Below are 230,686 nucleotides of genomic sequence, written 5' to 3' on the forward strand. Positions count from 1 at the left end.
ATTCGTTACTTTTTCGCCACCAGTTGTTGGTGTGTAGTCGATCATATATACGGTAGTTTCTGTAGCAGATTCGATCGTTGCAATCGCACCTTCCATTCCTTCCATATGAGAAGCCATTAATGTTACTTCAGTTCCAGATGGAAGTGGAGCTTCATCTGGATCCTCCAGTTCTTCATGAATGACCCATTTATGATTTTCTACGGGTTCCCCGCCATCTTCAGGGGTGTAAGTTACAACATAAGCTGTCGTATCATATGCCCCCACAATAGTTGCTTCTGCACCTTCCATTCCTTTCATATGGTTCGCTTCAATGATCGCCGTGCTACCTTCTGGATAAGTGGGATTTTCAGACTTTTGTAGGTCTTCAGGTACCTCAGCAGAGCCTGAATGATTCATCCCTTCCATACTGCTTTCAGAGTTTGCCTCTGTGTTAGTAGAGTTTTCATTTACTTGTTCATTGTTGTTTGCACAAGCAGCAAGAATGAGCGCCATTGATAATGTTATTACACCAATCAATTGAGTTTTACTTTTCATAATAGTCCTCCTCTAGTCTTTGGAATTGTATGCCAATATCTACTTTATCCGTAAAGTATGCACTTATTGTGCAGATTTCATATGTTCACAGATTTATCGAATATCGGTGAAAGAACACTAAAAAGCCGCTCTTTTTGTAAGAGCGGCTGTCATGTGAATTATGGTTTTTCAGGTGGTTCCCCTATGACGCGAACTTCACGTTCAAGATCGACATCAAACTTTTCTTTTACTGTTCGCTGCACATGATGAATCACGTCCAGATAGTCAGTCGCTGTCGCATTATCGATATTTACAATAAAGCCAGCATGCTTTTTGGAGACTTCAGCTCCACCGATTCGTGTACCCTGAAGCTGTGAGTCCTGAATGAGCTTACCAGCAAAAAGGCCAGGAGGTCGTTTAAACACACTGCCACATGAAGGGTATTCTAGCGGTTGCTTTGTTTCACGTTTTTCCGTTAAGTCATCCATGATTGCTTTAATATCCTCATACTCTCCAACTTTAAGCTTGAAAGTAGCTTCAAGGACAAGAAGACCATTTTCTTCTACATTACTATGACGGTAAGATAAATCAAGTTCATCAGCTGTCAATTTAACGAGCTTTCCTTCCTTTGTTACAGCAAGAACGCTTTCGAGACAATCCGCGATTTCTCCACCGTATGCTCCTGCGTTCATATAAACAGCTCCGCCGACAGAGCCTGGGATCCCGCAAGCGAATTCGAGTCCACTTAGTTTGCTGTCACGAGCAAATTCAGAAGCATCAATAATACGTGCGCCAGCTTGAGCAATAACTTTTTCTTCTTCTTTTTGAATGGCTTTTAGTGAAGAAAGATTCAGGACAATTCCTCTAATGCCTCCATCTTGGATAATAACATTAGAGCCTTTTCCTAAAATGGTTAATGGATAGTTAGATTGATAGGCGTACTCAACTGCTGCTCGTGCGTCCTCTAGCGTGTTAGGAAACACAAGGACATCCGCACATCCACCCATTTTTGTATACGTATGTGCATTTAATGGCTCATTTATCTTCAGTTCCGCACTGGGTAAAATGGAGCGGAGTTCATTTAATAAATTTTGATTATTCATAGGCTACCTCGCTTATAAAACAGTTCGTTTTCATTGTGGTTTGAGTTCAATAATGTTTCATGGACATATTCAAACACATTTAAAATAATAACACAACTACTTCATAAATATGATGTTTTTCATAAAAGAAGCCTTTAATTCGAAAAGAATGTTACTTGGAAAGCAACTTATATAGCGGAAAAATCAATTTCAGACATCGTGATTGGAAAAATGCTGTTATCCTATCAAATGCAAAAACCATTGTATTCGTTACTCTTCAACTGATACTGTTACTAATCATCGCCAACGTTATCAAAAATAATCAGTTTATAGAAAAAATGTAGTAGATATAATCTCCTATGTAAAAATGGCTTTAAATACTGTAGTACAGGTCTACAAATAGGTTTTTGGTAAAAAAACAACAACCGGAGAAATTAAGTTCTCCGGTTGTTGTTATAAATTAGGCCTTTGCTCTATAAGCCGTATTGTTATCTTTCAATGTCTCATCAGTTCCAAACAAAAAGTGCTTTTCCATATTTGGAGAATATACCGAGTTTACAGTTGTTCTGCCAACTGTTTCAGCCACCTCTCGCAGCATGCTTGGAGAAGCGCCGCAACAGAGTCCCAAGTAATTGACCCCAACCTGCTGTGCCTCCTTAGCCCATTCCGCTAGCTCATAACGGTTACAATAAAGCGGATCTAAAGAGGTTGGAAAGGTCGTCTCTGTTGGCAATGTACACGCACAGCCACCGTCTGGTAAGTTAAAGAATGTTGGGTGTTCTTCTGATGTACGATAAGGAATTGGAAGAGCTCCAACGTATCCGTTAACAGACTGTCTGATTTTTTCAATGTATGGTTGCATTGTAGCCGGACCTCTAAAACAGTTCATTCCAACAACTAGTGCTCCTTGTTCTTCTAACAAACGGCAAGCCTCTTCAACGGTATAGCCATCCCTTAAAATGTTCTCACTCATGAGTCCGAGTGTAATTACAGCTTGAAGATCCTGCTTTTGAATCTCTTCTAGCGCTATTTTTGCTTCTTCATAGTAGTAGAAAGTTTCCCCATTGATGAAATCAACGCCTTCTTCTTTGCTCCATTTCACCATTTCAGCAAAAATCGATCGAATTTGTTCCTTACTTTCCTCATCTTCAGGATCAAATAAGTTTGTATTTGAAATGTTTCCTGCGACTAGCGCTTCTTCTTCAGGGTGTTCTTTCGCAACTTCCTTAGCCAGGCGGATAGCTTGTCTATTGAGCGGTTCTAACAAATCTTCTTTTCCAATAATCCTCATTTTCTCTCGGTGACCATTATACGTAAAAGCAAGTACGACATCTGAACCTGCAAGCATATAATCACGATACGTTTGTTTTAGCGCTTCAGGATTGTCTAGGGCAACTTCAGGTACGAATGATCCTGCTTGTAAATAACCACGACGCTCTAATTCAAATAGATAACCTTCCCCGCAAATAACTGGACCATCTTGCAATCGTTCTTCAAGTGTTCTTTTCATGTGTAACAGCTCCTTTTCTGGATAAAATAAAAAACCCTCTTCTTAAACAATAAGAAGAGGGTTTGCTAACATAATCCTCCTCTTATCTTCCAGGTGATATCACCTGTAGGATTTGGCACCAGCTTCAACCGTAGTTGAAAGGTTGCCGGGCATCATAGGGCCTATTCCCTCCGCCGCTCTTGATAAGAGTGTTGATTTAATTTTTGAACATGTGTGAAATTATAGACCGGTTAACTGGAAATGTCAATCACTTATCTGATAATTATGAAATGTTAAGATGATCTCTTGCTTTTCAGTCGATAGATGCGATCTTCACGCCCTATCGGCTCGACTGACATTGATCCAGATGCAACAAATGAATCGAGGTAGGTACAAACAGCAAAATAAATTTTTGGTTTCTTTGTGGAGTATCTCTTGTCTTGTACCTTTCCTTCCTTAATCAAAAGCTCACAAATCATCAGAGCACTTTCCATACCTTGCTGAATATAGGAGTCTACCGCTTCCTGTGTTGTAAATGAAAGGTCTCCTACAAAATAGGTTTCCTTAGGTTTCTCGCTTGTCTTTTCTTGTAAAGGTTCTTGAACATCTTCCGCGAACAAATCAAAAGAACCTTGTAATTCCTCTTCTGATTTCGGTTCTTCCTGGTTGCTTTTCGGGTTGACTACTTGTTCTACAGTGTTGCTCCCTCTTTGAAAAGCTTCTTGGTCTTCACGATAAGATCTGATTAAACTGTTTAGCCTTTTTTCTTGTAGATCTAGTAATGGAAGATTTAATGAAAGTGGCTGTTCAATGTCTTGTGGAAGGTTCAATCCTTCAGGAATGTCGTATGTAGGATAGCCGTTCTGTCTTTTCAACAGTAGCTCATCCAACTCATAATCTATTTCCATAAATCCCTTCACAACTTCTCTCACAATGGAAGCGGGTAATCCGGTATGCTCTTCGAAATGATTTATCCCGAAACGCCGTGTTTTTCCTGTTTTTGCATGTCGAACAACATACTGATACCGTAAAGAGCGACCGCACTCACATTTTAAATCATCTGAAACGAAGCCCGCATCGATGTAATCTTCTAGTATCCAATCATCAAGCAGCATCCTGATTTCTTCATCCGTTGCCCCACTTGGAATCATCCGCCCTTTACTTCTAGCTATGACATTCGCAAAAGCCGTTTTTTTACCGCGTTTAAGAAAATTCATTACATACGTTTGTTGCTCATTTGTCAGATCTGAAAAAAGCTCATCTCTTTGGGTGCTTGTCAGGCTTTGTGTCATATAAATCCCTTTCTGTACGATAGTAATTCCATTATATCAGTAAATATTCTACTATTGTTTGCATCGGATAAATTCTTAAAATAAGAAACGCCAATTCTGATGAATTGGCGTGAATTCGTTCTTAACGATGGCGGCCGTGCTCGCCCTTATGATTATGATGATGCTTTTCTTTTTTCTGTTTCGTTAAGTCGAGTGTATATTTAGCGAAACCATTTTCTGTTTCATCAACAAAATGAATCGTTTGAATGCTTTCCGCATAGGTTTTGGCTTGTAACGAGGATTCAAAAGTGACGTTCAGTTTCTTCTTATTAACTGTGTGAAATGACCAGTTCTGATCAGCTGTTGGATTAATTGTTTTGTTTTCAAGAATATAGTCAATTAAAATTTGTCTATTTTCATCAGGGGAATCAATGACAATATTCGAACCGTCTAAGTGCGGAAAGTGGCCCCCGCCTGTCGCTCTGTAATTATTTGTAGCAACGATAAAGGACATGTCTTTCGTTACCTTTTCTCCGTTGTATTTTAGCGATTTAATTCGATTTGCATCAGCATTTACTACACTCCCACTCATATCATATTTCGCAGGTTCTGTAACATCGATTTGATAGGTAACGCCATCAATCACATCGTAGTTATAAGAAGGGAAATCAGGATTAATTAAAGGCTGTTCCTGTTTATCTTTTTTGTTGATTACATTAAATTGGCCTGCTGACATTTCAAGCCAATCCTTCAGTTCGTCACCATTTAACAGCACCGCTTTCAGTGTATTCGGATATACGTAAAGATCAGCTGTGTTTTTAATCGCAATGTCCCCAGCAGGAATATCCGTATAGTAGGACGAACCCCCTCGACCGCCCGCTTTAAATGGAGCGCCTGCGGATAGAACTGGAATACCTTCATATTCGGTACCCTGAATATTGTTTTCTACATACCATTTCTGAGCATTGGTTACAATCTGGATGGACGGATCATCATTAACGAGCGCAAAGTAACTGTTTATGGGTGCAGTTGTTTCACCGACAGCTGTTCGCACATAATCAATTGTCGCTTCATGATCGTCTTTCACTGCATTCACGATATCCATGTCTGCTTCTACAAGTGGTGTTTTGGTTACTTTATCATAGATGGGACGAGCTTCAGATTTGGAATCGTTCACTGACCATTCCCCATTATCTTCCGTTAAAGATAGGTCGATTACCCCTAGGTGATCTCCCCAGTAACCTGGCTCGACGGAAGCGACTCCATTAATGGTTCCTTTTGTATTATCCACTCCATCAACTCCTTGAAAGCTGTTATCTCCAGGGAATACTTTGTGGGCATGTCCAAATAAAATGGCATCGATGCCTTCCACTTCGCTTAAGTAGTAAACGGCATTCTCGTCATTTCCCTGTGGTGCTGCCTTCTCAAAGCCAGAATGAGGTATGGCGACAATAATATCGGCCCCTTCTGCCTTCATTACTGGCACGTATTTATTAGCTGTTGCAACAATGTCCTTTACGATCACATTCCCTTCAAGATTAGCCTTATCCCACTGCATCACCTGTGGAGGAACGAATCCGATCACGCCTACTTTCAGTTGATGTTCCGTTCCTGAGTCATCTTTCACGGTTTTATCAAGAATTTGATAAGGAGTGAAAAAGTTTTGATCATTTGATGGATCATCATCGTGATCATCTACATACACGTTCGCATTTATGTATGGGAAGTTCGCGCCGGCTAGGCTTGTCTGAAGGAAATCGAGACCAAAATTAAATTCGTGATTTCCAATGTTCCCATTGAGTATACGGTTGATGCACAATCTTCTTTAGTATTAGAACTAACGAACGTAACATTGATTCAAATTCAGTGTACTTCTGCTACGCCTCCAACCCCAGATGTTTTCTGTACAGCTACTGTTGAAATGGATCTTCAATATACAGCAGGATTATAATCTATTGCACTCGATGAAGTCCTACGACGGAGAGTGTTTTTTTATTTCGTTAATTTCATTTAAAAATGAAAAACGAAAGCTAAATAAGCTATTTCAATAAATAGGAATAATGATTTTTGTCATACTTATTTTTGGATTGACTTGGACGCTTATCTATACAAAACAAATGTCCATGCATTTACTATATAAAAGGAAGTTTAAGGATGTGCTCTTATGTCAAGAAGTAAATCGTTGTTTCAAGAAGATCACCCCTTATGTGAAAGGCGTCGTCCCCATCAATCAAAGGGAGAGCTGGTGGAAGAAAATATCTGTGGCGTCTTTCGAATTGATCCACTCCTCAACCCTTATGCCCCAATATGGGAAGCGGTTGGAGATATAGGACCAGTATCAGGAACTCTATCAATTTATTACGATGGTGGGGTTTGTGAGGAAGTCGAGGTATTAATTGATCACTGTCATGAACCTGCATTTTATGTGCCAGAGGGAAATACGAGAACGAGAACATATCAACAACTGTGTAAAGTAACGATTGTAGCAAGAGATCGTCGAAAAGAAACCGGTTCTATTCAACACCCCCATGGACATAAGAAGCACTCCGTCTGTACGGGGCGCTATTGTCTAACTATTTATTACCATGTAAAGGGATATAAAAAGAAGTCACATAAGAAGCAAGACTGTGTGAACAAGGAGTGTCATGGAGGGTGCTGATCTATTCTATCAGCCCTTTCTATTTTCTTTCAGGCATAAACGATAAAGATCCTCTTGCACCAACGACAATTCTTTTTGAAATGATTTGTCCGTTCTCTTCTTCAAAGATAAGATACAATTTTTCATCATCAATTTCTGCATTTAGATAGGTAGCAGATGGATAGAGCTCTTTTAAGCTTTCCTCATAATAAACCTTCACAAGATTACCATTTTGATCATAAACGTCTAACCTTGACAATTGGTCGTTAAATATAATGACGTGAAGATAATTGTAACCAGACCTCACACTTGCTTCCTCTCCACTTAATTCGAAAGGTGGATTTGAGCGATTATAATCGGAAGAAATACCTGTTGCAATCCATAAAAAGAGAAAACAAAGGACAATAATAAATCCTTTCATAATTCATCTCCCATATATAAACATCTATTTTCTAAAAATAAACGTTTTTGTTTACAGTGTATGCTTCCCCCGTTTGAGAGTGTGTCAATTACCCTACATAAAAAAAGACGCACCTTTAAAGGTGCGTCTTAATTGAATTATTTACCTGCATTTTCGAGTTTCTTTACTTGTTTACTGCGAAGCTGACCGCATGCAGCATCGATATCTGTTCCGTTCTCATGACGGATCACACAGTTAATACCGTTTTTCTTAAGCGTATCATAGAACGCAAGAATCGATTCTTTTTCACTACGCTGATAAGAGTGGTCATCAACTGGATTGTATGGAATCAAGTTTACGTAAGAAAGATGACGTTTGTCAGCGAGAAGATTCGCAAGTTGTTTCGCTTCTTCTACGTGATCATTGACGTCTCTCAACATAATATACTCAAACGTAATTCTGCGGTTGGTTTTCTCAAGATAATAATCAATCGCAGGCATTAATTTTCCAAGCGGATAAGCCTTATTGATTTTCATAATCTTCGTACGCAACTCATCATTAGGAGCATGTAGAGAAATCGCAAGGTTCACCTGAAGATCTTCATTGGCAAAGTCGTAAATTTGCTTCGCAAGACCACTTGTTGAAACCGTAATGTGGCGCGCGCCAATACAAAGTCCTTTTTGAGAATTAACGATGTGAAGGAAGTCCATCATATTATCATAGTTATCGAAAGGTTCACCGATTCCCATAATAACAATATGACTGACGCGTTCTTCATTCGCCTTTTCATCAAGTGCGTGTTGCACGTTCATGATTTGCTCAACAATCTCACCGCTTGTAAGGTCACGGCTCTTCTTAAGAAGTCCACTTGCACAGAAGGAACAACCGATATTACACCCTACTTGTGTCGTTACACAAACAGATTGACCGTAATGGAAACGCATAAGTACCGTTTCAATAACGTTCCCGTCTTGTAATTTGAACAAGAACTTGATCGTACCGTCAGAAGATTCCTGCTTGATTTCCTGAGTTAATGTCTGAATCGCAAAGTTTTCTTCCAAAAGTTTGATACAGTCTTTGTTTACATTATTCATTTGAGAAAATTCTTTAACACGCTTTTTATAGAGCCAATCCCATACTTGGGAGGCACGGAATTTTTTGTGACCACGTTCTAGCAACCATTCAGTTAGCTGATCAAACGTTAATCCGTATATAGATTCTTTCATTTATAACCCTCTTTTCAATTCTTAGCCATTCAGTCTAATACTACTAGAAGTATAACCAAGTCGCAACCGCTTAGTCCAGAATAGTGAAGAATATAGTCTAAAATAGCCTATGTTTTCAAGAAGCTTCGCTCGTTTACCTATTAGACTGTAACATATAGTGACTAAGTTTATAAAACAAAGAAAGACCTTTCCCTTCTGGAAAAGTCTTTAGTCGTGTTACTTACAGTAATGGAATAATAACTAAAATGAGTAAATCAAAGAAGATATGTGATAATAATGGCACCCAAAAGTTCTTTGTTCTTTCATAAAGCCATCCCCAGGCCATTCCACCTCCGATTGCAGCTAGTACTAATAAATACGCATCGGAATAAAGATGAGCCGTCGCATATAAAATGGTCGCTATAAGGGTCGTGTCTCCCTCTTTGTACTTCTTCAACTGTTGCTGAATATATCCTCGCCAGTAGATTTCTTCTCCCGGAATGACGATCAGTACAAGACTAATGAAATGCCAGGCTTTAACTGGTTGGACCACATCATAAAACCGCTCCATCTCTTCAAATAAAGAAGGATAAACCCACTTGATTCCTGCAATTCCTATATAGGAAAGAATATATAACAATATCGCACTAATGACGATATAAAGCCAATGTTTGAACGTGATTTTTTTAAACTTAAGTGCTCCTGTTTTCACACTTAAGAATATTAAGATGGCTAGTGTTACTGTAAAAACTGGCCAAAATGTTCCAGGGAAGCGAACAAAGCTTAAAAAAAGTAGAATATGAGCTAATAAAAGTGTGCTAAGGATTATGATTTTCTGATTCATATTTTCATCACCCTATCTTGTTGCCTCTTTTTATCATCCTACCCTGAATGTATCGAACGCATGTTAATTTGAACAGCTTAAATATGTAATGATGTGCTAAACGGAAAAAGCTAACGAAATATGCTTCGTTAGCTTTTAGGCTATTTACTTTGCGATTTGCACTTTTCTTGAATGACAGCAAGAGCACTTTCTTTGTCAAGCTGATCGCTCTGATGCCAGCGGATTTTTCTTCCGAATTCATCTGCCTTGGCATAAGCATAAATTTTGCCTTCATATTCTGCCACGCTAATTTCCCAGTAGTAAGTAACCTCTGCTCCGGTAGGCTGAGTGACTTCAACGGGATAGAAAAAATAATCTACCTTTTTTAGCATATTAGCAACTCCTTCATTATTGCTTCACAGTTATTTTACCAGACTTTTTATTGTTAGGTTTAATGGTTTACTAGAAGAGTGACTTTTATCACATATGGGGAATTGTATTTCGTATATGCTTATATGTGAAAGACGTCACATATAAGCATATACGAGAAAAGGTGATGAAAATGAACGGGCTTCAACTTTTTACAGCATTAACTCCTATTTTAGCGGTGTTTATCTTACTTGTTCTTTTGCGTTTACCTGCAACGAAAGCTATGCCGGGAAGTTTACTCCTCACCGCGTTAATGGCCTATACGATATGGAAAATACCGATGATACAAATGACAGCAGCATTCATTGAAGGATTAATCATAGCTTTGTCGATTATTTGGATTGTATTCGGAGCGATTTTATTATTAAACACGCTACGAAATAGCGGAGCGATTGACGCAATTCGCACGGGATTTATGGGAATATCCGTAGATCGAAGGGTTCAGCTAATTATTATCGCCTGGTTATTTGGGGCATTTATTGAAGGGGCAGCAGGATTTGGAACGCCAGCAGCAATTGGAGCACCACTCCTTGTAGCATTAGGCTTTCCTCCTCTTGCCGCAGTTGCGATGGCTCTTATTGCTGACAGCAGCCCTGTTTCTTTTGGCGCAGTTGGAACACCAATTATCGTCGGGGTCGATCAAGGACTCCGACAGGGTTCAGCTGTCGCGGATCAAGTAACAGCTTCTATTGGACAGCAATCGATGCCTGAATATTTGCAGGCAGTCACTCAAAGTGCTGTCATGATTGATCTTTTCGTAGGTACTTTTATCCCACTTATTTTAGTCATGATGTTAACACGTTTTTTTGGTGAAAACCATTCTTGGAAGGAAGGTCTTTCTTTATGGAAGTTCGCTATATTTGCAGGAGTGAGCTTTACACTGCCCGCATTTATCGTAGCCACCTTCTTAGGCCCTGAATTTCCATCCATCATTGGTGGTCTTGTTGGACTCACAATTGTCGTTCCGGCTGCCAAAAGAGGTTTTCTTCTACCTGATGAGGCCTGGGATTTCAACAGTGCAAAAGAAACATATGTGAAACCTTCAAAAGCGCTACCTTTGTGGCTTGCGTGGTTGCCCTATTTACTCGTTGCGCTTTTATTAGTGCTAACACGCTTGGATGTATTGCCTTTAAAAGGATGGCTAAGGTCGGTTAAAATTGGTTTGAACCATATTCTAGGAACAGAGATCAGCACTTCGTTTGAACCTTTGTATCTACCTGGAACCATCTTTATTGTTGTCATAGTAGCAACAGTCTTTCTTCATAAAATGCCTCTAAAGTCGGTTAAGAATACGGTAGTGGATTCCATGAAAACGATGGTTGGTACGGTTATTGCACTTGGAACGGCTGTTCCGATGGTTCGGATTTTTATTAACTCAGGAATGAATGATGCTGATCTCATGAGTATGCCAATGGAGCTAGCGACACTTGTTTCAAATGTGGTTGGTGATGCGTGGCCACTTGTTGCCCCGTTTATCGGTGCTCTCGGTTCATTCATTTCTGGTAGTGCGACATTTAGCAACATGATGTTTTCACTTTTTCAATTTAGCGTAGCGGATCAGCTTCAAATGAATGAACAACTCGTTCTCTCACTTCAAATACTTGGGGCTAACGCGGGAAATATGATTTGTGTTTTAAACGTTGTTGCAGCTGCTTCTGTTGTTGGCATGGTTGGAAAAGAAGGAACAATTATTCGAATGACACTTGGTCCAATGTTGTTCTATGCTATTGCAACAGGGGTGATTGGATGGATTGCAATTATGTTACTTTAAGTCTCACTAAAGAACAGCGCCTTCTCGGTTGATAGAGAACGCGCTGTTTCTTTGGTAGTATAATTATTGATCTAGTTTTTTAATATCTTCTTCTGCTTTATCAAGCATCATCTGATAATTAAATGTTGTATCTAATTTATTCAAGAATTCATCATACTCACTAAGGTCACGTTGTCCACTTATAAATTTAATCATTTCTTCTTCAGAGAATCGATCAGCATCTGCTGAATTATAGCCCTCTGGATAATCAATATACCCATTTAGAGATTCAATACGCGGAGCGTCTGCGGAAGCTTCGATGTATTCCGTTTGTTTTGAGAATTTCGTTGATAGGTACTCCATTTCAGGTCGACCAGTGAATTGGTAAAGCCAGAAGTAGCCACCTTCTTCAGCCAGTTTGTCCGTTGGGACAATCTTGCCATCTTCTTTGTTATAATGTTCTCCTTCTATACCATATTGAACGAGTTTAGATCCCTCATCAGATGCTACATAGTTAAGAAGTTTAAATATTTTTTCCAGCTTTTCTGGTTGGTCTTCAAGTGCTTTCGGAATAGCATAAAAGCCATTAGCTTGACCTATATCCCACGTTCCTGCTGATTTTCCTGCAGGTCCTTCAATTGCTGTAAGCTGTACCCACTCAGCATCTGGATCTACTGCTTTGTATTGTTCAATATAAGCATCACTCGTTAAATTCGCCCATCCATCAAATAAAATCCCAAATTTACCTTGAAACGCTTTTTGTTGAGGCTCGTTACCTGTATTACTAAAAATTTCAGGGTCCGTTACATCGTTTTCAACAAACTTCGTAACAGCAGTGAGAGCTTCTTTCATATCAGGATCATGAAATGAGTTCACTAATTCACCGTCTTCTTTATAAAAGCTTTTTGGCATTCCTACACCATAAGCACCAAGTATCGGTTGGAAAGCGCTTACTCCTGATCCAGTAAGACCATAAGTATCTTTTTGCCCATTCCCATCTGGATCATCTTCTCGAAAGGCTTTTGCTACTTCATATAAATCATCTACTGTTTTAGGCATTTCCATGTTCAATGCTTCTAACCAATCTTTCCTAACCCAGTACGTATAGAAAGGTATGCTTGCAGGAACAGTCACCGCATAAACTTTATCATTTACCTTCGCTTTTTCAACATTATCTTCTCCAATAAAATCTTGAACTTCCTTAAGGTCGTCCATATAAGGATCAAGGTCTAGTAGTAAACCTTTGTTAGCATATTCTACTAGAGCAGCTCGACTAACTTGAAACAAATCAGGATAATCCCCTGCCGATAAACGAACGTTTAATTTGTTTTCATAGTCATTAGGATTAACGGAGAGATTCACTGGAAAACCAAGTGCCTCATCTAGTTCTTGCTTAATAACGTCATTTTCTGGGTCAGGTAAGTTTACCCCTTGTCGAATGACTTCTACTTCCTCACTACCAGATTCGCTGTCAGCTCCAGACGATAAGTTACAAGCAGAAAGCAATAATGAAAGAGATAACGCAGGTATAAGGACATGACGCAACTTTTTGCTTTTCATAAAAACCTCTCCTTTTTCAATCGTAATAGATGAAGTTCATTTCACTTTTTCCTGAAACTAATCTTTTCTAGTTTATCATAATAATGAATCAGTTCTACTTTGAATTGATAGGGTTGTCGGGTCAACTTCACGGAAAAATAAAGTTCTGATTATTTAATTAAATCCTCTTCTACATTCGCTTTTAAGGTAAACTAGAGCCTTCACTTCTCACCTTGATCAATTGTGTCTTACCCCCTTTAGTCTGTTTAGCTTTTATTTTTCTAAATTTTCTAAATTAAGTATATAAATAATACAAGCTTATGAGAATAGAATATAGAGTCATTTATTTATACTTTATTTCAACCAAAATATGGATAGAAATGCAATTGAATTGAAAGTTTAGTAGTTTACCCCTCATTTGTAATTTTGAATTTACAAAAAACGTTCTCTCTGTGAGAACGTTTAAAGGGTTATCCTAAGTTTTCGATGTTCCAAGTACGAATTGAATAAAATCCAGCATCAAGCTTTTGTTTCTCTTCTAATAAGGTTTCTTGCAACAGTTCAGGAAGCTTCTTAAAAGTCTCGTGATGGACGTCAATTCCTTCATAACTTGAGTAAATCGGAATAGTTACAATTTGTTTATCATGTGTATCGAAGCAGTGTATACATAGAAATCCAACGCTCCTCATTCGATACGAAAACATAATGCGATATCGTGCTTCGCTCATAATATTCTCTCCTACTATTTTTTTAACAGTATGTACAAAATAGTAGATAAGCAAACCTCTCTTTTACGAGTAGCGAGTCAAGATAGGAGTGTTAGAGCATATTGTTTTTAAATTAGTATACCTGCTGATAAAATTGAATATGGGTTTTTCTTGAAAGAAAATCCCCCTTTTACACTCCGAATAGAGAAAGAAGATGAAATTATGTCAACTAGTCAAAAAAAATTATCTGATATTAAATACTCAGTACTAGATTTAGCTCCTGTTATGGATGGAGAAACTATATCCGATGCTTTAGAACGAACAAGAAACCTCGCTCAACACGTAGAGAAACTTGGGTACAATCGGTTCTGGCTAGCTGAGCACCACAATATGCCCTACATCGCAAGCTCTGCTACATCAGTTGTGATTGGACATGTTGCTGCGGGTACCTCAACCATTCGTGTTGGATCTGGTGGAGTCATGCTTCCAAACCATTCCCCTCTTGTCATTGCTGAACAGTTTGGAACACTAGAATCGCTATTCCCTGGACGGATTGATTTGGGACTTGGACGAGCTCCTGGAACTGATCAGCGTACAGCATTTGCATTAAGACGAGGCACTGGAAGCATGGCTCAGGATTTCCCAGAACAAGTCGCTGAACTTCGCTCATATTTTGATCCTTCTATGAGCCCGGGATCATCTCCAGTACGAGCTATTCCTGGTAAAGGTCTTAACGTACCAACATGGTTATTAGGATCTAGCCTATACAGTGCAGAGCTTGCTGGAAAATTAGGGTTGCCCTATTCTTTCGCAAGTCACTTTTCTCCTAAAAATACAGTTAGTGCGCTCCAAACGTATCACCGAAGTTTTACGCCTTCGAAAGCACTCGATAAACCTTATACAATGGTAGGTGTAAACGTGATTGTGGCAGATACAGATGAAGAAGCAAATTATCTGTCTACGACTTTACAACAGCAATTTTTAAATTTGATTCGTAATCATGAAGCGCCTATCCAACCGCCTGTTGAAAAGCTAAATGCGAGTGAATATGAGCTTGCGGCACTTGATCAGCAGCTAGCTACTTCTATTGTTGGTAGTCCTGAAACAGTCAAACGAAAAATGCAGGAATTTCTTGATGAAACGCAAGCGGATGAAATGATGGTGATCTCTTCTGTATATGATTATGAAAAGCGGAAAAAGTCCTATAAGTTGTTATCAGAATTAACGACTGATTAATCAATTCTCCTATAACACATGAGTTAAAATGTTCTGATGTTTGCAAATAACGTTATTTCTTTGAAAACCGAACGAAGTTGATTAAGAGTAAGTCATTGTTAAGATTTGTCTTTACATTGATTTGAATGCTAGTTTATAATACCAATCATAACCTGAATAAGAACATCACTCATATAACCGCAAGAATATGGCTTGCAAGTTTCTACCGGATCACCGTAAATGATTCGACTATGAGTGAGCAACCATCAGTTTAATTACTGTAGACTCTTTCTTTATCTATATTCCCGGAGGCATGTTGCTCACTCTTCTGTGAGCGACGATGTTCTTCGGGTTTTTGTATTGAAGGAGGAAATTATATGGAAAATTTAATGAACAAAATTAGTCAAGAAGGTTTAGCTTTATCTGACGCTGTCTTAAAAGTAGATTCATTCTTAAATCATCAAGTAGATCCAGTACTTATGAAGGAAATTGGTGAGACATTTGCGAGTAAATTTCAAAGAGATTCCATTACAAAAGTCGTTACACTTGAATCATCTGGTATTGCACCGGCTGTTTTTGCTGCCCTCACCCTTAATGTACCGCTTATTTTTGCTCGAAAGCGAAAGTCGCTCACATTACAGGAGGACTTGTTAACGGCAGATGTGTATTCTTTCACTAAAGAAGAAACGAATACAATCACCATTTCGAGTAAATTTTTAAATGAAGAAGATCACGTACTTGTTATTGATGACTTCCTTGCAAATGGACAAGCTGCGGAAGGTCTCATGGAAGTTGTTTCTAAGTCAGGTGCTTCGGTAGCTGGAATTGGTATTGTTATTGAAAAGGCATTTCAAGATGGCGGGAAACGCCTTCGCTCAAATGGGATTAGGGTGGAATCGTTAGCGAAAATCGCTAAACTAGAAGCTGGAAAAGTTACCTTTGTGAGTGAGGGAAGTATCGTATGAATAGCCTGAAATATTTATCACTAGGCATTCAACATGTTCTTGCCATGTATGCAGGAGCTGTCGTTGTACCACTCATTGTAGGAGGGGCCCTGGGGTTAAGTGGAAAGGAACTCACTTATCTTGTCTCAATTGATATTTTTATGTGTGGAATGGCTAGTATTCTACAAGTATGGAAAAATCGTTTCTTCGGTATTGGCTTGCCGGTAGTACTTGGTTGTACCTTTACCGCAGTTGGTCCAATGATTGCGATCGGTGGAACATATGGTATTGCTGCCATTTACGGAGCCATTCTCGCTGCAGGTTTATTCGTGATCTTAATCTCACCTATTTTCAGCAAATTAATAGCATTCTTTCCACCGGTAGTGACTGGTTCAGTCGTCACCATCATCGGAATTACCCTGATCCCCGTTGCTATGGGGAATATAGCAGGTGGGGAAGGTTCGGTTGATTTTGGATCATTACAGAATATTAGTCTTGGATTTGGTACGCTTCTCTTTATTGTGTTATTGACTCGATTCTTTAAAGGGTTTATCCGTTCAGTTGCCATCCTAATAGGACTTGCAGTTGGTACGATCGTAGGCGGATACATGGGGATGGTTGACCTAACACCTATTAAAGAAGCTAGCTGGTTTCATTTAATTCAACCGCTCTATTTTGGGGTACCTACATTTGAATGGACGGCTATCTTGACGATGATTCTCGTTGTTCTTGTAAGTCTTGTAGAATCTACAGGTGTATATTTTGCTTTAAGTGATATTTGTGATGAAAAACTGACGGAGAAAGATGTAAGAAACGGCTACAGAGCAGAAGGCCTAGCGATTGTATTAGGTGGATTGTTTAACGCATTTCCTTATACGACCTATTCACAAAATGTGGGGTTAATTCAACTATCTGGTGTCAAGAAGAAGCAAATTATTTATCTCGTTGGTTCAATGCTGATTTTAATCGGTTTAGTGCCAAAAATCGGTGCTGTCACAACTATTATCCCTCCACCAGTCCTTGGTGGAGCTATGATTGTTATGTTTGGTATGGTAATGGCTTATGGCATTAAAATGCTTGCTCGCATAGACTTTCAATCTCAAGAGAACCTCTTTATTATTGCTTGTTCGATTGGAGTTGGTCTAGGTGTGACAGCGGCTCCATCTGTTTTTGAAAAACTGCCACAAAGCCTTCAAATTCTAACAGATAATGGGATTGTAGCAGGTAGTTTAACGGCAATTACTTTAAATATTGTTTTTCACGTATTTGGAAAAGAAAAAACAACTTCCGCTGCTCTCGTTCAATCCAAAGCTTCATAAAACAACAAGCGTGGATTCGAATAACTCATTCGAATCCACGCTTGCTTTGTGATAATGATGAAATTCTAGCTGTTTTTCTTTACTAATTTAATATAGTCAATATTTAAAGGGGAAAGTAAGTTGTTCATATAAATGACATGTTCACCTGCCTCAAGTTCAAACAGAAGCGGATGGTTATCTAAAGCATCCAGTCGTACATCTTCCCAATTCTCCCATCCATATGTGGACGGAAAATGAAAGCTATTCATTGGACCGTCGTCTACTTTGAATTCTCGATAAGCATTCGGCATATCAGTGGAATAGCGTACAACCGCCTTGTAAGTTCCGCCCTCAGGAACCGTTATTTTCCATTTCAACCAGTGGTTCTCATGATCCCAGTTTTTCAGAGCTACTCCTTCTGATGCTCCGGCTTTTGGAGTGATGACGACTTCTCCACCCCCCTGATCAACAAAATCTTCGCCCTCTACAATAACTCCTTCTTCTGCAGAGGTTATGGAAACTTCTCCAGTGACTTCTGGTTCTGTTTGCTGCTCTTTAAAGATAGGTTCTACATGTGAATAAAGCTGTGCTACTTCTTTCGGATTCCCGCCATCTGTCAAAATAAATTGATCATTATTCTTAACGGGTATAGTAAGTTGGTTTTTCTGATTCATTTTCAACTTTTTCATTTTCTCTTTTTCTTCATCATACATCCATACTTTTGTCTGTGGCTTTATCAAATCACCTGAAAGAGTGATCACATTCTCAGAACCTTGATAGTCGATTCGAAAGTTTTCTTCTATCTTACTAAGTTCGATACTTCCCTCTTGATCTAGTGTTAGATTGGTTTCATCCAAACTAAGATAAGTTCCTTCCTGAAGTGAAAGTCCTATTAGTTTATGATCATTTAATGAATGTCTTGTCATAGCGAAAGCACCGTCGGATTCCATTTCGTTCATTTTCTTTTGTTCTAATTTGTTTCCAATGATAATGGCATCTTCAAAATCCAAACTAGAAACAGTAACACCTTTAGCAAATTGATCGCTCACTACAGGGACTTCCATGACATTTACTTTTTCATTTTCTTCTTCATAAGGTTGAATGACAGAAACAAAATCAGTTTTTCTTGCCGATCTACGTGGCATCAACATTTCAGTGAAGACATTTCCGGTATAGATAGATGTTTGTTCTTCACCTAGCATCGTAAGGGTAAAAAACTGATCGTCTTTTTGATAGGTTGCTTCCCATAGCTCGTCTGATATCCCCTTCTTCAAACTATTCAAATGTTGATAGCCGCCTTTATCTCGAAGTTGATCGACATTACTTCGATCGTCAACAGTGATATCCTTTAAGTCTCCATCTATATGGAAAGGGAGATCGTACGTATGATTGTCTTCACTTTCAGCATGAAACCAATCTAGCACATACTCATCTAACATCGTAGTGGTGCGTTCCATGGCAACCCCTTCATAAACTGCCTCAGTTATTGCACGGGTTTGCTTCACAACTGGACCAATGAAGTCATGTTCTAAGTAACCAGAAGAAGGGTTTCCTGGTTCATCAGCTTGCCATAAATATGTTGAGTCCCCCTGCGGATACTGGCTCGTTTGATCAACAACGAGTGTATTATGGGCTAGCGTTTGTTTCGCCCAGCTCACATGCATAGGATTGTCATACCCAAGGGAACCAGCATCTTTCAGCCACATTTTCGAATCAGCATACATCATAATGCCTAATTTATCTGCATGAAGATGTCCATTTGGAGTTCCGGGAGGACTATAAAAAAGACTAACATTCATCGCTTCCTCAGCCGGTTTATGATTGCGGATAATCGTTAAACCGGAATCTCGATAAAAGGTGCTCCCGTTCTTATTTTCCCCTTCTGGAGCAAAGTCATTTGTACCAATAGAAAAATCAGCAGAAGAAAGATCTTTATCTGCAAATAATATCGCCCAAGGTTCTGTGAGTGAACCTTCACGATTTTCTCCAACGGATTGTTTAATCAGCCAGGCGTATTTTGGGTCTTGATAGTAATGGAAGCCGATTTCGTAAATCATTTTAGATTGTAAGGTTTTATATGCAGCGTTCCCGATTGCAGGGCGAGCCATATTTCCAAACGTATAATTCATTAATGAATCGAGCATTTCTTTAATAGCATATTGTTCACCATTTTTCACATGAAATAAGTCTTGATTCGATTGATAGAGTGGAACAGAAAGATACATAAGGGGTTTAATGGCATATTCATGATACGTACTTGGACCTTCCCACCATAGCCCATCTTGGCGGATTCCTTCCGAAAGCTGCTTTATTGCCCCATGCTTTTGATCATTGATAACTTGATCAAGACGTGACATATCTTTCAAAACGAGTGCGGCATTTCCTATCGCAGCATTATGCCAGACCTGCCAATTGGAGAGACCTCGTTGGTAGCGATCAATTACTTCTATTGCGTTTTTCAATACATTCTCTTCTACTTTATATCTCTCATTATCATTTAGAAAAGGATGCATCATATCGTATACCCAAGCTATATTGATCAACCATTCCGATTCTTCAAGAGTTTGTGCTGTAAGTCTCCCATCATAACTTCCTGTCAGGGGATAATCGGGGTAATGATCTGCGTATTCTTTCATTATCGTAATGGCAGCTTCTTTGTATTTATCATCCTCTGTTATCCAATAAACGAGTCCGGCATCTCTTGCGATTTCTCCTAAATGCAAGTGAAGGTTATTCTTAGTAGCCGGAAGTGAAAATTCCCCTGTGGTTCGTTGGACTGCTTCATCTGCGTTTTTCTGTAAGTCTTTAAATGCATCTTCTGCATATGCTTCTGTTTCTATTTTAGCTTTTAGTTCGTCTATGTCATTTTCACTAAAATACAAATAAGGATGATCAAGACTTATTGGTTCATCTTGGACTTTAGGGAGAATATCTTTTTGTTTAGCAGTTATGAAATCGCTCTCATTTCCTTCCGCATCAACGACAGTCATAGCGAAATACTCATCAGTAATGTCTTCATCCATCCAAAGTGAAGGATGCTGAGCTTGATCTTCGGTTACAAGAGTGGCCTCGTTTAAATTTTCAATTTTATTTGGAGAAGAATAAATTCTGATGAACTCAAGGCGCGATTCCGGAGATAATCCCCATGTTCCTACAGCGCCATTTTCTATATGAGTAAGGACGCTAAATTCCTCTGGCTTAAATGGTGGTTCGACGTTTGTGATTTCAACTGATGCAGTATTGGATTGACTACTTTCTTTTGTAGCTTTCATTATTGCTTCTATCTTATAAAAATAGGTAGCACCTAAGGAAGTTCTCGAGTCGATCCATTCGTTTGTTTCACTCTTATTTAATAGATGTTCCTCATTAAGTGGAAACTCAACTTCTGTGCTTCGATAAATGTTATATGTTAAAAGGTCATTATATCCGGGAGGGACATCCCATTTTAACTTGACAGCTCCTGTTGTGATTGTCGTTGCTTGAAACGCACTGATTTCAGGTGGCTCATCATAGTTCACTTTTACTAATTGCATATCATCAATCCACGCTTTCCCATTTCGACTATCCATCATTGGTTCGATGGATAATGTAACCGTGTTTTTCGGGACGTTCAGGAGTTTAGTTATTTTTGTCCATTCATTTGATCCTTCCATTGCTCCAACTAAAATCATACCTGACGTATTTTGCCATGTTTCATTTTTGAATTGAATGCGTACGGCCATAGACCCTGTACCTTCATTAATATCTTCCGTCTTCATCCAATAAGATAGTGCATAGGTTGTTTCCGCTTGTATGGGAACTCTTTGAACGAGTGACGTTCTATCATCAGGATTTGTATTGTGTAGATAAGCAGATTGTGTTCCTTCCTTCACCTGATTTGTAACAAGCTTAATTTCTCCATTTCCCTTCGGCTTCCAGGTACTCCACTTCGGAGGGACGGAGCCAGGGTCACCATCCTCAAATGCTCCATTAAGAACATAATTAGCCTGACCGATCTCTACTGTAAGTGCGGCGGTTAACGAGCCAGATGCTGTTGTGGCTGTAATCGTTGCGAAACCATTGTTTAATCCTTTAACTAGTCCTGTTTGATTAACTTCTGCAACAGTGTTGTCAGAACTAGTCCATGTGACTTCCTTATTTGTAGCGTTCTCAGGTAATACAGTTGCTTCAGCTTGGAATGTTTCATCAATTTCCATTGCTTTATAAGAAGTATTCAATTCTAGCTTTGTCGGAATTATATTAGTAGTTGGTACAACTTGAACGTCATCGATCAATATTTGCCCTGTCCCGTTTTCAAGAAAATTCTCGATGCGTATTTTTGTGATGGTTGAAGGGATATCAAGCGTCAGGGAGGCTTGCTCCCAATCTGTTGTTCCCTTCCCTTCAAACAGCGTGAATTCTTTACTTCTTTGCCCATCCGCTTTATAGAAGGATACTCTTATATAGGCTCCCTTTGAAGAGGATTGAACATTGTTAAGTTTAATCCACTCAGAAATTTGATAACTTCCCCCTGGCTCCACAAGAATATCTTGATACACCGAGGCGCGAGCATTTTCATCAGGGCTTTGAATAGATAGTGCGTGACTTCCATCAATCGACGAGTCAGTAATAGCTTCAATCGTTGGGTTTCCAGAGGCTTTCCATACTCCCCATTTGTTCAATGAACCATTCGAATCTTCAAAGCTACCATTACGAATCATGTTGTTTTCTTCTGCATGAAGCGATGTTGAAACAAGTAAGGAGATAACTAAGGTCAAGACGGCTAGTAAAGAGTATCCAAACGGTTTCTGCATAATATCCTCCCAATTAGTGGATTGGTTGACGGATCAACTTATGCTATTTGCTCTCTTGAAGTGATCGATTTGCTAGTTGTCCTCTACATATCGTTTATTGCACATTCATATGTTCATCAACTACGAGTAAGTCTGCATCTTTATTCATTTCTATACTTTCTTTTCTCTCCCAGATACCTAATTCTTTCACTGCGTTTTCAGATGTCATCTTCATAAGGTCATACATGGAACAATGAGTAAATTCCAGCATGTTTCGGGCAGCTTCGTTCATTTTTAGTATGCTTCCAGCTAAACTACCGAAGCTCTTTAGTATGGCTTTATGATCTTTTACTTCCACTTCCTGACCACCTAAATCATAAATGCCCTCGTTTAAGCATTTAGCCCTCATCGCGTCTGTTATTATAAGAAGTCCTTATGCTCCCTTAAGCCGATAAGTTAAATCAACCATTTCTTTAGAAACATGAATCCCATCTACGATGATTTCAGCTAAGATGTTTTGATTCAATAGAATGTCACCAGCCGAACCTGGAGCCCGGTGATGAAGACCGTTCATTCCATTAAAAAGGTGTGTTGCTTGACGAATACCTGAGTTAACAGCGTGAGATAGTTGTACAAAATTAGCTTCGGAATGACCAACTGAAGCGATCATCCCGTTTTCATATAAATACCTCGTTAATTCTGTTTGATCATCAAGTTCAGGAGCAAGTGTGACAAGCTTTATTAAATCATTTGCGAGAGATTGATAGTGTTTGAATGTTGAAACATCTGGTCTAATAATGGAGGAAGTAGGTTGAGCACCTGCACGGTTTTGTTTAATAAATGGGCCTTCTAGGTGAATCCCAATCATTTCAGCCTGGCCAGGATGGTTATTTTTTTGATGATAAATAGCAGCATTTCTTAATGCATGTTCAATATTTGAAGAGGGGTTCGTCATTGTTGTAGCTAGAAAGCTAGTCGTACCCTCTAAGGGAAGAGTTTTGGCAATCGTTGTTAAGGCTTCAGGGGTACTATCCATGACGTCTGAACCTGCTGCACCATGAATGTGGACATCGATTATACCTGGTAGAAATAGCGTATTGGGAAGGGAGATTTATCACTTGATCAACCGGTAAATCTCTTGAAATATCTGAACCGATACCGGTGATTTTATCATTTTCAATGAGAATAGTATTTTCTTGACGATTTGGATTAGGAGTGTAAACTTTTCCTCCTCTGAGTAAGATGCGCTGTAACTTTTCACCCCCTTCCGTTTCGAGCAACTTACTACCGAGCCATCCAACCGCCATCAACAATTAACGTATGTCCGTTCATGTAATTAGAAGCCTCAGAAGCTAGGAAAATGGCTGCGCCTGTTAAGTCCTCCGCTTCTCCCCATCTTCCAGCAGGGATGCGCTCTAAGATAGATTGGTTGCGTTTCTCATCTTCTCGAATGGCTTTTGTATTATTTGTGGCAATGTAGCCTGGCGCAAGGCCATTCACCTGAATTCCATCCTTTGCCCATTCATTCGAAAACGCTTTTACTAAACCGTTAACAGCGTGTTTGCTTGCTGTGTATGCTGGTACATACACACCTCCTTGATATGATAGTAAAGACGCAATATTAATGATTTTCCCTTCCTTTCGTTCAAGCATCGGACGAGCAAGATGTTGAGTAAGAAGGAATAAGGCATTGACGTTCGTGTTCATCACAGCATTCCAGTTGTCTATTGAATAATTAGAAGCCTCTTCTCGTCTAATGATCCCAGCGTTATTAACCAAGATATCGATTTGGAATTGATTTAATAGATCTTCACAATGTGCTGGAAGTGATTCAACATCCTCTAAATCAATAATTACTTGATGAGCATTCCCACCTCCTTCCTCAATCAGTTGCGTTGTTTCATCTAAGTTATTTCGATGACCAAGTAGTATGAGCTTTGCCCCTGCTTTCGAATAAGCCACGGCGATTGCTTGACCAATTCCTCCAGCTGCTCCTGTGACGAGTGCCGTTTTCCCTTCTAATGAAAACCGATCTAAGTATCCCATCATTAGCCTCCTATTTTAAGTCTTTCATATCAATAAAGTCCATATCCGTAAACGTGTAGTTCTCTCCAGCCATAGCCCAAATAAACGTATAGTTTGAAGTTCCAGCACCGCTATGGATGGACCATGATGGGGAAATGACTGCTTGTTCATTAGAAACGAGCAAATGTCTTGTTTCGTCTGGCTCTCCCATGAAATGAAAAACACGTCCTTCTTCAGGCATATCAAAATACAAATAGATTTCACTTCGGCGATCATGAATGTGAGCTGGCATCGTGTTCCACATATTATGAGGCTCTAGCATTGTCATCCCTAGCATGAGTTGGCAGCTTTGAATTCCTTCTGCGTGAACGTATTTGTAAATCGTTCGTTCATTTGACTCTTTAATAGAACCGAGGTGGTTAGGCTCCGCGTCTTCGATCGCTAATTTCTGAGTAGGATATTCTTTGTGAGCTAGTGTAGAGACAAAATAAAATTTTGCTGCATTCTCGGCGTTACCAGGGTAAAACGTAACGTTTTCCTTGCCTTTTCCTATGTAAAGACAATCACGCTTATCGAGTTCAAACGTTTCTTGATCAACCTGAACAGTTCCATGCCCACCGATGTTTATGATTCCAACTTCTCGGCGTTCTAGAAAATAAGATGTTTTTAATGTCTCTGTTGCGGATAGTGAAAGTCCTTCCTGACTTGTTGGGATAGCGCCACCGATGACCATGCGATCATCATGAGCATAAAGCATATTAATTTCCCCTTCAGTAAAAACCCTCTCCATCATGTACCGTTCTCTTAATTGATCTGTTGTATAGTGTTTGGCTTCTGTCGGGTTTGTTGCATGTCTGATTTCCATATTTTCATCTCCCAGTAATGTTATTTTTGAACTTCTTTTTGATCCATTCTACGAAAAACAAGATTGGCTACCCACATGAGTAGAAAGGCAAGCCAGCTAAAGCTGAAAATCGGTAATAACCCTGGAACTAATAAAAGAACATAATAGAAGGCAATCATGATTGCCCCCATCATCAAAGCATGTAACGGATAAGATAATGCAATGATGGCCGCGTATTTGATAACTTTAAGGGCTGATAATTTATATTGAACAAAAACAGGAGCAACAAAAAGCGCAGTTAAGCTATACAGAAATATTATTGTTAAGGTAAAGAGGTAGCATATGAGGAAAAATACTCCTTCATAGCCTCTGAATAGGGTTAAATTAAAGAGCAATAACCCTCCCACGATCGTCGTCAACCAGCCAACAAGATTGGCCTTTATAAATTCTTGTTTATAGGTAGTCCAAAACTCAGGGAAAACAGGAACATCTGTCTCTCCGAGTTGCCAGCGGCGTACGACTGCAAACATGCCCATTGTTGCAGGGAAAATTCCTGCGACCAAAAGCCCAACAATCGAGAATACGAGCCATAGACATTGAACGTATACAAGACGAGCGACCCATTCTGTAATGCGATAAAATTTGCCCCATAAGCCATTTAATTCAACCATTCAGATACACCTCTTTATCCTTCTTTTTCTCGTGATGTTTAGTTAAGTAATACCTGTACTTTGTGCCTTTTCAGAACCAACTCGCTGAGTGACCTGTACCACTTTTCCACCAGCCCGAATGGATTCTGACGCCGCACAACCAACTGCGACACTCATTCTTCCAGCATAAGGAGTTGTGAGCGGTTGTTTATTATGAAGAACAAGATTTACAAAATCCTGGCATATGACTGGATCGGCTCCACCATGACTTCCCTCTGCCGTCTTTATGTCGTACGTTTGATCAGCATATTCGTGCCAGGTGTTAGATTTTCTCGTCTTTACATATACTTTTCCATCCGGTTCGGAGTTTTCAATTCTTCCTTTTGTGCCAATAAACGTATAGTTGCGTTGATAATCTGGGGTGAAATGACACTGTAAATAAGAAGCTTTAATGCCACCTTCTAATTCCATAATGACCATGTTATTGTCTTCTACATCCACTTCATTGCGAAAAGCGCATTGATTCAATGGAGTAGTGCTAAATTCTGTGCAGTCATGTTTTTGATCACAAGTGGGGCATGTAAGATTGTTATCTTTTTCTCCTCCGAAGAAATCAAGGCTACCAAATGCTGAGACTTTTTTGGTGTAACTTCCTGTTATCCAGTGAATAATATCTAAATCATGAGAACCCTTTTGGAGTAAAAGAGAATTCGTATTTGAAGAGTTAGCGTGCCAGTCATGGTAGTAATACTCTCCACCTAACCCTACAAAATGACGAACCCAAACGGCTTTAATGTCACCTATTACACCAGAGTCCACAATTCCCTTCATCGTTCGAAACATATTCATGTACCTCATATTAAACCCGATCATAAGATGCTTTTCTGACTTCTCCCACTCATCGAGAATACGATCACACCCATCCACTGAAATAGCTAATGGTTTCTCGCAATACACGTGTTTTCCTGCTCTAAATGCTGCAATGGCATGTTCCTCATGTAAGTGATCAGGTGTTGTAATAACAACGGCATCCACGTCTTGTCGTTCCAACAGTTCCTTATAATTTGTCGTAATAAATGTTTCTTTGTTTATGTCTTCTTGAAAGGCTTTTAATCTAGAGATGGATAGATCTGCTGCTGCTACAACAACAGATTCTCCATCCGGCTGATGCCAATATTTTGCAATAGAACTTCTTAATCCAATACCGATTAATCCAATTCTTACTTGTTTCATTGTTTCTCCCCTACGAGTATGGCATTCATGCTATGTTCTGCTTCCGACATGATCGTTTTCTATCCTTTGATCGAACCTAGTAGCATCCCTTTTGTTAAATGTTTCTGAACAAATGGATAAATCACAATGATTGGTAAGCTTGCAATAATAACGGCTGCCATTTGAATGGTAGCTGTCGGTATAACTGCATCCACGTTCTCGATTTGGTCTTGATTTTGTACAAGAATATCTCGAACCACAACCTGGAGAGGATTTAGGGCAGGGTCTGTAATGTACATAACGGCCTGGAAAAATTCGTTCCAGTGACCAACGACATAGAATAAGCCAATTGTAATCATAACGGGTTTCGAAAGAGCGAGTACAATTTGCCCGAGAATTCTAAATTCGCCTGCACCATCAATTCGAGCTGCTTCGAAAATATCTTCTGGTAAGTTTTCAAAGAAGCTTTTCATGATCAGAACATTAAAGCTCCAAATTGCATTCGGAATAATCATTGCCCACACGGAATTAAGTAAACCAGTTGCTTTTACAATTAAGTATGTTGGTACGATTCCGCCGTTAAATAAGAGTGTAAAGACGACGAGGAAAATGAAGATGTTGCGACCAGGTAAGTTTTTGCGACTTAATGGATACGCCATTAATGTAGTAAGAATCAAGTTAATGATCGTTCCAACAACTGTAATAAATATGGTGACCATAAACGATTTTGGAATTTTGGGTTGTGATAAAAGGTGAGTATATGCATCAAAGTTAATCGCTTCAGGAATCAGTACAAATCCACCATTTTTCAATACTTCTTCGATCGGGGTTAGAGATACTGCAACGACGAAAAGCAAAGGGAAAACGGATAATACACCAACTAGAATGAGAGAGATCGTTACAAGTAGATCAAAGGCGCGGTCTCCTTTATTTTTCACCATATGTTTTCCCCCCATTTCTTCGCAATTTGGTTCGCTCCGATGACAAGAATAAGGCCGATTGCTGACTTAAATAATCCTACTGATGCAGCAAGGCTGAAGTTCATCTGTTCAAGTCCTGTTCGGAAAACCCACGTATCAATAATATCCGCCACTTCATACACTTGGACGTTATACATGATGTAAACCTGTTCAAAACCAGCATCAAGCATGTGTCCTAGTTTTAAAATAAACAAAAGGATGATAACGTTACGTATTCCTGGTAGTGTAATGTGCCAAATCATATGAAAACGATTCGCCCCATCTACTTTTGCAGCTTCATAGAGAGAAGGATTAATTCCGGCTATCGCTGCTAAATAAATAATGGCTCCCCATCCAAGACTCTGCCATGCTTCAGATCCTACTAATATCGAACGGAACCAGTCTGTTGATGTTAAGAAAGGAATGCTGGATGCTCCTCCTTCTGTTAACCAACGATTAAATAGCCCTGTGCTTTCTGACAAAAAAGCGATACAAATTCCATAAATGATAACCCAAGAAAGAAAGTGTGGCATGTAGCTTAGCGTTTGTATCCATCTTTTAAACCACATTGTTTTACATTCATTTAGAAAAATAGCGAGTACAATACTCGGAACCATTCCAAAAAGAATTTTGTATAAACTAATGATCAATGTGTTGGATAATAGCTGGTAGAAATAAGGGGAATCAAAGAAAATTTGAAAATACTTATACCAGGGGTCGGCCCAGTTACTTCCCGTGATGCCTTCCATCACGTTGTAATCTTTAAACGCAATAATAACACCATACATTGGTAGATACTTATAGATGAAAAACCAAATTAATCCTGGTGCAAGCATAATGTAGAAGCTTTTGTACTTCCATAAGTTTGTCATCAGCGTTTTCTTCTTTGTTTCCGATTTCGTATAAAGTGACCTCTCTGACTCTACAGCTGTTTTTGCATTCATGAATTCCCTCCTAGACTGTTCTTTGGTGACAGACTTCTTACCTGAAAATTCGATTTTTTTTGAGATATTATTACAATAGCATATCTGTACACCTGTGAGAGTTTATTAATTTAGATACTAGTAGACTCTCACTTCGATCAGTTCAGCGTGCTTTGATCCATTGGTTTCCTCGATAACCACACGTATTTTATCAGTGGTAAAAGTTTCAAAATGATGGACGCGCTTTCTTTTTCGGTTAGATTTGATTGAATCTAACGTTTGCCACTGACCTTCTAAACTCATTTCAATCCGATAGTTGGCAACTAGCTCTGGCATAATATCGAATTCTGTTTTCAAAAAGTGAAGGTTAATTAAGTATTCGTTCACATCATCATTAAAGGTTAAGTGGATTTCATCCATTTGAATCGGCTTGTCCCAGGTTAACTCGATCCACTCTTCCTGACCATTTGGTTCAGACATCCACATATGTGGAGATCCAAATGGACGGTGATAACCATTAATGACCTTATCAGGTAAGTAAGTTCCGATTGGATCATTTACTTTAAAACAAAACGGCTGTCGTGTAAGATTTTTCATTGACCACTGAACGACTAACTGCTCGGGTTGTTGGGACAAGTTAGGGTCAACGATAGGAATATCTCCTTTTTCAAAAGTTAGCACCCCGGATAGTGGCTGTTTTGACTTCCATAAAGCTAGCTGTTCATTTTCCTTAATCACGATAAAAGCATTTTGTTCTCCGTTTGGTGTCCAAGGAATGGTAACTTTGATCCACTGCTTCTCACCTTTTGGAATGGTTACTTTTCTCTCATTTTGCAATGTACGAGGAATGTAATTTTCACCTCTACCTGTATCCCAAACTTCTATAATCGCTTCTGTTTCTATAGTAGCATCGACTAAAAGTTCAATTGAAGTGAGCTTCTGATCAACTGGAAACAAGATACCCACATCATTTTTTAAAGAGTACAGTTCAGCTGGTGTGTTAATGGCGATCTTTTGATATGAGCTTGATGCGCTTATCTTTGCAAGTTTAGCTTGATCGCTTACATCTTCGTTTCTAGCTCCAATAATTGAAGCATCTTGTTTGAGTAACGTTTGCTGTACACTTTTGAAATCATTTTCATACAGTTCACGTGGCGTCAGTTGTTTCTCCACACATAGAGCGGCGCCTACTCCGGCAGCTTCACCCATAACCGCACAAGTTGCCATCACTCGTGTAGTTCCGAAGGCTACATGAGTTGCACTTATGTTACGACCCGCCATAAACATGTTCGAAACGTTGCGCGAGTATAAAGAGCGGAATGGAATGTGATATAGACCATCAGGGAAAAGGTGCTTGGATGCATTTTCTCCAGTATACATGCCCTTCGGGGGATGTAGATCGATTGACCATCCACCAAAAGCAATCCGGTCATCAAATGGTCTCTGACTAATAATATCATGTTGATTTAGCATATAATCGCCTACAAATCGGCGGTACTCTCTTTTACCTGGTACAGAGCCTACCCACTCAAGAACTAGGTTGTCAGCATCGAATTTTCCTGAATTTTTAATGTAGTCCCAGATTCCGTAAATGGCTGCCCACAATTCATCTCGTATTGCTTCGTTTTGATGAACGGTATCCATTTCGCCGCCCCATTCAATCCACCAATAATAGCAGCCAGAGTCCCCAGTTCGAATGATTCTTTTTTCTGGAATGAGAGTTTGGGTAATGTCTCTTGCAAATGCTGGTGCGACATATTTGACTGGTGTTCCGATATCCTTTGTATAAAATAGGATGGTACTTCCAAGTGTGATGTTGTCAGCTTCTTCTGGTGCCCACTCTTCGTCGTACTCATGTCTTGCTTCCCTACCTAACTTAAATTCGGCACCCGCGAGGAAACCGACTAATCCATCTCCTGTACAGTCTAGAAATACTTCGCTCTTGTAGGTAATCTTCCGCTCTGAACCCATCATCCATCCTGTGACCGATTGGATGACACGATTGTCATTTTCTCCAGTGGCTTCTACTTCATGAACATCTGTATTAAGGTGAAGTGTAATATTTGGTTCGTTGTACACGGTTTCATAAACGATCAGGTCCCAGTAATATGGGTTTCCTTCAGGGTTCCGATATTGATTTTCAACCAGCATTTCACCCATGATGCCTGTTTCTCTGGCATATCTCTGTGTTCCTACTGCGTTAGCACCGCTTACCCACACTCTTACTTCACTACTTGAATTTCCGCCAAGTACTGGCCTGTTTTGGATAAGGGAAACGGTTTTACCTAATCGAGCCGCTGATACTGCTGCGCAAACACCAGCAAGACCTCCCCCAATTACCGTTATATCAGATTCGACTGTTTCATACTTCATGCGATGAACATCCTCCTTGATGTTACCTTCAATAATTTTTTAAGTTTTCTAAATATAATTGTATCGCTTGCCAACTTCTATTAAAATGTAATATAGAGTCATTTGTTTATACTTTATTTCATAAGGAGGTGCAATTAATCCTGGACGCTCGTACGTTACAAAACTATGTACCGTCGGTCATTTATTTAGCTCATTGGAAAGAAAAACATCGATTTGTATTTGAAGAAGATGTCCACCCTAAGTGGGTCTTATTTGCGGTCGAAAAAGGTGAATTCGAATTTTCAATTGGTGATAAGAACGGTGTAGCACAGGTCGGTGATCTCGTGTTTTGTCCACCTAACACACCTTTTAAGAGGAAGTTAATTGAGCCTTTGTCATTTTTTGCATTTATTTTCGAATGGGAATTAAAAAAAGAGTATTTATCAGATCCATCATTACTAAAGCCATTGGAAGAAGATGAATCAATTATTAGTGGCAAATGGACGCTAAGAGATTTCAAAAGACTTTCTTCTAATTTCGAATATTTAGCTTTATATTCGAACCATACTCATTCTCAGAATATGTCCCGTATTAATTACATACTGAGAGATATGTGGAATGTGTTTTGTTGGGAGCTTGAAGAAAAGCATGTGAAACAAATCGGCCAAAAAGATAAGCTGATGATTGACGCGAAAAATGCTATTCAAGAGAAAGGCTTAATGTCTTTATTTAGTATGAATGACCTTTCCGTCCAATTAGGACTTAGTCCTGTTCAACTTACTAGAAGGTTTAAAGCAGCTTTTCGTATGACCCCAAAGGAATATTTAATTTCCTTAAGAGTAGAAGAAGCGAAAAAATTACTTGCCAACACGGATTGGACGATGGATGAAATCGCACGACATTCAGGCTATGAAAATCGGTATTACTTTAGTCGTGCGTTTCGAACAAAAGAAGGAAAAAGCCCATCAGAATTTAAAAAAATTCACCAAATGTAAATACAAATAAACCGCCTTTCAGGCGGTTTATTTGTTGGTATGAACATTTGTTTCAAGCTTAATTCGTTCATTTATTTCGTCTCTTTTAGCGAGAAGCCATGCAGCTTCTTTTGGATAACGGTTAAATGTTAGTGGTTTTTTCAAATCGTTCTCTAATAGATCTAGTGTTTGTTCACGTCCAATGTAGCTTTCAAGAAGTTGTAGTGCAGAATGATCTTGAAAGGCTTCTCTTAACACTTCTAAACGAAGTGACCCAATTGGTCCGTTCTCACCGGGATAAACTAGAAAAGCATCCCCTGATGGAAAAGAGTAATTCGCATCTGTGTTCCGAAACGGATCAATTATTTTTTTGGAAAAAGAAGAGTACCAGAAGTTAAATCCCCAATGAAGGAAGCCCTGTAGATTAAACTTATATAATTGCATTCCTAGTATTCTATTTCTAGAGGATGGCATGTTAAAAAAACGATTGGAAACTTCTTTGTATTGAGAAGTACAGTAATAAGTCCATAAACCAGGAACGTTGTTTTCAAGAAATGGAGAAATATGATCGTTGGCTGAGACTGGATTTTTAATAAGGCCTTTTTCGTAAAATGCATAATCTGAAAGTGCGTCTATTACTGGTAGGTCACCAAGGTAATCATTCATCACACGGCTTGCATTCGTATAAGACTCCAAATGTTCCATTCGAGGTTCATCAGAAATATGAAAATAACAATAATCGGTTAGATCGGATTCTTCAAGTAATTGAATAAGCGCAGGTAAGAATTGTGCTAGAAATAAACGGTAGTCTTGACTTGTAGCGTCTGTTTCCCAACCAAATAGTTTTTGTTTTTTTCCATTTACATTACCTATAATTTTAGGTGGATGCTTTGCACCCCACTGACTAAAAAGATGAGAGAATTCAAAATATCGAATGCCGTTATTTTGACACATTTTAAACCAACGGAGCAGCTTTTCGAAATGAAATGTATATTTCTCTCCTTCTTTTGTTACATCAATAAGCTGTACGGTGGGTCTCTCTCCACCAATTTCAGTATCCAGCGGAGGGGTGAATAAAGGAGTTAAAATCATATTGATGTGATGATCAGCAGCTGACTTTACATATTTCTCTACCGTGTCCCAGTATTTTTCACTGAAAATCTCTAATTGATAAATTGAAGCGATACAATCCGTGTGTAGCCACTCGGTGTGAATCACTCCTTGTTCTGGAAGATTTGCATCAATGACGTTCAATTGAAAAGTTTCTTTAACGTGATCATCGTTAGTGCAAATGAGGGTGATGTCAATTTGGTGGTCGCCTGGTCTAGCGTCTTGTTCTATGTCCACTGTTATCCAAATCGATCGCCACTGATTTGGAAAAGCTGTAAGCCCTTCTTCTTCTACAATTGGAAATAAGGGATCAGGGTATAATCCTGGTGTATGACGCAGGGTATGATCATCGTAATCAAAGTGACATGGGTACTCAGAAGGCACCAGTCCAACTACTCGTGCTGTTACATTTAACTGAGAGTGAATTTCGACCTTCATTTGTTTTACTAATTTATCTGACCGATACGCTACTTGAAAGGAATATGTTTCACCTAATAAAGCAGATGCAAATGAAACATATGGCTCAGCTAAATCTTCATCAGCAAAAACTTTGGTGAGTGAGCTTACTAATTTCGTCTCAATAATGATTAACCACTCCTTTATCGTTTATTTAGCTTGAATAATAGGCAAGGGTCGATGAATGGTGGCTTTTTCCCTTAGTTAATCGGAATTCACCACATATAGAGGAATGAGTCGAGACAAATATTTTTATCTCGGATTCGCTTTGTATTACTTCTATATTTTCAACATTTCTATTTGGTAAATCCGTAGCCATTTGAAAGACGTTAATAAACGTGATGGATTGATGTGGCTCACTTCTTTGTATAAGAGTGGCTCGATTAGCAACGGGAGGGTTATCCGGAGTGCTTGCTAAATAGAGCATCGTTTTTGATGAACACCAGCTATGTTGATTTACAGTTTCTTCGTTCGCTTTCCATTGTAATAATGTAGAACCATTCGTCATCATTTCTCTCTTATTGTTGAATAAATCTTGCTTTAATTTGCTTAATTTTGCTTGAGATGTTTCCCAGTTTTGGGTGTGAAGTATTTGGCCGTCGACGTGATATAAGAGATCCACTTCTCTTTTTTCAGGTACGTTTACCGTAACGATGTCAAGAAACAATCGATCGGTAATGGCATTGAAACGTTGGATAGAACAATCTTTGTAACTCTCAACATCCCAGGAACTCATTGACTCAGGTAACTGAATTAAATTTTGAAAAAGATAGGTATCACTTTTCCAGTCTACGACGCTTTCTACCCAGCTACCCCATTCGCATTGTTCAGCTTTGATACGCTTCCCATCTGCTGGTGGTTGATCACTTCCATTTATACTAACGGTGTTATGTGAATACGTATGCTTGAACCAGTCATAGTGTACAGGAACACTATAGCGTGTTGTGCCAGGATCTCGTATAAACGGTTTGTTTTTTAAGCTAAGCGATAAACCTAGTTGATCGAGATGATCGTGTTCACCACCAAATGGCGCATGCTTTTGAAAGACCTGCCAGCCATTTTCACAGGAAATTTTTGTTAAGCTAGAACTTGAAGTTAATGTCTTATTTTGATTGTTCTTACAAGATGGGACTATACAATTGTTATTATTTAAAACGAATTGGTTAACAAAGAACAATGAATACGAATCTCGCGGAACGCGTTTAAACTTTGATGGTTGCATGCCGTATAAGCTTCTTAATATCATTTGATACTGCTCTTCCCCATAAATAGAAAAAGCGAACTCGTAGAGATGTGCATATTTGGATAAGGAAATAGATGAGGATGAGTCATTCAAAGATGGGAGCAACCCTTCATTATCAATAAAAAATAAGGGCGTATCGAACATCTTTTTAATTTCTGGGAATGACCAAAGACGAGTATCATCTGTGATATGTGCTAATTGAACGATCGATTCAAGTGTATAAAAATGGTAGGAGAAGGACCCTTCATACCATAAACCATCCTCAAGTACGCCCTTACGAATCTGATTTCTTAATCCATAATCTCCATTAAACCCTTGTTCAATTAAGTGATCATTACCCAATATTGAACCGATCATACAAATGGCAACAGTTATATGTACGGCATGATTATGAATCTGTTGTTCTTTCCATGTAGATAAAAAGGTAGCCGCATCAAGAAATAACTGATTATTTATAAGTTCCAATTCTTCTTTGGTAAAATGTTCTTTACCAATGTGATAGGCATAACAAAGATTCATCATCCAATTGGCTTCATCAAGTGTTTGAGCGAAAAGTTTACCTGGCCCATTATAAGGGATCTTTCCATGTGTTCGGTAATGAGGGTAGCACTCTGCATAATCCAAAAGGATCTTGTTTGCTTTCAATAAATAATCATCTCTTTTAGTCGCCGCATAGGCAAACGAAAGATGTTTAACTGCCTCTCCTAGTTTTCCGTGAGCAATTCCCATCCAGCCACCTAGAAATGGAGAGTCTTCAAAGACTCTCCTGCATGAAGGACAATCAAATTTCTTATTATTCGTCCAGCTGAAATTGAGTGCAGTTCCATCATATGGGCAGTGAAAATAGTGCCCCCAGTCTGCGATATCTGTCTTTGATGGTCTAAATGGTATTTGTAGCGCTTCATCAGCCTCGGCGATTAGCTTTTTTTTCGCATGTAGTGTTTCTTCATGTTGAGCGTTAAAGTAAATCGTATCTGACAAACGGGAACTCATGAATGCTTTCCTTCTAATAAGTCCTCTCTTACTGGACTAAAGGAATCTAAAAGACTACCATCTGAAAGTGCTTTAACGCCATGAAGTGTATTTGGTGGGATATAAAGTGACTCTCCTTTTTCAATGATCGTACGAGCGGTGCCAATTGTGAATTCGAATTGCCCATCAAGACAATAGGAAATCTGTTCATGAGGATGCTGATGCTTATTTCCGATCGCTCCACTTTTGAAGCGAACTTCCATAATCATTAGATCTTCACCACTTGTTAAGATATTTCGTTTAACACCGTCTTCTACTGACTCCCATATACCAATTTGTCCCATAATCGAACTCCTTTCCAGATTACCAATATAAATTCCAGTCTTTCGAGAGACGAACAAGCGCTTCGAAATAATAATAATCGCCCCAAATACAACTTTCATCTACTCCGCGGTTACCACCTTTATAGTAAACGGCATGGCGCAACAATCCATTTTCATTTGAGTTTATATCAGTCGTGTAATGTTCAACTAGTGATTCTGTTGTGTTGTTGATAGCGTTCTCATAATAAGGTCTCTCTTCATCTGTAAGTGGTAAATGTTTCACTAATTCAAGTAGTCCACAGAGTGCGATAGCAGCTGATGAGCTATCTCTTTCTTCATTGCCATTTGTGAAAATTAAATCCCAATAACAAATATAGTCTTTAGGTAAACGATTTAAATAGTAATTTGTAAGTTTTTTAGTTAACGTGATTAAATTCCAGTCTTTCGTATAAGCATAACTTAGAGGGAAGCCGTATATGCCCCATGCTTGCCCGCGAGCCCAACAAGAATCATTTGCATATCCCTGATGTGTGTCACCATACAGTGGCTTTCCTGATTCTGGATCCATATAATAAGTATGATGCGTAGACGCATCTTCTCTCACAAGGTATCGTGCTGCCTGTTGGATATGGCTTTCAGCTACGCTCTTATACTTCGGATCTCCAGTTTCTTCTGTCGCCCAATAGAGTAAAGGGAGATTCATATTACAGTCAATAATCATCCTTCCCCGCTGTGACGGGTCTGTTAAGTCGCCCCATGCTTGAATGATACCTGCTTTTTCATGAAAGCGCGTCATGAGCAAGTCTGCTGCTTCAATAGCTACATTTCTGGCTTCTTCATTGCCAGTTAATTTATAAGCACTAACACATGAAAGCGTGTAGAGAAATCCGAGATCATGGTGATTTACAGCAATTCGATTCTTTAAGCGCTGTTTGAAACTAGTTAAGTGTCCTTCAGCTACACTGCGGTATTTCTGTTTTCCTGTTACTTCATAAGCGAGCCATAACATTCCGGTCCAGAAACTCGTTGTCCATTCATTGTTCTCAATGGACGGGTACACTCCATCTTGGCTACTTGAATCAGGAAAAGAGTTAGTAAAAGTTTCAAGATTTTGATCAATTTTCTGAAGAACATGGTGAATCGCTTGATCGACGTACGTGCGGTTTATCGTAGGCTGCTTTTGATAGCGATCTTTTAGTCGAATGCCTTCATCTAGTACACGTTGTGTATTTGTTTTAATCTTCATTTGCACCTCCATCAGATGAGTTGTGAAGTCTTAATCCGGCTCCAACAAGTCCTGAGTCTCCTTTCAATTGACTAACAGATATTCGATGAACGGCACTGCTCTGTTCAGTAATCAGGAGAGGTTTTAGTGTCGCTTTAATATGGTCTATTAACTCTGGGTTATGATTAATGACCCCGCCACCAAGAACAATTTGGTGAGGGTCGAGCATGCAAATCATGCCATGAATGCCTTTACTAATATCATTTAAAACTTCAGCCATGACATGACAGGCGTATTTCTCCCCATGAAAGTAATCTCTCAAGACTGTAGCTGTTGTGATTTGTTCAGTCTCTTTCATTTGAAGTGTTGCTCTTTTGGTTGCTGCCTTTGATTGAATAGCAGGACCGGATGCTACATTTTCAAAAGTAACTACTGAATTTTCTTTCGAAGCACTTGTCAACATTAAGCCTACTTCGCCTGCAAAACCAGCACCTCGTAAAATGGAGCCATTATGAAGAATGCAACATGAAATCCCTGTACTAATAGTTAAATAAGCAAACGTTTCATTTTTTTTACATCCTCTTTGATACCATTCCGCAAATGCTGCCATATGAACATCATTATCAAGGATGACAGACTTTGTAGGATAAAGTTCTTCCAATTTTGAACCAATTGGAAAATGAGACCAAGGTAGATTGTTTTGATAGATGGCTATTCCATTTTCAATATCGACTTTTCCAGGTACACCAATACCGATACCAAGTAGGTTTTCTGGTTTGTAACGAGACTCTTTTAATACTTGATCAATACAGTTCTTTAATTGCTGAAACATCTTGTCTTTATCCGTTGTTACACTTGGGACTTCTTTTCGAAATAGCACGCGCCCATCTTTTGTAATGAGCGCTGCTGCAATTTTGGTTCCCCCTACATCAATACCGAGTGAAAGATTCATGTTGGCCTCCTGTTATTAAGGCAGAGATATTTTCACGACTTGATTAAGATTACGAGGTTGATCTGGGTTTAAGCCAAGTTTGATTGACTGATAATAAGCTAGAAGCTGAAAGTAAGGAATATAGAGTGTCGCTCTCGCTTCATCTGATAAATGGCTTCCTATATTAATCACATGATCAGCCGTTAAATCTGTCCCGAGATCTCCAATCACAATCGTTTTTCCACCGTTATTTTTAATATCACGAAGTAATGTGTGGTCAATCTCGCTCATTTTTGTTGTAGAAAACAGCACCACTACGGTTTCCTCATCCACAATGGAAATCGGGCCATGACGAAATTCAAGGTTCGAATAACTTTCGCATTCCGTTTGCGTCATTTCTTTGAGTTTCAAGGTACCTTCTTTGGCTAATCCATTATAAATACCTGCGCCTAAGAAGATAAACCGCTCCGCTTTTGCACCTTGAACTATATCCTTCATAACATGTGCATGACTCACATTCTCATTTAACAATTCAGGCACCTGTTTCAGTTCTTTTAATGCCGCATAATTCTCTGCAAATCTTGCAGCATATAGTTGAATTGCATAAAGCATGTTAGTGAAGGATTGAGTCATGACAACGCTTTTTTCACTTATATGATCAAGGCTAATTTGATCGTCAGCTAGTTGTGCCATTTCAGCATCACTGTTGCAGGTTACGGCAAGAGTGGATATGTTCTCTCTATCCTTAATGGCTTTTAAAGCTGTAATAATTTCTGAAGTGGTTCCGGAGCGAGAGATACTTACTACTCTATATCGTTTAAGAGGGGTGAATACCTGCTTTTCATGAAGAAAAATTTCTGAAGCCGGTACCGCGTTGGCTTGAATTCCAGTGATTTCTTGAAAGTATCTAGCAGCTGAAATTGCAATGTAGTAGGATGTGCCACACCCTGTAAATACATAATTGACTTCGACATTTTCATTAGGAATATTCATATTGCTGACGATCTGATAGGTTTTTTCTGAAGCGTTTCCTTGAGACATGATTTCCTTCAACGTATACGTATCCACTAATTACACCACTCCTTATTTAGTAAATGAAAATTGATTTACACTCATTTGTTTTTCTAGCGATTTTAGATCTTCTAAGGAAAGGTCTCCTGCTTTTTCTTGCAATGCATTGGCTGTACCGGCAGCTGAGGCTCTTATTAATGATTTCTCAAAAGACTCCCCATCATAAAATCCAGATACTAATCCAGCAACAAAGGCATCGCCACTTCCTACAGGATTGACAACAGATAACTTAGGAATAGAAATTGTATAAATGCAATTGTCATAGGCAGCCATCGCTCCATCGCTTCCTCTAGAGACTGCCACAACTGAGACACCTGTATGGCTTAATTCTATTAAAGCATTCATGATTTCATCATCGGTTTGCAACGGACGATTGGTGATTTCACTTAGCTCATCAATATTTGGTTTTATCATAAAGGGTTTGGCTTTCAGAGCTTCCTTAAGCGGTTGTCCACTCGTATCAACAATTGCTCTTGTACCATTCTGCTGAACAAGTTCAATAAGCTCTTGATAAGCCGTCGTTAAAAGCCCCTTAGGTAAGCTCCCAGATAGAATGACATAAGTGCTTTTATTGGCTAATTCCAATAATTTTCGTTTAAATCCGATCCATTCTCTTTCTAAAATGGTTGGACCTAACTCAAGAATTTCAGTTTGGTTTGTGTATTCATCAATGATATTAAGACAAATACGTGATTCGCCTTCTATCATTGCAAAATCGGAATGAATTCCTTTTTCATCTGCTAACCGTTTAATGAGTTGACCATTTAAGCCCCCCAAAAAACCTGTCGATACTGTATTTATATTTAAAATTTTCAGTATTTTCGAGACATTAATACCCTTACCTCCGGGTTCGCTTATGATTCTTTTCGTCCGATTTACTTTATTTATAGAAAAGCGATCCATATAGTACGTACGGTCAATCGCTGCATTTAACGTAACAGTAGTGATCATATACTTAAGCGTAAGTTTGCTGACTTTGCAGCATTAAGATTTTTTTCTTCACAATTTCTTCAACAGCTTCTCGAGCAGGGACGAAATACTTTCTCGGATCATCTGTATGTGGATGATCATTCAAGTAATCTCGTAATCTAGCCACGAATTCAACCTTTAATTCAGTCGAGAAGTTCACTTTACTTACGCCATATTGAAGTGATTCACGAACTTTTTCTTCTGGTACCCCAGAGGCGCCGTGCATAACAATTGGCCGTCCTGTCGACTCTGAAATTTTTCGTACAAGCTCAAAATTAAGCCTTGGTTCCTTTTTATATAAACCATGTGCTGTTCCAAAAGCAGGGGCAAACGAATCGATATCCGTTCGTGCGACAAAATCTTTTGCGAGGTCTGGATCTGTCAATTGAGCGTCCTGTTCGTCTACACTAAGATCGTCTTCAACCCCTCCAATGGTTCCGAGTTCAGCTTCTACGGGGACATTAACATAATGAGCAGCTTCCACAACCTTTTGGACGAGTGCTACGTTCTCTTCATATTGTAATTTTGATCCGTCAATCATGACTGACGTGTAACCTGCCCGCAAACATTGTAGAACCGTTTTGAAACTATCACCGTGGTCTAAATGCAATGCAATTGGAATCGAGGTTTTCTCAGCTACTGAATTCACCATGTTTTTAATGTTTTCGATTCCTACATATTTAATTGTTCCTGGAGTCGTTTGAAAGATAACCGGTGTATCGATCTTCTCAGCACCTGAAATAACCGCTTTCATAATTTCCAGATTATGAACAGCAAAGGCCCCAATCGCATAATGATTTTTGTACGCATCATCGAGTAACGGCTTACTAGAAACTAATGGCATTCAATCATCTCCTTAAAGTGATTCAACCAGTCAACGGGTTGTTGGGTCAAGTTGAGCTGTACCTTGGCAACATAACGTCACCAGGTCTTTAATGGTATTGTACTGTTATTAGGTTGTTGGGTCAACCTGTTCTTTAATTAAATTAATTCCGTGTAGAAACGACAGCGATCTCCTCTTACGATAGAATGACAAAATTCCACGGGTTTTCCTGATCGATCATAGGCTGTTCTTTCTAACAACAAGGCGGGGTAACCTTCTTTTACTTGGAGATATTCACTTTCATAATCTCTTATGAGGACAGGTTCAAACACCTCTTTTGCTTTTGTAACGATAATATCAAAATCACTTTCCATTACATCATATAAGGAGGTATTCATCACATGCTCCTGCTTAATACCAGGTATGAGGTATTGAGGTATATAAGATGTTTCAAGAATAACAGGCTCGTCATTTGCGCAGCGTAACCTCTTTAATTCGATTAGAGTATCTCCTTCATCAACCATTAACTTACTTGCGACTCGTGGTGAAGCAGTCGTTTCATTCATATGCAAAATAATATCTGTTGGTGCCATGCCCATTTCTTTCATCACTTTACTAAAGCTATAAAAGCCCATTAGCGGTTGCTCGAGCTTCGGTTGCGAAACAAAAGTCCCCTTCCCTTGAATTCGATTCAAGACGCCAATTTGGACGAGGTCTTCAATCGCTTTTTTAGCTGTGTTACGGCTTATATTATAGTCCGCCCTCAACTCATTTTCAGATGGAATTTTATCGCCAGGAGCCCAGTCCCCTCGTTCAATATTCTCCTTTAATATCTCCTTTAATTGATGATACAGAGGAATAACACTATGCTGATCTAATTCTCTTTTCATAATATCTCTCATTTCTTTAGTGTATAGTTGTATCTACCTCATTCATTTTGCACCTTTATATTCATTGTGGTTTCAAAGTGAATTTTTCTTTATTCTATCATATTAATCAAGTAAGAGAGTAAAGTCGAGCTTCGACTTTACTCTCTTTAGTAATTGTTTTCATATACGGGTTCATCAGTCAGTTTCAATGAACTCTGAACGAGTCGAGAAACCTTTTCTCATTAGCTTTCTACTATAAGTTAAATGAAGCATCATTGCTTCTGAAGCCCCACTTGGATCTTCACAAAGTATCATTTCCATAATTAACTCATGCTGTTGATATGTGTCTCGAAGGCTTTCCAGGTCTGATGCGATTAAGCAATGGTAATGATCCATTGACTTGTTTATCTTTGCAGACAGTGATTGGAACAATTCTAATAAAATTGGGTTGCCAGAAGCTTTTGCAACGGCCAAGTGGAATTGATAGTCTTGAATGCTCTTATCCCTATAATGCTCACTTCGTTCAAAAAGTTCGAGCGTATGACTCATAGTTAGCAGGTCTTGCTCTGTTCGATTAACCGCTGCCAGTTTGGCCAAAGTTGTTTCTAACATTAAAAGTGTTTGAAATAATGATTCCAAATTCTCATGTTGAGGCATCGGCATATATTGGAAATACCGTTTGGGTGTATAGCCTGTAACAATAGCTCCTTCTTCTGCCAATAAATGAATAACACCTCTTCCACTCAGCGTTTTTAATGCAGCTAATATAGTGGGCCGTGAAACACCAAAAAACTGCGAGAGTTCTAAAACGGAGGGGATTTTATCTCCTTTATTATATTTCCTTTCTTTCAATAAACCTAATAGTTGTTTCTCAACTTTTTGGGATAATTCTTCTGAAGAAATGCGTCTAAGTTTCATTGTAAACCCCCTATACGTAATAGCATAGTTGACGAGGTGGGTTGAAAGCATATCTGTATTTTAATATTTATTATGTAAGTCAAAGCAAAAGCAGCCAGTAGGCTACTTTTGCAACATAAATTACTTATTTGAATAAACTTTTGCTTTCGCTTCTTTTCGTCGACTATGAAGTATTGGTTCAGTATAACCAGATGGTTGATTAAAGCCTTTAAAGACAAGGTCACATGCAGCCTGAAACGCAATCGACTTTTCAAAGTTATCAGCCATTGCATGATATGCCGGGTCACCTGCGTTCTGCTTATCAACTACTTTTGCCATTCGTTTCATTGTTTCTAGAACCTGTTCTTTGGAACAAATTCCGTGATGAAGCCAGTTAGCCATATGCTGACTAGAAATTCGAAGCGTCGCTCGGTCTTCCATAAGTTCAATATTATGAATATCTGGCACTTTAGAACAGCCTACCCCATGTTCGATCCATCGAACAACGTATCCAAGGATACCTTGAGCATTATTATCGAGTTCTTTCTCAATTTCTTTGTCGCTCCACTTCTTCTCTGTATTAACTGGAATTTCTAAAAGATCATTTAAATAATTTGGTGTCCTTTTCTCCAGTTCATATTGGAATTCCCTTACATTTGTTTGATGATAATGTAAGGCGTGAAGGGTTGCAGCTGTTGGAGAGGGTACCCAAGCTGTACTCGCACCAGCTTGAAGCTGTGCACCTTTTTGTGCAATCATTTCACCCATAAGATCTGGCATAGCCCACATGCCTTTTCCAATCTGTGCGACTCCTCTGAAACCTGTGTTTAAACCATGAGCCACATTTGCTTTTTCATAACTTTGAAGCCAGGTCGCGTTTTTCATTTGGCCTTTCGGTATAACAGCTCCAGCTTCCATCGACGTATGAATCTCATCACCCGTTCGATCAAGGAAGCCGGTGTTAATAAATACAACGCGTTCTTTTACTTCATTTATACAGTTTTTAAGGTTAAGGGTAGTACGTCGTTCTTCATCCATCACGCCAATTTTGATTGTATAACGCTCTAATTCAAGTAAATCTTCTGTTCGATTGAATAGTTCATTAGCAAATGCAACTTCCTTTGATCCATGCATTTTAGGCTTTACGATATAGATGGATCCTTCAGAAGTGTTTTGGTAACGACCATTCCTATTCAGATCATGCTTTGCGATTAATCCAGTAATCACGGCATCGATAATTCCTTCAGGTACTTCATTTCCTGATTGATCAAGAACCGCATCCGTTGTCATTAAATGTCCTACATTTCGAGCAAACATCAAGGAGCGACCAGGAAGGGAAAGTACCTCTCCATCAGGTGATATATACTCGCGATCAGGATTCAACGATCGAACAATTTTCTTAGAACCTTTAGAAAAAGATGTTTGTAAATCACCTTTCATTAAGCCAAGAAAATTCCGATAGACGAGGACTTTGTCTTCTGCATCAACAGCTGCAACAGAGTCTTCAAAGTCCATTATCGTTGTAATAGCAGATTCAACAAACACATCCTTAATTCCTGCTATATCTGTTTTACCGATTGGATGAGATCGATCAATTTGAATTTCAAGGTGGATCTGATTGTTTTTCAATAAAATGACTTCAGGGTTTTCTTCACTGCCTAGATATCCTACAAATTGCTCTCTTTTCATTAAAACGCTTTCATTATTGTCAGTAAAGTGTACCTTAAGCATCCCTTGCTGTATAGTAAATCGTTTAATGTCTGAGTAACTTCTTTCCTTTAGTGGCACGACTGAATCTAGGAAACGCTTTGCATAAGTTATCACTTTTTCGCCACGGATTGGGTTATATTCTGTATTCTTTGATGCCTCGTTATCTTCTGAAATAACGTCAGTTCCATACAAAGCATCATAAAGACTTCCCCACCTTGCATTCGCTGCATTAATCGCATAACGAGCGTTATTGACCGGGACAACTAGCTGAGGACCAGCTTGAATGGCAATTTCATCATCTACCGATTGAGTGCTAATTTTAACATCCTTTATTTCTTCTTCAAGATATTCGATATCCTTAAGAAACGTTTTATAGCTTTCTAGGTCACCAGCTCGATTATTCAGGTGATAAGCATTGATTTTTTGTTGTAGGTCTTCTCGAGCTTGTAGAAGTTGTTTATTGATAGGTGACAGTTCAGTGATCATGTCACCAAGACCACTCCAAAACTGTTTAGAAGAAGTGCCAGTTCCAGGAATAACATCTTCATTAATAAATTCATAGAGTTCCGTTGCAACATGCAAAGTACCAATTGACTTATAATTTTCCATTACCTGTCCCCCTCATAAGCTTGACAGAACCTTATATGGTGCTGTTCATTCGTTATATCTTATCTTATAATAAAGTAAGCTATTTATATAATACATATATCGCATATTAGGTATGCTTTCAGGTTATAATTCAAAATTTTCGAAATCTATATTGGCTATATTTTTGATTCTCTACTTGACTCTTTCAAATGGCATCGTCTTCATAGATCAGAAATAAGCCAATAAAACAGCGTTTACTAACATAGCCTTTGAAAAAATCTCTGTGTGGAGGTATTTTGATGGAAATCCGTCATTTGGAATATTTTTCTGAAGTCGCTAGACAATTAAGTTTCACAAAAGCTGCTACTAGTCTTCACGTGTCCCAACCTTCTATTAGTAAAGCCATTAAAAATATGGAAGCAGAACTTGGAGTGCCGCTCTTCTATCGATCAAAGCAATTGGAATTAACCGATGCGGGTCACGCTGTACTTATTAATGCGCATCACGTACTAAGTGCTTTTCGTAATCTAACAACAGAATTAACTGACCTCACAGAGCTTAAAAAGGGTGAAATTAAAATAGGTATTCCTCCTATTATCGGGGCTGCGTTTTTTTCAAAGTTAATTAGTCAGTTTAAGGCGAAATATCCTTTTGTTGAAATTCTATTAACGGAAGTGGGATCAAAATCGATAAAGCAAGGGATTGAGGATGGATCACTCGATATTGGCCTAATTTGCAATACCCCATTAAAAAACAGTTATTTGGAAACGGTTCAAGTTATTTCTGATCCATTGATGGTAGTTGTTCACAATGAACATCATTTAACGGAATCTACTGAAATCGATATAATGGATCTTGCATCAGAGCCATTTATTTTGTTTCGTGATGATTTTTCGCTACATGATCGAATTGTAGAAGAATGCTCAAAACAGGGGTTTCATCCGAATGTCGTTTGCCACAGTTCGCAGAAAGATTTTATGATCGAGATGGTAGAAGCAAAGCTTGGCCTTGCCCTTCTACCTAGTAAAATCGCTCTTTCTATTCCAAACGATTCTATTACTTCAATTAGGCTTCGTCACTCAAATCTTTGCCTTGAACTTGGGCTGATTTGGAAAAAGAATAAATACTTGCCTTATGCGGTTAAAGAGTTTATTAACCTCGCAGACTCCTTTGTAGTGAAGTGAGTAGCATCCTTCAGAGCAGGTGGTATTATTACTTAGAAAAATGCTTCTATGATTCTACAAATTGAAAGAGCTGATAAAGGAGTCCTTCATCAGCTCTTTTCTTATGCTTCTATAATCTCCCAATCATGCTCGAAAGCAACACAGCCTTTGAGCGTTTGTGCAACAGGACACCCACGTTCAAAAACATGGAGTGCTCTTTCTGCAGCTTCTCTTTTCCCTTCTGGAATGATTAATTTATAATGACATTTTATTTTAGTTATTTTTAGAATACCCTCAGGCGCTTCGATCAATCCTTCAAATTGACCAGATAGTTTGTTTGGAAAACTAGGTATTTGGCGCGCCTCCAGCGCACCGGACAATGTCCCTGTTAGTCAGCCGCCTGCAGCAGCAACGATGTGATCAAGGGTTGACGGTTGTTCCACCTCAGGTGACGCTTGATAAAAATCCTTAACCCCACCATGCACGCCGTAGTGAATCGGTTCTTTGAAATCCGCAATATATGCGCGACGGCTTTTATCTTTATCTTGTTCAATACGAATATTTGATATTTCGATTGGTTTGTCCATCGTTTGAACTCCTTTCGGTTATTAATAAGCCTCTCTAATCATTTCATGCACTTCTTGTTGATAGAAGCTAGCGAGCTTCTCCATTTCTTCCCTAGAAAAGTTAGGAACCTCTGTAGCTTTGAGGTTTTCTTCTACTTGTTGGATGTTTTTAAAACCAGGGATAACACAAGAGACTTCTTTATGTTCAAGAATCCATTTCAATGCAGCTGTCGTCATGCTTTCTCGGTCGCGAGCAATCCAATTGATTTCATCGCTTAGCTCTACACCTTTTTCAAATTCAAGTCCCGCAAACGTTTCGCCTACATTGAAGGCTTCTCCATTCCGATTAAAGTTTCGGTGATCGTCATCTTCAAAGGAAGCGTTTTTCTTGAATTTCCCAGTTAATAAACCACTGGCCAGCGGCACGCGCGTAAGAATGCCAACGCCTTGTTCATACGCTTTTGGGAAAAGTTCCTCTAACGGCTTTTGCCTAAATATATTAAAAATAACCTGCAGGATACTTACACCAGGATACTTAAGACATAATAGTCCTTCCTCAACTGTTTCAACACTTACACCATAATAGCGTATTTTACCTTCATCTTTCAGTTTGTCCAATACTTCAAACACCTGACCATCCTTAAGGATCTCGATTGGTGGACAATGAATTTGAAAAAGATCAATTTGATCTCGTTCTAAGCGGCTTAAGCTTGCTTCACAATAAGCACGAACAGTTTCTTCTGAATAGTTGGCAGAATCAAAAATGTCTCCTGTACGACAGAATTTCGTTGCGATGTGAATTTTATCTTCCATCCCTTTAGTTGCTTTCGCTAGAAGTTCTTCACTATGTCCGTCTCCATATACATCCGCTGTATCAAAGAAATTCACGCCAGCATGTATAGCATGTTGTAAAGAATCGAGCGCTTCTTTGTCATTCGTTTTCCCCCATGCTCCGCCAATTGCCCACGTTCCAAAGCTAACTTCACTTACTTGCAAGTCTGTTTGACCTAACTGTCGATATTTCATTCTTTCGCCTCCATTAAATCGAGTTGACATTACATGGTAATTTCCCTTTCTATCGTTGTTTAAACCGCTTTCATATTTGTTTTTGAATGTAACGTTCTCTAGATGAAGTTGCTCTATAGCTTGATCATTCAATGATTGGAACGAAATTGTTCAACCTTTCAAATCATCTCCACACCATCCGTATGTCACTCTTCTCACTTCCAAAAAAAGGACGGGGGCGGGCCCCGTCTCTCTGTTATTTTGTGATTTTTTTATAGTGACATAGTGCATTTCTAACTTCCCCAAATTCAGATGCATGGGGTCGATCTTCTCCTACTGAATAGCCCTCATCAACCATGCGATTTCGATTAAGGCAAAGCTTAGTGAATGTAGGTTTAAAGAAATCAAATAGCTCAAAACGCTTCTCTAGTTGTGGGAACCTTGCTTGATACGATAGAATTGATTCCGCTAGTTTCTTCCAGAAATTCTGTTCATTCATTAATTCACCATTTGCTAAAATGTTCGATAAATAACGGAGGTGACAGATGAATAAGCCTGTAAATATAAATTGGGTCAGTCCCTCAGGTGGTTCACTCCGGAGTACATCTTTTAACTCATCTGTAAGATAATTAAGTTCCTCGAATGGTTGATCACTAATATTGACATCATCTACGAAATCTTTAATTGCAAGGCGTGATGGTTTGGAATCTTTTAGTACGAGAATAGTGTTTTGGCCGTGAGGAGAAAAAACTGTTCCATATTGGTACAAATAATGAAGCAATGGCTTCATAGTGACATCAAAAAATTGCGTTATCCATTCTTCTGTAGACATTCCAGATTTCTCAATCAAGCTTTTTATATAGGGCTTCCCATCATGGTCTTCGTATAGAAGTGCTGCTAAAGTAATCGCCTGTTCACCGTCCTCGAGATAAGTATAGATACTTTCTCTAAAAATAACGCCGAGCATTTCTTTGTATTGATATGGGGCATTCTCCAATTGATTATAATAGGAATGGTTCACATTAATACTCGCAATTTCACCTGGTAAAATCACTCTACATTCATCTTTTAAAAAGGAGTCTTTTTCATAGATGCCTTTAATGAATTCAGTGATTTTCGGAGCGATAAGAGTACGTTCTGCTGGTAATCCTCTATATACAAGTGTATTTAGTATGCTCATCGGCAATTTAACATGATGTTTGTTAGGATTGGATTTGTTAACAAACGTCCGAATGGATTGTTGAGGGAGATAGCGGTCACTGGATTGACCAAGTGGTATGATCGTTTGATTAGCAATCTCCTCTGCAAAATTCTGAATCAAAACGTTTTTCCACTGCCACTCATGGACAGGCATCATGAAGTATTGACTAGGATCATCAGTCTTTTCTTCTAATATATTCTGGAATTTAGAACGATCCTGTTCATTTAATTCATAGTTTACTAGTTTTTCGAAGGTAAGTTCCTCAATAGATTGAAAAGAGCTAATCTGTCGACTAACGCCAATCCAGGAAAGTGTTACTTCGTTTTGGTGTTCAGGAGCATATGCTAGATAATCATCATACCCGAACCCTATTCTCCCTTTGTTATACGTAATCCAGGGATGTCCAGTCATGTAGCCTTCAAGATTAGCGTAGTCTTCAGTGATCAATGTATCTGATGAAACTCGCTTATTTAACAGATGAGCATCTGCAATGAGAGTTTGGCTTATTTCCTTTATTAAATGCGCTGTTGTTTCCGATGACATGCCTATTAAGGGTTTGGTATCAAGCAGGAAGCCAACGGCACTCCCTTCTACCTCTTTCCCATTATCTAGAATGCGAATCGATTTCCAGTCAACATCGTAGCTATCAAATTGACGTAAAACCGCATGGAACGTGTATAATTTCTTGTCTGAAACTCGAAGATCATAGATGGTATAGCTATCTTTCTCTTGAACGAGTTGAGGTGAGATCATATCTTCGTACATAAATTCTGAAATCATTTTTGCTAAGAGTTTTATATTAACAAGTTTCCAGTTTTGTTTAGTAAGAACAGTATCTAGTTCGTTTTGAGAATACATACGTTCACCACTTTCCTTCTAGTTTGTTGTAAAAGCAGGTTGTTTGGGGATTCCAAAAGATTGAAAGACGTTATGTGTCTGCACTGGGTATTCTTCTCTATTGGAGATTTGATTGATGATGACAGCATTACGGTGTGCTCCGAGACCAAGGTCGGGCGCACCAACTCCGTGAGTGTGTAGCTCTCCGTTTTGAATGAATATATTGTTTTGATTGGAATCTTTCGTCACTAAGCGGTAATCTTTCGTAATCGTCGGGCGACCATTCTCGTCCCTAAGTAAAAAAGATTCAGGTAAGAAACTTGGAACGGTCTGTTTATATCCTGTACCAAGCACAATGATTTCAGATTCGAAATCAAATGGTTCATTTGTAATCGTGTGGTGTCCCTTGCCAAAACACACCTCCCCTTTCATCTCTAATTGATCTACCTCACTCATAGCCTGTAAGTGTAAGGAGGTGCGTTGATTCCCAATAGATTGTTCATATAATACGTCATAGATTTCTGAAATCGTTTCTGCACTAATCCCTTTGTAAAGTAAGTCTTGCTTTTGAATCACTTTGTCTTTTTTTTCTTGCGGAAGATCGTAAAAGAATTCAGTGTAATCCGGTGAAAAATATTCAAGTCCTAGTTTGGAGTATTCCATTGGGAAAAAACCGTTTGATCTTGTATACCAGCTAAGATGGTAGTCATGCTGCTTTTGTTCTTTTGCCAAATCTAAAAAAATTTCAGCTGCACTTTGGCCCGATCCAATAACTGAAATGGATTTTCCTTCTAAAGCCGTTAGTTTCTTCTCCATGAATTCTGATGAATGAAAGACGGTTTCTCCAAGCGCAGGTTTAAAATGTTCTGGTACTGCAGGTACAGAGCCTATTCCCATGACCAGATGCCTAGCAAAGAACGTCGAGGTTTCTAGAGTGTTCACATTCTGGACGTGAACAGCATAAATGAATTCTCCCTCGGATGCTTCATATGATGAAACTTCAGTGACTTCATATCCAAATCGGCATGAATTTAGTTGATCACTCACCCATTTACAGTAGTGATTGTATTCCTTTCTCGGAATATGAAATTTTTCTAGAAAATAAAAGTGATACATACGACCGTGAACCTGCAGGTAGTTAAGAAAACTATATTTGTTTTTAACGTCAGCCATGCTTACAAGATCCGCGAAAAATGGCACCTGCAAGGTGGAGCCTTCAATGAGCATACCTGGATGCCAATCAAATTCTTCTTTACGGTCAAATAGAAGAATATCCAAATCGTTTATTTCATCTGTTAAAGCAGCTAAACCTAAATTAAATGGTCCAATACCGATACCAATTGCATCGTAGACGTATTCAGGCATTTCCCCACTTCCTTTCAAACTGCTTCCGCTCACAAATCATTAATAAGCCTGTTTTATCCGGTAGATCAATTGGTTTTTGTGGAGTGAATCCACACTTCTCAAATATATGAATCATTTTTTTATTACGTATATCTGGTTCTGCTATGATTCTCTCTGTCCGCTTCTCTTTCAATTGCATAGAAACCATTGCACGTAGAAGGTGAAGGGAATATCCTCGTCCTAAATAATCTTTATGACCGATCAAGAGATGGATGCCTTGGTCATATGGCTTGTTCTCATAAGATCCTTCAATGATATCTTCCTTTACCCAATAAGCTTCCCAGTAGCTCATTGGCACCTCATTGATAAAACCTAGATAAAGCGTCTGGTGTGTATCTTTTAGTGCCTTTTGTAAATGATTTCGAAATGAGTTAATCGGTATATTTAATTGCCAGAATGGATGCACATGCTCTTCGTTCATCCAAGTGTGAATCATCTCGACATCGCGTTCGTAGCTCACCTTAGCAAAAGAGATCGTTTTTTGTAATTTTTGATCGAATACATCAATTTCCATTCCTAACTGTAACCTCCTGAGCGATCGGATTCCGGACCATCGTATACACTGATTGTGTAGCCATTGATCCAATAAGCTCATCCATATCATAGAAACGTGTTAAGAGATTCGCTTTACAAGGAAGAACAGGCTCCTCAAGTAAACTTTTAATGAGAGGTGATGGCTGAATGGCTAAATACTGAGAGAGGCGTTCTCTCAGTATGGTCACAAGGTGTTTTTCTTCAATTAATCCGTTTACACCAAATGCGTTGATTAATCCGAATAAGTTGTTAAAAAAGAAATAATAGCGAAAACGTTCATTTGCTACGTCATCGGAACAGATTGTATCGCTCTTCTTATTCAAATTAGGCATGAGCATTGCTAGTTCTTCAGACTTGGACTCACTGAAATAATATCCTTGATTGTCTCGATAATAGAATGTAGATGGATACCCTTCCTTAAGCTTAACAACAGCATTCTGCTGGTGTGCTTCAAGTGCAATGCCATAATGTTGATGAAGCCATAGCATCGGATCAAGTGATATGTCCAGATAACGATCAAACCATTCTACACTGACTTCTTCTATGGCACGTCCCTCTCTTCTAGCAATAGCAGTAATGATGGAATAAATACGTGACTTGCCACCATAAGGATGATCCTGACATAGTGCTGCTACGAGGCTTGTATTTTCGCTCTTTTCGTAGAAAGGATTCTCTCTAATCATCACGGCGAATTCAGATTCAAGATTAGGAATGTTGATATTGAGATAAGCTGGATCCTGGATAATTTTAAAGTCAGGATAATTATTTGCTAATTTTTCACCTAATTGTGTTTGTAAGAGTCTAGAAACCTCTACGCCACGATCTAGCTCTTTCTGTTGATTTTGTCGTAGTGAATTTGTGATTTTTACCGGAACTGAAAACTTAAACATGAATCTAGTTAAAGAGCTGTACACAGTTCTAAAAGAAGATGTAGCTGTATACATGCGCCCAACTGGTCCTAGATAATCAAGCGTTCCTTTTTGAATGTGTTTAAGCACTTCTGCTTTTTTTAGAAGAGAGTTTACTTGAAGAGGGTGCACTGGTATTAGAACACGCTCTTTAAATTGATGAATCCACTCTTGATCTACTGCACAGTCTATTAACTCTTCTTTAATAAGCTCGCTTGCTTGTAGATGCAAACTGGAATCTTCATTGATAATCGAAGGGTGAACACTAAAATAGTGAAGCTGAAATTCACCTTTTAGTTCTGGAGAAAACAATTCATCTTCCTCTTGTGTTAACCCTTGTTTGCTTTTCGGCGTTGGATGCATTAAGTGACCAAAAAGTAAAGACTGTTCTGCTTCAATGTAATCAAAATCTTCATCGGTTAATTTTCCTCTGTCTTCGAATCGCTTTCCAATGTACGTTGTCATGCTTTGACAACTCAACATCACTCGCAGAACCAATTCATCTTCTGCATCCTTTCGGTTTTGGTCAATTAGTAGTTCCTTTACAATCAGTGTTGTTAATGTCACATAGTCAAGAGTATGAAAAGTACCATTTAATGACCGGTAATATAATGGGAACTGATAAATATGCCTCTCTGTTAAGGACCAATAAGAAACGGGGATGATCATCTCTATTCCCTGATTTATTAGTAGGCAGGAAATGAATTTCTGAGATAAGGTTGTAGATAAATCTTCAGGTTTTTGTATTTCTGAGTAGTTTCCTGTTTCACGTAAATAACAATTCAGAAAGCTTTGCATAGTCGCCTGTTCTGCGACTTTTTTAGCACTGATCACGTATGTTCCCTCCATTTCCTTCCGAGTGTACGAATGTCATCCACGATCTCTTGGATGTGCTTCATTTTTGTTCTAGGGTTTAGTATGGTGAACTTCAAGAAGGTTTGGCCATTAACAGAAGTCTTGGCTATGGCCGCTCTGCCCTCATACAACAATTCTTGCTGTATTTTTCGATTTAATTTGCATCGATCGGTACTGAAATCTTGAGGTTCATAACGAAAGATAACAGTGTTGAGTTCTGGAGAAAGGTTTTCAACTTTAATATCATCCTGACTCGAAAGGTATTCCGCAGTTGCTTGAGCAAGGATAAAAGTATGATCAATCATTTCTCCAAACAGGTTTGTACCTATTGTTTTTAATGAAAGAAAGAGCTTAAAGGCGTCAAGTCTTCTAGAAGTTAAAATCGATTTGTTCACCAGGTTGGGTATCCCCTCTTCTACATCCTCGAGTGGATTTAAATAATCAGCATGGTGATTTAAAAATCGGAACGATTCTTTGTTCTTCACTAGGAAAGCCCCACATGAAATGGGCTGATAAAAAAGCTTATGAAAATCGACTGTGAGCGAATCGGCATAACAAATCCCTTTTAACTTTGACTTATGAGATTCGGAAAGAATAAGTGCACCTCCAAAAGCTGCATCCACATGGAACCATAAATCTTCCTCATGAGCGATTGCGGCTAGTTCATCTATCGGATCTATGCTTCCGAAATCAGTGGTGCCACAAGTCCCAACTAGAGCAAAAGGAACAAGGTGTTGAGCTTTTAATTCAGCTAATTGGTCCTGTAAATGCGATACCGACATTCTGTGATGTTTGTCTGTTTTAACTTTTATTACTGCTTTTCCTCCCAATCCAAGCTGTACAGCTGATTTCTGAACAGTAAAATGAGCCTCCTCTGAGCAAAGAATCCTTAATTTATGAAACTCTTCTGGTAATCCATCTTTCTGAACATTTTGCCCCCATAAGCTTAAACAACATGCATCTCTAGCTAGAAGAAGACCAGTGTAGTTCGATTGTGTCCCTCCACTTGTAAATGTGCCGTCAGCATTTGATGAATAACCGAATTGACCTGCGAGCCACTTAATCATTCCCTCTTCAAGGTACGTAGCAGAAGGACTTTGATCCCATGAATCAAGTGATTGATTGAACACACTTATTGCGAGTTCAGCAGCTATGGCAGGTATAAGCGGTGGGCATTGCAAATGAGCCAGGCTTTTTTCATGAGAAATTTGCAGGTTATTTTTGAATAGAGGAGCCTTAAGCTCGTTTAGTAATGCAGTAAAATCCTGATTTGCGCTGTGAAAATCGAAAAGTTCTTCAACTTCCTTTTCAATCGTTTGTGGCTCCTTTCCGGTGAATGGAGCATTTTCTTTACCAAAAGTCTCGCAAATTATGTTCGTCATTTCGTGCATTTGTTCCCGGAAAGCTTCTTGTCCTTTCTCACTGTTGTGAAGAAAAAGGGAATCATACATTTTCTCTTTTGAAATATCAGGAGGATTCTTTTCAACTGCATTTATCATAAACTTTTAACAGCAGCGTTAACTGCTTCCTCAAAAATGCTGAGTACTTCTAAAACTTGTTCATTCGTTATTATCAGTGGCGGGAGGAACCTTACTACACTTCCGTTACGACCTCCAACTTCTAATATCAATCCTCTGTCAAAGCATTCTCTCTGAATTCTGCTAGCTAACGCAGGTTGAGAAGGATAGCTTCCTGATGAAGACTGGGGCTGTGTAGGATCAACTATTTCAACACCGATCATTAGCCCTCTCCCCCTTACGTCTCCGATTTCTCGGAAATTCATCTGGAGCTTTTGTAAGGCAGAAAGCATTTTTTCCCCCATCGTTGCTGCATGAACATCAAGTCTCTGTTCTTTAATAAATTTTAATAAGGCAGTTCCGGCTGCCATTGCCATTTGATTTCCTCTGAATGTACCAATGTGAGCACCAGGCTCCCACTTATCGAGTTCACGATCGTAAATAACAACCGAAAGTGGAAGACTGCCGCCAATTGCTTTAGAAAGGACAATGACATCTGGTATGATCCCTGCATGTTCGAATGCGAACATTTTTCCTGTTCGTCCTATTCCCGTTTGGATTTCATCAATAATAAGGGGAATACCTCGCTCGCTTGTTATTCTTCTCATTTCCTGTAGCCATTCGATAGGTGCAGGTACGGAACCACCTTCGCCTTGAACAACTTCTAGAATCATAGCGGCCGGGGGTAAAATGCCGCTCTCCGGATCATCTAATAGATTTTCAATATAAGTACTAGAAATTTTGTGTCCTTCGCTTTCCTTCATACCAAATGGACAACGATACGAATACGGGTATGGCATGAAATGAGTATCTGGCATTAAACCTTGGACGTTTTTTTTGGGACCGAGATTACCACTAATCGCCATTGTTCCATGTGTTGAACCGTGGTATCCTCCTTGAAACGTAAGGATACTACTTCTTCCTGTCGCAGTTTTCACTAATTTTAAGGCGGCTTCTATCGCGTCGCCTCCTGTTGGTCCACAAAATTGTATTTTGGCCCGCTCTGCAAAATCTCCGGGTAAATTTGAAAATATTTCATTCACGAACTCTTCTTTTATTGGTGTTGTAATATCTAACGTATGTAAAGGCCTTTTATCATGAAGGACTTTCTGCATGGCTTCTATAGTAACGGGATGGTTATGGCCAAGAGCTAAAGTACCAGCACCAGCTAAGCAATCATAATATCGCTTTCCTTCCATGTCAGTAACAAAAATCCCTTCTGCCTCATTGATTGCAATAGGTATTCTTCTTGGATAAGATCTTGCATTGGACTCTCTTTTCATTTGTTGGTCGAGTAGTGTTTGATTTGTAGTGAATTCTTTAATCATCATGTTGAGAACTCCTTTACTAATTGATAATGATTTTCATTATCTTGCACTATTCATGATAAGTGAGAATGATTATCATAGTCAATGATACTTGAGAACTATTATCACTTACAGATAAAGTCGGTTTTTCTAGGTAGATCGGTTAGTTTTAATCCCTAATAATGGAAAGTGAATTGTGGGAGTCCCTCCTTCTTTGGTGATCTAAATTAGACGATCAACTTTGGTCACAATGCAAATCAAACGAATAGGATAAAAGTATGAAAAGGAGCGTGTTTAGTATTGGAGGTGTACGGAGAATTCCTCATTCTTTCGGGAGCGTGGATCCAGACGATAGGTGCAGCTATTGCCTCTATTGGGAATACAATTGTTGCAGCAAATGAAGCTGACTCACTTATGGAGAATATCGGAGGAGACCTTTATGTAATTGGTAATAGCGTCGAAGCAACGGGGAACTCTCTTCAAGCTATCGGAAGAAGCAGCTTGACTTCTAATGAGAATGAAACGTTTGGAACGCTCGGAGCATGGTTACAGTCTGCTGGTAATATTGCAAATGTTCTTGGTGGATCAGGAATTGTAATGGGGACTAATGAAGAAGCGCTGAATATTGACATTATGGGAGATATTATTCAATCAGCTGGAGCTGCTTTCGAAGCAAAAAGCTCGAGTATAAGTGAAGCCTTCTATGCAGAGCTCATCACAACCGGGCAAACGATTCAATCGTTTGCCGTTGCTATTGAAGCTATTGGGCTTCTGTATGTGAAGAATGGAAATAAGAAAATGGGACAACAGATTCTTGCCATTGGAAGTTATGGTCAAACTGCAGGGGCAGCCATTGCAGCCATTGGTTTCACAAAAGAGTTTTATGAACATTGAGTGAACTGTTAAATGAGATTAAAAGGATTTATAACGTGCGCTCATTAATCTCAAATGCCGCTCTAACACCAGATTCAACTGCTCCTTCTATCCACCCGTGGAAATCTGATGTGTGCTCACCTGCAAAGTGAACTCTTCCTTCAGGTTTTTTTACGATGCTTTCAAATTCGATAATTTGATTCGGTTTAAATAGTGTAAAGCAACCTCCTGAGAATTGATTTTGACTCCAGCTAAATGATGCGCTCGTCAAGTACTCATCAAATACTTTAGGTCCATGTATTTTTGCAAGATCTTCAAGGGATTGTGTGATTTTTTGATCATCATTTAAGCTATTCCATAACATCGCGTTATCTTCCCAGCTATAACTTGCTAGTAAGACTCCAGCTCCTGGCTCATTACCTGTGCGACTAGGTGTATACGTATAGCGATTAGGAAAATCCGAAATGGTATTTGCACCATTCAACCCTTCTTTTTCCCAAAATCGGTCTTTAAATTCAATCCCAATTTTAATAGAAGCTACATAATGCAACTCACGGATCGCTTTCCATTTATCAAATGAAAAAGAACGGTACGGATAAACTTCTATAAATTGAAACACTGAAAAAGGCACAGTCATAAGAACATAATCGCTGTTAAACTTTTCAATAATTCCTGTTTGTTGATTCCTTGTCTGAATTTGAACGCTTTGTGGTCTTTGAATAAGGCGGTGTACTTTTTGATTTAACAAGAGATTCTCTTCTAGCTCAGGTAGAAAAGACCGAGGCAATTGATCATTTCCGCCAGTAATTTCGTTAAATTCCATGTCAGTATTAAAAACAGTATTTACGATATCGGTTAAAATGTCGATAAAGGATAGTTCCGAAAATCCTTCAATGCCTAAAAGTACTTTAACCATTCGAACAGCATTTGGAGATAGCGAAGGACCAATGGGATTGAAGCGAAGAAAATTCTCCATTGAATACTGATCAAATTTTTTACGAATGAATTTCTTTTGTTGAGCGTCACCTTCTTTATAAAGCAGTAAAAATGGATTAACTGCTGATAAAAATAATTCCGTAGCGGTTTTTCCTTTTTCGTGAGGTTCAACGGGAAATTGAAGGATATCAGGGTCTGCTTCGTATTTTTCTCTTGTAGTTCTAACTCCATTAGCATAAATGATATCTCTTGGAGAGGAATTCACGAAGCGATTCATTTTAAGTTGAAATCTTCTGATATATTCATACGTTAATTTGTGAGTTGTAGGAATACGCATAGCGCCAACATCAAGATAATTATCATCTGTAAAAGGTTTTCTAAGAGTGTATACCCTCCCGCCAACACGATCGTTTCCTTCTAGGATGGTAACTCGATGACCGGCCTTTTTTAACAAGGATGCTGATACTAGTCCTGCAACGCCAGCTCCCACAACAATAACGTTCGTTGGTGAAGACGATTTTTTCAATCCATTCTTAATAATATTAAGCATCTCGTTAGGATATTGAGGCGTAATGAATTCTCGAGCCATCACCATCATCCTTTTTTCACTAACATATTAGTTACATTTAAAAACTATACGAACTAGTTTTTAACATCACCATTGCCTATAGCTCCTTCGCCATGAGAAGATTTTTAAGTTGGATACCGTTTTTTTGAACTAGCTGACTTTTTACTAGTGAAAATCCTTGCTCTCTAAAAAATGGAACTGCTGTTGTGCTTGCTTCCGTATGAAGCTGTTCCATATTGTGCAAACGTGCGGTCTGTTGCACTTCTTCTAAGAGCTCGGAAGCAATTCCTTTTCTCTGATAGTCTTTATGAACATATAAACGGTCAAGCCGTCCTGAAGGTGTTAAATCGCAAAATCCCACGATCTGTTTGTCTAAGATAGCAACATAAGTGAAGTTTCGTTCGAATTCCTCTCCCCATGATGCATGACGCCTATTAAGTTCAGGTTTATTAGCCCAGGCATTTACCTGTATGTTTGTATAGTCTCTCCGGTTAATAGAATGAACAGTGTCATAAAAAAGATCAATCATTTCTATTAAATCGTTTTCTTTAAAAGGCCTGATATGCATGTCATTCCCCTTCCCTGATTCTATTTTTTTATTATAGAACCCAAGTGCAAACAACGCATCAAAAAAGACGGCAGATGCCGCCTCCCCTAAGAGTCTATCCGTTCATACTTTCTACCATCATGGCCATGCCCTGTCCACCGCCAACACATAATGTTGCGATTCCAAAGCGTTCGTTTCTCTTTTTCATTTCATATATCAAAGAGGTCAGAATGCGAGCACCTGTAGCACCGAGCGGATGACCTAACGCTATGGCGCCTCCATTTACGTTCACCTTGCTCATGTCTAATTCAAGTTCTCGAATAACAGCGAGTGCCTGAGCAGCAAAGGCTTCATTGAGTTCTATTAAACCAATTTCCTCGAGCGTTTTCCCTGTTCGTTCTAGAAGCTTCCGAACGGCTGGAATTGGTCCGATTCCCATTATCTCAGGAGAAACGCCTGAAGTCGCCCAATCAACGATTCTAGCAATGGGCTGAAGCTCTAATTCTTTTGCTTTTATTTCAGTCATCACAAGCATGGCAACAGCTCCATCATTCCTCCCGCAAGAATTGCCAGCTGTCACCGTTCCATTCTCTTTAAATACTGGTTTTAATTTGCCAAGTTTCTCAATTGTTGTCCCTGGACGAGGATGTTCATCTTGATCGACAAGATTCATTTGACGACGATTTTGAATTTCGACCGGAACAATTTCATCTCTAAATTTACCATTTTCAATTGCTTCTGCTGCTCGGCGCTGACTTTCTGCTGCAAAAGCATCTTGCTCATCACGTGATATCTTGTAGCGTTCGGCTACGTTTTCTGCTGTAATACCCATGCCAAGATGAGAACCATATTGTTCAACAGGCTGTTGTCCAGCTTCTGAATTAGAATCGACTAATTGCGTTTTGTCTCCTCCGAAACGGCTATTTCTTAAATAAATGGGAGCCTGACTTAAACTCTCTGTTCCTCCTGCGATCAGAATAGAGGCCTGCTTTGATTGGATTTGTTGGACTGCTGAGGCGACAGACTGCATACCTGATGCGCAAAGTCGATTGATTGTAAATGCAGGAGAGGATTCAGGAATCCCAGCACGTAATGAAGCGACTCTCGCTACATTGGATGATTCAGTTGTTTGTCTTACTTCTCCTAAAATGACTTCTTCTACTAAGTGCGGGGGGAGACCTGATCGAGCTAGTGTTTCTCTTATAGCATAGGCAGCTAACTTTCCAGAGTTTAGATTTTTAAAGACACCACCGTACCGTCCTACTGGTGTTCGAACTGGTTCTACGATAACGATGTTTTCCAATCCTTATTCCCTCCTCATTTGTATTCTTTACGAAGTTGACCTGCAATGATGTTTTTCTGAATTTCTGACGTACCTTCATAAATACGTGTGATCCGTGCGTCACGGAAAAATCGCTCAATCGGATAGTCTGAAATGTAACCGAGTCCCCCGTGAATTTGTAGAGCTTTGTCGGCGACTCTATTGTATACTTCAGATCCATACAGCTTTAACATTGCGGCTTCCTTAATGACCTTTTTTCCTTCTTCAACCATCCATGCGACACGATAAGTAAAAGATCGAAGTGCTTCAATTTCAACTCCCATTTCAGCAACCATATGTGCAATAGCTTGGTGTTCAATGATCGGCACATCAAATTGGATGCGCTCCTCCACGTAAGACATGCATAAGTCCAGTAGCTTTTGGGAAGATCCAAGATTACGAGCAGCGAGGCCTGCGCGACCATTTGCCAAAATTTTTAATGCATTAACATACCCTTCTCCTACTGTTCCAAGAACATTTTCTTCTGGTACTTCACATTGATCAAAGATAAGCTCAGCTGAATGTGACCCTTTTAACCCCATTTTTTCTTCCACTGCACCAACTTGAAAGCCAGGGAAATCTTTTTCAACGATAAAGGATGTAATCCCCTTCGCACCTTGTGAAGGATCTGTTACAGCCATAACGGTAAAAACGCTCGCTTCTGTTGCGTTAGTAATGTAATGCTTCGTACCGTTTAGAATATATTTATTACCTTGTTTGACGGCTGTCGTTTTCAAGTTAGAGGCATTTGATCCTGCAGATGGCTCAGTAAGAGCAAAGGCTCCGATCATGTTTCCTCGTGCCATTTCGGGTAAATAATATTCCTTTTGTTTCGTATTACCGAGTTCAACAATTCCAACCGAACCAATTCCCGTATGTGCTCCAATTAAAGTAGTAAACCCGTTATGCGTTTTACCTAATTCTTCATATAGAGCGCATTTTCCAACCATTCCAATTCCAAGTCCGCCATATTCTTCTGGAATACTAAGACCAAATAGACCTAATTCTTTTGACATTTCGATAATGTGTTCTGGTATTTGATTTTCACGCTCAATGGTCATGGCTACTTTTTCTACTTCGTTTTCTACAAAGTTTCGGACAGTCGTTTTTAAATATTCGATGTCTTGATCGAGCTGAAAGTCCAATCTTAACCCTTCTTTCTATTAATATGTATAAAAGCCTCTTCCGCTTTTTCGTCCAAGTCTTCCTGCCTTCACATACTTTGTTAAAATGGGACAGGGGCGATATTTTTCACCTAGCGTTTTGTATAAGTACTCCATATTGCGTAGTCGAGTATCAAGACCAACAAGATCAGCTAGTTCAAGTGGACCCATTGGATGATTTAGACCAAGTTTCATGGCTTTATCAATGTCTTCGGGTGTAGCTACACCTTCCATCACCATATTCATCGCTTCGTTGCCAATTAGACAATTCATACGACTAACTGCAAAGCCTGGAAACTCATTGATTCTTACGCATTCTTTTCCAATGCTTTCTCCAAACCGCATCGCTTTATCAATGGTATCTTCAGATGTTTCGAGCCCACAAATGACTTCAATGAGTTTCATCTTTGGTACCGGATTAAAAAAATGAAGAGCAAGACATTGATCAGGGCGCATGGTTTGTGCGGCAATTTCGGTTGGACTCATTGTCGAAGTGTTTGTTGCAAGAATAGCGTGAGCTGGAGCAAACTCATCAAGTTGTTTAAAGATGCTTGTTTTTAATTCCATTACCTCAAGGACTGCTTCAATCACAAGATCACAATCGTAGACGGCTTCTTTCAATTCGTTTGTGAATTGTATTCCTTCGAATCTTTTTGTTGCTTGCTCTCTTGTTATTTTCTCTTTCTTGACCAAACGTTCAAATTGGTCTTTTACATAGATCTGTGCTTGCTTCAAAGCCTCGTTACTAACATCATGCATTTTCACTGAAAGCCCTGCAGCTGCAGCTGAGAAAGCAATCCCTTTTCCCATTGTACCTGCCCCAACAACAGCCATTTTCGTCATGGTCATTTCTCTTCCTCCTAATAGACATATAAATGAAATCGCTTACAGTTTGTACTACACTTACTTCTCGAAGAAGACAACTAGTTCCTTTTAGGATTCAAATTAAAAAGACCGTTCTGTTTTTTGAACGGTCTTTCATATCTAGAATGAAACTTGATCAGTCACGAAAATTTTCCCCGGATTTAGGATCCCATTAGGGTCAAGCGTTTTCTTCAATGCCAGCATGACTTCGAGAGAACCTCCATGTTCTTTTTGCTGATACTGGGCTTTGCCAGTACCTACCCCATGCTCACCAGTGCAAGTTCCGCCACGATCTAGAGCGTAGTGCACTAGGTGTTGGTTTAGCTTGTTTGCCTTTTCAAGTTCAATGGGGTCATCGGGATTAATCATCACAATAGCATGATAATTCCCATCCCCTACATGCCCCAATAGAGCTCCGTCTAGATCAAATTTCTCGATGGCTTTTCGTGCATCGAGAATAGCGCCAGTTAACTCCGAAATGGGAACACATACATCTGTTACCATCATCTTTTTCCCTGGAGAACCATGACTAAAGGAGTAAGCAAGATTATGTCGCGCTTCCCAAAGAAGCGCTCTTTTCTTCGTATCGTGCTCAAATATAAATTCTTCGCAATCATTGTCTTCTGCAATGCTTTTGGCAAAGGTAACATCTTGATTTAACCCCGCTTCATTACCATGAAATTCAACAAATAACGTTGGTTTTTCGATATAGTTGGTTTCATTTGTTTTGTTCACCTGTTGTACTGAGCGTGCGTCTACTAGTTCGATTCTAGCGACCGGAATGGCTGCGTGAAGAATATTAGTAACGGTGGCTACAGCTCGCTCTACAGTTGGAAAAACGATTCGCCCTGCAAGCGTAGCTTCCGGTATGCCGTTTACGTTGAGTGTTAATTCTGTAAATGTCCCAAGTGTCCCTTCTGAGCCTACAAAAAGGCCATTTAAATGGTAACCTGATGAAGACTTTGCAGTCATGCTACCGGTATGGATGACACGTCCATCGGCAAGAACAACTTCCATGTCTCGAACCTGATCACGCATTACTCCATACCGTACTGAAGTGGTTCCGCTTGCATTTGTTGAGGCCATGCCACCTAACGTTGCATCCGCACCTGGATCGACTGTGAAAAAGAGACCGTGTTTTTTCAATTCTTTATTTAATTGTGAACGTGTGACACCTGGTTGGACGCGTACTAGAAAATCTTCTGGTCGAACTTCGAGAACTTGGTTCATCAATTGAAAATCAATTGAAATACCGCCATGATATGGAATCACATGCCCTTCAAGACTAGATCCCAAGCCAAATGGCACGATGGGAATCCTATGCTCATTGGCCGCTTTCATAATTTTACTTACTTGCTCGGTTGTTCTTGGGAAAACTACAACGTCCGGATCGTGTGGCGTATGATAAGATTCATCTTTGCTATGTTGTTCGAGAATCGTTGCATTAACACTAATTTGATCATCGTCTAGAAATGTTGAAAGCAAAGATACGATTTTCATATAGGTTTCCTCCACTCTTATGTAAAATTAACACTTTTCTGATAATACTCTCATTACTTTATCATTACTGTTTTCATAACGTCAATTCTTATAGCGATAAGTCAAAAAGAAAAGCCTGACTTTTGTCAGACTTTAACAGTGTTACTTGTTTTCTTCTTCCACTTGTTCAATATTTTCTTGTGCTTCTTCTTCATTCTCTTCTTCATAAGCGGTGGCGACTTCATATTGGCTATCATATGTGCTGGGATCCTCATCTTTCTCATCTTTAGAGTCTTGATCATTAACTTGATCATTAGCGGAGAAAGAGTCGTATTGCCCTCTAGAAACAAAGCTTTCTAACATAGCTTTCAAATCCATTCCCGTTGATTCCTTCAGACTTGCTTGAAGACCTGTCATTGTTTTTGTGACGTTATCGGTTATTTTGGTTGAACCACTACTATTACTACCTCCTAGATCAATCACTTTCATTTCTGAAATCTGAGATAGCGGCTGAGCAATTTCGTGTGCATACTTCGGCAACATCTCAACAAGCATTTCAATAATCGCAGCATCACCGTAATTTTCCATTGCTTGAGCCATTAATTCTTTTGCTTCTGCTTCCGCTCGGCCACGTTCTCTAATAACTTCCGCTTCAGCTAGTCCTTTTTGCTTTTCAATATCAGCTTTTGTTTGTCCATCAATACGATCGCGCTCTGCTTCTGCTTCGGCATTTGCACGAATATCGTATGCATTTGAATCAGCCTGAGTTTTTCGACGCTTCTGTTCCTCTTGTTCCAATTCCACTTGACGTTGACGTTCAATGTACTGAACTTGCATCTCTTCTTCTTTTACTTTCTGATTTAATCTCGCCTGTTCTAGGTTGTAAGACTGTTCAGAACGTGCGCGCCCCTGTTCAATTTCAGCTTTGTACTCGGCTTCTTTCACATCTTTGTCTTTTTGAGAGCGTGCAATCTCAATTTGTCGTCTAATCTCATCTTCTTCTGCTTCTTGATCTGTTTTGGCTTTGTGCATACGGGTTTCACGTCTTGCATTTGCTTCCGCAATATCAGCGTCTTTTCGTGCTTCCGCAATTCTTGGACGCCCAAGCGCTTCTAGATATCCATTCTCTTCATCGTCATCTTTTAATTCTTTTAAAGCAAACGACGTAATTTCAAAACCAAGATTTTTAAGATCTTCTTCAGCAATGTTTTTCACTTTTTTGTTCACTGAATTGAAGTCTTTGTAAATTTCGTCGACTGTAAGAGAAGAAATGATGGCCCGAAGGTGTCCTTCAAGAACTTCTTTTAATTCACGTTCTTTTTCTTTTTGAGGCTTACCTAGAAATTTTTCTGCATAGTTCGCGACAATTTCAAGTTTACTTCCAATACTAATCTCTGCGACACTTGTCGCTCTAATAGGAACACCTTCTGAAGTATAGGCTTTTGGTGAAGCAATTTCTAATTGAAATGATGTTAGATCAATCGGTGTACTTGTTTGGAATAGCTTTAATCGTATCCCGCCACCTCGTACAATTTTCATACTGCGGCCGTTGTCATCTACGAAGATTCGATTGTCTTTTTCAGCATCACCTAGTTTTGGTCCTGTAATAATCAGGGCCTGGTTTGAGCTAGCGGTTTTGTATCTTCTTTTGAAAATAAAAAAGCCAATCCCACCAGCCACTAATAATATAAACAAAATGATACCGGAGATGATTAATCCGATAAACTCCATCATGCTTGCATCATCCTTTCGAAAAATTGTAAAGGTTGTTATGTAACTGCCTTCCTTAATTTCTACGATTTGGAACAAATAAAGTTTCAGAATTAATCGAATTATCGATTTTATTGCAAAAAGAAAACGAACCCGTAAATGGTTCGTTTCGAATGGAGAGTTGTTTGTTTAGTTTTATTGGTATCTTTTAAGTGTGGCTGATCCCTTCACAACTGTTTCTTCATTTTGATTAAAAGCGAGTACATCAAAATAATACCGATCATTTTGGATGGAAACGAGTGATGATTGAAGAGTAATTTCATCGTTTAAGAAAACCATTCCTTTAAAAGCAACAGAATAATCTTCTAGGAACCCTTCTTCAAAATAGGGAGTAAATAGCTTTGATAAGTTTCCCATCGTCCACATTCCGTGAGCAATGATACCCGGAAGCCCTGCTTTTGCAGCCTCGTCGTCAATCGTATGAATTGGGTTGAAATCTCCGGATGCCCCTGCATATTTAATAAGATCTAACCTTGAAACAGGAGCGAGAGTGATTTCTAGCTGTGTCCCCACTTCAAAGTCATTAGCCATCTTCATGATTTCATCCCCTTTCTCACTGCTTCAGTAATAATAACCACTTGCTCTTCTGTGAAAATGAGTTTTCCATTTGGCTCTTCTCCGTATCGTTTTAATATAAGAAAACCAAGCAAGCCGCTTTTTCCTTTTCGCTCATAATAATTTTCAAGTGATGTTGAACACATCACCGTTTCTCCAACTAGAAGTGGCCGCTCATAATGAAACGATTGTTTTCCGTGAATCAATCCCACATTTGGTAAATCAAATCCGTTTATTTCTCCATAGTCAAATATTCGTGGATATGTAGGTGGCGCAATGTTTGCTCCATATCTCGAGCGCTTTCCTACTTCTTCATCGATATAAATAGGCGATTCATCTCCAATTGCTTTTGAGAACGCTTTCAACGAACCGCGCTCAACAATGTTTTTTATAGGATTGGACCGGGTCCCAATGAGCGATTCAAACATAAATACCCTCCTAAGCGTATTGTCCTACTTTCACATGCCCTTTCAGCAGGTTTCTAGCAATGATTAAGCGTTGAATTTCATCCGTTCCGTCATAGATTCTCCAAAGGCGAGCTTCTCGGTACCAGCGTTCAATTGGTAGCTCTTTCGTATAGCCCATACCACCATGAATTTGTAGAACGCGGTCTACAACGCGATTCCCCATGTTAGATCCATATAATTTCGCCATCGATGCAAGTTGACGATTATCTCTCCCTTCATCAAGTGTATACGCTGCGTTAAGCACCAGCCATTTAGCGGCCTCAATTTCAACAGCTGAATCGGCAATTTGCCATTGAATCGCTTGACGTTCTGCGATAGGCTTTCCAAATGTTTCTCTTTCATTTGCATAGTCAATCGCCATTTTTAACAATCTTTCGCCTGCTCCTACCGCTGTCGCACCAACAATCCAGCGAGCAAATCCGATCCACTCAAGTCCGAGATTGTAGCCTCCATCTACTTCACCAAGGATATTTTCGTGTGGCACACGTACATTGTCAAAGACTAGGCCAGCAGGTCCCCATTCTCCCATTGTGTGAATGTATTCAGATTTCCATCCCATCTCTCGGTCCGCAATAAAACACGTGACACCATCTCTACCTGTAGCTGCGTGTTTTTCTTTATCTGTAATGGCAATCACCATCACAAAATCTGCTTCATTTCCGCCAGTGATAAACGTTTTCTCGCCGTTAAGAACCCAATCATCCCCATCCCGTACTGCAGTCATTTTAATGTTGCGCGTGTCTGATCCCGCGCCGGGTTCTGTCATAGCGAAACATGATTTTTTTTCACCATTAATGGTTGGCAGAAGGTACTTTTCCTTCTGCTCTTCATTGGCGTAATACAAGATATTGTCTGCTGATCCACCAAAACGGAACGGGACAAATGTTTTAGAAACTTCCATCATCACAATGGCAAGCATCATTTGACCAAGGTCTGCGCCACCATATTCCTCTGGTGTATTAATTCCCCAGAATCCTGCTTTTTTCGCTTTTTGCTGAAGCTCCTCCATCTTTTCGGCGGATACGCCAGGCTTTCCTGCACGTTCATTTCGAAGTACATCATTTTCTAAAGGGATTAACTCATTTTCTACAAATTTCCGAATCGTTTTTTGAACCATCACTTGTTCGTCAGTTAATCTTAAATCCATCGGTCATCTCTCCTTGTGAGTTTATCATAATTAGACGATTACTTACTAACCGGTTAGTATCTTGATTCGACAGAGTAAAGAGACCTCCTTCTTCATCATGTAGATTCTTGAAATTTTTTCAATAAAAAAGCGAAAGAGTCACGTACATGACCCTTTCACCTGCTGTACTATTTTCCAATAAACATCTGTGTCCAATAATGACCATCCTGAGCAAGCCCCACCCCAATGTGAGTAAAACTGCTGTTCATGATGTTTTTGCGGTGACCTTCACTTTTCATCCAGGCATCAACCACCGCTTCTGGTGATTGTTGACCTTGTGCGATGTTTTCTCCAGCTGTATTAAAATCTACGCCGAAGTCCCTCATCATATCAAAAGGAGATCCGTACGTAGGGCTTGTGTGAGAAAAGTAATTTTTTTGTTGCATGTCGCGTGATTTTTCCTGTGCAACATCGCTTAATGATGGCATTGCTTTTAGTGCAGAAAGCCCTTGCTTTTTTCGTTCTTTGTTTGTTAAATCGATCACTTGCTGGACTTCTTTCGTGATTTCCCCTGATGGTTCGGAGGTTGGAGACTTCTCTTGATTCGGTGCGGCTTTTTGATTTGACTCTGATTGACCTGTATTTTGATCAGGTCTCATTTTTTGTTGACGCTGTTGTTCTTCCTTGCCACCGATTCCGTATTGCTCTGGGAATCCTTCAGGTAAATATTCTCTTGGATCAACATTAGGTAGTGCTTCATTGAATTCGAACTGACCATCCTGAACCATTTCACCATGAGGGAATTTAACACTCGGTGTTTCAGTGCTATATGAATTAGGATCGATCGTTAGCTGACCACTGTTTATTCGCTGAATACCCTCTGTAGGTGAACTAGTTTTATTAATATTTAACGCTTCATCGTTATTATTCGCATTACATGCTCCAAGAAGCAATAAACCCGGCAATAATAACGGCATTAACTTTTTGTACATACGTTGCCCTCCTTTGATTCTTTTGTTACCGTCTTAGTTTTTCTATTAGAGGGCAAAGTATTTGTGGTAAAAATCGAGAATACCGAGAGCATTTAACATGTAAAAAATCCCCCTCATAAAAATGAGGAGGACTGTACGATCAGCCTGTATTTCGTAGGCCAGCCGCAATTCCATTGATCGTGAGGAGAATTTCTTTCAGAAGCTCGTCGTCCTCACTACCGTTGGATCGATACGTTGAGATAAGTTCCACTTGGAGAGAACTTAGTGGATCAACATACGGATTTCGTAAACGGATCGAATCTTTAATGTTTGGCGTACCATCAAGTAATTCTTCCTGTCCGGTTATCGTTAAAATGACATCTTTTGTACGATGGTATTCATCGACGATTTTTCCGAAGATGCGGTTCGCTAGCTGTTTATCATCAATTAAGAACATATATTTTTCTGCTGTAGCGAGGTCTGCTTTCATTAATCCCATTTGCAAGTTATCGATAAGAGATGCAAAGAACGGCCAATTCGCATACATTTCTTTTAGACTGCTTAATCCTTCTTCTGTTGCAGCGAAATCGGTAAGTCCGGTACCTGACGCATACCATGCTGGCATCAACTGGCGACTTTGAGTCCAAGCGAATACCCATGGGATTGCCCGTAAGTCATCGAAGTGGTCTGTACCTTTTCTGCTCATTGGACGGGAACCAATGTTCAATGCGCCAAGTTCTGGTAATGGCGTTCCCTGTTTAAAGTAAGAAAGGAACCCATCATCCTCAAATACGAGGGATTGATAAGATTGAAGGGATACAGCCGAAATTTCTTCCATAATTTCATGCCACTTCTCTTGTCTAACATCTTTTTCGATCCCTGATACGGCAGATGATAACAAGGTTGTCGTCGCTTGTTCTAGACTTCGATAAGCAATATCGTAAAGCAAATAACGAGAAGATAGAACCTCTCCTTGCTCCGTAATCTTTACACCAGCTGTATACGTTTCTGGAGGTTGCGACAATAGACTTCTTCGTAGTGGACCGCCACCACGTCCAAGCGCTCCACCGCGACCATGAAAGAATTTAAGTCGAAGGTTACGGTCAGAAGCGATCCGACTAATTTCTTGTTGAGCTTGATATAGCTTCCAGTTAGCTGTTAATGTTCCCCCATCCTTACTTCCATCGGAATATCCCAGCATAATTTCCTGACGTTGATCATGCTTTTCTAGATGATGTTTGTAGACTGGAAGATCAAATAGCTTCTCCATAATGGCAGGACCTGCTTTAAGATCATCGATCGTTTCAAGTAGAGGAGCAATATTTAAATCACTTTCAACGCTACCGTCTGCATGTAGACGATAAATATTCGCTTCCTTAGCAAGAATGAGTACCTCAAGAAGATCACTAGCTGATTCGGTCATACTAATTAAGTATACAGAAATTGATTGAGGGCCAAACTCTTCGTGAGCTTTTTTAATCATTGTAAAGATATCCAGTATTTTTTGTGTTTTCTCCGAATAATCCTCATAGGTAGAAAGAACTGGCCGTGGGTCTTCAAGAAGACGATTGAGTAACTGAACCTTTTCTTCCTCATCTAATTCGGCGTAGTTCTCAGCCAGATTTACACGACTTAAAATTTCTGCGATAGCCCCCTCATGTTCACCGCTATGGTTTCGAACATCTAAAGTAGCGAGATGAAAACCAAAAAGAGATGCCTGACGAATAAGCTTATTCAACTCTGTGAAGTGGGACCCTTCAGGAAAGTGCTGTTTCAAGCTATTTCCTATTAACTTCAGATCCGTTATAAATTCTTCTGAGTTTTTGTATCCGTTCTCACGATTAACGCGCTGAAGTTTTTCTAATACATAAGCAAGCTTTACGCGATAGGCTTCATGTGGAACGCCCCACTCTTTCGTATCAGGAAGGCGGTTTTGATCTTCTTCAATTGATTTTGTCAATTCTGGACAAATGGCGATGCGGTTCGTCGACTGGCTTAGCTGCCGCATTAAATTTTTCACTGAGTCTTTGTATTTTGAAATGACTACATCCCGTTGTCTTTCGAGCGTATTCCAAGTCATTTCAGGGGTAACGAATGGATTTCCGTCTCGATCCCCACCAATCCATGAACCAAATTTCAAAATGTTAGGTACTTCCCATTTAGCATCAGGATAATGATCACGCAAACACTCTTCAAGCTCCTGATGAATTTGAGGAAGCACTTCAAATAACGTTTCCTCAAAATAAAACAGCCCCATATTCACTTCATCCATAACAGAAGGCTTCTTATGACGTAACTCGTCCGTTTGCCATAGTGTTGTGATTTCATTCAATAAATCAGCCTTTAATTCCTTTTGCTCTCGTTTTGTAAGTAAAGGGTTGTCTAGCTGTTTAAGTGATGTTGCAATTCTTTTATGAATTTCTAGCACAGATCGTCTTGTCGCTTCAGTTGGATGTGCTGTAAGGATTAATTCCAATGAAATGGAAGATAGCGTATCTTCAATCAATTCTCCAGGAACATTATTCTTTTTAAGTAAGGCAATAGCATGAGGAATTGAACCAGGTTGCGACTGCTCTTCTTCTAACATTTGATAATCTCGACGTCTGCGAATTCTGTGATTTTGTTCCGCAATATTGACAAGATGAAAATAAAGGGCAAATGCTCGAATAACTTGTTTTCTCATAGGAGGTTGGAGCGTTTGGATCGTTTCTTTTAATTGTTGAGAAGTTTCCAAATCAGCAACATTCCGGAGAGATTTTGTTTTCTCTCGAATGGATTCCACCATATCCAGAAGTTCTTTGCCGCCATGCTGCACTAAAACGTCACCGAGTAGGCTTCCCAGCATGTTAATGTCACGCCTTAGGGCAACGTGGTGACTTTGTTGAGGTGAATGTGCCGTATCAATTGTCATGTCCGATCAACCTTTCTTTTTCTTCTAATAACTTAATACCAAATATTAAAAATATTTCAATAAACTTATTATAAACAAGAAATTTTATTCTTGTCATCTTTTATGACACCTGTTTTTGGAATGGATATAAGGCCTTAGTACTGGTAATAAAGGAATGAAAACGGATACAAATATTTTTTATTTTTTTGCATTTTCATAAAAAAATCCGCAATAGTATGCGGATTTTTTGGTATTTATGTGCTTATGGTTACCCTTGTTATTAGATAGAAAACTTATGTTTAAAGCGCTCTATTTTTTTATTTTCCCCTACCATCAAAATGACATCCCCTTTTTGGAAAGCCACTTCGGCATAGCGACTTAAGATGGGGGCTTCCTTTCGCAAGATGAGAGAAACATTTAACTCGTATTTTCTAGAGAAATCAAGTTCTAGTAATGTTTTTCCAATCAGTTCTTCTGGTACCTCTACTTCAATAGCTGATACATTTTTCGTGATTTCAATGTATTCAAGGACGTTAGGCATCATGATTTGTTTTGCCACTTTCATCCCTGCTTCTTCCTCAGGATATATGACCTGATCTGCCCCTAAGTTAGACAGGATTTCACCTATTTCTCGACTCACTGCTTTAGTAATAATTTTCTTTGCTTTTCGGTCACGAAGACGGTTTGTAATTAAAATAGCTGAATAGGCATCAGTTCCAATAGCTACGAAAACAGCATCGTACTGTTCTACGTTTAAATCATCCATCACTCGATTTTCTCTTAGATCGCCAACGATTGAATGTGTTGTGTAGTCATCTATATCTTCTAGCGGACCCTCATCTTTATCACAAACGACCACATCACATTTTTGTTCATATAGTTCACGAATAATGCCTTTCGCAAATCGACCAGCACCGATTACTAGAAATTGTTTTCGCATGAATTCTCACTCCTTAACCTACGGCCAAATCTTCTTTAATATAGCGCGTTTTTGATTTTTCTATTTTAAATACAGCGTATATGAAGCTAAATACACCAATGCGCCCAATAATCATTAGCATACATAATAGCAACTTTGAAACTCCTGCAAGTTCACTCGTAATCCCCATCGATAAACCAGTGTTTGTTAAAGCAGATATAACCTCAAAAGCCACTAAAATGATTTCTTGAGACTCAAATATGGACAGAATTATGGTTGTAAATCCAAATAAAAAGATAAAGCTTAAAAAGATCAAAAAAGATTTATTAATCGAGTCCTGTGAAATGGTCTTCTTAAATAGCGTTGTATATTCTTCAGATTTTGCTACTGAAACCATTTTTGCTACAAGAACCGCAAAGGTTGTTAAGCGAAGACCCCCTCCGGTACTTGAAGAAGCCCCACCAATAAACATTAAAGTCATTAGTATGAGAACAGTTGTGATATTAAGTGTTGAAATGTCTACTGTTGTTAAGCCGCCATTCCGTGATGTAGCAGATAGAAAAATCACGTTTACGAACTTATCCCATATTGGCAAATGGCCAAATACGCCATTTTGTTCTAAAGAGAAATAAATGACAATCCCCACAAGAAACAGCGAACTATGAAGACGGATGTTCACTTTTGTAAACAAGCTTTTCTTTTTTCGAAAGCCGAGTATGTATTCTACAATAGTAGGAAAACCGAGGCTTCCTAGAAAGATCATCGTTGCTGAAGTTAACAGCATGAGCCAATTGTGTTGATAAGAAATCAAACTATCTCCAAATAAATCAAATCCAGCATTCGTAAAGCTCGCTACACTGTGAAATACAGTGACAAAAACAGCTTCTTTAACTGAGCTATATTGCTCACTTATTCCATTGAACATAAGACTAAAACCAATGGCTTCTACCGTTAACGCGATCATTAAAACGGAAATACTTAATGATCGAATGGTTCTTAACTGCGACTGGTTTTGGTCTTTCGATAGAAGGACCATACTTGACATTGTTAGTTTCTTACCCATCATTAAAAATAGGTAGCTGACGAGTACGAGAATACCAATGCCTCCTAGTTGCATTTCAATAATTAATAAGACCTGCCCAACTCGTGTAAAGTCAGACGAGATGTCAACGGAAGATAGCCCTGTAACACTGAGCGCACTAGTTGATATAAAGAGAGAGTCAACGACCTGTAATGAGCCATAGTGGGAAAACGGCAGCATATAAAAGGTCGCAAATAAAATAATAGTACCGACATACATTAAGAAAATATAGCGGAAGGATTGAATTGTTGATTTATTTTTTAGCATAGCATCTCTCCGTACTGTTGATCTAAATGATTCATTCAATATAACATGAAAAAAAAGCCTATGCCTATTATTCACAAGAAAACCACTTAAGCAGAATCTAAGTGGTTCGAACTGATTTTCGTTTCAAATAATCGATTAGGCCAAGAGCACATACTTGTAAGTCTACTTTTATATAATCATATACAGGATGATCGGAAGGTACTCCTTTTATTGAAAGCTTACTTGCCACATGTGCTAATAGCGCTTTTGAAAGATCCTCAGTAATTGGCGCCTCTTTCTTTTGCATGAGGTCATTTGTTATTCTCATAAAATCGGATAACCAACTTTTTAATTGAGCCATTACTTCATCTCGGTTAGATGTTCTTCCATAATGACCGAAATAAATGGCGTCTGGCTCATAGGACATGATTTTTTCAGCAGATGCTAGCATTGCGTCTGGATCGAATTGATTTGGTGATGTTGATGGAAGATAAAGTTCAACATCGAGCTGCGGATAATAAACTCCCATCGTATCACCTACAAACACACCTTTCGTTTTTGAATCATAGATCGATAAATGGTGTTTGGCATGTCCCGGAGTATCCATGAAAGTTAATATTCGATTCGACCCAATTCGCATCATGTCCATGTCATTCATGGCGATTAGCCGGTCTTCTTGAATCGGAATTATTGGTTCGAATAACTCCTGGAATTTATCCCCATAAACAGCTTTTGCTCCTTCAATTAAGCGAGATGGGTTTTCTAAATGGCGAATCCCTTTTGGATGAACAAAAACACGAGCATTTGGACATTTTTCAAGAAATAGGCCTGTCCCTCCAGCGTGATCGAGATGGATATGGGTGACAATTACGTTGCGAACCTCTTCTAAATTGATTTGGAGTTTTTCTAACCCGCTAATTAAGTAAGGAATCGATGGACTCGCGCTAGTTTCAATGATTGTAAGTTCTTCCTCATGCAGGACATAAGAACCCGTCCTTAGTTCAAGGGAGAGGTCATAGAGATCAATAAGAGATAAATCTTCCCCGATCATTTCGGGTTTTGCGTTCATGGCTTTTCCCTCCAATAATGAATGGTCACGTTCTTTATTGAAGGTCTTCTCGATCATTATTAAAAATCCTCTCTACATAAAGAGTCAGGATATGGATTGATTCGTTTATTAATTTAGGTGGCGTGTTGAATGGAACTTTTCATTTAACCATTTGTCTCCATCTCTTTTAAGAATCGTTAAAGAAGTATTTACAATATGATTTTCATGATTTAGTTCAGGTAGGGTGCTTTTAAAGAAATGTCTAAGAAAAGAACCGTGGCTAACTACTAGCACATTTAAACCTGAGTATTTATCATGAAAATCATTTACTGCCGCATGTGCGCGTTCAACAACAAGATCAGCCTTTTCAATACCGAGATCTAATTCGCGCCAGTTTTCTCCCCATTTCTTAATACGTTCTTGCTCTGTAGTTCCTTCAATTTGCCCACCGCCCGCCTCTCGTAAGCGATGATCGGTTATCACTTTCAGGTTGAGCTTTTTGGCGATGATCTCAGCTGTTTCTTTAGCTCGTGAAAGATCACTTGAGAAGATCACATCCCACTTGTCGTTCTTTAACCAGTCTCCAAGCTTAGCTGCGTCACTGCGACCTTGATCGTCAAGATGAATGTCTGAGCTACCTTGAGCTCTTTTCTCTTTATTCCATGCTGTACTCCCGTGGCGTATAAATCCAATCCTCATGTATATTCCCCTCTCGATTGTTTCTGCTTAATAGGATTCTATCGTTTTAGTAATAAGTTGAGTGATATCTCTTACCCTGTTTTCCCCACATACTGGTCGATCAAGCAAGCTACAAAGCGCTACGAGGTCTGCCAGTTTGGCAAGCTTCTGCCACTGTTTTGGCAGGGTGATTCCTTTATTTAATAATCCTTGCTGAATTCCCTCTTTAAATGATGTCATGTGATCAAATTCGTACCGTATCATGTTACCTAAATCAAAATAAATGCTACCTGATAAGGCAAATTCCCAATCTAGAACGGCGCTTACTTCTGTTCCGTTCATTAGTACATTAAGTCCATTATAATCCCCGTGAACAAGGCGGGGTTCGCTTTGATCTTGCTCAAGCAAATAGGCATTGTTCCTTACAAATGAGATCACTCTATCAGTTAGAGTAAGAGATAGCCATTTGGAAGCATGATGATTTATAAAGGATTCGATCGTTGAGATGAATGAGGTTGGTGTTAATTGAAATTCATCTCTTACTTCAAGCGTTGAATCAAGAAATCCATATGTATTAAAATGCAGTTCTCTCAGTGAGGCAAGCTGTTCTCCAATGGATTGCCCCATTGCTTTCATATGTTGTTGAGACGAAGTAGATAGATGGTCTCGCAGCAAGGAACCTTCTTTCCATTCAAGAATACCAATATGGTATCCATTCCACTTTGTCATATGAAGAAAAGCTGGTGCTCGCACATCTTTTGGCAAGGACCTGTGAACTTCATATTCCCGTTTCAAGCTTTCCTGGTTTCTAGCCACTCTGATCACAACAGAGCTATGATGAGCAATATCAATTTTATAATTCGTATGACTCAAACCTCCAGAAAGCTGGGTCGTGGTATTTACCTTTAGATGTGGCTGATAGCTTTTTACGATTGATGTTATCGCTTCATCAGGTAGATAAATGATCGAATGATGTCTTTCCCAATTTGTTTTCATGCCACACCTCCCTTTATCTATCATAACAACTTCAATAGAAAAAAGCTCTTTCTCGTTTGAGAAAGAGCTTTTTATTATTTCCAGTTGATTGGTAAAGGTGAAACATCTTGAACTTGTTGTTCATACTTTGTCACTTGATCTTCTGTCATCCAAATACGGACGACACCATGATCTACACTACTTCGAATTAATCGACCAATTCCTTGTCGTAAGCGAAGTAACATGTAGGGAAGGTCTACATCGCTTACTGGATCTTCTGAATGACTTCGTTTCGCCTGGAAAACAGGGTCATTTGGAGGGAATGGTAATGACGAGATTAGAACCTGAGTAAGTGATTCACCCGGTACATCAAGTCCCTCCCATAGATGATACGAGCAAAGAACAGCAGAATGATCTCGTTGAAATGCCTTGACCGTTTCGCTTATTTCACGGTCTCCTTCATAAATAAGGTTAAACGTCCAGCTTTGTTGGTCTGCCCACTCTCTGAACCTATTCATTTCTTCTAGCGAAGAGAATAGCAGCAATGAATGACCTTTATTCAGGTGAAGGGAATGGCCCATCTCTTCCCATTTTTGATGTTCATTTTCAGCTACAGAACCATTCATTTTCATCTGTGCTTCATAATCAAATGGTGAATTTACAGAGAAGGAAGCATGTTTCTGAATACCTAAGCTGCTTGCTATATAAGAGAAATCTCCAGCTTGCGAAAGCGTTGCTGATGAGAAAACAAATGGGATCTTCTGTGAAAATACTTCTTTTCGCAGAATGTCTTCTACAAGTCTTGGCATAATGACAAGAGATGTCTGGGTTTCAGTTTCTTCAAGCCAATGAATGCCCTCTCCATCCTGGAGCAACGTTCTTAAGCCATATGAGAAGAACTCGAGGTATTCTTCCATAATCTTGACATGGTAGTCTTCCATTACATAAAGCTCTGAATCGAAAACAAGCTGCTCTAACAAAGCATCAACTTTCTCAGCAATCGCTTTTGCAATTTCTATCATCGTTTCAGTTCGTGGGACATCTTTTCGAATCGAACCTTCTACAGCGATCGCGGACTGACTAAGATGAGCGAACCAGTTATCGTGAAGCTCCAGGATCTCTTCAACTAATGTAAGCGATTCTTCTCTTACATCCTGGTCCATGTAGCCTGTAAGAATACTGGATAGAGTTTCCGAATGAAAGCGATACGTCAAGCCTTTTTGTGCTGAGAATTCCAATAAATGGCCTTCATCAAATACAACTGTGCTAGCTTCTGGGAGCAAAGGAAGTTGTCCTTCACGTTTACGTGAGTCTTTCGTCCAGATATGTTCCATATAGAAATCATGAGAACAAATAATCAAATCGCTTGAATGACGATAATATTCACGATTTAACGTTTGGCCACAGCGATGACGCCAGTCACACGTTGAACATTGTTGCAGTGGATCCCACGCAATTTTTTCCCATTTATCATTTGGTACCCAAGGGTATTCTTTCCGATCGCCATAGCGATGGAAAGACTTCATTGATGCAGCTGGTTCATAAACAAACTCTGGTATTTCATCGTGCACACTTAAGATGTCTTCATCGTCAGTACGATGAGAAAGATGGTCTAGCTTTTTCACACAAACATATTGCTCTCTAGCCTTCGCTAGACGAACATCAACAGTTAAACCAAGTGCTTTCTCAAGCTTCTCAATGTCTCCGCCTTCTTTCACTAGCTGCTCAATAAGTGTTTCATCCGCACATGAAATAATCGCCGGTTTTCTTGTATACCTCGCATAGCAAATGGCATACAACAAATATACAAACGTTTTCCCTGTTCCAACGCCTGCTTCAGCAAACACAACGCTCTTATTTTTAAAGGCCTGTTCAATTTGAAAAGCCATAAAGATTTGTTCATCTCGAAGCTCATATCCATGCTCCGGTAAAATGTCGTAGAATACGTCGCCAACATAGTCGCCGAGTTTCTCGAAAAAGGAATCTTCCTTTGTGATTTCAAAAGGTAATGGTTGGGTCATGTACGGTCTCCTCTTCTAGCTTGATCCGTCCTTTTATTTTCATATCTATTGGCACTGTAAAATGGATACAGTTAAAAATTTAATCCTATAAAAAACAAAAGAAACCAAACTCTATCATAACAGATTTCCTTCTATTAGTGAAAAAAGATCTATCCTTGAATAAGCACCTCACCAAGAAGTTGAAAAGAAGTCAGTCTTTCCCTTCGATGTGGCGTAATCGTTGTGATTAAGAATTCATCTGGTTGATACTCTTCTTGCAGATCCTGTAGCTTTTCTTGGACGATTTTAGGTGTTCCACTAATAAGCTTCGAGGTGTGATCATTAGGAAGTGATACGGTAAGTGCCTCTTCAACACTTGGGAGTGTTGTTTTCCCTTTAGATCGAAATTCATTGACTACGTGAGTCCAGTGAGCAAGCTCATCTGCACGTTCCTGTGTCTCACTACAAATAATGGACACCGCTAGAATGCTATAAGGAGATTCTCCCGCGAAGTTTGTTCGATATGTGTCGAGAAGCTCTTTCCCCTTTTGATCGCTCATAAAATAGCCAAACGCATAGGACATACTGTTTTCTGCTGCTAACAGCGCACTTTTCTTTCCTGTTCCAAGGAGCCATGGCTCGGGAAGGTGGTTAGGAACAGGCTTTGCTTGAAGATTATGATACAAATGGTCCTTTGGAAAGCCATTTTTGATAAAGCGAAGTAGTTCATCTACTTTCTTTGGCATCTTCCGAACTTCTTCTAAAAATCGCGGAGATAGAGCTGAAGTCGCTTCGGCGGATCCCCCTGGTGCTCTGCCTAATCCAAGGTCGATGCGACCTGGAAAAAGGGTTGCTAGTGTATGAAATATTTCTGCTATCTTATATGGTTGATAGTGAGGAAGTAGTATTGCTCCAGCTCCAAGTCGAATTCGCCTAGTATGTGCTCCGATATAGCTTAAGAGTACCTCAGGGGTGGGACACGCTAAGTGTTCTAGGTCGTGGTGTTCCGTAACCCAGTAACGAACATAGCCAAGTTGATCTCCGAGAATAGCTAACTCTTTTGAAGCTTGTAGTGCCTCAGCTGTCGTTTCTCCATGAAAGACTGGTGTTTGATCAAGTATACTTAATTTCATTCCGCACCTCTTTTCATACAATCTCTCCTTATCATATAGAAAAAAGTGCCCCATTTATACTCGAACGACTTCAAAAGAAAAACGCCCGCTATAGGCGTTTTAAATGAGTAGGTTAAAGAGATCTTGGTCCTTGTTAATTTCAATGTAGGAAAATCCTTTTCGATTTAAACGCTCAATCAAAGGTTCATAATCTTCTTTGTGTTTGAGCTCAATTCCTGCTAGAACAGGTCCTCGATCACGATTGTTCTTTTTCGTGTATTCAAAGCGGGTAATATCATCTGTTGGACCTAAAACATCAGCCATAAATTCTTTTAACGCACCAGCTCGTTGAGGGAAATGTACAATGAAATAATGTTTTAGCCCTTCATAAATTAAAGAACGTTCCTGGATTTCCTGCATGCGATTAATATCGTTATTTCCCCCACTAATAACGCACACCACATTTTTTCCTTTAATTTGATCACGATAAAAATCGAGAGCGGCGATGGACAAAGCGCCGGCTGGCTCAGCCACAATGGCGTTCTGGTTGTATAGCTCTAAGATGGTTGTACAAATTTTCCCTTCTGGCACAAGTACGACATCATCAAGGATATGTTTGCAAATGTCGAGTGTCAGCTTTCCAACTTGTTTCACAGCAGCTCCATCTACAAATTTATCGATATAATCAAGCGGTACGACCTCGTCCTTCTCAATGGAACTTTTCATTCCTGGGGCACCTTCAGGCTCTATACCGATGATTTTCGTGTGTGGGCTAATGCTTTTGATATAAGACCCTACGCCTGAGGCAAGACCTCCTCCTCCAATGCTGAGCATCACAAAGTCGACTTCATCAATATCATTCATAATTTCAAGTCCTACTGTTCCCTGTCCTGCAATCGTTCGATAGTCATCAAAAGGATGAATGAATGCTTTGTCGTGTTTGTTGCAAAATTCTTTAGCGGTTAGAAAGGAGTCATCAAACGTATCGCCTGTTAGAATGACTTCCACAAACGATCCACCAAACAATTCAACTTGCGAGATTTTTTGACGGGGCGTCGTAGCAGGCATAAAGATATGTCCTTGAATGCCAAGCGTTTTACAAGAAAAGGCTACGCCCTGGGCATGGTTTCCTGCGCTTGCGCATACGATTCCATTTGCTTTCTCTTCCATCGTTAAACCTTGAATCAAATTATAAGCGCCTCTAATTTTAAAAGACCGAACACTTTGTAAATCTTCTCTCTTCAAATACACATTGCAATTATATCGATCAGAAAGAATTTCATTCCGCTGTAGCGGTGTATGAACAACGACTTCTTTTAAAACCTGGTTTGCGATAATGATATCTTCCACCTGGACTTTACTGATTGTTTTACTCATTCTCGCACTCCTTCAGATTAAATTGAATTGTTTAACTTTTTAAAATTCATTTTAACACAATTTAGTGCGGCTGTACGTTATTGTTCTAAAAGAATCAGATTTCTTTTGAATATGAAAGCATGCTACAATTTTAATAGATCAACGACTATATGAAGGAGGAAATATAAATGAAAAAGTGGGCATTTGTATCTGATTTTGACGGAACCATTTCAAAAAAAGATTTCTACTGGCTTGTGATTGAAACTTATTATCCTGAAGGTAAAGGGTTGTATAAGAAGTGGAAAGCTGGGGAAATGCAAGATATTGATTTTCTAAGCCAGGTATTTCAATCCATTGATCAGCACGAGGAGCAAATTATTCAAGATATCCTCTCCTTACCGATTGATGAGCATGTTCCTTCCTTTATTAAGAAAGTACAAGAAAACGGCGGGGATTTCTACATTTTAAGTGCTGGGACAGATTATTACATTCACCACATTTTGAATCATTATGGGATTCAGAATGTTCCTGTTTTCTCGAACATGGGCTATTACGAGAATAAAAATGTCCATTTGTCGATTGATGAGAATCATAAACATTATTCGAGAAGATATGGTATTGATAAATCAAAAGTGATTTCAGATCTGAAAGAAAAGTATGAAGTGGTTTATTTTGCTGGTGATAGCGAACCAGATTCTCATCCAGCCAAAGTTGCTGATCTTACTTTTGCTAAAGACGCACTGCAAGAACTACTAAAAGAAAATAACGTGCCTTTTGTAGCCGTTGGATCGTTTCAACAGATTGAAGATTTCCTGCATGAGAAAGGAACGATTTGACCATGCATCCATTAACGAATATTCCGATCCCTGCCATTTTGGAGATTCGTTCTGGTATCCGCCATCAGCTTGATATGATTCTCCATAAGCACGGCTTTCATCATGCCCTATTTTTATTCGATGAATTTACATATGAGACTTATGGTGAGTCCTTTCAAGAGAATATGAAACATGTCACCATCGATATTCAAAAGATGGAACCTGGGAAAACCATTCATGATCTGATCGGGTATGCTTTCTCCCTTGATTCTTATGATGTTGTGATTGCTATGGGCGGTGGTATGGTTATTGATTATGGGAAATATATTGCGTTTTCTAGAAAACTACCGTTTATAAGCATGCCGACCTCTGCCTCAAATGATGGTTTTGCTAGTAGCAACTGCTCTCTTATTGTGAATCACAAAAAAACTACTGTTCCTGCACAGGTACCTTATGGGATCATTGCTGACCTCGAAGTGATTAAACAAGCCCCTTCTCCCTTCTTGCTTGCAGGAGTTGGTGATCTAATGAGTAATATAACGGCTCTTTATGATTGGGAGTTTGAAGAAAAGAACGGTAAAGGCCACGTAAATGCCTTTGCAGCGATGCTAAGTAAGAAGGCTGTAAACAGTTTCATTCGAACGCCGATGTCAGATATTCAAAATCCGATCTTTATTAAAGAACTTGTAAGCTCGTTAACAATGGGTGGCGTGGCAACGGTTATTAGCGGCAATAGCGCACCAATTAGTGGTTCGGAGCATTTAATTTCACATGCGCTCGATAAACAATTACAAAATCCGCACATGCACGGAATACAGGTCGGAATCGCAACTTATATTATGGCCAATGTGCAGAACCACCGAGCGATACGGATGGGGAAAGTATTTGAACGTACTGGTTTCTTTGATTATATCAAGAAGGAACGTATGCAAAAATCTGACCTCGCTGAAGCTATTTTAAAGGCTCCTTCTGTTAAGCCCCATCGATATACATACCTTCATAATGAAGATTTTCAAAGGAAGGCGCTCTCTTTCCTAGAAAGTGATACAAAGTTAAATGAACTACTCATATAAAAAACGCTCTCAGTTGGGAGCGTTTTTTATATGAGTTTACATAATGATATTACAATCACCTAAAGGGCGGTTCGAATATCCCAGAGCTCAGGAAAGAAACGGTGATCAAGTACTTTCTTTAAATAACCGACCCCTGATGAGCCTCCTGTACCCTGCTTAAAACCAATAATTCTCTCAACCGTCTTCATATGACGGAATCTCCATTGCTGCAGCCAGTCTTCAATATCGACGAGTTTTTCGGCAAGCTCATAAAGATCCCAGTATGTATCGACATTCCGGTATACCGTCAGCCATGCCTGCAACACAGAATCATTCTTCTCATAAGTTTTGGTTACATCGCGTTGAAGAACTCCTTGATCTATCGGTAAACCTGCTCTGGAGAGAGCTTTAATGGCGACATCATAAATGCCGGGTTTTTGATAAGCATTCTTAAGTTGTGCGTGAAGCTCTTCATCCTTTTCATAGATTTTAAGCACGTGTGATGTTTTGTATCCTAATGAAAATTCGATCATGCGGTATTGATAAGATTGAAAACCAGATGCCTGTCCGAGCGAATCACGAAACTCCATATATTCCGATGGTGTTAATGTTGAAAGAACATCCCAAGCCTGAATAATTTGGGTTTGGGTCTTTGAAACACGTGCAAGCATTTTAAAGGCAGACGAAAGTTCATTATTTTCAATTGCTTCAATGGCTCCTTTAAGTTCATGTAGAATTAACTTCATCCACAATTCACTAACCTGATGAATGATGATAAAGAGCATTTCGTCATGATGGTCTGAAAGTCTATTTTGCCCAGAGAGTATTTGATCGAGACTTAAGTATTCTCCGTAAGTCATATTGTTTTTGAAATCCGTATGTATAGATGATTCGGTAGGATCAACGTGATCTTTTTTATCCAAAGGGATAACCTCCTTCTTGTTTGTAATCGGTTACAAAAACAGTAATTCAAATGAGTTTCTTCATTAATATGCTTTTGCAGCATCAAGAAGTTTTTCTTAAACCAAAACTATATTTATACCTTCAACTCCTCCCCCCTCTTTTATAAATTATAACATGTCTATCATTGCTTCACTTATAAACTAAAGTTGAACAATGATTCATCCATTTGCTCCTGCTCAATTCCAATATACCTTAATGTAATCGATGGTGCAGAATGTCCAAAGATCTTCTGAAGCATTGCCACATCCTTTGTTTGTTTATAGTAAAAATAACCAAACGTCTTACGCATAGTATGTGTTCCAATTTCGGAAAGCCCTGCTTCCGCTGCAGCCTGATTTAATATTTTGTAAGCTTGTCCTCTTTGAATCGGTAAATCGGTTTTATTCGATGGAAATAAAAAATCACGTTCTTCCATATCAAACGTATACGACTCAATGAGTTCCTTAAGAGAATAGTTGATCGGAAATCGTTTGGCTTTCCCTGTTTTTTTCTCCTTAATAATAATGTGTGTTTGATTTCGAACGTCCCCCACACGTAATGGAAGTAAATCACTAATCCGCAGACCGGTATTAATTCCCATATTAAATAAAAACCAGTCTCTGGAATTTCGCTTTCGTAGATGTTTTTTTACTAATTTGATCTTCTGAGGATCACGAATCGGCTGAACCGTGTTCATGAGGGCATCCTTCTTTCTCTATTTAATATGTATCGTTAATGATAAACAATTGATTAATATGTATCATTATACCTTTCTTCGTTCTGTTCGAAAAGAGAAAACCCTCTAAAAATAAGCTTTCATTCATTTTCATAATGATACACAATATATGTTTTGTATCATTATGTTGGAATACGTGCAATTAGTTTGTTCTGAACGTATGATAGCCAATTCGTTTTTATTCCCAATAAAAAGGCTGTAACGACAATTTCCTTTGTCAATTATTCTGTCTCAAAATAGAGTAAGGTATCTTACATCATTTATTTCTGAATCAGAGTATCATAACAACTGCCTTACATTATAAGGTGATTGTTATTATTCAAAGGAGGAAATCGTTTTGTCTAAATTTGCATTGAAAGACGCAGTCCCTAATTTTTCACTTCCTGCAGTAAACGGCGAAGAATATTCTTTTGAATCATACCGTAAAGAAAAAGGTGGATGGCACCTCGTCATTTTCTTTAGAGGTTCCTGGTGCCCCGTTTGTGTGAGTGATCTTGAAAGTCTAGAAGAAAGTACTGGTTTCTTTGAAGGGAAAAATGTTCATATTACAACTATATCAACTGATAAATTTGATGATTTAAAAGCAATGGCTGAAGAAAAGAATCTTTCTTTTCCAGTATTAGCTGATGAGGATTTAAAAGCACTTGAAGCATATGATGTTCACTATCATAAAGAAGATGATCCATATGAAGATCATGGCGCTCATGGTGAGCCAGCCTACTTCCTTATTGATGATAAGGGCGAATTGCTTTATCAACAAAGACAAACAAGTCCTTTTGGTCGTCCTACTGTTACAGAGTTACGTAAAATCGTTCAGTATATTGGAAAGACTTATAAGGGATAAAGAAAAACAGGCCAAATTGGCCTGTTTTTTGTATTGACGTCCCTTGTGATTTGCAATAATTCTTACTAACTTTTGTTATTTAATTTTATATATAGTACGGTAATTGAAATTTATCATATGTTTGGTGATACAATTTCTACCTTTATTCGATCTGGATCTTCAAAATAAAGCGCATAATGATTGATCCCACCTGCATGAGGATATAGCTCGTTATATAAAATAGAAGCTTGTTTTTGTACGAGCATTAATCGAATATTTTCTACCTGTTCTTTTGAGTGAGCACGAAATGCGAGATGATTTATACCAATCCGTTTACGATGATATCTCATTTCTTTGTATTTCTCCTCAACTTGCACAAATACAATATAGCTTTCTTTATCTCTCCAGCTTCTCCCTTCTTTCCAATTCTGAAATGGTGTATAACCAAGCGCTTCTAATAACCACCCCCAAAATTCAGTGCTTTTATTTAGGTCAGAGACGTACAGCTCAATATGGTGGATCAAAATGAACCTCTCCTTTGAAAAAATACAATAGTTATTAATAATATTTTTTAGTATATAAATTAAGAACCACAGGGAGACTACCTGTGGTTTAATATTACCGCATAGTTTCTTTTTGTAAGTCTCTTTTCACAACCCAGCGCTTAGTAAATGCTTTTGATATGAAGGTTTCAATCTCAGTATATTCTCTTATTACATCTTTTATTTCATCTGATTGATAGGAGAAGTTCCGGTTATACGCTAAGTCAGGATACCCAGAACCTCTTAACAAATAATCAGAAGAGGCAATTCGATACCACTTCTCTGGATCTAACACCTCATTATTAATCGTAATAGAATGTACTTGCTTTTGATCATGTTCGATCACTGCACCTGATACATGAAGTCGCCCGACATATTTACCTCGGAAGCCGGGCCCCTTGCCATCTGACATACAAACCGAACTGTCTAACGAGCTTTCAAGAGCAGCATATAAATGCTTGCCCTGAATTTCAAAATAAGTCGGATTTAATGGTGAAGGACATATTTCAATAAGCTTTTTATTAGACACAAAATCAACGATTCCCCCATTAGTGATGCCGCTGTTAATCAATCCGAGATCACATTCAAAGCGATCTTTTAAACCATCCGCAATTAAATTCGCCATGGGGTTTTCTTCAAGTACATCATGCCATAGCGGTTCACTAACTGTGTAAAGTGGTTTACTCAAATTGTCGATCGCTTCTTTCTTACTTGAAACTAAAATACTTATAATTTCTTCATCCACCACCGCTTTTGCTGTTGAGATCGATCTGGAGGCTAATAAGGTTAAACCATCTTCTGTAACCTTTATTTCTACAATACCAATATGTTCCCCGTACATACCAGCTGAGTTCAGAATGGTGCCATTCACTACTTTCGCTTCATCGTAGAGAACGTGGTCATGTGCGGAAAGAATCAAATCGATCTCATCGATTGCATCGGCTAGTTCGATGTCTCTTTCAGTACCAACATGGTTTAGCACAATACAAATATCATAGTTTCCTTTTTGGCTTTCTATCTCTTTCTGAATCGCTTCTATGTAATCTAAAATTTGAAAACCCATCAAATCATTAAATTCCTGCAAATCCGGTGAAGCACCGGTAATCAAAATACGTATTCCTTGCTTTTGAATAATCGTACTTCTAAATACCCCTTTGAATGACGCACCGTTTGCTTTAAGAAGATTACAACTAATGAAAGGGACAGGACTATGTACCGCCATATGCTCTAGCGTTTCATTTCCATTAAAGAGTTCATTATTTCCAATTGTAATCGCATCATAACCGGCAGATTGAAGCATTTTCACGGCCGCGATCCCCTGCGTTCCTTGAAGCTCTATACTTTTAAAATCAGCAAAGTCACCACCATCCAAGATTAGTGTTTGTTCATCTGCGTAATCCTTAATAAGTGATGTCGCTTTTGCGAAATTCTCAAAATGACTATGAATATCGTTCGTATGTATGATCGAAAGCTTCATGATTGTCCTCCAATATGTTCTTAATGAACGAATTTAGTGCCATTCTACTATTTCGAAACTCATGAGCGAAATCCTCCTAATAACCCTGTTCCTTAAAAAACTTCCCTTTTTATGAAGGAATTGCCTTGAAAGAAAAGAAGATTCACTTAATCATATTGTCAAAGGAGTCGTTATCATGAGTAATATTGGTAATGAGATACAGTTTGGCATTTATAAGCAGATGCATGCGCCTGATCCTGATCGCCTTCCAACAAGATATGAAGATTGGGAAAAAAGAGCGAGAGAAGTACTAGAGGATGGTCCTTATGATTATGTGGCCGGAGGGTCTGGTGCTGAAGATACGAAAAATTCGAATCGAAACCTTTAAACGTTGGAACATCGTTCCTCGCATTTTCCGTCACGTTGAAGAACGAAACTTAAAGGTAGGGTTATTCGGTCAGATGCTCCCTTCTCCAATAATGGTTGCTCCAGTAGGAGTTCAATCGATTATCCACCAAGAAGGTGAGCTTGCTTCTGCTAAAGCTGCAGCATCAATGGGAATACCCTACATTGCAAGCTCAGCATCAAGTCATTCCATGGAAGAGATTGCTGACGCGATAGGCGATGCGCCAAAGTGGTTTCAGCTTTACTGGAGTCGCGATCCTGAGATTGCCAAAAGCTTTGTTCAGCGAGCAGAGCATGCTGGATATTCTGCGATTGTTGTAACGCTTGATACACCAATGATGGCATGGCGAGAATTAGATCTTCAAAATGTCTACTTGCCTTTTCTTGTTGGAGAAGGTATTGGGAACTACTTAACTGATCCTGCCTTTCGAGCAGGACTACATGTTCCGCCTGAAAAAGACGCCATGGGTGCGATTATGCACTGGACAAACGTATTTGGGAATGCAGGATTAACATGGGAGGATTTAGCAGAACTCAAAAAATACACATCTCTTCCTATTATTTTAAAAGGAATTCTTCATCCAGATGATGCTAAGCTTGCGATCAAATATGGAGCAGATGGAATCATCGTTTCCAATCATGGTGGGCGGCAAGTGGATGGCGCAATCGCAGCACTGGATGCACTTCCGGCTATTGTTGAAGCTGTTGGGAATCACATTCCGGTATTAATGGATAGCGGGATTAGAAGAGGAGCAGATGTGTTTAAAGCCATCGCGCTTGGTGCCGAAGCGGTGCTTGTCGGAAGACCATGTATGTACGGCCTTGCAGTTGGTGGTGAAAATGGTGTGAAACAAGTACTTTCCAACCTTGTTGCGGATTTTGATCTTACGATGGCCTTATCAGGTTGCCGAGACCTAACTGAAGTGAACAAAGACTTGCTCATTCCGGCTAGTCGATAGCAAAAAAAGGAACACGTTTGTGTTCCTTTTTTAATCTTACTTCCATTGAACAGCTTCGCTATGTTTATGAACAGCTGCACTTCTTTTTAAGTAAATGACGTAGATCACCATAGAAATGATGACAGATATTCCAGCTGTTAAATAAATATCAGCATATCCAAAAGTAGAAGCAATTAGACCGAAAAACATCGCACCAAGTCCTACACCTAAATCGAAGAAGGAGAAAAAGGTTGCGTTAGCCATACCTTTTCTGTGAAGAGGTGCTTCATTAACAGCCCATGCTTGAAGAGCAGGTTGAACGGAGCCAAATCCTATGCCAAATAGCACAGCCGCAAGAATGAGCATAAATTGATTGGCTAATAAAGTTAGATCTACCATAGCCAATAAAATCAAAAATGCACCTGGAAGAAATATAGCTTTATGACCTTTTCGATCATAGATTTGTCCAGCGAAAGCACGTACGAGCATAAGCGAAACAGCAAAGACGACAAAGTACCATTCAATTCCATCAATTCCTAGCTGTTCTGCATATAATGGAAGAAAAGTAGCGATTCCTCCAAAAACCATTGTAATAAAGAAAAGAAGAATAGAAGGCATTAAAGCTGTCTTCTCAAATATGTCCCATTTCTTTCTTTCAATCGGTGTTTTATTCGCAGGTTTATAGCGAATAAAGGCAGCGATGATAAATGAAAGTAAACCGGCAGAAGCGGCAATTAAAAACATCGTTTGAAATCCAGAAAGAGCGATTAAGAATAAACCAAGAGCTGGACCAAATGCCATCGCTAAATTCCCAGCAAGGCCAAAATAACCCATGCCTTCTCCCCTTCGCTTTTGAGGAATCAAGTCAGTTGCAATTGTACCAACCGCCGTTGTAGACATTCCCCAGCCAAGGCCTTGTACTACTCTCATAAGAAACAAAAGAATCAAACTTCCTGTAAACGCATAAGAGCCAACGGAAATGACAAAAACGATTAAGCCAATTAAAAAGATAATTCTTCTTCCGAGTGACTCTAATACATGACCGCTCCACGGTCGTATAAGCAAGGCAGATAATGTGAAAATACCAACAACAAAGCCGATAAGCTGGTCGCTTCCACCAAGTTCATTCACAAATAAAGGCAGCGTCGGGAGGGTCATTTGGAATCCTGCAAAAATAAAAAAGTTTGCCATACATATAAAAATAAAGTTCCGCGTCCAGATCTTCTCTTTTTGAAGACCCTGCTGTTTCGCCATACATATTCCTTCTTTCTCTCACATAAGTTCTCTACCATCTTACAACATCACTGTTTTGATTAAGAGTTTTCTGCTCAGACAATGAAAAGCGAAGACGAGCGGGCAGAAACGAATGGATTGGAGCTCTTGAACAGAAACACGCCTTCTGTGTTTTGTGAAAGTGCGAAATCCAGTAGTTTCTGCGAGTCGCAGCTAGACAATGAAAAGCGAAGACGAGCGGTCAGAAACGAATGGATTGGAGCTATTGAACAGAAAAAACCAGCATCCTTCTGAATGGGACGCTGGTTTTTAGTCATTTCACTCGTAGTTAATAAGTAGCAGGTTCAAAGAATTCAAGCCATTCTCCATCAGGTCCTGCGAAGAACAAATATTTTGCACCGTTTGGTAAGGTATTGATTCCTTCATCAATAAACGTTACACCAAGGTCATGGAGACGAGTGCGTTCTTGTTCAATATTTTTAACCGTAAAGGCAATGTGATGAACTTTTCCTTCTGCGGGTAAATCGGGATTATAACCTTCTATTAGCTCTACTAAAATTTGCCCGTTTAAACCAAGAAAGGCTAGCTTTTTATCACCATCAGGATGATCGAATTCATCAAGTAACTCTAATCCAATAATCCCTTGATAGAAACCTTTCGAAGCTTCAATATTTCTTACTTGTACCCCGACATGTTCCAGTTTTTGAATCCCCATAAGTCACCAGCTTTCTTTTCCTATCGTTATTCTCTGTAACTTTATCACAGTAACGTAAACAATGAAAAGCAGAAGGAACATTATTCTATTATTCTTGGGGGACAATTTGATTCAATATCTCTCCAGTAAAAAGTGCAGACTCAAGTCTCAAGGCAACTGCGGGTGGAAGAACATCTTTCATCCCTTCAAATGGAACACCAAGCCAAAGTACATTTTGATCAAGTGCTATAAATGGGAACGCCAGATCATGGTCGACATGATGAGCAATCGGGACTGACTGAACGATCTCTGGCGAAATAATGGACAGCTTACCTTTTGCTTTTTTTAATACGTTCACCCACTCGGCTGTTAATCTCGTTCCCTTAGGAATTGAAATAACAATATCTTCTGCAGTTTGAATATCTTGAAAAATCATGTCAGTATTCAGCGCGTGATGCCACTTCAATTTAGGATGCTGATGCTTTACCCACTTTCCTATATGCGTAGGAGAAATTCTCTCTTTTTTTAATAGCTGATGATCAACTAACTGTCGTAGTGTTTTTGATGGAGACATCCGTTTTTGTATATAATCAACATTGCTAATTTGTATAAATTTCCCCTTCGTTCTCGTCATTGCAACATTGATCAGTCTTTCACTATTGTGACCGCTCAATAACATGCCAGGACGTGATTCTGGTTCTCCATCTACTGTATCAAACACCATCATATCTCGCTCACTACCTTGAAAACGATGAACCGTGGCTGAAAGAATGTCTGCCTGATCAAAAGAATGTTTTAAAAGATCTTCTATTAGTAAATTCATCATCTTCGCTTGAGCGCGATAAGGGGTAACATAACCAATTGATGACATCCCCGCTTGTAACGCTTCATAAATTGCTTGAAAAGATAGAAAAAGCTGCCATAAATTCATTCGTGACTTCGATGAATGTCCCATCATACAAAAATAGCCAGTATGACTTGTGTCAATTAGAGCAGATGCCATACCTTTAAAAGGAGCTTGGTCTGATATCGGTGCTCTAAGTACTGCAGTTTTAGGATGATCTGTTACAAGCGAATGATAAATTTTATTGTTTGTAAAGTCTGAAATGACCGGGTGCATTCGTCTTTGTTCATTTAACAGAAAGAGTTGAGGATGAAGTTTACCGGTTTCCACAGTTTCAACAATTCCAGAACAGTGAAATACGTCTTCTCTTAACCATTTTGAAACGAGCGGGTGCCGTGCTGACGCTATAGGAGGTAGCTGTTTAAAATCGCCACATATAACAACGCGTTTTCCAAGTGAAGCAGCAAATGCTGCTTGGGGCACATAGGCCATACTCGCTTCATCGATGATCACTACATCTACCCTCTTCCGATAGATATTCTCATCAATAGCGGCTTTTGTTAGTGTGGTGCCTATAATCGTTGCTTCTTTTACAAACTGAGTTTCTTTCCGACGAATCTGCTCTAAAACATTTCCTAATTTTGATTCAAGCTTTAATAACTGATCAGAATCGCGTTTACTAAAGGAATTTGATAAGTCCTCCTTCAGTTTTTTTCGTTCATCAAGAATACTCTCTTTCTCGTTGGCAAGGTCTGGATGCTTCGTCATAAGCAATTGATCTGTAAAAAGCGGTAGATTTGATGAAACATCGCGCTGTTGTCCATACCGCACAATTTTTCCTTCTTCAAATTTCTCTCTATTTTCAGCGAATGAGGCTGTTTCACGCATTAATACATCAACAGCTTGATTACTATGAGATAAGATCAAGACGCTATTTCCTTTGAAAAAGTGATTCGCAGCGGCTCTTGCTAGATTATGTGTTTTCCCAGTCCCTGGAGGTCCCCACACGTACGTCACAGGGTTATATTTGGTTCGTAGAATCAGCTCATGAAGCCGGCTTTTGATCTTATCATCAGGATGCTTCACAGATGTGGGAGGATTCATTACTCGTTTAACCCTCGCTAACCTTCTTTTGCTTTTTTTTATTTCCTCAAGACGCTCATGCAGTTCATCTAGCAGTTCCCATGGGTCATGATAGAGATCTGCCTCTCCAATTCGCTCTCCAAAACCAGCTTCAAGAGCTAGAATGACATTCTTTCCTTCTGAAGACAGTACCCTTCCTTCACGCTTAATATGTTTCATCTCAAGCCGAACCTTTGATCCAGTTGGGATATGAATTGGGGTACGTGCATCAAAGTAATATCTAAAATCGTCACCTGAAGATAGCAGCCTTCCATTGACAACTCGAATTGGTCTGCTACCAAATTTTTTAAGGTGTGCAATTTCAGCGCGAAGCGCTAATTGCCATTCATCAATCAATTCTTTCATCTTACATCGCTTCCTTTTATCCGTTCCTTTTTCAATTCCCTAACTATATCACGCTAATGAAAAACTCTCTACATATGTGCTACGTTCTATGATGAGAATGAACATAGTCAAGAAAAACTTCAAGTACTTTTGTTTGAAAGGGAGAGCGCATCAAAATTGAAAACGTCCTTGAATAGGTGAAATTCGGTATTTCAAGAATTTGTAGTGTACCAAGTTCTAACTCTTTCCGTATTGTCCACTTCGATAAAATACTTATACCAATTCCAGCTTCAACAGATTCTTTAATTAACTGCGTACTCCCAAAGGCTAGTTTTTGAGTAGGCTCTATATCGAGATTCTTCCACATCTTCTCTGTAGCTTCTCTCGTCCCAGACCCTTCCTCTCTCACCACCCACATCTCTTGTTCAAGAGTCTTTCCACTGTTCACTTTATGATGTGATGGTGATGCTACTATAACCATTTCATCCTCAGTGAAGCTATCCACTTGCATGTCTCTAGCTGGATAGTCACCTTCTATAATGCCAACATCAAGTTGGTGTGAGTAGACAAGGTCACCAATTTCTCTTGAATTTCCTATCGTTATAGATGGTGTAATTAATGGGTATTTTTCTCTAATAGCTGCAATCACATGTGGAAGAACATATTCACCGTATGTATAACTTGCACCAATTGTAATTTTCCCACTTGCTCGGTTTGTTAGGTCATCCAAAAGATACGTCATCTTTGAATAAAGATTTAAGAATTCTTTCGCATGGTGGTAAACAATTACTCCTGCCTTGTTCATTTCCACAGATCGGTTGTTTCTTTCTAACAGTTTAGTACCAAGCGCTTCTTCAAGGCTTTTAATATATTGACTAACCGCAGGTTGAGTCATGTGTAACTCCTCTGCCGCTCGAGAAAAATTGCGTTTTTCTACGACTGTAACAAAAACGTGTAACTGCTGATCCACGTCATCACCCCTTACTATAAGTTATTACTTATAGTACATATTCTATTTAATTATTTCACTTATAGCAATAGCTGAAGTAGACTAAAGAAAGAGAAACGGAGGGGACATGATGATTAATACTTTAAGACAACAAACTATACCAGAGAACATGCGATTTTTTCTCGGCATAGCATTTACCTTTTTTATTGCACTATTAGGTTATTTTCTTGCTATGGTGCCAGGTTTTAGTCTTACAGGGCAACTCGCATCAGCCATTCTGATCGCAATCGTTTATCGGCAAGTAGCCGGGTATCCCGAATGGTTAAGAAAAGGAATCACTTTTTCATCTAAAAAAATACTTAGGTTCGCCATCATTTTATATGGAATTAAACTAAATGTAAGTCTGATTCTTCAAGATGGATTACCGATATTATTATTAGGCGCGCTTATCATCGTATTTTCTATCTTATCGTCTGTTTGGCTTTCTAAAGTGATGAAAGCTAATACATCCATAACCTTTTTACTTGGTGCTGGTACAGGGATTTGTGGAGCTGCGGCTATTGCAGCAATTGCGCCGATCGTGGAATCTAAAGAAGAGGATACGGCAATTGGGGTGGGGATTATCGCTCTTTTTGGAACAGTATTTTCCATCGGATATACGATTCTTCGCCCATTCCTTCCATTAACTGAAAGTCAATATGGGGTATGGTCAGGTATTTCACTACATGAAGTTGCTCACGTTGCATTAGCAGCAGCGCCAGGAGGAGAAACAGCTCTTGCAATGGGGCTGCTTGCAAAGCTAGGAAGAGTCTTTCTTCTCGTTCCAGTTTGTTTTCTTTTCATGTACCTGATGAAACGCAAAAACGCGGGCACAAAACAAAAAGTTGCTTTTCCATGGTTTTTAATCGGGTTTATCTTAATGAGTCTCGCAGGAACTTATCTCCTAGGACCTATTATTCCCTTTTCTGAATCTGCAACAAATGTGGTAACCGAAATAACAACCTGGTGTTTAACGGCTGCTATGGTAGGCCTAGGATTAAGTGTTAGTTTGAAGGATTTGAAAGATAAAGCACTAAAGCCAATGGCCATTATTACAATTGTATCAGTGGTTCTTTCTATTTTTACATTCTTCATCGTAAAATGGTTTTACTAGGCTTCATTTGAATGGTCATCCTCTGTGGATGACCATTTTTTACGAAGGTAATCTACGTAACGAAATACAGTTCTCACAATAAGCGCATGAAGAAGAATTCCTACAATTGTAAGTAAGATAATCACAAATTTACCTACAAAAGAAGTTGGTTCTACAGAAAAACGTCCAACAAAAATGATCGAACCTAATGACCAAATCGCTGCATCTTGAAAAGAATCCACGACAGGTTCATAGAAATAGAATGGAAATGTTGAGACGATAACAAATACAAAACTAGTTAAAAACCACGTTTGAGGAGACATACCCATCGCTTTACCTAGAATGGGATTACTAAATCGCTTGGCGATTGTTTTAATTCGCCATAGTCTATAAAGTCTCGCAAGCTTAGCTCCTTGAAAGATTGAATCTAGCGGAATTAGCGCTATTAAATCAAAAGGATGCTTTTTTATATATTCCCATCGATCTTCAGATAAATAAAGAAAGACCATATAATCAATAAAAAAGACGATCCAAGTGCCGATCAGGATCGCCTGTTGAAAGGGAGATTCATACCAAATCGTTGAAACGGATAAAATCACACATACAAATAAAAGATATTGATACAATCGTTTCAACATATAATCCCCCTTCCCTTGCTACTCTTTCTTTATGATTATCTAACTTTGAAGTCGTCATAAAACAGCTTTAATCGCTGATAGATTGACTTGGAGTTATGACCGAATGGCTATTTTAAATTGCCTCGGTATTACAAATGTCTACTACTATTATACCAGTCATGTAATTGATCGGCTTTATGATTCAACAATTCTATCTTTTAAATTACGTTTTTCGATTTACGCCCTTCAATTTTGCCAGTCACTACTCCCCCATTACATGAAGGTAGAAGATAATACGATCATCAGTTCATCCTCTATCTTTTCCATTTCTTCTTCATCTAGAAACTTATTAATAATAACCGAAAAAATGAGTGGATTATTCGTTTTAACATATCCAGATAAAGAAGTAACGCCAATTAGAGAGCCAGTTTTAGCAAAAACAACGCCTTCTGCTGATGTAGCCCTTAGTCGCTCTCGCAAAGTACCTCCCACTAGCCGATCAGGGATTCCCGCTACAGGAAGTGAGTTCAAAAATGTTGAGAACCAGGGTTTGCTTTGAAGTTTGAATAAAAGCAAAGATAGCTGATTCGGCTGTATCAAATTCATTTGGGAAATACCAGAACCATCTCGTAAACACATGTTATCAGGATCTAATCCTTCTTCTCTTAAAAATGTTCTCACAACTTCGAGACCAGCTGAAAAACTTCCTTCTCCCATAACTTTCCTGCCCATTTCTTTTATAAGAACTTCTGCATGCCCATTATTACTTAGTTTCATAAATGGCAGTAGCAATTCAGAAAGAGGCATGGATTGTTTAGTTAAAAGCGTTTTGATTTCAGTTGACTTATCTTTTAAAGCTTCCGCACTTATGTAAATACCAAGTCCTTTTAAGGAATCTTTAAACAGATGTAGGGCGTAACTATCTGGGTTCCATAACGCAATCCACTTTTTTTCTGGGGAAGCATCCTTCGAAATAGCGCCGCTGATTGTAAGCGTATTCGTACCATGCTGACGAATGATATGTAATTCCCCTTCCCCGTGAGAGGGTGAAGTTGTAAGAGCGTTATTCACTAATTGTATATCGTTCGCAGTGGGAGAAATAACTATTTTAGGTGAATCGCCTTCTTCTCCTGGTGAAACCTCAACAATAATGGTTCCAGCGTCAAAATCCCGATCAGGAGAAATAGTGAGGGCAGTGATTTGAGCGCCGTAATACTCATGTTCATCACTCCAAACCATATCTTCTGATAGGTGTTGCTCGTCATACCAGGAATAATCACCTATAACATCACCTTGAATACGTTCAATCCCAAGAGCTTTCAATTCTAAAGCAAATTGATCTAAATCTTCCTTTAAAACCGTTGGGTCTCCTTTTCCCTTTAGATAAAGGTTCCCCATTAAAAGACCATCCTGTATTTCTCCATCTGTTTGTACCTCAGTGCTGAAACGATAGTCAGAACCAAGTTTCTCAAGAGCTGCCGCCGCTGTTATAAGCTTCATATTTGAAGCGGGGGTCATTCTTAAATCTCCAAAATGGTCGTAGAGAAGTTCCCCACTAAGATTACAACGGATGCTTATCCCAGCAATCGCGCCATGAAGACGTTCATCATTTACTATGCTATGTAGAGATTGAGATAATGTCTTTCCGTTATTTATTTCACCATTTCTTTTTTGGCGATATCGACTTCCTAAAAACAAACTAGAAATAACGGCTCCACAAGCTAGTTTTTTCTTTATTCCGATCTTCTTCACAACCTTTCCAATTAAAATAGAGCCGAAGCGATGAACATTTCGCACGGCTCTGATCTATGAGACTTCTTTAGTAAAAATATATTGGATTAGCATCATTTGTTTTCTTTCAACTCCTGCTGTTTGTGATTATTGATTACGTAAGATCCGTCTTCTTTAGGATTTTGTTCATCTTTAAGATCAATACCCCATGGATGCGTTAACAGCAAGCTTCCACTTAACGAAACGGTTCGACGTTCTCTCACCATACTCCCCTCCCTTCGCTTATTAATGATCTATTTCGCTATTCGAATGACTTTCTCCTTCTTTTCTGTCTAATTTAAAACTAATGAACTAGAATGCTGTAATATATAGAGGTTTTTCAGGAAAAAACACGGCTATATAAGGGCTATTTTACTGCTTTTTATCGAAATTTCGAACGATTAGAATTTGACCTTGCGCCGCCTGAACAATTCAATGAGTTAAAAAAGAACCTTCCATTAGGAAGATTCTTCGAATTTTGAAAAGGCATTGCTAGCAAGCATCGAAATCACTGCATCATCCATAGGAGGATTATGCAACCCTGCTCTTACATCCCGATAATAGCGCTGCATAGGATTATCTTTAAATAATGCTCTTGCACCTACAACTCTCATGGCTATATCGACTACGTTTGCTGCACTATTGGTTGCGACGTGTTTTACAGCCGCTAACTCAGGGCCCATTTCTTTCCTCTTATCCGGTTCTGAAACCCACCGTAATGCAACAGAATACATCATTTCTCTAGCTCTCATTAACTCTAATTCCATTTCCCCTATTTTCCTTTGTACTTCAGGGACTTCTTTAATCGGTCCCGGAAGACTGTTTGGTGAATAATGTGATGCGAAAGAGACGGCTTCATTACGAGCAGCAATCGCGACACCAAGATAGCAGGCTGGTATGTGTAAGAGCCAGGCTTTTGGCAGTTCACTTTTGGCAGAATTAGGTCCCTCAATAAGGGCATCTTGCGGTAATTCAACATTTTCTAGGACAAGATCATCACTTCTCGTACCTCTCATCGACATCGTGTCCCAATTTTCTTCAATCGTAACACCAGAAGCTGTCATATCTACAAGGAAGAAGCCTTTTTCTCCAGTCTCTCCAATTTGGGATGAGACAAGTGCATATTGAAGACCTGGCGCCATTGAAGTAAATGATTTACGACCGCTTATAATCCATTTATTCTTTTTAAGTACAGCTTTCGTTTGAGGCATCCCACCACGTGTCGGACTACCAGTTGCAGGTTCAGAAGCCGCCCGGTTAAACAAAGCATTTTCTTCAACGATGAGATGCGAAAGTCTTTCAAATACTTGATCTGTCCAAATTTGTTCTTCTCTCATTTCAAGGATGATTCCAAGATGCCATCCGATTGAAAGTGCTGTAGCAGCATCACCTGTTGCAAGTCGTTCTTGAAGCATCACGTACTCATACAAATTGATGCCCTTACCTCCAAATTTTTCTTGTACAGTTAACGAAAGATATCCTGATTCTTTAAGCTCCTCAAAATTTTCAAAAGGAAAGCGCCCCTCTTGATCAATTTGGTCTGCCCTTGTTGCAAATGAATTCGCAAGATTACTTCCCAATTCAAACAACTGCTTTTGTCGATCGTTTTTAATAAAAGAGTTATAAAGATGATTCATAAACAAACGCCAGCCTTTCCGATTAATCTGTACTTTCTATCGTACACTAGAAGGGGAATTAATCTCCAGTAAATCGATCGGAAAAAGCTTATTTTCTATTTTCGATACAAAGGATAGTTGACAGTAGTCGGCACTTCGATGACAATAAGCCTTGTTTCTGCTTCTGCTTGAATGTTCATTTCTTCTAACTCGTTTGCTTCAATAACAAAAAATTCCTTAGCTTCATAGGAAGTCTCGTTTATCCGTCCTCTTCCTTCTAAAACTAAGATGCTTACTGAACGCCCTTTCCCAATGTGTTGATTATAAATGATTGGATGGTTTATATGGATATCCCACATATGAACGTCTGTTTCGAGAGCTACAGGAGAGTCGTCTCCAAGTATTTCCTTAACACGTAATCCATCCTGAACGTCTATCTGAAACTCTTCATGCTCAAATTGTTGGTAGGTAGGTTTCCTGCGAAGAGCTTCTCTTAAATGAGGTTCAAACCAAATTTGGAACCCTTGCATATCAGGGCCAACAAACCCCTCTTCATGGGATACACCAGAACCTGTCTGCATCACTTGTAAACCACCAGGCCCTACGATACTTCTTGTACCAAGTGAATCTCCATGCTCAGCCTTCCCACTGATCACATAAGTAATAATTTCAAAACCTTGATGAGGATGAAGCGGGATGTATCCTTCATGCTCAGACTTCGCCCATGCCCAATAAAATAAAGGACCTACTCGATTCACTTCAGAGCCTTCACCTGGAAAACCAATTGGTTTTTGTTCTGTGATTTTTCCTCTGTCAAATTGCCCTACACCTTGTTGATCTACGTTATACCGCTGAATCAACATATAAATCACCACCTTGTATTTATCTCGAATTCGAGATAATTTTATCTTGAATCCAAAGTGTTGTCAACTTTAAATAAAATGTCTTTGTAAGAAAACTCTGGTGTAATGATTAATGTCATTTCTTTAGCATTTCGGTCGACTGCATAAATTAAGACGATTCGAAAAGAACCTCCTCCCTTTATCCAATATTTGTTCCAACCATCTTGATCGATAATGACAAATTCCTCTGGTTTTATATGAGAACTGTTTACTTTTAGTTTCGAGTAATATGGCTTAAAGTCAATTGCAGCCTCATCGAAGTTTTTTGCGTAAATTTCAAATCCAATATATTTTTTCTTTTTTTCTAATTCAGGTAAATCTTCTTGTCCTGGAATTTGATCAACTCTATTTACTTCTAGTCTAAATATTTCATTCCCATCCATATCTTTTTCAACATAAGGCTCACCTAATTTGTATCCGTTTTCATTCGAGTGTTTTTCTATTTTCTGAATTGAAACAGATTCTGTTGTTTCTGCCTCTGGATAATTGTTACGAATCATTGTAAACCAAACCCCTGTAAAAAAACCTACAATTAATACGATAATCGTTGCTCCGATAATCCACTTCCCCACTCTTTACTCCCCCCTTTTAATTGTAGACGAGGCCAAAAGGAAATGGTTGCATACAAAAACCGGCACTTTGGCCGGCTTTATTTTAGAAATCAAAGTTATCAGGATCAGGTCCCATTCGTTCATTTTGATTTAGCTCATCAAGAGCTCTAATATTATCAGTTGTTAATTCGAAATCGAAAACATCAAAATTTTGTTTAATGCGCTCTGGATTCGAAGATTTAGGAATTGTTACGACCTCATGTTCAAGATCCCAACGAATAATCACCTGAGCAGTTGATTTGCCATGTTGCTTTGCAATGCCTTTAACCACTTCATGATCCAATAATTTCCCTTGAGCAAGTGGTGACCATGCTTCCATTTGAATGGAATGTTGCTTACAATAGTCTCGAAGCTCTTGTTGATTTAAAAGTGGATGAAATTCAACTTGGTTAACCATTGGCTTAATTTCTGCATCCTTCATTAGATCTTCAAGGTGATTCGGATGGAAATTACTAACGCCAATAGCGCGAATACGACCGTCTTTATAAAGCTTCTCCATAGCTCTCCACGTTTCTTTATACTTCCCTTCTACCGGCCAATGAATTAAGTAAAGATCTAGCGTCTCAATACCAAGTTTTGAAATAGTTTCTTCAAAGGCTTTTATTGTCGATTCATAACCCTGATCATCATTCCATACTTTTGAAGTAATAAAAAGTTCTTCACGAGCGATGCCGTTCTGTTTAATCGCAGCACCAACGCCTTCCTCATTTTTATAAGCTGCTGCTGTGTCGATCGCTTTATACCCAGCATCAATGGCAGCATTAACCGCGTTTTTCACTTCTTCATTGTTTTCCATTTTCCATACGCCTAAGCCAAGTGTTGGCATTTTAATACCGTTGTGTAATGTGGTTGTTGTCCATTGTTTAGCCATTTAAGATCTCCTCCAATTTACTTTGTATCACAATCGAACTATTCCCCATTTTTTTCAATCTTACACATTTTTATGTAAATGAATGTCCGTGCTTAAACAATATATGCGAAATAAAAAAACCATCCAAAAGGATGGCTATATTTTCGTAGGTTTTTGCTTCAATCTAGACTTCTTGTTAAATTGAGCAGTAGGAGACGTTTGAACTTTTTCCTTCTCTGCTTTAGCGTCCTGTTCGAACGCCTGCATGCCTTTTCCAAATAAAAGACTCATTGTTTTCCCTCCTTGTGTAAAGCGTTAGTTCACCATTTCCGATTTTAATTGAGCTAAAACTATAATTTACAAATTTACTCAAAAAAATTTATCGCTGCTCTAGAACGTTTGCAGTCTCGTTACAATGAGTCTGAACAGTCATCAACTCATCTAGAGACTGTTGAATTCGATCACGATTTTGCCCTTTTTCAACTGTCGAAAGAGCATCCTCTAAATATTTACTCGCTTCTTCAAGAGCCCTACAGCTATCTTGAACATAACCTCGTGCATTTTTCTCCATATGGCACTCCTCCTTTACATTAGTTTCTATCAAAAGGTTATTTTCATACAAAAAACCAGCCAATTTGGCTGGTTTTCATCTTATAGTTCAAATTGTTGAAAAATATTTCCTTCTAGAACTGGATATATTTCTTTCTCAGCTAGTTGATTAATAATGATTTTATTTCGATTTACAGCAAGACCGAGGTTCGTTGATCCCACACCATGAGTATGCTGCATGCCACTATGAACAAAAATATGAGAAGAAGCTTCACAAGTTAAGTTAAGTCGATAATCTTTTGAGACATGGTATCGCCCCTGCTCATCCCAATCAATGATCTCTTCTAAATCTTGAAGGCACTTAGGAATCAACGGGCGGTAACCTGTACCAGCAATAATAACTTCACTGTCCAAAAGGAAATTTTCTCCTTTTTGCCATTGTCGACATTCTACTTCATACCCTGTTCCATCTTCTTTCTCTCTAACTCCATTGATTTCAGTTAACGGCATTAGCATTACATCCATATCTTTACCTCCCACGGACTGTTCATATAGAAGGTTATAAATATCGGTAATAGTATGAGGACTAATGCCTTTATATAATAACTGCTGTCCTTTAAAGATATCATCTTTTTGCTCCTGAGGAAGATCATAGAAATAATCAACATATTCAGGTGAAAAGTGCTCTAAACTTAATCGCGTTTCTTCCATTGGGAAAAATCCTTGAGACCTTGTTACCCAATTAAGGGAATACCCGTACTCTTGTCTTTCTTTTAATAATTCACGGAAAATTTCTGCAGAACTTTGCCCGGACCCAATAACCGTAATTTTCTTGGCCTGTTTACACCGCTCTATATGATCTAGAAATGTGGAAGAATGAAAAACGTCTTCTTCAGGTAGATCCTGCAACGCCTTAGGTAATGACGGAATAGTCCCTACTCCAAGGATCATATTTTTGGCTACATATGTTTCTGTTTCACCAGTGGTAATTTTTTCAACCGTAATTTCATAATGCTCGACTGGTTTACCTATTGGAACTACAGCTAATACCTTCGTGCCGAATTGACAGCTTTCCAATTGATTGGCTGCCCACTGGCAATAATGATTGTACTCATTACGTGGCATTTCAAGACGCTGTAGAAAATAAAAATGATACAAACGATTATGATGTTTTAAATAATTTAAATAACTATACGGATTAGTTGGATCAGCCATTGTGACGAGATCCGCCATAAAAGGTACTTGGAGCCGTGTCCCTTCAATCAACATTCCCGGATGCCAATTGAATTGTTCCTTCTGCTCAAAGAAAAGTGTATCCATTTCTTTAATGGGATCCATCAAAGCAGCTAACCCTAAATTAAATGGTCCAATCCCAACACCAATTAAATCGTATACTTTCTGTTTCATCCAATCCTATCCTTTCTCTTCTTGCATCTAATATCTCCTTTTATTATATCAGAAATGCTATTATCTGTTTTTTCTAAAAAGCGAGAGATTAAAAAGCATTTTTCACATACAATTCAACACTAAAAAAACAGCCTAATTAGGCTGTTTTCAAGAAGAATGTTGAGAACGACGATATTGATACTGCTTCCATTGAAAGCGAACAAAGCAACCGATACAAAAACCAAGGATAGCAATTAGTGAAGCAAGAGCTACCATAGTTGCAGACGTGATCGCTAACCAGTTCACGTTAAGGAAATAGGCAATTAATGAAACAGACAACAACGTCACAGCTATTTTTTGATTGAATTGCTGTTGATCTTTATCTTCAGGAATATATTGATTAACAGGTTTCTTTAAGAAAAGTTTACCCGTCTTCATAACCGGATTAAAGTTCATAAGTAGCCCCATTATTCCAACAATGAGAGGAATAATAAGAAATAACCAGTGATAAAAAAAGACAAATGACGTAGCAAATATAAAAATAAACGATTGATTTAGTCTCACTAGAGGTCTAGGTATAGATGAAGGCAATTTAATACCAACCTTTCTTATAGGAATATGTTTATATTAAAGGATACTGCTTTTTAAGACTTTTGTATAGTCTAATGCTCATAAGAAAAAACCACCGACAAGTGGTTTTTAAAGTTAGCATCAAATATCAATGCCCCATATGTACGTTCAAGACTCTTTTCAGTATGGTTTGTCTTGATAAAAAAAGTTAGGAGTTACAATTTTATTTTTATATGGTTTGTGAAAAATATGCGTTGTAGCAGGCGATACAGGCGGGATGAGCCAAGTCCAATTCCCCGTTACTTCGCGTTCTGCTTTCGCTTCATTTTGTTCAAATTTGTGAAATTGTTTTGCAGCAGTATGATGATCAACGATACTAACACCTTCCTCTTGATAGGAATGCAAAACAGCACGATTTAACTCAACTAAAGCGCGATCTTTCCAAAGCGTCGCATTCGAACGAGTATCGAGATTTAAGATTTTAGCGACTTCAGGTAGAAGATTATATCGATTCTTATCTGCAAGGTTCCTAGCCCCGATTTCTGTGCCCATATACCAGCCATTGAATGGGGCTGCATTGTAATGGATCCCTCCGATTTCTAATCGCATATCTGATATGATAGGCACACCATACCACTTAACGTTTAAAGGAGAAAAATCATATTCCGGATGCTTAATTTGTACCTGGATAACTTCAGTAGTAGGGATCTCGACGACGTTTGGACTTCCAGCATCTATACAAAAAACAAGCGGTAAAACGTCGTGTTGCGTCCCTTCTCCTTTCCACCCCAGTTCCATTACTTTCTTAGTAAACGATATTGAATCAGGATCACCAATGATGCCATCTTCGGTTTCATAACCTGCGTAACGTATGAGTTGATGATTCCAAATTTGCACTTTACCAGGTGCGAAAATGGTAATGGAAGGTTTAATTTTACCCCCATTTGACGCCATTCGAATATGATTTATTAATGCTTCAGATACTTCTTCTACAGTACAAGCCGATCGAGCATCTACAACCGTCATCGTATTCCAGAAAAGGCGACCGATACACTTATTGCTATTTCTCCAAGCCATTTTTGCACCTTGAACTAGCTCTTCATATGTATGAGTATAAGCTCCTGTATCGGTAATCTCTCTATTTATTTCAGTTTTTCGTTTTAATAATTCGGCTGGATATTTGTTTAATTCATAATAAGCTTGATCGACAAAGTCATATGCACTATCTAATAATTGTTCTTTTTCCATTGTCTCAACCTCCAATAGCCTGAGACGGTTGTAACACCTGATCTTAAGCTGAATATCGTTCTATTAATCCTATGAAAAGACTTCATTTTGCACAGAAATATTATATCACACCCCTTATATATAGGACGAATGGTACATATCAAATGGTCGGTTTTAAGAAGCGATATTTATTTATATTGTTCATACCTCGTTGTTTTGTTCATCCAAGTGAAACCGTTCATTGTAATAGCTTTTAGGAAAGAACACGTAATTGTTTACAGAAAGAGAAATATCATGTAGGATGTAAAAATCAATTCATACTAAATACATCGGAATGAGGTGCATTTTATATGGCTATAGGACAGCCGATTCATCGTTCAAAAACGAATTTACAATTACCGTTTTTAAAAGCGCCACAAAAACCTGTGTTAACAGGTGGCTTTATCATTATTGGTTTACTAGCACTAATTCTGTGGCTGGATCAAGGCATTCAACAATTTGTGCTGTTTGGTTTAGGCCTATCACTTGGGTACTGTCTCTTACATGCAAGATTTGGATTCACTTCCGCCTTCAGACAACTTCTAAGTGTAGGCAATGGGACAGCTATTCAATCACACATGCTTATGTTAGCTGTAGCTAGTACGTTGTTTGCGCCAATACTCGCAAATGGTTTTGGTTTATTTGATACAAATCCAACAGGATATGTTTTTCCAGTGGGAACTAGTGTTGTAGTAGGATCTTTTCTATTTGGTATAGGCATGCAACTTGGTGGAGGATGTGCTTCTGGGACACTCTATACAGTTGGATGGGGAAAATCTGAAATGCTGCTAACGTTATTTGGTTTCATTGTTGGATCTGTCATTGGTGCCTGGCACTTTGATTTCTGGGTAAATCAGATGCCATCCTTTGAGGCAATCTCGTTAGCAGAAGACACAGGCTTAGGATATTTTGGTGCTTGGATTTCCCAACTATTTTTATTTGCTATCATATTCATTGTTGTAAGAAGCATTGCAAAGAAACGAAAGCCCCCTAAGATGAAACCTTTGCCGACATCAACTGGATGGAAACGGATTTTCCGCGGCTCATGGCCGATTTGGACAGCTGCCATTGCCCTCGGTATCCTAAATGCATTAACACTTATCTCGCGTGGAAATCCTTGGGGTATTACATCAGCTTTTGCTCTATGGGGATCTAAGATTGCGCTGTTTCTTGGCATAGATGTCACGAAATGGGGTTATTGGTCTGGAGGAAAAGCTGCTGCTCTTGAACAATCGATTCTTACAGATTCAACTAGCGTCATGAACTTCGGTGTTATTTTAGGTGCTTTTGTTGCAGCAGGTGCTGGGGGCGCATTCGTTATGAGAAGAGTTCCACTGAAATTAGCTGCTGCTTCTATTATCGGCGGGTTATTAATGGGCTACGGTGCTCGTCTTGCCTACGGCTGTAACATAGGGGCGTACTTTGGCGGGATTGCATCCTTTAGCCTTCATGGCTGGGTATGGATGATTGTAGCTCTTGCAGGTTCATATGTTGCGCTTTATTTAAGACCACTATTCGGTTTGAAAAACCCTAAAAAAGACGATCAATTTTGCTAACATAACTGGGCACTGGATATTATCTAGTGTCCTTCATAATGGTGAAAAATCATTTCGTACAATAAAAAGACCAGATCATTCATGATCTGGTCTAAACAATATGGAATACTAGATTTCCTCAAAATACTCTTTATAAAATCCGCCGACTTTTCCACTATTATCAACTACAAATAAAAACTCTTCTGTTTCATTCTTAACTTCATATGTTTTACCTTTTGTTAATACGCGATTGACCATATACTTCTTTGCATCTGTATGTACACATTTCACATTTTTAATAGTAGGTGCTTCTTTCCATGAATGATGAATCATCTTGTTTCACTCCCTTTCGACTTTCTTTTTATTTTACATGACAGAACCAATAAGATAAAGGAAGATCATCTATTCCTTTTTAAAACAAGTAAATGGTAACATCAGCCACTGTCTTGATTTAAAAAGAACCTGAATCGATGAGATTCAGGTTCTTTCTTACATTACCCTTCTAGAAGTAGCTGTTCTGGATCTTCAAGAAGGTCTTTAATTTTAGCAAGGAAGCTAACCGCTTCTCCTCCATCAACAATACGGTGATCGTATGAGAGAGCGATGTACATCATCGGACGGTTTTCCATTCTTTCCTGATCAATTGCCATAGGACGCCATTGAATTTTGTGCATTCCTAGAATACCAACTTGAGGAGCGTTCAATATCGGTGTCGAAAGCATAGATCCGAAAATCCCACCATTTGTAATAGTGAATGAACCACCCTGAAGTTCATCGAGCTTCAATTTATTATCACGCGCTTTTTTTGCAAGGTTACCAATTTCCTGTTCGATTCCAGCAAAAGATAGCTTATCTGCATCACGAACGACAGGAACGACAAGTCCTTCTTCTGCTCCAACCGCAATACCGATATCATAAAATTTCTTCAAGAGAATATCAGTATCTTGAATTTCTGCATTTAGACGTGGATATTTTTTCAGTGCGCCAACAACGGCTTTCGTGAAAAATGACATAAATCCGAGCTTTACATCATTATCTTCTAGGAACTTGTCTTTGCGACGCTTACGAAGTTCCATAATTGCTGTCATATCAACTTCATTAAACGTTGTTAACATAGCTGCTGTATGCTGTACTTCCACAAGACGCTTAGCAATCGTTTGACGACGACGTGACATCTTCACACGCTCTACAGGCTTGCCTTCATTTGCATCAGGAGATTTCTTTTCTTGTTTCGGAGTCTCCTGTTTCTTTTCTTGCTTAGGTGCTTCTTTCTGGTTCGCTTTATCTGCATGTGCCTTGACATCGTCTGGGCGAACACGTCCTAATGGATCGCGTGTTTCAACATTGTTTAAATCAACACCTAGTTCACGCGCAAGCTTACGCGCAGAAGGTGAAGCAACAGTGCGACCATTCTCAGATTTTTCTTCATTTGATTCAGTTGCATGTGCTTTAGATTCTTGCTCTGATTTCGCTTCCTCAGGTGTTTCTTTTTCTTCCTGTTTTGCTTCCGCTTTTTCAGTGGATTTCTCTTCTTTTGTTTCAGAAGAACTATTTTCTCCACTTCCGCTGCCAAGATAAGCAATAATTTCGCCTACTTCAACATTATCTCCTGGCTCTTTAAGAAGTTCTTCAATCACGCCATCATTTTCTGCACTCACTTCAATGTTTACTTTATCTGTTTCAAGCTCAACAAGGTTGTCACCTTTTTCAACTTTGTCGCCTACTTTGATTAACCATTGAGAAATGGTACCTTCTGTAATGGATTCTGCTAGTTCTGGGACTTTAACTTCAATCACGACGATTACCTCCTTGATGGGAAACAGTTTTGGATGGTTCTAATACTTCTTGAATAATTCTTTCTTGGTCTTTCTTATGCACGTTAGGTTCTCCGCCTGCAGGACTTGAACGATCAGGTCGTCCTACATAATTAACGGAAACTCCATCAGGTGCTGTATCGTGAATTCGAGATGCAATATAATTCCATGCTCCCATATTCTTTGGTTCTTCTTGTAACCAAATGATTTCTTTCACATTTGAATACCGTTCAAAAATCTTCTTCACTTCATCCTCTGGGAATGGATATAGTTGCTCCACTCTCAACACATGTAGCCAGTCATACTTTTCATCAGATGACTCAATTTCAGCTGCAAGGTCAACAGCTACTTTACCAGTACATAAAACAATACGTTCGACTTTCGTCTTCTTCTCACCAAGACCCGCTTGTTCAACAACGCTTAGGAACTGACCTTGACTAAATTCAAAGCCAGGTGATGATGTACGTTGATTACGAAGTAGGCTCTTAGGTGTCATGATAACTAGCGGACGAACTTCTTGTTTCTCTAGTATCGCAGCTTGTCTTCGTAATATGTGGAAGTATTGTGCTGCACTAGTAAGATTGGCAACTGTCCAGTTGTTTTCCGCAGCTAAAGTAAGGAAGCGTTCGACTCTACCACTTGAATGCTCAGGTCCTTGACCTTCATAACCATGAGGAAGTAGAAGAACCATTCCTGATTTTTGTCCCCACTTAGCTCTTCCAGCAGAAACAAATTGGTCAAATATAACTTGAGCAGCATTAGCAAAGTCACCATATTGTGCTTCCCAAATAACGAGTGTTTCTGGTGCGAACACATTATATCCATATTCAAACCCAACGACTGACGCTTCAGAAAGTGGACTATTATGAATCGCAAAGGAAGACTCTGCCTGCGGTATTTCGTGTAGCGGACAGAACGTCTCCCCAGTTTCTTTATCATGAAGAACGAGATGACGTTGCGCGAATGTACCACGCTGTGAGTCCTGACCTGTAATACGAATTGGAGTTCCATCACCAAGGATAGAAGCAAATGCTAGGGTTTCACCAAGGGCCCAATCCACTTTTCCGCCCTCTTCCAACATATCAAGTCTTCTTTTTAAAATTCGCTCAAGCTTTGGATATACATTAAATCCATCAGGACGAATTAGAAGCTTCTCATTAATATCTTTCAATGTTTCAAGTGGAACAGAAGTATCAATAGTTGGTATTCCTTTGACGATTTCTTTAGGCGGCTGCAATTCTTTTACATCTGTATCAGCTTCTCCACCCTTAGCCACCTTATTGTATTGCTCTTGTAGCTGCGCAAGAATTTCCTCATCATATTTCTCGCCATCACCACTCTCGATGACTTTCTGCTCAGTAAGATACTTCGCATAGCTCGCTCGAACAGTAGGATGGTTTTTAATCTTTTCATATAAATGAGGCTGCGTTACAGCCGGATCATCCATTTCATTGTGGCCAAATCGACGATAGCCGATGAGATCAATTAGAAAGTCTTTATTAAACTTCATGCGGTATTCGTATGCAAGGTGCATAGCAGCGAGACACGCCTCTGGGTCATCCGCATTAACGTGAACAATTGGAATCTCGTATCCCTTAGCAAGATCACTTGCGTACTTTGTAGAGCGAGAATCTGTGCTTTCAGTCGTAAATCCAAGCTGGTTGTTAGCTATGATATGAATTGTTCCACCAGTATGATAGCCTTTCAGCTGACTTAAGTTTAGCGTCTCAGCAACCACTCCCTCACCCGGGAAGGCCGCATCGCCATGGATTAAGATAGCAAAAGATTTACGGAAGTCCTGCTTTGGCTCACCTTTTTCTTCACGTGTTTCTTGAGCAGCTCGAGCATAACCTTCTACAACAGGATCGACGAATTCAAGATGACTCGGGTTGTTTGCTAGTGTTACCGTTGCTTTAGCAGTATCAGACTCTTCAAATTTCCGGTCTGCCCCCATGTGATATTTAACGTCACCAGTCCAACCGTAGTTAATTCCCATTGAACCTTCTGAAGGAACGAGTTCCTTATTTGGTGCATGGTGAAATTCGGAGAATATTTTCTCGTAAGGCTTGTTTAATACGTGTGTTAGAACGTTCAAACGACCTCGGTGCGCCATACCAATCATAACGTTCTTTGCACCATCACTTGTCCCACACTTAATAACATCGTCAAGCATCGGCACCATAGCATCAACGCCTTCGATTGAAAAGCGTTTTTGACCAACAAATGTTTTATGAAGGAATTTCTCGAACCCTTCTACTTCCGTTAATCTGCGTAGGAGCTCCTTACGATCATCATTCGTAAGTGTACGACTTACAGAGTCGTTTTCTACCATTTCATCTAGCCATTTCCGCTCATCGTCTGAATGAACATGAGTGAACTCATAAGACATGGATTTAGTATAAAGATCTTGCAATTTTTGAATCGCTTGCAATCCATTGCTTACTTCATTAGGAGCATTTTCCCAAATCACTTGTGCAGGAATCGCTTTCAGGTCTTCATCGGAAAGACCATATTTCTGTGGTGTCATGAAATCCTGATCAGATTTTTCATTAGAGAGTGGGTTAATCGCCGCCGCTAAATGGCCATATGTACGAATATTGTCGGCTAATTTAACAGCTGAAATAACCTTTTTGAGATTAGCTGGCTGACCTGAAGTTTCAACAACTTCTTGTGAAGATGGTGGGGGGCCCCACTGGTCAAATTTTTGACGCATGTCTGGATCAACAGATTCAGGATCCTCTTGATATTTTTCATATAATTCAATGGCATAGCCAAGGTTTGGTCCATAAAATTCTTGCCATGGGTGTTCCACTCTGGACTGTTTGGTATTCAAAGCATGCTACCTCCCTGCTGGGTTTAAACTCAATTAGTGCAATGGTCTTATTGCACACCACTTTAAGCATGGTTTCTTACTTGTTCTTTACACTCATTTTGCGATTTGAAACATTCAATTAAAAAAACGCTTACATTGGTATTTTAGCATAATTTTAGACTGCTCACAAAACTTTCAAGCAAATTCTTGAAAATAATTTCAACAAACAATGATAAAAGTCGAAAAATTTTTCGAATATTAACACAGTGCAATACTAAATTACCACAAAGTGTTACCATAGTGAATAGCTAATATCGATTTTCTACCAATGAATATTTACATCGATTAATTTCTTTAGTGGTATACGAACGAAATGCGATTCATTTTAGTTGAATCATCCTATAGGATTCGTTAAATATTCGTTGGATTTGGAAAAGCAAAGTGTTACTTACTTAACAAATATTAGCTTTACATAAACAAAGCCGACCTGAAAGGCCGGCTTTGTTTATGTTGAATTAAGGTGTTAAGATTAGTTTTCCTTTCGTTTGACGCCCTTGAAGCATACGATGAACGTCAGCTGCTTCTTCTAAATTAAATACACCACCAATTGTTAATTTCAATTCTCCACTTTGCATATAATGTAACAATTCTTCGAGACTCTTCTGATAAAGAACTGGTTTACGCATCATTTGTGGCAGGAAAAAACCAACCACTGATTGATTTTTCTCCATTAGAGAGGATGGATAGAAGCGGCTTTGTTCTCCGCTCGCCACGCCATAAATAACGAGGCGTCCAAATGGAGCAAGACACTTCAACGATTTTCTGAAAACGTCTCCGCCAGCCATTTCCAGAATAACGTCCACTCCATTACCATTTGTTGCATCTAAGACTTCTTGCTCCCATCCTTCTTTCGTATAATCCACAGTGAGATCTGCACCCATATCAGCAGCAAGGTTTCTTTTTTCTTCACTACTCGCTGTTCCAATAACCGTTTTAGCTCCCCATAATCTTGCGAGTTGAACGGCTATCGTTCCAACGCCACCTGCAGCCGCATGAATTAAGACAGTTTCCCCATTTTCAAATCGTCCCATAGTTTTGAGTGTATGATAAGCACTCAATCCCTGTAGCGGTAACGCAACAGCATATTGAGGTTCAACGCCTTCAGGAATGGCAATCAACCCTCTTTCATCAGCTAGGGTGAATTCTGCATAACCCGTCGCATTTTTCGTGCCTAGTAACGTCACAACAGATGATCCTGGTTTTACGGAAGTCACCTTCTCTCCAACAGCTTTAACTATACCTGCTACTTCGGAGCCTGGAACGTAAGGGAGCGGAGTTTCAACAACATATTGTCCTTCTCTTCTCGCTGTATCAGCATAATTAACCCCAATAGCTTGAATTTCAATTAATACTTCATGACCTTTTGGTTCCGGAACATCCATGTCAATGAGTTGTAAAACTTCGGGTCCACCAAATTCCTTCAGTTGGATCGCTTTCATTGCAATTCCTCCTTTTTAACTAACCAGTCAGTATGTAACACTTTCACTATAATATAAAATATTCAAATATTCAATCTTTTTAACCGAAACCACTTCCCCCGCAAATTAAAAGTGCGCCATCGGCGCACTTTTATAAATGTAGGAGACCTTCAATTACGGTTTGAACTAGTAAATCGACATCCTTTTCTTTGATCGTTAGTGGAGGAGCCATCGTTAAAACATTGTTATAACCTGCTACCGTGTCACCATTTTTCCCTATAATTACACCTTGTGATTTGCAATAGGCGATTACTTTATTTAGCTCACTGACTGATAAGGGCTTCTTAGTGCTCTTGTCTTCGACGAGCTCGATGCCAACCAATAATCCTTTCCCTCGAACATCACCAACATTTGGGTGAGTGGCTAAGCGCTCTGTTAACTGCTTCTTTAGCTTATCACCTAATCTAAGTGACCGATCAAAAAGCTGCTCCTGCTCCATTATTTCTAAATTCTTTAGGGCAAGTGCACATGAGGCTGGGTTGCCGCCGAATGTATTGATATGTCTGAAATGATCATAAGAATCTTTTCCCTTAAATGCTTCGTAGACCTCTTCTTTAACAGCTGTTGCGGATAATGGGAGGTAACCACTTGTTAAACCTTTTGCCATTGTTACTATATCTGGCTTCACATCATAATTCATAAAGCCAAATGCTTTTCCTGTTCTCCCGAAGCCACAAATCACTTCATCACAAATTAACAGAGCGCCGTGCTTTTCACATATTTCTTTCACGGCCTTCATGTACTCTTGTTGAGGCATAATAATACCCCCACCAGTGATGATCGGTTCCATAATCATAGCGGCGACTGTTTGGCTAAGTTCCCATGTCATAATGTCATCAACAGCTTTAACTGCCGATGATTGCCCTTCTTGGTTTTGCTGATCTCTGTAATTGTCAGGTGGCTGTACATGTAAAAAACCCTGACCAAGTGGTTCATATTTGTATTTCCGTTGTGCCTGACCTGTTGCAGCTAATGAACCCATTGTATTACCGTGATACCCTCTATAGCGGGAAACAATTTTATGTCTACTTCCTTCTCCCTTTTGCTCATGGTATTGCCTCGCAATTTTGAAAGCTGTTTCGTTTGCTTCAGACCCGCTATTAGAGAAAAAGATAACGTATCCTCCACCAAGCATCTCATTTAGCTTTTCTGCTAATTTAATAGCCGGGGCGTGTGTATGCGTTAACGGATAATAAGATAACTTCTTAAGCTGATCGAAAGTTGCCTGAGCCAGTTCCTCTCGACCGTATCCAACATTGACACACCAGAGCCCAGCCATAGCATCGAGAAATTGGTTTCCTTCGTAATCAGTTAACCAAGCACCATTTGCTTTTTCAATCACCATAGTAGACTTTGGATCATATGGACGCATCGCATGCCAGACGTATTTCTCATCTTTTCCTGCAAGATTCTCGCGAGCAGTATGCATACTCTTCACTCCCCTCTAGTAGTCAAAGCGAGTTGTAATCATTTTTCTTCTTGTATAGAAATTCACACCGTCTTTTCCATTTGCATGAAGATCTCCATAGAAAGAATCCTTCCATCCCGAAAAAGGGAAAAATGCCATAGGTGCTGGAACACCTACATTTACGCCAAGCATGCCAGCATCGGCTTCTTCACGGAATTTCCTAATCGCCCCTGCATCTTTCGTATAAATTGTTGCCCCGTTTCCATACCGAGATTTGCGAAGAATACCAAGCGCTCCATCAATCCCATCAGCATGTAATAAACTAAGAACAGGTGCAAAAATCTCTTCTTTTGCAATCGTCATCTCTGGTGTCACTTCATCAAAGATTGTAGGTCCAATAAAATTCCCCTGCTCATGCTCTTTCATGTCACTGCGTCCATCGCGAATTAACGCTGCTCCTTCTTCTAAACCTTTATCGATGTATCCAAGAACTTTTTCACGATGTGATGCTCGAATGACTGGCGTTAGCAAAACCTCTTCATCTAATCCATTCCCCATCTTCAATTCATTTGCTTTGTCTTTTAAAGCAGAAATAAACGCTTCACCGTCTCCAACAATAACCACGGCACTACAAGCCATACAACGCTGACCTGCACTACCAAATGTCGAACTAATGACTTGTTGAACAGCCTTCTCGATATCTGCATCAGGCATCACAATATGATGATTTTTGGCACCAGATAGCGCCTGCACTCTTTTACCTCGTGATGCCGCTTGTTCATAGACATATTTGGCGACGGGCTGAGAGCCTACGAATGAGACTGCTTTTACTTCTTCATGTTCTATCAATCCATTTACAACGTCATGAGCACCGTGCACAATATTAAATACACCTTTTGGTAAACCAGCTTCTGTTAACAGTTCCGCCATACGGTTAGCAAGAATGGGCGTACGTTCAGAAGGCTTCAAAACAAACGTATTCCCACAGGCAATGGCAAGAGGAAACATCCAATGAGGTACCATCATTGGAAAGTTAAATGGAGTAATTCCCCCAACAACACCCACAGGATAGCGGAACATCTCTGAATCTATACTTTCAGCGATCGTAGACAGATTGTCTCCCATCATTAAAGAAGGTGCTCCAGTCGCAAACTCCACACATTCAATACCACGAAGCACTTCTCCATATGCTTCTTTATAACTCTTTCCATTTTCTTTAACAACGAGCTCAGCTAGTTCCTCGTGGTTTTTCACTAGAAGGGAATGATACTTAAACATTACTCGTGCCCTTTTTGGAACAGGAACTTTGCTCCATGTCTCAAATGCAGTGGTCGCAGCATGAACAGCAAGATCAACATCTTCTTTTGACGATAGTGGCACATATGCGAGGTTCTCTTCTGTTGCAGGATTTGGGACCTCAAGCGTATCTTTACTTTTGGCGTTTACCCATTCCCCGTTAACAAAGTTTTTTAATACGGCCGTTTCCTTCTTTACAACTGTCATTACATGCCCTCCTTTGATTCGTTCATATCTTTATTGTAGGGGATGTAATAGCACTCATACATTAGACAAAACGTAACATGGATGAGAACCCTATTGTACACGTTGCACATTTTAGCCATTTTGTTTTAAATAATCGTAGGCATGTAACGAGAATTCAATGGCTTGTCGCTTAGGAGAGCACATAAAATCACTCCCAAGTAACTCTTCTAATTTTTCTAACCGATGATAAAGGGTCTGTCGTACAACGTAAAGCTGTTCAGCTGTTTCCTTTTTTGATCCATTGCAACACATGTAGACTTTCAACGTATTTAGTAAGTTGCTATTATTCTTCGAATCATATTGCATAACGGGGTCTAAATAATCAAACATAAATTCATTAAGTTCTCTCCCCTTAGCTAGTTGGAAGATCATACGGTAAATATGGAAGTCATTGTAGTAGGTCACTATAGATGATTGTGAGAATAGTTTCTCATTCATGACAAGAGTCTCAAGAGATGAATCATAGCTTTTATGCATGTCTTTTAAGAGACGGACATGTTTACCTACTCCTATTTTCTCCACTTCTGGTACAGACTCTTTTTGTAAGATGTCGCTTTGAAGAAATCGTTCAAAGGCCTCTCGTAAACGGTGATCAACATCTGCTTCAGATCGACGATTTAGAATGATGATTATCAGTTTATTCCTTGATGTTAACGATAATACAAAGAAACCTTCCTGTTCAAAAACAGACCGCATGAGAAGCATAAAGTATGTCATCTGAGAAGAAGTGTAGGTATCTTGATGTTTTTTGAATTTACACGTGCATACATGAAGACCTCGTGGAATAAGTGTTTCATCCACATCTACAAGATAGGATAGAACACTTTCTTCAGAATGCTTTCCTTCAATCCAATCGTATAACCATTCAGTCTCAAGAGCTCGCTTCTTCTCTTCAATATATAATTCCCGTAAAAGATATTGAGCGATAGCCGTAGCACTTCGATCAAGTAGTAGCATATCGTAATCAGAAATCGAAGCATGTTGCGCAGGGACAAGTATGAGATTCGCAAAGTGATAATCCATTGCACGAACATGTTGGAGCACGAGACCTTTACCCTCTGGTTGGATCGTAAGAAAATGCAAAAACGTATCCTTTTTTTCTTCTGTTGCTTCAGGCGCAAAAATAGGCTCAGCTTCTTTAGGATTATAAATCACTTGCATACCTGTCTTCATGGAAAGTAGCGTTAAAATCTTAGTTAAACATCCTGGGACAAGAAGAAGGTTATTAAGTTCCTGTGAAAACTGCTCTAGATCTGAAATCATTTGATAGTGATGGGCAATTAAGAGGGAGTGAAGGTCCTGTGTGATATCAACGAATCGAACTTCTCTTGTAAATGCAATAATGGGGAAATGATACTGATCGGCAAGTTCGATTATTTCTGAAGGGATATGTTCCATGTATGTACCTATTTCAATGCAAAGACCAGCAGCTTTACTTTGTATCAATTGCTGGACAATAGAGCGAAAAACACTTATGTTATCTTTCCAAACAAATCCTGTGGATAGAATCAATTCTTCACCGTGTAATAGCTGCTTTACACTGGTTACTTCCATAACGTGAACCCATTTAATTCTTCGATCTAATCCGTTTTTTCCAGCTAAGACAGTAGCATGATGAAAATGTTCTCTCTCCAACACTTCATGGACCGTTAAACTAGTCATTCGCAGCATCCTACCACTTCCTCTTCTGAAGATTATATGGTTAATCTAATCATGAAGTTTTGCTAGACGGGTGTTTTACGGCACATAATCTTTCAATCATCATTAGTGATAACGCTTACATCTTGTGAGGATAACTTTACTACATCGTGAAAATCATTTCTAGGTATTCTCTAAATAATGACATTATTAGTCATAATTACTTAATTTTTTTATATTACATTACGGTATATGAAATTTTGAAATTTCGAGTATGATATCCTTCATTTGCATTAAATCACGAAAAGTAAAAAACACCGGGCAACTAATGCCCAGTGTCTACTTCCCATTCGTGTTCGTCTAACAACTCCATTAAATAATAATATTGCTTCTTACTCCGGAAGTCCGTCTCTTTCCAATTTGATCGAATCCAGAGCGTTAACTCAGCTGCTGAATTGAAAATCTCTCCGCTCGTATCCGCCTTTCTTATCATATAACGACCATTTTCCTCATCAATCGTTACTTCGCATGGATAAGCGCTATCCTTCGAATATAAGGTGTACTCCATGAGCTTCCTCCTCTCTAAGTAACGGATTGCATCTGTTTTAAAAGAAGAGCTGAGAAGTATTTTCTCCCATCAGCGGTTTGTATATGAAGAATTTCTTTTGAAATTTCATCAGATTTCATGTCTTTATGAATAAACTCTATAAATGCCCCGCTTAAATTCTCGGTAATACCATTGATTCGATATCCACGGTCAATAAAATAGTCGATCTTCTCGCGTTCGATTATATAATGCTGATGTTCTCTCATTTCTTTAGCTCCTTTCGTCAAGTGCAATCCCCACTTCTTGAACAGCATGAGATTCACTGTCACTCATGATAGTCCAATCACGACCAACTGTTATCCCAAGGTATTTCTCATCACTTGGGTCTATCATTTCAGCTTGTTCATATTTCTTAAACCACCAGTATTTTGCTAAGACAAAGTAAGTTCCAGCACCTACAATAAAGCCTACAAGAAATGAATAGTTTGAGAGTAAATAAGCAGCTAATCCTCCGAGAACCCAGGCGATAAATCCTGCGGCATTTACCCCGTTCATATAACGATACTGACCGTTTTGCTCATACAAATCTGGAACGTTGACGCGACGCTTTCTTAGAAGATAATAGTCAGCAAAAAGAATTCCAACAATCGCAGATAAGATACCACCAACTATAAGCAAAATCGGTATGAGTATATTAAATAAGCTCCACGGCTGAACAACTGATCCTATAACACCTGCAATAAATACACCTGCCCAGAACGGAATTTTAGGTCCACCTACATTGGAGAAAATTGTGGCAGCTGGTACTAGATTGGCAGATACATTCGTTGACCATTGAGCGAGAACGATCATTAATAATAAAATGCCTAGAACTAACCCAGTGGCGGCTTCCTGTAGTGCAACGACTGGATCATAATTCGAAACAGCAATGTAGGATACACCACCAATAATAACCATAAAGGTTTGCGTGATCGGTAGCGCAATCATACTACCTACTAACGTTCCTTTATTACGCTTCACCCAATTCTGCTCGAATTTAGGAGCCTTGATGAATCTTGATATAGAAGGAATGTCTGCTGAAATGGTTGCCCAAAATCCCATATTACTAAAGATAACGACAAGAAAAGCAGTAACTGCTGCTCCACCGGTCACAGGGCTTTCAATCCACGCCCATACTTCTCGCCCCTGTGCAACTGCCTGATCGGATAATGAAGCATACATCCATACAGAGATGATAATGATCACTGGTGCGGCAAGATCTGCGAATCGTTCAACTGCTTTGATACCTAGTGCAGTGTTTACGAGCTGAAGTGTTGCGAAAATCAGAAAACACACAAACCAGTTATCAAATCCAAAAAGTACATTTAGAATTGCGTTCATTGCCGTTGCACCAAAATACGTATTGATTCCAAACCAGAATGAAGCAGCAAGTCCTCTCACAATGGAAGGAATGTGTGTACCGATCGTACCAAAAGGTGCCCTCATGTAAACCGGAAAGGATAGACCATGTTCAATACCGATATCACCTATAACTGTAATAAACAAACCAATCCCAAGGGTTCCGATAATCGTTGCCGTTACAACCCACGTAAGTGATAGTGATTGAACACCGGCTCCACCAATTGCAAACGCGGCGAGAACAACAGCCATCCCAACCCACATCATTGCAAATCCGCCCGTCCCTATCTTTCTATCTTTATGGGCTATGGGCAAAAGATCCGGTGACTTTAAATAGCTTTCATCTTTTTTCATTCAGCTATCCCCTTTTTCGGTCTGTTACTGAATCATCATCGGCTTATCAGTGACGTTCTTTAGCTTGCCATATTTGGCTCTCTTCATATATTTCCCTGACCCCGGTGTACCAACAAACTGTTTGTTTTTAATCACGAATTCTCCTCTTACAAGAACTGTCTCTGGCTCACCTGTAATTTCCATTCCTTCAAAGGCATTGTAATCTACAGCCATATGATGTGTTTCAGCAGAGATTTTGCGTTTTGTTTCAGGGTTAAATATAACTAAATCTGCATCTGCTCCTATTGAAACTGTCCCCTTCTTAGGAAATAATCCAAATAGCTTCGCTGATTTTGTTGAAGTAATATCAACAAACTGATTTAATGAAATCCTTCCTTTAAGTACTCCTTCCGAGAAAAGAATACTAAACCGATCTTCAATCATTGGACCGCCATTAGGGATTTTTGTAAAATCATCTCGACCGAGGTCTTTTTGGCCATTAAAATCAAACGAACACTGATCAGAACCAATCGTCTCAAGCTGTCCAGTTCGAAGAGCGGTCCAAAGAGCTTCCTGGTTCCACTTTTCACGAAGTGGCGGACTCCATACATACTTTGCCCCTTCGAAATTCGGTTTCTCTAAGTAGGACTGATCTAAAACAAGATATTGCGGACAAGTCTCACCATGGATGTCATAGCCTTTCTTTCTTGCTTCGGCAATTTTATCAGCCGCTTCCTGACAGCTAACATGAACAACATATAGTTGAGAAGAAGCAAGGCCAGTTAATTGAGCCGCACGACCTGTTGCTTCTCCTTCCACTTCTGGTGGTCTCGTTAATGCGTGATAAATAGGTTCAGTCTGACCTTTCGATAGCGCTTCTCTCGTTAAATATTCAATCACATCACCATTCTCAGCATGAACCATGACCAATGCTCCGAGTTCTTTAGCTGCTAAAAGAGTCCGATAAAGGGTTTCATCATCTGATTGAAAAACGTTTTTGTAAGCCATGAAAACTTTGAAAGATGTGATCCCCTCCTGATTAATCACGTCAGGAAGCTGCTCTAAAACACTGTCGTTTATTTCGCTAATCATTAAATGAAAACTATAATCAATGACCGATTTATCCTTTGATTTGTCGTGCCATGTCTTAATTGCTGTTGATAGAGGCTTTCCTTTCTCAGTAAGACAAAAATCGATGACAGATGTGGTGCCTCCAAAAGCTGCAGCAATCGTCCCTGTTTCAAAATCATCTTTTGAGACCGTACCACCAAAAGGCATTTCTAGATGTGTATGTGGATCGATTCCTCCAGGAAATACGTAGCGATCACTCGCCTCAATGATTTCAGCTCCTTCTTCTTCAATGTTCTTCCCAATGGAAGAAATAATGCCATCAGATATTAGAATATCTGCCTGGTACGTTTCACTGGCCGTTACAATAGTCCCATTTCGAATGATTTTTTTCATTTTAAATCCCCCTACTTATTTGGATATTTTGATATCTTTAAGCGAACCGATAAGAGATTGACGTTCGTTCCAGGTCATTTGTGGCAAATCACTTTGTACTTCAATCATATCGATTGCTCCATCAACTGGACAAACAATGGAACATAAATTGCAGCCTACACAATCCTCTTCTCTTACTTGAAGAATCGCATGCCCATCTGGGTCATTTAGCATATCGATACATTGATGCGAAGTGTCCTCACATGCAATGTGGCATTTATTGCAATTGATGCAAACGTCATTGTTAATACGCGCCACCACTTTATGGTTAAGATCAAGATTGCCCCAGTCAGAGAAAGTTGGAACAGATTTCCCAATGATGTCTTGGACCGAAAGAATGCCTCGTTCGTCAAGGTAAGAGGACAATCCGTCGATAAGATCCTCCACAATTCGAAAGCCGTGATGCATGGCGGCTGTACAAATTTGAACATTGCTTGCACCCATCAACATAAATTCAATTGCATTTTGCCAGTTAGATACACCGCCCATACCAGAAATCGGCACGTTAATACGGCTGTTTCTCGCACATTCACTTACCATATTTAGCGCAATCGGCTTAACCGCTGGACCACAGTAGCCACCATGCGCTCCTTTTCCGCCAACATGCGGAATCGGTAGCCATGTATCAATATCAACTCCAGCAAGACTATTAATTGTATTAATCATACTCACCGCATCAGCTCCGCCTCTAACAGCTGCCTCAGCCGTCGCTGTGATATCTGTAATATTAGGCGTTAACTTAACGATGACTGGAGTTTCTGCAGCTTCTTTTGCCCAAAAAGTTTGTTTCTCAACAAGCTCAGGGACTTGTCCTGAAGCAGAGCCCATTCCCCGTTCAGCCATTCCATGTGGACAGCCAAAATTAAGCTCAAGGCCATCAACGCCAGCTGCTTCCGTCTTTTTAACAATTTCATGCCATGCTTCCTGATTAGGCTCAACCATTAATGAAGCGACCACGGCGTGGTTAGGAAATTTTTTCTTCGTTTCATAGATTTCTTTCAAATTCACTTCAAGTGGCCGATCTGTAATTAGCTCGATATTATTAAAACCCGCTACTCTTTGGCCATTGAAATGAACGGCTGCGTATCTCGAAGAAACATTCAGGATCGGGTCTCCAAGCGTTTTCCAAACAGCTCCTCCCCATCCCGCTTCGAATGCACGTTGTACTTGGTAGCCGGAATTGGTTGGCGGAGCGGATGCTAACCAAAATGGATTCGGTGAAGTGATACCCGCAAGATTCGTTCTAAGATCTGCCATCGATATTCCCCTTTCTCCTCTTACGCTGAGTACGTTGCTTTTAAGCTTTCATGCATATGATAAGCAGCCGTTTTCCCCTGTTGAGCCGCTGAAACAACCATGGCTTCTCCCTGTCCTTTTCCGAAAATAACATCTCCACACGCATAGATTTTTGGATTCGATGTTTCCATCGTTTCTTGGTTAATTAAAATGACACCGTCTTGATGAGCAAGACCAAGCTCTTCTATAAATGGAAGATGCCGCTTTTGGCCAATCGCTTTCACCACAGCATCACATTCAATAAGAAATTCAGAATCCGGAATAGGTTCTGTCCTCCTTCGCCCATCTTCATCCGCTTCCCCAAGCTTCATCTTGACGCATTTCATTCCTTCTACATCGCCAGTTTCATTTGTCATGATTTCAACCGGCTGTGTTAACCAGCGAAACTCAACGCCATCCTGCTTGGCAAATTCATATTCAAAGTCATAAGCAGTCATTTCTTGTTCAGATCGACGATAAAGTATTTTGACGTTTTCTGCACCGAGTCGAACAGAGCAGGTGGCCCCATCAATCGCTGTATTCCCTGCTCCTATCACGACAACTTTCTTTCCTTTTAAGTGAGTTGGAAATGGCGCATTCTTTGTCATTTTGACGAGTTCAATGGCATCGTAAACACCATCAGCTTCTTCCCCTGAAATTTGAAGATCTGGAACATTTGCCATTCCTATTGCTAAAATAACGCGGTCATTTGTAGAAACTAACTCTTCAAATGGAAGGTCAACGCCTATTTTCACACCCGTTTTAATGGTGACGCCTAACCTTTCAATTTGCTCCACTTCCCAGAGTGAAATAGATTTTGGTAACCGAAAAGACACGATGCCATACGTATCAAGTCCACCTGCCTGTTTCTCAGCTTCATAGATTGTGACGCTATAGCCAAGTAGCGCAAGTTCGCGAGCAGCTGATAGACCAGCTGGTCCGCCTCCTACAATGGCAACCTTCTTCCCGTTTGGTTGTCCTTCTTTAAATAGCACTTGATCATTTTTAATTGCCCAATCTGTAGCGTAGCGCTGCAGGTTACCAATTAAAATTGGTTTTGTTGAATGATTTAACACACATGCACCTTCACATAGTTCTTCTGTCGGACATACTCTTGCACAGCTCGCTCCTACTGGGTTTGCAGTCATAATTGTTTTTGCTGACCCTTTCATGTTTCCTGAAGCGATTTTTTTAATGAAAGTTGGTATATCTATGCCGGTTGGACACGCCTTGATACAAGGAGCATCATAGCAGTAAAGACATCTTTGAGATTCTTGAAATGCTTCCTGATTCGTGAGAGGTGGAACAACTTCAGTAAACCCTTTCTGCAGTTCCTTTTGGATCGCTGGTTCGCTTGTATTCATATTCGTCCCCCCTGTTTAAATTACGCTTTCCGCTTGATAAACTAATAGATCCTTAAATGAAAAAGCAGGCGGCGAAGCCACACCTGCTTTCACTTCCATCAAGGCAATAGTGAAGTCATTTCCCCATATGTCTCAGGACGGCGATCGCGATAAAATTGCCACGTATCTCGAACTTCACGAATCATCTTTTTATTTACATCACCGATAATCACTTCATCTTCATCCCTTGAACCCATCGCTACAAAATTGCCTCGTGGATCAACAAGATAAGATTGTCCATAGAATTCGCCCATGTTCCAAGGTCCCTCTGTCCCAATTCGATTAATGGCTCCAAGATAGTAACCGTTCGCAACAGCATGAGCTGGCTGCTCTAGCTTCCATAAGTACTCAGAAAGTCCAGCTACCGTTGCAGAAGGATTAAAAACGATCTCTGCGCCGTTTAAACCAAGCAGTCTTGCTCCTTCTGGAAAATGACGATCATAACAAATATACACGCCTATCTTTGCGAAAGCCGTGTCGAACACCGGATAACCAAGATTACCAGGCTTAAAATAGTATTTTTCCCAGAATCCATGGCCGTTGTCTCCAACTGCTACATGAGGAATGTGTTGTTTCCGGTACTTACCAAGATAAGAACCATCAGCATCAATAACCGCAGCAGTATTATAATAGGTTGAGATGCCTTCTCGCTCATAAATAGGTAGAACAATCACAATACCAAGTTCTCGAGCAAGCGCCTGAAATCTCACTGTCGTTGGACCCTCGGGGATCTCTTCTGCAGCGTCATACCACTTTGTATTCTGCTCTGCACAAAAATACGGTCCATAGAAGATCTCCTGAAGACAAACAATTTGAGCTCCTTTTTCACTTGCTTCTCTTACAAGGTGAATATGTTTTTCAATGGCTTTTTCTTTGTGAAGGTCAACTGATTCACTACCATCCACATCATTTTTCGCCTGAATTAGGCCAATTTTCACTGAATCTGCCATATGTATGCCCTCCTATTCGCAGTAGTTAACTGAATATTCTTTCTAATAAAAGTGTAGAAGATTCATTTCTTCGATGCACTATACAAAATGTAAAATAAAATGTACAAAAAACTATCATTCTGTCGCGAGTCTCTAAAAGAAGATGGATCAAAAAAAACAGCCTAAGTGAAGTACGGCTCTCTCCGCACTTACTACTTAAGCTGTTTTTGTTAAAACCTATGGTTGTATTTATCGACTACGATTACTAGACACTTCGTGGATGCTAGTTCTCTTTTTGATTCTTAATATATTGTTGAACGACCTTATAAACATATTCCTGATTTGCTTCAGCAGTATTTGGGTTGTATTCTCCTCCATTTACTTTATTATTTGAAAGAATACGAATCCCTAGGAAAGGAACATCGAAGGCTTGAGCGATTTGTGCTCCTGCAGCACCTTCCATTTCTTCAACGGATGTACCATAATTTTCATGAAACCACTTGATACGATCAATTTCATTATTCCATACATCCGCTGAACCAATTGTTCCTTCCACAACTTTTCCTTTTGTATATTCTTCCTTCACGGCGTTTGCTGCAGCAAGTAAGTCCTTATCTCCATCAAAGTATCGGATGTTTTCTGCATCTGGATCTTCTCCTGCGCTACCTTCAGACGCCATTAAGTCCATTGGTTTCCATTCCGTTGGCTTAATACCCTCACTCTCCTCGAGATTAGTTGTTTTTAATGAACCCGTGTTTGTGGTTCTTTGCCCTAATACGATATCAAATACGTCCAATTCAGGATCATGTCCTCCTGATGTTCCTTGATTGATAATCGCGATCGGGTTATACTTCTCTATTGCTAATGCAGTGGCAGCTGCCGTATTCTCCATTCCTTTACCTGTTTTCGTAACGATAACAGGATAATCATCCACTGTCCCTTTGTAAAAAACGAACGAACCTGAATTTTCTTCTGTTACATTCTCTAATTTTTGTGCGAACTCTTCTGCTTCAATTGGCATTGGTCCCTGTACAATGATTGGCCTTTCTGTTTTCTCTTGTTCAGCTGAAGATTCTGGTGCAGAGTTACAGGCTGACAAAACAACTAACAAAAGTAAAGTTATCATAGCTGATGTAGCGTATTTTTTAAAAAATGGTTTCCTCATTGATTTTCTCTCCCTAGTATGTAAGTTCGGACACTCTTCTTCATCAAATACGTGATTTGTGACTGACAATAGTAAACTTTTCTTCTGTTGTCATTCTCCCCCCTCTAGATTGTGATTCTCGTATTAAAATCAAAAGAAATAGGCCAGGATTTTGTAGAAGATGTTCTACTGTCCAGACCTACGAAAGTTAAAATATGCGTCAAATATCCCTGCCAAAGTTATTAGTAAAACTAAATGTTAAGTCAGCTACATGCATACTTCAACTCGTAGTCCAGTACTTTAACGGGAACCGGGTAGAAACACTCAGACCATATTTCTGAGGATATACGAGTAAGAAATGATTAAGTTAGTACTTTAATACCATAACAAAGATCATTAGTTATAACAATAAAAATATGAACATTCTTATAAAAAATCATTAAAAATGTTCGTTATTAGATAATATCGAGAGATTTTTATGAGTACTTCTATTAATATTAACAGTAATTAGCAAAAAACTATAATCCAATAAAATGATTGAACTACAATTATAAAAATCTCTCTCTTTGTTCTTTTGATGGAATCATACAACTTTCATTTTTCCCAAACCATTTGTAACGGCGCTTTGCAATGCCGTCATAAATTTTGTCTCTTAGCCGTAATGGTAAAAGTCGAAGTATAAGAAAAAGACTAAAAAAGCCTCCTAGCTGTTTTAAAATATAAAGAGCTGCATCTGATTTAACAAGCGCCTTTCCATCCTTAATGACAATCACACTATCCGGAACGTCTGTTAGTTCAGCGTCATGAAGGAGACGCTTAGCCGTATTCGATTGGAGAGAAGCAAAAGAAAAAACAGCTTTTTTATCATACTTAAACATAAACTTCACTAATCCATTGCATAAATTACAAACCCCATCAAAAAGAATAATGTTTGTTTTCGATTCTCTGGTTGTATTCACTATTCCATTCACCTCGTTTTAAAACATGCTCATTACTTCACATAATAAGTATATCATAACTACATAATCTACGATGGGGAATATGCTATAATTTCCATGTTCATTATTCTACATAGCAAGGATGTTGCACCATGTATCCAACTAAAACGATCAAGGAAAAGATCAAATTATTAGCCATCATTCTTTACCCCATTTTAATCACTCAAGTTGGTCTCTACTCAATGAATTTCGTTGATACGATTATGAGTGGACGAGCTGGGGCAAATGATCTTGCTGGAGTTGCCATTGGTTCAAGTCTCTGGGTTCCTGTATTTACAGGATTAAGTGGAATATTACTTGCCATCACTCCGATTGTTTCGCATTATATCGGTGCAAAGCAGGAAGATCGGGTTTCATTTTCAGTACTTCAGGGCATTTACCTTTCCATTGCTCTTTCCGTTAGTATATTAGTTGTTGGTTATTTTATATTAGACCCTATTTTAAACACCATGGATCTTAATAGCAAAGTTGCTCAAATTGCAAAAGAATATCTTATCGGACTTTCTTTCGGTATAATTCCACTGTTTATTTATTCCGTTCTAAGGAGTTTCTTTGATGCACTTGGTGAAACAAGAACGACGATGCTAGTAACTTTAACGTCGCTTCCAATCAACGTATTCTTCAATTATGTTTTGATTTTCGGTAAATGGGGATTCCCTGAATTAGGAGGTGTTGGTGCTGGATATGCATCAGCGATCACTTATTGGTTTATTCTTTTGATCGCCTTACTAGTTGTCATCAGAGTAAGACCATTCCGAGCGTATAAGATTTTCAACCGTTTTTATCCAATATCCTTTTCTACCTGGAAAGAACAGCTAAAAATCGGTGTTCCGATAGGTTTTTCTATCTTTTTTGAAGTCAGTATTTTTGCGGCCGTTACACTTTTAATGAGCACGTATACAACCGAAACGATCGCTGCTCACCAGGCAGCCATTAATTTTGCTTCTCTTCTATATATGATCCCCCTTAGTATATCAATGGCGTTAACAATTGCTATTGGATTTGAGGTTGGGGCAAGAAGATTACAGGATGCAAAGCAATACAGCTATATGGGCATTGTCTTTGCTGTTCTAATGGCCTTACTATCAGCTCTTTGTTTATTTCTCTTCAATGACACCGTCGCGAGTTGGTATACAAGCAACCAGGGAGTGTTTGATTTAATTAAAGTATTCCTTATTTACGCCATCTTCTTTCAGCTTTCCGATGCCGTTGCTGCTCCCATACAAGGAGCGCTTAGAGGATATAAAGATGTTAACGTAACGCTTGTTATGAGTCTCATTTCTTACTGGGTGATTGGCCTTCCTTCAGGCTACTTACTAGCGAAATACACAGCGTTCGGTCCATACGGCTACTGGGTTGGGCTTAGTGCGGGACTTTTCGTTGCTGCTATTACGCTCTTCCTACGTCTCCGTCACGTACAAAGAGTCGGAAGAATTATATAAACAAAAAGCGGCTCCCAGAAGGGTGCCGCTTTTTGTATTACTTGTACATTTCTTGTGCTTTTGCTTGTAATTCAGTGTTTTCAAGGTACTCATCATAAGTTGCTTCTTTATCAATGATCCCTTTAGGTGTTACTTCAATTACTCTATTTGCGATCGTTTGAATGAACTGGTGGTCATGAGATGTAAAGATCATTGCACCTTTGAAATTCATAAGACCATTGTTGAGTGCAGTAATTGATTCAAGATCCAGGTGGTTTGTCGGATCGTCAAGTACAAGAACATTCGCACCGCTAAGCATCATTTTTGAAAGCATGCAGCGAACTTTTTCGCCACCGGAAAGAACGCTTGCTTTCTTCAATACTTCTTCACCAGAGAAAAGCATTCTTCCAAGGAATCCGCGTAGGAAGCTCTCGCTTTGATCTTCTGGGGAATATTGACGAAGCCAATTAACAAGGTTCGTATCCACACCCTCAAAGTAATCAGAGTTATCTTTAGGGAAGTAAGCTTGTGAAGTGGTAACGCCCCACTTGAACGTTCCGCTATCTGCTTCCATTTCACCCATCAAGATTTTAATTAGCGCCGTATTCGCAATTTCATTACGCCCTACGAGTGCCACTTTATCATCTTTATTTAGCATAAAGCTTACGTTATCAAGTACTTTTACACCATCAATCGTTTTTGTTAAACCTTCTACGTGAAGCACGTCGTTTCCGATTTCACGATTTGGTGTAAAGGCAACGTAAGGGTATTTTCTTGAAGAAGGCTTAATATCATCAAGCGTAATCTTATCAAGAAGCTTCTTACGGGACGTAGCCTGTTTAGACTTCGACGCGTTCGCGCTAAAGCGCTGGATAAACGCTTGAAGTTCCTTTACTTTCTCTTCTTTTTTCTTGTTCGCATCTTCTTTCATCGTACGAGCAAGCTGGCTTGATTCATACCAGAAATCGTAGTTACCCACATACACTTGAATTTTACCGTAATCAAGGTCAGCCATATGCGTACACACTTTGTTTAGGAAGTGGCGGTCATGGGACACAACAATAACGGTATTCTCAAAGTTAATAAGGAATTCTTCTAACCATTGAATGGCGCCAAGATCAAGGTTGTTCGTAGGCTCATCCAGTAGAAGAATATCAGGCGAACCAAAAAGTGCCTGTGCAAGAAGTACTTTCACTTTTTCAGAACCAGTAAGGTCTGCGAGCTTCTTGTCATGGAGATCTTCAGAAATACCAAGTCCTCTAAGTAATACAGCTGCATCTGATTCAGCTTCCCACCCGTTAAGGTCAGCAAATTCACCTTCAAGCTCTGCAGCTTTCATACCATCTTCATCTGAGAAATCCTCTTTCATGTAGATCGCATTCTTCTCCTGCATTACTTCATGAAGACGTGCATGTCCCATAATTACGGTGTTAAGAACCTCATACTCTTCGTATTCGAAATGGTTCTGTTTCAGGACAGCAAGTCGTTCACCCGGTCCCATGTGAACATCGCCAGTTTGTGGTTCGATTTCACCTGATAAAATCTTAAGAAACGTTGACTTACCTGCACCATTAGCACCGATTAGTCCATAACAGTTTCCTGGAGTAAATTTAATATTAACATCTTCAAAAAGCTTACGATCACCATATCGTAAGCCGACATCTGTAACTGTAATCATTTAGGTCGTATTCCTCCATCTATCGTAATATAGTGCAAATTATAACATGTTCTACACGGAATAGATATGAACCCAACAGATCTTATTCATCAAATGGATAGATCCAGAAAGATTCTTGTTTAATAAACGACATCATTTCAGAATTAGGATCCATTGAACCATCTTCAAGTCTTGCCACCATCGCCTCTGTTTGGGAGCGGTGTGCTTCAATGGTTTTGATCTTCGTTTCTAACACATCCGTTACATCAAAAACTTTATCAGGTTTACCAAGTACCACTTCACGGTCCGGAGTAATTGGCAAAGCATAAACCGTTGGACGTTTTTCCTTCGGGATTCGTTTTAACGTTTCTATGACAGCTGCAGAGCAAGCATCATGATCCGGATGGATACCGTATTCTGGATAAAATGTAATAATTAATGATGGGTTTAATTCATCAACTAGCTCTCCAATTGTAGATACAAGCAGTTCAGGGTCTTCAAACTCAAGCGTCTTGTCTCTAAACCCGAGCATGCGAAGATCTTTTACGCCCATAGCGTTGCAGGCATCTTGTAATTCTTTCTTTCGTACTTCTGGAAGTGTTTCTCTTGTCGCAAAAAATGGATTCCCCATATTGCGTCCCATTTCTCCGAGCGTTGCACATGCATACGTGACAGGCACGCCTTCATTTACAAATTTCGTTATCAATCCTGCAGTTCCGAAAGCTTCATCATCCGGATGCGGGAAGACAACGAGGACTTGTTTCTCCATAATCGTTTCCTCCTTAATCGAATGGTGTATAGCTTAATTGAACAGCTACTGCTAAACGTCCGCTTGAATCATGACCTGCCATTAATAAACGACCATCATCCAACTGATAATCCGTTAAGCCTTCAGCGTACATCCAACCGTCATTTAATTTAAACCCAACGCGGAATGGACCGTTACCTGCCATTTTGACATTGGTGAATTTGATTGAGCCATTTCTTATGTAAGCTCCAACCGCAAGCTTTTCTTTATCTTGAGCAGCATAGGCTCCACTCGTTGTTTCTAAGTGAAAATACAGTTCTTTGTTCTCAAATGTTTCAAGGATTTCTTGTACTTTTTCTATTTGAATAGGCTTCATTCTTATGCCCCCTTCTTTCTTAGGCCTACTTGCTAGAACTAGTATAGCTCATCTATTGCGCCTGGTAAAATGATTGACGTTGGCATTCGAACGACTTTCATTAGACAGAGACTGTTTTTTTCCGTTATAGTTAACTTTTGAATACACATGAATTCGAAACTCGGAGGTATGAAAGATGCAATTATATGAAACGTTTGATATTCCAGATAAAATACAAGGCCGTATTGAAGCAAGACGCGAGGCAAACTCCAATCCAGAGCACTATCTCATCGGATCTGAAGGCTATACAGCACCAGATATGTCGATCGTAAAAGATGCCGTCACATCTTTGATTCTAGGTAAAAATGTGCTTCTTAAAGGGCCGACAGGTGCTGGTAAGACAAAACTAGCCGAACTAATTAGCTACTTCTTTAACCAGCCAATGTACTCGATTAACTGTTCTGTTGACCTTGATGCGGAAGCGCTTCTAGGGTATAAAACGTTAACATATGACGATCAGAACAATGCTCATATTACATTCATTCCTGGACCAGTAGAAAACGCGATGAAAAACGGCGAACTTCTCTATATTGATGAAATTAATACAGCAAAAGCAGAAACACTTCCCATTCTAAATGGTGTACTTGACTATCGTCGTATGGTTCTAAACCCTTTCACAGGAGAAACGGTTCGGGCAAAAGAGAACTTTGGCGTCATTGCTGCAATTAATGAAGGATATATTGGAACAGCACCATTAAATGAAGCATTAAAAAATCGCTTTATCGTGATAGAAGTACCTTACCTACAGGGAGAAGCTTTAAAAGAAATGTTAAGTGAACAATCGCTTTTAGATGATTCAAAACAGCTGGATCAGTTTGTTACGTTATCTGCTGATCTTCAATCAAAAGTAAGAGATGGTCAAATTTCAGAGGAAGCCGCCTCTCCTCGTTCACTTCTAGACGCTTGTGACTTAACAACATTTATGGAAGCGAGACGCGCGATTAAACGAGCGATTACAGATAAGCTTGAAGATGAGCGTGAAAAAGCTGCAGTGGAAAACATCGCAGAAACAATTTTCGGACGTTATCAGGAGAAATCATAAATGAAGTTTCTAAACTTTGCTGAGAATCAGACTGATCCGTTTCTTCATCTAAGTTTATCTGATCTCGCTGAAACACTGAGTCATCTAGAGAGTGAAGTTCAGTTCGCTTTCCATTCTTACTACAGACCAGCCGAACAGTTGATTACGGTCAGTCATTATTGGAATGATATTTTTGATGGAACGCAATATGATGGTATGAAAAGTGATATTTACCTTCGTGCACTTGGTAATGTTCATTATACGAATTTCAATGAAGTAGATCACTTCCTCTCCTCTATCAAACAACAATCACATCCTCTTTTCCGTAAGCAACTGTTTGCATTATTAGAGGATATAAGACTCGAGCAGATTTGTAAGTCTATCCGACCAGGAATGAGCTCTGCTTTTGATACAAGACGAACGTTATTTCAAAAGCGTTTTCGTGGTCGTCTTGAAGTTCATAATCGCCAGAATCAGCTGCTTGATGCATTATTCTGCGCAATTTATCTACAAGCGATCGGTAAACCAGTTGCTCTCGGAAATGAACTAGCAGAATATAAGCCCTATCTGCGCCATTTAATTATTGAGATTTCTAAAGCAAGTTCAACAAAAGACGTTGCCACTCTCACAAACGCATTTTGTCAGGAGCTCAATGATGATCATTTCGATATGACAACAGAATATTTAACGATGTATGGAACCTCGGCCAACGCTTCCGCTGTTGTTGAAGATGAAGAAGCTCGTCAGTTAAAAAGTGACGATACGATGGAAACGACTGATAAAGAAGATAAAGAAACGTATGATGAGGAAATGAATACGTGGCATGAAGAGCAGGAGCAAGAAGGATCCAACTTCCTTCAATTTGACTTAGAAGAAGGCGCTAAATCAGATCTGATTGGTGAAGGCGAGCGAAAGGAAGAATCTGGTGATCAGGCCTTTGTCAGTGTCCAAGGTGCTTCTAAGCAGTCAGAAGGCAGTCAGTTTGATGAAGAGGCAATTCTTGAAAGTCGTGAGACAAAAGCTGTTGCTTCTTCACAGGATCCTCTAGGTGAAGCGAATCGAAACGTAAAAGAAGTGATTCGTCATGCCGAAAAACCAACTTCTGAAGAGCTTTCGAATTATCGAACTGCGAAGGCTGACATCCAATACGCTGAAAAATCACTTCGTGCTGCGATCCAAAAAACGATTGAGCAAAAACAAATTGCTCCTAGAAGTGATCTTCACTTTGGACGATTGAACCGCAAGCTACTAAGGCTATTAACAGACGAAAACCCTCGTCTCTTTTATAAAAAGAATGCGCCTAGTACAGAGCTTGATGTAACGTTCTCGTTGCTCGTCGATTGCTCGGCATCGATGTACGACAAGATGGAAGAAACACGACTAGGAATCACGCTTTTCCATGAGACGCTAAAAGGACTTAATATTAAACACTCGATCACTGGATTCTATGAAGATGCATTCGATGCTGATGATCAGGAACAACCGAATACCCTATTTCAAATTGTTGATTACAACCGATCGACTCAAGCTCATGAAGGGGCTAAAATTATGCAATTGGAACCTGAAGAAGACAATCGGGATGGGTATGCGATTCGAAAAGTTGCTCAAGAATTAGCCGAACGAAATGAAAAACATAAAATTTTACTTGTGTTTACAGACGGCGAGCCTTCCGCATACGATTACAGCGAAAATGGTATCATCGATACTCATGAAGCCGTGATGCAAACAAGGAAAAAAGGCTTTGAAGTAATCGGTGTTTTCTTATCTAACGGGGAACCACAGGAAAAGGAAAAAAATACGATGCGAAATATCTACGGCACACAAAGCCTTGTGATTCCTTCTGCTAATGAGATTCCCGCTTATTTAACGCCTCTGTTGAAACGATTATTGCTGCGATTTGTATAGAAAATATGAACGGTTATCACTTTGTCCTTAAATGGTGATAACCGCTTTTTCTATAATAAATATGCTTGAAATCCCTTTTATTGATGGACCCCATTTCTATATACTGTCTCATCCAACTAATAAACCAATTCGCTAAACCGCTAAGTAATAATGGTGGAATTCGGCAGTAAAGTATATCAAAATAGAATTAAATACTACATTAATAGAAAAAAAGCAGTTTATGCTGGTGCTAAGATTAACGGTTTAGCAAATTGAATTTCTCTTCTTTTTACTCGTTTATTAAAAATATCCATCGTAAAGGATATAGTACCTTAAGCGATTTAGCTCGAATATTTTTGCATTTTAATACACAGAAGTACAGTAGCTAATATAGGATGATATCCCCCCACGAGCGATCTGGTCATACGTTTTTTGGATTTTATGTGTAATCTGACCGATTTTACCATTTCCTATCATTCTTCGATCTATCTCCACTACTGGTTTAATTCCAAGAGCCGTTCCCGTAAGAAACACTTCATCTGCCTCGTATAACTCAACTCTCGTAATACTCTGTTCTCGCATTGATAATCCCAACTCTCTGTATACAATTTGAGCAACGGTATTTCGAGTGATTCCAGGAAGAATATCATCAGATACTGGAGGAGTCACAACTTCATTCCTTCGTACGATAAAGAGGTTATTAGTAGCTCCCTCACTTACATTCCCTTCTCTAGTTAAAAAAAGAGCCCCATCATAACCGTTTAACACCGCTTCATTAATTGCCAACCCTGAATTCAAGTAGCCAGCTGTTGATTTTGTTTGTGGAGGAATCATATTACTTCCTACTCTTGTCCAAGAGGAAACACATACATTTATAGAAGGTTTTGGCTCATACTCGGTAAGATCCAGGTAGATTGCTAGATGATTTAATGGATCATTTAAATCTGGACGTAACGTATTAGCTCCTTTGAAACAAAGCGGCCGTATATAAACATCTTGAGTCACTTGGTTGATTGATAGTAACTGCCTGGTAATCTCAGACAACTGATCTATAGAATAGGGAATGGGAATATACAAGCTTTTTCCAGAGCCGTGGAACCTTTTAAAATGATTATCTAATCGAAAAACAAAAAGCTGCTTTTGTTCTTTATTCCAAAAGGCGCGTATACCTTCTATGCAACCTAAACCATAGTTTAGCCCTTTATTTTTAATGCTAAGACTTAAGGAACGTTCATCTACAAATCGATCTTTATCAAACATAAAAGGCACAGCATTCACCCTCTTTAATGGCTAGATGGAACGTTGTTGTTTTTTACCGAAAGCCGATATATCATCACTATTAACTAACATAGCTTTTTAAATAATATATGCTCGTAATGGCTAATCATTAGAGAATTTTCGATTAATGTGGCACCAGTAATGTACGACATGTTCTTACGAAGGGACTATTTCTCTGTACTTAGCTAGATACTGTTGATTCTCGAATGAGAACAAAATCTATGTCGTTCATTTTCTTAGCATTGTACTTAAATGCCGATAGATTTCTACTAATTCCTCAAGTGTCATCCTAACTAATCCGCTAGTTGATGGTGCCACAAAATCTTGCACACCATCTATTTGATTAACGGGTTGATATCCCCACTCAGCCTTTCTAACACCCGAGAATTTCTGGTAAACTCCTTTTCCTACAAAACAATTGACTTCGGGCTTATACAATCTAATTTTCTTGCTAAGCTGCTCTCGTCCTTTTGTGTAATCATCAGACGTTAAGTCAGCCGCTCCTCGCGTAGGACGATCTACGATATTCGTGAGGCCATACCCATATTCTAAAAGCCTATGGTCTTCCTCTGGTAAGAGCTTACGATCTGTAAGACCCGCTTCTTTTAATACGGAATAAAAACGATTTGTTGGGTTTGCATAATGATGCCCCTCATTCTCGGACTGGAGTCCAGGGTTAAAACCGATAAACAAAACTTTCAACTGGTGATCAAGATGGTCTGGTAACAAAGCGCCTCACTCCTTGCATTCAAGTATTCCATAATGAAATTTCGATGTTTTTCGAATTTGTTGTTGAAAACCTAACTGTTCAAACCGGGAGCTTTTAAATGAATCTTTTAAAATAACTCTTATGCGGGCAACTCGTCTAGCTTCCATCACCATATTTTCTGTGAGTGCATCATAAATCGCAACCTGTTTGATACCAGATATGCCGTCAGATGCTAAGATAGAATCTTCAAACATTGGGTCAAAATATACAACATCAACCGAGTTCTCCATTAAATGAGGTAATACGTCTTCATATTTATTACTTCGAACTGTTATTCGCCTCATTGCCTTATCTACGTAGTTATTATTACTTTCCCATTTTTTTAATCCTTCTTGCAGTAATAGTGCGTGCTCTGAACCCTCAATTGCTTGGACACTACCGAATTCGCCTACTATTAAACTCGCAACGATGCTGTCAGAACCAAGACCTGCTGTACAATCTAACAAGCTCATTCCTTCACTAAGACCACTCGCCTTAATGAACGCATCATCACGACCATTTAGAACCGCCTTGCAACGAAACATCGCCGAGTTTGGATGAAAGAAAATCGGTGTTTCAGCGCTTTCTTTATACAAATATAATCGATCAAAACCGACAACCACAACTATTTCCTGATAAAGATGAATGATTTGTTGAATCGATCGTTTTTCTCTTGATATGTAAGTACCTTCATAATTATGACTCAGTTTTATAGCCTCTTTAATGAGTGCTTCAGTCGGTCTTCCTGCAGTTGTAAAAATCATCCGATTATCTCCTTTAATTTCCTACAAAGCTAGTATACCATGTCGTTTAAGATGATTTCCGGAGAGAACAGCTCCACCTTAGAAACTATATTGAAATAAAAAATGAAGTGAAACTGTATTCGGTGGACACGTGCTATCAACTAATATAAACACCATTGGCTCATTGTTATATAAACCATATAATTTTAACAAATACGATAAATGAAAATTCAAATTCTAAACAAATTATTATGTAGCTGTTATACTAATAACACTATTTAATAAGAGGTGGAACAATGCAAAAAATGTGGCATATGTATAAAAATTCTTCATTCATACTAAAAATGACGCTTGGCTTTATACTTGGTATTACAGCTGGAATTCTTTTTGGCTCAAGTATAGAATTCATTAAACCGCTTGGCACCATTCTAATCAACTTGCTTAACCTAGTAGCCATTCCAGTTATTTTTCTAACAGTTGTGCTTGCAATCAATCAAATGAACCCAAAATACCTTGGGAAATTAGGTGGAAAACTGTTAGTATATTACGGATTAACAACAGCAGCCGCTGTTTTAATAGGGGTTACAATCGCTTTATGGATTAGCCCTGGATCTGGTCTAACACTTCCGGATACGAAAGTTGAAAAGCCTGACACTCCTGGTTTTTCTGATGTTCTCTTAAATATCGTTCCGAATAACCTTTTTGAAACCTTTTCTTCAGGACAACTCATGGGTATACTCTTTCTTGCTGTAATCATTGGATTAACTATGGGGAAAATGCGCTATTCTGAGAAAAATGACTTGCGTGAATCTGGCGAGAGACTTCATAAGCTATTCTCCGCTGCAAATGACTTATTCTTTTTGTTACTGCAAGGTATTTTGCTTTATGCACCGTTTGGCATCTTTGCCATTAGTGCAACATCCTTCGGCACTCAAGGCTGGCAAACGTTCCAATCTTTACTTGCTTTCACAGGTGTTTTTTATTTAGGCGTTCTATTACTTTGGGCATTGATTTATACTTCTTTTCTAAAGTATGCGAAATTAAGTATTAAAAACTTCTTTTCTCAAACGAAAGATGCTTACTTAACAGCATTTTTTACATCAAGTAGTATCGCTTCTCTTCCAATCGCGATTGACTCTGCTAAAAATGCCGGCATCTCAGAACGAATTGTGAACTTTTCTTTACCAATCGGGGCCGTCTTCAATTCAGACGGAGGGGCGTTAAGAATGGGTGTGTCGATCGTTTTTGCCGCAAACGTCACCGGATTAAACTTCTCCGTTATGGATTATGTGACCATTGTTGCCATAGGTACACTTCTCTCCATAGGAACGGCCGGGATTCCCGCTGCCGGCTTAGTGACATTATCAGCAGTGTTAACCATGTTTAACCTTCCCTTAGAAATTGTTGCTTTAATCGCTGGAGTTGACGTCATGATTGGCATGGCTGGTACAGCTTCGAACGTACTTGGTGATATTATTGGGGCAGCTGTCATCGATCGTGATAAAAAACCATCCAAATCAGCTGCTTAAATGAAAAGGCGGCCCTGTTATCTCGATAACAGGGCCGCTTTTCTCTAATTAAACGATTAAACTCTATTAACACTAAATGTCTCTTGTCCTTCTACCGATCCATAAGAATCCTCCAATATTGAATAAACCAACAGTGATGAGCAACCATGAAATTATTTCTAATCCAACTGTGGGAGAATTATTGCTAAAACAACTTGCGAGAAGTAACCCCATTCCTAGACTTCCATAATAGACTTTTAACTTCTTCCGATCATGCTTAACGGCGAATGAAAATAAAAACGTCAGCAAATAAATACCGCTTACCACCATAAGAATTGGGAAGAGCGGTTTGAATTTAGCCGCATATATAAAGTGATCTAGGCTTGATATATCTGCTTGCCCTGTAACTTGGCCGTTTATCACCCTTGAAAAAAATGTGCTATATTCCCATTCCCACGGCTTATTTCGTAGCTCACTACCTTCATACCAGCTTCCTAATGTAGATAAAACAAGCATAACAAGTGCGGTACTACCTTTCACAATATTCATCATCCAACATTCGACTCCTTACCTGAAAACTACTTCAAATCATCACCCTTATTTTACCATAATGATTTTTGGTTCTAAACCCGCTAAAACCATGTACTCAAACTTAATAGATTAAGTAAATTTATTGCTTATGAATGATTCAAAATCTAGTCATTAAATATCGTATGAACTTATCTTTTATCATAAAACGAGCATCAAAATCATTCGATTTTAATGCTCGTTTCCGCTTTTTTATTGTATAACTAATTAAAATCAACCAGCTGTTCTAATAGTTTTCTTTAAACCATTCTGCCGCTTTTTCTGCTTCTGATCTCGTTAATTGATGACCTGCACTTTCCCAATGAACCGTTACCTCTGCCCCAGCATGAGAGAACATTTCCTGAAGTTCCTTTGTTTCTTGAGGGGCGCAAATGGGATCATTTTCACCAGCGCCTATGAAAATTGGTTTTTGCTTAAGGTTCGGTAGCTCAAGATGACGCAGTGGCACCATAGGATGATGTAGGACAGCGCCTTTAAGCGCATTTGCATCGTGGAATAGAAGGCTAGCTGCGATGTTAGCGCCATTTGAGTACCCTATTGCAATAACGTTGTTGCGCTCAAAATCGTATTTTTGTGCCGATTCATCGATGAAAGCATTTAATTCATGTGTTCTCTCTATTAAATCCGCTTCATCAAAAACGCCTTCCGCTAATCGCTTGAAAAAGCGCGCCATCCCGTTTTCTGATACATTCCCTCTCACACTCAGAATGGAATGCCCAGGAGCAATAAGCTCAGCTAAAGGAACTAAATCTTCTTCTGTTCCGCCAGTACCATGAAGTAATAGTACAGTCGGAAGCTCTTTTTTTCCTTGTTTAAAAAGATGGTTCATCATTTGTCACCATTCAGGACTCTTGCTTCCGCTGGTTCAAGATGATTTTCAATTTGAGATCGCTTCTCTTCTAGCCATGGTGGTAGAAGAAGCTTTTTCCCCATTTCATCAGGGTCTTCATCTTTTGCAAACCCTGGAGGATCCGTTGCTATTTCAAACAGTATTCCACCTTCTTCTCTAAAGTAGATGGCATTGAAATACTGTCGATCCACGACCGGAGTTGGAGTATACCCATTTTCTTCGAGTAAGTTTCTCCATTCTTCATGATCATTGAAGTCATTAGCCCGAAACGCAATATGATGGACAGTACCTGAGCCCATGCTTCCAGACTCTAGCGGTGTTTTCTTCACGTCGACCGTGTTGCCTATCGAATCACTGGATTTAAATCGAACAAAATCTTCTTCTTCAGCTACACGAATAAAACCAAGAACTTCTTCTAACACATTCATAGTTGCTTCCGGCTTGCCGGTCAATAATGTAGCACCTGCGAATCCTTTGATTGCATGTTTTGTGCTAACACCGCCAAAACTCCACGTGTTTCGCTCCCCTTCTTCTCTTTCAACGAGTTCAAGGTGTAGTCCATGCGGATCATCAAAAGCGAGAACCTTTTCACCAAACCGAGTCATCTCACCGTTTTCTACGTTTAATTTATCAAGACGCTTTTTCCAGAACGTTAAACTGCCTTCAGGCACAACGAAGCTGGTTACGCCAACTTGACCAGAGCCAATCTTTCCATCATGTGCTTTCGACCATGGGAAAAAGGTCATAATTGTACCAGGTGCCCCTTCTTCATTTCCGAAATAAAGGTGGTATGTTCCTGGATCATCGAAGTTCACTGTTTTTTTAACGAGACGAAGACCAAGAACCCCACTATAAAAATCAATATTTTCCTGAGGATTTCCTACAATTGCAGTAATATGATGTATCCCTGTTGTATGCTTCATAAATGACAAGTCTCCTTTTCAATATTACATCCACTTTAGAAGGTTCCCGTATAGTACGGTTTTTAATCGTCTAATTTGTTCTTTTAGACGCCTTTATCTCGAAATCGAGATATTTGATTTAAGTGTATATAATTTGTATTCTTATGTCAAATCTTTTCCTCTTATGCGTATAGGACAACCCCTGCTGGTGACATTCTATATGTAAAGGAGTGATGTGATGCTAAGCGTATTTGAGGCCCTGTCGTTAATGGTCAGCTTTTCCGCTCTTGTGCTCGCCATCATCCACACGAAAGATCGTTCATCGTAACAAAGTGAAAAAGCACCCCTTCGGTGATGACCCCCGGAAGTTAGTTTTACTCTAACTTTCGGGGTCATTACCTTCATAGGAGTGCTTTTTTACATCAATTAAGGCATGACAGTTTTATTCATAAGATAACGATCGGTCTCGCGTGCAACGCCGCGACCTTCATTTATCGCCCATACAATGAGACTCTGTCCTCTGCGAACATCACCTGCTGCAAAAACACCATCAACGTTTGTGCGATAGTCTTCGAATTCAGCCTTCGCTCGTTTCCGATTGTCCTGCTCTACTTCAAAATGTTCGAGAACCCCTTCTTCAGGTCCAGTAAATCCAATAGCAATGAAGACAAGTTCAACTGGCCAAACTTGCTCTGTACCAGGGAGTTCCTTCATGAACACATTGCCCATCTTATCAACATGCTTTTCGATTGTAACCGTATGAAGTTCCTTCACATTGCCATCTTCGTCACCAACAAATTTTTTCGTCATGATGGAATATTGACGAGGGTCTTCCCCGTGCTCTGCTTGCGCTTCTTCATAAGCATAGTCAAGAGTAAAAACCTTAGGGAATTCTGGCCAAGGATTATCGATCATACGGTCGGCAGTTAGCTGCGGGTGTTTACCAAATTGGTGTACACTTTTGCAACCGTGTCTGAGCGCAGTTGCCACACAGTCCGCTCCAGTATCTCCACCACCGATGACAATAACATTTTTACCTTCTGCAGAAACATACTTGTTATCTTGAAGCTTAGAATCAAGCAAACTTTTCGTGTTCTGTCTTAAATAATCCATGGCATAATGAATGCCACCTAGCTTACGACCTTCAATCGGAAGATCACGGTGCTTTTGAGCACCTGTACAAAGAATTACAGCATCATGCTGATCACGAAGCTCATCTTGAGTGACATCTTTACCAATTTCGGTATTCGTAATAAAGGTTACTCCCTCATCTTCAAGAAGCTTCACACGTCGCTCAACTAATTCTTTATCAAGCTTCATATTCGGAATACCGTACATTAGTAAACCACCAATACGATCGTCACGCTCAAATACTGTGACAGTATGACCAGCTTTATTTAGCTGATCAGCCGCTGCTAAACCAGCAGGGCCTGATCCTACAATGGCAATCTTCTTACCTGTACGATTTTTAGGAGGCTCGGGTGTCATCCAACCTTCTGCAAACCCGCGATCAATAATTTCCTTCTCGATACTTTTTATTGCAACAGCATCATCAGGAATAGCTGCTACGCAGGCTCCCTCACACGGTGCCGGGCAAACTCTACCGGTGAATTCCGGAAAGTTATTCGTTTTAAGAAGTCGATCTAGCGCGTCTTTCCATTTCCCTTGATATACAAGGTGATTCCATTCAGGAATCAAATTATAAAGTGGACAACCCGATGCACTTCCATTTAGTTCTATACCTGAGTGGCAGAAGGGCGTGCCACAATCCATGCAGCGTGCCCCTTGCGTTTTCAGAGTTTCTTCTGATTGAGGAAGCTGGTATTCTTCCCAATCTTTTAAGCGTGTTGAATGATCTCTTTCACGTGCTTTTTCTCTAGGATAGTCTAAAAAACCTGTTGGTTTACCCAATCGAATACCTCCCCTTATACCGGTTCCAGGTCACTTTGACGTGGCTTTACTTGACCGTTCTTAGCCTGCTGGAACACTTCATATGCTGCGTCGTCATCTTCATAGCCTTTTTCTTTCAATTCTTCTAATGATTCTGTGATTCTCTTATATTCTTTCGGAATCACTTTCACAATTTTCCCGACAACCTCATTCCAGTTTTGAATGAAACGGATCGCTTTCGGACTATCAGTAAAGTAAGCATGCTGCTGAATCAAATGCTTCACTTCAAGAATCTCGTCATAGTTACGTAGTGATTCAATGTGAACCATTTCAGCATTTACATTGCGCTTAAACGCCTCCTGATCATCTGAAAGAACATAAGCAATTCCACCTGACATACCTGCTGCAAAGTTCTTTCCGGTCTCACCAAGAATAACGACACGTCCACCTGTCATGTATTCACAACCGTTGTCTCCAATACCTTCAACAACCGCACTTGCACCACTATTTCTTACACAGAATCGCTCTCCTGCGAGACCGCTAATATAAGCTTCACCTGAAGTTGCTCCGTAGAAAGCAACGTTACCTACAATTGTATTTTCATCACGAGCAAACTCAGCCTTAACGGACGGGTGAATGATCAGTTTCCCACCTGATAACCCTTTACCTACATAATCATTAGCATCGCCTTCTAGTTGCATTGTGACGCCATTTGGTACGAAGGCTCCAAAACTTTGACCTGCTGAACCTGTGAAGTGTAAGCGAATCATATCTTCTGGAAGTCCTTCTGCGCCATAGCGCTTCGTAATTTCATGTCCTAGAAGAGCACCTGCAACGCGGTTTGTATTACGAATAACATAAGACCCTTCAAAAGGCTTCTGTTCTTCGAGCGCACCGAGTGCTGCAGGAATAATTGAGGTATTGTCAAGTGCTGCTTCTAACTTGTGATCCTGATCACGCTGTTTGAAGCGGCCAACCTCTTCTGACACATGCGGCTGATAGAGAAGCGGTTTTAGATCAAGGTATCTTGCTTTCCAGTGATCTTTCGTGCGACGACTTACTTTCAGTACATCCGTACGTCCAATCATCTCCTCGATCGTTCTAAATCCTAGCTCAGCCATGATTTCACGAACTTCTTGTGCAATAAACTGCATGTAGTTCACGACGTGATCCGGATTCCCCATAAATTTCTTACGTAGTTCAGGATTTTGAGTAGCTACACCAACCGGGCATGTATCAAGATGGCACGCTCTCATAAGAATACAACCTAGAACGACTAACGGTGCTGTCGAGAATCCAAATTCTTCAGCGCCTAGAATAGCTGCCATCACGACGTCACGACCAGTCATCATTTTTCCATCAGCTTCTAGAACAACACGATCACGTAAATCATTTAATACGAGTGTTTGATGCGTCTCCGCTAGACCAAGTTCCCATGGAAGACCAGCGTGTTTGATACTCGTTCTTGGAGATGCTCCTGTTCCACCCTCATATCCGCTAATGAGAATAACATCTGCAAGCCCTTTAGCTACACCTGCAGCAATCGTACCAACCCCTGCTTTTGAAACTAGCTTGACGTTGATTCGTGCAGATGGATTTGCATTCTTTAAATCATGAATTAGCTGGGCAAGATCCTCAATCGAATATATATCATGATGTGGCGGTGGTGAAATTAGTCCAACACCTGGAGTCGAGCCACGTACTTCAGCAATCCAAGGGTATACTTTCTTCCCTGGTAGCTGACCACCTTCACCAGGTTTCGCACCTTGAGCCATTTTAATTTGAATTTCATCTGCATTGCTTAAGTAGTAGCTTGATACACCAAATCGACCTGATGCTACCTGTTTAATAGAGCTTCGACGAAGATCACCATTTTCATCAGGAGTGAAACGAGAAGGGTCCTCTCCACCTTCACCGCTATTGCTACGTCCCCCTATACGGTTCATTGCAATCGCAAGAGCTTCGTGAGCTTCACCACTTAAGGCACCATAGCTCATTGCACCCGTTTTAAACCTACGAGTAATCGATTCAACACTTTCAACCTCATCAATCGAGATCGCATCTTTTGAACCAAAATCAATCGCCTGTCTTAAATAAGTGAGATTCTCTTCTAACGCCATGCCAGAGAATTTCTTATATAATTCATAGTTATTACTTCTAGCAGCGTGTTGGAGTGTATGAATGGTTTTCGGATTGAATGAATGGTGCTCTCCCCCATTTCTCCACTGCAGTTCACTACCTGTTTCAAGTGTAAGATCACTATATTCAGAATCATGATAAGCAAAGTGATGCCTCATTAACGTTTCTGTTGCAATAACATCGATTGGAATACCATCAATTTGCGAAGCTGTACCAGCAAAATAACGATCAATTACTTCGTTGCTAACTCCAATCGCCTCGAAAATTTGCGCTCCTCGATAGCTTTGTATTGTTGAAATGCCCATTTTGGACATCACTTTTACAATTCCAGTTGTCGCAGCATCAATATAATTATCAACGGCATCTTCGAAAGAAAAGCCCTCAATAGTCCCGTCATTAATCATATGGTCAATCGAGTCATAAGCAGCATATGGATAAATGGCGTCTGCTCCATAACCAACTAACATAGCAAACTGATGAACGTCCCTAGCTTCACCTGTTTCTACGATCAAACTTACTTTCGTCCGCGTCTCGCGTTTAATCAAGTGATGATGAAGGCCACTTAGAGCAAGTAAAGAAGGAATCGCCGCTTTCTCATGATTCACTCCAAAATCAGAAAGAACAAGTATGCTTTTCCCGTTTTTAATTGCGCGATCAGCTTTACGGAATAACGCCAGAAGTGCATGCTCCATTTCCGTTTCACCACGTGCTGCATTAAACAATAAACTAAGTGTTTCAGGATGAAAGTCCTCTTCGTCTAATGCCTTAATCGCTTCAAATCGACTATCCGTTAAAATAGGTGTTTCAAGACGAATTCTTCTAGCGCTTCCTGGTTTGGTTTCAAGTAAATTTCCTTCAGGGCCAAGCAGCGTCATTGTTGAAGTAACGGATTCTTCTCGAATCGAATCAATTGGTGGATTCGTTACTTGAGCAAACAGCTGTTTAAAGTAGTTAAACAGTAACTGTGGACGCTCAGAAAGAACAGCTAATGGCACGTCATTTCCCATTGATCCGATTGGATCTTTTTTCTCAGTAACCATTGGCGCGATATTTTTTGTAAGTTCTTCATATGTGTATCCAAAAGCACGCTGTGTTTGGACTAGTTCTTTCTCATCTATCTGTCTTGTCTTCACTTTTTCTGGTGAAAGACTCATAAGGTTTTCATCAAGCCATTTACGGTAAGGTTTATCAGTCGCAATTTGCGCTTTAATCTCCTCATCGTCAACGAGGCGCTTTTCCTCTAGATCGAGTAGTAGCATTTTCCCAGGACTTAAGCGGCCTTTTTCTGTAATCTTCTCTTCTTCTATTTCAATAACGCCAACTTCAGAAGAAAGAATAAACGTGTCGTCGTTTGTAATAACGTATCGTGCAGGACGCAAACCATTACGATCAAGCATCGCTCCTATTTGACGACCGTTAGTAAACGCAATAGCCGTTGGACCATCCCATGGCTCCATCAATGTACTATGATACTCATAAAATGCCTTCTTTGGATCCAGCATCGTAGCATCACGGTCCCATGGCTCTGGAATCATCATCATAGCCGCATGTGGCAATGAACGGCCTGAGAGATTCAAGAATTCAAGACAGTTATCTAATGAAGAGGAGTCACTTCCATTTGGACGGACAATTGGAGCAATATCTTTCATGTCATCTCCAAATACTTCCGATTGAAGAGCTCCTTCTCTTGCTCTCATCCAGTTCACATTTCCACGAAGCGTATTGATCTCCCCATTATGAATAAGATAACGGTTTGGATGGGCACGATCCCAGCTTGGGAAAGTATTTGTACTAAAGCGTGAGTGCACCATTGAAAATGCTGATTTAAAACTAGGATCTTTCAAATCAAGATAAAATTGATCTAGCTGTTCTGGTGTTAACATCCCTTTATAAACAATCGTATCTTTGGAGAAGCTCGCTGCATAATACTTTGTTTTTGATAACTGAGAATCTTGAGCAACTTGCTTCTCTGCTTTTTTACGAATAACGTATAATTTACGTTCAAATTCTTCAGCTGAAATATCGCTTTTCTTAATAAAGACCTGTCGAATGACAGGCTGAGCAATACATGCCGCTTCTCCAATTGTCGTTTCATCTACAGGAACCGTTCTCCAGCCAATAAACTCTTGACCTGCTTCCTTGATTGCTTTCTCAACAATTTGTTTTGCACGCTGTCTCAGCTGATTATCTACCGGAAGGAACATCATTCCTACTCCGTATTCACCTTTATCTGGTAGGTTTAATCCTGAATTCTTTTTGAAAAACTCGTGTGGAATCTGTAACATAATACCCGCACCGTCACCCGTGTCAGGATCGCTTCCCTGCCCTCCTCGGTGATCTAGCTGGCGTAACATATAGACTCCTTTTTCAATAATGTCGTGTGCAGGCACATTATTCATATTGGCGATCAGTCCGATGCCACAAGCGTCATGCTCATGAATTGGATCATATAATCCTTGTTTCTCTGGAAAATTACTTCTATCCATAATCCCACTCCTCGCTCTTATCCCAATTCATTATGGTTTCTCGCTTTAACGCCATAACGTCGAAATTGTTTAAATATTCTACACTTATTGTATATTGCTTTAACCAATGCTTCCAATATATAATTTAGATATAATTAATCTAATATTGATATGAATCAAAGGAGAGATTGTTTTAAATGGAACTCAGGCAATTGTATTATTTTATGGAAGTCGCGAAACGAGAGCATGTGACAGACGCAGCTAATTCCCTTCACGTCGCACAATCAGCTGTAAGTAGACAAATTGCCAACCTTGAATCTGAGCTTGGAGTGCAGTTATTTATTCGAGAAGGCCGGAATGTAAAGCTAACACAAGTAGGACATATATTTATGGATCATGCTGAAACGGCCATTTCAGAAATTGAACGCGCGAGACAAGCCGTATATGAATTTTTAAATCCTGATACAGGGACGATTCGAATTGGATTTCCAAACAGCCTTGCCGCTAAAACATTACCTACCGTTATTTCTGCATTTCGAAAGGAGCATCCTAGCGTTGGATTTCAATTAAGACAGGGATCTGTACAAGATCTTACCGATGCAGTAAGTAAAGGGGAGATAGATATTGCTTTCGTGTCCCCAGTGCCGAAAGATCGAACTGATGTTGATGGGCATATTTTCTTTACAGAAAAACTATTAGCCCTCCTCCCTATATCTCATCCCCTGGCTGACTATCCAATGCTACGGCTCGGACAATTAAAAAATGAACCATTTGTGCTGTTTCGCTCTGGTTATGCCCTGCATCATCTCGTTACTTCAGCCTGCCAGCAAGTTGGATTCAAACCACGTATTGCGTTTGAAGGTGAAGATATCGATACGATTAAAGGACTAGTTGCAGCTGGGCTTGGTGTAAGTCTACTACCTGAGATAACCCTTTCCGAGCAGCTCCCAGGAGAAACAGTTAAAATTGAGTTATCCGAGCCAAACGTCACGAGAACAGTCGGCGTCATTATCCCGCAAGGAAGAGAGTTAGCTCCTTCTGAAAGAAAGTTTTTTGAATTTCTTACCCATTTTTATGAAGTTCTTAACCGATTTGGACAATAAAAAACCATGTCGAGCGACTACGCTCGACATGGTTTTTTAATCAATTAACTTTGTGATGCTTTTGACGGCATTTTTAGAAAGACGCCGAGAATAAGTCCAGTTAGAAATATAACCGAAGCAGCTAGATACATATGCTCATATCCTGATAGAATCATCTCCCTTACTCCATCCGTTATTTTGCTACCGCTAAATGAACTTGAACCTGAAGTCGCTATGAATCCTGCAAGGATAACAGGACCAAGCGATGTGCCAACAGATCTAAATAAACTTACTAGAGAAAGCGCTGCGCCAGCTTCTCGATCAGGAGTTAACTCAAGGATAATGTAATTAAGCGGTGTACCCATTGTAAATCCAATCCCAACACCAGACAGCACCATACCAAGCGAAAGGGTTAGCCACCCATCTGCTAGATAAGTAAAGACGAGTGAGCCAAGAAGACTTAATGAAAAGCCTAATAACACGACTTGTTTAGCGCCCCACTTATCAAGAAGAACACCTCCTATAGGTGCTGCAAATCCAGAAGCAACGGCTAAAATTGTCATCACATAACCACCCTGGCCCCTTGATAATAACAAGATAATTTCAGAGAATGACGGTACGAAAATCATACTAATGATCCCAATACCGGTAATCGTTGAAATAAGTAATGCGAGAACAATATTCCGATCAGTAAAGTAGCTTAATTTCACTATAGGATCCGCGGCCGCTTTTTCGACCTTGATCAATGGATAAATAAGCACGAGACTGATAAGTAACAATGGCCATACAAGCAATGATTGGATGGATTGAAGAAATTCACTCGTTTCAAGGTTGGTTAGACCTAGTAAAAGGGACACAATGAGAAATGATAGAACAAGCGCTCCGCCCCAATCAAGAGTAGGTTTCTTACTCTCTGTTCGGTCATCCGGAAGCTTTAACCCCATTATGATAATAACAACAGCAATTGGAAGGTTGATAAAGAAAATCCAGCGCCAGCTAAGCTGTGCAACGAAGAAACCTCCAACGTTTGGTCCTAATATAGTTGCTACACCAAACATCGCACCTACTAAACCAAGGGCCATACCTCGTTTTTCTTTCGGAAAACTACTTCCAATTACAGCATTCGCTATCGGAATGATTCCCCCTCCTCCGAGGGCTTGAATCGCTCTTCCAACTAATAGAACAGGAAGGGATTGACTAACTCCCGCAAGAAGGGAACCTAGTGCAAATAACGTAATCCCTGCAAGAAAAATACGCTTTCTTCCAAATAAGTCAGCAAGTTTTCCTACAATCGGCATGCTTACCGCATAAACAAGTGTATAGATCGTAACGACCCAAACTGTCCATTTCAAATCGATGCCAAGATCTTCTATAAGTGTTGTTAAGGCAGGAGAAACGATTCCTGAATCAAGCGCGCCTAGAAAAACCCCTAATAAAAATGTAATTAAAATAAAGCGAAGTTTTTTATCCACGGCAAAACCATCCCCTTCATATTCATATGTGTATTATCACATATGAATATGAAGGCTTCAACTTTTAAAATGCTTTAAAAAGCTTTTTACAAAGATGGCCATAACAGGTTTTTCAAGTCTTCATAATTAGTAACATATAGATCGGCGCCTGAAGAATTATTCTGAAACAAACACGTTTTCATTCCCACTTCTTTAGCGGGGAGAATATCAAGTACTCTGTCACCAACGGCAAGATCCAGCTGATACTTGTTATTCAAATGGTGATAGGATGCAGGATCAGGCTTACGTGGAAATCCATCATCTCCGGCTACAAGATCAGCGAAATAATGCTCCATTTTAAAATACTCTAAAATCGTGATCACCTCTTCACGCGGTTTATGAGTCATGATGACATTCAATTCAGCTTTTTGAAGAATTGTTTTCAAACCAGGAAATGGTGGTTTATCTTCTGGTGACAAAGCATTATCCATTTTACGAAACGTTTTAATTTGTTCTTCAGTTAATTGAAACACTTCCGTCGCATGACGAAAAGACACTTTTAGCTCTTTTAAAATATCTTCTTCCTTTACATCATTAGAAACTAATTCTTTCATCACTTTTGTAAAAGCAGGGTATGTATCAAATAATGTGCCATCAAAATCCCATAGAATCCTCACTTACTATTCACTCCTTATTAGTTATAAAACAAGTTTGTTTAATCTCGCGGGTAAACGATCAATAAGAATCATTGTCATTCTTTATTATAAAGAAAAGCCGCTCGAATTTTGAGCGGCTTCTTACATTAAAATTGTGTTTTTTCTTCAAGAAAGCTTTTCAGTTCAGAAATCGGCATTCTCTTTTGTTCCATTGTGTCACGGTCACGAATCGTCACTTGTTGGTCTTCAACAGAATCAAAATCAAATGTAATGGCATACGGTGTACCAACTTCATCATGACGACGGTAACGTTTACCAATTGAGCCAGCCTCATCATAATCAACCATAAAGTATTTTGAAAGTTCCGCATGAACAGCACGCGCTTCTTCAGAAAGCTTCTTAGATAGAGGGAATACAGCAGCTTTAAACGGAGCGATCGCTGGATGGAAGTGCATCACACTTCTAGTTGTGCCATCTTCTAGCTCCTGTTCTTCATATGCTTCAATCAAGAAAGCAAGAGTGACGCGGTCAGCACCAAGTGAAGGCTCAATGCAATAAGGTACATACTTCTCACCTGTTTGTTGATCGTGATAAGTGAAATCTTCATTGGAATGTTCCATATGCTGCTTTAAGTCGTAATCTGTTCGAGAAGCAACACCCCAAAGTTCGCCCCAACCAAATGGGAACTTGTACTCGATATCAGTTGTTGCATTACTATAATGCGACAGTTCATCTTCCGCATGCTCACGCAGTCGGATGCTATCTTCTTTTACACCAAGATTTAGAAGCCAGTTTTTGCAGTACTCTTTCCAATACTCATGCCACTCTAGTTCGTTACCTGGCTTACAGAAGAATTCAAGCTCCATTTGTTCAAATTCACGAGTACGGAATGTAAAGTTTCCAGGTGTAATTTCATTCCGGAAGCTTTTTCCAACTTGTGCAATACCAAAAGGCACTTTCTTACGCATAGAGCGTTGAACATTTTTAAAGTTTACGAAGATTCCCTGCGCCGTTTCTGGGCGAAGGTAAATTTCACTCGTGCTCGATTTTGTTACACCTTGATGGGTTTTAAACATAAGATCAAATTGACGGATTTCTGTGAAATCTTCACTGCCACACTCCGGGCAAGTAATATGATTTTCTTTCATCAAACGCTCCATTTCTTCAAATGAAAGGCCGTCTGCAATCATGTCCTCTTCTTCAGTTGAAAGAGCGTCCTCAATTAATTTATCTGCACGGTGACGTGTTTTACAGCTTTTGCAATCAATTAAAGGATCATTGAAATTACCTAAATGTCCTGAAGCTTCCCACGTTTTTGGATTCATTAGAATGGCGGCATCTAGACCACTATTATAAGGTGATTCTTGAACAAACTTCTTCCACCATGCATCTTTAATATTTTTCTTAAGTTCTACACCAAGTGGTCCATAATCCCATGTATTTGCTAGTCCACCGTAAATATCAGAACCAGGGAAAATAAATCCTCTGTGCTTCGATACTGAAACGATCTGATCCATTGAAATTGTCATGTCATTCTCTCCTTTTTTCTCAATCAATATAAAAAGCTCCCAATCCATGGACAAAAAATGTCCAGGGACGAGAGCTTATGCACCCGCGGTTCCACCCTAGTTGATGCAAATAAGGCATCCACTTTAAGTAACGTAACTCCAGACTGCCGTTTCATCAGACCTCGTTCGGGCTTCCACCGTCCCCGAATCGCTAAAAACAAGGTTACTCTGACTACTATTTATCCTTCATAGTTAGTATGGTTTATGTATGCAATTGATATGACATATGATACAAAAAATATTGCCCTAAAGTCAAGGAATATTCATTTCACACCGTATTTGCTTTCATCAAAGCTTATCACAAAAAAACGACCTTATAGGTCGTCATGCATTTATGTATATTCATAGATGTCGGTTTTTGTGTTGTTTTAAGAATGCTTGTACCTCTTCTTTCTTCAATCCAAGTTCTCTGGCAGCCCTCATGAGAATAACCCATTCTTGATCAAGTACCTTCTTAGGCTTAGGTTTAGCCATGGTCATTCTTTTCTCCTCCTTCATGGGTTTTCCAGGAGGACCAGCCGTCATCGTTGGAGAACCAACATTAGACCTGTGTCTTTGCGTCCCATCCTTTAGGATGGTTTGCCCTTGTCTGGAGAATTCAGAAATGACACATTCCGACCATAAACTTACAAAATACACAACTTTTTAGTGAATCGATGTGATTATCGAGAAGTTTGACGTTATATGCTACTAATATACCAGTTATTCGATGAAAATTCAAAATATTTTTAAATTTCCATTTCTACTTCTAACATCCTACGATTTCACTCATATGCTAACTGTATTCCCTGAATATATTTTTCGCAAAGGAAGAGTGATATGCAGAGAAATCACATTAGTACCGCTTGGAGCGGTAAACATGTTGTTTTACTTCGTTGTGAACCCATCTCTAGCACCGTAAAAACCATGTATAAAAGTATTCATGCCCCAACAGAACCATTACATCCACATTGTAGTGAAACACTCTCTACTTACCTTAGCATTGGATATACAGTTGCATTTGTTCATTCATTAATTGACGGCTCCATCGAATATGTTCTAACAAAATAAAAGAAGGTTGCCTTCGCAACCTTCTCTTTTGTTTAGAATTGACTTAAATATTCTTTCACCTGATCTGGATTTTTGGTATTCGCACTATGCAAGTGACCAATCTTTTTGCCGTCTTTATAGACAAGAAGGCTCGGGATACCCATAACATCATTTTCCTCTGTAATTTCAGGGAATTGTTCAATATCGATTTGAGCCCATTGCTTTTCATGATGCGCATTCATTATATCATCAATAAAAAAGTCAAGGCGCTTGCAATCCGGGCACCAGTTAGCTTCATATTTTAGAATGGATACGCCATTATTGTTAATGAATGACTGATAAGAATCAGCTGTTTCAATCTTCTTCATGATTATCTCTCCTTCACCTATATCTTCATTAACAATTATATCGAAATAATCATTGAATGTCTGTAAGAAAGCTTACGTTAATTCACACTAAGATAGTGCAAACTGAAAAGCTGTTCTTGATCAGTCCATGTTTTCATTGGTGTGAAACCTGAATTCTCTGCTAACTGTTTAAGTTCTTTAAGATTCTGTTCGAGTCGGATAGTATTCTTCTGGCTATGTGATTTCTTCAAATAGCTCTGATCCATTGCGAAGTTTTTAATGATTACTTATCATCTGCAAGACGAATGCCGGTAAATTGCCAGCGTTTATCTGGACCAAAGAAATTTCGATAAGTCGGACGAATATGAGATACGGAGGTAACACATGATCCGCCTCTTAGAATCATCTGACTGCTCATGAATTTTGCATTATACTCACCCAACGCCCCGTCAAGCGGTTTATTACCAGGGTAAGGCATATAAGGACTTTTCGTCCATTCCCACACATCTCCATAGGCTTTTTTTATTCTACCTTCATTTTCCTTGATCGATGCCACGGGATGATAGATGCCATCTTCAACAAAATTACCCGCAATCGGCTGATCGCGAACTGCAAGTTCCCATTCGGACTCAGAAGGAAGTCTTTTACCTACAAAGCTTGCATATGCTTCAGCTTCGTAGTAACTAATATGTGTAACAGGTTCTTCTATATTTAGTGGAACTAACCCATGGAGCGTAAAAGTATACCACTCCCCATCCTTTTCAACCCAATGCAACGGTGCTTGCCAATTTTCTTTCTTTACTGTTGCCCAACCATCTGATAACCAGTAGGTCGCTTCTTTATAACCACCAGCTTTAATAAACGCAAGATACTCCCCGTTCGTTACTGTTCTAGTCGCTAACTTAAATGGCTCAAGCCAAGATTTATGTATTGGACGTTCATTATCAAAGGAAAAACCATCATCTTCATTTATACCCGTTTCAATCAGACCTCCCTCAAACGAGATCCACTCTAATGGTGTAGCTTTTTCTTTAGAATTAACCTCAAGTGAACGGTAGACGGGTTTCAATGGATTAATGGAAAAATTATATTTAATGTCGGTCATTAAAAGCTCTTGATGCTGTTGCTCGTGATTCAATCCGATTTCTACTAAATCAGCAACCTGGTGAAGTTTACTATCGTCAATTTCTTGAATAAGAGTAACCATTTCTTCATCAATATCAGATCGATAGCTTCTAACTTTATCTATATTTGGTCTGCTCAGCAAACCTCTTGCATGGCGAGGGAAATAACTTCCTACACTTTCATAGTACGAGTTAAATAAGTATTCGAATTCTTCGTGAAACGACTTGTAATTTTCACAGTATTCTTTCAGAATAAACGTTTCAAAAAACCACGTTGTGTGTGCCATGTGCCATTTGGGAGGACTTACATCTGGAATCGATTGAATAGTGAAATCCTCCGTTTCAAGTGGTTCCACTAATGTGTTCGTCATTGTGCGTGTTGCTTCATAAGCATGAAGCAATTGTTCTCGTAATTCGTTTAATTGAATGGATTGTTGTACCATAAGTTCCTCCCCAAAATCTTAATAATTTATGAACATAAAGTTTTACCCTAGTTTTAACTAAATTAAACATTTAAAGACATATTCCTGTTTTTATGAGAGCATTTGAAATTTCTTTATGGCCCTTTGTGTTGGGATGAATTCCATCTGAAGCTAAAAATTCCTTTTCCCGTCCTTTAAAAACTGGATAAATATTAGCAACTTTAACGAATTTTCCAGCTGAACATGTTTCAATGTGTCGGTTAAATGCCTTAACCCAAACATCTGAAAAAGCTAAATCAGGAATGGGGTTATACAAATTCACAATCCGAATCATTGCTTGAGCGTAATTCCGTTTTAGCTCCTTCGATAAATAGGCTACAATCCAACTCATATTCTGACAACATTCATGTAAAGCACCATCTAGTACAGCCTTGTTTTTTGTAATAGCGTAAGCTTCAGCTGCATCAATCAGATCGTTTCCTCCGGCTGTGACCGTAATAACAGGCGATTGTTTCATAGGAATTTGGGAGCAATAGAGCCATCGTTTAACATCTGCAGTAGTCGCACCATTTTCTGCAAACGTTCGCGCTTTAACCGGAAATTGTAACTCGTAATTTAGAGAATTGGAATAAAAGTCTACAAATGTTGGAGTAAACAAAACCGTTCCAGTACCTAACGTAATAGAATCTCCTATTGCGGTATATTTAACAGAAGTAATTGAGTCAGACATAGAATCACCTCTTAATTATAGATGCCCTATATTATTCCACTCAACACTCTATTGTTACTTTGCTAGTTAAGGTCTTCCAAAAAAAGAGCTTCTTCACCTTTTACGAGGAAAGGCACTTGACATTCCCCTGCTACCTTTATAAGATCTTTAAGTCTTTCCGGTTGTTCCATTAAGTTGACTTCTACAAATGGAATATTTCTTTCCTTAAGATGTTGCTTCATTTTATAGCAATCGATACAAGCCGTAATCGTAAATAACGTAACCTGTTCCATGTTAGACTTCTAACCTCCTAACATAGTTGAGTATAAGTGATAAAATAGATAAAATGATGTAAGCTAAATTACGGAGTACAACTACTTTGACATGAATGAAGGTGATGAAAATAGATAAATTAACAATGTTATCTCAGATCAATTTATTTGAAGAACTTGAAATGAATGATTTAATGCAAATTGATCGCGTAAGTGACATGCAACCTTTAAAAAAAGGAACAGTCATATTAGGACCCGAAAACCCGATGAAAGCCCTCTTCCTTTTAAAAAAAGGAACGGTACGTCTCTATCGCTCAAACGCTGCAGGAAAACAATTAACTGTTGACCTTCTAGGAGACGGTAACATCTTCGGTGAAACATCTAGTTTCTCTCTCAATGACGATTCCGTATATGCGGAAGCCATGTCTGACGTATATGTCTGCGTCATCGGAAAAGATCAATTTGAAGAACTTATTTCCGAAAACCCCAAGCTCGCCATAAAATTCATTGAAATTCTTTCTTCTCGTTTAAAGGAAATCTATGAAATGAGTGAAAACCTGGCGCTCAGGAGTGTAAAATATCGAATCCTATCGCTTTTAATGAAACTCAGCGAAAAATTTGGTAAAAGAAAGAATGAATGGCAAACCATTGATATTAAGTTAACGCATTATGATATCGCTACGATGATCGGGTCCACAAGAGAAACAGTGAGCGCCACAATTAGCGAACTTAAAAAAGCTGGCTACATAAAAAAAACGCCGCTAACATTTGCGATCCATGCAGAAAAGGCAATATCCTACATGGAAGAAAACGGCGAATAAGAAGCAGAGACATCTGATATCCTCTTCACAAGAAAAGACGCTACGTTTCATTAGCGTCTTTTCTTGCCCCTCGATCTAATTTGCAGCTTTTCCATCTGAGTCTTTCTGGTTATCCTTTTTTCCTTCTAGTTTATCCCACTTAATCGGTCTATTGAGATTTAATTTTTTTTTCAAGTTCAATAAACAGTTGAAATGACCAACATACCATTTATCGAACTTCACCATATGAATGGTTTCCCAGTCTCTCATCTCCTTCGTACATCCATCACAATGTATTTCCATTGGAAGGCACTTCCTGTCTTAAGTAGTTTTCTTTATTTATATTCAAAGAACTGAAAATGTGATTGGTCATCTGTACGAAAAAACGCATCCAATGGATGCGTTTCTCTACTTTATTTTAGATTCTCTGGATTTAACACTTGAAGTGCTTCAGGGACAAACTTGCCATCTTTGCGAATTAACTCATCATCAAACCAGATTTGCCCGCCACCATATTCCGGACGTTGGATTAAAACAAGATCCCAATGAACGGAAGAATCGTTGCCGTTTGGCGCTTCATCATAGGCTTGTCCTGGGGTGAAATGGAAAGACCCATCGATTTTCTCATCAAAGAGAATATCTTTCATTGGCTCACGAATGAAAGGATTGACTCCGATAGCGAATTCTCCAATAAATCGTGCACCTTCATCCGTGTCAAGAATTTGATTAAGTCTTTCTGTATCGTTTGCAACTGCGTCAATTACTTTCCCGTTCTCAAAAGTAAGCTGGACGTTTTCAAACACAAAACCGTTATAAGGAGAAGGTGTATTATACGTAATAACGCCATTGACGCTATCTTTTACAGGGGCCGTAAATACTTCTCCATCAGGTATGTTAAGTTCACCCGCACATTTTACAGCTGGAATATCTTTAATAGAAAAACTTAAATTTGTATCCGGGGAAACGATTCGGACTTCGTCAGCTTTGTTCATACGCTCAACAAGGACATCCATTGCCTCACTCATTTTTGCGTAATCCATTGTACAAACATTGAAGTAGAAATCTTCAAATGCTTCTGTACTCATACCTGATAACTGTGCCATTGATTCATTAGGATATCTCATCACAACCCATTTCGTATGTTTTACACGTTGGTTGCTGTGAACTTTTGTTTTGTAAATCTGATTATAGAGAGCCATTTTCGCTTCAGGAACGTCAGAAAGTTCATTAATGTTCTCAGAACCACGAATGCCAATATACGCATCCATTTTCTCCATTTGATTTAAGTCGATTTCGGCCCATTCTGTTATTTGTTCTTCTGTGGCATTCATCAATAGCTCACGAAGAACTTGATTATCTCTTAAATTCACATGAGGAAAGCCCCCTGCTTTATGTACTTCTTTTACAATGCTCCGCACTAATGAATTATTCACATCAAAAGCTTCAATCAAGACATGTTCACCTTGTTGGATTTTTGTAGAATACTGCACAAGTTTCTCTGCAAACTCTATAATACGAGAATCAAACATATTCTCCCTCTTTTCATCAAATTAATATTCTTAACCCTTTCTATTATACGCTCTAGACCGGAGTTTCTTCAAACATTAGAAAACCGGGCATACGCCCGGTTTTATTATTTGATATCTTGATCGTATTCCATATAGATAACGTGTGTCTTAAGATATTCATTAAGACCATGTTTACCATCTGCACCACCGATACCTGATTGTCCCATACCTGCATGGAACCCTTGAACCGCTTCAAAGTTCTCACGGTTCACATACGTCTCACCATATCGAAGGACGTTCGATGCCTTCATCACTTCGTGCATGTTATCACTAAAGATCGATGAAGATAGTCCATAATGAGTATCGTTAGCCATTTCTAGAACTTTGTCAAAATCGCTATATACAACAATCGGTAAGACTGGTCCGAAAATCTCTTCTTGTATAACGTTCATATCCTGTGATACATCAGTAAGAACAGTAGGTTCAAAGAAAAAGCCTTTGTCCCGATCTACACGCTTCCCACCTGTTTTCACAACAGCACCAGCTTTCACTGCATTATTCACCATTTCTTCGACAGAATCGATTTGCTGTTTGTTCGCAAGTGGACCAATGTCACATCCATCTTCGTTTAAAGAGTCCCCTACTTTTGTATTCTTAAAAGTATTAGTAATTTTCGAGATGAATTCTTCGGCTACGTCTTCATGCACATATACACGTTCTGCATTTGTACAAGCCTGACCATTGTTGGTTATACGAGATGTCGTAATCTTCTCAACGGCTAGGTCAACGTTCGCATGTTTTGTTACGATCGCTGGCGCTTTACCACCAAGCTCAAGGTTCACTTTTGTAATGTTTTTAGCAGCCGCTTCCATTACTTTTGAACCAGCTGGATAGCTTCCAGTTAAGCTAATCATTTGTACGTCTGGTGAAGAAGCAAGTGGCGTACCAATGTCTGAACCTTTACCAGTAACTAAGCTAAATACTCCTTTAGGAACGCCAATTTCATGGATAATACTTGCTAGCTCACATGCTGTATTTGGCGTATATTGACTTGGCTTAATAATAATCGGACAGCCTGTGACAAACGCTGGCGCTACCTTTCGAGCGAAGATAAACATTGGGAAGTTCCATGGCACGATACCGCCAACGATTCCGATCGGCTTTTTGAAAACAAGAATATTCTCATTCGGGCGATCACTTGGGAGTACTTCTCCTTCGTATCGTCTTGCCCAACCTGCCATATAGCGGAAGTAATCAATCGTTAGGTCTACTTCTGCCTTTGAAGCATCTACTGTTTTACCATTTTCTTCAGTCAACATGTTAATAAAAGCTTCTTTTTTCTCTTCTACTTTATCGGCAATCTTATATAAGTATTCAGCTCGTTCAATTGAAGGTTTCTTTTCCCACTCTCTCTGGGAAGCTTTAGCAGCTTCAATTGCACGCTGCACGTCATTCTCATCACTTTTCGGAATTCTTGAAATCACTTCTTCTGTTGCTGGATTGATCACTTCGAGCATTTCTTCTGAATGACTATTTGTAAATTCACCGTTAATGTATAGTTGATAGCTTTTCACTTGAAAGACCTCCTACATAGTGTTGGAGAACTGTTCCCAAGTTAACTATATTCTTAAACATATGATCACACATTCAAACAGTTTCTTTCGCTAACTCCCTCTTTTCAAGCCAAGCTTCTAGTTCTTTATGATGCCTTTTCATCTCTTCATATCCTTGATTGTATAAAGTCGTGAGACGAAGCTGTGACTTTTCTATCCGTGCTACTTCAAGAGGTGTTGAAGGTTGAATGATAAAATAATTCTCCCGATTTGCTTCTATATGATCAAGTGTTTGATTGTAATGAATATATCGCTTTGTAATGGCTTGTGCGAGCGCAGGATTTTTCCGATAAAGACGTTGAATCATCCATGATAACTTTGATTTCTGCTTTCGATATCCTTCATTGCGGGTCAAAACGACTACATGACTTTTATTGCCATCGACTTCCGATTTTTGAACTGGGATCGGATCTGTAATACCGCCATCCAGATGAAAACGATTATTAATTTGAACGGGCGGGGCCATGAATGGTAATGAGCTCGATGCTCTTAGAATCGAAAGAATCTGTTCACCATCATCTTTCTTATTAAAATAATAAGGTTTCCCGGTAGAGATATCTGTTGTGCCAATAACAAATTGCTCAGTAGCATTCTGAAATGCATCAAAATCGAACGGCACATGAGTAGAAGGAATTTCATTAAAGATTAAATCCATACCAAACAGCTGTTTTTTACGGAATAAATTCTTGTATGAAATGTATTCGGGATGATTCACATAATCAATAAGTACTGTGCGGTTCCTTCCATTTTGCCTTGAGAGGTATGAAGCTGCATTACATGCACCAGCAGATACGCCAATCACATAAGGAAAATACAACTCGTGCTCCATCATATACTCTAAAACGCCTGCCGTATAAACGCCTCTCATCCCTCCGCCTTCTAGTACAAGACCTACTGAATTCATTTAAAAGTCCCCTTTTCAATCATCTATATTTAATTTTACTGGAGTTGGAAATGAACCTCAAGAAAGCAAGCTTAGTTTCTCGTCAATAGTAAAAAGCTCCCTGCCATTGCAGGAAGCTTACTTTATTCTTCGCGTTCTTCATTCTGAATTGTTTTATGCCCTGTTGATGCTTCGTGAGGGAACTTTGTTTGATCTGCTGTTTTCGGTCGTTCACGTTCCATTCCTTTTTTCTTATGATCAAATGCCTTTCCTCGGCCCATCTTACCCCTCCTTTCACCTCTTCGTATTCTCCCACTTACGGAAAAAAAGTATCCGAAAAAAGTTTGAATGGGCATGTATAGAAGCAGATGAAAGCGGCCATGATAATTAGTGAAGAGGGAAGAACAAAAGTGCATAAGGAAAACGGAAGCTTTTAAGGAGATGGTCGCGTTGAACTACTCTGTTGGTAAAACAAGGCTCTGACAACTTTCATTAGAAAGAGGTGTCTCCAAAAGACAACTACCGTTCTACCCCATCGCTTGTTTAGCAAACGCTAATAACTTCCTTCTTCATGAGGGTCTTATCCTTTCGGATAGGGCCCTTTATGCATTCTCTTTCACATGCTGATGAGCTAAACTAATCTGAATCGCGATTTGCTCTGGTGACGTACCTCCATAGCTTTTTCTTGCGTTCATCACATTAGCAGGCTTAAGCACTTCAAAAACATCTTCTTCAAATAAAGGGCTAAATGATTTAAATTCTTCCATCGTAAGATCAAGTAAATATTTCTTTCTTTCGATACCATAAAGAACAATCTTTCCAATGACTTCATGCGACTCACGGAACGTCATTCCTTTGTTAACAAGGTAATCCGCAATATCGGTTGCATTAGAATAATCTTCATTAACGGCTTGCTTCATGTTTTCTGTCTGTACTTTCATTGTTTCAATCATAGGCGCCAAAAGTTGAAGAGCGCCATCAAGCGTCTTAGCTGTATCAAACATGCCTTCCTTATCTTCTTGCATGTCTTTGTTATAAGCAAGTGGTAGTCCCTTCAATACCGTTAACAAGCTAAACAAATTTCCATACACTCGACCTGTTTTCGCACGAAGAAGTTCAGGAACATCCGGATTCTTTTTCTGGGGCATAATACTCGATCCCGTACAGAAAGAATCGTCTAGTTCAATAAATTGAAATTCCTGACTGCTCCAGATCACCATTTCTTCCGACAAACGGGACATATGCATCATAAGCATGGAAGCATTTGAAAGAAACTCAACAATAAAGTCACGATCACTAACTGCGTCCATGCTATTCGGATAAACGGCGTCAAAACCTAACAGTTCTGCCGTGCGATGGCGATCAATCGGAAAGGTTGTTCCAGCTAGTGCGCCTGCACCAAGCGGTAACATACTCGTTCTCTTTAAGCTGTCTTGAAATCTTTCCTTATCACGTTCAAACATCCAGAAATACGCGAGCATATGATGGGCAAATGATACAGGTTGAGCACGCTGCAAATGTGTATAACCTGGTAAAACAGTTTCAACATGAGATTCAGCCTGGCTTAGAATCGCCTGCTGAACCTCTTCGATGTGTGAAATAAAATGGTTAACCTTTTTAATAAGGTACATATGCATATCCGTTGCAACTTGGTCATTACGGCTTCTACCGGTATGCAGCTTTCCTCCGACAGGTCCTATTTCATCAATAAGTGCTTTTTCAATATTCATATGAATGTCTTCTTGAGATACATCGTATTCAAACGTTCCATTCTGAATGTTCTCAAGAACCACATGTAAGCCTCGCTTGATTTCTTCCATGTCAGTGGAACTAATCACACCGCATTCACTAAGCATCTGAACATGGGCCAGACTGCCTTCGATATCTTCTTCTGCTAGTTCTTTATCATACTGGATCGAAGCTGTATATTCTTCTACAAGCTTATTCGTTTCTTTCGTAAAGCGTCCACCCCATAGCTTAGACACACTAACATCTCCTTATTGAGTTACTTTTTGTTTCTTATGAACTTCCGCATTCACTTTTGTAGGTAATCCCCATAGTTTAATGAATCCAACTGCAGCGTCATGATCAAAGAGATCACCTTTAAGGTATGTTGCAAGTTGTTCGTTATAGAGAGAGTTCTCTGATTTACGTCCAACTACTGTGTTTGACCCTTTGTGTAATTTAAGACGTATCTTACCACTTACTACTTTTTGGGTTTCGTTAATGAACCCTTCAAGCGCCTGACGAAGTGGTGAATACCATAAACCATCATAGATCAGTTTTGAAAGTTGCTGATCAATCGTCGTTTTGAACTGTGATACTTCGCGAGTATGTGTTAGAAATTCTAGTTCTTTATGAGCGTTAATCAAAATGAGCGCGCCTGGATTTTCATATACTTCTCTTGATTTAATCCCAACGAGACGATTTTCAATATGATCAATACGTCCAATACCGTGGACGCCGCCAATTTCATTTAACTTCTCAATAAGATCAACTAACCCCATCTTTTGGCCATTAAGTGCTGTTGGGCAGCCTTCTACAAAATCAATTTCAATGTATTCCGGCTCATCAGGTGTTAGGTGAATTGGTGCTGTCCAATCGAATGCGGCTTCTGGAGCCTCAGCCCAGGGATCTTCAAGTACTCCAGCTTCACATGCACGTCCCCAAATGTTGGCATCAATTGAAAATGGATTATCAAGTTTAACAGGAACCGGGATCCCTTTTTCTTGTGCGTAAGCAATCTGTTCATCACGCGTCATTCCCCATTCACGAACAGGAGCGATCACTTTCAAGTCCGGATTCAACGCTTGAATCGATACTTCAAAGCGAACCTGATCATTTCCTTTTCCTGTACATCCATGTGCCACTGCCGTAGCTCCTTCACGTTCAGCCGCTTCAACGAGAAGCTTTGAAATGAGGGGACGTGACAGTGCTGAGGATAGCGGGTATTTCCCTTCATATAATGCATTTGCTTTTAATGCGGGTAAAAGATAGTTCTCAGCAAGAAGTTCTTTCGCTTCAATCATATAAGCTTTTGAGGCACCCACATTCAGTGCCTTTTCCTTGATCGTCTCTAGATCTTTCCCTTCACCTACATCAAGTCCAAGGGCAATAACCTCGTATCCATATTTTTCTTCTAACCATTTTATCGAAATGGAGGTATCAAGACCTCCGGAATAAGCAAGAATGATTTTCTCTTTTGCCATGTCATCCACTCCTTATCTTTGTATTAATATATATGATAACGTATATTTATTCAAAATGCACGAAAAAAATTTAACTTTTTAATAAAAGTTTCAAAAGTGCTTTTTGCGCGTGCAGACGATTCTCTGCTTCCTGGTATACAACTGAATGAGAACCGTCGATAATTTCCGCTGTAACCTCTTCTCCTCTATGCGCTGGAAGACAATGCATAAAGATGTAATTTTCATCAGCGTTTATGCATAACTCCTCATTCACCTGATAAGGTTCGAAAACTCCCTCACGTTCAGCTTGCTCGTCTTCTTGCCCCATACTCGCCCAAACATCGGTAATCAAAACATCCGCATCCTTAGCAGCTGCAAGGGGATCAGCGGTTACTTCAATGACCGAACCATTTGTTTTCGCTACTTCGTTCGCTTTCGCTACGATCGCTTCATCTGGTTCATACCCTGCTGGACAGGCGATCGTGAAATTCATGCCCACTTTCGCTGCCCCTTCAATAAGTGAATGAGCCACATTGTTTCCATCTCCAAAATAAGCTGCTTTCAATCCACTTAAATGACCTTTATGCTCGATAATCGTTAGTAAATCAGCAAGAATTTGTGCTGGATGATGTGTATCTGTTAATCCGTTAATAACAGGAACGGAAGAAGCTTTCGCAAAACGTTCAATCGTCTCATGGCCAAACGTTCGAATCATTACTCCGTCAAGGTACCCTGCTAGCACATTAGCGGTGTCTTCAACAGTCTCGCCTCTTCCAAGCTGGATGTCTTTCGAACTAAGAAACAAAGCATGCCCGCCAAGCTGAAGCATCGCTACTTCAAATGATACACGCGTTCTTGTTGATGACTTTTCGAAGATCATCCCAAGCACCTTTCCTTTTAATTCTTCATGAGGGATCCCTTCCTTTTGAAGTTTTTTCAACTTTTCAGCTTCTTGCAAAAGATAATGAATCTCCTCACTGCTAAGTTCAGCGATCGTTAGAAAATCTTTCCCCTTCATTCCTTCTGCGATTTCATTTTGCGTTTTAACCGACTGCATCATTAAATCATCCTTCCTGCCCGATTGGAGTTTCTTTCATTTGGTGCCAATGCTCTAGACTGTTGACTTCAAGTGTCTTGGATCCTTCTAAGACCAATAACTGAAGCGTGTCAAGATGTGTAAAACATGGAATTTTATATCGTGTGGCGAGTGCACGCATTTGAAATCCAGAACGTTCTTTTTCTCTGCCGATTGTCGGAATCGATACAACTGCGCTTAGCTCTTCTTTCATTAGCGCCTCAATTTCATTTAAATCTTTTTTTATCACGATTGATTGGATACCTTTATCATTTAACAATTTGGCTGTTCCAGATGTTGCGTAGATTGCAACACCTTTTTCTTTAAGCTTCATTAGTACATCACATGCAGCTTCTTTATGCTCTTCACTAATTGAACATAGTATAGAAGAAGGTAGCTTATTCGGATCCCACGTAGATACAATCGCTTTTCTTAATGCTTCTTCCGATGTTTTTGCCATAGCAAGGACTTCTCCTGTAGACTTCATCTCTGGTCCAAGAACATGGTCAACGTTTTTTAACTTTCCATTTGAGAAGATAGGAAACTTTACCGTGTAATAAGGTTTTTCTTCTAATAAACCCGTTGCTTCTAATGAGTTACTTTGCAATTGAGCTTTAATCGCCCATTCAACCATTGGAATGTTCGTTACTTTACTGATAACGGGTACAGTTCTCGAAGATCTTGGATTAATTTCAAGAACATAAATGATGCCTTGATCGATGACAAATTGAATATTCATTAACCCTCGACATTCGAGCGCTTGAGAGAGCTTTTCAGAATACATCGTAATCGTTTCTTTCTGCTCTTCTGTAATAGATACAGGTGGATAAATCGCTGTGCTATCTCCAGAATGAACGCCCGCTCGTTCAAGGTGCTCCATAATGCCAGGAATGGCGATTGATTCTCCATCGCAAATCACATCGACTTCACATTCAATTCCTTCAACAAAGCGGTCGAGAAGGAATGGCCACATTTTCTTTGAACTGCTCTCTAATTTTTGTGTATACCGTTTCAGTTCATCCATATGACGGAAGATAAACATGTTTTGTCCGCCTATCACATAGGAAGGTCTTACAATGATCGGGAACCCTAACTCTGCGGCTAGATCCTCCATTTCATTTGGCTTGTAAGCCATTTTCCCTTCTATATAAGGAATCGAAAGAGAATCCAACAATTGATAAAATTGATCACGGTCCTCGACTTTATTAATGTTCTCAACAGGTGTACCGAGGATTGGAACTCCGCGCTCGTGCAACTCTTCCGCTAAATTAACAGCTGTTTGACCACCAAATTGTACGGCCACTCCTATAATATGTTCCTTCTCAATAACCGCAAGGACATCTTCAAGTGAGAGCGGCTCAAAGTAAAGACGATCTGCAACGCTATAATCTGTACTAACCGTTTCTGGGTTATTATTCATAACAATCGCACGATAGCCTAACTTCTTCACTGCCTGTGTCGCGTGAACGGAGCAATAGTCAAACTCCACACCTTGCCCGATTCGAATGGGCCCTGAACCAAGAACGAGGATGCCTGGCTCACTGATCTGCGCCATCTCATCGCTCCCTAAATACGTAGAGTAGAAATAAGGCGTGATTGCTTCAAACTCACCCGCACACGTATCAACTTGCTTCATTCCCCTCAGAATGCCAGCTTCTTTACTCATACTCATGATCGAATCGATCGTTTTTCCAGTTGCTTTCGAAATGTAGGCATCACTAACGTTTAATTGCTTAACATGAATTAGCAATTCTTCAGAAAGATCGGTTTGATTCATTATCTTTACTTCCGCTTCCACAATTCGCTTCACCTTATGAAGAAACCAGCTATCAATGGCTGTAAGTGATTTAATGTCCTCTACAGAATAACCTCTTCGAAAAGCTTCACTAATTAAAAAAAGTCTTTCATCTGTTGGCGTCATTAGCTGATCATTTAAATATTCTTGACTTACCTCTTCATATAAGCCTGTTAATGATTGATGACCACTCTCAAGAGATCGAACAGCTTTGTTTAAAGCACCTTCAAAACTTCGATCAATTGACATCACTTCTCCTGTTGCTTTCATCTGTGTTCCAAGTACGCGATCACCTTCAGGAAACTTATCAAATGGGAATCTCGGTATTTTGACAACTAAATAATCAAGGGCAGGTTCGAATGCTGCATAAGTATTACCTGTAATCGGATTTGGAAGCTCATCTAATGTAAAGCCAATGGCACATTTTGCAGCCATACGTGCAATCGGATAGCCAGTAGCTTTAGAAGCTAATGCAGACGAACGACTTACCCGCGGATTCACCTCAATGATGTAATAATCGTTTGATTCAGGGTTTAATCCAATTTGAATATTACAACCACCAATAACATCAATGGCACGAATCACTTTTAACGAAACGTTTCGTAGCATCTGGTATTGGTAATCATTCAGCGTCTGAGAGGGTGCAACAACAATCGAATCCCCTGTATGAATTCCAACAGGATCCATATTTTCCATGTTACATACGATCATGCACGTATCGTTTTCGTCACGCATCACTTCATATTCGATTTCTTTCCAACCAAGCATACTTTTTTCAATGAGTACCTGGTGAATAGGACTTAAGGAAAGGCCGCGATCAACAATTTCAAGCAAGGCGTTATCATCAGCTGCAAATCCACCGCCTTCACCACCCATTGTATAGGCTGGGCGAACCATGATCGGATAGCCAATTTCTCGAGCGAATGTTAACGCCTCTTCCCTTGTCACGGCAATTTTCGACTCAGGTACTGGTTCGCCAATATCAAGCATTAGCTGTCTAAACTTCTCACGGTCTTCTCCATTTTGAATGGATTCAACAGAGGTGCCAAGAAGTTCCACATTCAATTTTTCTAGAATCCCTTTTTCGTAAAGCTCTACGACAAGATTTAAACCTGTTTGGCCGCCAAGTGTCCCGATGATGCCATCAGGCTTTTCTTTTTTGAGTATTTCCTCTACATAAGGAAGCGACATTGGTTCCATATAAACATGATCCGCGATTGATGAATCAGTCATAATGGTGGCTGGATTGCTATTTATTAAAACAACCTCAATCCCCTCTTCTTTTAGCGCCAAGCACGCCTGTGTACCTGCATAATCAAATTCCGCTGCCTGACCAATGACAATAGGGCCAGATCCTAAAATGACAACTTTTTTTAACTCTTTACGTAAAGGCATAGTGCTGGTCTCCTGTTCTCGTAATCTGGTTCATAAATGCGTCGAACAAAAAGGCTGTATCTGAAGGTCCCGCGTGTGCTTCTGGATGGAATTGAACCGATTGAATGTTGTAATGGTGATGTTTTAATCCTTCAACGGTTCCATCATTTAAATTAACAAAAGTAAGCGCAAACCCTGTATCTTCTAAGGTCTCCTGTACGACTTCATAACCATGGTTTTGGGAGGTGATAAAAACTTTCCCCGTCTCCAAATGCTTCACCGGGTGATTCGACCCACGATGTCCAAATGTTAGCTTTCGAGTGGAAGCCCCGTGTGCAAGAGCGAGAAGCTGATGACCAAGACAAATCCCGAATGTTGGATATTTTTCACTAATAAGCCGGATCGTCTCAAAAGTTGCAGATAATGCTTCAGGATCTCCAGGACCATTACTTAACACCACTCCGTCTGGTTGTAGGTCAACAACTTCCTCAAAAGTTGTATTAAATGGCATAATTGTTACAGCACAACCAAGAGATTGAAGGGACGTAAGAATTGATTTCTTATACCCGTAGTCCATTAGCACGATATGTGGTCCCTCACTTGGATAATGTGTTTTTTCTTTTACAGATACATGTGGAACAAAAGATTTCTCTGATTTCCATTCAAAGCTGTTATTTGGAAGTTCAGCCGTTATCTGTCCTTTCATTGTTCCATAATCCCGTAGCATTTTAACTAGGGCTCGTGTGTCTACACCAGTTAAAGAAGGAATTTCATTCTGTAATAGACCTTTTGAGAAAGACCCTGTTGCTAAATAATGACTAGGTTCCTCACACTGCTCTCCTGTAACCACACCATGAAGATGAAGGTGTTCACTTTCACTATCAAGATTATTTATTCCATAGTTACCGATTTGTGGGTAACAGAAGACGATGATTTGCCCGGCATAAGAAGGATCCGATACAATCTCTTGATAACCAGTCATGCTTGTATTGAAAACAACTTCACCAGAAGCTTCTAAAGCTCCTATTAGATCGCCTTCAAATACTGCTCCGTTTTCTAATACAAGATAGCCCTTTTTCATGCCTAATCCTCCCCTTCAGCTGACTTAAATACGTCGGTTAGCTTCTCCAAAAATTGCTCTACTTCCTTCGTACTCACATTAAGAGGTGGAAGAATGCGAATGACGTTAGGTCCTGCACTTAAAACAAGCACGTCTTTTCCTCTAAGCTTACTAACAAAAGGCGCGGCATCCTCCACTTCAATTCCTAGAAGTAAACCTAGTCCCCTCACTTCATTAATGGAATTGTGCTGCTGCGACAAACTTTTTAATTTATTTATAAACATGTCTCCCATTTCTTTTGCGTTTTGAAGTAAAGAAACGATCTCTTTTACCGTCGCAGTTGCAGCGGCAGAAGCAAGTGGATTTCCCCCAAATGTACTTCCGTGAGTTCCTGGACCAAATGTTGAGGCTACGCTTTCCTTCGCAAGCATCGCACCAATCGGGAATCCTGAACCTAACCCTTTTGCAAGCGTCATAATATCTGGTTCAAAACCATATTGCTCATGAGCAAATAACGTTCCGGTTCGGCCCATCCCGGTTTGAACTTCATCAACGACGATAAGAATATTGTTCGTTCTACAAATCGACACAAGCTCCGAAATCCACTCCTGATCTGCTGGACGAACGCCTCCTTCTCCCTGGACGAGCTCTAACATGACGGCTGCTGGTTTTCGTTCCTCGATTTCTGATAAACGATCAAAATCGTTGTAAGGAAAGTATTCAAAACCAGAAAGCATGGAGCCAAATCCATCTTGAAGGTTTGGTTGAGCTGTAGCGGAAAGGGAACCTAGCGTTCTTCCATGGAAGGACTTCGTGAACGTTGCAATTGTTTCTTTACCGCTCCACTTTCGAACGAGCTTAATCGCTGCTTCATTCGCTTCCGTACCACTATTACAGAAGAACACCTGGTCAAAACAGCTTTCCGCTGTTAACACGTCAGCGAGTTCCTGCTGTTTTGGGATATGGTATAAATTCGAGCAATGCCAGAGGAGATTTAACTGATCTGATACAGCTTTTTTGATCGCTTCTGGTTGATGACCAAGATTACATGTGGCAATTCCGGAAGTAAAATCAAGATATTTTGTTCCGTCTTCACTATATAGGAAGCTTCCTTCACCTTTAACGGCAGTAATCGGAAGTCGATTATATGTTTGCATGATGCTTTTTTGTGACGTTTCAGTTAGTGACATTCTAAAGACTCCTTTCGAACAATTCGCGTTCCAACAGGTTCATGTGCGACTGCTTTTAGCAGGGCATTCTCTTCTCGACCATCAACAATAATAACCGAGGAGACTTTATCCGAAAGAGCGGCAATCGCTCCTTTCACTTTAGGGATCATACCACCAATAATCGTGCCTTTTTCGATTAAACTTGTTATTTTTGGCTCATCTAGCGTTCTGAAAATAACTTTTTGTCCATCAATTTCTTCATACACACCCGGCGTATCGCTAACGAGACAAATATCTGCATGCAGCGCCTGAGCGACAGCTGACGCGGCTTCATCCCCATTAATATTAAGAGGTTCGAAAGATTCATCCGTACTGATTGGTGAGATAATAGGTATGTACCCAGCTTGAGAGAGTTGTTCAATTAGTGACTTATCTACATGGATGACTTCCCCAACACGGCCGAGTGATTCATTAGACTGTTTGCATGTAAACAGCTTGCCGTCTACGCCACTAATGCCAATGGCTTTCGCTCCTGCATGGTGGATCTTCCGCACGAGCTGTTTATTCACCTTACCGCTCAATACCATTTCAACTGTATCGACCATCTCATCTGTTGTGACACGTAGTCCATCGACAAATGTTGTCTGAATTGATAGTTTATCAAGCATCCTTGAGATTTCAGGGCCTCCACCATGAACGAGTACCGGATGATATCCTTGTTTTTTCATAGCTACTAGGTCAAGGTAAAATGAGTCTTGAAGCTGATCTAATATACTTCCACCACATTTAATAACAAAATATTTTTGATTATGTTCTGTAGGAGGCATTGATTCTGACATAGTCATAAGAAAGGTCACACCCCCATGCCGTTGCTTCTTCATTTCCGTTATGCAAATCAATATAGATATGAATGTTCTCGTTTTCTAAATAGGTTTTTGCTTCTTCCTCACTAAATTCCGCTGTTATACCATAATCCACTACTTTAATGGGTCCAAGTGATATGGAAAGAGAATCTTCTTGAACAGATTCACCACTGTACCCAATGGCACATACAATACGTCCCCAGTTTGCATCGGTTCCATATATGGCTGTTTTTACTAAACTAGAACCTACAACAGATTTGGCAATGGCTTTCGCACCGGTTTCTGTTTGAGCACCTTTTACGTGAACTTCAACGAGTTTTGTAGCCCCTTCGCCATCTTTAGCGATCAATTTCGCTAACTGTTGACAAACATACTCTAGTGAACTTAAGAACGTTTGCCACTCAGGATGACTTTCTGATAACGCTTCATTCTCCGCCTGACCATTTGCTAGAAGAAGGACCATATCATTTGTACTCGTTTCACCGTCAACTGTGATCATGTTATAAGTCGTGTCAGTCACAGAGCTTAATGCGGACTGAAGAGCGTTATTTTCTACTTCTGCATCGGTCGTGACAAAAGCCAGCATCGTGGCCATGTTTGGCTTGATCATTCCTGATCCCTTTGCAGCACCACCAATGGTGATGTCTTTTCCATCAATCTGACATGTTACGGCTACCTGTTTTGTCATTGTATCTGTCGTAACAATCGCTTCAGCAAAATCGGTGCCACTCGTTTTTTCTGTATAATTTGGAATGTGATGAATCCCTTTGATAATGGCTTCCATAGGCAAATACTCCCCAATAACCCCGGTCGAAGTAACAGCCGTTTCCGTGTCTTTCAGCCCCATCACAGTTGCGAATTGTTTACGCATTTCATATGCGTCCTCAATGCCTTTCTTTCCTGTAAACGCATTGGCGTTTCCCGAATTAACGATCAGGCCTTGAAGTTTCCCATCTACTAAACTTTCTTTTGTTACTTTTAATGGCGGTGCCTGGAAAGTATTCATTGTAAACACCCCTGCAGCATTCGCTGGTACAACGGATTTAATCCAGCCAAGATCTTTACGCTTTCTTTTTAAACCTGCATGAAACCCACCAGCTTCAAATCCTTTAGGAGAAGTAACTGTGCCATCTTTTACGATTGAAAAAAGTTCCTCACTTACAGTCGATGTTGCCAAAGCCTTCAACCCTTTCGTTTAGTAGATTTATGGAAATACTGGAGATAAACTAAGACCTGTTGTCTCAGGATAACCAAATCGTAGATTCATATTTTGTACCGCTTGACCAGCAGCACCTTTCATCAAATTGTCAATCACCGAGATAATCGTTAAGCGATTTGTTCTCGAATCTACAGAAAGACCAATATCACAGTAGTTAGAACCGGAAACGCCTTTTGTGGAGGGCCATTTCCCTTCAGGCATCACGCGAATAAAAGGATGATCTTCATAGATTGATTGGTAAAGATCAATCACTTCTGCTTCGGATCGATCATGAGATAGATTGACATACATGCTGCACATCATCCCTCTTGTAAGCGGGACGAGGTGAGTAGAGAATGATACATTTACATTTTCACCGATTTGATTCGAAATGACTTGTTCTATTTCAGGGATATGCTGATGTTTTCCAAGTTTATATGCTGATACATTTTCATTAACTTCAGAGTAATGGGCTGTAAGACTCGTTTTACGTCCTGCACCTGAAAGGCCCGACTTTCCATCTATGATTAAAGACGATGGATCAGCCCATCCTTTTTGAATGATTGGAAGAATACCTAGTAGCGTTGCCGTCGGATAGCATCCAGGATTGGCAATTAAGTTTGCGGATTTAATGTCTTCTGAATAGTATTCCGATAATCCATATACCGCTTCTGTTAAAGCTCCTTCTGGTGGAGATGAATGGTTATACCACTTTTCGTATAAATCTCCACTCTTTAATCGGAAGTCTCCGGATAAATCGATCATTGGAACCCCCGTATTTAGCAGTAAAGGCACAGATTGACTGCTCACGCCAGCTGGTGTTGCGAAGAAAATAACATCTGACTCGGAAGCAAGCTTCTCTGCATCAAGCGCTTCAAACTGACTTACTTGTATATTCGTGAGATGTGGGAAAACCTCATGGACATTTGTTCCTGCGTTAGATGGAGATACAATTGTATTAATTTCTACTTCAGGGTGACTAAGCAATAAGCGAATTAATTCAAGACCGCTATATCCGCTAGCACCGACTATACTTGCTTTCACTATTTCCACTCCCTCTTTCATTGCTTATTGAATGATTATACATATTTAAGTATATATATACAACAGTTTTTTTATTATTTTTTTCAAATTTATGAATTTGTTATAACGTATTAACAAGCACAACTTGGTTACCATCCTGATAAAGAGTTTGTCAGGTGAGAAAATGAGTTCAAAAAAAGCATGCCCCTATGAAAGGCATGCTTTAAGTTACTTCTTTTCAAATTCAAATGTTAGTTTTTTCTCATCTGGGCTCCATACAAGCGCGGCATCAAACGTCCCTTTTTTACTTTTCAATCCTTTGATTACATTGGATTTTCCTTCAGTTAGAATTTTTTTAGCGTTGGTTTGCGAAATAGGTTTCCCAAGAATTCGTTTGGAGATTGTAAACGGGCAACTGGTTTTAGCATAACTACTACACCCAAATAATTTCCCCTTATCCAGTACGTAAGAACCGCAAAGTGGGCATGTGCCAATCTTTTTTCCTAGTGATTTTTTGGATGGCTGTGCTTCTATCTTAATATCTTTTAAATCCCATGATGCAGAAGATTCAACTGCATCGGAAGTTAGCTTTGCTGCAAGTTTCTTCACAGACTCCATGAACGCTTGTGGAGATGCCTCGCCACTTCCAATTTGTTTTAGCCGCTGCTCCCATTTCGCTGTCATTTCAGGACTTGAAAGAACGGCATTTCCGATCGAATCGATCAATAACATGCCTTTTTCCGTTGCAAATACCTGGTTTTTTACAACATCGATGTATTTGCGATCTTTGAGCATTGTGATGATTCCCGCTCTAGTCGCTTCAGTCCCAAGTCCTTCTGTGTCTTTCAAGATCTTCTCAAGAGATTCATCATCTAGATGCTTCCCGGCCGTCTTCATCATTGTAATAAGCTGTCCTTCAGTAAATCGTTTTGGCGGCTGTGTTTTGCCTTCTGTTACTTCTACAGATACAACTTTACCTTGTTCGTTCTTTTCAATAGGTGGTAACTCTTCATCCTTCTGACTCGATGGGATAATTCGTTGCCATCCTTCCTGAATTCGCACCTGTCCTTTTGATTGGAATAGGGCTCTATTATCAACGAGGGTGAGCACAGTTGTATAATCGACAATCGATGCCTCTTCGTGCGCCGCTAGTAAACTTCGTGCGATTAAATCATATATTTTAGCTTCATCACCTGATAATTTATCCAGGTTTGGCACCTGTTCTGTTGGAATGATCGCGTAGTGATCACTTACTTTCGCAGCATTCACAAATCGCTTGTCCGTTAAGAGCGAGTCACGTTTTAGTGGAAAATACTCTTGATAAGCTCGCTGCTTCTGAAGCTTTGATAAAATCGAAGGGAATTCTGCTGCTTCATCCTTGGTGACAAAGCTAGAATCACTTCTTGGATAAGAAATGTTCCCCTTTGTGTAAAGCTTCTGAGCAATATCCAATGTTTTTTTTGGTGAAAATTTATAACGCTTGTTGGCAGTAGACTGAAGAGATGATAGTTGATACAAGAAGGGAGCTTTGTACTGCTTCCGTTCTTTCTTAACCTCACTCGCTAAACAGTCCTTATTTTCACAAAATTGAGCAATGGCTTGGGCCATTTCGGGCGACTCAAGTCTCGTTTGATCTTCTTTAATCCATTTTCCAACAATCATTTTTCCATTGTAATCAAATGTACCCTTCACTTCCCAAAAAGGCTCTGAATTAAAGTTCGCAATCTCTTTCTCTCGTTGAACGACTAATGCTAGCGTAGGCGTTTGAACCCTTCCTGCAGAAAAAACATCCTGTAACCCTTTTTGTTTAAAAAGAAGTGTATACACGCGTGAGGCGTTAATTCCTACGACCCAATCTGCACAAGATCTTGCATAAGCCTCGAAATAAAGATTACGCGTTTCTGTTTCTTCTAACAGTGATTGAAATCCTTCTTTTACTGCACGTTCTGTTAATGAAGAAATCCAAAGTCGCTTCATTGGTTTCTTGCAACGAGCCTGATTCAAAATCGTACGGACGATGAGTTCACCCTCTCTCCCAGCATCACCCGCGTGAATAATAGATCCGACTTCTTTTTTGTTAACGAGTTCTTTAATGACATTAAACTGTTTCCATTTTCCTTTCGTTACCTGATATTGAAATTGTGTCGGAATAATCGGAAGGGTTTGAAGAGACCACTTCTTCCATGAAGATTCGTATGTTTCAGGTGGAACGAGTTCACACAAGTGTCCAACAGCCCAAGTCATATAGGCTCCATCAGGAAAATCAGGATTAGGTTTAATATAGAGATATCCTTGTTTTTTTTCGGTTGGATAAGGGGCGGCAAGACGCGTTCCCTGATCTGGCTTTTCGGCGATAATACAAACAGCTGCCAAAGGTAACATTCCTCTCTCAAAAAAATACGCTAGCTATTAGTATATCGTACATGTGATCGTATATGGTAGTAGGTGTTTTATCTATCCTAACTATATTCAACTATCGCTAAGGCGCTTGGATCAAAATGATCCTGAAGAATGCTAGAAGATGGAATTCCGAGTAGCACGTTTTTACTATCAGTTTGAACCGCTTTCTCTTCTAAGACAATTGGTATGTTTTCATGAACAAGGCTTACAATTTTAGGGCCATCCTCTTTTGTTAACTCGAAATCCAAAACTTTCGTACAAAAGGCTAGCGCTTGTTTCATATTAGGTACTTTCACGGTTACACACTCACGTTGTTTAACAACAAATCCCCTCCTTTTTAGATCATCCCTATAAAATTCCATATAAAGAAGACTTCCCCCTTCTTTTTGTCATAGCATTAGTTCCAAAGACGATTCTCTATTGATCCACAAATCAAAAATGTCCATTAAAAAAGTCAACAAAAAAACTTCCAATCGCTATTTTCTTTTCAGTAAGCGATTGGAAGATGAGACTCCATCAATATTAAAGAAGGACACTTTTCTCTATTTCTCTCATTTGATAGAAATAGCCCTTCATTTTCATCAATTCTTTATACGTACCACTTTCTACGATTTGACCTGAATCCATTACGATAATTTGATCCATTTGTTCAAGATTGTTTAACCGATGACTGACCAATAGAAGTGTATCCTCTTTCGCTTGTTCAAAAAGATGCTTGAGAATTGACCTTTCAGTAAGAAGGTCGACTGAGGAAGTCGGTTCATCTAATAACCAGACTCGTTTACCCTTTAAGAAGGAACGAGCGATAGCGAGGCGCTGTTGCTCGCCACCAGAAAGGTTCGATCCTTTTTCGTGCACGCTATAATCGAGAGAAAAGTGTTCTAGCTGGACAGCTTGAAGACTTTTCATTAACTTTTCATCGGATAATGACTCTCCGGCTAGGAGCAAATTATCACGAATCGTACCTGAAAAGAAATGATTTTGTTGCAGGACGACATTCGTCTCGCTCCAGATATTCTCTTCGGAAAGCGATTGAATGGAACGATCATTCATCTCTAATGTGCCACTTCCCTCAAAGAACTTTAAGAAAAGTTGTAAAAGAGTCGATTTTCCAGAACCACTTGGTCCAACAATAGCCGTTTTTCCTCCTGCTGGAATATGAACCGTTACATTAGTTAATGACTTTCTTATTTCCTTTGGATAAGAAAAAGTGACATTTCTTGCCGATAGAGAAAAAGCTTTCTTTTTCGGAAGATCCAACTTTTCTTTCTCTTCCACCCATGGCTTCCCTTCTACAGATGACAATCTTTTCGAAGCTACTATGCTATCTTGCAAATAAGCAGGCATGATAGCCAATGGCACTGCGTTCTCAAAGGACGTTAAAGAGATCAGGACAAGCATGGCAAGAAACACGCCATCTAGTTCTCCCGTTGTAACAAGATATGAACCGACCCCAATAACACTCCAGGTTACAAATAAAGAAACAAATGAATTAACAGCTTGATGAAGCACTTCTTCTTTTCCTTCTTTGCTTTGAGCAATCCCATAGTCGTTGGATTTTGTTCTAAGATCGCTTTTCTTTCCTTCAACCTCACTCATGATTTTCAAATCACGATAACCAGCGAAAAACTCAGCTGAATCAGCAGCAAATTCTCCTCTACTTGAACGAACCTTTCGATCCTTTTTTCGAATACTCCACGCAAAGTAACCCGGAATCACAATCCCTGTAAAAATCACTCCAAGTAACATTAGAAGTGCAATTTCGAAAGAATAGAATAGCGTAAACCAAATCGTAACAAGGAATATGAGAATAAAAACAATAGGTGGATAAAAAACGCGAAGGTAAAAATGCTGCAGTCGATCAATATCTCCTACAATTCTACCTAGCAAATCTCCACTGCGATATCGCTGTGACAACCCTGCCGCTATTGGCTCAAGCTTTTTATAAAATGAGACGCGCATGTTGCTTAAAATGGAAAACGTCGCGCGATGAGAATATATCCTTTCAAAGTAGCGTCCAGCTGCGCGTGCAAGTCCAAAAAATTTCACAACAGCTGTTAAAATCGCTAATGCAAACACAGGTAACGATAAGGCTGCCTTCGAAATTAAATAGCCGCTAGAAGCAAACAAGGCAACAGCTGTTATTCCCGCAATAAAACCAAATAATATCGAGAGGAGGATATCCCGTTTCTCTGTCAGCATCTCACGCCATACAAATGCTAGCTCTCTCATAATGTGACCTCCCCCTTCTGCGTATCAACCATATCACGATACAACTCACTTGAAGCATAAAGCGATTCATCGGTTCCTTCCGCGATCAAGTTTCCCTTATCAAGTAGTATAATATGATCGGCATTTCGTATTGTATGGATACGGTGTGCTACAGTAATCATTGTTGCGTTTTTTGATAGCTCTTTGATCGAAGTGTGAAGAACTTTCTCTGTATATAAATCAAGTCCCGTTGTTGGTTCATCAAATAAAATAATCTCTGGTTGTTTTATAAATGCTCGAGCAAGCGCAATTCTCTGCTTCTCTCCTCCGGATATCCCTCTTCCGGACTCACCAATAACCGTCTCAAAACCATTTTCAAGAGAAGCAATAAACGAGGAAATACCAGCTTTCTCAGCCGCCGCTTCTATTTGTATTTTATCCGTACTTTTTGATCCAATCGCGATATTTTCAGCGATCGTTCCAGTAAACAAATACGGGTTTTGTGATATAAAGCTTATCTTTGAAAACCAGCTTTCTTCATCTAAACTTGTTAGGGGAATTTCGTCGGCGGTAATAACACCTTCTTGAGGTGGAAGCAATCCACCAAGCAAATTCAAAAGCGTCGATTTTCCAGATCCACTCCGACCAATCACGGCCGTATTGCTATAAGGTTTAATAGTTAGATCAATAGAGGATAATCCAAATCCACTCTCCTGATAGCGATAGGAAACGTTCTTAAACGCTAACAGTGGTGGCCTCTCCTTCGTTTCAAGTAATCGATCTCCCCATTTCATTTCGTCACTTTCACGATGAAGTTCTTCACTTACCTTTTTCATTGCACTCATGCTACCTCTACCAGTATGAAAAGCACTGCCTAGTTCCTTTAGGGAAAGATAGAACTCAGGAGCAAGCATGAGAAGGAAAAAGGCTGTAGCAAAAGACATGCTATTAAACACAATGAGACGAAGACCAATCTCAAGAGCGATAATCCCAATGCTTAACATTGAAATAAGCTCAAGCATAAGGGATGAGACAAACGCAACCTTAAGAACTTCGAGCGTTGCATCTCGATAATTCAAGCTACTTTCTTCCATTATCGAGCGATATTTCTTCGATTGACGAAACAAGTTTAACGTAGTCAAACCCTGAATTGTATCAAGAAAACGACCAGAAAAAACGGTCATTTGCTCTAGCTTCTCCTCGGATTTTTTCTGAGTACGAATGCCGATAATAATATAAAAGAGTGGAATGAATGGAGCCGTCACGATCATTATTAGCCCTGTTTCAATATGCTGAGTTGAAACTGCGATTAGAATAAAAAAAGGAATAACCGCCGTTTTAAACACTTGTGGAATGTATTGACTATAATAGGAATCAATCTCATCCACCGCATCTAGTAAAACGCTCACTTTCTGTCCAGATTTACCCTGGTAAGACGTTAAAAGTGCGTCTCGAGAAAATTTATTCAAAAGCGCTTCTCTTATTCTTTGTTTCACAATAGTGGCCATATTTACGCCTGCTTTTCCCATTAAATAAGATACGCAAGGGCGTAGCGCCATGACAATCAGTAAGCCAATGAGATACGGTGAAATTTCTGAATATGCTAGTCTCTCAATAAATACCCGATTCACTATTTCTACTGTAAGAAAAGCCTGTACAATAATGGATGCGCCAATAATAAGAGCACCTAAAATCATGAACAAGTGTGTGATTTTAAAACCTGAAGCATACGCTTTAAGTTCGTTCTTCACCTAATCCCCCACCTTTAGTTTCACAACAAACATACGTTTGTGAAATATTTCACATTAATTCTTAATTCCTATTGTACGACTTATACAAAGGAGAAGCAAATACTATGCAACGATCATTTTTTACAATTAAATGAACGAAATCTGTGCTAGAGTCATCGAGCCACTACTTATTCAATTGAGGCATTCTTAGATTTAGCATTCTTCCTCATTTCCTATTTGCTATAATGAAATCAGCAGGATAAGAAATGGAGGATTAGCGTGGAACACGAACCTGAATTTGAAAAAACGCGTAAAAATACACACAAACGAAATAAATTAAAGCATTTATTGATTTCTTTTACTCAACCATTACAATCCTTCTTTAAAACCATGTGGAAAGGAGCTTCTTACGGCGCTCTTTTTATGACAATGCTGCTAATCTTTTCGATTGGGTTTGATTTTCATACTGGACTGGGTCAAATAATGGACATTATTCTTTTCCTATTAATAGCAGTTGTCAGTACACTACTCACCGTTAAGATTGGTACATGGTTCGTAGAGCATTTCAAAAGATTACCCTCTCTTCTCATTGCAAGTATTGGAGTCTCGCTTGCTATAACCATTTATACATTAGATCAATTTCGTCAATTAGAGAACATCCTTCCGCTCTCCTATCTTTTAATTGCAGTCGGTATCATCCTTGGCGCCATGTTCGGATACCCTCTTTCTAAAGGGATCAAAAAGCCAATGTCTATGATCATGCTACTGTTTGGTATTTTAGCAACGTCTGCTTTTTCATACTGGTTATTCACACCTGGTTTGATGAATGATCGTCTCTCTATTAATGTAGAGCCGCTCTCACCTGTTAGTGATAACCCTTCAGAATACGGCTCATTTGATGTAACTACTTATACATATGGAAGTGGTAAGGATAAGCAACGTCCTGAATTTGGAGAGCAAGTTGATATTCAAACGATGTCAGTTAACGCTTCAAGTATGATTGGAGAATGGTCCAAAGAACGTGAGTGGTTCTGGGGCTTTAAAGACACCAATGTGCCACTAAATGGACGTGTATGGGTGCCCAAAGGACAAGGGTCTTTCCCCCTTGTCCTTATTGTCCATGGAAACCATAAGATGGAGGACTTCTCAGATGAAGGCTACAATTATTTAGGAGAGTTACTCGCTAGTCGTGGCTTTTTAACAGTATCAGTAGATGAGAACTTCTTCAATTCATCATGGTCTGGAGGCCTCGCAGGAGACATTAATGGACGCGCCTGGTTGCTGCTTAAACATATTGAAGAAATGGAGAAATTATCGTCTCAAAAAGATAATCCATTATTCAACAAAGTGAATATGGATCAAATTGCTTTAATAGGTCATTCTCGCGGTGGTCAAGCTGCCATTTTAGCAGCAAAATTCAATGACCTTGATCGTTATCCAAATAACGGAAACATGACTTTTGATTTCCATTATAATATTGAATCTGTTATCGCACTTGCACCGACGGATTATCAAACACTTTCAGATCGAAAAATCGAAGTGGATGATGTCAATTATTTATTGCTTCAAGGTTCTTATGATAGTGATTTATCGGAATTCGAAGGCGACCGACAGTATAATGGGATTGATTTAACTGGCAGAAAAGAAGCTATGAAAGCAGCCCTTTATATTGATCGCGCCAATCACGGACAATTTAACACAACGTGGGGAGAAAACGATACGTATTTCCCTTTCACGCTTTTATTAAATAAAGAGCCTCTTCTTAAAGGCACTGAACAACGACAAATAGCCCGCACATATGTTGCTGGATTTCTTGAAGCGACGCTTCATCAAAATGAGTCTTATCAACCGATGTTTGAGGATTATCGCTATGCTCTCGAATGGCTACCTGATACAACATACATTAGTAAATACGAAGATCCTTCGTATCATATCTATAGCACTTTTGAGGAGGACGTTGATGTCACAACAACAACTTCTCCTTATATCACCATAGAGGCTAATAGCTTGCTGCAATGGTATGAAGGAGAGCTTGAATTTCGACGCGATAAAGAAAGAGGTACTCATGGGGTCTTTTTGAAATGGGATCATTCCTATTCAAAGAACGGCACGTACAAATTAAATTTCAAGAAAGCCCTTCAGGATCCATTTGCTTATACAATGAACAGTTCATTAACATTCACAGCAGCAAACCTTTCAGATCCATCTGACCAGCAACCTGTTGATTTCACAATCACGGCTAGTTCAGATAACGGAGCGTCCGCTAGTGTTAAGCTGAGTGACGTCATGCAGTTGCAAGGTGTTCTTCCTATTCTACACACAAAAACAAAATACTTCGAAGAAGGACGTTATGGTGAACCTACTGAACCGGTTCTCCAAACCTTTAATATCCCGATGCAGCAATTCTTAGAAGCAAACGATGCCTTTAATCCGAAGAAGATGAATGCTCTTACATTTGAATTTAATGAATCAGAGAAAGGAAAAGTCTATATTGACCAAATAGGTGTCAATCAAGGTGATTAACTAAAAAAGGCCTTCCCTCATGACGATGAGGGAAGGCTTTTTTCTATTATGAAATTTTGCAAGAAGACTGTCCACGCTTTGCAAGATAGCTTTGATGATATTCATCTGCTCGATAGAATGAAGTGATTGGTACAATTTGCGTCACAACTGGTTTTTTGAAGCGTCCGGATCGCTCGAGTTTTTCTTTCGCAATCAATGCTATTTCTGCCTGCTCATTTGAATGGTAAAAAATCGCTGAGCGGTAGCGTGTTCCGACATCTTCTCCTTGTTTATTTAAAGAGGTTGGATTATGATTTTCAAAGAAAACTTCTATAAGTTCTTCATAAGTAATGAGCGAAGGATCATATTCAACTTGGACAGATTCGGCATGGCCTGTTAATTCAGAATAAACATCTTCATAAGTTGGATTAATCGTCTCTCCTCCTGTAAACCCTGCTGAAGTTGAAATAACACCGTTCAATTGTTGAAATAGCGCTTCTACTCCCCAAAAGCACCCTGCTGCAAATGTTGCTTGTTCCACTGTGACCACTCCGTTTCCTTTTCTCTGTATGGTTTTATTTGATCGAGCATATATGTTTTCTAATTCATTTAGTGATAACATATAAAGTTGCTTTTCACCCTTCTTATATATCCCTTGTGAGAGAAGGGTCTTAATAAGCTGTTGTTTTCTTGCTTCGTTATCCATTAGTGTATGCAATATCAGTCTCTCCCTCTACTAAAACATATTTCCAAATGAGGGTGCATAAAAAAACCCTCATCTGCTCGAACAGAAGAGGGTTTGGATAGACCGAGCCTCTTCTCATTTTTCGACTTTCGTCGCAGGAATTAGCACGGTTCCAATTGAACACAAGTTCATAGGTCCGTTGCCGAGGTATCTAAGGGCCAGTCCCTCCACCTCTCTGAATAAGAAGATCCTTTAAACAAAGGATTATTAAGTTAGTCCCAATAATAAATGGTTTTAAAACGGATGTCAATACAAAAGTACTCATAAAAATAATTATATTACAAAAGAGATAACAAAGTAGCCAGCTGCAGTTAATCCCGCCGCTAATAAAGCTGGGCCAAGCTTAAATTTCGCATATGTCATAGGATTCAACTGCAAGATCCTCGCAACTGTATTCGTATTGTCACTTAGCGGAGAAGCAAATGCGCCAAATGTCCCACTCGCAAACACAGCTCCAATGACAACAGGGAGATCTGCTCCTGTAGAATACCCTAATGAAATACCAAGCGGCATTAAAATTCCCCATGTGCCCCATGATGAGCCAATAAAGTATGAAATAAACGCACCAACGAGAAATAAGACTGGTGGTACAAATAAAGTAGGAATCCAATCAAGGTTTGAGGTAACAAAAGATGAGAAGCCAAGAGCTTCTGTTGAAGCTGCTAAGCCCCAAACAACAGTAAGCAAGACGATGACCGGCATCATCTCATTACCCCCTTCGATAAAATAAGTAACAAGGTCCTTTAAAGAAAAACGTTGAAATAAATAGAAAACGAACGTTAAAAGTACTGTAGTGAGAAGTGCAAAGACCATCGCGTCGAGCACATCTGCTTCAATAAACGCCTTGATTAAAGAAGTAAACCCCTTCTGATAACCACTCCAATATGTGAGAAGAAGTGTTAGGAGAATAACTCCTCCAAGAGGTATTAATAAATTCATCGGTTTCGTAGGAAGATCCTTCGCCACTGCTGGATGACAATCTTCCCATTGATCATCAAGCTTTTTTTCCACATTACCTGCGTCTGTAGCAGGCGTTTTTCGATGATGGAAAAAACTCAAATAAAAGCCAATCAATAAAATACTAATCGAAAAAAAGTTATAAGGGATACTTTGAAGGAAGTAACGATAGCCATCTCCTTCAATACCTTCCGCCTTAAGTGAAAGCTGCACAACAGATGACATATAGCCGACAAAAGCGGTAGCAATTGGCATTAAGACAATGACTGGTGTTGCTGTCGTTTCTATCACAAATCCAAGCTCCTGAGGAGTGATTTTCACTTTATTTAAAAGAGCTTTCATGATTGGGGCTACCGTTACAATGCGGAAACTAGGAGCACTAAATGTTCCTAGCGTTGACACCCACGTCAGAAATAACGCTCCTTTTTTTGAGTTGATTTTGGATGAGGCAACTTGAACAAATCCTTTTATCCCACCAGTATATTTCATCAATCCGATTAAGCCCGTAAACATATATAGAAAAAGGACGATTTTAACATTATTTTCATCTTTCAAACCAGTCATTATAAATTCATAGAACTGTTGTAAACCAATGATCAATCCAGGTTTGTATATAAATGATGCTGTTAGCAAACCCGCCGTTAATCCTGGGATCACTAGTTTTGTTTTCATCGCAATGATAATGACAACGATAAACGGAAAAATGGATAACCAGGCCATTAGCGTCGCCCTCCTTAAGCTCTAGTTTGCTCTCTAGAGAACGACCTATACTACGGGAACCGATAATGTTGATTCCTCATTCATATGAGCAAGTGGAGTTGCTCGAATTCAATGGTGCCATATGGGTTAAATAAGACAAATTGAACATCGTTCCTTAACTTATTCATACAAAAAAGCCAGAGCTCAGTGCTCTGACTATTTCTTTTTTAATGCGCTATTGTATTTTAATCTATTGATCGATGCAGCTCCAATTCCAAACATAGCCGTTCGTAATTCGAACTCAATTCGCTTTAATTGATCTGATAGCGCTTCTTCACTATCATCTACCGCATTTTCAAGTAATGCCCTACCAAATCCAGACACATCCGCACCGAGAGCAATAGCTTTAGCTGCATCTACACCATTTTTTAGTCCGCCACTTGCAACCATCGGGACATCGGGATGCTGTTTCCTTACATCAATAATACAATCAGCTGTCGGATTACCCCAATCTTGAAAAGCTTCGGCAGCTTGTTGTCTTAATGTTTGATGGGAACGAAAACTTTCAACTTGAATCCAGGATGTTCCACCCGCTCCAGCAACATCAATAAAACTGGCACCTGCACTTATAAGACGCTGAGCACTCTTCGCATCGATTCCCATGCCAACCTCTTTAATACCGAGTGGAACAGGGATCGCTTTTGCTACTTCTCGAATTTTATCGATTAAATCTTGGAAATTTGTATCACCCTCAGGTTGGAATACTTCTTGTAATGGATTTAAATGAAGCAGAAGCGCATCAGCTTGAATGAAGTCAATCGCTCTCTTACACTCTTCTACTGTAAAACCATAATTGAGTTGAACAGCTCCAATATTAGCTAGTATAGGAATGGTTGGTGCATGTTTTCTTACGTCGAATGAATAAGCGGATTTCGATTCTTGAATAGCTGCACGCATTGAGCCTACACCAAGCGCCCAACCATGTGCTTCAGCAGCTTTGGCAAGACGTTTATTAATCTCCCAAGATCGCTCTGTACCCCCCGTCATTGAACTGATCAGAAATGGCGTCTTCAATTTCTTATTAAGAAATTGAGTGGAAATATCGACTTCATTATAATCAATTTCTGGTAGTGGATTATGCTTAAAACGATATTTTTCTAACCCCGTCGTAAGTCCCTGTCCTTCCACGTCTTCCGTTAGACAAATATCAATATGTTCGTTCTTTCTTTTTTCGGTTTGATCAAACCCCAAGTGTTCCAATGGAATTCCCCCTGCGCTGCTCTTTTTTCAACTGTCGATGTAATAATGGTTTTAACCTGAGTCGATTGTACCTTTGTATAAGAATAAATGGAAGATTAACTATTAAAGAATACCCAACCATTACTAAACCAATACTCAAAGGATTCCATAAGAAAAACAAGAATGAAGGTGGTATGAGAAGCCAATGAGTCACCTCTGCACGTCTTGTCTCTAAGATAAATTTCCTTATATAAGAAGAAGTGAGCGTTTTGAGTTCTTTCTTCCGAAATCCTCCTTTAAACACATCTCCCCCATCAGGTAGTATTGTTTTCCACTTCTTTATCTGGATACGATCATACACTTTCAGTTCCCATTTCTTATTTTGTAACATTGATTTTTTAGATTCATAAAAGGAATCTGGCAACCGAAGGCAAATATAAGAGATAGAAACATGAATGATCAGCCAGGCAAAAATATTCACTAAGATTAACCCTACGATCGATAAGTGGATGACCTGCATACACATTCCTCGTTTCAAAATTGTTTAACATATCCAAGATTAGGTAATTATTATGTCAGGAAACCTATTATACACTGTAACAGCGTTATGATTCCTTTACAAAGGTTATACCCACACTATACAATTACAGTGTATAAATGTCGACGCTTGAAGTTAATTCGATGAAGGAGGAGATGGAATGAGCAAAAAAACAATCGTTATTGGCGCTGGACTCGGAGGTCTTTCGGCAGCTATTCGTCTGGCAGCCGATGGACATCAGGTTACCATACTGGAAAAAAATGAGCGCGCTGGCGGCAAATTAAACAAACGTTCCGGCCAGGGGTTTAAATTCGATACCGGTCCTTCCATTCTAACAATGCCGTGGGTCCTTGAGAAGCTATTCAAAAGCGCAAACCGAAATGTAAACGATTATATGACCATTAAACGTATTGAACCTCAATGGAGAACTTTCTTCGAAGATGGCGCCCAGATTGATGTAACAAGTGATATTGCTGTTATGTTATCTGAAGTACATAAGCGCTCAGAAAAAGATTATTCCAACTTCCTCTCCTATTTAGATTATTGCAAAACGATGTTCGATTTAAGCTTAAAAAGCTTTTACAAAAAAAGCTTATCAGGCATTCAAGATTTGCAAAAACTGCATTCATTTAAAGACCTTCTCACAATGAACCCTATGAAATCAATGAATCAGGCAACGGAAAAATATCTTGATGATAAACATCTTCAGCAGCTCTTTAACTTCTTTATTATGTATATTGGCTCATCACCTTATCATTCCCCTGCCATTCTTTCACAACTAGTTTATGTGCAGCTTGGCCTTGGTATTTATTATGTTGAAGGCGGTATGTATAACATAGCAGAAGGAATGCTTAAGCTACTTGATGAGCTAGGTGTGGACGTACAAGTCAATACAGAGGTCGCTGAGATTCTCACCGTAAACAAAAAAGCAGCTGGTGTAAAACTTGCGAATGGGACGATGATGGAGGCAGACTTAATCGTTAGTAATCTTGAAGGCATCCCTGCCCACGAGACGCTTCTTAAAGGAGAACCTGGGGCTGAAAAAGTGAAAGATGAATTGAAAAAATATACTCCTACCGTTTCGGGCCTTGTGTTGTTACTAGGTGTAAATAAGACGTTTGATCACCTTCAACACCACAACTTTTTCTTCTCGAAAGATCCCGAGCTAGAATTCAAACAAATATTTGATGAAGGCGTCCCTGCTGACGACCCAACTGTCTATATTGGTGTCTCATCAAAATCTGACCCAACTCAGGCACCGGCTGGAAAAGAAAATCTCTTTGTCTTAACACATGTTCCTCCTTTAGAGCCTGGTGAGAGCTTTGAGAAACATCGCGGTAGATACCGTGAAATCGTCCTAGATAAATTAGAACGAATGGGTATGACAGGTCTTCGCGAATCAATTGAATTCGAATATCAGTTCATTCCAGATGATATTAAGAGTTTATATGGTTCTAACGGTGGCTCTATCTATGGTGTAGCAACGGATCGTAAAGTGAACGGCGGTTTTAAAATACCATCTAGAAGTTCACTAATTGATAATCTGTACTTTGTAGGTGGTTCAACACATCCAGGTGGTGGCGTACCAATGGTTACACTTTCAGGTCAGTTAACTGCAGATTTAATTGCGGAAGATCAGAAATTGAAAGATGAACAAACTGGCTAAGAAAGGGACTTCGCAACATGATGAGATGGGATAATGTAATCTTTCGACTATTTATTTTTTGGTACTGCTGTGGGTTGATCCTTGTTGGCTTCGACCTACTTCCATCGTTTCTTAACTGGGCAAATGCCTTCTTTCTTATACTCTGTGGAATATTAGGCACCTTTTATTTTGTACGAACGTTTGGGGCTTTGCGGGGGCTTTCAACAGCCTCCTTTATCTTTGCTTTCAGCATGATCGCAGAGGGCTTAGGCGTTCATTATGGTTTAATCTTTGGAAAATATGATTATTCCGGTGATTTTGGGTTTAAATTAGCTGACGTTCCAATAGGAATTGGTTTTGCTTGGATTATGGTGATTGCCGTTACTCATGTGCTATCGCTTCAAATGACGGAAAAACTAAATCACGGCATCATAAGATGGGTCGTCTACTCCCTTTTAGGCTCCCTTATTGCCGTTTTAATTGACTTAATCATTGATCCCGTCGCCTATTTAGTGAAGGGTTATTGGGGATGGGACGGAAACGGCGTTTATTATAACGTTCCTTTCCAAAATTTCACGGGCTGGTTCTGGGTATCCCTTTTCTTCCACGTCTTACTCTATCCTCTCTATATGAGGAATAAGATTCCAAATAGGACTTCTTTCATTAAATGGAAGCATCGAATGGCCATGTTATTTGGTATGGTCATGGGGATGTTTATTTTCCTTGCTCTGCTTGATGGACTTTGGCTTGCGGTCTTTGTAACATCGATTCCTACACTGCTTCTGCTAATTACCTATAAGAAAAAAGCGAAGCAAAATGGACGCGCTACAGCGGGAGAGGTGACCGTCTAATGTTGCTCATTTATATTAGCATTCTTACAGCGTTTGTCTTGTGGACGATCATCAATTCACTCTTCATGCCACGTCTATCAAATCGAAGTATTCAGGGGGATGAGAATGGTCGAGTATCCATTCTTATCCCTCTTCGTGATGAAGAACGAAACGTTGAAGAACTCCTTCAAAGTTTAAAAAAACTCACATATCAAAATATCGAATTTCTTCTACTTGACGACCACTCTAGTGATCAAACATTGAATTTACTGTATGAAGGAACAAAAAATGATCCGAGATTTACGATTATTCGTGGTAAAGATCTACCTGAAGGTTGGACTGGGAAAGTATATGCTTGTCATCAACTAAGTGAACATGCTAAAGGACAATACCTACTGTTTAATGATGCAGATTTAAGACTGTCGCCAAATGCGGTTCAAGCTGCACTCTTATTAATGAAAAAGCGGGAGGCTTCCATGATAACAGGGTTTCCTGCTTTTCCTGTAAGCTTGTTTCTTGAAAAGCTTCTTGTACCACTTCAGCATTTTGTCGTTCATTTCCATCTTCCATTAGCACCAGCTAATTGGACGAACCTACCCTCCTTCACCGCTGCTCATGGGGCATTTATAATGGTTCATACGGAATCATACAAACAAGTTGGTGGTCATAAAGGGATTCGCGCCACACTCCTTGATGATATTGATTTAGCAAAAACATTTAAGAAAAAAGGACAAAGAGTTATTATTGCCAATATAACAAATGTGGTCACTTGTTATATGTATCAAACGAATCGCGAAGTGTGGAATGGTTTCACCAAAAACCTTTTCCCAGGTCTCGGGCGCTCTCGTTTCCTAATATGGATCCTCTTTATCTTTTATGGCATTTTCTATCTCGGTCCTCTTATTTTACTACTTGCAGGGCTTTATACAGCAATAACAGGTTCACTTATAGTCGCACTCTTTTACCCCTATGTTCTAATCGTGCTTCAAAAAGCATGGATTGATATAAGAACGAATCAAAGAGTCACGTTATCGCTCCTCATGCCACTAAGTGCTGTCGCGTTTATGACTCTGTTGATCCATTCTATGCGCACAGGTTTAAGGCAGAAAGGTTATGTTTGGAAAGGAAGAACGTACTCATGAAAACAATCGCCGTTATTGGGGCAGGACTCGGTGGGCTCTCTGCTTCAATTAAGCTAGCTAGCAAAGGATACAATGTACACGTTTATGACAAAAATGAATACGCAGGTGGGAAAATGATGCCTGTTAACCTGGGGACACATCACTTTGATTTCGGGCCAAACACGATGACAATGCCTGAAATTTTTGATTCTGTATTTGAAGAAACAAACCTTAACCCCAGGGATTATTTCACGTGGATGAAGCTCGACCATCATACAAGAAATATAGACTATGATGGTCAATCTTTTATGATGAGCACAGACGAGTCTTTCATGATAGAGCAACTACAGAAGCTTGATTCATTTGCAGCGAATCATTATCCCGCTTATCTCAAAGAAATTGAACGACTCTATCATTTATCCAAATCATCATTCTTTCCGAGGATGTTTACAAAGTGGAATGATTACTTCTCTCCTACATTGTTTCGTGCAGTTATTAAAGTGAGACCGCTTGAGAAAATGAATCACTTTCATGAACGCTATTTTCAGCACCCTCTTTTATTAAAAGCTTTTAATCGCTATTCTACATATATTGGTTCCTCCCCCTTTCTCTCGCCAGCTACTTTTGCGATGATTGGATATCTTGAGATGGTGCAGGGAGTTTATTATGTTAAGGGGGGAAACACCAAACTTGCTGAAAGTCTAGAATCCGCTGCAAAACAGCTAGGTGTTACTTTTCACTTAAATACTGAAGTGAATCAAATACATGTTGAAAATAAAAAAGCGAAGCAAATTGAAACGGCTTCTGATCGTTTAGACGTAGATAAAGTTATTATTAATGGAGACTTATTGAAAGCCTATCCAGCATTAGTTGATGAGAAAGAGCGGCCATCCATGCCTAACATAAAAATTGAGAGATCATCTCCTTCCATCTCTGCTTTTGTCATCATGGCTGGATTATCAACAAGACTTCCTGATCTCGTACATCATCAAGTATACTTTGCTCAAAATTACAGTCATGAGTTTGAAACGCTATTTAAGGGAGAATGGCCTGACGATCCGACGATCTATATTTCAAATTCTTCAGCAACAGACCCTTCTGTTTCTCCTGATGGAGATAATCTCTTTATTCTAGTAAATGCGCCTCCTGTGTCCGAAAATAACCAAATTTCCTTAGAGGAATATAAAGAGAAAATATATGATAAGTTGGAGAAGCATGGATTACCTATAAAGAAGCACCTTGTCACGGAGAAGGTCATCGGACCTGAAGAAATTAAAGAACGTTTCTACGCTTTCAGAGGGGCACTCTATGGCATTTCTTCGAATTCTTTAAAAAATAGTTTTCTTAGACCTTCCAATCAATCAAAGGATATCTCGAATATCTACTTTGCTGGCGGAAGCACCCATCCTGGTGGTGGTTCTCCAATGGTCGTCATTAGCGGGAAAAATGTAGCGGATCGAATCATTAGCGAAGATCACTAGTGTACAAGTACAAAATGATTCGGTAAGGAACGCCATTCATATTAGACAATCTAAACAAGTTTAAAGTGCCCTCCAAACGCAAGCTTCATTTGGAGGGCACTTTTCAATTTAATTTATCAATTATTTCGTCTAAACACCATCAACCCTTAATTCTTCAACAAATGATGCAAAAGGCGATCTTTATCTTCAAAAAATTGTTTCATCGTCACATAATGATCAGTTCCTTCTAACGTTACGTCACTCATGCTATCGGCATTTAGCTGTAGGATTCTTGCCTCAGGGTATGCCATTAAAATTGGTGAGTGTGTCGATATAATTAGTTGAGAACCTTCTTGAACAAGCTCATGTATTCTCGTTAACATCGATAGCTGCCTAATCGGTGAGAGCGCCGCTTCGGGTTCATCTAAAATGTACAACCCTCTTCCTTGAAATCGGTACATAAATGTAGCAAAAAAAGACTCTCCGTGCGATTGTTGATGAAGTGATTTCCCTCCAAAAGAATCAATAATTTTCGGACCAAATCCCTCTTGATCTAATGCTTCAATATTCGTAGCTAAATTGTAATATGTCTCGGCTCGAAAGAAAAAAGAATCATCTGGTCTATGAATTCCTCTTGTTAATTTCAAATACTGATGCAAATTTGAGTGAGAATCATAGCTAGAAAAATTGAAATTCTTCGTGCCACCTTCAGGATTCATACCTAGTGTCCCAGCTATCCCTTCTAGCAGCGTTGATTTCCCCATCCCATTCTCACCAACAACATACGTAACATTTGGGTGAAAGATAAGTTCATCCTGTAGACTTTGTACAGCGGGTAGAGAGAACGGAAATTCATTGTCTTCCGTTTTTTCTAAACGGACACTTCTAATATACTGTGTCTCTTTCGTTAATTTCACTTGCTTCCTCCCTTATGTCATATCACTTAGGAAAACCTTCCTGAACATCTAAGAAAAGGTTGGAATAATCTTCTATTGAATGGGGGTTGACCCCACTACATCGATCAAGACTATGACGGTGGTTGATCTTTATGCTTTTCAAAGCAAGTAAAGCAGTATAGCTGACCATTCCAACTAACTCCATCGAGAAAACCATTCAAGCAATAAACTAGTTTCTTACAGTTTGTACACTCACCAACTCGTTCTCTCATACGATCACCCTTCCAAAGGATTAAACTATTGTGATCAAAAGAATGCGGCCTTAAAAATAGACGAATGTAGGCTCATTATTTCTAAGGTTTTTCTCTAATCCCTTTTATTAATAAACTGCAAAGCCCGGTGAAGCCATTCATTAAACTCCTCCGGGTATTCATGATCTAGTCCTTGAATGATCTTCAGTTCATGTGCAACCTCTTGAGCTTCCAACAACTCTGATAAGGCTTTAGACCCCTCAAGACAATCATCATCTTCATCACCACAAATGATATAAGCCTTTATATTTGAATTCTTTAAAGAAGCGATAGCATCTCGCCATTCATCAATATTAGGAATCCATGGTGCCACGAAAATAAATCCATCCACACATATACGCTGCTCGAGAATCGCTCTAAGTGCTACGTGACATCCAGCTGAAAAACCTCCAATAATCAAGTTATCTCTAGAGGAAAGGGTATTCACATGGTCCTCTATTTCTTGTACCCCTAAAGCAACGTCTTCCCATTCATAAGCATCTGAAAACTGGATTTGAGATGATTGAGGAAAGGCGAGTTTATACTTTTTCGTTGCTGCTCGGTTCCAAGCTACAGCAGTCATTTCAGCATTCTCTTGATCTCCATGAATAACCATAAGAACGGGACGTTCTTGTTCATCCTCGTTATTTAAAACCGTTAACGCTGGTTTTGCTTGTTCCATCGCCTTTTCTTCTCTTTGTTTACAAAGCTGAACCAATTCTTGAAATTCATCAAACTCACGGAGGGAATCCAAGTCTTCATCCGCTTGTAAATACTCATACGCATACCAGTATCCCTGTTCCATAATGGCTTCCCTCATGATCGCAAGGGCTTCCTCTTTTAGGTCAGATGCAGCTGCAAGAGCATATTGAAAATTGAAGAGCTGCGCTTGATTGCCTTCCACATTCTTCGCATGCTCTTTCATAAATTGATAAGCTTTTAAACTACCACTTTCTTCATAGATTGTAATCGTTTCATTCAATAAACGTGTATAAGATCGGTTTTTCATAAGTTCCCCCAAATGATTAATAGTAAGCTACCTCTATCATGCCATATGTCTTTCGAAAACAAAACGCCTTACAATTAAGACCGAAGTTGCTCCCATTCACTTCGAAGCATCCCCATTTTGATGGCATCGTAGTAAACACCTTCTACTATCCTTGCATCTCTTATTCTGGCTTCTTCTTTCATTCCAATCTTACTTGCCACCTTGATCATACGTTCATTACCAGACCAGGTAGACATGCCAAGTCGATGAAGCTTTGTTGATCGAAATAGAAAATGGATCCATTCTTTATAAGCTTCAGAACCGTATCCTCCATTCCAGTAAGATGGATCATAAATAACAATTCCGGTTTCAAGCCAGTTAGTGAACTTATCAACCCAGTATGATCCCACTGTACCTATCACTTTATTATCTGCTTCAATGACTAACGTGTCTGGAACTCCGAGGCTAATTTTACGCTGTTGCTCCCACTCTTTCTTGTACTCTACTTTGGATATTTTTTTCTCAATGATGTATGGACCGTTCCATTTTTTTGCTTCTTGATTCTCCTCTTCATATTTCCAATAGTATAAAGTATTAATATCCTCCCATGTCGCCTCTCTTAATGTTACTTTCTTCTTCTCGATATAAATCAACAGGCTTTCCTACCTTTCTTGATGGATAAGCTCTTTCTAGAATAGCTTTCTTGATTTCTTGCATCACCCTTTTTGAATTAAGTAAGAGATCATCGCCCCTAATGATGCATAAAACATTTAATACCTCCTAATCATTTCAAATTCACTCACATGTTACAACTACTTTTCGCTTAGATTCCTTAATCTTAAAGACACTAAGGATATAACAAAAAAGCTCTCCTCCAATTGGAAGAGAGCTTTTGTCAATTTCCGGCAATCGCCGATAAAAGCGCTTCTTTTTCTTTTTCCGACACAAATGCTCGCTGGTGAAAGACATTATACTCTTTTTTACGAATGGATTGCAAAATGGCTTTGTAAAAAACCGCTGAGCTTTTCACTGGAAGGCGAGCATCTAAAGGATAATGATGCATTGCTGAGAAAGCTGTTTCGTAATGCATTTCAGCTCGAACAGCAAGCTTTTCCCAAACTTTGATAAATGCCTCATTCATTCTTCGACTTCTTAAATCTTCAACCCGATAACCTAATGATTCCATCTCAGCAATTGGCAAATAAATTCGATCTCGGTCTAGATCTTCCGAGATATCTCTTAAGATGTTCGTGATTTGCATGCCAAGACCTAACGCTATTGCACTCTCTCGAAGTTTGTCTACCTTCTTTGGAGCAAGAATTGGAAGAAGCATAAGGCCAACGGTGCTTGCCACATGATAAGAATAATGTTCAAGTTCCTCAAGCGTATAATACTTCGTTTTATATAAATCCATTTCTTGCCCAGCAATCATGTCGTGAAAAGCTTTCGTATCCATGGAGAAATTACGAAAAACATCTTCAAGAGCTAGCCACATAGGATCAGTTTTTGGTATTTCACCTTTTAGAAAAGAGGCAAATTCAGAACGAAAGACCTTTAATTCTGCTTCAGGATCTGTGCCTTCATCAATGATGTCATCAACCTGCCTGCAAAAACCATAAACCGCCCACACTGCTTTCTTCTTTGAAGAAGGCAATAAAGAAAACGCTTTGTAAAACGTTTTGGAATGATGTTTAATAATAGCTTCGCAGTGAGCATAGGCTTGTTCGAGCATCTTTCGTTCACACCCTTTCAATTTCTTTTACAAGAAGATCCGCTCCTTGCATTACGATAGGGATGCCACCTCCAGGATGGATCGAAGCTCCCACCGCATAAAGGTTTTCAAATTTAAAAGGTTTCACTTGTGGTCTAAACGCGCCTGACTGCGTAAGTGTTGGGGCGATACCGAAGCTTCCCCCTTTATATAAGCCTTCCACCTCTGCATCAGCAGGTGTGCGAATTTCTAACCACTCTATCGATTCTTTTAAACCTGGAAAACCTCTTGTTTCAAGAAGGTCGATCATTTTTGATGCAATGTTTTCCTTTTCACCCCATTCGACTGCTTCACCAGAAGGTACAGGGATCAGCACGTATAGCACGCCTTTACCAGGAGGGGCTAGTGTTTCATCAATAAGTGAAGGATGAAACGTGTAAATAGCCGGTTGGTCTGTCAATTTACCACCTTGAAAAACGTCCTTCATATGGGATGTAAAGTCATCTGTCATAAAAAATTGATGAACATCAGCATTCTCATAGACACGATCAAGCCCCATATAGAGGAGTAGACACCCTGAGGAAGCTTTGTATTTCTTCCTAGGAACTTTCTCTTTTTTTATCAGATTCTTGATCATAGGGAAATCTCCATTATACACTACTTTATCATAATAATGTTCTCCACTTGTAGTACGAATTCCTCTACACGTCTTCCCATCAATAAGTAGTTCTTCCACATTAGATTCTAAATGAATCGTTACGTTTTGAAGACGAAGATGTTTTTCTAATACAGTAATTAAGCTGGCATAACCACCTTTTAAATACCAGATGCCATGTTCATATTCGCTAAAAGGAACTAAAGAATAAAGTGCTGGGGAAGCAGATGGATTCCCTCCAATATAAAGCGTTTGTAGGGCAAAGGCGTCTTGTAACCGTTCATCTTTAAAATAATTAGATACTTGAGATTGAACAGACTGGTAAGCTTTAAGCTCGAGTAAAAGCTTCATATTATTTGGAGTAAAGAAACCTTTTCTAACAATAAAAGACTGTTCGAGAAAAGCCGCCTTTCCTTTCTTAAATCGAACTCGCATATCTTCAAGATAAGAAAGAAAATGCTGCTCTTCTCCAGGAAACATTCTTGTGATCTCTTCCAACTGCTTCTCGATATCACTTGTTTTCGTAAACGTAGAACCGTCTGGATAAATCATGCGATATAGTGGATCACATCTTACCATCTCAACTTCCTCACGAGGAACTCCCGCTTTATCCAAAAACTCATAGATCATCTCTGGAAGAAGTACGATCGTAGGGCCCTTGTCGATCTTGAATCCATCTCGTTCAACAAAAGAAAGTCTACCGCCAAGCTTAGGCGCTTTTTCATGCAGCTCAACGTTATAACCTTTTTGTGAGAGGAGTAGCGCGGAAAGCATGCCACCTATGCCTCCACCTACTATACCGATCGTCATTTCGCACTCTCCAAAAGCGCTGCTTGTTCATGAAGCATTCTGCTCGTGATTCGTGCAGATTCCATAATTGTTGGAAGTCCACTCCCCGGGTGAGTCCCTCCACCAACAAGCCAGCAATGATTTAATTCTTTAAATTGATTAGGTGGACGGAAGTACATCATTTGAGGAAGATTATGAGCTAGATTAAATGTGGCTCCTTTATAAACATTTAAATCCATCTCCCAATCTGTTGGTGTGTACATTTCCTCAACTTCGATATGCTTTTCAATATCCTTAAATTCCGTTCTTTGTTCTAGCTGATCAAGAACTAATCTTCTAAATTCATCCTTACGTTCTTCCCAATCAACTAAACTAAAGTTATTCGGTACTGGAGCAAGGATATAAATGGAAGATTTACCTTCTGGAGCAAGAGTATCGTCAGTAACGGAAGCATTTTGTACATAAATGGAAGGGTCTTCTGATAGAATTTTCTTCTTAGTAAGCTCTTCTACGTTCTTTTTATAATCAGAGGAGAAGATAATAGAGTGATGCGGTAAGTCGTACTTTTTATCTACACCCAGGTATAGCATAAAGGCTGAGCAAGAATATTTTTTCTGTTCCATTTTTTCAGGTGTATATTTTTTTACAGAACCAGATGGAATGAGATGATTTACAGCATGTGCGAAGTCAGCATTTATAATGACTTCATCGGCATAATCCGTCGTACCATCTTCAAGTTCCACACCTTTCACTGTCTTTCCATCAAGTAAGAGTTGCTTCACGCCTTTATTCATATGAACTTCGCCGCCATCTTCCTTTATAACCCTGGCCATAGCTTCTGGAATTTGATTCAGTCCGCCAATCGGATGAAAAATGCCATAAGCATGTTCCATATAAGATAGAATCGTAAAAGCACCTGGACACTCCCACGGTGACATTCCAAGGTATTTTGCCTGGAAAGTAAAGGATAGTCTTAAACGCTCATCATCGAAATAATGGGAAAGTCGCTTGTAAACACTATCTGTTACCGTCAATTTAGGTAAAGCCTTCACAAACCGCCATCTACCATAATCTAGAAGTGAATCATGCTTATTTTGAAGAATAGGCATTAGCGCTTCAAATTTTTCTTTCTCTTCTTTCATAAAACGTCTATACCCTTCACCGTCTCCTGGAAATGTCTCTTCAATTCTTCTAACCATTTCATCTTGGTCACGCGTTGGATAAAAGGAAACATCATCGAATTTCAATTCGTACATTGGATCGATTTCAATTAAGTCGATATAGTCGTGAACATTACGTCCAGATTCCTCGAACATTTCTTCGAGAATATGCGGCATATTAAGGAAGGTTGGGCCCCTGTCAAAGCGGTAGCCACTTCGCTCAAATCCAGAAGTTCGCCCCCCCACATAGGATTGTTTCTCATAAACTGTAACCGAATGTCCTTTACTCGCTAGAAGCATAGCAGCTGTAAGCCCTCCCGGACCTGCACCGATTACGATGACTCGTTTTGTTGTTGGCATCATTTTTCCCCTTCCATCCGCATATGAAACTTCGCACATATATTATACAAACATTATACATACTAACGCTATTTTGTTCAACAATTTATGCACAAAACCATCTAATTAACGTATTGCCCTATTTTTCATTAAAGAAAACATGTTCAATGTGGAGAGGTTTATTTCGTTCAACAGTAAGTTTTCCAAAAGAATATCGAGCTTGTCTCCGCTTATCAGTTGGTGAGCCAGGGTTAAAAATCACCTTACCATCATATTCTTTATGAAGAGGAATATGGGAGTGACCAAAGAGAATTAATTCGACATCATCATCTTGAAATTGAGCAACGGCTCTTTGTTCTGTTGTTTTTCCTTTACCGTGTCCATGCGTAACGCCGATTCGATGAGATTCTAATTCCAGTATGAGTTTTTCATTAAACTTATTAATAAAAAAAGCTTCGTCGACGTTTCCATAAACTCCTTTAATAGGTGCAAACGACTTTAATTCTTCGTAAACAGCTTGTGTTTGCCAATCACCTACATGAATAATTAGATCTGCATGGTACAGCTCGTTTTTAAGTGCTTTGAGAAGCTCTTTTGCCATCCGTGGCATATGTGTATCTGAAACGATAATGACGTTCATTAGTTTACATTCCTTTCATTTAATAGTGCTTAGGGGGGCTACTTTTGCAGCATATTGTAAAACCAGGTGAAACATTATCTTCTATTAGTGGGGATTACCGTGTTCCAGTCACTGAGATCATAAGAGCAAATTCCATACAAAATCCTAACCTTATCTATCCAGGCCAGCTTATCCAAATTCCTGGATACCCTGACCCAGCAACACTTCCATATACCATTTATGTATCTCTTACACAACGAACGCTTACACTTCAAAAGAATGGATCTACTGTAAAGGTATACCCTGTTGGTGTGGGACGTATGCTCCACGATACGCCAACTGGAAATTTTATCATCATCAACAAAGCTCCAAACCCCGGCGGACCATTCGGTACGATGTGGATGAGCATTTCTAAAATACATTATGGTATACACGGGACAAACGACCCTTCCTCTATTGGGAAATATGTATCGAGAGGATGTATACGAATGTATAACCGAGATGTCGAAGAACTTGCAAATACTGTTCCAATCGGAACGGCCGTTTTGATTGCTCCTTAATTTAAATTTTTGCAAAACAAAAACGCCGTCCAAAACGGCGTTTCTGTTTATTTCAATTATGGATTCAGCCTTATTTATAAAAGTCATAAAGTAACCGACCTGCATTCGCAATAGCATCTCTTCCGTACCGGTTTTCAAGCAATCCAGCTGTTAAAAAAGCATAGATAACCGGACCTCTTGGTGTAAATAATATACCTGCGTCATGCTCCACTCCTGCAAGTTCACCAGTTTTATGAGCAAGCATATTTTTCTTTATAGTAGAAATCTTACTTGTAAACTTATCCTTAAATTGCTGCTGAAGCAACACCTCTATCGCCCATTTCATAGATGATTTCGATAAAAGGTGTTGTTCAACTAGTTGCTTTAATAGGAAATAAGTATCTTTTCCGCTCATCATATTGTCTTTTCCAGCTTTGACGGCTTCTTTGTCCATCATTTTCCTCATTAGCTTTGAATGAAAGGCCCCCGCTCCTTTCATAGTATGATTAATATTCGCTATACCGACTAAATCAATTAACTGATTTGTAGCTGTATTATCAGAAGAGATAATCATCAGATGAATCAGATCAGTCAGCCTCCATTCAAGCTCTTTACCTAGATGGTAGATCACACCAGCGCCTTCAACTCGATTGTCATCTTCAATCTCTACTACTTGATCTAATGTGAGCGCACCTCTATCCACTTGTCTTAAAGCTTCCAGCATTATAGCAATTTTAATAATACTAGCTGATGATACAGGTTGATCTTCATGATGAGTTAATTCTCCATCAGGCGTTGATACATACACAGATTGGTTTCCTTCAAGACCCTGGAAACATGCTATAATTTTCTCCTTTACTTGTTCAAACTGCATTAATTCGTCTCCCAATAGCGGCAAACGCCACAAAGTTCTTCCTCATAGAGCGTACCTTTAAGTGGGGTAATTTCTATAAAGCGTCCAGTGCTAGGAGAATGAATCATTTTTCCTTCACCGTAATAAATGCCTACATGATGCACAGAGCCCTTTCCGTGCTCATAAGCAAAAAAGAGAAGATCACCTCTTTGCCAGTCACCTTCATCTACTAGCGTTCCACCCTTTAACTGATCATGAGCATCTCGCGGAATCGAACAGCCAATAGCTCTAGCCATATTGTAACTAAATCCAGAGCAGTCATATCCATAAGATGACATACCTCCCCATAAATAGAGGAGACCAATAAATTGTTCAGCTTCTTGAACAAGATCTAAGCCTGTTCCAAATGGGCCATTTGTTGGGCGAAGCGTAACGTCTTCTTTGTTCAAAATCATCTCTCCATGTGGAGTCCAGACAAGGTAAGTTCGTTCACGCTCTTCTAAAACAGGGAGGATCGTTTGATAACTTAATCGCATTTCACTTTTTCCATTATGAATTGTAAATTGAACACCATGCTTATTTGTAGCTACAACTTCATTATATACTCCTGGTACGTTCTCAGAAAGTTGGATCGTCGGAATCCATCCAGGATAGCCTCTTTCATCTTTTGAAGAGGGTTGTGAAGGGACGAGTACATAAGACCAATTTCCTCGCTGATCTAAAACTAAGACCTCTTCCCCGTACAAAACTTGGGATTGAACGTGGTTATTATCGCACAGTTCCAATCTATTCGAATAAGACAATGGTTCCAACCATTCTGTTAATTTCACTGGATTGGTTAGAGCATTATGATCAATTGTCCTTGCCTTCTCCGGAGTTGTCCATAACGTTGCTACGGCTACCGCAATTGTTTTTTTAGTCCATTCCAACTGTAATCCCACCCTTTTCTACATTGTGAATTCCTAAACCATCATCTTCAGTAAACGTCATCATATTTTTAGTATATTGAACCCCGCCATTCACAAGATCGTAATCAAGCATCAGTGGCGCATCGAAATCAAACCTCGTTATATTTCGTTGGCTAGCGGCAAGGTGTGCGGCGGCAGTTATACCGACTCGTGATTCTATCATACTTCCTACCATACACTCCATTCCAGCACTCTCCGCTAACGCGTTAATCTTTAATGCCTGATGGATACCGCCAGACTTCATTAATTTTATATTAATCAGGTCACTTGCTCGTGTGATAATCACTTTTAGGGCGTCTTCAGGTGAAAACACGCTTTCATCTGCCATAATTGGGGTGTAGACAGCATCAGTCACTTTTCTTAGACCTTCAATATCTTTCGCATGAACGGGCTGTTCAACTAATTCGATGTTAAGACCTTCATCTTCCATTTTTCGAATGGCATAAATCGCTTCCTTAGCTGTCCACCCTTGATTGGCATCAAGACGAATAACGGCATCGTTTTGAACGCGCTTTCTAATTTCTTTGATTCGACTTAAGTCGTTTTGAATGGTGTCTTTACCTACCTTTACTTTCAAAATTGAAAACCCATCTTTTATGTATTGAAAAGCGTCATTAGCCATCTCTACCGGTTCATTTACACTAACGGTGTAGTCTGTTTCCAAGGCACTCCGATACCCTCCAAGAAATTGATAGAGTGGGAGTTGACTTCGCTTAGCCACTAGATCATAAATAGCCATATCAACTGCTGCCTTTGCGCTAGTATTTCCAATCATCGATTTCTGTAGGGTGTACATGACGGATTCATATTCCGTTAAATCCATTCCAAGCAATTTCGGCTTTACGACATGTTGAATGGCCGAATCAATACTAGCAAGACTTTCACCAGTAATGACGACTGTTGGAGGTGCTTCTCCATAACCGACGTATTCCCCAGCTGTTATTTTAACAATGATCGCTTCGGCATTTGTCACTGTACGAAGCGCCGTTTTAAAAGGTTTCTTTAACGGAACGGATACAGAAAACGTTTCAATATTAGTAATCTTCATAGATATCTCCTTTAAAATATTCATAGTTTCATCAAATGTAATGCCTAGCTGTTACGAGATAGATAGTCTGAAGTGTGTGGCGCATAGCTCAAGCTAATTCTATCAATGATGCGTGTAAAACTATAGCCCTTTTGCCAACATCGTTTAACGACAGAAAAAAAGAGCCTGGTTTTCGTATCACCAGGCTCAACTGTATTACTGCATATCTGCCCATTTCAATTCCATATAGCCAACAGGATGACGTACAATTCCCGTCACATCTTCGTTCTGAAGATAAACCTGATTGTAGAAATGAATCGGGAAGATTGGCATCTCTTCGAACAAGAGTGCTTCAGCATCATGCATGTATTCAAATCGTTTAGCTTCATCTGTTTCTTCTTTCGCCTGTGCAATTAAGGAATCGTATTCTTCATTACTCCAGCCAGTACGATTCATAGAGTGCCCAGACTGGAAACTTTCAAGGAAGTTGATTGGATCAGCATAATCTGCAAGGAACGAACTTCTTGAGAACTGTAAGTTTAATTGCTTTTGTTCATCAGAGAATACGTTCCATTCCTGGTTTGCAAGGTCCACATCAACACCAAGAACTTCTTTATACATTTGTTGAAGAGTTTCAGCAATCTTTTTGTGATCATCACTCGTGTTATACGTTAATGTTACGGCAGGAAGCTCATCATAACCTTCCTCTTCCATACCTTTTTCGAGTAGCTCTTTCGCTTGATCAGCATCAGTGGTTACAAGATCACCGCCAACCTCTCTGAAGTCGCCGCCTGCTGCATCTTCAAATCCATAAGCCACAAAGCCATTTGCTGGCTTCTCTTCATTTTTAGTAACAAATTCGACGATTTTCTGCTGATCAACGGCCATCGCAAATGCTTTTCTAATATTTTCATTTTGGAACGGCTCCATTTCAAGATTAAAGCGATAGAAGTAAGTTCCTGACTGATCTTCAACCTGAGCTTGTCCATCATTGAAAAGCTCTTCACTTAAGTCAGCCGGTACATCAGAAGTATGAAGTTCACCAGTTTTGTACATTTGATATTCTGTATTCGTGTCATCAACCATAGCCCAATCTACTTTATCGAGCTTTACATTTGCAGCATCCCAATAATTTTCATTTTTACTAAATTCGAATTTCGAATCATGTTCCCATTTCGTTAGTTTGAAAGGACCATTACTTACATACGTATCAGCTTCTGTATGCCATTCAGGATTTTCTTCTACTGTTGCTTTATGGACAGGAAAGAAAGCAGGGTTTGAAATAACGCTAGGGAAATAGGCTACTGGACTTTCAAGAGTTACCTCAAGTGTTGTTTCGTCCACAGCTTTTACCATCACATCGTCTTCTGATCCTTCTCCAGTGTTAAATGCCTCTGCGCCTTCAATAAAATAAGCAAGAAAAGCTGCTGGTGAAGCTGTATCAGGATTCGCTAGACGCTTCCAAGCATATTCAAAATCTTCCGCTGTAACAGGCTCCCCGTTAGACCACTTGGCATCTTCACGAAGGTGGAAAGTATACGTTTTGCCATCTTCTGATAGATCCCACTCTTTAGCAGCAGCAGGCTGTGGCTGATCTTCCTTATCGAGACGCGTCATACCTTCCATTAAATTGTTTAAAGCATTCCACGAAACGCTATCAAAACCAATTGGTGGATCAAACGATGTTGGTTCACTTCCATTGTTTAACTTCAGTACTTTCGCTCCATCCTCTTGCTTTGCATCATCATTTCCTGAATTTGATTCTGATGAACCATTTTCCGTAGTTGTACAACCAACGATGCTAATAAGTAGCACTAGAGAAAGCAGCATTGTAATGATCTTCTTCAAAAAAATTCCCCCTTAGTATTTATATCAGTGAAAACTCATCGAGATGAGGATTTACTTACGTAGTTTAGGATCAAGTGCATCTTGCAAACCGTCACCGAGAACATTAAAAGCAAACATCGTTAATGAAATAAAGAATGCCGGAAAGAACAGTCTCCACCAGTGCCCGGATAAAATTACCGATAATCCATCATTTGCCATTACTCCCCAACTCGCTACGGGTGCTTGTACACCTAGACCTAAGAAACTTAAGAAGGCTTCGGCAAAGATAGCTGTAGGAACGGTTAATGTCATTTGAACGATGATCGGCCCCATCGTATTAGGAAGGAGATTCTTTCGAATAACGCGACTTGCGCTTGCTCCAAACGTACGAGATGCGAGAACATGCTCTGCGTTCTTTAACTGTAGAACCTGTCCACGAACAATCCGCGCCATTCCGACCCACCCTGTAACAGTTAACGCAATAATAATCGTAAAGAGCCCAGGACCCATGACGACCATTAAAAGAATAACCATTAGGAGATATGGCAGACCGTACAAAATTTCAATGATTCTCATCATGAAATTATCCGTTTTTCCTCCTTTATATCCTGAAAACCCTCCATAAGCTACTCCAACAATAAAATCGATAATCGCTGCCATAAAACCAACAAACAATGAAATTCTTGCTCCATTCCACGTTCGTGTAAACATATCTCGACCAAGGTTATCTGTTCCAAACCAGTGCTCGGATGAAGGAGGCAAGTTCCCCTCGGTCAACACCTGATGATCATAAGAATATGGTGTTAGCAACGGACCAAATATGGCCATTAAGACAAGCAGTACTAACATGATAAGACCAGCCATGGACAACTTGTTCCCAGACAACCTCATCCATGCATCTTTCCAATAAGAAATACTTGGCTTCGCAATCATCTCAACATTATTAGAGGAATCTTGTAACGGAAGAAAGAGGTCCTCTGATAGCTCTTGTTTGGTTTCTTTTCGCTCCGGTATCATGCTATTCCCCCCTCTTATGCAGCTTAATTCTAGGATCTAGTATCCCGTAAGCAATATCTACAATAAAGAGCATCATAATGAGGAAGGCACTATAAAAGACTGTTGTTCCCATAATGACAGGATAATCACGATCATTTATACCGTTAATAAAATATTTACCCATGCCTGGAATGGCAAAGATTTTTTCGATAACAAAACTCCCAGTTAATACTCCTGCAACAAGTGTTCCAAGAATAGTAATAACCGGCAGCAATGCATTTCTCATAGCATGCTTTATAACGATTTGGAATGTTGTCATTCCTTTTGCCCGAGCAGTCATGATGTAATCTTGATTGAGAACTTCGATCATGCTTGATCTAGTAAGGCGCGCTATGATGGCCATTGGCCCTGTTGCAAGCGCAATAGAAGGTAGGATCATATGCATTGGCGAGGCCCAAGTAGCCACGGGGAAAACTTCCCAGTTCACAGCTAGCTGTTGAATAAGTAAAGTCGCCATAATAAAGTTCGGTACTGAAATGCCGATGACCGCAAAAGTCATCGCTATGTAATCAATTGCACCATTGTGACGAAGGGCAGCCATAATGCCTAGAATAATACCTGAAATAATCGCAATCACAAGCGACGTAATTCCAAGTTCCGCCGAGACTGGAAACCCTCTACCAATCATTTCATTAACCGACGTAGATGATTGTTTAATAGACGGTCCAAAATCAAGTGTTGCCAGTGATTTAATGTAAATGGCATATTGAATAAAAACTGGTTCATCCAAATGATAGTGCGCTTCAAGGTTTTGCTGCACCGCTTCACTGGTGTTTCTTTCCTGGTTAAATGGTGACCCTGGTACCGCATGCATTAAGAAGAACGTAATGGTTACGATAATCCACAATGTAATCACCATGGCGAAGAGACGATTGATAATATATTTCGCCACAGGCATCCCTACTTTCTAGCTAAATGTTGTTCTTGATGCTAATTCAGTCATCACAAGCATAGCTTGATAGACTTCAAGCATATTTTTCGCTTGATATCTAACTGTCGTTTCTTTTTCAATCTCAACACCAGGCATAAGGCTCGCCCACTCGGCATGTCCATGATTCGCAAATTCAATGCGAAATACAGGCTCGCGAGGAGGAACTAAAGGTTCGACATGGTGTCTATTAAGCATTGCCTTTTCTGTTTGCTGACGTAACACTTGCCCTGTTTTTTGTGGCGATAACAAAAGAGCGGAAGATCGAGAAATCGTTTCTTTTACAACAGCTGTTGTTATGTTTGGAATAAGCTCTTCGGCTTCTAGTGCAGCTCTGTCATCCCCTGCAACGAACAAAATCGGAACACCAAAGTATCCCGCAACGTATGCATTCATCCCTAGCTCTCCTACAACTTGATCATTTATGTAGAAATTTCTCACATTGTGGAACATGGAATGAGACATTACGCCCGGCATACCGGCGCGTGCATGATAACCGATCATCCCCATACCTTCATATGTACTGTCTAACCCCTGAACCATGGAAAAAGGCTTCACATCTCCTGAAATGAGCCTTGCTTCGGGATGAAGCTTCTCAATAAGTAAGTTGTTCATTTTTGAGTGACTATCATTCACCGTCACAGCTGAGCATCCACTTCCAAAGGCGGCTTCGATTACGTTATTGGCTTCCTGTGTCATCATTTCCTGACCACGTTTATAATTATGTTTATTCGAATCCACAAACGTGTCATCTACGAGGCCGGTTACGCCTTCCATATCTACCGATAAATAAAACTTCACAAATGTTCTCCTTTCTCTCCAGATTCGTAACTTTCTGAATAATTATACCACTATTTACTTCATTTCTCAAAATATTCTAAGGATATCGTGAAGTTTTATTTCATTCTGCAAATGCTCCTTCAAAGTTCGTAAAGTTTGCAAAATAGTTGATCCTGTAAACACATTTACTATATATAAAAGAACAACACTAGTATATTGATAACCGGTTACGTAAGATGTAGAAAACATGAAATCGCATAGCGTTTCAAAGGACAAAACATATATGAAATCATACATAAATAGAGCTTGGAGGCAATATGCCATTCCAAGCTCTATTTATGTATGATTTCATTAAAGCTCCAACAACCATTGACGGTGATTGCTAATTACAACGCAAATTATAGTTACTTGTCGTTCAACTACATTTCCCTACTTATATTATATCGCTAATTTCCAGTTAATTATAGACTATTATTTTTATGCTTGCTGCTCTATACTGTTTTATACAAATCAAAAAGAGAGGTGTATTAAAATGAATGACAAAAAAGATGTCTTAGATCATGGACCCTTCTTTCATGGTACGAAAGCAGAACTAAAAATTGGAGATCTATTAGTACCGCAACACTTATCTAATTACCAAAACAAAAAAGCGAACCATATTTATTTCACTGCTACATTAAATGCCGCTAAATGGGGGGCTGAATTAGCAATATCTACATCAAAAGAAAGAATATACATTGTAGAGCCGTTAGGTGAATTTGAAAATGATCCAAACGTAACTGACAAAAAGTTTCCTGGAAACCCTACACGTTCTTATAGATCGAAATCGCCCTTGAAAATAGTAGCTGAATTAAGTTCATGGGAAAGACATTCCGATGAAGAAATAAATCATATGCTTGCATCTATAAAAAGGTTATATGAACAAGGGAAATTTGTCATATATGATTAATCTTCAAAATCTCTCAAATCATAAATTGAAAGAAAAACTAGGTATCTCCATACTAGCGATGTCTGGTTTTGAATAAAAAGTTCTATCGTGGATCAACTATAACAATATCTTGCAGCTTCTCTTATTACAGATAAGATCCGAGTTTCTGGAATGCAGATATTATGAATAACTATCTTCCTTCTTGCTGTAAATTTCATAAGCAAAATATCCAAATAACATACCTATCCCAGGTCCCCAAGTAATTGCAGATAGAAAGGAAAAGTGGCTAAATATGCTAAGAAGTATAGCAACAGCCAAGCCAATCATCATTCCGAATGGTATTAAGCTATCTAATATATTTTGAGCACTTCTTGATTTTTTCTTACCAAGAGTTCCTTTCCTAGACTTATGTTTCATTCTTAGAATTACAAATACTCCAATCCCACCCACTATTGCAACTGGCAGAACAATACGCACAATTTCCAAAGATAAACCCATATTATAAACCCTCCTTTCTTGCGCTATTAAGTTGATTAATTTTCAACATAAATTATTCGGTTAAACTGTCTAAATTTCTATTACTAATTATTTCAAATAAATCTGCATAACTCAGTCTTTTCTTCAAAAAACAAAAGTTCACCTTATTAAAGATAAGTTAAAGAAGACTTTAAAGAATAGCAGCAAAGAGTCTTTGATATCCAAAAGGCAAAACTATCGCTACGAAAGTCCCTATAGAAATTGATATTGCCATAATAAGCCTATATTTTCGTTTTGATATCTCATTTCTATTTAAGGCTATATTTAAAGCCTTAATTATCGAATGAACAGTTATGTATATGATAACTGCCGAAAAGAAACTCATCACAAAAACTTCCATGATTCTCCTCCTTTCTAATTATCGATCAGAAGAAAATTACCAATAACTTCCTTGCTGTTTTTATCATATTACCCTGGACACATACGTTCACAAAAAAATGTTTCAATTTAAGCTGTTATCTCGAATTCAAGTCTTCAAGAATCACTGCCCTTAAATTGAATACCTTCTTTAATCCAACTTCAATATTAACATAAATAACCAGTTAATAACCCCTTCCAATTCACTTCCAAATCCACACTCGTAACAGGTATGCTCTTTTGCTTGCAGGTTTTTCAACCTGTGAATTGAAAAGTGAATTAGACATCGAGAACATAAAAAACGTTAGCAGACCAAAAAGCCACACCTGAAATTCAGGAGTGGCTTTAGGTTTGATTACATCATTTTTTGGTGTGTGAATCTCTCAAAACTCGTTATTACATAGCGGGGTTTTCAACTATTCCATTTTCTCTGAGAGCTCAGACCAACGTTCAATTTTTTCTTCTAATTCCAACGTTAGAGCTTGTTCTTCTTTATAAAGCTCATCTACTTTTGCAAAATCGCTTCCTGATTCTGCTATTTCAACTTTAACGTCTTCAATGCGCTGTTCAATTTTCTCAATAGTGTCCTGAATTGTTTCCCATTCTTTCTTTTCTTTGTAAGAGAGTTTCACTTGCTTTGGTTTCTCGATTGCATCTTCTGTTTTTGGAGTGGATTGCTTTTTCTCCATAGCTTCAAGCTCTTTTTCTTTTTTCAATACATCAAGATAATCGGAGTAGGAACCATAATAGTGGTCAATCTTTCCGTTACCATCGAAAACGAAAAGCTGTTCTGCCATCTTATCAAGGAAATAACGATCGTGGGAAACGGTAATAACAGCTCCAGGGAATTCGGCAAGATAATCTTCTAACACAGCAAGTGTCTGAACGTCTAAATCATTCGTAGGCTCATCTAGGAAAAGAACGTTAGGCTCTTCCATTAAGATACGTAGCAAATATAACCTTCTTTTCTCTCCACCAGATAATCGGGATATGTATGTCCATTGCATATCAGGTGAAAATAGAAATCGCTCAAGCATTTGAGAAGCTGAAACAGTTCCGCCCTTACGGAGGCGAACCTCCTCTCCACCTTCACGAATGTATTCAATTACTCTAAGCGATTCATCTAACCCCTCATTTTGTTGAGTGTAGAAACCTGGTTTAACCGTTACACCAATATCAACATGACCTGAATCAGGAGCGATACGACCAGCAAGCATATTAAGTAGCGTGGTTTTGCCAGAACCATTTGGTCCAATGATGCCAATTCGGTCTTGTGGGAGAACAAGATAGTTAAACTGGTCTGTTAACGTTCGACCATTGATCACTTTTGATATATCCGTAGCTTCAATTACTTTCTTACCTAGACGACTCGCCCCTAATGCCATATCGACATTTCCTTCTGTCGTTCGTCCTGGTTCCTCTTTCATTTTCTCGATTCTTTGCTTACGTGCTTTTTGTTTTGTAGTTCTAGCTTTCGCTCCCTTTTTTAACCACTCTAGCTCACTTTTTAGTAATTTATTGTGTTTATCTTCTTCTTTCGCCTCACGTTCTTCACGCATCGCCTTCTGTTCAAGAAATGTAGCGTAATTCCCTTCATATTCAAACAAACGTCCTTTATCCAGTTCAAAAATGCGGTTTGTTACACGATTAAGAAAATACCGGTCATGCGTAACAAGCAAAAGAGTTCCAGAATAATTGGCCAAGTATTGTTCTAACCATTCAACAGTTGCATTATCGATATGGTTAGTGGGCTCATCGAGAATCAATAAGTCTGCTGGATTTATAAATGCTTTCGCTAGCGCAACACGTTTTTGTTGACCACCTGATAATTCATTCACCATTGCGTCAAACTGAGTAAGCCCAAGCTTTGTTAAAATCGTTTTAGCTTGGGTACTAAAATCCCACGCTTGAAGACGATCCATTTCTTCCTGTGCCTGAATGAGCTTCTCTTGTGTCGCTTCTTTCTCAGGAAAGTTCATTACGTTCTGTAGCGCTTCTTCATATTTTCTTACCGTATTAAATAACGGCACATCACTATCAAATACTGTCTCCAGGATAGTTTTTTCCTCAACAAAAACCGGGTCCTGAGGCAAGTACTCTACATGGAACTGATTCGCATGGTGCAGTGCACCACTATCCATCGACTCGATGCCCGCAAGAATTTTAAGCAAAGAGGATTTCCCCGTGCCATTTACTCCAATTAAACCGATTCTCTGCTTTTCTTCGAGTGAAAAAGATATCCCATCAAATAGTGTTTTCTCTCCATATGATTTGGTGATTAATTCAGCCTGCAATAAGCTCATGATACTCATCCTTTTCTCTCTTTAGTCTGCTTCCTATTTTAACTGTTTTAGAGAAAGAAGGGAACTAATCTACTAATAAGATAAAGAAAAGAAGCTCCGCTAAGAGCTCCTTTTAATTAAGCATTCTTTTTTTGTTGCTTATTTTTCTTATGCTTTTTATTGTTATTTTGTTCAGCTGCTAGCTCGCTTGCAAATTCGGTATCATGCTTATGTGTTTGTTTTGGGTTTTTCATGAACTCACCTCCCTACTCTTTAAGGTGAGCTATTCTTAAAATTATATACTAGTACGGTAATTGAAATTTATTTTATTTTTTTTTAAAAAAAGAGCTGATCTACATCAGCCCTTTTCTTCCTCTTTCATAATGTTCTCAATCGGTTCTCGTTTATTAAACCCACCTAGATCTGAATGATAAAAGGACACTTCCTCTTCTCCGTCTTTCCAGCACAGTAACACTTCTTTTCCATTGATTATTGCAGGAAAATCAATTAATCCTTCATCTACATTCTTGATTTCTACTCCAAGAGTCATGATATTGTTAATGAACGTTTGTGCTTCTAACTCCATAAATTCCATCCGCGCCTCTTTTTTAAAAAGGATATCTTCGTCAACTTTTGTTTTATGACGATAAAGAAGCGTTTTTTTATGCTGTTCAATCTGATCGTAATGTTCGATAAATTGAATTTTCAGGCGCTTAAGTCCGGCAAGCTCTCTCCTTAACACTGGCAACAAACGATTCGCTTCTTCTAAAGTAAAATACTTTTTTTCCATGTTTCTCCTCCTGGTTCGTCTTTACTACTTCTTCTTTACCCTTACCCACATTCTTTAACCATTATTCGACGAATTTTTACAATCGGAACAATGCTCTTCAAAGAGACTTGAAATTCGGATATGATAGAGGATGTAAGGGGAACCATTTCATAAAGGAGGAATTTCTTTGGCTAAAGTTACTGTACCAGATCACGGAACGTTTGAAGTGGAAGAAGGAACTAAGTTAGCACTTGCTCTTGAAGATAACGGGGTACATGTTCTTCACCGCTGCGGTGGGAACGCAAAATGCACAACCTGCCGTGTTGAAGTAATGGATGGAGAATTTGGAGAACTAACTGAAATTGAAGAGGAAGCGTTTAAGAAAAAAGGTGTGGAAGAAAAACTCCGCCTCTCCTGTCAGGTTCGTGTTAACGGCAACTGCGAAGTGAAGCCTGCGATGACTGTTGAAAGCTCTGGCCTTGATGCTGGACCTAGACCTGCTGAATAAGCAAAAGCAAAGACGAGCTTACCTAGCTCGTCTTTATTAAAATAGTGTTGTCAGCGACTGATAATTTAGCTTATCTTCCTGAAGCTTTGCTAAACTATTCTCAAGATGGTTTGTAATAACGTTATGAAGACTCTCCTCATCGTTCGCCTCTAGTAGTTGAATCACTTTATTATGTTCGACAATATCATTCTCATCATTACCTCTAAAAACATCATACAGCACCATATAAATGGTAATTTGATTTAAAATTTGCTCCATAAAATCAATCAAATAGCGATTTCCACTCGCTTTAGCCATCACAAGGTGAAACGCCTTATTTTGTTCATGATATAAAAGAATGTTCCCTTCTATAAACGCCTTCCCCATCTCCTCAGTCTGTTGCTTTAACCGCTCGATATCAGAAGCTTCCATTTTTGCGTACCCTTCACGAATCGCCATATCCTCTAATACTTTTCTCAATTCAAAAGCCTGAATCATTTCATCAATCGTCGGTTGAACGATAAAAGCTCCTTTATTCGGAACGACAGTCACAAGACCCTCTGCTTCCAGTTTCGTAATAGCACTTCGAACCGGCGTCCTACTAGCATTCACTTTAGCAGCAATAGCATTTTCAAACAGCTGATTTCCAGGAGCGATTTGTCTCGTTAATATCGCATTTTTTATTAGTTGATACACTTTTTGTTCAACTGTTTCTTTACGCATGTCTTAAGACCCGCCCATACTCTATTTTTCCATTATTTTAACATAAAAAAAAGGAAGTCACATTTCATTCGAACAATATTGTTGAACAATCTTGTCCAGTTTCAACCACTATGATATATTATCCTACGTATTGAGGAACAGAACGGAGTGATGACATGAACAATACTGGTAAAGAAATAACGTTAATTATTATCGGATCGTTATTCTTTGCGCTTGGTGTGAACTGGTTTGCGATTCCAAACGAATTAGGTGAAGGCGGCGTAACTGGCATATCAATGACGCTTTATTATATTCTTGATTGGTCACCAGGGATTACAAACTTTGTTATGAACGCTGTGCTTTTAGCCATTGGATATAAGGTACTGAATAAACGAGTAACCTGGTATACGATGCTTGCGATCTTCTTTAGCTCTTTATTTATACAATTAACTGAAGGAATGGGTCAGCCGCTTGATATTATGCTCGGAACCGTCTTTGCAGGTGTTTTCATCGGGATTGGTCTCGGTCTCGTTCTCCGCTCAGGTGGTACTACTGGTGGATCTACAATTGTTGCCCGTATGCTTAACCAAAGCTTTGGGTGGAGCGTAAGCACATCGATGTTTGTTTTTGATATTCTCGTTGTACTCGGGTCTTCCGTCGTCATCGGAATCGAAAATACGATGTATACCGGAATTTCCATCTATATTAGCACAAAAATATTGGACTATTTAATTGACGGATTTGATACGCGTAAAGCCGTAACGATTATTTCTCAAAGTACTGTTGCCATTGCAGAAAAAGTAAGTGAAGAAATGGACCGAGGCGTAACGGTTATTAATGCTCGCGGGCATTATTCCAATGAATCAAAAGACATCTTATACGTTGTCATTAATAAACAGGAGCTTTTCCTTCTAAAGAAAATGATTCAAAAAGTCGATGACAAAGCTTTTGTCGTTGTGCATGACGTGAGAGATGTTTTTGGAGAAGGATTTACTTTTCCTAAAACATAAAAGCAAAAATCCCCTGGTGAAGAACACCAGGGGATTTTTTTAGTTGCGATCGTAAACGACAAAATCGAAAGCGTGTTTGTTTCTCTCATCAGCTGAATGTTTTTCGCGCGAAGTTTCTTTCCAATCATCTTGAGAGAAATCGGGAAAATAAGTATCTCCATCAAACGATTCATGAATCTCAGTAATGTACAGGCGATCAGCATGCGGAAGCAGCTGACGATAGATTTCAGCGCCACCTATAACGAACCAATCTTTTTCCTCACGCTTTGAAAGTTCCAGAAACTCCTCAACAGAATGCAGTACAGTAACCTTTTCATATTCCAGGTTTTTTCTAGTAATTAGATAATTTTCACGGCCGGGTAACGCTTTTCCAATTGATTCGAATGTTTTTCTTCCCATAACGATCGATTTTCCAGTCGTCATGCGTTTAAAATAAGCGAGATCAGCTGGCAAATGCCAAGGCAGATCATTGTCTTTCCCAATTAACTGCTTTTCATCCATTGCTAGAAGAAATGATATCATACCGACACCTCTCCTTTAATATGTGGATGAGGATTGTAATCCGTTAACTCAAAATCATCAAATGAGAAATCAAAAATTGATTTCACGTCTGGATTAATTTTCATTTTTGGAAGGTCTCTAGGTTCACGAGTGAGCTGAAGGTTGACCTGCTCAATATGATTGTTATAAATATGTGCATCACCTAGCGTATGAATAAATTCACCTGGCTCTAAATCACACACCTGCGCCATCATCATTGTGAGAAGCGCGTAGGAAGCGATATTGAAAGGCACCCCAAGGAACACGTCAGCAGAACGTTGATAAAGCTGACAAGAAAGCTTCCCATCAGCAACGTAAAACTGGAAAAGACAGTGACATGGAGGTAAAGCCATGTCATCAACTTCTGATGGGTTCCATGCTGTTACAATCATTCTTCTTGAATTCGGATTTGTTTTAATTTGCTCAACTACTTTTGCAATTTGATCAACGGTTGATCCGTCCGCGCCCGTCCACGAGCGCCATTGATGACCATAAACTGGACCAAGCTCACCATCTTCATCAGCCCATTCATTCCAGATGCGCACACCATTATCCTGAAGATACTTTACATTGGTATCTCCATTTAAAAACCAAAGAAGCTCATGAATAATTGATCTTAAGTGAAGTTTTTTGGTAGTTAAAGCTGGAAAACCCTCTTGTAAATCAAACCTCATTTGATGTCCAAAAACACTGACCGTCCCCGTTCCTGTTCGATCAGATTTCTTTGTTCCGTTATGTAAAATTTCTTCGCATAGCTGCAAATAAGTCTTCATTGTACTCCTCCTTCAATTCTCTAATAATCATTGTAACATGAAGAAAGATGAGAAGTAACTTGCGAATTGTATGTAAAATACAGCCAAAAAGCACATTTTCCTTGGGCAAACATACTGTATATCAGAAATGTTTGAAAGGATGAAATAACCATGGCGAAAGGCGATAAATTACCTAAACTGTTTCAAGACCCTGCTATTCAAAATTGGATGAACACCTTTGATGATTTCTTTAAAGAGCCATTTGCGAATCTGCTACCAGCTCAGTCGTTTCGGGTTGATCTTTATGAAACAGAGGATGCATTTATTGTTGAAGCAGAGTTACCTGGTATCACGAAGGAGCAAATTAAAGTGGAACCACTTGGAGATGGTCTCCGAATCTCCATTGAATCGAAAGAATTTCATGAGTCACGAAACGATAAACAAAAATATTACAAACAAGAACGATCCTATTCAAGTACTAGTCGCACCATTAAGCTTCCCTTTCACTTTTCCATGAAAAATGTGAAAGGGAAATACGAAAACGGTGTTCTTGAAATTAAGATACCTAAATCCGATCGCATACGTACCGATTCAAATTATATTAACATCGACTAAAAAAGCGCAAGGCCAAGGCCTGCGCTTTTTCTTCTTACATACTCCAGTCTATAAAGGCGTTTCCTTCGAGGAAACGCTCACAATCCATAGCCGCCATACACCCTGTACCTGCTGCTGTGATCGCTTGACGGTAAGTAAAATCTTGTACATCTCCACAAGCAAACACGCCAGGGACGTTCGTTTTTGTCGTTCCTGGTTCTACTTGAACGTAACCTTTATCATCCATATTAATTTTACCCTCGAGAAAATCAGTGTTTGGACGATGGCCAATTGCAACAAATATGCCGTCTGTCTTAACGAACTCCTCTTCTCCCGTATCACTATTCTTTACTTTAATCCCGCTTACTTTATTGTTTTCTGCCACAACCTCTAGTGGGGAAGCATTCAGCTTCCAGCTTATTTTTTCATTGGAACGAGCACGCTCTTGCATTATTTTTGATGCGCGAAGTTCTTTCCTCCTATGAAGAACAGTAACTTCTGAAGCGAATTTCGTTAAGAAAGTCGCTTCTTCCATAGCCGAGTCTCCTCCACCAATCACAACGATTTTTTTACCACGGAAGAAAAAGCCGTCACACGTTGCACATGTACTCACGCCTCGACCCATGTTCTCTGATTCTCCTGGTATACCTAGAAGCTTTGCTGAAGCACCAGTCGAAATCAAAACAGACTCCGCCATAATATCCCCAAGTGTATCTGTTTTTAATTTAAATGGACGCTCACTAAAATCAATATCCTTCACCCATCCACGCTCAATTGTAGCGCCAAACCTAAGCGCCTGCTTCTTCATATTTTCCATCAATTCTGGACCGAGAACGCCATCTGGAAAACCGGGAAAGTTCTCAACATCTGTTGTTAACGTAAGCTGACCACCAGGTTCCGGTCCCTCAATGACGAGCGGCTCCATATTAGCCCTCGCAAGATAAATGGCTGCTGTTAAACCCGCTGGTCCTGTTCCTACAATAACTGCTTTATGCATAATGACCCTCCTCTATCGACTTCATTATGTTATTTTTCCTAATTATATAGAAATAAACCCTTCTCTTACAAATTATATGGTTATCCATCAATTTGTTTCTTGATCTTATGCAAATGGTTGTTCATTTTCACACCTTCTTGATAGAATAGAAACAGTCTTGTAATAGTAAGGAAAACCCGAGGTGAATAAAAGATGAATCCAATAGTTGAATTCTGCATGAGCAATCTTTCGAGCGGTTCACATAAAGCAATGGAAAAACTAGAAAAAGATACAGATCTTGATGTGCTCGAATATTCTTGTCTTGGTCACTGCACACTTTGTAGCCAGGATATTTACTGTCTCGTTAACGGCGAACGCGTTACTGCCGAAACGCCCGATGAGCTAGTTGATAACGTCTACCAGTTTATTGAAGAAAATCCGATGTTTTAAACGAATATGGACATACTAATAAGTGAATCCAATTAGAGGAGGAGCTTACATGAAAAATCGAAACGCGTATGATCCGAAAGCCGGTGTGCAAGGTGAAAAAGAAGGCGAAGACGCTCTTCTTATGAATAAAAAAAGTGGCCCGCAAAATGCGCGCCCTAAAAAAAAGTAAAAGCCGCTTAATGCGGCTTTTTATTATGCAATGCGAAACCGAAAAGTAAACCAGAAGTCTTCATTGAGGGAGATGCCGGTAGCAATAATATGCTGCTCTCCTTCATCATCAAGCGTAATCCAGCTATGATGCTCATCTTTATAAACTGGGTAGAAATGACCTTCCTTAAATAATTTACGATTCAATACATTCTCTGAGCCGGTTAAAGGCTCTTCTTCGAAAACATCTCTAATACATTGTACAAGTTCCATCTATGTTGTGATCCTCCCTTAATCTCCAACCAAAAACACCCCGCGCACCTCTCTTACGAGAGCCACTTAGGCGGAGTGTTTTTATCCCAATAAATCTTACCTACTTCATAATGTTCTTCAAAATCATCATTCGCTGCATGGTAATGAAAATTAAACCAATAGCCATCTTGTGGGGGGTGATCTCTTCTCACATGGAAACGCAATAAGTCTTCCCCGCTCTGTTCATTATACACATGAAGAATGCGTTCTCCGTATCCACCAGAAGGGTTGTCCGTCAAACGAAGTGACCTTAACGTATCCTCATCCAGATTTTCCACTGAGGTAGCGATCGCTTCTGTCATTTTAGGTACAATTGCATCTCGATACTCGTTACCGACTCGAGTTGAGATCGTTTCACCGAATTTTGTTAGCCCGAGTTGCTCAGATTGATTGCTTGCATAGCTTACAAAATGCGTCAGTAGTTCAGAAGAAGAAGCGTCCTGAGCTATGATGGGCCAATCATACTGATCAACAACAGGCTCTATCGCCTTATCAGGCTCGTCCCTCGACTCAATAAGAAGATGGTTTTCTTCTTGATAATTCTCTGATGCCTCTGTTTTGTCATCTGCTAGATATCCAGTAGGAATCACAGTTCCAAGCGTAACAACAGCAACAAATGCTACAAATAACTTTCTCATCCAAAGAGGGAATTTCATTATGTGCACCTGACTTTCGAAGATCAATAGTTAGTATTATTCTCGCATGATCTTCTCAAAAAAGCCAGATGTTTAGACGATTTTTCATTAATTTTCATTTGGCTAAGTTAAAGAAGCTTTTCATTTAAAAGTCCCTTTTATAAAAATTGTTGCTTTCGAAACAATTGTTGAATTAAACTCTAAACTTCCTTGATTGAAGCGAAAATTCACCTACTATAGCAACAACGTCTACGAAAAGAGCCTTTAAAAAAGAGCGCTTCATGTAAGCGCCCTATCTATTAACAAGTAAACATATCAATTCTTCTCAGACTTATGCCTGTATATACCCACCTTCTACCGGTCCAGCGAAACCCCGAAACAGAAGTACGCCCTACATATACTGGCCAAAACCAAAATGAATTGCCGCCCCTCATCCAAATATAAGTAAACCGATACATACACCTTCTAATTGATCCTGGATCTACAGCAAATGTTCCAGCTTGTGCTGACTGTGGTCTAGGAGGCGGTGATGCTGGTGGGCTCGATGTTGGAGCTACCGGTTGCTGACGATAGGCATCTGTGTTGTCATAATGATAAGCAATATGCTCATGTTCTTCATAATACATTCGGTCCATCCCCTCTCTTATACAGTCACTGTATGCTGTATTCTGATAAGACGTACCGAATTGAAAACAACAAAAAAAGCACCTCTTTGAGTATGCTTAAGCCAATAAAGTTTATGAAAATTTAGTTGGTGACCCGTACGGGAATCGAACCCGTGATACCGCCGTGAAAGGGCGGTGTCTTAACCGCTTGACCAACGGGCCAACAAAATGGAGCGGGTGATGGGGATCGAACCCACGACATCAGCTTGGAAGGCTGAGGTTTTACCACTAAACTACACCCGCAAAGATGGAGGAGGAAGAGGGATTCGAACCCCCGCGGGCGACTAAGCCCCTGTCGGTTTTCAAGACCGATCCCTTCAGCCAGACTTGGGTATTCCTCCGAAAACATGAATATATATATATGGTGGAGCCTAGCGGGATCGAACCGCTGACCTCCTGCGTGCAAGGCAGGCGCTCTCCCAGCTGAGCTAAGGCCCCAATATGGTGCGCCCGAGAGAAGTCGAATCCCTAACCTTCTGATCCGTAGTCAGACGCTCTATCCAATTGAGCTACGGGCGCATATTCTATGGTGCGGGTGAAGGGACTTGAACCCCCACGTCATAAGACACTAGATCCTAAGTCTAGCGCGTCTGCCAATTCCGCCACACCCGCATGTGTGGTGCCGGCCAGAGGACTTGAACCCCCAACCTACTGATTACAAGTCAGTTGCTCTACCAATTGAGCTAGGCCGGCATAATTTAATGAAACTCATCAAAAATAAATGGTGGAGGATGACGGGCTCGAACCGCCGACCCTCTGCTTGTAAGGCAGATGCTCTCCCAGCTGAGCTAATCCTCCGTTAAACAGCGACTTCATTATTATACAATATCATCTTTTGTCTCGTCAACACTTTTTTTAATGTGTTTTTTCAAGGACAAGACTTATCTTATCACCGACTCGAAAAAAACACAACCCTTTTTCACAAAAAAATAATCCCCATAGTTAAGCACTCCATTTTTCACATAGAAAAAGCAGGGAGCGCTCTCCCCTGCTTATACTGGCGTTTGAATAAGTGGTTTTTTCTTTTTATTTTGGCGGAGTATTGGTCTTTTTTTAGTCACCATTTCAGAATCATATTTTCGGTACTCTTTCATGTCGCTTGATTCCCGCAAAAGCTGATCTTCAACATAGTGACGCTTTCTTTTCAAAAAAACCCCTCCTCATAAGTAATAACTCTCATTACCCTATTTTTCTGTTGTTAAACCCGAATCTTTTTTCACCATCGATCTATTGGCAAAAGTTACAGGTAACACATAATTTATTCACTTGGAGCGCAATTATGCTTCTTCAAGATTAAATTGGTAGTAATTTTCCTGATCTTCTCCTGACCTCTCAACAAAAGTAACTTCTCCATTTTGTGAAACCATAATAACAGTTTGCGCCCTCGTTCCGTAATGATCCGACTTAATAAAAACAGGTGAAAGCATCCTTTCCCATTCGATCGGCACGCCTGTCTGTGGTAATAGATGATCAGGTGCAGGCTCAGCGTGAGAAAGCATTTCAAAAAGACGATTCTGATCGAGGTTCTTTTCTGCACTTAAATAGTATTTCAATTCTTCTTTAAGCTGCTCAACCTTTGGCCAGCTCGTATTCAGTAAGTGATTACTAACAGCGTGAACACCGTTCTCTAGTTTTGAAATTTGATCCTGCCGATTTGAATAATAATAAAGGCTCTTAAAATCTCCTATGATTAAATTAAATCCATTGTACTGATCTTTCTTTTGTCGAACCATTTCTAAGTATGATAATGGGGATTGATGATCACGTAAGTAATCGGCCGTTAGATCACCCCTTGATAGACTTTTAGGCTGCTCATTCGCTTCTCGATAGTTCGTAAGGGCTGCAATTCTTCCGTTTGTTGTAACCCCTAGCCATGTTCCCATAGCCTTTAAATCACGCCCCGCAAGTAGTTCTGGTACATCTCTCCAATAGTTCGCAGGTTTTGTTGGACGCTCGTAGAATTCATCTCGGTTGGCTACGAGTATAAATGGGTATGTAGGATGAACATTTTGAGCTACAGCAATTAAGCACATCTTAACGCGCCTCCTCTCTTGTTTCAATGTAAGAAAAAACGCAGCGTTAGCCGCTGCGTTACGATTGGATCATACGAACTTCTTCTTCACATGCAGAAGAACAATAATGGTTATACTCCTCTTTGCAAGAATCACAGACGATATGAAGCTTGTCACACTGTACATTAGCACAATTGATATAAGTATCTGCTGGATCCTCACAATGGTAGCATTTCCCTACAACTGTATCTTCATCGGTACGGTTTACATTAACAGCAAGACGATCATCAAATACAAAGCACTTGCCATCAAAATATTTCCCCTGTACCTCCGGGTCTTTACCATACGTTACAATTCCTCCATGAAGCTGTGAAACGTCGGAAAAACCTTTTTTCATTAAGTAACCAGAAAATTTCTCACAGCGAATTCCACCTGTACAATAAGTTAATACTTTCTTATCTTTTTGGTCCGAAAGATTTTGTTCAATCCAGTCCGGAAGATCTCGAAAAGCCTTTATATCAGGACGAATTGCATTGCGAAAATGACCAATATCGTACTCATAGTCATTTCGTGCATCGATAACAATTACATCATCATCTTCTAATGCTTCCATAAATTCCTTTGGCTCAAGATAATTCCCGGTTATTTCTTTCGGGTTTACATCTTCCTCAAGCTTTAGTGAAACGATTTCTTCGCGCGGACGTACGTGCATCTTTTTAAAAGCATGACCTTCTGCTTCATCAATTTTGAAAACCATATCACGAAAGCGTTCATCTGCTTTTAGTTCGTCCATGTAGCGCTCAGTATCCTCAACGGTTCCTGAAACCGTGCCATTAATACCCTCTTTGCCTACAAGGACTCGACCTTTTAAATTGAGTGATTGACAATACTTAAGATGCTTTCGAGCAAAATAATCCGGATCTTCTATTTCTACATATTGATAATATAACAGCACTTGATATGCTGAAGCTTCTGATTGCAAATCAAAAACCACCCTTTACGTCTTCTTCAATCAAGCTCTAAACCAAGAGCCTAAATCAATACTATATCTTACCGGATTCGAAGTCTGATGTAAAGAAGATTACCTTGATGGGAAGTAGTCGTCTTTAAGCTTTTCGATTTCGATAAGAGATGCTTCGGCCCATCTTCCGCCTTCGTGCTTGAGCTCTGCGGATTGTGTTTCAAGTGCTTCCTTCAGTGAATCGTTATAATCAGGAACATTTCCTTCGTAATGGTTAATGGCTGACATTGGAACGAGCGCTTTCTCGAATTGGGCTAACGCTTTTCGCTGGTGAAAAAGAGGAACATCGAGCTGTTTGGGATTGTGAAGGTCTCCCTGAGTTGGATGCTTGATGACTGCAAGAACCTTAATCACAGCTTTGGGGGACTTCATATCAACGACTTCTCCAATATATCTCCCCGTTTTATAACCTGCCGTTACTATTTCTCCTGGCTGAAACGTTTTTTTCTCTGACATAGTCGCTTCACTCCTTCATCTAACTGTGTGTACACGTCGATGATATCATAAAATCCTCCTTTATCAGGAGGATTTTATCTTGTGAAGACATGTTTTCCAATCTCTTTGATTATATGTCTTGTACGAATCCAATCGTCTGTTGCAATATCAGGATTGTAATAAAACAAAGCTCCTGAGCTTGGGTCTCTACCACTAAGGGCCGCATAGACAGCCTTATATGATTCTGCTCCTGGCTTTTGATCATATTGACCGTCAGAGACTGCAGTATAAGCACCACTTTCAAAAATCACTTCTTTAATGCTATTTGGAAATCTTGCAGAAAGTGTTCGATTGACTGTTACAGCAGCTACTGCTACTTTCCCTTCAAACGATTCACCTCTTGCTTCTCCATTAACCAGTTTGGCCAACATTTCAATTTCTTCTACAGAATAGTTCGATACAGTAAATTGATCCTTTGTTACTTTCTTAACATCATTCATATTTTTTACAGGAAGGTTAAGCAGTAAGGCCACCTCCTGTTTGGTTTCAGGTTCAGATAAAGTTTCATTTAACACAACTTCTTCATTGATCTCATTCTCAATCTTAGGCTTTACTTTCATCAATGATACGGCCGCTACCTGATGAGTTTGTGCAGAAAACAGAGCAAAAAAGAGGCTCATCATCATCATAGCAATGATCGTTTTGTTCATATATCTCATCCTTTCAGTAGCTTTTTGCCACGCCATAAAGGATAGAGGAAGGACAGATCCCTTTCAATAGGGAGTCACAGGGATGTCTTCCACATATGAGAACAAAAAGAAACTCCTTCCAAAAGGGAAGGAGTAAGATAATTAGTCTTGAAATTGCTTCATTGCAAGAACTTGTAGCGATAATTCATCACTCGGAGGATTGTGAAGCCCCGCTCTCACGTCTCGATAAAGTCGTTCCAGATGATTCTTCTTCATTAAGCTTCGTGCTCCTACAATACGCATTGAAAGATCAACAACTTCCAGTGCAGCATTCATTGCTTGCGTTTTGGCAGCGAAAAGCTGTCCCTGCATGTTCATCCGCTCTTCTGGGTAACGATCCCACTGCTCTGCAACCGAATATAGAAAATGACGTGCTGCCATTAATGAAAGTCCAATTCTTCCAAATTTATCTTGAATGTGCGGTACATCTTTCAGTGGCACATCAAGTGTGTTCGGTTGGTAAGAAGACACAAATTGAACTGCCTCTTCCCGTGCTGCCTCTGCTATCCCCATGTATACAGCGGGAATATGGAGCAACCAGGCCGGAGGTAATGAAGCTGTTTTTCGATTTTTATCATAAGTTTCAAGGAGCGCATTAGAAGGAACAAATACGTCAGTCAATACAAGGTCATCACTACGGGTACCTCTCATGCCTAGCACATCCCAAGTCCCTTCAAGTTCTACACCTTCTTCACTCATAGACACTAAGAAATCTGTAGGGACGCCTTCGCACGTTGCTTTGACAATCACTTGATTAAGGTGAGGACTTAATGTTGTAAATGTTTTTCGACCAGTTATTTTATATCCTCCCTCGACCGCAGTCGCGATCGTTGCAGGCATACCACCTCGAGTTGGGTCACCTGTCTCCTCTTCTGTTTGAGCTCGATTTATGAGCGTACCATCCACAACATGACGACAAAGCCTTTCATAGGTTGAAGCATTCCACGGCCTTCGATCGCTTAAATCTTTTAGTACTCCCAGATGCCAGCCGAGTGATAGCGCACCAGACCCTTCTCCTTTACCAAGCTCTTCCTGAACAAGAACAAGCTCATAGAGAGAAAGACCACCACCTCCAAATTCTTCTGGGATTGTAAGTGAAGTAAAGCCTGATTCTTTCATACTTGCTATAATAGAATCAGGAATATACGCTTCCTGATCAATATGTTTGGCGCTCTCTTTAAGTTCTGCTCGATGTTTATTAGCTAATTCGAGCAGCTTATAATCACGCTCATTTCGAACAAATTTATCAATCATTCTAAGACACCCTCTTTCATCAAAGTCATTAATCTATCATCAAGATGATGAAATATTCAGAAGTTCATCAATACGCTCCTGTTCAAATCCAATAATGACTTCGCCGTCGATGACAATCGTTGGGGTAGACATAGAACCGTGATCATGAATCAATTCATTGCGCGCAGCAACGTTTTCTTTTATGTTTAGTAGCTCATATTTTACTTCATGCATTTGAAAATAATTTTTCACAAATTCACATGGTGGACATGCCGGTTGTGTATATAATTTGACTTTTTTCATTTTGTTCACTTCCTATCACTAATTTACAAGTAATTCCGTTTAAAACATACCACCCTACTTTGCATCTTTCAACTATTTCATTTAGGTGAGTTTGCTCGATTCACTCAAAGGGAATTGTTTTGCTGAAGGTGTTTTGAAACTTTTCACGAAATCTATTCGTATAGAATGATAGAAGAATAATTTAACGAATTCATTCAATTGAAGGAGTGACATATATGAGTAATCAACCTGAGAAAATTAACTCACAACGTGAAAAGGCTGAAGAGATCATTCAAAGCTTTTATCATGAAGACGATACAGATAAGATTCTCCAGACATTATCAGGACTTGGTGAAGATGCCCAGCGCAACGCTGGGGAATCCCTTGAAGCATTGAAGCGTCCTGTAAAGGGAATGATTGACCAACCGAATAACGACTTACCTGATAACTTACACAAACTCAGAGAGCATGTCTCAGACTTAGAGCCCTCTTATTTGCAAAAGAGTAAATTCAATAAACTTCTAAATCGAGTAATGGGGCGAAACGAAGTCGAGCAATATGCGAAGAAATACAAAACGGTCGAATCCCAAGTAGAAGTTATTGTTGAATCACTTTTAACTGGTAAAGATAAGCTACAAGAAGATAATGTCATGTTAAAAGAACTAAAGGATGTAGCAAAAGACCGCATTGTCGGACTGGAAGATCAGATGGAGCTAGGTCAGACGCTTATGACGCTGCTTGACGAGGAAGCCGCTAAAGATGAATGGAAAGAGAACCCTCTTCCCCTACAAAAGGCTCAACAAAAAGTCGTTAGCCGAGTGAAAAATATGTCACAGGCTGTCATGGTCTTAAGACAATCCATGGCATCGGTTGATTTGATCATGGAAAACAACGAAAAGCTAGAAGAAGCTATTTTTAATGCAGTGACTATGACCAAAAACATCATTACCGTAACAGCATCCATCCAGCTAGCTCTCGGAAACCAACAAAAAGTGATTTCAGCTGTACAAAATGTGAATCAGGCAACCGAATCGATGCTTCTGAAAAATGCTGAGATGCTGAAACAAAATACAGAAGAAACGGTTAAAACACTTGAAAAGCCAGCAATTGCGATTGAATCCTTCCGCAAAGCTTATCAAGATGTGTTTGAAGCGATTGATTTAACAGAAAAATCAAACGTACGTATTATCGATAGTGGGAAGAAGTTTATAACCGAAATGGATCAATTAAATAAAGAAATGAAATCCAAATTAGATAGCTCAACAGAGAGGCAAAAACAGCTCTCTGAGGCAGCCGATCGACTTTGACGATAGGAGGTAATGGCATGGGGCTTTTCCATTCTTCTGAACCCCAGTGGCTTGAAAAGCTTTTACCACCGCAATTTAAAACGGTGGAAGCATCACTTCTTCAGGATGCTAGCACCACAAGCTTCCTTTCATATGCTGAACAATTGTTAGATGAATTTATAGATAAACTCGATCCTTCGGAGAATAAGCCACAAAAATGGAAGCGTACTGAGAAAGGTTTTACGATTTATTTAAAAATCAGACGAAATCTCATCCTTTTCTCCGGGTATGATAGTCAAAAAAACAGATCGTCAACACCTAAGAAGTTTTTTATCCAATGGGAACGACAAATCATTGAGAAAAAAGACGCAGGTAAATGCAAACAAGGTACGATTCTCATAAATGATCGAGGTCGAATCATCAAACGCAGTATAAAACGATCGCCATTTTTCATAGGAATTTTTCAACGAATGAAGCTTTTAGATTTAGCGTTACTAGGATCAATTGCTTCCCAATCAAAAACAGAAGCAATTGATCCCATCTTGAAGGAACAGATTAATCAGCTTGAACGAATTTCGACACATTCTTTAATCAACGGGGTGATCCATTCTAGAACAGTTAGACTCATTCAATTATTCAAGCAAATCTCACCCGAACTTGAACCGCTTGACCTTGAAGAACGTCATGTTGTGAAGAGAATGCTTTCAACTGAACTGCCAGATTTACTTACAGGATATATCGCACTTTCACAAGAAAACAAAGAATTACGCCATCGCGATTTGTTTCAAGCTCTTTGTCAGATGGAGTTAGCGCTTCATGAATACATGGAAAAAATTGAAAAGCACCGTCTTTCAAAAGTAGATCACCTTCTTAAAGTAAACAAAATAAGATATGACAAATAAAAGCTAGCTGTCAAATGGACAGCTAGCTTTTTCAATTATACTTCTTGCCCGATATGCTCCTGCATGAGTTTTTGCAAACGCTCATCGACTTCTTCTTGAGTTAATCCGTGCTCTGCTACGTAACGATTACGTGGCGATGTGCGACACTCATGTGAACAGCCTCGTAAATATTTATGCTCGTTCTCCTCAGATGTAATAATTTGCTTATTACATTCAGGCCTTGCACAATTAACATAGCGTTCACAAGGTTCACCCGTAAAGTAATCTTTACCGACAACAGTGTGGTCTTTTTGATTAATCGGAACAGTTATTCGGCCATCAAACACATAGCACTGTCCATCCCATAGTTCACCTTGCGTCTCTTCATCCTGACCGTAAGTAACAATTCCACCATCCAGCTGGTTAACATCTTCAAAACCTTGTTTAACCATCCAGCCAGTGAACTTTTCACAGCGAATCCCGCCTGTGCAGTAGGTTAGGATTTTCTTATCTTTTTGGTCTGCAAGGTTTTCTTGAACCCACTCAGGAAGATCTCGGAAATTCTTAATATCTGGTCGAATAGCACCACGGAAATGACCTACATCATACTCGTAATCATTTCGGGTATCAAGAATAATCACATCATCCTGCTGCATCGCTTCGCGCCACTCTGCTGGCTTCAAGTGCTTTCCGCCAACTTCATTCGGATTATGATCATCATCAAGTCGAAGTGTCACTAGCTCTGATCTAAAGCGAACGTGCATTTTTTTAAATGGATGTTCAGTCGCTTCATCAATTTTAAAGAACAAATCAGCAAAGCGCTCATCCGCATGCATCATATCCATATATTGCTGCGTTTCTTCTACTGTTCCAGAAAGAGTGCCATTAATGCCCTCTTCCGCGATTAGAATTCTTCCCTTCAGGTTGTGCTCCTTACAGAAGGCAAGGTGCTCTTCTACATATTCTTCCGGTTGATCAATTTGGACATATTTATAAAACAATAATACGCGATAGTCTTTATTCATACTTCTATCTCCTTTATTTCACTGTTACCTTGTGGCCAGTCACTCTTCCGTTCCAAAATATTATTATAATAAAATTCTCAAGAAATGCAAAGAGTGTGCTTTCCATTTTCACATAAGTTCCGTTAGCTCATTCAATAGATTGACCGTTTTCTCTTAAGATGAGCATGCCTAAAACAGACGACATTGTTAGCATACTACACTAAAAAGTTTATGACAGTGAAAAACCTCACACTTTTTTAATAGCTGGTTCTACAACTACATTAACATTTCCTTTAATCGCTCTTGTAATCATACATCCCTCTTCTGCACGATGAGCAATGGAATGAATACGCTCTGTCATTTCTTCATCCGGCTCTTCCGCAAGATAGATGACTGGGTAATGGTGAATTGACTCTACGTGCAGCTTTCCGTTACCACTTACTTTTAGCTTAGAGGAAATCTTAACATCTTCGAAAGGAATGTGATTACGCTCCAAATAAAGGCCAATGGTCATGAAATAACAAGCGGCTGATGAACTTAACAACAACTCATCAGGATTTGTTCCTTTCTCTCCGCCGCCCATCGACGTAGGGATCGATACTTCTGTCGTTAGGTTTTCAGTCTGAATCTTACCTTCGCCAGAAAGTCCCCCCTTCCAGCTTCCTTGTAGTTCAAATATGTGATCCATTCTCAATTCCCTCCCATTAAGTAGAGACAAAACTCCACTCGAGTGAGTGGAGTTTGTCATTAACAATATTGTTCAAAAGCTCCTGTCAAATTCGCAACGATTTCTTCCACTTCATGGTCTTCGATTTCTTCTCTTGGAATGAAATGAAGCACCTGGCCGTCTTTTAAGAGAGCGATAGAAGGAGATGACGGCTCATACCCTTCCAAATATTCACGCATTTTACCTGTTGCTTCACGATCTTGTCCTGCAAAAACCGTCACAAGATGCTCAGGTTTTTTGTCATGTTCAATCGCTTCGCGAGCAGCTGGTCGAGCAAGACCAGCTGCACATCCGCAAACAGAATTAATGAAAACAAGTGATGTTCCCTTTTTTTCTGTAATAAAGCTGGATACTTCTTCCTCAGTCGTTAACTCTTCAAAACCTGCTGATGTTAACTCATCTCGCATTGGCTGTGCCATCTGGCGCATATATTCTTCGTATGGGTTCATATCCTATACCTCCGTTAATTCGATTTTCTTGCTTGAGTCATTTGATGCCAGACAGAGCCTTTAGCTTCTTCTCCACCTTTTATCCGTTCTAAAGCCATACCAGCCTGCATCTTCACTTCAAATTCTGGATCGTCCATTGCTTGCTCAAGTGCTGGAATCGCCGTTTCATCGCCAACTTCATATAGAAACATAGCGGCCCTCCAACGAACAAGCTTATTTCGATCTTGCAACGATTCTATCATTTCAGGAATGGCTTCAACATGACCTAAATCTGACATGCAGTCGCCGGCTGTCCGCCTAACCGTAACAGATTTATCACGCAAAGCTTTATAAAGAAGCGGAAGAACTTCCTTTGATTCAATCATACCAAGGTAAACAACCGCCAGTCGGCGTACAGAGGCTTTTTCATCGTGTAGCGCCTTCTCCAGCACCGGCAAATCAGTCATTTCTGGATCCATGCGATCAAGTGCTGCGTATCTTACTTTCCAATCTGAGTCATCTAGCATTTCTAGTGTAACGATCTTTTTCTCTTGCTTTGGTAAAGAAGCATTTTGATCTGAGAATGCTGCAGTAACAAGAGCCGAAAGGCGCTCTTCACTATACGTCGCCGCTATTTCTTCGGTAACTTCTTGTCCAACTTCTTCAGGTGATCCGTACCGTGGACTTTGTTCTTTCCATTCACGTTCCATCACCATGTTTTCAGAAGCTGAAGAGGCTTTCATAGCAGCTTCCATAAATCGGTCAGGCAAACCAAAACGATGCTCAGTCTCACCTTCTACAAGCTTCACCTGCATTGGAATACCGCGAAACATTTGAATAAACACATTCACTTCTCCAAAGTCTTCTATCGACGACTGATTTGTCGCGACGGATTCTGCATTAATCTCTCCGAATGCCTCACGAGCTTTTGGAAGGATCTCTTCCCATGAATATTTGGCATTCCGTTCTAGCGCGATAAAATCCATCACATGATAAAGACCTTTCACACCGGGAACGGCCATTAAATTTTGAATATAAACTGGAGCATTAGATATGTCAGTATCAGGCTTATACTGCCTTGTGTCTCCAGCT

Annotated in this window: 209 protein-coding genes, 8 tRNA genes, 1 pseudogene and 5 riboswitches (2 of these 223 only partly in view); of the genes and pseudogenes, 36 read left to right on the plus strand and 182 right to left on the minus strand. The window is 39.5% G+C overall.

The window, feature by feature from the left end:
• The 5 genes and pseudogenes from ABVF21_RS00550 to ABVF21_RS00570 all read right to left on the minus strand — a co-directional run.
• A protein-coding gene (locus ABVF21_RS00550; protein ID WP_371017251.1) for a YdhK family protein crosses the window boundary here: on the minus strand, nt 1–534 show its 5' portion. It extends 42 nt beyond the left edge of the window; the window shows 534 of its 576 coding nt (coding positions 1–534); the start codon lies at nt 532–534; the stop codon falls past the left edge of the window.
• 158 nt (nt 535–692) lie between these two features.
• The gene (gene murB, locus ABVF21_RS00555; RefSeq protein WP_371017252.1) at nt 693–1,616 is read right to left on the minus strand and encodes a UDP-N-acetylmuramate dehydrogenase; all 924 of its coding nucleotides are present in this window, start codon (nt 1,614–1,616) and stop codon (nt 693–695) included.
• A 439-nt stretch (nt 1,617–2,055) separates the two neighbouring features.
• Entirely contained in the window at nt 2,056–3,105 is a 1,050-nt protein-coding gene (locus ABVF21_RS00560; RefSeq protein WP_303533360.1) for a homocysteine S-methyltransferase family protein, read from the minus strand.
• Between the two features lie 79 nt (nt 3,106–3,184).
• Nucleotides 3,185–3,294: riboswitch (SAM riboswitch) on the minus strand.
• Between the two features lie 83 nt (nt 3,295–3,377).
• Complete coding sequence (locus ABVF21_RS00565; protein ID WP_303533357.1) at nt 3,378–4,376, minus strand: DUF3895 domain-containing protein; 999 nt, start codon at nt 4,374–4,376, stop codon at nt 3,378–3,380.
• 121 nt (nt 4,377–4,497) lie between these two features.
• Nucleotides 4,498–6,147, minus strand: a pseudogene (locus ABVF21_RS00570) (bifunctional 2',3'-cyclic-nucleotide 2'-phosphodiesterase/3'-nucleotidase); the annotation flags it as partial.
• A 372-nt stretch (nt 6,148–6,519) separates the two neighbouring features.
• On the opposite strand from ABVF21_RS00570, the gene ABVF21_RS00575 reads away from it, so the two are divergent.
• Nucleotides 6,520–7,014 (plus strand): S-Ena type endospore appendage, encoded by a 495-nt coding sequence (locus ABVF21_RS00575; protein WP_194221745.1) that lies wholly within the window; start codon nt 6,520–6,522, stop codon nt 7,012–7,014.
• Nucleotides 7,015–7,033: 19 nt separating this feature from the next.
• Here ABVF21_RS00575 and ABVF21_RS00580 read toward each other — a convergent pair whose 3' ends face one another.
• From ABVF21_RS00580 to ABVF21_RS00595, 4 genes are all read right to left on the minus strand, one after another.
• Nucleotides 7,034–7,414 carry a hypothetical protein gene (locus ABVF21_RS00580; protein WP_303533350.1) on the minus strand — a complete coding sequence of 127 codons (381 nt, stop codon included), beginning with the start codon at nt 7,412–7,414 and terminating at the stop codon, nt 7,034–7,036.
• A gap of 137 nt (nt 7,415–7,551) precedes the next feature.
• Nucleotides 7,552–8,619 carry a 23S rRNA (adenine(2503)-C(2))-methyltransferase RlmN gene (gene rlmN / locus ABVF21_RS00585; RefSeq protein ID WP_098443743.1) on the minus strand — a complete coding sequence of 356 codons (1,068 nt, stop codon included), beginning with the start codon at nt 8,617–8,619 and terminating at the stop codon, nt 7,552–7,554.
• 220 nt (nt 8,620–8,839) lie between these two features.
• Complete coding sequence (locus tag ABVF21_RS00590; RefSeq protein WP_303533345.1) at nt 8,840–9,442, minus strand: CPBP family intramembrane glutamic endopeptidase; 603 nt, start codon at nt 9,440–9,442, stop codon at nt 8,840–8,842.
• Between the two features lie 140 nt (nt 9,443–9,582).
• Nucleotides 9,583–9,813, minus strand: a complete 231-nt coding sequence (locus ABVF21_RS00595) for a hypothetical protein (RefSeq protein WP_303533342.1) — start codon at nt 9,811–9,813, stop codon at nt 9,583–9,585.
• 164 nt (nt 9,814–9,977) lie between these two features.
• Between ABVF21_RS00595 and ABVF21_RS00600 the strand changes: the two genes are divergently transcribed.
• A complete protein-coding gene (locus tag ABVF21_RS00600; protein WP_371017253.1) occupies nt 9,978–11,621 on the plus strand; it encodes an L-lactate permease in 1,644 nt (547 codons plus the stop codon).
• 63 nt (nt 11,622–11,684) lie between these two features.
• Here ABVF21_RS00600 and ABVF21_RS00605 read toward each other — a convergent pair whose 3' ends face one another.
• Both ABVF21_RS00605 and ABVF21_RS00610 read right to left on the minus strand, forming a co-directional pair.
• Nucleotides 11,685–13,160 (minus strand): extracellular solute-binding protein, encoded by a 1,476-nt coding sequence (locus ABVF21_RS00605; RefSeq protein ID WP_303533337.1) that lies wholly within the window; start codon nt 13,158–13,160, stop codon nt 11,685–11,687.
• 449 nt (nt 13,161–13,609) lie between these two features.
• Nucleotides 13,610–13,867, minus strand: coding sequence for a hypothetical protein (locus ABVF21_RS00610; RefSeq protein WP_303533334.1), 258 nt, complete (start codon nt 13,865–13,867; stop codon nt 13,610–13,612).
• Between the two features lie 201 nt (nt 13,868–14,068).
• Here ABVF21_RS00610 and ABVF21_RS00615 point away from each other — a divergent pair, with 201 nt between their 5' ends.
• From ABVF21_RS00615 to ABVF21_RS00625, 3 genes are all read left to right on the plus strand, one after another.
• Nucleotides 14,069–15,082, plus strand: a complete 1,014-nt coding sequence (locus tag ABVF21_RS00615) for an LLM class flavin-dependent oxidoreductase (protein WP_303533331.1) — start codon at nt 14,069–14,071, stop codon at nt 15,080–15,082.
• A gap of 149 nt (nt 15,083–15,231) precedes the next feature.
• Nucleotides 15,232–15,333: riboswitch (purine riboswitch) on the plus strand.
• A 105-nt stretch (nt 15,334–15,438) separates the two neighbouring features.
• Nucleotides 15,439–16,026, plus strand: a complete 588-nt coding sequence (locus tag ABVF21_RS00620) for a xanthine phosphoribosyltransferase (RefSeq protein ID WP_303533329.1) — start codon at nt 15,439–15,441, stop codon at nt 16,024–16,026.
• Nucleotides 16,023–17,324 (plus strand): nucleobase:cation symporter-2 family protein, encoded by a 1,302-nt coding sequence (locus ABVF21_RS00625; protein ID WP_371017254.1) that lies wholly within the window; start codon nt 16,023–16,025, stop codon nt 17,322–17,324. The genes ABVF21_RS00620 and ABVF21_RS00625 overlap by 4 nt, the downstream gene beginning before the upstream one ends.
• A gap of 65 nt (nt 17,325–17,389) precedes the next feature.
• Here ABVF21_RS00625 and ABVF21_RS00630 read toward each other — a convergent pair whose 3' ends face one another.
• The 10 genes from ABVF21_RS00630 to ABVF21_RS00675 form a co-directional block, all read right to left on the minus strand.
• Entirely contained in the window at nt 17,390–22,096 is a 4,707-nt protein-coding gene (locus ABVF21_RS00630) for a carbohydrate binding domain-containing protein (protein WP_371017255.1), read from the minus strand.
• A gap of 94 nt (nt 22,097–22,190) precedes the next feature.
• Nucleotides 22,191–22,433, minus strand: a complete 243-nt coding sequence (locus tag ABVF21_RS00635; RefSeq protein ID WP_303533321.1) for an amidohydrolase family protein — start codon at nt 22,431–22,433, stop codon at nt 22,191–22,193.
• Between the two features lie 75 nt (nt 22,434–22,508).
• Entirely contained in the window at nt 22,509–23,111 is a 603-nt protein-coding gene (locus ABVF21_RS00640) for a hypothetical protein (RefSeq protein WP_371017256.1), read from the minus strand.
• A gap of 248 nt (nt 23,112–23,359) precedes the next feature.
• Entirely contained in the window at nt 23,360–24,121 is a 762-nt protein-coding gene (gene kduD, locus ABVF21_RS00645) for a 2-dehydro-3-deoxy-D-gluconate 5-dehydrogenase KduD (protein WP_303533314.1), read from the minus strand.
• A gap of 10 nt (nt 24,122–24,131) precedes the next feature.
• Nucleotides 24,132–24,965, minus strand: coding sequence for a 5-dehydro-4-deoxy-D-glucuronate isomerase (kduI, locus tag ABVF21_RS00650; protein ID WP_303533312.1), 834 nt, complete (start codon nt 24,963–24,965; stop codon nt 24,132–24,134).
• A 20-nt stretch (nt 24,966–24,985) separates the two neighbouring features.
• Nucleotides 24,986–25,615: a YesL family protein gene (locus ABVF21_RS00655; protein WP_226613263.1), complete on the minus strand. Its 630-nt coding sequence runs from the start codon at nt 25,613–25,615 to the stop codon at nt 24,986–24,988.
• A 42-nt stretch (nt 25,616–25,657) separates the two neighbouring features.
• Complete coding sequence (locus ABVF21_RS00660; RefSeq protein WP_303533309.1) at nt 25,658–26,827, minus strand: Gfo/Idh/MocA family protein; 1,170 nt, start codon at nt 26,825–26,827, stop codon at nt 25,658–25,660.
• 59 nt (nt 26,828–26,886) lie between these two features.
• The gene (locus ABVF21_RS00665; RefSeq protein ID WP_048309424.1) at nt 26,887–27,747 is read right to left on the minus strand and encodes a carbohydrate ABC transporter permease; all 861 of its coding nucleotides are present in this window, start codon (nt 27,745–27,747) and stop codon (nt 26,887–26,889) included.
• Nucleotides 27,741–28,637 (minus strand): ABC transporter permease, encoded by an 897-nt coding sequence (locus ABVF21_RS00670; protein WP_236690353.1) that lies wholly within the window; start codon nt 28,635–28,637, stop codon nt 27,741–27,743. Before ABVF21_RS00670 ends, ABVF21_RS00665 begins: the two co-directional genes overlap by 7 nt.
• A gap of 189 nt (nt 28,638–28,826) precedes the next feature.
• Nucleotides 28,827–31,061 carry an FAD-dependent oxidoreductase gene (locus tag ABVF21_RS00675; protein WP_371017257.1) on the minus strand — a complete coding sequence of 745 codons (2,235 nt, stop codon included), beginning with the start codon at nt 31,059–31,061 and terminating at the stop codon, nt 28,827–28,829.
• A 128-nt stretch (nt 31,062–31,189) separates the two neighbouring features.
• Between ABVF21_RS00675 and ABVF21_RS00680 the strand changes: the two genes are divergently transcribed.
• On the plus strand, nt 31,190–32,035 hold the full coding sequence (locus tag ABVF21_RS00680; protein ID WP_303533303.1) for a helix-turn-helix domain-containing protein: 846 nt from the start codon (nt 31,190–31,192) through the stop codon (nt 32,033–32,035).
• Nucleotides 32,036–32,062: 27 nt separating this feature from the next.
• Here ABVF21_RS00680 and ABVF21_RS00685 read toward each other — a convergent pair whose 3' ends face one another.
• The 11 genes from ABVF21_RS00685 to ABVF21_RS00735 all read right to left on the minus strand — a co-directional run bounded on the left by ABVF21_RS00685 (nt 32,063) and on the right by ABVF21_RS00735 (nt 45,222).
• Nucleotides 32,063–33,562, minus strand: coding sequence for a DUF4091 domain-containing protein (locus ABVF21_RS00685; protein ID WP_371017258.1), 1,500 nt, complete (start codon nt 33,560–33,562; stop codon nt 32,063–32,065).
• A gap of 172 nt (nt 33,563–33,734) precedes the next feature.
• Nucleotides 33,735–35,816, minus strand: coding sequence for a heparinase II/III domain-containing protein (locus ABVF21_RS00690; protein ID WP_303533298.1), 2,082 nt, complete (start codon nt 35,814–35,816; stop codon nt 33,735–33,737).
• Nucleotides 35,813–36,139, minus strand: a complete 327-nt coding sequence (locus ABVF21_RS00695; RefSeq protein ID WP_303533297.1) for a cupin domain-containing protein — start codon at nt 36,137–36,139, stop codon at nt 35,813–35,815. Before ABVF21_RS00695 ends, ABVF21_RS00690 begins: the two co-directional genes overlap by 4 nt.
• Nucleotides 36,140–36,158: 19 nt before the next feature.
• Nucleotides 36,159–37,364, minus strand: a complete 1,206-nt coding sequence (locus ABVF21_RS00700; RefSeq protein WP_371017259.1) for a glycoside hydrolase family 88 protein — start codon at nt 37,362–37,364, stop codon at nt 36,159–36,161.
• Nucleotides 37,354–38,295 (minus strand): ROK family protein, encoded by a 942-nt coding sequence (locus ABVF21_RS00705; RefSeq protein ID WP_303533295.1) that lies wholly within the window; start codon nt 38,293–38,295, stop codon nt 37,354–37,356. Before ABVF21_RS00705 ends, ABVF21_RS00700 begins: the two co-directional genes overlap by 11 nt.
• Nucleotides 38,296–38,310: 15 nt before the next feature.
• Nucleotides 38,311–39,342 (minus strand): SIS domain-containing protein, encoded by a 1,032-nt coding sequence (locus ABVF21_RS00710; protein WP_303533293.1) that lies wholly within the window; start codon nt 39,340–39,342, stop codon nt 38,311–38,313.
• A 15-nt stretch (nt 39,343–39,357) separates the two neighbouring features.
• On the minus strand, nt 39,358–40,296 hold the full coding sequence (pfkB, locus tag ABVF21_RS00715; protein ID WP_303533291.1) for a 1-phosphofructokinase: 939 nt from the start codon (nt 40,294–40,296) through the stop codon (nt 39,358–39,360).
• Nucleotides 40,297–40,300: 4 nt separating this feature from the next.
• Nucleotides 40,301–41,158, minus strand: a complete 858-nt coding sequence (locus ABVF21_RS00720; RefSeq protein WP_048309434.1) for a class II fructose-bisphosphate aldolase — start codon at nt 41,156–41,158, stop codon at nt 40,301–40,303.
• 137 nt (nt 41,159–41,295) lie between these two features.
• On the minus strand, nt 41,296–42,027 hold the full coding sequence (locus tag ABVF21_RS00725) for a GntR family transcriptional regulator (RefSeq protein ID WP_371017260.1): 732 nt from the start codon (nt 42,025–42,027) through the stop codon (nt 41,296–41,298).
• Nucleotides 42,028–42,201: 174 nt separating this feature from the next.
• Entirely contained in the window at nt 42,202–42,924 is a 723-nt protein-coding gene (locus ABVF21_RS00730) for a FadR/GntR family transcriptional regulator (protein ID WP_371017261.1), read from the minus strand.
• 120 nt (nt 42,925–43,044) lie between these two features.
• Nucleotides 43,045–45,222 (minus strand): malate synthase G, encoded by a 2,178-nt coding sequence (locus ABVF21_RS00735; protein WP_303533284.1) that lies wholly within the window; start codon nt 45,220–45,222, stop codon nt 43,045–43,047.
• A gap of 278 nt (nt 45,223–45,500) precedes the next feature.
• On the opposite strand from ABVF21_RS00735, the gene ABVF21_RS00740 reads away from it, so the two are divergent.
• Nucleotides 45,501–46,385: a LysR family transcriptional regulator gene (locus ABVF21_RS00740; RefSeq protein ID WP_303533283.1), complete on the plus strand. Its 885-nt coding sequence runs from the start codon at nt 45,501–45,503 to the stop codon at nt 46,383–46,385.
• A 101-nt stretch (nt 46,386–46,486) separates the two neighbouring features.
• On the opposite strand, the gene ABVF21_RS00745 is transcribed toward ABVF21_RS00740, so the two are convergent.
• The 9 genes from ABVF21_RS00745 to ABVF21_RS00785 all read right to left on the minus strand — a co-directional run bounded on the left by ABVF21_RS00745 (nt 46,487) and on the right by ABVF21_RS00785 (nt 56,522).
• The gene (locus ABVF21_RS00745; protein ID WP_303533282.1) at nt 46,487–46,744 is read right to left on the minus strand and encodes an OsmC family protein; all 258 of its coding nucleotides are present in this window, start codon (nt 46,742–46,744) and stop codon (nt 46,487–46,489) included.
• A 12-nt stretch (nt 46,745–46,756) separates the two neighbouring features.
• A complete protein-coding gene (locus ABVF21_RS00750; RefSeq protein WP_303533281.1) occupies nt 46,757–46,951 on the minus strand; it encodes a hypothetical protein in 195 nt (64 codons plus the stop codon).
• Between the two features lie 21 nt (nt 46,952–46,972).
• Nucleotides 46,973–47,956 (minus strand): aldo/keto reductase, encoded by a 984-nt coding sequence (locus tag ABVF21_RS00755; protein WP_371017262.1) that lies wholly within the window; start codon nt 47,954–47,956, stop codon nt 46,973–46,975.
• Nucleotides 47,957–48,191: 235 nt separating this feature from the next.
• Nucleotides 48,192–49,994: an IucA/IucC family protein gene (locus ABVF21_RS00760; protein ID WP_371017263.1), complete on the minus strand. Its 1,803-nt coding sequence runs from the start codon at nt 49,992–49,994 to the stop codon at nt 48,192–48,194.
• A gap of 18 nt (nt 49,995–50,012) precedes the next feature.
• A complete protein-coding gene (locus ABVF21_RS00765; RefSeq protein WP_371017264.1) occupies nt 50,013–51,338 on the minus strand; it encodes a lysine N(6)-hydroxylase/L-ornithine N(5)-oxygenase family protein in 1,326 nt (441 codons plus the stop codon).
• On the minus strand, nt 51,331–51,891 hold the full coding sequence (locus ABVF21_RS00770) for a GNAT family N-acetyltransferase (RefSeq protein ID WP_371017265.1): 561 nt from the start codon (nt 51,889–51,891) through the stop codon (nt 51,331–51,333). Before ABVF21_RS00770 ends, ABVF21_RS00765 begins: the two co-directional genes overlap by 8 nt.
• A complete protein-coding gene (locus ABVF21_RS00775; protein WP_371017266.1) occupies nt 51,881–53,653 on the minus strand; it encodes an IucA/IucC family protein in 1,773 nt (590 codons plus the stop codon). Before ABVF21_RS00775 ends, ABVF21_RS00770 begins: the two co-directional genes overlap by 11 nt.
• Nucleotides 53,650–55,173 (minus strand): pyridoxal phosphate-dependent decarboxylase family protein, encoded by a 1,524-nt coding sequence (locus ABVF21_RS00780; protein ID WP_371017267.1) that lies wholly within the window; start codon nt 55,171–55,173, stop codon nt 53,650–53,652. Before ABVF21_RS00780 ends, ABVF21_RS00775 begins: the two co-directional genes overlap by 4 nt.
• On the minus strand, nt 55,170–56,522 hold the full coding sequence (locus tag ABVF21_RS00785) for an aspartate aminotransferase family protein (RefSeq protein ID WP_371017268.1): 1,353 nt from the start codon (nt 56,520–56,522) through the stop codon (nt 55,170–55,172). Before ABVF21_RS00785 ends, ABVF21_RS00780 begins: the two co-directional genes overlap by 4 nt.
• A gap of 282 nt (nt 56,523–56,804) precedes the next feature.
• Between ABVF21_RS00785 and ABVF21_RS00790 the strand changes: the two genes are divergently transcribed.
• Nucleotides 56,805–57,392, plus strand: coding sequence for a DUF6944 family repetitive protein (locus tag ABVF21_RS00790; protein WP_371017589.1), 588 nt, complete (start codon nt 56,805–56,807; stop codon nt 57,390–57,392).
• A 28-nt stretch (nt 57,393–57,420) separates the two neighbouring features.
• On the opposite strand, the gene ABVF21_RS00795 is transcribed toward ABVF21_RS00790, so the two are convergent.
• The 20 genes from ABVF21_RS00795 to ilvA all read right to left on the minus strand — a co-directional run bounded on the left by ABVF21_RS00795 (nt 57,421) and on the right by ilvA (nt 81,464).
• A complete protein-coding gene (locus ABVF21_RS00795) occupies nt 57,421–58,896 on the minus strand; it encodes a flavin monoamine oxidase family protein (protein ID WP_303533273.1) in 1,476 nt (491 codons plus the stop codon).
• Between the two features lie 76 nt (nt 58,897–58,972).
• Nucleotides 58,973–59,443, minus strand: coding sequence for a GNAT family N-acetyltransferase (locus ABVF21_RS00800; RefSeq protein ID WP_303533272.1), 471 nt, complete (start codon nt 59,441–59,443; stop codon nt 58,973–58,975).
• A gap of 94 nt (nt 59,444–59,537) precedes the next feature.
• Entirely contained in the window at nt 59,538–60,725 is a 1,188-nt protein-coding gene (locus ABVF21_RS00805) for a thiolase family protein (RefSeq protein WP_371017269.1), read from the minus strand.
• A gap of 14 nt (nt 60,726–60,739) precedes the next feature.
• A complete protein-coding gene (locus tag ABVF21_RS00810; RefSeq protein ID WP_303533270.1) occupies nt 60,740–61,888 on the minus strand; it encodes an acyl-CoA dehydrogenase family protein in 1,149 nt (382 codons plus the stop codon).
• An 18-nt stretch (nt 61,889–61,906) separates the two neighbouring features.
• Nucleotides 61,907–62,779 carry a 3-hydroxyacyl-CoA dehydrogenase family protein gene (locus ABVF21_RS00815; RefSeq protein ID WP_303533615.1) on the minus strand — a complete coding sequence of 291 codons (873 nt, stop codon included), beginning with the start codon at nt 62,777–62,779 and terminating at the stop codon, nt 61,907–61,909.
• A gap of 111 nt (nt 62,780–62,890) precedes the next feature.
• On the minus strand, nt 62,891–64,285 hold the full coding sequence (locus tag ABVF21_RS00820; RefSeq protein WP_303533269.1) for an FAD-binding oxidoreductase: 1,395 nt from the start codon (nt 64,283–64,285) through the stop codon (nt 62,891–62,893).
• 126 nt (nt 64,286–64,411) lie between these two features.
• Nucleotides 64,412–65,983, minus strand: a complete 1,572-nt coding sequence (locus ABVF21_RS00825) for a flotillin family protein (RefSeq protein ID WP_194221701.1) — start codon at nt 65,981–65,983, stop codon at nt 64,412–64,414.
• A gap of 171 nt (nt 65,984–66,154) precedes the next feature.
• The gene (locus ABVF21_RS00830; RefSeq protein ID WP_303533267.1) at nt 66,155–66,556 is read right to left on the minus strand and encodes a MaoC/PaaZ C-terminal domain-containing protein; all 402 of its coding nucleotides are present in this window, start codon (nt 66,554–66,556) and stop codon (nt 66,155–66,157) included.
• Nucleotides 66,553–67,002, minus strand: a complete 450-nt coding sequence (locus ABVF21_RS00835) for a MaoC family dehydratase N-terminal domain-containing protein (protein ID WP_303533266.1) — start codon at nt 67,000–67,002, stop codon at nt 66,553–66,555. The genes ABVF21_RS00830 and ABVF21_RS00835 overlap by 4 nt, the downstream gene beginning before the upstream one ends.
• Before the next feature lie 10 nt (nt 67,003–67,012).
• Nucleotides 67,013–68,188, minus strand: a complete 1,176-nt coding sequence (locus ABVF21_RS00840; RefSeq protein ID WP_303533265.1) for an acyl-CoA dehydrogenase family protein — start codon at nt 68,186–68,188, stop codon at nt 67,013–67,015.
• A gap of 167 nt (nt 68,189–68,355) precedes the next feature.
• Entirely contained in the window at nt 68,356–69,159 is an 804-nt protein-coding gene (locus ABVF21_RS00845) for a CAP domain-containing protein (RefSeq protein ID WP_303533264.1), read from the minus strand.
• A gap of 139 nt (nt 69,160–69,298) precedes the next feature.
• Nucleotides 69,299–72,049: a phosphoenolpyruvate carboxylase gene (gene ppc, locus ABVF21_RS00850; protein ID WP_371017270.1), complete on the minus strand. Its 2,751-nt coding sequence runs from the start codon at nt 72,047–72,049 to the stop codon at nt 69,299–69,301.
• A 259-nt stretch (nt 72,050–72,308) separates the two neighbouring features.
• Entirely contained in the window at nt 72,309–72,968 is a 660-nt protein-coding gene (locus ABVF21_RS00855; protein ID WP_165995817.1) for a potassium channel family protein, read from the minus strand.
• Nucleotides 72,969–72,981: 13 nt separating this feature from the next.
• The gene (locus tag ABVF21_RS00860) at nt 72,982–74,295 is read right to left on the minus strand and encodes a TrkH family potassium uptake protein (RefSeq protein ID WP_371017271.1); all 1,314 of its coding nucleotides are present in this window, start codon (nt 74,293–74,295) and stop codon (nt 72,982–72,984) included.
• 97 nt (nt 74,296–74,392) lie between these two features.
• A complete protein-coding gene (locus ABVF21_RS00865; protein ID WP_371017272.1) occupies nt 74,393–75,343 on the minus strand; it encodes an MBL fold metallo-hydrolase in 951 nt (316 codons plus the stop codon).
• 108 nt (nt 75,344–75,451) lie between these two features.
• Nucleotides 75,452–76,021 carry a histidine phosphatase family protein gene (locus tag ABVF21_RS00870; protein ID WP_194221694.1) on the minus strand — a complete coding sequence of 190 codons (570 nt, stop codon included), beginning with the start codon at nt 76,019–76,021 and terminating at the stop codon, nt 75,452–75,454.
• A gap of 27 nt (nt 76,022–76,048) precedes the next feature.
• A complete protein-coding gene (locus ABVF21_RS00875; protein WP_371017273.1) occupies nt 76,049–76,996 on the minus strand; it encodes a phosphotransferase family protein in 948 nt (315 codons plus the stop codon).
• Nucleotides 76,997–77,070: 74 nt separating this feature from the next.
• Nucleotides 77,071–78,996 (minus strand): ATP-dependent DNA helicase, encoded by a 1,926-nt coding sequence (locus ABVF21_RS00880; RefSeq protein ID WP_371017274.1) that lies wholly within the window; start codon nt 78,994–78,996, stop codon nt 77,071–77,073.
• 149 nt (nt 78,997–79,145) lie between these two features.
• Nucleotides 79,146–80,108 carry an LLM class flavin-dependent oxidoreductase gene (locus ABVF21_RS00885; protein ID WP_371017275.1) on the minus strand — a complete coding sequence of 321 codons (963 nt, stop codon included), beginning with the start codon at nt 80,106–80,108 and terminating at the stop codon, nt 79,146–79,148.
• A gap of 99 nt (nt 80,109–80,207) precedes the next feature.
• The gene (ilvA, locus tag ABVF21_RS00890) at nt 80,208–81,464 is read right to left on the minus strand and encodes a threonine ammonia-lyase IlvA (RefSeq protein WP_194221690.1); all 1,257 of its coding nucleotides are present in this window, start codon (nt 81,462–81,464) and stop codon (nt 80,208–80,210) included.
• 167 nt (nt 81,465–81,631) lie between these two features.
• On the opposite strand from ilvA, the gene ABVF21_RS00895 reads away from it, so the two are divergent.
• Both ABVF21_RS00895 and ABVF21_RS00900 read left to right on the plus strand, forming a co-directional pair.
• Nucleotides 81,632–82,279: an MtnX-like HAD-IB family phosphatase gene (locus tag ABVF21_RS00895; RefSeq protein ID WP_371017276.1), complete on the plus strand. Its 648-nt coding sequence runs from the start codon at nt 81,632–81,634 to the stop codon at nt 82,277–82,279.
• Between the two features lie 2 nt (nt 82,280–82,281).
• Nucleotides 82,282–83,331 carry an iron-containing alcohol dehydrogenase family protein gene (locus ABVF21_RS00900; RefSeq protein ID WP_371017277.1) on the plus strand — a complete coding sequence of 350 codons (1,050 nt, stop codon included), beginning with the start codon at nt 82,282–82,284 and terminating at the stop codon, nt 83,329–83,331.
• 59 nt (nt 83,332–83,390) lie between these two features.
• Here ABVF21_RS00900 and kynA read toward each other — a convergent pair whose 3' ends face one another.
• Both kynA and ABVF21_RS00910 read right to left on the minus strand, forming a co-directional pair.
• Nucleotides 83,391–84,233 (minus strand): tryptophan 2,3-dioxygenase, encoded by an 843-nt coding sequence (gene kynA / locus ABVF21_RS00905; protein ID WP_276511848.1) that lies wholly within the window; start codon nt 84,231–84,233, stop codon nt 83,391–83,393.
• Nucleotides 84,234–84,406: 173 nt separating this feature from the next.
• Nucleotides 84,407–84,949 (minus strand): site-specific integrase, encoded by a 543-nt coding sequence (locus ABVF21_RS00910; RefSeq protein ID WP_283154238.1) that lies wholly within the window; start codon nt 84,947–84,949, stop codon nt 84,407–84,409.
• A 376-nt stretch (nt 84,950–85,325) separates the two neighbouring features.
• Here ABVF21_RS00910 and ABVF21_RS00915 point away from each other — a divergent pair, with 376 nt between their 5' ends.
• Nucleotides 85,326–85,832, plus strand: coding sequence for a peroxiredoxin family protein (locus ABVF21_RS00915; protein WP_194221687.1), 507 nt, complete (start codon nt 85,326–85,328; stop codon nt 85,830–85,832).
• 113 nt (nt 85,833–85,945) lie between these two features.
• Here ABVF21_RS00915 and ABVF21_RS00920 read toward each other — a convergent pair whose 3' ends face one another.
• Together ABVF21_RS00920 and ABVF21_RS00925 are read right to left on the minus strand one after the other, a co-directional pair.
• Entirely contained in the window at nt 85,946–86,335 is a 390-nt protein-coding gene (locus ABVF21_RS00920) for a VOC family protein (RefSeq protein ID WP_371017278.1), read from the minus strand.
• A gap of 94 nt (nt 86,336–86,429) precedes the next feature.
• Nucleotides 86,430–87,830 (minus strand): bifunctional metallophosphatase/5'-nucleotidase, encoded by a 1,401-nt coding sequence (locus ABVF21_RS00925; RefSeq protein ID WP_371017279.1) that lies wholly within the window; start codon nt 87,828–87,830, stop codon nt 86,430–86,432.
• Between the two features lie 175 nt (nt 87,831–88,005).
• Between ABVF21_RS00925 and ABVF21_RS00930 the strand changes: the two genes are divergently transcribed.
• Together ABVF21_RS00930 and ABVF21_RS00935 are read left to right on the plus strand one after the other, a co-directional pair.
• On the plus strand, nt 88,006–88,197 hold the full coding sequence (locus ABVF21_RS00930; protein WP_371017280.1) for a hypothetical protein: 192 nt from the start codon (nt 88,006–88,008) through the stop codon (nt 88,195–88,197).
• Nucleotides 88,160–89,173, plus strand: coding sequence for an alpha-hydroxy-acid oxidizing protein (locus tag ABVF21_RS00935; RefSeq protein ID WP_371017281.1), 1,014 nt, complete (start codon nt 88,160–88,162; stop codon nt 89,171–89,173). Before ABVF21_RS00930 ends, ABVF21_RS00935 begins: the two co-directional genes overlap by 38 nt.
• Nucleotides 89,174–89,209: 36 nt before the next feature.
• Here ABVF21_RS00935 and ABVF21_RS00940 read toward each other — a convergent pair whose 3' ends face one another.
• The 4 genes from ABVF21_RS00940 to ABVF21_RS00955 form a co-directional block, all read right to left on the minus strand.
• Complete coding sequence (locus tag ABVF21_RS00940; protein WP_303533247.1) at nt 89,210–90,406, minus strand: MFS transporter; 1,197 nt, start codon at nt 90,404–90,406, stop codon at nt 89,210–89,212.
• Nucleotides 90,407–90,713: 307 nt separating this feature from the next.
• On the minus strand, nt 90,714–91,100 hold the full coding sequence (locus tag ABVF21_RS00945; RefSeq protein ID WP_303531731.1) for a VOC family protein: 387 nt from the start codon (nt 91,098–91,100) through the stop codon (nt 90,714–90,716).
• A gap of 88 nt (nt 91,101–91,188) precedes the next feature.
• Nucleotides 91,189–93,411: a DEAD/DEAH box helicase gene (locus ABVF21_RS00950; protein ID WP_303531729.1), complete on the minus strand. Its 2,223-nt coding sequence runs from the start codon at nt 93,409–93,411 to the stop codon at nt 91,189–91,191.
• 79 nt (nt 93,412–93,490) lie between these two features.
• Nucleotides 93,491–94,360, minus strand: a complete 870-nt coding sequence (locus ABVF21_RS00955; RefSeq protein ID WP_371017282.1) for a LysR substrate-binding domain-containing protein — start codon at nt 94,358–94,360, stop codon at nt 93,491–93,493.
• Between the two features lie 106 nt (nt 94,361–94,466).
• Between ABVF21_RS00955 and ABVF21_RS00960 the strand changes: the two genes are divergently transcribed.
• Nucleotides 94,467–95,492, plus strand: a complete 1,026-nt coding sequence (locus ABVF21_RS00960; protein ID WP_371017283.1) for a YeiH family protein — start codon at nt 94,467–94,469, stop codon at nt 95,490–95,492.
• On the opposite strand, the gene ABVF21_RS00965 is transcribed toward ABVF21_RS00960, so the two are convergent.
• The 12 genes from ABVF21_RS00965 to ABVF21_RS01020 form a co-directional block, all read right to left on the minus strand.
• A complete protein-coding gene (locus ABVF21_RS00965; RefSeq protein WP_194221674.1) occupies nt 95,489–96,109 on the minus strand; it encodes a hypothetical protein in 621 nt (206 codons plus the stop codon). The two genes, ABVF21_RS00960 and ABVF21_RS00965, sit on opposite strands and share 4 nt — an antisense overlap.
• A gap of 252 nt (nt 96,110–96,361) precedes the next feature.
• Complete coding sequence (dacB, locus tag ABVF21_RS00970) at nt 96,362–97,885, minus strand: D-alanyl-D-alanine carboxypeptidase/D-alanyl-D-alanine endopeptidase (RefSeq protein ID WP_371017284.1); 1,524 nt, start codon at nt 97,883–97,885, stop codon at nt 96,362–96,364.
• A 47-nt stretch (nt 97,886–97,932) separates the two neighbouring features.
• Entirely contained in the window at nt 97,933–98,082 is a 150-nt protein-coding gene (locus ABVF21_RS00975) for a hypothetical protein (RefSeq protein ID WP_194221673.1), read from the minus strand.
• Nucleotides 98,083–98,316: 234 nt separating this feature from the next.
• Nucleotides 98,317–99,495 (minus strand): acyl-CoA dehydrogenase family protein, encoded by a 1,179-nt coding sequence (locus ABVF21_RS00980; RefSeq protein ID WP_371017285.1) that lies wholly within the window; start codon nt 99,493–99,495, stop codon nt 98,317–98,319.
• A 95-nt stretch (nt 99,496–99,590) separates the two neighbouring features.
• The gene (locus tag ABVF21_RS00985; RefSeq protein WP_371017286.1) at nt 99,591–100,337 is read right to left on the minus strand and encodes a pirin family protein; all 747 of its coding nucleotides are present in this window, start codon (nt 100,335–100,337) and stop codon (nt 99,591–99,593) included.
• Between the two features lie 41 nt (nt 100,338–100,378).
• Nucleotides 100,379–100,948 (minus strand): hypothetical protein, encoded by a 570-nt coding sequence (locus tag ABVF21_RS00990; protein WP_371017287.1) that lies wholly within the window; start codon nt 100,946–100,948, stop codon nt 100,379–100,381.
• Between the two features lie 82 nt (nt 100,949–101,030).
• Nucleotides 101,031–101,858 (minus strand): aldo/keto reductase, encoded by an 828-nt coding sequence (locus ABVF21_RS00995; protein WP_303531710.1) that lies wholly within the window; start codon nt 101,856–101,858, stop codon nt 101,031–101,033.
• Nucleotides 101,859–101,993: 135 nt separating this feature from the next.
• Nucleotides 101,994–102,128 carry a hypothetical protein gene (locus ABVF21_RS01000; RefSeq protein ID WP_255622435.1) on the minus strand — a complete coding sequence of 45 codons (135 nt, stop codon included), beginning with the start codon at nt 102,126–102,128 and terminating at the stop codon, nt 101,994–101,996.
• 88 nt (nt 102,129–102,216) lie between these two features.
• Nucleotides 102,217–102,408, minus strand: coding sequence for a hypothetical protein (locus ABVF21_RS01005; protein ID WP_226613113.1), 192 nt, complete (start codon nt 102,406–102,408; stop codon nt 102,217–102,219).
• Between the two features lie 80 nt (nt 102,409–102,488).
• Complete coding sequence (locus tag ABVF21_RS01010; protein WP_371017288.1) at nt 102,489–103,793, minus strand: lysine N(6)-hydroxylase/L-ornithine N(5)-oxygenase family protein; 1,305 nt, start codon at nt 103,791–103,793, stop codon at nt 102,489–102,491.
• 147 nt (nt 103,794–103,940) lie between these two features.
• Nucleotides 103,941–104,363: a DUF4395 domain-containing protein gene (locus tag ABVF21_RS01015; RefSeq protein WP_306558401.1), complete on the minus strand. Its 423-nt coding sequence runs from the start codon at nt 104,361–104,363 to the stop codon at nt 103,941–103,943.
• Nucleotides 104,364–104,522: 159 nt separating this feature from the next.
• A complete protein-coding gene (locus tag ABVF21_RS01020; RefSeq protein ID WP_371017289.1) occupies nt 104,523–105,590 on the minus strand; it encodes a nitric oxide synthase oxygenase in 1,068 nt (355 codons plus the stop codon).
• Between the two features lie 329 nt (nt 105,591–105,919).
• Between ABVF21_RS01020 and ABVF21_RS01025 the strand changes: the two genes are divergently transcribed.
• Nucleotides 105,920–107,164 carry a YeeE/YedE family protein gene (locus ABVF21_RS01025; RefSeq protein WP_371017290.1) on the plus strand — a complete coding sequence of 415 codons (1,245 nt, stop codon included), beginning with the start codon at nt 105,920–105,922 and terminating at the stop codon, nt 107,162–107,164.
• A gap of 108 nt (nt 107,165–107,272) precedes the next feature.
• Here ABVF21_RS01025 and ABVF21_RS01030 read toward each other — a convergent pair whose 3' ends face one another.
• The 16 genes from ABVF21_RS01030 to ABVF21_RS01105 all read right to left on the minus strand — a co-directional run bounded on the left by ABVF21_RS01030 (nt 107,273) and on the right by ABVF21_RS01105 (nt 127,386).
• Nucleotides 107,273–107,476 carry a DUF6501 family protein gene (locus ABVF21_RS01030; RefSeq protein WP_371017291.1) on the minus strand — a complete coding sequence of 68 codons (204 nt, stop codon included), beginning with the start codon at nt 107,474–107,476 and terminating at the stop codon, nt 107,273–107,275.
• 161 nt (nt 107,477–107,637) lie between these two features.
• Nucleotides 107,638–108,939, minus strand: a complete 1,302-nt coding sequence (gene odhB / locus ABVF21_RS01035; RefSeq protein ID WP_371017292.1) for a 2-oxoglutarate dehydrogenase complex dihydrolipoyllysine-residue succinyltransferase — start codon at nt 108,937–108,939, stop codon at nt 107,638–107,640.
• Nucleotides 108,932–111,790 carry a 2-oxoglutarate dehydrogenase E1 component gene (locus ABVF21_RS01040; protein ID WP_371017293.1) on the minus strand — a complete coding sequence of 953 codons (2,859 nt, stop codon included), beginning with the start codon at nt 111,788–111,790 and terminating at the stop codon, nt 108,932–108,934. The genes odhB and ABVF21_RS01040 overlap by 8 nt, the downstream gene beginning before the upstream one ends.
• Nucleotides 111,791–112,284: 494 nt before the next feature.
• On the minus strand, nt 112,285–113,268 hold the full coding sequence (locus ABVF21_RS01045) for a quinone oxidoreductase family protein (RefSeq protein WP_371017294.1): 984 nt from the start codon (nt 113,266–113,268) through the stop codon (nt 112,285–112,287).
• A 130-nt stretch (nt 113,269–113,398) separates the two neighbouring features.
• Complete coding sequence (locus ABVF21_RS01050) at nt 113,399–114,736, minus strand: aspartate aminotransferase family protein (RefSeq protein ID WP_371017295.1); 1,338 nt, start codon at nt 114,734–114,736, stop codon at nt 113,399–113,401.
• A gap of 15 nt (nt 114,737–114,751) precedes the next feature.
• On the minus strand, nt 114,752–116,218 hold the full coding sequence (locus ABVF21_RS01055; protein WP_371017296.1) for a CoA-acylating methylmalonate-semialdehyde dehydrogenase: 1,467 nt from the start codon (nt 116,216–116,218) through the stop codon (nt 114,752–114,754).
• Nucleotides 116,219–116,329: 111 nt separating this feature from the next.
• The gene (locus ABVF21_RS01060) at nt 116,330–117,919 is read right to left on the minus strand and encodes a PucR family transcriptional regulator (RefSeq protein WP_371017297.1); all 1,590 of its coding nucleotides are present in this window, start codon (nt 117,917–117,919) and stop codon (nt 116,330–116,332) included.
• A gap of 301 nt (nt 117,920–118,220) precedes the next feature.
• Nucleotides 118,221–118,463, minus strand: coding sequence for a hypothetical protein (locus ABVF21_RS01065; protein WP_371017298.1), 243 nt, complete (start codon nt 118,461–118,463; stop codon nt 118,221–118,223).
• A 14-nt stretch (nt 118,464–118,477) separates the two neighbouring features.
• Complete coding sequence (locus ABVF21_RS01070) at nt 118,478–118,708, minus strand: hypothetical protein (protein ID WP_303531680.1); 231 nt, start codon at nt 118,706–118,708, stop codon at nt 118,478–118,480.
• A 4-nt stretch (nt 118,709–118,712) separates the two neighbouring features.
• Nucleotides 118,713–120,194 (minus strand): NCS1 family transporter, encoded by a 1,482-nt coding sequence (locus ABVF21_RS01075; RefSeq protein ID WP_371017299.1) that lies wholly within the window; start codon nt 120,192–120,194, stop codon nt 118,713–118,715.
• Nucleotides 120,195–120,218: 24 nt separating this feature from the next.
• Nucleotides 120,219–121,637 carry a dihydropyrimidinase gene (gene hydA, locus ABVF21_RS01080; RefSeq protein WP_303531676.1) on the minus strand — a complete coding sequence of 473 codons (1,419 nt, stop codon included), beginning with the start codon at nt 121,635–121,637 and terminating at the stop codon, nt 120,219–120,221.
• Between the two features lie 15 nt (nt 121,638–121,652).
• Entirely contained in the window at nt 121,653–122,933 is a 1,281-nt protein-coding gene (preA, locus tag ABVF21_RS01085) for an NAD-dependent dihydropyrimidine dehydrogenase subunit PreA (RefSeq protein ID WP_303531672.1), read from the minus strand.
• Nucleotides 122,934–122,953: 20 nt separating this feature from the next.
• Nucleotides 122,954–124,315, minus strand: coding sequence for an NAD(P)-dependent oxidoreductase (locus ABVF21_RS01090; protein WP_371017300.1), 1,362 nt, complete (start codon nt 124,313–124,315; stop codon nt 122,954–122,956).
• 98 nt (nt 124,316–124,413) lie between these two features.
• Nucleotides 124,414–125,304, minus strand: coding sequence for a nitrilase-related carbon-nitrogen hydrolase (locus ABVF21_RS01095; RefSeq protein ID WP_371017301.1), 891 nt, complete (start codon nt 125,302–125,304; stop codon nt 124,414–124,416).
• A gap of 262 nt (nt 125,305–125,566) precedes the next feature.
• Nucleotides 125,567–126,448, minus strand: a complete 882-nt coding sequence (locus tag ABVF21_RS01100; protein ID WP_371017302.1) for a 5'-methylthioadenosine/S-adenosylhomocysteine nucleosidase — start codon at nt 126,446–126,448, stop codon at nt 125,567–125,569.
• A 247-nt stretch (nt 126,449–126,695) separates the two neighbouring features.
• Nucleotides 126,696–126,798: riboswitch (purine riboswitch) on the minus strand.
• A gap of 177 nt (nt 126,799–126,975) precedes the next feature.
• Complete coding sequence (locus ABVF21_RS01105) at nt 126,976–127,386, minus strand: thiol-disulfide oxidoreductase DCC family protein (protein ID WP_303531666.1); 411 nt, start codon at nt 127,384–127,386, stop codon at nt 126,976–126,978.
• Between the two features lie 131 nt (nt 127,387–127,517).
• Here ABVF21_RS01105 and ABVF21_RS01110 point away from each other — a divergent pair, with 131 nt between their 5' ends.
• Nucleotides 127,518–128,867 carry an MATE family efflux transporter gene (locus ABVF21_RS01110; protein WP_371017303.1) on the plus strand — a complete coding sequence of 450 codons (1,350 nt, stop codon included), beginning with the start codon at nt 127,518–127,520 and terminating at the stop codon, nt 128,865–128,867.
• 37 nt (nt 128,868–128,904) lie between these two features.
• Here the strand turns inward: ABVF21_RS01110 and ABVF21_RS01115 are convergent, their stop codons facing one another.
• The 3 genes from ABVF21_RS01115 to ABVF21_RS01125 all read right to left on the minus strand — a co-directional run bounded on the left by ABVF21_RS01115 (nt 128,905) and on the right by ABVF21_RS01125 (nt 131,627).
• Nucleotides 128,905–130,524 carry an ABC-F family ATP-binding cassette domain-containing protein gene (locus ABVF21_RS01115; RefSeq protein WP_226613088.1) on the minus strand — a complete coding sequence of 540 codons (1,620 nt, stop codon included), beginning with the start codon at nt 130,522–130,524 and terminating at the stop codon, nt 128,905–128,907.
• Nucleotides 130,525–130,606: 82 nt separating this feature from the next.
• Entirely contained in the window at nt 130,607–131,272 is a 666-nt protein-coding gene (gene bshB2, locus ABVF21_RS01120) for a bacillithiol biosynthesis deacetylase BshB2 (RefSeq protein ID WP_194221648.1), read from the minus strand.
• Nucleotides 131,273–131,285: 13 nt separating this feature from the next.
• Nucleotides 131,286–131,627 carry a YojF family protein gene (locus tag ABVF21_RS01125; RefSeq protein WP_303531656.1) on the minus strand — a complete coding sequence of 114 codons (342 nt, stop codon included), beginning with the start codon at nt 131,625–131,627 and terminating at the stop codon, nt 131,286–131,288.
• 175 nt (nt 131,628–131,802) lie between these two features.
• Between ABVF21_RS01125 and ABVF21_RS01130 the strand changes: the two genes are divergently transcribed.
• Nucleotides 131,803–132,708, plus strand: coding sequence for an ATP-binding protein (locus ABVF21_RS01130; protein ID WP_371017304.1), 906 nt, complete (start codon nt 131,803–131,805; stop codon nt 132,706–132,708).
• Nucleotides 132,709–134,592 carry a vWA domain-containing protein gene (locus ABVF21_RS01135; RefSeq protein ID WP_371017305.1) on the plus strand — a complete coding sequence of 628 codons (1,884 nt, stop codon included), beginning with the start codon at nt 132,709–132,711 and terminating at the stop codon, nt 134,590–134,592.
• A 342-nt stretch (nt 134,593–134,934) separates the two neighbouring features.
• Here the strand turns inward: ABVF21_RS01135 and ABVF21_RS01140 are convergent, their stop codons facing one another.
• The 3 genes from ABVF21_RS01140 to ABVF21_RS01150 all read right to left on the minus strand — a co-directional run bounded on the left by ABVF21_RS01140 (nt 134,935) and on the right by ABVF21_RS01150 (nt 137,361).
• Nucleotides 134,935–135,831: a branched-chain amino acid transaminase gene (locus ABVF21_RS01140; RefSeq protein ID WP_371017590.1), complete on the minus strand. Its 897-nt coding sequence runs from the start codon at nt 135,829–135,831 to the stop codon at nt 134,935–134,937.
• A 246-nt stretch (nt 135,832–136,077) separates the two neighbouring features.
• Nucleotides 136,078–136,578, minus strand: a complete 501-nt coding sequence (gene mug / locus ABVF21_RS01145; protein ID WP_303531651.1) for a G/U mismatch-specific DNA glycosylase — start codon at nt 136,576–136,578, stop codon at nt 136,078–136,080.
• Between the two features lie 6 nt (nt 136,579–136,584).
• Nucleotides 136,585–137,361 carry a class I SAM-dependent methyltransferase gene (locus tag ABVF21_RS01150; RefSeq protein WP_371017306.1) on the minus strand — a complete coding sequence of 259 codons (777 nt, stop codon included), beginning with the start codon at nt 137,359–137,361 and terminating at the stop codon, nt 136,585–136,587.
• A gap of 275 nt (nt 137,362–137,636) precedes the next feature.
• Between ABVF21_RS01150 and ABVF21_RS01155 the strand changes: the two genes are divergently transcribed.
• Complete coding sequence (locus ABVF21_RS01155; RefSeq protein ID WP_371017307.1) at nt 137,637–138,869, plus strand: dicarboxylate/amino acid:cation symporter; 1,233 nt, start codon at nt 137,637–137,639, stop codon at nt 138,867–138,869.
• A gap of 72 nt (nt 138,870–138,941) precedes the next feature.
• On the opposite strand, the gene ABVF21_RS01160 is transcribed toward ABVF21_RS01155, so the two are convergent.
• The 3 genes from ABVF21_RS01160 to ABVF21_RS01170 form a co-directional block, all read right to left on the minus strand.
• Nucleotides 138,942–139,400: a DUF4306 domain-containing protein gene (locus tag ABVF21_RS01160; RefSeq protein ID WP_371017308.1), complete on the minus strand. Its 459-nt coding sequence runs from the start codon at nt 139,398–139,400 to the stop codon at nt 138,942–138,944.
• Nucleotides 139,401–139,662: 262 nt separating this feature from the next.
• On the minus strand, nt 139,663–140,265 hold the full coding sequence (locus ABVF21_RS01165) for an alpha/beta hydrolase (protein ID WP_371017309.1): 603 nt from the start codon (nt 140,263–140,265) through the stop codon (nt 139,663–139,665).
• Nucleotides 140,265–141,209 carry a ring-cleaving dioxygenase gene (locus ABVF21_RS01170; RefSeq protein ID WP_194221641.1) on the minus strand — a complete coding sequence of 315 codons (945 nt, stop codon included), beginning with the start codon at nt 141,207–141,209 and terminating at the stop codon, nt 140,265–140,267. The genes ABVF21_RS01165 and ABVF21_RS01170 overlap by 1 nt, the downstream gene beginning before the upstream one ends.
• A gap of 217 nt (nt 141,210–141,426) precedes the next feature.
• Between ABVF21_RS01170 and ABVF21_RS01175 the strand changes: the two genes are divergently transcribed.
• Nucleotides 141,427–141,516, plus strand: a complete 90-nt coding sequence (locus tag ABVF21_RS01175; protein ID WP_224880206.1) for a putative holin-like toxin — start codon at nt 141,427–141,429, stop codon at nt 141,514–141,516.
• Between the two features lie 98 nt (nt 141,517–141,614).
• On the opposite strand, the gene ABVF21_RS01180 is transcribed toward ABVF21_RS01175, so the two are convergent.
• Both ABVF21_RS01180 and gltB read right to left on the minus strand, forming a co-directional pair.
• On the minus strand, nt 141,615–143,099 hold the full coding sequence (locus ABVF21_RS01180; RefSeq protein ID WP_303531642.1) for a glutamate synthase subunit beta: 1,485 nt from the start codon (nt 143,097–143,099) through the stop codon (nt 141,615–141,617).
• A 14-nt stretch (nt 143,100–143,113) separates the two neighbouring features.
• Entirely contained in the window at nt 143,114–147,703 is a 4,590-nt protein-coding gene (gltB, locus tag ABVF21_RS01185; RefSeq protein ID WP_371017310.1) for a glutamate synthase large subunit, read from the minus strand.
• A gap of 176 nt (nt 147,704–147,879) precedes the next feature.
• On the opposite strand from gltB, the gene ABVF21_RS01190 reads away from it, so the two are divergent.
• Nucleotides 147,880–148,785, plus strand: coding sequence for a LysR family transcriptional regulator (locus ABVF21_RS01190; RefSeq protein ID WP_194221638.1), 906 nt, complete (start codon nt 147,880–147,882; stop codon nt 148,783–148,785).
• Nucleotides 148,786–148,829: 44 nt separating this feature from the next.
• On the opposite strand, the gene ABVF21_RS01195 is transcribed toward ABVF21_RS01190, so the two are convergent.
• From ABVF21_RS01195 to ABVF21_RS01210, 4 genes are all read right to left on the minus strand, one after another.
• Nucleotides 148,830–150,236, minus strand: coding sequence for an MFS transporter (locus tag ABVF21_RS01195; protein WP_303531638.1), 1,407 nt, complete (start codon nt 150,234–150,236; stop codon nt 148,830–148,832).
• 86 nt (nt 150,237–150,322) lie between these two features.
• Nucleotides 150,323–150,892 carry an HAD-IA family hydrolase gene (locus ABVF21_RS01200; protein WP_303531636.1) on the minus strand — a complete coding sequence of 190 codons (570 nt, stop codon included), beginning with the start codon at nt 150,890–150,892 and terminating at the stop codon, nt 150,323–150,325.
• A 125-nt stretch (nt 150,893–151,017) separates the two neighbouring features.
• Nucleotides 151,018–152,400, minus strand: coding sequence for a glycine--tRNA ligase (locus ABVF21_RS01205; protein WP_303531635.1), 1,383 nt, complete (start codon nt 152,398–152,400; stop codon nt 151,018–151,020).
• A 381-nt stretch (nt 152,401–152,781) separates the two neighbouring features.
• Nucleotides 152,782–152,919, minus strand: a complete 138-nt coding sequence (locus ABVF21_RS01210) for an anti-repressor SinI family protein (RefSeq protein ID WP_303531633.1) — start codon at nt 152,917–152,919, stop codon at nt 152,782–152,784.
• Nucleotides 152,920–152,944: 25 nt separating this feature from the next.
• A riboswitch (cyclic di-GMP riboswitch) is annotated at nt 152,945–153,033 on the minus strand.
• A gap of 225 nt (nt 153,034–153,258) precedes the next feature.
• On the opposite strand from ABVF21_RS01210, the gene ABVF21_RS01215 reads away from it, so the two are divergent.
• Nucleotides 153,259–153,489 carry a hypothetical protein gene (locus ABVF21_RS01215; protein WP_303531632.1) on the plus strand — a complete coding sequence of 77 codons (231 nt, stop codon included), beginning with the start codon at nt 153,259–153,261 and terminating at the stop codon, nt 153,487–153,489.
• A 32-nt stretch (nt 153,490–153,521) separates the two neighbouring features.
• Here ABVF21_RS01215 and ABVF21_RS01220 read toward each other — a convergent pair whose 3' ends face one another.
• The 4 genes from ABVF21_RS01220 to ABVF21_RS01235 all read right to left on the minus strand — a co-directional run bounded on the left by ABVF21_RS01220 (nt 153,522) and on the right by ABVF21_RS01235 (nt 156,363).
• Entirely contained in the window at nt 153,522–153,836 is a 315-nt protein-coding gene (locus tag ABVF21_RS01220; RefSeq protein WP_371017311.1) for a thioredoxin family protein, read from the minus strand.
• A 262-nt stretch (nt 153,837–154,098) separates the two neighbouring features.
• Nucleotides 154,099–155,382 carry an ergothioneine biosynthesis protein EgtB gene (egtB, locus tag ABVF21_RS01225; protein ID WP_371017312.1) on the minus strand — a complete coding sequence of 428 codons (1,284 nt, stop codon included), beginning with the start codon at nt 155,380–155,382 and terminating at the stop codon, nt 154,099–154,101.
• A 70-nt stretch (nt 155,383–155,452) separates the two neighbouring features.
• A complete protein-coding gene (locus ABVF21_RS01230; protein ID WP_303531626.1) occupies nt 155,453–156,091 on the minus strand; it encodes an SGNH/GDSL hydrolase family protein in 639 nt (212 codons plus the stop codon).
• A gap of 62 nt (nt 156,092–156,153) precedes the next feature.
• Nucleotides 156,154–156,363: a glutaredoxin family protein gene (locus ABVF21_RS01235; RefSeq protein WP_371017313.1), complete on the minus strand. Its 210-nt coding sequence runs from the start codon at nt 156,361–156,363 to the stop codon at nt 156,154–156,156.
• 104 nt (nt 156,364–156,467) lie between these two features.
• Here ABVF21_RS01235 and ABVF21_RS01240 point away from each other — a divergent pair, with 104 nt between their 5' ends.
• On the plus strand, nt 156,468–157,163 hold the full coding sequence (locus ABVF21_RS01240; RefSeq protein ID WP_306558400.1) for a Crp/Fnr family transcriptional regulator: 696 nt from the start codon (nt 156,468–156,470) through the stop codon (nt 157,161–157,163).
• 75 nt (nt 157,164–157,238) lie between these two features.
• On the opposite strand, the gene ABVF21_RS01245 is transcribed toward ABVF21_RS01240, so the two are convergent.
• The 18 genes from ABVF21_RS01245 to cydD all read right to left on the minus strand — a co-directional run bounded on the left by ABVF21_RS01245 (nt 157,239) and on the right by cydD (nt 180,253).
• Nucleotides 157,239–157,445: a hypothetical protein gene (locus ABVF21_RS01245; RefSeq protein WP_303531622.1), complete on the minus strand. Its 207-nt coding sequence runs from the start codon at nt 157,443–157,445 to the stop codon at nt 157,239–157,241.
• Between the two features lie 110 nt (nt 157,446–157,555).
• Complete coding sequence (locus ABVF21_RS01250) at nt 157,556–158,671, minus strand: aminopeptidase (protein WP_303531621.1); 1,116 nt, start codon at nt 158,669–158,671, stop codon at nt 157,556–157,558.
• Between the two features lie 104 nt (nt 158,672–158,775).
• Nucleotides 158,776–160,224: an aldehyde dehydrogenase gene (aldA, locus tag ABVF21_RS01255; protein ID WP_371017314.1), complete on the minus strand. Its 1,449-nt coding sequence runs from the start codon at nt 160,222–160,224 to the stop codon at nt 158,776–158,778.
• Nucleotides 160,225–160,297: 73 nt separating this feature from the next.
• Nucleotides 160,298–161,167 (minus strand): patatin-like phospholipase family protein, encoded by an 870-nt coding sequence (locus tag ABVF21_RS01260; RefSeq protein ID WP_303531616.1) that lies wholly within the window; start codon nt 161,165–161,167, stop codon nt 160,298–160,300.
• A gap of 122 nt (nt 161,168–161,289) precedes the next feature.
• A complete protein-coding gene (locus tag ABVF21_RS01265; RefSeq protein WP_194221627.1) occupies nt 161,290–161,427 on the minus strand; it encodes a hypothetical protein in 138 nt (45 codons plus the stop codon).
• A gap of 321 nt (nt 161,428–161,748) precedes the next feature.
• Entirely contained in the window at nt 161,749–163,131 is a 1,383-nt protein-coding gene (argH, locus tag ABVF21_RS01270; protein ID WP_303531610.1) for an argininosuccinate lyase, read from the minus strand.
• Nucleotides 163,132–163,143: 12 nt separating this feature from the next.
• A complete protein-coding gene (locus tag ABVF21_RS01275; protein ID WP_283152123.1) occupies nt 163,144–164,355 on the minus strand; it encodes an argininosuccinate synthase in 1,212 nt (403 codons plus the stop codon).
• Between the two features lie 70 nt (nt 164,356–164,425).
• On the minus strand, nt 164,426–165,394 hold the full coding sequence (gene argF, locus ABVF21_RS01280; RefSeq protein WP_303531605.1) for an ornithine carbamoyltransferase: 969 nt from the start codon (nt 165,392–165,394) through the stop codon (nt 164,426–164,428).
• Between the two features lie 4 nt (nt 165,395–165,398).
• A complete protein-coding gene (gene carB / locus ABVF21_RS01285) occupies nt 165,399–168,599 on the minus strand; it encodes a carbamoyl-phosphate synthase (glutamine-hydrolyzing) large subunit (RefSeq protein ID WP_371017315.1) in 3,201 nt (1,066 codons plus the stop codon).
• The gene (locus tag ABVF21_RS01290) at nt 168,586–169,659 is read right to left on the minus strand and encodes a carbamoyl phosphate synthase small subunit (RefSeq protein ID WP_303531602.1); all 1,074 of its coding nucleotides are present in this window, start codon (nt 169,657–169,659) and stop codon (nt 168,586–168,588) included. Before ABVF21_RS01290 ends, carB begins: the two co-directional genes overlap by 14 nt.
• Before the next feature lie 2 nt (nt 169,660–169,661).
• Complete coding sequence (locus tag ABVF21_RS01295) at nt 169,662–170,828, minus strand: acetylornithine transaminase (RefSeq protein WP_371017316.1); 1,167 nt, start codon at nt 170,826–170,828, stop codon at nt 169,662–169,664.
• The gene (gene argB / locus ABVF21_RS01300) at nt 170,819–171,652 is read right to left on the minus strand and encodes an acetylglutamate kinase (protein WP_303531599.1); all 834 of its coding nucleotides are present in this window, start codon (nt 171,650–171,652) and stop codon (nt 170,819–170,821) included. The genes ABVF21_RS01295 and argB overlap by 10 nt, the downstream gene beginning before the upstream one ends.
• Entirely contained in the window at nt 171,615–172,847 is a 1,233-nt protein-coding gene (gene argJ / locus ABVF21_RS01305) for a bifunctional glutamate N-acetyltransferase/amino-acid acetyltransferase ArgJ (RefSeq protein WP_303531597.1), read from the minus strand. Before argJ ends, argB begins: the two co-directional genes overlap by 38 nt.
• A gap of 27 nt (nt 172,848–172,874) precedes the next feature.
• Nucleotides 172,875–173,912 (minus strand): N-acetyl-gamma-glutamyl-phosphate reductase, encoded by a 1,038-nt coding sequence (gene argC / locus ABVF21_RS01310; protein WP_371017317.1) that lies wholly within the window; start codon nt 173,910–173,912, stop codon nt 172,875–172,877.
• Nucleotides 173,913–174,119: 207 nt separating this feature from the next.
• Nucleotides 174,120–176,264, minus strand: a complete 2,145-nt coding sequence (locus ABVF21_RS01315) for a DNA topoisomerase III (RefSeq protein WP_371017318.1) — start codon at nt 176,262–176,264, stop codon at nt 174,120–174,122.
• Between the two features lie 86 nt (nt 176,265–176,350).
• On the minus strand, nt 176,351–176,653 hold the full coding sequence (locus ABVF21_RS01320) for a hypothetical protein (protein ID WP_303531591.1): 303 nt from the start codon (nt 176,651–176,653) through the stop codon (nt 176,351–176,353).
• A gap of 160 nt (nt 176,654–176,813) precedes the next feature.
• Nucleotides 176,814–178,523 (minus strand): thiol reductant ABC exporter subunit CydC, encoded by a 1,710-nt coding sequence (gene cydC, locus ABVF21_RS01325; protein ID WP_371017319.1) that lies wholly within the window; start codon nt 178,521–178,523, stop codon nt 176,814–176,816.
• Nucleotides 178,520–180,253: a thiol reductant ABC exporter subunit CydD gene (gene cydD / locus ABVF21_RS01330; protein ID WP_371017320.1), complete on the minus strand. Its 1,734-nt coding sequence runs from the start codon at nt 180,251–180,253 to the stop codon at nt 178,520–178,522. Before cydD ends, cydC begins: the two co-directional genes overlap by 4 nt.
• A 258-nt stretch (nt 180,254–180,511) precedes the next feature.
• Here cydD and ABVF21_RS01335 point away from each other — a divergent pair, with 258 nt between their 5' ends.
• Nucleotides 180,512–182,755, plus strand: a complete 2,244-nt coding sequence (locus ABVF21_RS01335; protein WP_371017321.1) for a hypothetical protein — start codon at nt 180,512–180,514, stop codon at nt 182,753–182,755.
• Nucleotides 182,756–182,801: 46 nt separating this feature from the next.
• On the opposite strand, the gene msrA is transcribed toward ABVF21_RS01335, so the two are convergent.
• The 4 genes from msrA to ABVF21_RS01355 form a co-directional block, all read right to left on the minus strand.
• The gene (gene msrA, locus ABVF21_RS01340; protein ID WP_194221613.1) at nt 182,802–183,452 is read right to left on the minus strand and encodes a peptide-methionine (S)-S-oxide reductase MsrA; all 651 of its coding nucleotides are present in this window, start codon (nt 183,450–183,452) and stop codon (nt 182,802–182,804) included.
• A gap of 99 nt (nt 183,453–183,551) precedes the next feature.
• Nucleotides 183,552–183,665, minus strand: a riboswitch (SAM riboswitch).
• An 87-nt stretch (nt 183,666–183,752) separates the two neighbouring features.
• Nucleotides 183,753–185,156, minus strand: a complete 1,404-nt coding sequence (locus tag ABVF21_RS01345) for a Na+/H+ antiporter NhaC family protein (RefSeq protein WP_371017322.1) — start codon at nt 185,154–185,156, stop codon at nt 183,753–183,755.
• 195 nt (nt 185,157–185,351) lie between these two features.
• The gene (gene fni, locus ABVF21_RS01350) at nt 185,352–186,395 is read right to left on the minus strand and encodes a type 2 isopentenyl-diphosphate Delta-isomerase (protein WP_226613046.1); all 1,044 of its coding nucleotides are present in this window, start codon (nt 186,393–186,395) and stop codon (nt 185,352–185,354) included.
• On the minus strand, nt 186,376–186,894 hold the full coding sequence (locus ABVF21_RS01355) for a glycosyl-4,4'-diaponeurosporenoate acyltransferase (RefSeq protein WP_303531574.1): 519 nt from the start codon (nt 186,892–186,894) through the stop codon (nt 186,376–186,378). The genes fni and ABVF21_RS01355 overlap by 20 nt, the downstream gene beginning before the upstream one ends.
• A 178-nt stretch (nt 186,895–187,072) precedes the next feature.
• Here ABVF21_RS01355 and ABVF21_RS01360 point away from each other — a divergent pair, with 178 nt between their 5' ends.
• Genes ABVF21_RS01360 through ABVF21_RS01375 form a run of 4 tightly spaced genes read left to right on the plus strand, consistent with a single transcriptional unit; the run spans nt 187,073 to nt 191,989 of the window.
• A complete protein-coding gene (locus ABVF21_RS01360; RefSeq protein ID WP_371017323.1) occupies nt 187,073–188,578 on the plus strand; it encodes a phytoene desaturase family protein in 1,506 nt (501 codons plus the stop codon).
• Nucleotides 188,579–188,595: 17 nt separating this feature from the next.
• Nucleotides 188,596–189,408, plus strand: a complete 813-nt coding sequence (locus ABVF21_RS01365; RefSeq protein WP_371017324.1) for a carotenoid biosynthesis protein — start codon at nt 188,596–188,598, stop codon at nt 189,406–189,408.
• On the plus strand, nt 189,408–190,529 hold the full coding sequence (locus ABVF21_RS01370) for a glycosyltransferase (protein ID WP_371017325.1): 1,122 nt from the start codon (nt 189,408–189,410) through the stop codon (nt 190,527–190,529). The genes ABVF21_RS01365 and ABVF21_RS01370 overlap by 1 nt, the downstream gene beginning before the upstream one ends.
• Nucleotides 190,526–191,989 carry a phytoene desaturase family protein gene (locus ABVF21_RS01375; RefSeq protein ID WP_371017326.1) on the plus strand — a complete coding sequence of 488 codons (1,464 nt, stop codon included), beginning with the start codon at nt 190,526–190,528 and terminating at the stop codon, nt 191,987–191,989. Before ABVF21_RS01370 ends, ABVF21_RS01375 begins: the two co-directional genes overlap by 4 nt.
• A 146-nt stretch (nt 191,990–192,135) precedes the next feature.
• On the opposite strand, the gene ABVF21_RS01380 is transcribed toward ABVF21_RS01375, so the two are convergent.
• The 7 genes from ABVF21_RS01380 to ABVF21_RS01410 all read right to left on the minus strand — a co-directional run bounded on the left by ABVF21_RS01380 (nt 192,136) and on the right by ABVF21_RS01410 (nt 199,436).
• Entirely contained in the window at nt 192,136–192,885 is a 750-nt protein-coding gene (locus ABVF21_RS01380) for an AAA family ATPase (RefSeq protein WP_303531566.1), read from the minus strand.
• Between the two features lie 345 nt (nt 192,886–193,230).
• On the minus strand, nt 193,231–194,163 hold the full coding sequence (locus ABVF21_RS01385) for an alpha/beta hydrolase (RefSeq protein WP_303531563.1): 933 nt from the start codon (nt 194,161–194,163) through the stop codon (nt 193,231–193,233).
• Nucleotides 194,164–194,237: 74 nt separating this feature from the next.
• The gene (locus ABVF21_RS01390) at nt 194,238–194,795 is read right to left on the minus strand and encodes a GNAT family N-acetyltransferase (protein WP_371017327.1); all 558 of its coding nucleotides are present in this window, start codon (nt 194,793–194,795) and stop codon (nt 194,238–194,240) included.
• A gap of 242 nt (nt 194,796–195,037) precedes the next feature.
• Nucleotides 195,038–195,874: a phytoene/squalene synthase family protein gene (locus ABVF21_RS01395; RefSeq protein WP_303531560.1), complete on the minus strand. Its 837-nt coding sequence runs from the start codon at nt 195,872–195,874 to the stop codon at nt 195,038–195,040.
• A gap of 7 nt (nt 195,875–195,881) precedes the next feature.
• Nucleotides 195,882–197,318 (minus strand): phytoene desaturase family protein, encoded by a 1,437-nt coding sequence (locus tag ABVF21_RS01400; protein ID WP_371017328.1) that lies wholly within the window; start codon nt 197,316–197,318, stop codon nt 195,882–195,884.
• Entirely contained in the window at nt 197,315–198,817 is a 1,503-nt protein-coding gene (locus ABVF21_RS01405) for a phytoene desaturase family protein (RefSeq protein ID WP_371017329.1), read from the minus strand. Before ABVF21_RS01405 ends, ABVF21_RS01400 begins: the two co-directional genes overlap by 4 nt.
• Nucleotides 198,818–198,935: 118 nt before the next feature.
• Nucleotides 198,936–199,436 carry a metallophosphoesterase family protein gene (locus ABVF21_RS01410; RefSeq protein WP_371017330.1) on the minus strand — a complete coding sequence of 167 codons (501 nt, stop codon included), beginning with the start codon at nt 199,434–199,436 and terminating at the stop codon, nt 198,936–198,938.
• A 44-nt stretch (nt 199,437–199,480) separates the two neighbouring features.
• Here ABVF21_RS01410 and ABVF21_RS01415 point away from each other — a divergent pair, with 44 nt between their 5' ends.
• A complete protein-coding gene (locus ABVF21_RS01415) occupies nt 199,481–199,975 on the plus strand; it encodes a L,D-transpeptidase family protein (RefSeq protein WP_371017331.1) in 495 nt (164 codons plus the stop codon).
• Nucleotides 199,976–200,045: 70 nt separating this feature from the next.
• Here the strand turns inward: ABVF21_RS01415 and ABVF21_RS01420 are convergent, their stop codons facing one another.
• The 7 genes from ABVF21_RS01420 to ABVF21_RS01450 all read right to left on the minus strand — a co-directional run bounded on the left by ABVF21_RS01420 (nt 200,046) and on the right by ABVF21_RS01450 (nt 207,414).
• Entirely contained in the window at nt 200,046–200,828 is a 783-nt protein-coding gene (locus ABVF21_RS01420) for a serine hydrolase (protein ID WP_371017332.1), read from the minus strand.
• A complete protein-coding gene (locus tag ABVF21_RS01425) occupies nt 200,828–201,736 on the minus strand; it encodes an NlpC/P60 family protein (protein WP_303531546.1) in 909 nt (302 codons plus the stop codon). Before ABVF21_RS01425 ends, ABVF21_RS01420 begins: the two co-directional genes overlap by 1 nt.
• Complete coding sequence (locus ABVF21_RS01430; RefSeq protein ID WP_371017333.1) at nt 201,723–202,823, minus strand: dipeptide epimerase; 1,101 nt, start codon at nt 202,821–202,823, stop codon at nt 201,723–201,725. The genes ABVF21_RS01425 and ABVF21_RS01430 overlap by 14 nt, the downstream gene beginning before the upstream one ends.
• A 195-nt stretch (nt 202,824–203,018) precedes the next feature.
• Nucleotides 203,019–204,650, minus strand: a complete 1,632-nt coding sequence (locus ABVF21_RS01435) for a peptide ABC transporter substrate-binding protein (RefSeq protein WP_371017334.1) — start codon at nt 204,648–204,650, stop codon at nt 203,019–203,021.
• A 51-nt stretch (nt 204,651–204,701) separates the two neighbouring features.
• Nucleotides 204,702–205,646, minus strand: coding sequence for an ABC transporter permease (locus tag ABVF21_RS01440; RefSeq protein WP_371017335.1), 945 nt, complete (start codon nt 205,644–205,646; stop codon nt 204,702–204,704).
• A 1-nt stretch (nt 205,647) separates the two neighbouring features.
• Nucleotides 205,648–206,577, minus strand: coding sequence for an ABC transporter permease (locus ABVF21_RS01445; protein WP_303531541.1), 930 nt, complete (start codon nt 206,575–206,577; stop codon nt 205,648–205,650).
• Nucleotides 206,578–206,592: 15 nt separating this feature from the next.
• Nucleotides 206,593–207,414: a M55 family metallopeptidase gene (locus ABVF21_RS01450; RefSeq protein WP_371017336.1), complete on the minus strand. Its 822-nt coding sequence runs from the start codon at nt 207,412–207,414 to the stop codon at nt 206,593–206,595.
• A 511-nt stretch (nt 207,415–207,925) separates the two neighbouring features.
• Between ABVF21_RS01450 and arr the strand changes: the two genes are divergently transcribed.
• The gene (arr, locus tag ABVF21_RS01455; RefSeq protein WP_303531540.1) at nt 207,926–208,342 is read left to right on the plus strand and encodes an NAD(+)--rifampin ADP-ribosyltransferase; all 417 of its coding nucleotides are present in this window, start codon (nt 207,926–207,928) and stop codon (nt 208,340–208,342) included.
• A 159-nt stretch (nt 208,343–208,501) separates the two neighbouring features.
• On the opposite strand, the gene ABVF21_RS01460 is transcribed toward arr, so the two are convergent.
• From ABVF21_RS01460 to ABVF21_RS01475, 4 genes are all read right to left on the minus strand, one after another.
• Nucleotides 208,502–208,819: a hypothetical protein gene (locus tag ABVF21_RS01460; RefSeq protein WP_371017337.1), complete on the minus strand. Its 318-nt coding sequence runs from the start codon at nt 208,817–208,819 to the stop codon at nt 208,502–208,504.
• A gap of 169 nt (nt 208,820–208,988) precedes the next feature.
• Nucleotides 208,989–209,198, minus strand: a complete 210-nt coding sequence (locus tag ABVF21_RS01465; protein ID WP_303531538.1) for a hypothetical protein — start codon at nt 209,196–209,198, stop codon at nt 208,989–208,991.
• A gap of 433 nt (nt 209,199–209,631) precedes the next feature.
• Nucleotides 209,632–211,518 carry an ABC-F family ATP-binding cassette domain-containing protein gene (locus ABVF21_RS01470; RefSeq protein ID WP_371017338.1) on the minus strand — a complete coding sequence of 629 codons (1,887 nt, stop codon included), beginning with the start codon at nt 211,516–211,518 and terminating at the stop codon, nt 209,632–209,634.
• A gap of 337 nt (nt 211,519–211,855) precedes the next feature.
• Nucleotides 211,856–212,287 carry a DUF2203 domain-containing protein gene (locus ABVF21_RS01475; RefSeq protein ID WP_371017339.1) on the minus strand — a complete coding sequence of 144 codons (432 nt, stop codon included), beginning with the start codon at nt 212,285–212,287 and terminating at the stop codon, nt 211,856–211,858.
• Between the two features lie 166 nt (nt 212,288–212,453).
• Between ABVF21_RS01475 and ABVF21_RS01480 the strand changes: the two genes are divergently transcribed.
• Nucleotides 212,454–212,774 carry a 2Fe-2S iron-sulfur cluster-binding protein gene (locus ABVF21_RS01480; protein ID WP_194221583.1) on the plus strand — a complete coding sequence of 107 codons (321 nt, stop codon included), beginning with the start codon at nt 212,454–212,456 and terminating at the stop codon, nt 212,772–212,774.
• A gap of 36 nt (nt 212,775–212,810) precedes the next feature.
• Here ABVF21_RS01480 and ABVF21_RS01485 read toward each other — a convergent pair whose 3' ends face one another.
• A complete protein-coding gene (locus ABVF21_RS01485) occupies nt 212,811–213,476 on the minus strand; it encodes a GntR family transcriptional regulator (protein WP_371017340.1) in 666 nt (221 codons plus the stop codon).
• Nucleotides 213,477–213,631: 155 nt separating this feature from the next.
• On the opposite strand from ABVF21_RS01485, the gene ABVF21_RS01490 reads away from it, so the two are divergent.
• Entirely contained in the window at nt 213,632–214,465 is an 834-nt protein-coding gene (locus ABVF21_RS01490; RefSeq protein WP_194221581.1) for a YitT family protein, read from the plus strand.
• A 39-nt stretch (nt 214,466–214,504) separates the two neighbouring features.
• Here ABVF21_RS01490 and folA read toward each other — a convergent pair whose 3' ends face one another.
• Together folA and ABVF21_RS01500 are read right to left on the minus strand one after the other, a co-directional pair.
• Nucleotides 214,505–214,987, minus strand: a complete 483-nt coding sequence (folA, locus tag ABVF21_RS01495; RefSeq protein WP_371017341.1) for a type 3 dihydrofolate reductase — start codon at nt 214,985–214,987, stop codon at nt 214,505–214,507.
• Entirely contained in the window at nt 214,984–215,778 is a 795-nt protein-coding gene (locus ABVF21_RS01500) for a thymidylate synthase (protein ID WP_194221579.1), read from the minus strand. The genes folA and ABVF21_RS01500 overlap by 4 nt, the downstream gene beginning before the upstream one ends.
• Nucleotides 215,779–215,928: 150 nt before the next feature.
• On the opposite strand from ABVF21_RS01500, the gene ABVF21_RS01505 reads away from it, so the two are divergent.
• The gene (locus tag ABVF21_RS01505) at nt 215,929–216,372 is read left to right on the plus strand and encodes an Hsp20/alpha crystallin family protein (RefSeq protein ID WP_194221578.1); all 444 of its coding nucleotides are present in this window, start codon (nt 215,929–215,931) and stop codon (nt 216,370–216,372) included.
• A 34-nt stretch (nt 216,373–216,406) separates the two neighbouring features.
• Here the strand turns inward: ABVF21_RS01505 and trxB are convergent, their stop codons facing one another.
• Nucleotides 216,407–217,348, minus strand: a complete 942-nt coding sequence (gene trxB, locus ABVF21_RS01510; RefSeq protein WP_303531523.1) for a thioredoxin-disulfide reductase — start codon at nt 217,346–217,348, stop codon at nt 216,407–216,409.
• Nucleotides 217,349–217,540: 192 nt separating this feature from the next.
• Here trxB and ABVF21_RS01515 point away from each other — a divergent pair, with 192 nt between their 5' ends.
• A complete protein-coding gene (locus ABVF21_RS01515; protein ID WP_226613011.1) occupies nt 217,541–217,777 on the plus strand; it encodes a YuzB family protein in 237 nt (78 codons plus the stop codon).
• 192 nt (nt 217,778–217,969) lie between these two features.
• On the opposite strand, the gene ABVF21_RS01520 is transcribed toward ABVF21_RS01515, so the two are convergent.
• The 18 genes from ABVF21_RS01520 to ABVF21_RS01605 form a co-directional block, all read right to left on the minus strand.
• Nucleotides 217,970–218,197, minus strand: coding sequence for a hypothetical protein (locus ABVF21_RS01520; RefSeq protein WP_303531522.1), 228 nt, complete (start codon nt 218,195–218,197; stop codon nt 217,970–217,972).
• Nucleotides 218,198–218,250: 53 nt separating this feature from the next.
• Nucleotides 218,251–218,892, minus strand: a complete 642-nt coding sequence (locus ABVF21_RS01525; protein ID WP_303531520.1) for a YpjP family protein — start codon at nt 218,890–218,892, stop codon at nt 218,251–218,253.
• Nucleotides 218,893–219,170: 278 nt separating this feature from the next.
• Nucleotides 219,171–219,497, minus strand: coding sequence for a transporter (locus ABVF21_RS01530; RefSeq protein WP_194221573.1), 327 nt, complete (start codon nt 219,495–219,497; stop codon nt 219,171–219,173).
• Nucleotides 219,498–219,623: 126 nt separating this feature from the next.
• Nucleotides 219,624–219,698, minus strand: a tRNA-Glu gene (locus ABVF21_RS01535).
• Between the two features lie 7 nt (nt 219,699–219,705).
• A tRNA-Gly gene (locus tag ABVF21_RS01540) sits at nt 219,706–219,779 on the minus strand.
• Nucleotides 219,780–219,784: 5 nt separating this feature from the next.
• A tRNA-Ser gene (locus ABVF21_RS01545) sits at nt 219,785–219,877 on the minus strand.
• Between the two features lie 21 nt (nt 219,878–219,898).
• Nucleotides 219,899–219,974 (minus strand) — tRNA-Ala (locus ABVF21_RS01550).
• 4 nt (nt 219,975–219,978) lie between these two features.
• Nucleotides 219,979–220,055 (minus strand) — tRNA-Arg (locus ABVF21_RS01555).
• Between the two features lie 8 nt (nt 220,056–220,063).
• Nucleotides 220,064–220,148, minus strand: a tRNA-Leu gene (locus tag ABVF21_RS01560).
• A gap of 5 nt (nt 220,149–220,153) precedes the next feature.
• Nucleotides 220,154–220,229 (minus strand) — tRNA-Thr (locus tag ABVF21_RS01565).
• A gap of 29 nt (nt 220,230–220,258) precedes the next feature.
• Nucleotides 220,259–220,334: transfer RNA gene (locus tag ABVF21_RS01570), tRNA-Val, on the minus strand.
• Nucleotides 220,335–220,528: 194 nt separating this feature from the next.
• Nucleotides 220,529–220,684 carry a hypothetical protein gene (locus tag ABVF21_RS01575; protein ID WP_303531516.1) on the minus strand — a complete coding sequence of 52 codons (156 nt, stop codon included), beginning with the start codon at nt 220,682–220,684 and terminating at the stop codon, nt 220,529–220,531.
• A gap of 129 nt (nt 220,685–220,813) precedes the next feature.
• On the minus strand, nt 220,814–221,569 hold the full coding sequence (locus ABVF21_RS01580; RefSeq protein ID WP_371017342.1) for an NRDE family protein: 756 nt from the start codon (nt 221,567–221,569) through the stop codon (nt 220,814–220,816).
• A gap of 58 nt (nt 221,570–221,627) precedes the next feature.
• Nucleotides 221,628–222,530 (minus strand): rhodanese-related sulfurtransferase, encoded by a 903-nt coding sequence (locus ABVF21_RS01585; protein ID WP_371017343.1) that lies wholly within the window; start codon nt 222,528–222,530, stop codon nt 221,628–221,630.
• 99 nt (nt 222,531–222,629) lie between these two features.
• Nucleotides 222,630–223,025: a kinase-associated lipoprotein B gene (locus ABVF21_RS01590; protein ID WP_194221569.1), complete on the minus strand. Its 396-nt coding sequence runs from the start codon at nt 223,023–223,025 to the stop codon at nt 222,630–222,632.
• A 74-nt stretch (nt 223,026–223,099) separates the two neighbouring features.
• On the minus strand, nt 223,100–223,714 hold the full coding sequence (locus tag ABVF21_RS01595; RefSeq protein WP_242057385.1) for a cell wall hydrolase: 615 nt from the start codon (nt 223,712–223,714) through the stop codon (nt 223,100–223,102).
• A gap of 141 nt (nt 223,715–223,855) precedes the next feature.
• Nucleotides 223,856–225,007, minus strand: coding sequence for an acyl-CoA dehydrogenase family protein (locus tag ABVF21_RS01600; protein WP_371017344.1), 1,152 nt, complete (start codon nt 225,005–225,007; stop codon nt 223,856–223,858).
• A gap of 39 nt (nt 225,008–225,046) precedes the next feature.
• Nucleotides 225,047–225,289: a glutaredoxin domain-containing protein gene (locus ABVF21_RS01605; RefSeq protein WP_194221566.1), complete on the minus strand. Its 243-nt coding sequence runs from the start codon at nt 225,287–225,289 to the stop codon at nt 225,047–225,049.
• Between the two features lie 215 nt (nt 225,290–225,504).
• Between ABVF21_RS01605 and ABVF21_RS01610 the strand changes: the two genes are divergently transcribed.
• Together ABVF21_RS01610 and ABVF21_RS01615 are read left to right on the plus strand one after the other, a co-directional pair.
• Nucleotides 225,505–226,575: a toxic anion resistance protein gene (locus ABVF21_RS01610; RefSeq protein ID WP_371017345.1), complete on the plus strand. Its 1,071-nt coding sequence runs from the start codon at nt 225,505–225,507 to the stop codon at nt 226,573–226,575.
• A 17-nt stretch (nt 226,576–226,592) separates the two neighbouring features.
• Complete coding sequence (locus tag ABVF21_RS01615; protein ID WP_371017346.1) at nt 226,593–227,456, plus strand: hypothetical protein; 864 nt, start codon at nt 226,593–226,595, stop codon at nt 227,454–227,456.
• Between the two features lie 35 nt (nt 227,457–227,491).
• Here ABVF21_RS01615 and ABVF21_RS01620 read toward each other — a convergent pair whose 3' ends face one another.
• From ABVF21_RS01620 to ABVF21_RS01635, 4 genes are all read right to left on the minus strand, one after another.
• Nucleotides 227,492–228,460: a rhodanese-related sulfurtransferase gene (locus ABVF21_RS01620; RefSeq protein ID WP_303531500.1), complete on the minus strand. Its 969-nt coding sequence runs from the start codon at nt 228,458–228,460 to the stop codon at nt 227,492–227,494.
• Between the two features lie 226 nt (nt 228,461–228,686).
• Complete coding sequence (locus ABVF21_RS01625) at nt 228,687–229,127, minus strand: OsmC family protein (RefSeq protein WP_194221562.1); 441 nt, start codon at nt 229,125–229,127, stop codon at nt 228,687–228,689.
• Nucleotides 229,128–229,186: 59 nt separating this feature from the next.
• The gene (locus ABVF21_RS01630; protein ID WP_194221561.1) at nt 229,187–229,615 is read right to left on the minus strand and encodes a BrxA/BrxB family bacilliredoxin; all 429 of its coding nucleotides are present in this window, start codon (nt 229,613–229,615) and stop codon (nt 229,187–229,189) included.
• Nucleotides 229,616–229,629: 14 nt separating this feature from the next.
• A protein-coding gene (locus ABVF21_RS01635; protein ID WP_371017347.1) for a conserved virulence factor C family protein crosses the window boundary here: on the minus strand, nt 229,630–230,686 show its 3' portion. It continues 71 nt past the right edge of the window; only the last 1,057 of its 1,128 coding nucleotides appear in the window; the start codon falls outside the window, past its right edge; the stop codon is at nt 229,630–229,632.

This window comes from Pseudalkalibacillus sp. JSM 102089 (assembly GCF_041366475.1).
GTDB classification, from domain to species: domain Bacteria; phylum Bacillota; class Bacilli; order Bacillales; family Guptibacillaceae; genus Guptibacillus; species Guptibacillus hwajinpoensis_B.

Coding starts and splice junctions, on each gene's coding strand:
- ABVF21_RS00670 (WP_236690353.1), bottom strand. CDS start 28,637: ATGACAAACTTATGGAAGTACAAAAGCTTCTACATTATGCTTGCACCA.
- ABVF21_RS01580 (WP_371017342.1), bottom strand. CDS start 221,569: ATGTGCTTAATTGCTGTAGCTCAAAATGTTCATCCTACATACCCATTT.
- ABVF21_RS01155 (WP_371017307.1), top strand. CDS start 137,637: ATGCAAAAAATGTGGCATATGTATAAAAATTCTTCATTCATACTAAAA.
- ABVF21_RS01000 (WP_255622435.1), bottom strand. CDS start 102,128: ATGAGTCTTTTATTTGGAAAAGGCATGCAGGCGTTCGAACAGGACGCT.
- ABVF21_RS00870 (WP_194221694.1), bottom strand. CDS start 76,021: ATGAGGATTGGATTTATACGCCACGGGAGTACAGCATGGAATAAAGAG.
- ABVF21_RS00665 (WP_048309424.1), bottom strand. CDS start 27,747: ATGGTGAAAAATAAAGGAGACCGCGCCTTTGATCTACTTGTAACGATC.
- ABVF21_RS00725 (WP_371017260.1), bottom strand. CDS start 42,027: ATGAAAAGAGAATTAGATCAGCATAGTGTTATTCCTCTGTATCATCAA.
- ABVF21_RS00590 (WP_303533345.1), bottom strand. CDS start 9,442: ATGAATCAGAAAATCATAATCCTTAGCACACTTTTATTAGCTCATATT.
- ABVF21_RS00995 (WP_303531710.1), bottom strand. CDS start 101,858: ATGGCTAAACAATGGACAACAACCACATTACACAACGGTATTAAAATG.
- ABVF21_RS01075 (WP_371017299.1), bottom strand. CDS start 120,194: ATGAAAAAAGATGAAAGCTATTTAAAGTCACCGGATCTTTTGCCCATA.
- ABVF21_RS00565 (WP_303533357.1), bottom strand. CDS start 4,376: ATGACACAAAGCCTGACAAGCACCCAAAGAGATGAGCTTTTTTCAGAT.
- ABVF21_RS01365 (WP_371017324.1), top strand. CDS start 188,596: ATGATGAGATGGGATAATGTAATCTTTCGACTATTTATTTTTTGGTAC.
- ABVF21_RS00755 (WP_371017262.1), bottom strand. CDS start 47,956: ATGAAATATCGACAGTTAGGTCAAACAGACTTGCAAGTAAGTGAAGTT.
- ABVF21_RS00765 (WP_371017264.1), bottom strand. CDS start 51,338: ATGCCTGAATACGTCTACGATGCAATTGGTATCGGTATTGGACCATTT.
- ABVF21_RS01610 (WP_371017345.1), top strand. CDS start 225,505: ATGAGTAATCAACCTGAGAAAATTAACTCACAACGTGAAAAGGCTGAA.
- ABVF21_RS00575 (WP_194221745.1), top strand. CDS start 6,520: ATGTCAAGAAGTAAATCGTTGTTTCAAGAAGATCACCCCTTATGTGAA.
- ABVF21_RS00740 (WP_303533283.1), top strand. CDS start 45,501: ATGGAAATCCGTCATTTGGAATATTTTTCTGAAGTCGCTAGACAATTA.
- ABVF21_RS00660 (WP_303533309.1), bottom strand. CDS start 26,827: ATGAAACAAGTAAGAATTGGATTAATCGGTATTGGATTAAGAAGTTCT.
- ABVF21_RS01060 (WP_371017297.1), bottom strand. CDS start 117,919: ATGACTAGTTTAACGGTCCATGAAGTGTTGGAGAGAGAACATTTTCAT.
- ABVF21_RS01515 (WP_226613011.1), top strand. CDS start 217,541: ATGAATCCAATAGTTGAATTCTGCATGAGCAATCTTTCGAGCGGTTCA.
- ABVF21_RS01010 (WP_371017288.1), bottom strand. CDS start 103,793: ATGAAACAGAAAGTATACGATTTAATTGGTGTTGGGATTGGACCATTT.
- ABVF21_RS00760 (WP_371017263.1), bottom strand. CDS start 49,994: ATGTATTCTCAAAACGAACTAGATACTGTTCTTACTAAACAAAACTGG.
- kduI (WP_303533312.1), bottom strand. CDS start 24,965: ATGGAAATCAGACATGCAACAAACCCGACAGAAGCCAAACACTATACA.
- argB (WP_303531599.1), bottom strand. CDS start 171,652: ATGACTATGTCAGAATCAATGCCTCCTACAGAACATAATCAAAAATAT.
- ABVF21_RS01235 (WP_371017313.1), bottom strand. CDS start 156,363: ATGGAACAGGTTACGTTATTTACGATTACGGCTTGTATCGATTGCTAT.
- ABVF21_RS01295 (WP_371017316.1), bottom strand. CDS start 170,828: ATGTCACTAACTGAAACGTCACAAAAAAGCATCATGCAAACATATAAT.
- ABVF21_RS01360 (WP_371017323.1), top strand. CDS start 187,073: ATGAGCAAAAAAACAATCGTTATTGGCGCTGGACTCGGAGGTCTTTCG.
- ABVF21_RS01115 (WP_226613088.1), bottom strand. CDS start 130,524: ATGATTACAGTTACAGATGTCGGCTTACGATATGGTGATCGTAAGCTT.
- ABVF21_RS01490 (WP_194221581.1), top strand. CDS start 213,632: ATGAACAATACTGGTAAAGAAATAACGTTAATTATTATCGGATCGTTA.
- ABVF21_RS01245 (WP_303531622.1), bottom strand. CDS start 157,445: ATGGAAATACATTGTGATGGATGTACGAAGGAGATGAGAGACTGGGAA.
- kduD (WP_303533314.1), bottom strand. CDS start 24,121: ATGGGATACTTAGATCGGTTTTCATTAGAAGGGAAAACGGCACTCGTC.
- ABVF21_RS01065 (WP_371017298.1), bottom strand. CDS start 118,463: ATGGAGTACACCTTATATTCGAAGGATAGCGCTTATCCATGCGAAGTA.
- ABVF21_RS00610 (WP_303533334.1), bottom strand. CDS start 13,867: ATGAGCGAAGCACGATATCGCATTATGTTTTCGTATCGAATGAGGAGC.
- ilvA (WP_194221690.1), bottom strand. CDS start 81,464: ATGAGTAAAACAATCAGTAAAGTCCAGGTGGAAGATATCATTATCGCA.
- ABVF21_RS00840 (WP_303533265.1), bottom strand. CDS start 68,188: ATGGATTTAAGATTAACTGACGAACAAGTGATGGTTCAAAAAACGATT.
- ABVF21_RS00985 (WP_371017286.1), bottom strand. CDS start 100,337: ATGTTGATTCAGCGGTATAACGTAGATCAACAAGGTGTAGGGCAATTT.
- ABVF21_RS01170 (WP_194221641.1), bottom strand. CDS start 141,209: ATGAAGCATACAACAGGGATACATCATATTACTGCAATTGTAGGAAAT.
- ABVF21_RS00940 (WP_303533247.1), bottom strand. CDS start 90,406: ATGGCGAAACAGCAGGGTCTTCAAAAAGAGAAGATCTGGACGCGGAAC.
- ABVF21_RS01355 (WP_303531574.1), bottom strand. CDS start 186,894: ATGCAGGTCATCCACTTATCGATCGTAGGGTTAATCTTAGTGAATATT.
- ABVF21_RS00630 (WP_371017255.1), bottom strand. CDS start 22,096: ATGCAGAAACCGTTTGGATACTCTTTACTAGCCGTCTTGACCTTAGTT.
- ABVF21_RS00795 (WP_303533273.1), bottom strand. CDS start 58,896: ATGGCTCGAGAATTCATTACGCCTCAATATCCTAACGAGATGCTTAAT.
- ABVF21_RS00785 (WP_371017268.1), bottom strand. CDS start 56,522: ATGATGATTAAAGAATTCACTACAAATCAAACACTACTCGACCAACAA.
- ABVF21_RS01130 (WP_371017304.1), top strand. CDS start 131,803: ATGCAATTATATGAAACGTTTGATATTCCAGATAAAATACAAGGCCGT.
- ABVF21_RS01525 (WP_303531520.1), bottom strand. CDS start 218,892: ATGAAATTCCCTCTTTGGATGAGAAAGTTATTTGTAGCATTTGTTGCT.
- ABVF21_RS01590 (WP_194221569.1), bottom strand. CDS start 223,025: ATGTCAGAGAAAAAAACGTTTCAGCCAGGAGAAATAGTAACGGCAGGT.
- ABVF21_RS01385 (WP_303531563.1), bottom strand. CDS start 194,163: ATGAAAAACCGATCTTATACACGTTTATTGAATGAAACGATTACAATC.
- ABVF21_RS00895 (WP_371017276.1), top strand. CDS start 81,632: ATGAAAAAGTGGGCATTTGTATCTGATTTTGACGGAACCATTTCAAAA.
- ABVF21_RS01320 (WP_303531591.1), bottom strand. CDS start 176,653: ATGGAATTTTATAGGGATGATCTAAAAAGGAGGGGATTTGTTGTTAAA.
- arr (WP_303531540.1), top strand. CDS start 207,926: ATGAATGACAAAAAAGATGTCTTAGATCATGGACCCTTCTTTCATGGT.
- ABVF21_RS01485 (WP_371017340.1), bottom strand. CDS start 213,476: ATGCGTAAAGAAACAGTTGAACAAAAAGTGTATCAACTAATAAAAAAT.
- ABVF21_RS01090 (WP_371017300.1), bottom strand. CDS start 124,315: ATGAATACAAGCGAACCAGCGATCCAAAAGGAACTGCAGAAAGGGTTT.
- argF (WP_303531605.1), bottom strand. CDS start 165,394: ATGATGCAGTCGGTTAAAACGCAAAATGAAATCGCAGAAGGAATGAAG.
- ABVF21_RS01125 (WP_303531656.1), bottom strand. CDS start 131,627: ATGAAGCCTATTCAAATAGAAAAAGTACAAGAAATCCTTGAAACATTT.
- ABVF21_RS00830 (WP_303533267.1), bottom strand. CDS start 66,556: ATGAAGATGGCTAATGACTTTGAAGTGGGGACACAGCTAGAAATCACT.
- ABVF21_RS00825 (WP_194221701.1), bottom strand. CDS start 65,983: ATGATGGAGTTTATCGGATTAATCATCTCCGGTATCATTTTGTTTATA.
- ABVF21_RS01140 (WP_371017590.1), bottom strand. CDS start 135,831: ATGTTTGATAAAGATCGATTTGTAGATGAACGTTCCTTAAGTCTTAGC.
- ABVF21_RS01520 (WP_303531522.1), bottom strand. CDS start 218,197: ATGGAACTTGTACAATGTATTAGAGATGTTTTCGAAGAAGAGCCTTTA.
- ABVF21_RS01030 (WP_371017291.1), bottom strand. CDS start 107,476: ATGATTCATCATTCATGGAAAGAAGCACCTACTATTAAAAATGTGAAA.
- trxB (WP_303531523.1), bottom strand. CDS start 217,348: ATGCATAAAGCAGTTATTGTAGGAACAGGACCAGCGGGTTTAACAGCA.
- gltB (WP_371017310.1), bottom strand. CDS start 147,703: ATGGATAGAAGTAATTTTCCAGAGAAACAAGGATTATATGATCCAATT.
- ABVF21_RS00800 (WP_303533272.1), bottom strand. CDS start 59,443: ATGCATATCAGGCCTTTTAAAGAAAACGATTTAATAGAAATGATTGAT.
- ABVF21_RS01405 (WP_371017329.1), bottom strand. CDS start 198,817: ATGCCAACAACAAAACGAGTCATCGTAATCGGTGCAGGTCCGGGAGGG.
- ppc (WP_371017270.1), bottom strand. CDS start 72,049: ATGACAATTGATACGGCACATTCACCTCAACAAAGTCACCACGTTGCC.
- ABVF21_RS00910 (WP_283154238.1), bottom strand. CDS start 84,949: ATGAACACGGTTCAGCCGATTCGTGATCCTCAGAAGATCAAATTAGTA.
- ABVF21_RS01240 (WP_306558400.1), top strand. CDS start 156,468: ATGAAAATAGATAAATTAACAATGTTATCTCAGATCAATTTATTTGAA.
- cydC (WP_371017319.1), bottom strand. CDS start 178,523: ATGAGAGAGCTAGCATTTGTATGGCGTGAGATGCTGACAGAGAAACGG.
- ABVF21_RS00600 (WP_371017253.1), top strand. CDS start 9,978: ATGAAAATGAACGGGCTTCAACTTTTTACAGCATTAACTCCTATTTTA.
- ABVF21_RS00855 (WP_165995817.1), bottom strand. CDS start 72,968: ATGCGAAAACAATTTCTAGTAATCGGTGCTGGTCGATTTGCGAAAGGC.
- ABVF21_RS01265 (WP_194221627.1), bottom strand. CDS start 161,427: ATGGGCCGAGGAAAGGCATTTGATCATAAGAAAAAAGGAATGGAACGT.
- ABVF21_RS01025 (WP_371017290.1), top strand. CDS start 105,920: ATGGCTATAGGACAGCCGATTCATCGTTCAAAAACGAATTTACAATTA.
- ABVF21_RS01095 (WP_371017301.1), bottom strand. CDS start 125,304: ATGGCAGATTCAGTGAAAATTGGCCTAATTCAGGCGAAAAATGATGTG.
- ABVF21_RS01175 (WP_224880206.1), top strand. CDS start 141,427: ATGCTAAGCGTATTTGAGGCCCTGTCGTTAATGGTCAGCTTTTCCGCT.
- ABVF21_RS01345 (WP_371017322.1), bottom strand. CDS start 185,156: ATGGCCTGGTTATCCATTTTTCCGTTTATCGTTGTCATTATCATTGCG.
- ABVF21_RS01505 (WP_194221578.1), top strand. CDS start 215,929: ATGGCGAAAGGCGATAAATTACCTAAACTGTTTCAAGACCCTGCTATT.
- ABVF21_RS00655 (WP_226613263.1), bottom strand. CDS start 25,615: ATGGTTGAATTAAATGGCTTATGGGGCAAATTTTATCGCATTACAGAA.
- ABVF21_RS01150 (WP_371017306.1), bottom strand. CDS start 137,361: ATGATTTTTACAACTGCAGGAAGACCGACTGAAGCACTCATTAAAGAG.
- murB (WP_371017252.1), bottom strand. CDS start 1,616: ATGAATAATCAAAATTTATTAAATGAACTCCGCTCCATTTTACCCAGT.
- ABVF21_RS00695 (WP_303533297.1), bottom strand. CDS start 36,139: ATGGGACAAATTGGTATATGGGAGTCAGTAGAAGACGGTGTTAAACGA.
- ABVF21_RS01600 (WP_371017344.1), bottom strand. CDS start 225,007: ATGATTGATAAATTTGTTCGAAATGAGCGTGATTATAAGCTGCTCGAA.
- ABVF21_RS00925 (WP_371017279.1), bottom strand. CDS start 87,830: ATGAAGCTTTCGATCATACATACGAACGATATTCATAGTCATTTTGAG.
- ABVF21_RS01260 (WP_303531616.1), bottom strand. CDS start 161,167: ATGAATTCAGTAGGTCTTGTACTAGAAGGCGGAGGGATGAGAGGCGTT.
- ABVF21_RS00735 (WP_303533284.1), bottom strand. CDS start 45,222: ATGGAAAATTATAAGTCAATTGGTACTTTGCATGTTGCAACGGAACTC.
- ABVF21_RS01250 (WP_303531621.1), bottom strand. CDS start 158,671: ATGTTTGATTCTCGTATTATAGAGTTTGCAGAGAAACTTGTGCAGTAT.
- ABVF21_RS00690 (WP_303533298.1), bottom strand. CDS start 35,816: ATGAGTTCCCGTTTGTCAGATACGATTTACTTTAACGCTCAACATGAA.
- ABVF21_RS01070 (WP_303531680.1), bottom strand. CDS start 118,708: ATGAGAGAACATCAGCATTATATAATCGAACGCGAGAAGATCGACTAT.
- ABVF21_RS00880 (WP_371017274.1), bottom strand. CDS start 78,996: ATGACCCAACCATTACCTTTTGAAATCACAAAGGAAGATTCCTTTTTC.
- ABVF21_RS01220 (WP_371017311.1), bottom strand. CDS start 153,836: ATGAAGAAGATTGAAACAGCTGATTCTTATCAGTCATTCATTAACAAT.
- pfkB (WP_303533291.1), bottom strand. CDS start 40,296: ATGATCACTACTGTTACGTTAAATGCAGCGATTGACCGTACGTACTAT.
- ABVF21_RS00965 (WP_194221674.1), bottom strand. CDS start 96,109: ATGTTGAAACGATTGTATCAATATCTTTTATTTGTATGTGTGATTTTA.
- ABVF21_RS01605 (WP_194221566.1), bottom strand. CDS start 225,289: ATGAAAAAAGTCAAATTATATACACAACCGGCATGTCCACCATGTGAA.
- ABVF21_RS00875 (WP_371017273.1), bottom strand. CDS start 76,996: ATGAAAACAAATTGGGAAAGACATCATTCGATCATTTATCTACCTGAT.
- ABVF21_RS00580 (WP_303533350.1), bottom strand. CDS start 7,414: ATGAAAGGATTTATTATTGTCCTTTGTTTTCTCTTTTTATGGATTGCA.
- ABVF21_RS01230 (WP_303531626.1), bottom strand. CDS start 156,091: ATGTCTGACTCAATTACTTCTGTTAAATATACCGCAATAGGAGATTCT.
- rlmN (WP_098443743.1), bottom strand. CDS start 8,619: ATGAAAGAATCTATATACGGATTAACGTTTGATCAGCTAACTGAATGG.
- ABVF21_RS01100 (WP_371017302.1), bottom strand. CDS start 126,448: ATGAGGAAACCATTTTTTAAAAAATACGCTACATCAGCTATGATAACT.
- ABVF21_RS00620 (WP_303533329.1), top strand. CDS start 15,439: ATGGAAAATTTAATGAACAAAATTAGTCAAGAAGGTTTAGCTTTATCT.
- ABVF21_RS00845 (WP_303533264.1), bottom strand. CDS start 69,159: ATGTACAAAAAGTTAATGCCGTTATTATTGCCGGGTTTATTGCTTCTT.
- ABVF21_RS01215 (WP_303531632.1), top strand. CDS start 153,259: ATGCAGAGAAATCACATTAGTACCGCTTGGAGCGGTAAACATGTTGTT.
- ABVF21_RS00835 (WP_303533266.1), bottom strand. CDS start 67,002: ATGTTTGAATCGCTCATTGGGACCCGGTCCAATCCTATAAAAAACATT.
- ABVF21_RS00750 (WP_303533281.1), bottom strand. CDS start 46,951: ATGGACAAACCAATCGAAATATCAAATATTCGTATTGAACAAGATAAA.
- ABVF21_RS01045 (WP_371017294.1), bottom strand. CDS start 113,268: ATGAAAGCGATCCAACTGAAGGAATTTGGTGGACCCGAAGTTTTACAA.
- ABVF21_RS01475 (WP_371017339.1), bottom strand. CDS start 212,287: ATGGAAAAAAAGTATTTTACTTTAGAAGAAGCGAATCGTTTGTTGCCA.
- ABVF21_RS01395 (WP_303531560.1), bottom strand. CDS start 195,874: ATGCTCGAACAAGCCTATGCTCACTGCGAAGCTATTATTAAACATCAT.
- ABVF21_RS00685 (WP_371017258.1), bottom strand. CDS start 33,562: ATGAAGGTCGAAATTCACTCTCAGTTAAATGTAACAGCACGAGTAGTT.
- ABVF21_RS00720 (WP_048309434.1), bottom strand. CDS start 41,158: ATGCCATTAGTTTCTAGTAAGCCGTTACTCGATGATGCGTACAAAAAT.
- carB (WP_371017315.1), bottom strand. CDS start 168,599: ATGCCTTTACGTAAAGAGTTAAAAAAAGTTGTCATTTTAGGATCTGGC.
- ABVF21_RS01370 (WP_371017325.1), top strand. CDS start 189,408: ATGTTGCTCATTTATATTAGCATTCTTACAGCGTTTGTCTTGTGGACG.
- ABVF21_RS01465 (WP_303531538.1), bottom strand. CDS start 209,198: ATGGAAGTTTTTGTGATGAGTTTCTTTTCGGCAGTTATCATATACATA.
- ABVF21_RS01290 (WP_303531602.1), bottom strand. CDS start 169,659: ATGAAAAAGGGCTATCTTGTATTAGAAAACGGAGCAGTATTTGAAGGC.
- ABVF21_RS01135 (WP_371017305.1), top strand. CDS start 132,709: ATGAAGTTTCTAAACTTTGCTGAGAATCAGACTGATCCGTTTCTTCAT.
- ABVF21_RS01440 (WP_371017335.1), bottom strand. CDS start 205,646: ATGATACCGGAGCGAAAAGAAACCAAACAAGAGCTATCAGAGGACCTC.
- ABVF21_RS00885 (WP_371017275.1), bottom strand. CDS start 80,108: ATGAAATTAAGTATACTTGATCAAACACCAGTCTTTCATGGAGAAACG.
- ABVF21_RS01620 (WP_303531500.1), bottom strand. CDS start 228,460: ATGAATAAAGACTATCGCGTATTATTGTTTTATAAATATGTCCAAATT.
- preA (WP_303531672.1), bottom strand. CDS start 122,933: ATGGCAGATCTTAGAACGAATCTTGCGGGTATCACTTCACCGAATCCA.
- ABVF21_RS00625 (WP_371017254.1), top strand. CDS start 16,023: ATGAATAGCCTGAAATATTTATCACTAGGCATTCAACATGTTCTTGCC.
- ABVF21_RS01110 (WP_371017303.1), top strand. CDS start 127,518: ATGTATCCAACTAAAACGATCAAGGAAAAGATCAAATTATTAGCCATC.
- ABVF21_RS01410 (WP_371017330.1), bottom strand. CDS start 199,436: ATGAACGTCATTATCGTTTCAGATACACATATGCCACGGATGGCAAAA.
- ABVF21_RS01500 (WP_194221579.1), bottom strand. CDS start 215,778: ATGAAGACTTATTTGCAGCTATGCGAAGAAATTTTACATAACGGAACA.
- ABVF21_RS01160 (WP_371017308.1), bottom strand. CDS start 139,400: ATGATGAATATTGTGAAAGGTAGTACCGCACTTGTTATGCTTGTTTTA.
- ABVF21_RS00700 (WP_371017259.1), bottom strand. CDS start 37,364: ATGAAGATTAAAACAAATACACAACGTGTACTAGATGAAGGCATTCGA.
- ABVF21_RS01630 (WP_194221561.1), bottom strand. CDS start 229,615: ATGAACCCATACGAAGAATATATGCGCCAGATGGCACAGCCAATGCGA.
- ABVF21_RS00595 (WP_303533342.1), bottom strand. CDS start 9,813: ATGCTAAAAAAGGTAGATTATTTTTTCTATCCCGTTGAAGTCACTCAG.
- ABVF21_RS00770 (WP_371017265.1), bottom strand. CDS start 51,891: ATGGAAATTGATGTATTCGATCAAAAATTACAAAAAACGATCTCTTTT.
- ABVF21_RS00960 (WP_371017283.1), top strand. CDS start 94,467: ATGATGATTAATACTTTAAGACAACAAACTATACCAGAGAACATGCGA.
- ABVF21_RS01420 (WP_371017332.1), bottom strand. CDS start 200,828: ATGCAGTTTGAACAAGTAAAGGAGAAAATTATAGCATGTTTCCAGGGT.
- ABVF21_RS00640 (WP_371017256.1), bottom strand. CDS start 23,111: ATGGATAGTACCCCTGAAGCCTTAACAACGATTGCCAAAACTCTTCCC.
- ABVF21_RS00950 (WP_303531729.1), bottom strand. CDS start 93,411: ATGAAAGAATTGATTGATGAATGGCAATTAGCGCTTCGCGCTGAAATT.
- ABVF21_RS01460 (WP_371017337.1), bottom strand. CDS start 208,819: ATGGGTTTATCTTTGGAAATTGTGCGTATTGTTCTGCCAGTTGCAATA.
- hydA (WP_303531676.1), bottom strand. CDS start 121,637: ATGAAAAAAATCATTCGAAATGGGACTATTGTAACGGCCAGTGAAACG.
- egtB (WP_371017312.1), bottom strand. CDS start 155,382: ATGGTACAACAATCCATTCAATTAAACGAATTACGAGAACAATTGCTT.
- ABVF21_RS01615 (WP_371017346.1), top strand. CDS start 226,593: ATGGGGCTTTTCCATTCTTCTGAACCCCAGTGGCTTGAAAAGCTTTTA.
- ABVF21_RS01470 (WP_371017338.1), bottom strand. CDS start 211,518: ATGAGCTTATTGCAGGCTGAATTAATCACCAAATCATATGGAGAGAAA.
- ABVF21_RS01595 (WP_242057385.1), bottom strand. CDS start 223,714: ATGAACAAAACGATCATTGCTATGATGATGATGAGCCTCTTTTTTGCT.
- ABVF21_RS01400 (WP_371017328.1), bottom strand. CDS start 197,318: ATGACGATCGGTATAGTAGGTGGAGGCATAGGTGGCATGCTTTCCGCG.
- ABVF21_RS00980 (WP_371017285.1), bottom strand. CDS start 99,495: ATGAATCATCTTTATAACTCTTTTATTAAAAACGATCGACAAAAGCAG.
- ABVF21_RS01430 (WP_371017333.1), bottom strand. CDS start 202,823: ATGAAGATTACTAATATTGAAACGTTTTCTGTATCCGTTCCGTTAAAG.
- ABVF21_RS01050 (WP_371017295.1), bottom strand. CDS start 114,736: ATGCATACTGCTCGCGAGAATCTTGCAGGAAAAGATGAGAAATACGTC.
- ABVF21_RS01210 (WP_303531633.1), bottom strand. CDS start 152,919: ATGACCATGGCTAAACCTAAGCCTAAGAAGGTACTTGATCAAGAATGG.
- ABVF21_RS00560 (WP_303533360.1), bottom strand. CDS start 3,105: ATGAAAAGAACACTTGAAGAACGATTGCAAGATGGTCCAGTTATTTGC.
- ABVF21_RS00705 (WP_303533295.1), bottom strand. CDS start 38,295: ATGAATCTTTCACTCGGTATTGATGTAGGGGGAACCAAAATTGCAGCA.
- ABVF21_RS01375 (WP_371017326.1), top strand. CDS start 190,526: ATGAAAACAATCGCCGTTATTGGGGCAGGACTCGGTGGGCTCTCTGCT.
- ABVF21_RS01275 (WP_283152123.1), bottom strand. CDS start 164,355: ATGGCAAAAGAGAAAATCATTCTTGCTTATTCCGGAGGTCTTGATACC.
- ABVF21_RS01005 (WP_226613113.1), bottom strand. CDS start 102,408: ATGGAGAAAAATGCACGAGGTTATGTTCAAGATAGCTGTAGGGCTCTT.
- bshB2 (WP_194221648.1), bottom strand. CDS start 131,272: ATGGAGAAACAAGTCCTCGTTGTCTTCCCGCATCCGGATGATGAAGCT.
- ABVF21_RS01530 (WP_194221573.1), bottom strand. CDS start 219,497: ATGTATTATGAAGAACATGAGCATATTGCTTATCATTATGACAACACA.
- ABVF21_RS00780 (WP_371017267.1), bottom strand. CDS start 55,173: ATGATAAATGCAGTTGAAAAGAATCCTCCTGATATTTCAAAAGAGAAA.
- ABVF21_RS00730 (WP_371017261.1), bottom strand. CDS start 42,924: ATGAAACTTAGACGCATTTCTTCAGAAGAATTATCCCAAAAAGTTGAG.
- ABVF21_RS01205 (WP_303531635.1), bottom strand. CDS start 152,400: ATGACAATTTCAATGGATCAGATCGTTTCAGTATCGAAGCACAGAGGA.
- ABVF21_RS00860 (WP_371017271.1), bottom strand. CDS start 74,295: ATGCTAAAAAATAAATCAACAATTCAATCCTTCCGCTATATTTTCTTA.
- ABVF21_RS00900 (WP_371017277.1), top strand. CDS start 82,282: ATGCATCCATTAACGAATATTCCGATCCCTGCCATTTTGGAGATTCGT.
- ABVF21_RS01165 (WP_371017309.1), bottom strand. CDS start 140,265: ATGAACCATCTTTTTAAACAAGGAAAAAAAGAGCTTCCGACTGTACTA.
- folA (WP_371017341.1), bottom strand. CDS start 214,987: ATGATATCATTTCTTCTAGCAATGGATGAAAAGCAGTTAATTGGGAAA.
- ABVF21_RS00615 (WP_303533331.1), top strand. CDS start 14,069: ATGTCAACTAGTCAAAAAAAATTATCTGATATTAAATACTCAGTACTA.
- ABVF21_RS00930 (WP_371017280.1), top strand. CDS start 88,006: ATGAGTAATATTGGTAATGAGATACAGTTTGGCATTTATAAGCAGATG.
- ABVF21_RS01625 (WP_194221562.1), bottom strand. CDS start 229,127: ATGGATCACATATTTGAACTACAAGGAAGCTGGAAGGGGGGACTTTCT.
- ABVF21_RS01190 (WP_194221638.1), top strand. CDS start 147,880: ATGGAACTCAGGCAATTGTATTATTTTATGGAAGTCGCGAAACGAGAG.
- ABVF21_RS00945 (WP_303531731.1), bottom strand. CDS start 91,100: ATGGGGATTCAAAAACTGGAACATGTCGGGGTACAAGTAAGAAATATT.
- ABVF21_RS00865 (WP_371017272.1), bottom strand. CDS start 75,343: ATGAACGCAAAACCCGAAATGATCGGGGAAGATTTATCTCTTATTGAT.
- ABVF21_RS00605 (WP_303533337.1), bottom strand. CDS start 13,160: ATGAAAAGCAAAAAGTTGCGTCATGTCCTTATACCTGCGTTATCTCTT.
- ABVF21_RS00675 (WP_371017257.1), bottom strand. CDS start 31,061: ATGAAGTATGAAACAGTCGAATCTGATATAACGGTAATTGGGGGAGGT.
- ABVF21_RS01055 (WP_371017296.1), bottom strand. CDS start 116,218: ATGACAGTTGTAAAGAAGGAAACGGCCGTATTAAAAAACTTTGTTAAC.
- ABVF21_RS01020 (WP_371017289.1), bottom strand. CDS start 105,590: ATGGAAAAAGAACAATTATTAGATAGTGCATATGACTTTGTCGATCAA.